This is a genomic window from Pseudomonas sp. BJP69 (assembly GCF_007633355.1).
GTDB lineage: Bacteria > Pseudomonadota > Gammaproteobacteria > Pseudomonadales > Pseudomonadaceae > Aquipseudomonas > Aquipseudomonas juntendi.
In genome coordinates this window covers 5,353,932-5,580,835 of sequence record NZ_CP041933.1, presented here as the reverse complement: position 1 = coordinate 5,580,835, position 226,904 = coordinate 5,353,932, and the positions used below count along the sequence as shown (strand labels likewise).

209 protein-coding genes and 2 pseudogenes (2 of these 211 cut by a window edge) are annotated in these 226,904 nt (G+C 61.0%); 121 read left to right on the top strand and 90 right to left on the bottom strand.

Annotation, left to right across the window (positions count from 1 at the left end; all coding sequences use genetic code 11):
- From FPB55_RS26045 to FPB55_RS26010, 8 genes are all read left to right on the top strand, one after another.
- On the top strand, positions 1–251 hold the 3' portion of the coding sequence (locus FPB55_RS26045) for a F0F1 ATP synthase subunit epsilon (RefSeq protein ID WP_029886844.1). The gene continues 169 nt to the left of window position 1, outside the view; the window shows 251 of its 420 coding nt (coding positions 170–420); its start codon lies off the left edge, out of view; the stop codon is at positions 249–251.
- A gap of 121 nt (positions 252–372) precedes the next feature.
- Complete coding sequence (glmU, locus tag FPB55_RS26040) at positions 373–1,740, top strand: bifunctional UDP-N-acetylglucosamine diphosphorylase/glucosamine-1-phosphate N-acetyltransferase GlmU (RefSeq protein ID WP_144189570.1); 1,368 nt, start codon at positions 373–375, stop codon at positions 1,738–1,740.
- 229 nt (positions 1,741–1,969) lie between these two features.
- Complete coding sequence (locus FPB55_RS26035) at positions 1,970–2,749, top strand: DeoR family transcriptional regulator (RefSeq protein WP_174824181.1); 780 nt, start codon at positions 1,970–1,972, stop codon at positions 2,747–2,749.
- Positions 2,750–2,752: 3 nt separating this feature from the next.
- Positions 2,753–4,588, top strand: coding sequence for a glutamine--fructose-6-phosphate transaminase (isomerizing) (glmS, locus tag FPB55_RS26030; RefSeq protein WP_054914016.1), 1,836 nt, complete (start codon positions 2,753–2,755; stop codon positions 4,586–4,588).
- A 267-nt stretch (positions 4,589–4,855) separates the two neighbouring features.
- Complete coding sequence (locus tag FPB55_RS26025; protein ID WP_049798467.1) at positions 4,856–5,755, top strand: TnsA endonuclease N-terminal domain-containing protein; 900 nt, start codon at positions 4,856–4,858, stop codon at positions 5,753–5,755.
- Positions 5,748–7,916: a Mu transposase C-terminal domain-containing protein gene (locus FPB55_RS26020; RefSeq protein ID WP_013974899.1), complete on the top strand. Its 2,169-nt coding sequence runs from the start codon at positions 5,748–5,750 to the stop codon at positions 7,914–7,916. The genes FPB55_RS26025 and FPB55_RS26020 overlap by 8 nt, the downstream gene beginning before the upstream one ends.
- Positions 7,913–9,361 carry an ATP-binding protein gene (locus FPB55_RS26015; RefSeq protein ID WP_144189568.1) on the top strand — a complete coding sequence of 483 codons (1,449 nt, stop codon included), beginning with the start codon at positions 7,913–7,915 and terminating at the stop codon, positions 9,359–9,361. The genes FPB55_RS26020 and FPB55_RS26015 overlap by 4 nt, the downstream gene beginning before the upstream one ends.
- Positions 9,362–9,385: 24 nt before the next feature.
- Complete coding sequence (locus FPB55_RS26010; RefSeq protein WP_013974897.1) at positions 9,386–10,864, top strand: TniQ family protein; 1,479 nt, start codon at positions 9,386–9,388, stop codon at positions 10,862–10,864.
- Here FPB55_RS26010 and FPB55_RS26005 read toward each other — a convergent pair.
- Positions 10,836–11,759, bottom strand: a complete 924-nt coding sequence (locus tag FPB55_RS26005) for a TniQ family protein (RefSeq protein ID WP_114167560.1) — start codon at positions 11,757–11,759, stop codon at positions 10,836–10,838. The genes FPB55_RS26010 and FPB55_RS26005 overlap by 29 nt on opposite strands.
- 173 nt (positions 11,760–11,932) lie before the next feature.
- On the opposite strand from FPB55_RS26005, the gene FPB55_RS26000 reads away from it, so the two are divergent.
- The 3 genes from FPB55_RS26000 (at position 11,933) to FPB55_RS25990 (ending at position 13,205) form a co-directional block, all read left to right on the top strand.
- Complete coding sequence (locus tag FPB55_RS26000) at positions 11,933–12,403, top strand: antitoxin Xre/MbcA/ParS toxin-binding domain-containing protein (RefSeq protein WP_044047197.1); 471 nt, start codon at positions 11,933–11,935, stop codon at positions 12,401–12,403.
- A 143-nt stretch (positions 12,404–12,546) separates the two neighbouring features.
- Positions 12,547–12,879 carry a DUF2790 domain-containing protein gene (locus FPB55_RS25995; RefSeq protein ID WP_044047196.1) on the top strand — a complete coding sequence of 111 codons (333 nt, stop codon included), beginning with the start codon at positions 12,547–12,549 and terminating at the stop codon, positions 12,877–12,879.
- A 137-nt stretch (positions 12,880–13,016) separates the two neighbouring features.
- Positions 13,017–13,205: an AbrB/MazE/SpoVT family DNA-binding domain-containing protein gene (locus FPB55_RS25990; protein WP_044047195.1), complete on the top strand. Its 189-nt coding sequence runs from the start codon at positions 13,017–13,019 to the stop codon at positions 13,203–13,205.
- Between the two features lie 105 nt (positions 13,206–13,310).
- On the opposite strand, the gene FPB55_RS25985 is transcribed toward FPB55_RS25990, so the two are convergent.
- From FPB55_RS25985 to FPB55_RS25960, 6 genes are all read right to left on the bottom strand, one after another.
- Positions 13,311–13,766 (bottom strand): DUF411 domain-containing protein, encoded by a 456-nt coding sequence (locus FPB55_RS25985; protein ID WP_044047194.1) that lies wholly within the window; start codon positions 13,764–13,766, stop codon positions 13,311–13,313.
- Positions 13,756–14,538, bottom strand: coding sequence for a cytochrome c (locus FPB55_RS25980; RefSeq protein ID WP_013974894.1), 783 nt, complete (start codon positions 14,536–14,538; stop codon positions 13,756–13,758). Before FPB55_RS25980 ends, FPB55_RS25985 begins: the two co-directional genes overlap by 11 nt.
- A 10-nt stretch (positions 14,539–14,548) precedes the next feature.
- Positions 14,549–15,664, bottom strand: a complete 1,116-nt coding sequence (locus tag FPB55_RS25975; protein ID WP_044047193.1) for a copper resistance protein B — start codon at positions 15,662–15,664, stop codon at positions 14,549–14,551.
- Positions 15,654–16,001: a hypothetical protein gene (locus tag FPB55_RS25970; protein WP_013974892.1), complete on the bottom strand. Its 348-nt coding sequence runs from the start codon at positions 15,999–16,001 to the stop codon at positions 15,654–15,656. The genes FPB55_RS25975 and FPB55_RS25970 overlap by 11 nt, the downstream gene beginning before the upstream one ends.
- A gap of 14 nt (positions 16,002–16,015) precedes the next feature.
- A complete protein-coding gene (locus FPB55_RS25965; protein ID WP_044047191.1) occupies positions 16,016–18,025 on the bottom strand; it encodes a copper resistance system multicopper oxidase in 2,010 nt (669 codons plus the stop codon).
- Between the two features lie 181 nt (positions 18,026–18,206).
- A complete protein-coding gene (locus FPB55_RS25960; RefSeq protein WP_013974890.1) occupies positions 18,207–18,413 on the bottom strand; it encodes a co-regulatory protein PtrA N-terminal domain-containing protein in 207 nt (68 codons plus the stop codon).
- Between the two features lie 165 nt (positions 18,414–18,578).
- On the opposite strand from FPB55_RS25960, the gene FPB55_RS25955 reads away from it, so the two are divergent.
- The 7 genes from FPB55_RS25955 to FPB55_RS25920 all read left to right on the top strand — a co-directional run bounded on the left by FPB55_RS25955 (position 18,579) and on the right by FPB55_RS25920 (position 27,835).
- Positions 18,579–19,256, top strand: a complete 678-nt coding sequence (locus FPB55_RS25955; RefSeq protein WP_044047190.1) for a heavy metal response regulator transcription factor — start codon at positions 18,579–18,581, stop codon at positions 19,254–19,256.
- Complete coding sequence (locus FPB55_RS25950; protein WP_047595906.1) at positions 19,256–20,662, top strand: heavy metal sensor histidine kinase; 1,407 nt, start codon at positions 19,256–19,258, stop codon at positions 20,660–20,662. Before FPB55_RS25955 ends, FPB55_RS25950 begins: the two co-directional genes overlap by 1 nt.
- Before the next feature lie 470 nt (positions 20,663–21,132).
- Positions 21,133–22,383 (top strand): TolC family protein, encoded by a 1,251-nt coding sequence (locus FPB55_RS25940; protein WP_049798466.1) that lies wholly within the window; start codon positions 21,133–21,135, stop codon positions 22,381–22,383.
- A complete protein-coding gene (locus FPB55_RS25935; protein ID WP_044047188.1) occupies positions 22,380–23,843 on the top strand; it encodes an efflux RND transporter periplasmic adaptor subunit in 1,464 nt (487 codons plus the stop codon). Before FPB55_RS25940 ends, FPB55_RS25935 begins: the two co-directional genes overlap by 4 nt.
- The gene (locus FPB55_RS25930) at positions 23,840–26,998 is read left to right on the top strand and encodes an efflux RND transporter permease subunit (protein ID WP_013974884.1); all 3,159 of its coding nucleotides are present in this window, start codon (positions 23,840–23,842) and stop codon (positions 26,996–26,998) included. Before FPB55_RS25935 ends, FPB55_RS25930 begins: the two co-directional genes overlap by 4 nt.
- Positions 26,995–27,348, top strand: a complete 354-nt coding sequence (locus FPB55_RS25925) for a copper-binding protein (RefSeq protein WP_047595905.1) — start codon at positions 26,995–26,997, stop codon at positions 27,346–27,348. The genes FPB55_RS25930 and FPB55_RS25925 overlap by 4 nt, the downstream gene beginning before the upstream one ends.
- A gap of 160 nt (positions 27,349–27,508) precedes the next feature.
- A complete protein-coding gene (locus FPB55_RS25920) occupies positions 27,509–27,835 on the top strand; it encodes a four-helix bundle copper-binding protein (RefSeq protein WP_085982928.1) in 327 nt (108 codons plus the stop codon).
- Between the two features lie 1,318 nt (positions 27,836–29,153).
- Here the strand turns inward: FPB55_RS25920 and FPB55_RS25910 are convergent.
- Both FPB55_RS25910 and FPB55_RS25905 read right to left on the bottom strand, forming a co-directional pair.
- Positions 29,154–29,828 (bottom strand): heavy metal response regulator transcription factor, encoded by a 675-nt coding sequence (locus tag FPB55_RS25910; protein WP_013974882.1) that lies wholly within the window; start codon positions 29,826–29,828, stop codon positions 29,154–29,156.
- Between the two features lie 490 nt (positions 29,829–30,318).
- Positions 30,319–31,662, bottom strand: coding sequence for an OprD family porin (locus FPB55_RS25905; RefSeq protein WP_013974881.1), 1,344 nt, complete (start codon positions 31,660–31,662; stop codon positions 30,319–30,321).
- A 401-nt stretch (positions 31,663–32,063) separates the two neighbouring features.
- Here FPB55_RS25905 and FPB55_RS25900 point away from each other — a divergent pair, with 401 nt between their 5' ends.
- The 6 genes and pseudogenes from FPB55_RS25900 to FPB55_RS26940 form a co-directional block, all read left to right on the top strand.
- Positions 32,064–33,335 (top strand): TolC family protein, encoded by a 1,272-nt coding sequence (locus FPB55_RS25900; protein WP_080563836.1) that lies wholly within the window; start codon positions 32,064–32,066, stop codon positions 33,333–33,335.
- A 69-nt stretch (positions 33,336–33,404) separates the two neighbouring features.
- Positions 33,405–34,685: an efflux RND transporter periplasmic adaptor subunit gene (locus tag FPB55_RS25895; RefSeq protein ID WP_013974879.1), complete on the top strand. Its 1,281-nt coding sequence runs from the start codon at positions 33,405–33,407 to the stop codon at positions 34,683–34,685.
- A 24-nt stretch (positions 34,686–34,709) separates the two neighbouring features.
- The gene (locus FPB55_RS25890) at positions 34,710–37,871 is read left to right on the top strand and encodes a CusA/CzcA family heavy metal efflux RND transporter (protein ID WP_013974878.1); all 3,162 of its coding nucleotides are present in this window, start codon (positions 34,710–34,712) and stop codon (positions 37,869–37,871) included.
- Positions 37,872–38,030: 159 nt separating this feature from the next.
- A complete protein-coding gene (locus FPB55_RS25885; protein ID WP_013974877.1) occupies positions 38,031–38,354 on the top strand; it encodes a DUF2790 domain-containing protein in 324 nt (107 codons plus the stop codon).
- Positions 38,355–38,560: 206 nt separating this feature from the next.
- Positions 38,561–38,749 (top strand): annotated as a pseudogene (locus tag FPB55_RS25880) (hypothetical protein); the annotation flags it as partial.
- Positions 38,737–39,209: pseudogene (locus FPB55_RS26940) on the top strand (phospholipid carrier-dependent glycosyltransferase); the annotation flags it as partial. The pseudogenes FPB55_RS25880 and FPB55_RS26940, both read left to right, overlap by 13 nt.
- 86 nt (positions 39,210–39,295) lie before the next feature.
- Here FPB55_RS26940 and FPB55_RS25870 read toward each other — a convergent pair.
- Positions 39,296–39,517 carry a hypothetical protein gene (locus tag FPB55_RS25870; RefSeq protein ID WP_013974874.1) on the bottom strand — a complete coding sequence of 74 codons (222 nt, stop codon included), beginning with the start codon at positions 39,515–39,517 and terminating at the stop codon, positions 39,296–39,298.
- Positions 39,518–39,783: 266 nt separating this feature from the next.
- Here FPB55_RS25870 and FPB55_RS25865 point away from each other — a divergent pair, with 266 nt between their 5' ends.
- A complete protein-coding gene (locus FPB55_RS25865; RefSeq protein ID WP_013974873.1) occupies positions 39,784–40,371 on the top strand; it encodes a hypothetical protein in 588 nt (195 codons plus the stop codon).
- 56 nt (positions 40,372–40,427) lie between these two features.
- Here the strand turns inward: FPB55_RS25865 and FPB55_RS25860 are convergent, their stop codons facing one another.
- The gene (locus tag FPB55_RS25860) at positions 40,428–41,846 is read right to left on the bottom strand and encodes a heavy metal sensor histidine kinase (protein WP_013974872.1); all 1,419 of its coding nucleotides are present in this window, start codon (positions 41,844–41,846) and stop codon (positions 40,428–40,430) included.
- Complete coding sequence (locus tag FPB55_RS25855) at positions 41,843–42,517, bottom strand: heavy metal response regulator transcription factor (RefSeq protein WP_044047186.1); 675 nt, start codon at positions 42,515–42,517, stop codon at positions 41,843–41,845. The genes FPB55_RS25860 and FPB55_RS25855 overlap by 4 nt, the downstream gene beginning before the upstream one ends.
- A 699-nt stretch (positions 42,518–43,216) precedes the next feature.
- On the opposite strand from FPB55_RS25855, the gene FPB55_RS25850 reads away from it, so the two are divergent.
- Positions 43,217–43,543: a DUF2790 domain-containing protein gene (locus FPB55_RS25850; RefSeq protein ID WP_013974870.1), complete on the top strand. Its 327-nt coding sequence runs from the start codon at positions 43,217–43,219 to the stop codon at positions 43,541–43,543.
- A gap of 32 nt (positions 43,544–43,575) precedes the next feature.
- Here the strand turns inward: FPB55_RS25850 and FPB55_RS25845 are convergent, their stop codons facing one another.
- Positions 43,576–43,926 (bottom strand): DUF3147 family protein, encoded by a 351-nt coding sequence (locus tag FPB55_RS25845; RefSeq protein WP_044047185.1) that lies wholly within the window; start codon positions 43,924–43,926, stop codon positions 43,576–43,578.
- A 181-nt stretch (positions 43,927–44,107) separates the two neighbouring features.
- The gene (locus FPB55_RS25840; protein ID WP_003131969.1) at positions 44,108–44,542 is read right to left on the bottom strand and encodes a mercury resistance transcriptional regulator MerR; all 435 of its coding nucleotides are present in this window, start codon (positions 44,540–44,542) and stop codon (positions 44,108–44,110) included.
- A 71-nt stretch (positions 44,543–44,613) separates the two neighbouring features.
- Between FPB55_RS25840 and merT the strand changes: the two genes are divergently transcribed.
- The 8 genes from merT to FPB55_RS25800 all read left to right on the top strand — a co-directional run bounded on the left by merT (position 44,614) and on the right by FPB55_RS25800 (position 52,316).
- Entirely contained in the window at positions 44,614–44,964 is a 351-nt protein-coding gene (merT, locus tag FPB55_RS25835; RefSeq protein WP_003131974.1) for a mercuric ion transporter MerT, read from the top strand.
- 12 nt (positions 44,965–44,976) lie between these two features.
- On the top strand, positions 44,977–45,252 hold the full coding sequence (gene merP / locus FPB55_RS25830; RefSeq protein WP_003131987.1) for a mercury resistance system periplasmic binding protein MerP: 276 nt from the start codon (positions 44,977–44,979) through the stop codon (positions 45,250–45,252).
- Between the two features lie 71 nt (positions 45,253–45,323).
- Positions 45,324–47,009, top strand: coding sequence for a mercury(II) reductase (merA, locus tag FPB55_RS25825; protein WP_003156770.1), 1,686 nt, complete (start codon positions 45,324–45,326; stop codon positions 47,007–47,009).
- A 17-nt stretch (positions 47,010–47,026) separates the two neighbouring features.
- A complete protein-coding gene (merD, locus tag FPB55_RS25820; protein WP_000995360.1) occupies positions 47,027–47,392 on the top strand; it encodes a mercury resistance co-regulator MerD in 366 nt (121 codons plus the stop codon).
- Positions 47,389–47,625 (top strand): broad-spectrum mercury transporter MerE, encoded by a 237-nt coding sequence (gene merE, locus FPB55_RS25815; RefSeq protein WP_003132004.1) that lies wholly within the window; start codon positions 47,389–47,391, stop codon positions 47,623–47,625. Before merD ends, merE begins: the two co-directional genes overlap by 4 nt.
- Positions 47,622–48,611, top strand: coding sequence for a DUF3330 domain-containing protein (locus FPB55_RS25810; RefSeq protein ID WP_012314201.1), 990 nt, complete (start codon positions 47,622–47,624; stop codon positions 48,609–48,611). The genes merE and FPB55_RS25810 overlap by 4 nt, the downstream gene beginning before the upstream one ends.
- Before the next feature lie 174 nt (positions 48,612–48,785).
- Positions 48,786–49,346, top strand: a complete 561-nt coding sequence (locus FPB55_RS25805) for a recombinase family protein (protein ID WP_010921730.1) — start codon at positions 48,786–48,788, stop codon at positions 49,344–49,346.
- 3 nt (positions 49,347–49,349) lie between these two features.
- Positions 49,350–52,316 carry a Tn3-like element TnAs1 family transposase gene (locus FPB55_RS25800; RefSeq protein WP_010921731.1) on the top strand — a complete coding sequence of 989 codons (2,967 nt, stop codon included), beginning with the start codon at positions 49,350–49,352 and terminating at the stop codon, positions 52,314–52,316.
- Between the two features lie 125 nt (positions 52,317–52,441).
- Here FPB55_RS25800 and FPB55_RS25795 read toward each other — a convergent pair whose 3' ends face one another.
- Entirely contained in the window at positions 52,442–53,347 is a 906-nt protein-coding gene (locus FPB55_RS25795) for a cation diffusion facilitator family transporter (RefSeq protein ID WP_047595902.1), read from the bottom strand.
- A gap of 55 nt (positions 53,348–53,402) precedes the next feature.
- The gene (locus FPB55_RS26805) at positions 53,403–53,603 is read right to left on the bottom strand and encodes a zinc ribbon domain-containing protein (protein WP_224459391.1); all 201 of its coding nucleotides are present in this window, start codon (positions 53,601–53,603) and stop codon (positions 53,403–53,405) included.
- On the opposite strand from FPB55_RS26805, the gene FPB55_RS26800 reads away from it, so the two are divergent.
- Together FPB55_RS26800 and FPB55_RS25785 are read left to right on the top strand one after the other, a co-directional pair.
- The gene (locus FPB55_RS26800) at positions 53,541–53,732 is read left to right on the top strand and encodes a hypothetical protein (RefSeq protein ID WP_044047183.1); all 192 of its coding nucleotides are present in this window, start codon (positions 53,541–53,543) and stop codon (positions 53,730–53,732) included. The genes FPB55_RS26805 and FPB55_RS26800 overlap by 63 nt on opposite strands.
- Before the next feature lie 507 nt (positions 53,733–54,239).
- On the top strand, positions 54,240–55,937 hold the full coding sequence (locus tag FPB55_RS25785) for a phosphoethanolamine--lipid A transferase (protein ID WP_044047182.1): 1,698 nt from the start codon (positions 54,240–54,242) through the stop codon (positions 55,935–55,937).
- 209 nt (positions 55,938–56,146) lie between these two features.
- Here FPB55_RS25785 and FPB55_RS25780 read toward each other — a convergent pair whose 3' ends face one another.
- Complete coding sequence (locus FPB55_RS25780) at positions 56,147–56,689, bottom strand: NAD(P)/FAD-dependent oxidoreductase (protein ID WP_013974864.1); 543 nt, start codon at positions 56,687–56,689, stop codon at positions 56,147–56,149.
- 42 nt (positions 56,690–56,731) lie between these two features.
- Positions 56,732–57,070, bottom strand: a complete 339-nt coding sequence (locus FPB55_RS25775; RefSeq protein WP_013974863.1) for a metalloregulator ArsR/SmtB family transcription factor — start codon at positions 57,068–57,070, stop codon at positions 56,732–56,734.
- A gap of 115 nt (positions 57,071–57,185) precedes the next feature.
- Between FPB55_RS25775 and FPB55_RS25770 the strand changes: the two genes are divergently transcribed.
- The 11 genes from FPB55_RS25770 to FPB55_RS25715 all read left to right on the top strand — a co-directional run bounded on the left by FPB55_RS25770 (position 57,186) and on the right by FPB55_RS25715 (position 66,491).
- Entirely contained in the window at positions 57,186–57,599 is a 414-nt protein-coding gene (locus FPB55_RS25770; RefSeq protein ID WP_044047181.1) for an arsenate reductase ArsC, read from the top strand.
- Between the two features lie 8 nt (positions 57,600–57,607).
- A complete protein-coding gene (locus FPB55_RS25765) occupies positions 57,608–57,964 on the top strand; it encodes a metalloregulator ArsR/SmtB family transcription factor (protein WP_044047180.1) in 357 nt (118 codons plus the stop codon).
- Between the two features lie 19 nt (positions 57,965–57,983).
- Positions 57,984–58,454, top strand: coding sequence for an arsenate reductase ArsC (locus FPB55_RS25760; protein WP_044047179.1), 471 nt, complete (start codon positions 57,984–57,986; stop codon positions 58,452–58,454).
- A gap of 18 nt (positions 58,455–58,472) precedes the next feature.
- A complete protein-coding gene (gene arsB / locus FPB55_RS25755) occupies positions 58,473–59,534 on the top strand; it encodes an ACR3 family arsenite efflux transporter (RefSeq protein ID WP_054912979.1) in 1,062 nt (353 codons plus the stop codon).
- A 3-nt stretch (positions 59,535–59,537) separates the two neighbouring features.
- On the top strand, positions 59,538–60,254 hold the full coding sequence (arsH, locus tag FPB55_RS25750) for an arsenical resistance protein ArsH (protein WP_013974858.1): 717 nt from the start codon (positions 59,538–59,540) through the stop codon (positions 60,252–60,254).
- 12 nt (positions 60,255–60,266) lie between these two features.
- Positions 60,267–60,770 (top strand): cyclin-dependent kinase inhibitor 3 family protein, encoded by a 504-nt coding sequence (locus FPB55_RS25745; protein WP_013974857.1) that lies wholly within the window; start codon positions 60,267–60,269, stop codon positions 60,768–60,770.
- 32 nt (positions 60,771–60,802) lie between these two features.
- A complete protein-coding gene (locus FPB55_RS25740) occupies positions 60,803–61,807 on the top strand; it encodes an ArsJ-associated glyceraldehyde-3-phosphate dehydrogenase (RefSeq protein ID WP_013974856.1) in 1,005 nt (334 codons plus the stop codon).
- A gap of 9 nt (positions 61,808–61,816) precedes the next feature.
- Entirely contained in the window at positions 61,817–63,049 is a 1,233-nt protein-coding gene (gene arsJ, locus FPB55_RS25735; protein ID WP_044047293.1) for an organoarsenical effux MFS transporter ArsJ, read from the top strand.
- 840 nt (positions 63,050–63,889) lie between these two features.
- Positions 63,890–64,729 carry a DUF3800 domain-containing protein gene (locus FPB55_RS25725; RefSeq protein ID WP_125854458.1) on the top strand — a complete coding sequence of 280 codons (840 nt, stop codon included), beginning with the start codon at positions 63,890–63,892 and terminating at the stop codon, positions 64,727–64,729.
- Positions 64,730–65,019: 290 nt separating this feature from the next.
- Positions 65,020–65,658 (top strand): DNA adenine methylase, encoded by a 639-nt coding sequence (locus FPB55_RS25720; protein WP_238706610.1) that lies wholly within the window; start codon positions 65,020–65,022, stop codon positions 65,656–65,658.
- On the top strand, positions 65,658–66,491 hold the full coding sequence (locus FPB55_RS25715; protein WP_125854456.1) for an 8-oxoguanine DNA glycosylase: 834 nt from the start codon (positions 65,658–65,660) through the stop codon (positions 66,489–66,491). The genes FPB55_RS25720 and FPB55_RS25715 overlap by 1 nt, the downstream gene beginning before the upstream one ends.
- Here the strand turns inward: FPB55_RS25715 and FPB55_RS25710 are convergent.
- From FPB55_RS25710 to FPB55_RS25695, 4 genes are read right to left on the bottom strand one after another with little or no spacing between them, the layout of a single operon-like run.
- The gene (locus FPB55_RS25710; protein ID WP_125854455.1) at positions 66,426–67,106 is read right to left on the bottom strand and encodes a nitroreductase family protein; all 681 of its coding nucleotides are present in this window, start codon (positions 67,104–67,106) and stop codon (positions 66,426–66,428) included. The two genes, FPB55_RS25715 and FPB55_RS25710, sit on opposite strands and share 66 nt — an antisense overlap.
- A complete protein-coding gene (locus FPB55_RS25705; RefSeq protein WP_144189566.1) occupies positions 67,084–67,689 on the bottom strand; it encodes a 7-cyano-7-deazaguanine synthase in 606 nt (201 codons plus the stop codon). Before FPB55_RS25705 ends, FPB55_RS25710 begins: the two co-directional genes overlap by 23 nt.
- Entirely contained in the window at positions 67,686–68,897 is a 1,212-nt protein-coding gene (locus FPB55_RS25700) for a PfkB family carbohydrate kinase (RefSeq protein WP_125854453.1), read from the bottom strand. Before FPB55_RS25700 ends, FPB55_RS25705 begins: the two co-directional genes overlap by 4 nt.
- Positions 68,898–68,917: 20 nt before the next feature.
- The gene (locus FPB55_RS25695) at positions 68,918–69,238 is read right to left on the bottom strand and encodes a hypothetical protein (protein ID WP_125854452.1); all 321 of its coding nucleotides are present in this window, start codon (positions 69,236–69,238) and stop codon (positions 68,918–68,920) included.
- Positions 69,239–69,957: 719 nt separating this feature from the next.
- On the opposite strand from FPB55_RS25695, the gene FPB55_RS25690 reads away from it, so the two are divergent.
- The 4 genes from FPB55_RS25690 (at position 69,958) to FPB55_RS25670 (ending at position 76,587) form a co-directional block, all read left to right on the top strand.
- The gene (locus FPB55_RS25690; protein ID WP_144189564.1) at positions 69,958–72,789 is read left to right on the top strand and encodes a TrlF family AAA-like ATPase; all 2,832 of its coding nucleotides are present in this window, start codon (positions 69,958–69,960) and stop codon (positions 72,787–72,789) included.
- Positions 72,790–73,060: 271 nt separating this feature from the next.
- Positions 73,061–73,753 (top strand): hypothetical protein, encoded by a 693-nt coding sequence (locus FPB55_RS25685; protein WP_144189562.1) that lies wholly within the window; start codon positions 73,061–73,063, stop codon positions 73,751–73,753.
- A 184-nt stretch (positions 73,754–73,937) separates the two neighbouring features.
- Complete coding sequence (locus FPB55_RS25680; RefSeq protein WP_125854450.1) at positions 73,938–74,876, top strand: LysR family transcriptional regulator; 939 nt, start codon at positions 73,938–73,940, stop codon at positions 74,874–74,876.
- Positions 74,877–75,396: 520 nt separating this feature from the next.
- The gene (locus FPB55_RS25670; protein WP_144189558.1) at positions 75,397–76,587 is read left to right on the top strand and encodes a multidrug effflux MFS transporter; all 1,191 of its coding nucleotides are present in this window, start codon (positions 75,397–75,399) and stop codon (positions 76,585–76,587) included.
- A gap of 176 nt (positions 76,588–76,763) precedes the next feature.
- Here the strand turns inward: FPB55_RS25670 and lpdA are convergent, their stop codons facing one another.
- Positions 76,764–78,164 (bottom strand): dihydrolipoyl dehydrogenase, encoded by a 1,401-nt coding sequence (gene lpdA / locus FPB55_RS25665; RefSeq protein WP_144189556.1) that lies wholly within the window; start codon positions 78,162–78,164, stop codon positions 76,764–76,766.
- Between the two features lie 207 nt (positions 78,165–78,371).
- On the opposite strand from lpdA, the gene cfaB reads away from it, so the two are divergent.
- A complete protein-coding gene (gene cfaB, locus FPB55_RS25660) occupies positions 78,372–79,556 on the top strand; it encodes a C17 cyclopropane fatty acid synthase CfaB (RefSeq protein ID WP_029886462.1) in 1,185 nt (394 codons plus the stop codon).
- Between the two features lie 26 nt (positions 79,557–79,582).
- Here the strand turns inward: cfaB and cls are convergent, their stop codons facing one another.
- Positions 79,583–81,022, bottom strand: coding sequence for a cardiolipin synthase (cls, locus tag FPB55_RS25655; protein WP_009683545.1), 1,440 nt, complete (start codon positions 81,020–81,022; stop codon positions 79,583–79,585).
- Between the two features lie 131 nt (positions 81,023–81,153).
- Here cls and FPB55_RS25650 point away from each other — a divergent pair, with 131 nt between their 5' ends.
- Positions 81,154–81,681, top strand: a complete 528-nt coding sequence (locus FPB55_RS25650; protein ID WP_009683544.1) for a DUF3617 domain-containing protein — start codon at positions 81,154–81,156, stop codon at positions 81,679–81,681.
- On the opposite strand, the gene folE2 is transcribed toward FPB55_RS25650, so the two are convergent.
- Entirely contained in the window at positions 81,665–82,570 is a 906-nt protein-coding gene (folE2, locus tag FPB55_RS25645; RefSeq protein WP_144189554.1) for a GTP cyclohydrolase FolE2, read from the bottom strand. The genes FPB55_RS25650 and folE2 overlap by 17 nt on opposite strands.
- A 23-nt stretch (positions 82,571–82,593) precedes the next feature.
- Positions 82,594–82,974 (bottom strand): glutamine synthetase, encoded by a 381-nt coding sequence (locus FPB55_RS25640; RefSeq protein ID WP_144189552.1) that lies wholly within the window; start codon positions 82,972–82,974, stop codon positions 82,594–82,596.
- A gap of 115 nt (positions 82,975–83,089) precedes the next feature.
- Between FPB55_RS25640 and zigA the strand changes: the two genes are divergently transcribed.
- From zigA to FPB55_RS25625, 3 genes are read left to right on the top strand one after another with little or no spacing between them, the layout of a single operon-like run.
- On the top strand, positions 83,090–84,298 hold the full coding sequence (zigA, locus tag FPB55_RS25635; protein ID WP_054913669.1) for a zinc metallochaperone GTPase ZigA: 1,209 nt from the start codon (positions 83,090–83,092) through the stop codon (positions 84,296–84,298).
- A complete protein-coding gene (locus FPB55_RS25630) occupies positions 84,295–84,921 on the top strand; it encodes a DUF1826 domain-containing protein (RefSeq protein ID WP_144189550.1) in 627 nt (208 codons plus the stop codon). Before zigA ends, FPB55_RS25630 begins: the two co-directional genes overlap by 4 nt.
- A gap of 39 nt (positions 84,922–84,960) precedes the next feature.
- Entirely contained in the window at positions 84,961–85,932 is a 972-nt protein-coding gene (locus tag FPB55_RS25625; protein ID WP_144189548.1) for a CobW family GTP-binding protein, read from the top strand.
- Here the strand turns inward: FPB55_RS25625 and FPB55_RS25620 are convergent, their stop codons facing one another.
- Positions 85,933–86,325: a DUF3301 domain-containing protein gene (locus FPB55_RS25620; protein WP_009683538.1), complete on the bottom strand. Its 393-nt coding sequence runs from the start codon at positions 86,323–86,325 to the stop codon at positions 85,933–85,935.
- Between the two features lie 121 nt (positions 86,326–86,446).
- On the opposite strand from FPB55_RS25620, the gene pdxY reads away from it, so the two are divergent.
- Positions 86,447–87,319 carry a pyridoxal kinase PdxY gene (gene pdxY / locus FPB55_RS25615; RefSeq protein WP_144189546.1) on the top strand — a complete coding sequence of 291 codons (873 nt, stop codon included), beginning with the start codon at positions 86,447–86,449 and terminating at the stop codon, positions 87,317–87,319.
- Here pdxY and FPB55_RS25610 read toward each other — a convergent pair.
- Both FPB55_RS25610 and FPB55_RS25605 read right to left on the bottom strand, forming a co-directional pair.
- A complete protein-coding gene (locus FPB55_RS25610) occupies positions 87,316–87,801 on the bottom strand; it encodes an acyl-CoA thioesterase (protein WP_009683536.1) in 486 nt (161 codons plus the stop codon). The two genes, pdxY and FPB55_RS25610, sit on opposite strands and share 4 nt — an antisense overlap.
- 136 nt (positions 87,802–87,937) lie before the next feature.
- Complete coding sequence (locus FPB55_RS25605) at positions 87,938–88,147, bottom strand: hypothetical protein (RefSeq protein ID WP_125854445.1); 210 nt, start codon at positions 88,145–88,147, stop codon at positions 87,938–87,940.
- Between FPB55_RS25605 and FPB55_RS25600 the strand changes: the two genes are divergently transcribed.
- Positions 88,142–89,902 carry a cation:proton antiporter gene (locus tag FPB55_RS25600; protein ID WP_009683534.1) on the top strand — a complete coding sequence of 587 codons (1,761 nt, stop codon included), beginning with the start codon at positions 88,142–88,144 and terminating at the stop codon, positions 89,900–89,902. The genes FPB55_RS25605 and FPB55_RS25600 overlap by 6 nt on opposite strands.
- Positions 89,903–90,003: 101 nt before the next feature.
- Here FPB55_RS25600 and FPB55_RS25595 read toward each other — a convergent pair whose 3' ends face one another.
- The 5 genes from FPB55_RS25595 to zwf form a co-directional block, all read right to left on the bottom strand.
- Positions 90,004–90,411 (bottom strand): SMI1/KNR4 family protein, encoded by a 408-nt coding sequence (locus tag FPB55_RS25595; protein ID WP_009683533.1) that lies wholly within the window; start codon positions 90,409–90,411, stop codon positions 90,004–90,006.
- Positions 90,412–90,525: 114 nt separating this feature from the next.
- Positions 90,526–91,374 (bottom strand): TIM44-like domain-containing protein, encoded by an 849-nt coding sequence (locus tag FPB55_RS25590; RefSeq protein ID WP_054904314.1) that lies wholly within the window; start codon positions 91,372–91,374, stop codon positions 90,526–90,528.
- A 176-nt stretch (positions 91,375–91,550) separates the two neighbouring features.
- A complete protein-coding gene (gene uvrD / locus FPB55_RS25585; protein ID WP_144189544.1) occupies positions 91,551–93,737 on the bottom strand; it encodes a DNA helicase II in 2,187 nt (728 codons plus the stop codon).
- Between the two features lie 133 nt (positions 93,738–93,870).
- Complete coding sequence (locus tag FPB55_RS25580) at positions 93,871–94,179, bottom strand: hypothetical protein (protein WP_144189542.1); 309 nt, start codon at positions 94,177–94,179, stop codon at positions 93,871–93,873.
- An 88-nt stretch (positions 94,180–94,267) separates the two neighbouring features.
- The gene (gene zwf / locus FPB55_RS25575) at positions 94,268–95,710 is read right to left on the bottom strand and encodes a glucose-6-phosphate dehydrogenase (RefSeq protein WP_144189540.1); all 1,443 of its coding nucleotides are present in this window, start codon (positions 95,708–95,710) and stop codon (positions 94,268–94,270) included.
- A 103-nt stretch (positions 95,711–95,813) separates the two neighbouring features.
- Here zwf and hexR point away from each other — a divergent pair, with 103 nt between their 5' ends.
- Both hexR and FPB55_RS25565 read left to right on the top strand, forming a co-directional pair.
- Positions 95,814–96,680, top strand: a complete 867-nt coding sequence (gene hexR / locus FPB55_RS25570; protein ID WP_009683527.1) for a transcriptional regulator HexR — start codon at positions 95,814–95,816, stop codon at positions 96,678–96,680.
- A gap of 203 nt (positions 96,681–96,883) precedes the next feature.
- Complete coding sequence (locus FPB55_RS25565; RefSeq protein WP_082437917.1) at positions 96,884–97,102, top strand: hypothetical protein; 219 nt, start codon at positions 96,884–96,886, stop codon at positions 97,100–97,102.
- Here FPB55_RS25565 and FPB55_RS25560 read toward each other — a convergent pair.
- Entirely contained in the window at positions 97,044–97,991 is a 948-nt protein-coding gene (locus FPB55_RS25560) for a LysR family transcriptional regulator (RefSeq protein WP_165944129.1), read from the bottom strand. The two genes, FPB55_RS25565 and FPB55_RS25560, sit on opposite strands and share 59 nt — an antisense overlap.
- 204 nt (positions 97,992–98,195) lie before the next feature.
- On the opposite strand from FPB55_RS25560, the gene FPB55_RS25555 reads away from it, so the two are divergent.
- The 4 genes from FPB55_RS25555 (at position 98,196) to FPB55_RS25540 (ending at position 103,333) form a co-directional block, all read left to right on the top strand.
- A complete protein-coding gene (locus tag FPB55_RS25555) occupies positions 98,196–99,611 on the top strand; it encodes an acetyl-CoA carboxylase biotin carboxylase subunit (RefSeq protein ID WP_009684483.1) in 1,416 nt (471 codons plus the stop codon).
- A 98-nt stretch (positions 99,612–99,709) separates the two neighbouring features.
- Positions 99,710–101,518: a sodium-extruding oxaloacetate decarboxylase subunit alpha gene (oadA, locus tag FPB55_RS25550; RefSeq protein WP_047149780.1), complete on the top strand. Its 1,809-nt coding sequence runs from the start codon at positions 99,710–99,712 to the stop codon at positions 101,516–101,518.
- Between the two features lie 214 nt (positions 101,519–101,732).
- Complete coding sequence (locus FPB55_RS25545; RefSeq protein WP_144189538.1) at positions 101,733–103,058, top strand: HipA domain-containing protein; 1,326 nt, start codon at positions 101,733–101,735, stop codon at positions 103,056–103,058.
- Positions 103,055–103,333 (top strand): helix-turn-helix transcriptional regulator, encoded by a 279-nt coding sequence (locus tag FPB55_RS25540; protein WP_009684487.1) that lies wholly within the window; start codon positions 103,055–103,057, stop codon positions 103,331–103,333. Before FPB55_RS25545 ends, FPB55_RS25540 begins: the two co-directional genes overlap by 4 nt.
- Positions 103,334–103,381: 48 nt before the next feature.
- Here the strand turns inward: FPB55_RS25540 and FPB55_RS25535 are convergent, their stop codons facing one another.
- The 3 genes from FPB55_RS25535 to FPB55_RS25525 are packed head-to-tail and all read right to left on the bottom strand — an operon-like array spanning position 103,382 to position 105,147.
- Positions 103,382–104,053, bottom strand: a complete 672-nt coding sequence (locus tag FPB55_RS25535; RefSeq protein WP_009684488.1) for a GNAT family protein — start codon at positions 104,051–104,053, stop codon at positions 103,382–103,384.
- 5 nt (positions 104,054–104,058) lie between these two features.
- Entirely contained in the window at positions 104,059–104,505 is a 447-nt protein-coding gene (locus FPB55_RS25530; RefSeq protein ID WP_009684489.1) for a GNAT family N-acetyltransferase, read from the bottom strand.
- A gap of 12 nt (positions 104,506–104,517) precedes the next feature.
- Complete coding sequence (locus FPB55_RS25525; RefSeq protein WP_047149779.1) at positions 104,518–105,147, bottom strand: FMN-binding negative transcriptional regulator; 630 nt, start codon at positions 105,145–105,147, stop codon at positions 104,518–104,520.
- A gap of 90 nt (positions 105,148–105,237) precedes the next feature.
- On the opposite strand from FPB55_RS25525, the gene FPB55_RS25520 reads away from it, so the two are divergent.
- A complete protein-coding gene (locus FPB55_RS25520) occupies positions 105,238–106,770 on the top strand; it encodes a PLP-dependent aminotransferase family protein (RefSeq protein ID WP_144189536.1) in 1,533 nt (510 codons plus the stop codon).
- A 122-nt stretch (positions 106,771–106,892) separates the two neighbouring features.
- On the opposite strand, the gene FPB55_RS25515 is transcribed toward FPB55_RS25520, so the two are convergent.
- The 4 genes from FPB55_RS25515 to aspA form a co-directional block, all read right to left on the bottom strand.
- Positions 106,893–107,996 (bottom strand): polyamine ABC transporter substrate-binding protein, encoded by a 1,104-nt coding sequence (locus FPB55_RS25515; protein ID WP_125854439.1) that lies wholly within the window; start codon positions 107,994–107,996, stop codon positions 106,893–106,895.
- Positions 107,996–109,039, bottom strand: coding sequence for a histone deacetylase family protein (locus tag FPB55_RS25510; protein ID WP_125854438.1), 1,044 nt, complete (start codon positions 109,037–109,039; stop codon positions 107,996–107,998). Before FPB55_RS25510 ends, FPB55_RS25515 begins: the two co-directional genes overlap by 1 nt.
- 163 nt (positions 109,040–109,202) lie before the next feature.
- Positions 109,203–110,195 carry an AraC family transcriptional regulator gene (locus tag FPB55_RS25505; RefSeq protein ID WP_144189534.1) on the bottom strand — a complete coding sequence of 331 codons (993 nt, stop codon included), beginning with the start codon at positions 110,193–110,195 and terminating at the stop codon, positions 109,203–109,205.
- A 235-nt stretch (positions 110,196–110,430) separates the two neighbouring features.
- Positions 110,431–111,855, bottom strand: a complete 1,425-nt coding sequence (aspA, locus tag FPB55_RS25500) for an aspartate ammonia-lyase (protein WP_029886441.1) — start codon at positions 111,853–111,855, stop codon at positions 110,431–110,433.
- Positions 111,856–112,037: 182 nt separating this feature from the next.
- On the opposite strand from aspA, the gene FPB55_RS25495 reads away from it, so the two are divergent.
- Entirely contained in the window at positions 112,038–112,943 is a 906-nt protein-coding gene (locus FPB55_RS25495; RefSeq protein WP_161891645.1) for a LysR substrate-binding domain-containing protein, read from the top strand.
- A gap of 6 nt (positions 112,944–112,949) precedes the next feature.
- Here the strand turns inward: FPB55_RS25495 and FPB55_RS25490 are convergent, their stop codons facing one another.
- Positions 112,950–113,567 (bottom strand): hypothetical protein, encoded by a 618-nt coding sequence (locus FPB55_RS25490; protein ID WP_009684499.1) that lies wholly within the window; start codon positions 113,565–113,567, stop codon positions 112,950–112,952.
- 269 nt (positions 113,568–113,836) lie between these two features.
- On the opposite strand from FPB55_RS25490, the gene purE reads away from it, so the two are divergent.
- The 4 genes from purE (at position 113,837) to FPB55_RS25470 (ending at position 116,345) form a co-directional block, all read left to right on the top strand.
- On the top strand, positions 113,837–114,328 hold the full coding sequence (gene purE / locus FPB55_RS25485; protein ID WP_009684500.1) for a 5-(carboxyamino)imidazole ribonucleotide mutase: 492 nt from the start codon (positions 113,837–113,839) through the stop codon (positions 114,326–114,328).
- Positions 114,329–114,338: 10 nt separating this feature from the next.
- On the top strand, positions 114,339–115,421 hold the full coding sequence (locus tag FPB55_RS25480) for a 5-(carboxyamino)imidazole ribonucleotide synthase (RefSeq protein WP_125854437.1): 1,083 nt from the start codon (positions 114,339–114,341) through the stop codon (positions 115,419–115,421).
- A 96-nt stretch (positions 115,422–115,517) separates the two neighbouring features.
- Positions 115,518–115,763, top strand: coding sequence for a GlsB/YeaQ/YmgE family stress response membrane protein (locus tag FPB55_RS25475; protein WP_009684502.1), 246 nt, complete (start codon positions 115,518–115,520; stop codon positions 115,761–115,763).
- Positions 115,764–115,811: 48 nt separating this feature from the next.
- On the top strand, positions 115,812–116,345 hold the full coding sequence (locus FPB55_RS25470; RefSeq protein WP_033690729.1) for a DUF3299 domain-containing protein: 534 nt from the start codon (positions 115,812–115,814) through the stop codon (positions 116,343–116,345).
- Between the two features lie 333 nt (positions 116,346–116,678).
- Here FPB55_RS25470 and FPB55_RS25465 read toward each other — a convergent pair whose 3' ends face one another.
- Positions 116,679–117,575: a D-hexose-6-phosphate mutarotase gene (locus FPB55_RS25465; protein WP_144189532.1), complete on the bottom strand. Its 897-nt coding sequence runs from the start codon at positions 117,573–117,575 to the stop codon at positions 116,679–116,681.
- A 71-nt stretch (positions 117,576–117,646) separates the two neighbouring features.
- Positions 117,647–118,045, bottom strand: coding sequence for an acyl-CoA thioesterase (locus FPB55_RS25460; protein ID WP_003253317.1), 399 nt, complete (start codon positions 118,043–118,045; stop codon positions 117,647–117,649).
- 361 nt (positions 118,046–118,406) lie between these two features.
- On the opposite strand from FPB55_RS25460, the gene FPB55_RS25455 reads away from it, so the two are divergent.
- The 8 genes from FPB55_RS25455 (at position 118,407) to FPB55_RS25420 (ending at position 128,824) form a co-directional block, all read left to right on the top strand.
- Positions 118,407–119,696: an MFS transporter gene (locus FPB55_RS25455; protein ID WP_144189530.1), complete on the top strand. Its 1,290-nt coding sequence runs from the start codon at positions 118,407–118,409 to the stop codon at positions 119,694–119,696.
- A gap of 141 nt (positions 119,697–119,837) precedes the next feature.
- Positions 119,838–120,836, top strand: a complete 999-nt coding sequence (locus FPB55_RS25450; RefSeq protein ID WP_009684506.1) for a phosphate ABC transporter substrate-binding protein PstS — start codon at positions 119,838–119,840, stop codon at positions 120,834–120,836.
- 139 nt (positions 120,837–120,975) lie between these two features.
- A complete protein-coding gene (locus tag FPB55_RS25445; protein ID WP_115295130.1) occupies positions 120,976–123,264 on the top strand; it encodes an ABC transporter permease subunit in 2,289 nt (762 codons plus the stop codon).
- A 71-nt stretch (positions 123,265–123,335) separates the two neighbouring features.
- Positions 123,336–124,952 (top strand): phosphate ABC transporter permease PstA, encoded by a 1,617-nt coding sequence (gene pstA / locus FPB55_RS25440; RefSeq protein WP_154211365.1) that lies wholly within the window; start codon positions 123,336–123,338, stop codon positions 124,950–124,952.
- 101 nt (positions 124,953–125,053) lie between these two features.
- Positions 125,054–125,887, top strand: coding sequence for a phosphate ABC transporter ATP-binding protein PstB (gene pstB / locus FPB55_RS25435; RefSeq protein ID WP_009684509.1), 834 nt, complete (start codon positions 125,054–125,056; stop codon positions 125,885–125,887).
- A gap of 130 nt (positions 125,888–126,017) precedes the next feature.
- Positions 126,018–126,788, top strand: a complete 771-nt coding sequence (phoU, locus tag FPB55_RS25430) for a phosphate signaling complex protein PhoU (protein ID WP_009684510.1) — start codon at positions 126,018–126,020, stop codon at positions 126,786–126,788.
- 162 nt (positions 126,789–126,950) lie between these two features.
- A complete protein-coding gene (locus FPB55_RS25425) occupies positions 126,951–127,847 on the top strand; it encodes a response regulator (RefSeq protein ID WP_144189528.1) in 897 nt (298 codons plus the stop codon).
- A gap of 80 nt (positions 127,848–127,927) precedes the next feature.
- Positions 127,928–128,824 (top strand): M23 family metallopeptidase, encoded by an 897-nt coding sequence (locus FPB55_RS25420; RefSeq protein ID WP_144189526.1) that lies wholly within the window; start codon positions 127,928–127,930, stop codon positions 128,822–128,824.
- 94 nt (positions 128,825–128,918) lie between these two features.
- Here the strand turns inward: FPB55_RS25420 and FPB55_RS25415 are convergent, their stop codons facing one another.
- The 3 genes from FPB55_RS25415 to phoB form a co-directional block, all read right to left on the bottom strand.
- Positions 128,919–130,259: a hemolysin family protein gene (locus FPB55_RS25415; protein ID WP_009684513.1), complete on the bottom strand. Its 1,341-nt coding sequence runs from the start codon at positions 130,257–130,259 to the stop codon at positions 128,919–128,921.
- Positions 130,260–130,376: 117 nt separating this feature from the next.
- Positions 130,377–131,684 (bottom strand): phosphate regulon sensor histidine kinase PhoR, encoded by a 1,308-nt coding sequence (phoR, locus tag FPB55_RS25410; RefSeq protein WP_144189524.1) that lies wholly within the window; start codon positions 131,682–131,684, stop codon positions 130,377–130,379.
- Positions 131,685–131,854: 170 nt separating this feature from the next.
- On the bottom strand, positions 131,855–132,544 hold the full coding sequence (gene phoB, locus FPB55_RS25405; RefSeq protein ID WP_003253341.1) for a phosphate regulon transcriptional regulator PhoB: 690 nt from the start codon (positions 132,542–132,544) through the stop codon (positions 131,855–131,857).
- Positions 132,545–132,717: 173 nt separating this feature from the next.
- On the opposite strand from phoB, the gene FPB55_RS25400 reads away from it, so the two are divergent.
- Positions 132,718–133,086, top strand: a complete 369-nt coding sequence (locus tag FPB55_RS25400; RefSeq protein WP_033690727.1) for a hypothetical protein — start codon at positions 132,718–132,720, stop codon at positions 133,084–133,086.
- A gap of 64 nt (positions 133,087–133,150) precedes the next feature.
- On the opposite strand, the gene ubiA is transcribed toward FPB55_RS25400, so the two are convergent.
- Both ubiA and FPB55_RS25390 read right to left on the bottom strand, forming a co-directional pair.
- The gene (gene ubiA / locus FPB55_RS25395) at positions 133,151–134,041 is read right to left on the bottom strand and encodes a 4-hydroxybenzoate octaprenyltransferase (RefSeq protein ID WP_115295126.1); all 891 of its coding nucleotides are present in this window, start codon (positions 134,039–134,041) and stop codon (positions 133,151–133,153) included.
- Entirely contained in the window at positions 134,041–134,598 is a 558-nt protein-coding gene (locus FPB55_RS25390) for a chorismate lyase (protein WP_047149777.1), read from the bottom strand. The genes ubiA and FPB55_RS25390 overlap by 1 nt, the downstream gene beginning before the upstream one ends.
- A gap of 190 nt (positions 134,599–134,788) precedes the next feature.
- Here FPB55_RS25390 and FPB55_RS25385 point away from each other — a divergent pair, with 190 nt between their 5' ends.
- From FPB55_RS25385 to FPB55_RS25370, 4 genes are all read left to right on the top strand, one after another.
- Complete coding sequence (locus tag FPB55_RS25385; RefSeq protein ID WP_003253349.1) at positions 134,789–134,956, top strand: rubredoxin; 168 nt, start codon at positions 134,789–134,791, stop codon at positions 134,954–134,956.
- Positions 134,957–134,972: 16 nt separating this feature from the next.
- On the top strand, positions 134,973–136,121 hold the full coding sequence (locus FPB55_RS25380; RefSeq protein ID WP_125854434.1) for an FAD-dependent oxidoreductase: 1,149 nt from the start codon (positions 134,973–134,975) through the stop codon (positions 136,119–136,121).
- Between the two features lie 187 nt (positions 136,122–136,308).
- A complete protein-coding gene (locus tag FPB55_RS25375; protein WP_009684519.1) occupies positions 136,309–136,614 on the top strand; it encodes an HU family DNA-binding protein in 306 nt (101 codons plus the stop codon).
- A 146-nt stretch (positions 136,615–136,760) separates the two neighbouring features.
- Complete coding sequence (locus FPB55_RS25370) at positions 136,761–137,138, top strand: SCP2 sterol-binding domain-containing protein (protein WP_115295122.1); 378 nt, start codon at positions 136,761–136,763, stop codon at positions 137,136–137,138.
- A gap of 31 nt (positions 137,139–137,169) precedes the next feature.
- On the opposite strand, the gene FPB55_RS25365 is transcribed toward FPB55_RS25370, so the two are convergent.
- The 6 genes from FPB55_RS25365 to exbB form a co-directional block, all read right to left on the bottom strand.
- A complete protein-coding gene (locus FPB55_RS25365; RefSeq protein ID WP_009684521.1) occupies positions 137,170–138,573 on the bottom strand; it encodes an aminoacyl-tRNA deacylase and HDOD domain-containing protein in 1,404 nt (467 codons plus the stop codon).
- 78 nt (positions 138,574–138,651) lie between these two features.
- Positions 138,652–140,730, bottom strand: coding sequence for an ATP-dependent DNA helicase RecG (gene recG / locus FPB55_RS25360; protein WP_009684522.1), 2,079 nt, complete (start codon positions 140,728–140,730; stop codon positions 138,652–138,654).
- A gap of 3 nt (positions 140,731–140,733) precedes the next feature.
- Complete coding sequence (locus FPB55_RS25355) at positions 140,734–141,660, bottom strand: hydrogen peroxide-inducible genes activator (protein ID WP_009684523.1); 927 nt, start codon at positions 141,658–141,660, stop codon at positions 140,734–140,736.
- A 94-nt stretch (positions 141,661–141,754) separates the two neighbouring features.
- Positions 141,755–142,486 carry an energy transducer TonB gene (locus FPB55_RS25350; protein WP_033690730.1) on the bottom strand — a complete coding sequence of 244 codons (732 nt, stop codon included), beginning with the start codon at positions 142,484–142,486 and terminating at the stop codon, positions 141,755–141,757.
- On the bottom strand, positions 142,483–142,911 hold the full coding sequence (exbD, locus tag FPB55_RS25345) for a TonB system transport protein ExbD (protein ID WP_009684525.1): 429 nt from the start codon (positions 142,909–142,911) through the stop codon (positions 142,483–142,485). Before exbD ends, FPB55_RS25350 begins: the two co-directional genes overlap by 4 nt.
- Positions 142,912–142,914: 3 nt before the next feature.
- Positions 142,915–143,880 carry a tonB-system energizer ExbB gene (exbB, locus tag FPB55_RS25340; RefSeq protein WP_009684526.1) on the bottom strand — a complete coding sequence of 322 codons (966 nt, stop codon included), beginning with the start codon at positions 143,878–143,880 and terminating at the stop codon, positions 142,915–142,917.
- Positions 143,881–144,071: 191 nt separating this feature from the next.
- Here exbB and FPB55_RS25335 point away from each other — a divergent pair, with 191 nt between their 5' ends.
- A complete protein-coding gene (locus FPB55_RS25335; protein WP_144189522.1) occupies positions 144,072–144,929 on the top strand; it encodes an SDR family oxidoreductase in 858 nt (285 codons plus the stop codon).
- Between the two features lie 142 nt (positions 144,930–145,071).
- Here the strand turns inward: FPB55_RS25335 and FPB55_RS25330 are convergent, their stop codons facing one another.
- The 5 genes from FPB55_RS25330 to FPB55_RS25310 form a co-directional block, all read right to left on the bottom strand.
- Complete coding sequence (locus tag FPB55_RS25330) at positions 145,072–145,803, bottom strand: hypothetical protein (RefSeq protein ID WP_009684530.1); 732 nt, start codon at positions 145,801–145,803, stop codon at positions 145,072–145,074.
- Positions 145,804–145,861: 58 nt separating this feature from the next.
- Positions 145,862–146,242, bottom strand: coding sequence for a RidA family protein (locus FPB55_RS25325; RefSeq protein WP_009684531.1), 381 nt, complete (start codon positions 146,240–146,242; stop codon positions 145,862–145,864).
- 23 nt (positions 146,243–146,265) lie between these two features.
- Entirely contained in the window at positions 146,266–148,374 is a 2,109-nt protein-coding gene (gene spoT / locus FPB55_RS25320; RefSeq protein WP_009684532.1) for a bifunctional GTP diphosphokinase/guanosine-3',5'-bis pyrophosphate 3'-pyrophosphohydrolase, read from the bottom strand.
- A 59-nt stretch (positions 148,375–148,433) separates the two neighbouring features.
- Entirely contained in the window at positions 148,434–148,697 is a 264-nt protein-coding gene (rpoZ, locus tag FPB55_RS25315; RefSeq protein ID WP_003253383.1) for a DNA-directed RNA polymerase subunit omega, read from the bottom strand.
- A 205-nt stretch (positions 148,698–148,902) separates the two neighbouring features.
- The gene (locus FPB55_RS25310) at positions 148,903–149,775 is read right to left on the bottom strand and encodes a LysR family transcriptional regulator (RefSeq protein WP_009684533.1); all 873 of its coding nucleotides are present in this window, start codon (positions 149,773–149,775) and stop codon (positions 148,903–148,905) included.
- Between the two features lie 207 nt (positions 149,776–149,982).
- Here FPB55_RS25310 and FPB55_RS25305 point away from each other — a divergent pair, with 207 nt between their 5' ends.
- The 3 genes from FPB55_RS25305 to FPB55_RS25295 all read left to right on the top strand — a co-directional run bounded on the left by FPB55_RS25305 (position 149,983) and on the right by FPB55_RS25295 (position 153,764).
- Entirely contained in the window at positions 149,983–151,365 is a 1,383-nt protein-coding gene (locus FPB55_RS25305; RefSeq protein WP_009684534.1) for a glutamine synthetase family protein, read from the top strand.
- A gap of 4 nt (positions 151,366–151,369) precedes the next feature.
- Positions 151,370–152,143, top strand: a complete 774-nt coding sequence (locus FPB55_RS25300; RefSeq protein ID WP_047149775.1) for a gamma-glutamyl-gamma-aminobutyrate hydrolase family protein — start codon at positions 151,370–151,372, stop codon at positions 152,141–152,143.
- Positions 152,144–152,222: 79 nt separating this feature from the next.
- A complete protein-coding gene (locus FPB55_RS25295; RefSeq protein ID WP_047149774.1) occupies positions 152,223–153,764 on the top strand; it encodes an APC family permease in 1,542 nt (513 codons plus the stop codon).
- A 468-nt stretch (positions 153,765–154,232) separates the two neighbouring features.
- Here FPB55_RS25295 and gmk read toward each other — a convergent pair whose 3' ends face one another.
- Together gmk and FPB55_RS25285 are read right to left on the bottom strand one after the other, a co-directional pair.
- Positions 154,233–154,853 (bottom strand): guanylate kinase, encoded by a 621-nt coding sequence (gene gmk / locus FPB55_RS25290; RefSeq protein ID WP_009681989.1) that lies wholly within the window; start codon positions 154,851–154,853, stop codon positions 154,233–154,235.
- Positions 154,854–154,866: 13 nt separating this feature from the next.
- Positions 154,867–155,730: a YicC/YloC family endoribonuclease gene (locus FPB55_RS25285; RefSeq protein WP_009681990.1), complete on the bottom strand. Its 864-nt coding sequence runs from the start codon at positions 155,728–155,730 to the stop codon at positions 154,867–154,869.
- A 205-nt stretch (positions 155,731–155,935) separates the two neighbouring features.
- On the opposite strand from FPB55_RS25285, the gene rph reads away from it, so the two are divergent.
- Entirely contained in the window at positions 155,936–156,658 is a 723-nt protein-coding gene (rph, locus tag FPB55_RS25280) for a ribonuclease PH (protein ID WP_009681991.1), read from the top strand.
- Between the two features lie 202 nt (positions 156,659–156,860).
- Here rph and FPB55_RS25270 read toward each other — a convergent pair whose 3' ends face one another.
- On the bottom strand, positions 156,861–157,640 hold the full coding sequence (locus FPB55_RS25270) for an exodeoxyribonuclease III (RefSeq protein WP_003253401.1): 780 nt from the start codon (positions 157,638–157,640) through the stop codon (positions 156,861–156,863).
- 80 nt (positions 157,641–157,720) lie between these two features.
- Between FPB55_RS25270 and pyrE the strand changes: the two genes are divergently transcribed.
- Positions 157,721–158,362: an orotate phosphoribosyltransferase gene (pyrE, locus tag FPB55_RS25265; RefSeq protein WP_115295111.1), complete on the top strand. Its 642-nt coding sequence runs from the start codon at positions 157,721–157,723 to the stop codon at positions 158,360–158,362.
- A 154-nt stretch (positions 158,363–158,516) separates the two neighbouring features.
- Here the strand turns inward: pyrE and argB are convergent, their stop codons facing one another.
- The 4 genes from argB to coaBC all read right to left on the bottom strand — a co-directional run bounded on the left by argB (position 158,517) and on the right by coaBC (position 162,637).
- Positions 158,517–159,422 (bottom strand): acetylglutamate kinase, encoded by a 906-nt coding sequence (gene argB / locus FPB55_RS25260; RefSeq protein WP_009681993.1) that lies wholly within the window; start codon positions 159,420–159,422, stop codon positions 158,517–158,519.
- Between the two features lie 30 nt (positions 159,423–159,452).
- Positions 159,453–160,853, bottom strand: a complete 1,401-nt coding sequence (locus FPB55_RS25255; protein WP_115295109.1) for a phosphomannomutase/phosphoglucomutase — start codon at positions 160,851–160,853, stop codon at positions 159,453–159,455.
- A 111-nt stretch (positions 160,854–160,964) separates the two neighbouring features.
- Entirely contained in the window at positions 160,965–161,420 is a 456-nt protein-coding gene (gene dut / locus FPB55_RS25250; RefSeq protein ID WP_029885729.1) for a dUTP diphosphatase, read from the bottom strand.
- A gap of 5 nt (positions 161,421–161,425) precedes the next feature.
- On the bottom strand, positions 161,426–162,637 hold the full coding sequence (gene coaBC, locus FPB55_RS25245; RefSeq protein ID WP_009681996.1) for a bifunctional phosphopantothenoylcysteine decarboxylase/phosphopantothenate--cysteine ligase CoaBC: 1,212 nt from the start codon (positions 162,635–162,637) through the stop codon (positions 161,426–161,428).
- Between the two features lie 129 nt (positions 162,638–162,766).
- Between coaBC and radC the strand changes: the two genes are divergently transcribed.
- Entirely contained in the window at positions 162,767–163,447 is a 681-nt protein-coding gene (gene radC / locus FPB55_RS25240; RefSeq protein ID WP_029885730.1) for a DNA repair protein RadC, read from the top strand.
- Positions 163,448–163,506: 59 nt separating this feature from the next.
- Here radC and FPB55_RS25235 read toward each other — a convergent pair whose 3' ends face one another.
- Complete coding sequence (locus tag FPB55_RS25235; protein ID WP_115295101.1) at positions 163,507–165,111, bottom strand: ABC transporter substrate-binding protein; 1,605 nt, start codon at positions 165,109–165,111, stop codon at positions 163,507–163,509.
- 361 nt (positions 165,112–165,472) lie between these two features.
- Between FPB55_RS25235 and rpmB the strand changes: the two genes are divergently transcribed.
- Positions 165,473–165,709 carry a 50S ribosomal protein L28 gene (gene rpmB, locus FPB55_RS25230; RefSeq protein ID WP_003253504.1) on the top strand — a complete coding sequence of 79 codons (237 nt, stop codon included), beginning with the start codon at positions 165,473–165,475 and terminating at the stop codon, positions 165,707–165,709.
- Between the two features lie 11 nt (positions 165,710–165,720).
- Entirely contained in the window at positions 165,721–165,876 is a 156-nt protein-coding gene (gene rpmG, locus FPB55_RS25225) for a 50S ribosomal protein L33 (protein WP_003253507.1), read from the top strand.
- Between the two features lie 67 nt (positions 165,877–165,943).
- On the opposite strand, the gene FPB55_RS25220 is transcribed toward rpmG, so the two are convergent.
- Positions 165,944–166,147 carry a hypothetical protein gene (locus tag FPB55_RS25220; protein ID WP_009682915.1) on the bottom strand — a complete coding sequence of 68 codons (204 nt, stop codon included), beginning with the start codon at positions 166,145–166,147 and terminating at the stop codon, positions 165,944–165,946.
- Between the two features lie 82 nt (positions 166,148–166,229).
- A complete protein-coding gene (locus tag FPB55_RS25215) occupies positions 166,230–166,589 on the bottom strand; it encodes a cupin domain-containing protein (protein ID WP_009682916.1) in 360 nt (119 codons plus the stop codon).
- Positions 166,590–166,785: 196 nt separating this feature from the next.
- On the opposite strand from FPB55_RS25215, the gene FPB55_RS25210 reads away from it, so the two are divergent.
- Entirely contained in the window at positions 166,786–168,279 is a 1,494-nt protein-coding gene (locus tag FPB55_RS25210) for an aldehyde dehydrogenase (protein ID WP_144189520.1), read from the top strand.
- A 144-nt stretch (positions 168,280–168,423) separates the two neighbouring features.
- The gene (locus tag FPB55_RS25205; protein ID WP_009682919.1) at positions 168,424–169,563 is read left to right on the top strand and encodes an MFS transporter; all 1,140 of its coding nucleotides are present in this window, start codon (positions 168,424–168,426) and stop codon (positions 169,561–169,563) included.
- 118 nt (positions 169,564–169,681) lie between these two features.
- Here the strand turns inward: FPB55_RS25205 and FPB55_RS25200 are convergent, their stop codons facing one another.
- Both FPB55_RS25200 and FPB55_RS25195 read right to left on the bottom strand, forming a co-directional pair.
- Positions 169,682–171,235, bottom strand: a complete 1,554-nt coding sequence (locus tag FPB55_RS25200; RefSeq protein ID WP_029885733.1) for a phospholipase D family protein — start codon at positions 171,233–171,235, stop codon at positions 169,682–169,684.
- A 60-nt stretch (positions 171,236–171,295) separates the two neighbouring features.
- Positions 171,296–172,726 carry a PLP-dependent aminotransferase family protein gene (locus tag FPB55_RS25195; RefSeq protein WP_161893043.1) on the bottom strand — a complete coding sequence of 477 codons (1,431 nt, stop codon included), beginning with the start codon at positions 172,724–172,726 and terminating at the stop codon, positions 171,296–171,298.
- A 179-nt stretch (positions 172,727–172,905) separates the two neighbouring features.
- Here FPB55_RS25195 and FPB55_RS25190 point away from each other — a divergent pair, with 179 nt between their 5' ends.
- The gene (locus tag FPB55_RS25190) at positions 172,906–173,136 is read left to right on the top strand and encodes a DUF1127 domain-containing protein (protein ID WP_144189688.1); all 231 of its coding nucleotides are present in this window, start codon (positions 172,906–172,908) and stop codon (positions 173,134–173,136) included.
- 14 nt (positions 173,137–173,150) lie between these two features.
- On the opposite strand, the gene FPB55_RS25185 is transcribed toward FPB55_RS25190, so the two are convergent.
- On the bottom strand, positions 173,151–174,443 hold the full coding sequence (locus FPB55_RS25185; RefSeq protein WP_009682924.1) for an FAD-binding oxidoreductase: 1,293 nt from the start codon (positions 174,441–174,443) through the stop codon (positions 173,151–173,153).
- 196 nt (positions 174,444–174,639) lie between these two features.
- Between FPB55_RS25185 and FPB55_RS25180 the strand changes: the two genes are divergently transcribed.
- Positions 174,640–174,993 (top strand): YkgJ family cysteine cluster protein, encoded by a 354-nt coding sequence (locus tag FPB55_RS25180; protein WP_144189518.1) that lies wholly within the window; start codon positions 174,640–174,642, stop codon positions 174,991–174,993.
- 2 nt (positions 174,994–174,995) lie between these two features.
- On the opposite strand, the gene dadR is transcribed toward FPB55_RS25180, so the two are convergent.
- Positions 174,996–175,484, bottom strand: a complete 489-nt coding sequence (dadR, locus tag FPB55_RS25175) for a transcriptional regulator DadR (protein ID WP_003258963.1) — start codon at positions 175,482–175,484, stop codon at positions 174,996–174,998.
- 156 nt (positions 175,485–175,640) lie between these two features.
- Here dadR and dadA point away from each other — a divergent pair, with 156 nt between their 5' ends.
- The 5 genes from dadA (at position 175,641) to FPB55_RS25150 (ending at position 181,403) form a co-directional block, all read left to right on the top strand.
- On the top strand, positions 175,641–176,945 hold the full coding sequence (gene dadA, locus FPB55_RS25170) for a D-amino acid dehydrogenase (RefSeq protein WP_009682926.1): 1,305 nt from the start codon (positions 175,641–175,643) through the stop codon (positions 176,943–176,945).
- A 146-nt stretch (positions 176,946–177,091) separates the two neighbouring features.
- Positions 177,092–178,165 carry an alanine racemase gene (alr, locus tag FPB55_RS25165; RefSeq protein ID WP_047150105.1) on the top strand — a complete coding sequence of 358 codons (1,074 nt, stop codon included), beginning with the start codon at positions 177,092–177,094 and terminating at the stop codon, positions 178,163–178,165.
- A 109-nt stretch (positions 178,166–178,274) separates the two neighbouring features.
- Positions 178,275–178,823, top strand: a complete 549-nt coding sequence (locus FPB55_RS25160; protein WP_009682929.1) for a cupin domain-containing protein — start codon at positions 178,275–178,277, stop codon at positions 178,821–178,823.
- Positions 178,824–178,977: 154 nt separating this feature from the next.
- Positions 178,978–179,382 (top strand): c-type cytochrome, encoded by a 405-nt coding sequence (locus FPB55_RS25155; RefSeq protein WP_033690433.1) that lies wholly within the window; start codon positions 178,978–178,980, stop codon positions 179,380–179,382.
- Positions 179,383–179,546: 164 nt separating this feature from the next.
- Positions 179,547–181,403: an acetyl-CoA hydrolase/transferase C-terminal domain-containing protein gene (locus FPB55_RS25150; protein ID WP_115295095.1), complete on the top strand. Its 1,857-nt coding sequence runs from the start codon at positions 179,547–179,549 to the stop codon at positions 181,401–181,403.
- Positions 181,404–181,863: 460 nt separating this feature from the next.
- Here the strand turns inward: FPB55_RS25150 and FPB55_RS25145 are convergent, their stop codons facing one another.
- Both FPB55_RS25145 and rep read right to left on the bottom strand, forming a co-directional pair.
- Entirely contained in the window at positions 181,864–182,436 is a 573-nt protein-coding gene (locus FPB55_RS25145; RefSeq protein ID WP_009683322.1) for a xanthine phosphoribosyltransferase, read from the bottom strand.
- A 64-nt stretch (positions 182,437–182,500) separates the two neighbouring features.
- On the bottom strand, positions 182,501–184,510 hold the full coding sequence (gene rep, locus FPB55_RS25140; protein WP_029887601.1) for a DNA helicase Rep: 2,010 nt from the start codon (positions 184,508–184,510) through the stop codon (positions 182,501–182,503).
- 297 nt (positions 184,511–184,807) lie between these two features.
- Between rep and FPB55_RS25135 the strand changes: the two genes are divergently transcribed.
- The gene (locus FPB55_RS25135) at positions 184,808–186,475 is read left to right on the top strand and encodes a bifunctional diguanylate cyclase/phosphodiesterase (protein ID WP_144189516.1); all 1,668 of its coding nucleotides are present in this window, start codon (positions 184,808–184,810) and stop codon (positions 186,473–186,475) included.
- Positions 186,476–186,559: 84 nt separating this feature from the next.
- Here the strand turns inward: FPB55_RS25135 and FPB55_RS25130 are convergent, their stop codons facing one another.
- Positions 186,560–187,948, bottom strand: a complete 1,389-nt coding sequence (locus FPB55_RS25130) for a NorM family multidrug efflux MATE transporter (protein WP_029887599.1) — start codon at positions 187,946–187,948, stop codon at positions 186,560–186,562.
- Between the two features lie 153 nt (positions 187,949–188,101).
- On the opposite strand from FPB55_RS25130, the gene FPB55_RS25125 reads away from it, so the two are divergent.
- Together FPB55_RS25125 and FPB55_RS25120 are read left to right on the top strand one after the other, a co-directional pair.
- Positions 188,102–189,028, top strand: coding sequence for a LysR substrate-binding domain-containing protein (locus FPB55_RS25125; RefSeq protein ID WP_009683327.1), 927 nt, complete (start codon positions 188,102–188,104; stop codon positions 189,026–189,028).
- A gap of 611 nt (positions 189,029–189,639) precedes the next feature.
- Positions 189,640–191,538, top strand: coding sequence for a methyl-accepting chemotaxis protein (locus FPB55_RS25120; RefSeq protein ID WP_115295087.1), 1,899 nt, complete (start codon positions 189,640–189,642; stop codon positions 191,536–191,538).
- Positions 191,539–191,579: 41 nt separating this feature from the next.
- On the opposite strand, the gene FPB55_RS25115 is transcribed toward FPB55_RS25120, so the two are convergent.
- On the bottom strand, positions 191,580–192,974 hold the full coding sequence (locus tag FPB55_RS25115; RefSeq protein WP_144189514.1) for a VOC family protein: 1,395 nt from the start codon (positions 192,972–192,974) through the stop codon (positions 191,580–191,582).
- A gap of 179 nt (positions 192,975–193,153) precedes the next feature.
- A complete protein-coding gene (locus tag FPB55_RS25110; RefSeq protein ID WP_115295085.1) occupies positions 193,154–194,044 on the bottom strand; it encodes a LysR family transcriptional regulator in 891 nt (296 codons plus the stop codon).
- Positions 194,045–194,180: 136 nt separating this feature from the next.
- On the opposite strand from FPB55_RS25110, the gene FPB55_RS25105 reads away from it, so the two are divergent.
- Both FPB55_RS25105 and FPB55_RS25100 read left to right on the top strand, forming a co-directional pair.
- On the top strand, positions 194,181–195,671 hold the full coding sequence (locus FPB55_RS25105; RefSeq protein ID WP_029887912.1) for an aldehyde dehydrogenase family protein: 1,491 nt from the start codon (positions 194,181–194,183) through the stop codon (positions 195,669–195,671).
- A gap of 166 nt (positions 195,672–195,837) precedes the next feature.
- Entirely contained in the window at positions 195,838–197,124 is a 1,287-nt protein-coding gene (locus tag FPB55_RS25100) for an FAD-binding oxidoreductase (protein WP_029888100.1), read from the top strand.
- Positions 197,125–197,568: 444 nt separating this feature from the next.
- Here the strand turns inward: FPB55_RS25100 and FPB55_RS25095 are convergent, their stop codons facing one another.
- Positions 197,569–198,996, bottom strand: a complete 1,428-nt coding sequence (locus FPB55_RS25095; RefSeq protein WP_009681620.1) for a mechanosensitive ion channel family protein — start codon at positions 198,994–198,996, stop codon at positions 197,569–197,571.
- Between the two features lie 310 nt (positions 198,997–199,306).
- Here FPB55_RS25095 and ycaC (FPB55_RS25090) point away from each other — a divergent pair, with 310 nt between their 5' ends.
- The 4 genes from ycaC (FPB55_RS25090) to FPB55_RS25075 all read left to right on the top strand — a co-directional run bounded on the left by ycaC (FPB55_RS25090) (position 199,307) and on the right by FPB55_RS25075 (position 203,444).
- Complete coding sequence (gene ycaC / locus FPB55_RS25090; RefSeq protein WP_009681621.1) at positions 199,307–199,936, top strand: isochorismate family cysteine hydrolase YcaC; 630 nt, start codon at positions 199,307–199,309, stop codon at positions 199,934–199,936.
- 114 nt (positions 199,937–200,050) lie between these two features.
- The gene (locus FPB55_RS25085; protein WP_009681622.1) at positions 200,051–200,359 is read left to right on the top strand and encodes a hypothetical protein; all 309 of its coding nucleotides are present in this window, start codon (positions 200,051–200,053) and stop codon (positions 200,357–200,359) included.
- A gap of 37 nt (positions 200,360–200,396) precedes the next feature.
- Positions 200,397–201,215, top strand: a complete 819-nt coding sequence (locus FPB55_RS25080; RefSeq protein WP_009681623.1) for an alpha/beta hydrolase — start codon at positions 200,397–200,399, stop codon at positions 201,213–201,215.
- A 387-nt stretch (positions 201,216–201,602) separates the two neighbouring features.
- Positions 201,603–203,444, top strand: a complete 1,842-nt coding sequence (locus tag FPB55_RS25075) for an amidohydrolase (RefSeq protein ID WP_178097544.1) — start codon at positions 201,603–201,605, stop codon at positions 203,442–203,444.
- A gap of 120 nt (positions 203,445–203,564) precedes the next feature.
- Here the strand turns inward: FPB55_RS25075 and FPB55_RS25070 are convergent, their stop codons facing one another.
- Positions 203,565–204,827, bottom strand: coding sequence for an OprD family porin (locus tag FPB55_RS25070; RefSeq protein ID WP_144189511.1), 1,263 nt, complete (start codon positions 204,825–204,827; stop codon positions 203,565–203,567).
- A gap of 125 nt (positions 204,828–204,952) precedes the next feature.
- Positions 204,953–205,864, bottom strand: coding sequence for a LysR substrate-binding domain-containing protein (locus FPB55_RS25065; protein WP_054881724.1), 912 nt, complete (start codon positions 205,862–205,864; stop codon positions 204,953–204,955).
- A 191-nt stretch (positions 205,865–206,055) separates the two neighbouring features.
- On the opposite strand from FPB55_RS25065, the gene ycaC (FPB55_RS25060) reads away from it, so the two are divergent.
- The 3 genes from ycaC (FPB55_RS25060) to FPB55_RS25050 all read left to right on the top strand — a co-directional run bounded on the left by ycaC (FPB55_RS25060) (position 206,056) and on the right by FPB55_RS25050 (position 208,045).
- On the top strand, positions 206,056–206,685 hold the full coding sequence (ycaC, locus tag FPB55_RS25060; RefSeq protein WP_009681627.1) for an isochorismate family cysteine hydrolase YcaC: 630 nt from the start codon (positions 206,056–206,058) through the stop codon (positions 206,683–206,685).
- 783 nt (positions 206,686–207,468) lie between these two features.
- Entirely contained in the window at positions 207,469–207,747 is a 279-nt protein-coding gene (locus FPB55_RS25055; RefSeq protein ID WP_009681629.1) for a type II toxin-antitoxin system RelE/ParE family toxin, read from the top strand.
- A gap of 13 nt (positions 207,748–207,760) precedes the next feature.
- A complete protein-coding gene (locus tag FPB55_RS25050; RefSeq protein WP_009681630.1) occupies positions 207,761–208,045 on the top strand; it encodes a HigA family addiction module antitoxin in 285 nt (94 codons plus the stop codon).
- Between the two features lie 4 nt (positions 208,046–208,049).
- Here FPB55_RS25050 and FPB55_RS25045 read toward each other — a convergent pair whose 3' ends face one another.
- Both FPB55_RS25045 and FPB55_RS25040 read right to left on the bottom strand, forming a co-directional pair.
- A complete protein-coding gene (locus FPB55_RS25045; protein WP_125854674.1) occupies positions 208,050–209,837 on the bottom strand; it encodes a monovalent cation:proton antiporter-2 (CPA2) family protein in 1,788 nt (595 codons plus the stop codon).
- A 185-nt stretch (positions 209,838–210,022) separates the two neighbouring features.
- Positions 210,023–210,997, bottom strand: coding sequence for a GlxA family transcriptional regulator (locus FPB55_RS25040; RefSeq protein ID WP_009681632.1), 975 nt, complete (start codon positions 210,995–210,997; stop codon positions 210,023–210,025).
- A gap of 180 nt (positions 210,998–211,177) precedes the next feature.
- Here FPB55_RS25040 and FPB55_RS25035 point away from each other — a divergent pair, with 180 nt between their 5' ends.
- Positions 211,178–211,540 (top strand): AraC family transcriptional regulator, encoded by a 363-nt coding sequence (locus FPB55_RS25035; protein ID WP_029887800.1) that lies wholly within the window; start codon positions 211,178–211,180, stop codon positions 211,538–211,540.
- A 72-nt stretch (positions 211,541–211,612) separates the two neighbouring features.
- Positions 211,613–212,239: an isochorismate family cysteine hydrolase YcaC gene (ycaC, locus tag FPB55_RS25030; RefSeq protein WP_125854675.1), complete on the top strand. Its 627-nt coding sequence runs from the start codon at positions 211,613–211,615 to the stop codon at positions 212,237–212,239.
- Positions 212,240–212,330: 91 nt separating this feature from the next.
- On the opposite strand, the gene FPB55_RS25025 is transcribed toward ycaC (FPB55_RS25030), so the two are convergent.
- Positions 212,331–217,379, bottom strand: coding sequence for an ATP-binding sensor histidine kinase (locus FPB55_RS25025; protein WP_144189509.1), 5,049 nt, complete (start codon positions 217,377–217,379; stop codon positions 212,331–212,333).
- Positions 217,380–217,620: 241 nt separating this feature from the next.
- Here FPB55_RS25025 and FPB55_RS25020 point away from each other — a divergent pair, with 241 nt between their 5' ends.
- The gene (locus FPB55_RS25020; RefSeq protein WP_144189507.1) at positions 217,621–218,613 is read left to right on the top strand and encodes a response regulator; all 993 of its coding nucleotides are present in this window, start codon (positions 217,621–217,623) and stop codon (positions 218,611–218,613) included.
- Positions 218,610–218,978, top strand: coding sequence for a response regulator (locus tag FPB55_RS25015; RefSeq protein ID WP_009681637.1), 369 nt, complete (start codon positions 218,610–218,612; stop codon positions 218,976–218,978). Before FPB55_RS25020 ends, FPB55_RS25015 begins: the two co-directional genes overlap by 4 nt.
- A gap of 45 nt (positions 218,979–219,023) precedes the next feature.
- On the opposite strand, the gene FPB55_RS25010 is transcribed toward FPB55_RS25015, so the two are convergent.
- A complete protein-coding gene (locus FPB55_RS25010) occupies positions 219,024–220,514 on the bottom strand; it encodes a YifB family Mg chelatase-like AAA ATPase (protein ID WP_144189505.1) in 1,491 nt (496 codons plus the stop codon).
- Between the two features lie 257 nt (positions 220,515–220,771).
- Here FPB55_RS25010 and FPB55_RS25005 point away from each other — a divergent pair, with 257 nt between their 5' ends.
- Positions 220,772–222,784: a DUF4034 domain-containing protein gene (locus FPB55_RS25005; RefSeq protein ID WP_115295071.1), complete on the top strand. Its 2,013-nt coding sequence runs from the start codon at positions 220,772–220,774 to the stop codon at positions 222,782–222,784.
- A 23-nt stretch (positions 222,785–222,807) separates the two neighbouring features.
- Here FPB55_RS25005 and FPB55_RS25000 read toward each other — a convergent pair whose 3' ends face one another.
- Positions 222,808–223,074, bottom strand: coding sequence for an accessory factor UbiK family protein (locus tag FPB55_RS25000; RefSeq protein ID WP_009681642.1), 267 nt, complete (start codon positions 223,072–223,074; stop codon positions 222,808–222,810).
- A 384-nt stretch (positions 223,075–223,458) separates the two neighbouring features.
- Between FPB55_RS25000 and glnK the strand changes: the two genes are divergently transcribed.
- The 3 genes from glnK to sutA all read left to right on the top strand — a co-directional run bounded on the left by glnK (position 223,459) and on the right by sutA (position 225,936).
- Complete coding sequence (gene glnK / locus FPB55_RS24995) at positions 223,459–223,797, top strand: P-II family nitrogen regulator (protein ID WP_002555808.1); 339 nt, start codon at positions 223,459–223,461, stop codon at positions 223,795–223,797.
- A gap of 46 nt (positions 223,798–223,843) precedes the next feature.
- On the top strand, positions 223,844–225,175 hold the full coding sequence (locus FPB55_RS24990) for an ammonium transporter (protein WP_029887805.1): 1,332 nt from the start codon (positions 223,844–223,846) through the stop codon (positions 225,173–225,175).
- 431 nt (positions 225,176–225,606) lie between these two features.
- Positions 225,607–225,936: a transcriptional regulator SutA gene (sutA, locus tag FPB55_RS24985; RefSeq protein WP_009681644.1), complete on the top strand. Its 330-nt coding sequence runs from the start codon at positions 225,607–225,609 to the stop codon at positions 225,934–225,936.
- A gap of 163 nt (positions 225,937–226,099) precedes the next feature.
- Here the strand turns inward: sutA and FPB55_RS24975 are convergent, their stop codons facing one another.
- Together FPB55_RS24975 and xerC are read right to left on the bottom strand one after the other, a co-directional pair.
- Entirely contained in the window at positions 226,100–226,795 is a 696-nt protein-coding gene (locus FPB55_RS24975) for an HAD family hydrolase (protein ID WP_064314325.1), read from the bottom strand.
- Positions 226,792–226,904 carry the 3' portion of a tyrosine recombinase XerC gene (gene xerC, locus FPB55_RS24970; RefSeq protein WP_115295065.1) on the bottom strand. The gene runs 787 nt beyond the window's last position, so only the last 113 of its 900 coding nucleotides appear in the window; its start codon lies beyond the right edge, outside the window; the stop codon is at positions 226,792–226,794. The genes FPB55_RS24975 and xerC overlap by 4 nt, the downstream gene beginning before the upstream one ends.

Genomic DNA, 226,904 nt, shown 5'->3' with positions numbered 1-226,904 from the left:
GTGGCACTCAAGAGGTGTTCTACATCTCCGGTGGCTTCCTCGAAGTGCAGCCGAACATGGTGAAGGTTCTTGCCGACACCGTGCAACGTGCTGCCGACCTGGACGAAGCTCAGGCTCAGGAAGCCCTCAAGGCTGCCGAGAACGCGCTGAACACTAAAGGCTCGGACTTCGACTACGGCGCTGCAGCCGCACGTCTGGCCGAGGCGGCTGCTCAGCTGCGTACTGTCCAGCAAATGCGCAGAGGCAAGTAATCCGGCCCAGGCCGCTTACTGCCAGTGCGATTGAGTTAAAGGGTAGCCTCGGCTACCCTTTTTCTTTTTGCGAATTTCTATTTTGGTCACGCAGCTGACCGCCCAGGATTGGTAGCCAGTAATGTCCCTCGATATCGTTATTCTCGCCGCAGGCCAAGGCACGCGCATGCGTTCGGCGCTCCCCAAAGTGCTGCATCCGGTCGCCGGCAACTCCATGCTCGGCCATGTTATCCACAGCGCGCGCCAGCTGCAGCCGCAAGGTATTCATGTGGTCATTGGCCATGGTGCCGAACTGGTCCGCGAGCGCCTGGCCGCCGATGACCTGAATTTCGTCATGCAGGATAAACAGCTGGGTACCGGCCACGCCGTTGCACAGGCACTGCCAGCGCTGACTGCCGATACTGTGCTGGTACTGTACGGCGACGTGCCGCTGATCGAAGTGGAGACCCTGCAGCGGCTGCTGGCCAAGGCCAATGACCAGCAACTGGGCCTGCTCACGGTCACCCTCGACGACCCGACCGGCTATGGCCGCATCGTTCGCGATCAGCAAGGCAATGTCACCGCCATCGTTGAGCACAAGGATGCCAGCGAAGCGCAGAAAGCGATCAACGAAGGCAACACGGGCATTCTGGCGCTGCCAGCGGCGCGCCTGGCTGACTGGATGGGTCGTCTGTCGAATAACAACGCCCAGGGTGAGTATTACCTGACCGACGTCATCGCCATGGCGGTGGCCGATGGTTTGGTGGTGGCTACCGAGCAGCCCCACGATCCAATGGAAGTGCAGGGGGCCAACGACCGTCGCCAGCTTTCCGAGCTGGAGCGCCACTACCAGTTGCGTGAAGGGCGTCGCCTGATGGCCCAGGGTGTAACCCTGCGTGACCCGGCGCGCTTCGACGTGCGCGGTGAGGTGACCGTCGGTCGTGACGTGCTGATCGACATCAACGTTGTACTCGAGGGCAAAGTGGTCATCGAGGACGATGTGCAGATCGGTCCCAACTGTGTAATCAAGAACACGACCCTGCGCAAAGGGGCTGTGGTCAAGGCCAACAGTCACCTTGAGGGTGCGGTAATGGGCGAGGGCAGCGATGCCGGCCCGTTTGCCCGCTTGCGCCCTGGCAGCGTACTGGATGCCAAAGCCCATGTGGGTAACTTTGTAGAACTGAAAAACGCTCACCTTGGAGAGGGTGCCAAGGCTGGCCACCTGACGTACCTGGGCGATGCCGAAATCGGCGCCCGTACCAACATTGGCGCAGGTACCATCACCTGCAACTACGACGGTGCCAACAAGTTCAAGACAGTGATGGGTGAGGATGTATTCATCGGTTCGAACAACTCGCTGGTAGCGCCTGTGGAAATCCAGGCCGGCGCCACTACCGCCGCCGGTTCTACCATTACGCAGGCTGTTGAAGCAGGTGATCTGGCAGTGGCCCGGGCACGCCAGCGCAACATCCCAGGTTGGAAGCGGCCGGAGAAGATTAAGAAGATCTGATTTATCCACAGCTGCTTCCCTCGAAGCCGACCTATGTGAATAAGTCGGCTTTTTTGTGCGCTATGCAACCCGATATGTGGGCGCGGCCAGTGTGGGAGCGGGCAAGTCGGATTGCCGCACCGCCGCTCCCCAAAGAAAAATTGCCGCCAGTAAAGTTATGCACAGCTTGACGAATCGCTCATCTTAGGTTTTGATTGCAATCATTATCTTTCGAAACGAAATTTAACAGATCATGTCGAAACGAAACACCCCTCAACGCCGCCACAACATCCTGGCCATGCTCAGCGAGCTGGGCGAAGTGAGTGTGGATGCCTTGGCCAAGCGTTTCGAAACCTCGGAAGTGACCATTCGTAAGGACCTTGCCGCGCTGGAGGCGAACGGCCTGCTGCTGCGCCGTTACGGCGGTGCAGTACCGGTACCGCAGGAAATGCTCAGCGAACCCGCGCAACCAGTCTCTGCCTACAAGAAGGCTATCGCCCGTGCAGCGGTGGGGCGTATACGCGAGCATGCTCGTATCATCATCGATAGCGGTAGCACGACCGCCGCTATGATTCCGGAACTGGGCCGCCAGCCCGGCCTGGTGGTGATGACCAATTCGTTGAATGTGGCTCGCGCCATCAGCGAGGTCGAGCACGAACCGGTACTGCTTATGACCGGCGGGACCTGGGACCCGCACTCCGAATCGTTCCAAGGGCAGGTCGCCGAGCAGGTCCTGCGGTCTTACGATTTCGACCAGTTGTTCATCGGTGCCGATGGCATCGACCTCGCGCGGGGCACCACCACCTTCAACGAGTTGCTTGGCCTGAGCCGGGTAATGGCTGAGGTCGCCCGCGAAGTGATCGTGATGGTCGAGTCGGACAAGGTGGGGCGCAAGATCCCCAACCTCGAGCTGCCCTGGGGCAGCGTGCATACCCTTATTACAGATGAACGCCTGCCCGCAGCGGCACGCGAACACATTCAAGCCCGCGGCATCAACCTGATCTGTGCCGCGATCAGCCAGGAGCAATAATTCATGTGTGGAATCGTTGGTGCCGTCGCCGAACGTAATATCACCGCCATCCTGATCGAAGGCCTCAAGCGGCTTGAGTACCGTGGCTACGACAGCGCCGGCCTGGCCGTGCTCACCCAGGACGGCCAGCTGCAGCGTCGCCGCCGTATCGGCAAGGTCAGCGAGCTGGAAGCGGCCGTTGCTGCCGAGCCGCTGAGTGGCCGGCTGGGTATCGCCCACACCCGCTGGGCGACGCATGGTGCACCCACCGAAGGCAATGCCCACCCGCACTTCTCTGCTAATGAAGTAGCGGTAGTGCACAACGGCATCATCGAGAACCACGAAGAGCTGCGCGAAGAACTGAAGGGCCTGGGCTATGTCTTCGCCTCGCAGACCGATACCGAAGTCATCGTGCACCTGATTCACCATACCCTGAAAAGCGTGCCGAACCTGGCAGATGCGCTGAAGGCGGCCGTGAAACGCCTGCACGGTGCCTACGGTCTGGCGCTGGTCAGCATCCACCAGCCTGATCGCCTGCTCGCCGCACGCAGCGGCAGCCCCCTGGTGATCGGCCTGGGCCTGGGCGAAAACTTCCTGGCATCCGACCAACTGGCCCTGCGCCAGGTGACCGACCGCTTCATGTACCTGGAAGAGGGCGATATCGCCGAGATCCGTCGCGATCAGGTCACCATCTGGGACCAGGCCGGGCACGAAGTCCAGCGCGAAACCGTGCAGTACCATGAAGGCGCCGAGGCCGCCGACAAGGGTAACTACCGCCACTTCATGCTCAAGGAAATCCACGAGCAGCCAACCGTGGTTCAGCGCACGCTGGAAGGGCGCTTGGGTAAAGATCACGTTCTGGTCCAGGCCTTCGGCCCCCAGGCTGCAGAATTGTTTGCCAAAGTGCGCAATGTGCAGATCGTTGCCTGCGGTACCAGCTACCACGCAGGCATGGTCGCCCGTTACTGGCTCGAAGGCCTGGCCGGCATCCCCTGCCAGGTGGAAGTGGCCAGTGAATTCCGCTACCGCAAGGTGGTGGTGCAGCCAGACACCCTGTTTGTGTCCATTTCGCAATCTGGCGAAACCGCTGACACCCTCGCTGCCCTGCGCAACGCCAAGGAGCTGGGCTTCCTCGGCAGCCTGGCGATCTGCAACGTGGGTATCAGCTCGCTGGTCCGTGAGTCGGACCTGACCCTGCTGACCCTCGCTGGCCCGGAAATCGGTGTGGCCTCGACCAAGGCCTTCACCACCCAGCTGGTGTCGCTGATGCTGCTGACGCTGGCGCTCGGCCAAGTCCGCGGCACCTTGCCGGCCGGTGTCGAAGCCGACCTGGTCGAAGAGCTGCGCCGCCTGCCCACGCGCCTTGGCGAAGCCTTGGCCATGGACGCCACCGTCGAGAAAATCGCCGAGCTGTTCGCCGACAAGCACCACACCCTGTTCCTCGGCCGCGGTGCCCAATACCCGGTGGCGATGGAGGGCGCACTCAAACTCAAGGAAATCTCCTACATTCACGCAGAAGCCTACCCAGCTGGCGAACTGAAGCATGGCCCATTGGCACTGGTGGACAACGATATGCCGGTGGTGACCGTTGCCCCGAACAACGAACTGCTGGAGAAACTGAAGTCCAACCTGCAGGAAGTACGGGCCCGTGGTGGTGAATTGGTGGTGTTCGCGGACGAACATGCGGGCATGACCAATGGCGAGGGCACCCACGTGATCCAGGTGCCGCACATCGCCGATGCCCTGGCGCCGATTCTGTACACCATTCCGCTGCAGTTGCTGTCTTACTACGTGGCTGTGCTGAAAGGCACCGATGTGGACCAGCCGCGTAACTTGGCCAAGTCGGTTACGGTTGAGTAACGGATAGGCGCGGGGGCTTGAGCTGTTTTTGAATAATAAAGGTTGTCACAAAACAATAAAGGTTGTCACAACGTAATAAAGGTTGTCACAAGGCAGGCTCTGACCGCACATCGGGCCGGAGCCAGGCCTTGGAGATTCGGGTGACAATCCTCTACCCAACGCTGTGACTGTTGTCCTGGCTTAGCCCGCTCTCTGGGGTGTCCCCTGTGCACGACACCTGTCCTCGTCCCGGTCGAGCGGGTCGCCCAATTTTGAGCGACTCGAACAATGGCATCCATGCCCATAGCTCCGGTCAAGGCTGCACATCGCAAGCTGATGACCCAGGCAAAAATAGATAAGAAAATTCAATCGGGTCGTGGGTGTGGAGTCAGAGATTCCTATAAGCCATGGATCAAAGTGTGGGAGATCAAATCAAAGGGTGTCTCTCATATGATCGCGGGAGTTAAAATTCACCGCACACACCACCTGCTGTCCAATGCAGAGCGAGATTACTTAACTGTACTTGAGCACGATGCCTCGATCATCGATATCCGAGAGCAGTATCCTCTGCTGACACAGGCTGAGACCCAAGCAATTGCCTCAAGTATTAACTGTCGCCACCCTGTATATCCTGGCACGCAAATACCTGTCGTTATGACGACGGACTTTCTCGTTACCTTCTTAGATTCCTCTGGCGAAACAAGGCTAGCTGCTCGATCAGTGAAATACCGAAAAGAGTTTGAGCAAGCTGATCTTCAGGCGCGTAATCGAATAGCAGAAAAGCTAGCCATCGAAGAAAAATACTGGGCAATGAGGGGGGTGGACTGGAAGCTGGTCCTGCATGAAAACCTCTCAAAGATAAAATTAGCGAACCTCAAGATTCTCAGGACATACGCCAGTATTCATCCCTCGTTACCGACGGAGAAGAACATCGGCAATTTGCTTGGATACATTGAGGAGGCAAAGACGGATCAAATACCGTTAAAAATTCTTTTGGATAAAGCGTCTCGTGACCTTTACATTGAATATATGGGGGTAAAGCGCCTCTTCCATCACCTGCTATGGAACGGTCGTTTAGAGTCAGATCTTACCTCGAAAATAATAAGCATGTCGCAGCCGTTGCACGTATGGCCGAATCAAAGGTCAGCGGCTTTGTCTCTGCCAAACGAGGTTTCCCATCATGCTTGATCTTAAAATCAACAGCATTGTCACTCCTGGCGAAGAACCTAGCCTACTAAAAAAAGCGGTTCGGATTTTAGGCATAGATGATGCTTCTGTAATTGTGATTGAGCTGAGTACGAATCCCAGCAAGCCGTGGCAGATCGAGCGGTCCGTTTTGATTGACGATATTGACGCAGGGCGCGCAATCTTAAGTCGAGAAATGGTGCCCTTACATCTGCTCAGAAGTGATGATGAAATTAGTGAAAATGAAAAATCGAGCCGAAATCGTAACTGGAGCCTTATAAGAGGGTTAGTAGAAGATCGCTCCGCCTTGGAAATTCTTGGACCGGGTTTTGGAAAGCTGGTTGCTAGGCATGCCCTAGAGGCAGGAGTAGAGCGTAAACAGATATACCGGCTTCTATACCGCTACTGGAGCATGGGGCAGACACCTAACGCGTTTCTATGGAACACTAGTGCTTGCGGTGGTCGGGGAAAGAAAAAGGATCGATCCTCAGGCATTATCCCCGGTAGGCCGCGTAAGTATCGTGGTGTCGTTGTCAATGATGGTGGTGCTATCACGCTCGAACCGCGCCATCTCTCTCATATCCGTTTGGCTTACGGGCGGGTTGCTAGCGGCAAATGCGGCACCCTGAAAGATGCACATAAGTGGATGTTAAACAAATTTTATAGAGAGACTCTGCCAGACGGCTCGAAAGGGAATATTGTACGCGGCAGTTACCCGACTACTACCCAGCTCAGATATCACGGTAAGCTTTTTTTCGATGATCTTTATAAACTTAAGGTGCGTGGCGGTTCTGTTCGATACAACAAAGATCATCGTGCTATCGTTGGCGCAGCTTCCCAAGGCCTGATGGGTGCGACCCATCGATATGAGATAGATTCCACCATCGCTGATGTATATTTAGTGCATCGCGTTAACAGGCTATGGCTCATAGGACGCCCCATACTTTATGTGGTCGTCGATACCTTTACTAGAATGATTGTAGGGATTCACGTGGGCCTTGAGGGTCCCAGTTGGAATGGGGCTCGACACGCGATATACAATGCTTGCACCCCAAAGGTCGATTTTTGCAAGCGATACAATGTTGAAATAGATGAGGCTGACTGGCCGTGCTCGCACTTGCCAGTCGAAATTGTTGCTGACCGGGCCGAACTTCTAAGTGAGGCTGGGGCAACGCTGTCGCAAAGCTTGGGACTAGCGGTGCAAATTTTGCCCCCCTTTAGGCCTGATTGGAAAGGGATCATCGAAAGCCGCTTCCGTCTGATCAATGAACACCTGGACTTGAAATTTGTTCCAGGCGGAGTAGATGCTCGTAAAATGGAGCGTGGTGATAGGGACTACCAACTCGATGCGATTTTGGATATCGACGAGTTCACAGAAATGGTTATTGTAGGGGTCTTGGCGCACAATAAGAGCCTACGCATACCACACCTATTAAGTCGCGAGATGATTGCCGACGGTATAGAAGCGACGCCTATAGCAGTTTGGAATTGGTCTAAAGCTAATAGTCCTATCAATTCTAAAGTGGTTTCTCCGGCTGAGTTGAAAATTGCTTTACTGCCCTCTCAAGAGTGTCGTATCAGTCGAGGCGGTATTGTTTTCCAAGGCGTCCAATATACATGTCAAACAGCCTTGCGTGAGGAGTGGTTGGAGCGCTCACACAATCTGCGGACGAAGTATGTTCGAGTATTCTACGATCCTAACTCTATTGAAAATTGTTGGATCAAGTCCGAAGCAGGTTTTGAGGCTTTAACTATTGTACCGCAGCAACGGCAGAAATATGGTGGACTCCGTATGGAGGAGGTTCTTGATATGGTCCATGTCTTGAACCAAGTATCGCCGGATGCCCGTTATGACAGTGACAATACTGCGGCGCTGGTAAGGGGGCGGCAAGAGGAAATCCTTGACCGGGCCAAAGCCAAACGTGCCGCACAGGGTGACCCGAAATCGAATGCAGATTTCAAGCGGGACAAACGTGCCAAGCGTGCGACCGAAGCTCAGACCGAGCGCGATTCCCATACCGCTGATCTGAATCAGCTACGCGTTGTGGATCACACGCCCCTTGCGGGAGAAAATTCTAGGCCAGTCACCGGCAGGCCCAGTTCCACAAGAAGCGCGGCGTTTCTGAAACTGGTAGTCAGCGAGGGTAGCGAGACAGAGACATGAACGATTTGACCTTCTCCCCCGCAGAATATATTCCTACAGGCATGCCTCAATATGATGGCAACCCGCTGATTGAATGCTTGCCTAGAATTCTCTCGGATGTTGATGTGGTGAGGCGTGTTGGGAACCTTCCGCCGAAGCCCGACGAGGCCGAACGAGCGTTGCCACCGAAGCTTCGCGGCCATGGGATCAACCGGCTCAAAGATGTTGTGGTTCCATTCGAAATCCACTTGCGCCTCGAAGACCTATTCAGCCAGCTGATCCGCTACGGCTATTCGGGCCGCAATCCGCTGTTGGCCTCATCTGTTAGGCATCGATTGCCTTCCTCAGCAGATGCCAAGCGCCATGGATTCATGTCCACCGCTGAGACGATGACCCTGATTGGCTTGAGTGGTATGGGCAAGACCACAGCGCTTAATTCCATAGCAAGGCTTTATCCGCAGGTGATCAGTAACAGCAGATATAAAGACGCGATTCTCATCGAAACCCAGGTTGTGTGGCTAAAGATTGAGTGCCCTCACGATGGCTCGTTGCGCGGTTTTTGCGCAGCATTCTTCTCTGCACTGGACGCTGCGTTAGGTGTCGAAAAATACTCTCGCAGGGGCGGTGCCGCCAACAGCATCAGCGTAATGCTCCAGCACATCAGTCAGCTGTGCAAAACCTTTTTTATCGGTGCTTTGATAATTGATGAAATGCAGCATCTTTGCTCGTCGCGAGGGGGGCAGGATCGGGAAAAGTTACTGAATTTCTTCGTAACTTTATCCAATGATGCGGGCGTTCCGCTTGTCTATGTAGGGACCAACGCAATGCTTCCGCTTTTTTCTGGTGTGTTGCGTAATGCCCGAAGAGCGGCGGGGATGGGACCAATCGCCTTTGACCGTTTCAGCGAAGACGATCCGTTTTGGCATCACTTGGTGTCCCAACTCTGGGCCTATGACTGGACGGAATCTTGCGCTCCCCTGACGAGTGACCTCCTGTCCAAGATCTATGATCTCACCCAGGGCAATACAGATTTCCTAGCGAAACTGCTTATGCTTGCGCAGCGTCATGTTATTTGGGAAGGAATCGACGCCATTACGCCAGCCGTGCTTCAGCAGGTGTATGACAATCAAATGAGGCTTTTGCACAAGCCCATCGAGGCCCTTCGAAGCGGTGATCCTCTTCAGATTGCTGATTTCGAGGACATGATGCCTACAAAAGACCAAATCGCTCAGATGATGAGCTACGACTTGGCTCGCCGGGCGGACCGGGCTCATCTTTCGCTACTTACACAGACCGCAATAGCACCTTCACCTCTAGCAAAGGAAAAATCGGTGCCGAAGGCTCCGAGTCGTACGGTCGTACCGGTTGCTGACGGCGCGTTAACTAACGTGCATTTTTCGAAGGACGAAGACCTTCAGGCTCAGCTCGAACAGCGCGGCTGGGTGGATAGGGATTCTTCCTGGTAATTTGACGCAGGGGAGCTCAGGGCAGTGGCTAACCTTCTGTTCTTCCCCCAGCCGTTTCCGGATGAGTCGCTCTATAGCCTGGCCGTGCGCTATCACAAGCTAGCAGCGAATCAGGGATACCGAGCGACCAGCCAAGAGCTGTTCGGTAGCTACTCGCGTACCTGCGGTTCCATCCTGCCGTGCTGCTTAGAGGCTCTGTCTGAACGTCTCAGAGGCGCCTTCTCTGTAGGAGAGCTGATCGAGCGCTTCACGCTTTTACCGCTTTTTCTGCCTTTTTTGGACGACGAGAAGGGCCGCGATGCTGCCGTTCTAATGGGAGGTAATCGAGGTACAGGCCTCAAGATGGCCTTGGGCATTACAGCATCGCGTTTCCTCCAACACGCCTCGTTTAGGTATTGCGAGAGCTGCGTCAGAGAGGACATTCTGGAGTGCGGCTCAGCTTATTGGCATCGTATTCACCAAGCATCGGGCACTTGCATTTGTCCACGCCACAGCGAAGTACTACAGGCGATTAGATTCCCCGGATGGTCAGATTGGCGTTGTATGTTGCTTCCGGGGGAATCTGCTGGAACGCCGGTTATGGACTGTGGTGACCACAGCGGGGCCGTTGCCATTGCCCACATGCAGCTGTGGGGGCTAGACCATCCCAATGAGATGAAAACGATTCTGGCTGGAAATTTGCTCAGGAACCGTTTGGACGAGATGGGTTTTATCAGGTCTGGACGAATTAGAGAGCAGATGCTGAGAGATTTTTTAACCAGGCGACTTCGGTGCAGTCCTAGCGCCGCCGAATTCGAAGAAATGGTTCGATCCGCTGAGTGGGTCTTTCAGATATTGCGGCGACAAGGTCGAACCGTGCAGCCTTTCAAGTTCTATTTTCTCTGCTGGCTCCTTGATCTAGAGCTGGAGCACCTGAAGACCTACCGTCTAGAGGACGTTAATCGCGCTGGTATTGTGGTCCGGCCTGATGAACCGAATAACCTCATCCCTGACGATGACCTTCACGCCCGGCGAATAGCGTTTGCGAAGAGTACGAATCTCAAATGTCATGACAAGCCGGGCTATCAGTGGTTGTACCGCCACGACAGGGAATGGTTGGCCCGTTATGTTGCTGGGAACCCCTACCACAGAGACCGAAGAATTTTGATCGATTGGCAATCCAGGGACTCGGCCCTTGCGTTGGAGCTCGCTAAAGCGAAGACGATGATTCTTTCTGTAGACGGAAAGCCTCAGCAGGTCACCCGCGCTGCTCTATGTAGGCGTGTCCTAAACGCTCATGCTTTCCTCAAGATGCCGGACCACTTTCCGATGAGCACTAGGTTGATGGCGGGTTTACTTGAGTCTACTCATGACCATCAGCTACGTAAAATCCGGTGGGCAATTCGAGAATACTCGCTGACTGAAAACTGTGCGATGAGTGTTTTATACCGTTATGCAGGAATAAGAATATCTCGCGTATCCGAAGATGAAGTCTTTACGCAGATACGTGACGATATGGATTAGTTTTCATGGCTTCGTGCAAAAGTTTATTGAATATGACTGTTTTCTTCTCCCGCAGCACGTCTTGCTCATCCTTATTATTTAGCAAGTTGAAATAATTTTCAGCGGTGTGGCATCCAAGAAACACATAGATAGGATATTTGTCGCTGGTAGAGATACTGACATGGGTGAGTCTCGAAGTTATGCCCATTTCTTCGTTGATCAGTTTGGAAATATTCAGCTGGGTTTTTTCGAATGCGCTAGTTCGATTTATCATGAGGCTTGCATATGCGACAAAGTCTGCCATTCCATCCTTGATCATAGGGCCGCTATAGTCCAAAAGGTCTGCGACAAATTTGGCATACATATGACGGTTTGATCCGAATTCTCGCTTTTGACGTTTTGACCATGTGTTAAGCTTGCTGCACTTGGCTAGGTGATTAATCTCGTGCTTTTTCATTGGTATTGAGCAGGTCGGACATGTCTCGATTAGAGCGCAGGCATGAGTACTGCACACCTGTACGGAACCCAATACGTGCCTGCGATGAATATAGGGGCTTCCGCAATTATCCAAGTCTTCGCGAACACAATCTGGACAAACCTTTTCCCAAGTTTTCGGTGTGACGATTGCGGTCGCTCGATGACGCCCGAGGGCAGCTATCATAGGATACAAAGTGTGATCGCTTAAGGCTAGGTCCGAAATCTTGTGCTCGTCTAGCAGCTTTGGGTAATAGAATTCTTGATGCGGCCGCCACTCTGTTTGCAACTTCCCCAAAGTCTTATTAATTCCGAACCCAATACGAGGTTTCGCTTTTATATAGAAATCTTCAGTTTTCAACGATTTAATGCCTAGGAGCTCATTGCCGCGCTTAAGCGCAGATGCGATATATTCTCCAGGTAATGGTGTGAAAATTTTCATGCAATGATGTTCTGGAAGACGAGTGGTATGGCATTTTAGTTAGAAGACACCGGTACTGCATACACATTAGTGATCGTTTTGGGCTAAGGTGTGAAGGTTAAAGGGCGTCGGGCGTGCTTGGGAATCAAATTCGATCTAGTCTGACAGCCAACGCACAAGAGGAGGTCGATGCAATGAATCCTACAAGCACGCCCCCACCTGTTGAATCGCAGGCTTTTGCACCAACGTTCCACTTGGTTCATACCGACCTTGATGAGTTGAGCCAGCTGGAGCTCCTGCGTCTTGTCCAAACAGGATTTTTTTTCAGCGACGTGAAATGCATGGTCGAGTCCTCAAGCCTATTCAAGGCTCGTAACCTCGTCAGGCGAATCACAGGAATATCGACCAGAAGCGTTCACCGTCTGAGCCATTCCGTTCAGGCCCATCGCCTGGATGCCCAGCAGAGCGCGGTGGCGTTTCAATATGCGAAAGGACTGGAGCTTGCGTCGAAGGTATTTGGCTCTCAGATGCTCGCGGAGCAGTGGCTTTGTCGGCCGTGCGGCCGTTTGATGGGGTTTGTACCCTTCGAGATGCTCGACACGTCGCTCGGATTCAGCGTGGTAGCGGACTATCTTGAGCGTCTTCGCCTGGGTGTCTATCAGTAGTGTGCCTGAGGGGAATTGGTATGCCGTGTAGACGCAACGCTACCTCCATCTGCAAGCCGGACTTACAACCTTGTAATCCCCGTATCACTCAATTGACAGCGACAAAATCCTAATCTTCAGTCACGTCTATTGGAGTGATTGAAATGAAAGTCATCAAAAGCATCGCGGCCATCCTGGCCATAGTGGCCTCCTCAACCGCGCTCGCCGAAGGAGGATCCGACCGTCTATACGGGAAGATGATTCAGGCCAATGAGCAAGCTATGCGAGCTTATGCGGCCGTCAATGATATGAAGCCACCGGAGGTGATCCATTATCGCTACGGGATGCGGCTCGACGTGGCGAGAGTAATCAGCATGACATCGACCAAGGCGAGCTGTGACGTGATGCCAGCACAGATGAACTACGAGGATTCCAATGGAGACCTGAAAATCCTTGAGTACCGGACCGCTGGTATCGGTTGCCGGGGCCAGAACTGAGCACTGATCGAGCGGGCAGGACTTACGCTGATAAAAAGCCGGGTTGAAGCGTCAATTCCGGCGATTGATCGCCTGGTTACCGGCTTTCATGACTGGTGGAGTACGATGAGAATTGGTAGCTCAGGCAGGACAGCCCAATGACTCAATCAGCGCGCACCACGGTCAAGTGCCTTGATCCCGGCGACGGCTCCGGCGATGTGATTGTGGAACTACCCGACGACATTCTGAGCGAGCTCGGGGTCACGACGGGCGACAGACTCTCCATCGAGCTTATCAACGGCGATATCGTACTCAAGCCAGTCCGCGAGCGCCGTGAATCTGATTAGCTACGCTTTGCAGGCCCTCTGTGTCGTCGTGTTGAGCTGATGAAACTTTCTAGCGGGGATTTATGGGACGGCAGTCAGCCTACTGCCGTCCTTCTGGTCGGTGGGTTATTTGGCTGGATAGTTGGCGACTACTTGGTCCTCGCCGCTTTTGGTCAAACCAATAACCTGGTAGGCATGGCTTACACCATCAACCTCCATGCCTGGGGATCCAGCTGGCATTCCTGGCACGGCGATCCCTACCAGATCGTTCCGCTCCTTGAGTTCTCGAATCTGCTCAGCTGGCACGTGACCTTCAACAAACTTTCCGTCAATCACGGCTGTGTGGCAGGAGGCTAACCGTGGCGCTACGCCCAGCTTCTGTTTCACTGCGCTCATGTCCGTCTCAACATGGTCGGTCACTTTGAAACCATTGGCTTCCAGGTGCGCGATCCACTTCTTGCAGCAACCGCAGTTCGCATCTCGGTGAACGTCGATGGACAATGACTCTGCGGCGTAGGCCGCCGAGGCCACCAGCAGCCCAGCGATTGCGGCTAGCCGAACGAGTATCCGGTTAGTTGGCATGAGTGTGCTCCTTACCGTCTTTGTGAACATGCGTCTTTGTCGACGATTTCGGGTGGGCGTCCGAATGGGCTTCGGCCGCATTGTGGTCACCGTGATGATCTGCCGCTTGGGCGGCGCCTGCGGGTGCAGCTCCATGGTCGTGAGCTGTCTGAGCATGGTCGTCATCTGCCGCTTCGTCGTGATCGCCACGCTCGGCATGACCGCTCCCGCCGTGCTGGCCCTCATGATTATGCATATCGCTTTCACCGCCGCCGTGCTGATGGCCGCCGCTCGTGGCCACCAACGCCTTGTACTGCTCAGAATTCATTTGGGGCAGTTGGTCAAGGAACGCGACTATTCCCCAGATGTACTCATCACCCATGCTCTTGCCCCAGGCGGGCATGCCGGTGGCTTTGATGCCGTGCTTGATCGTCCAGAATGCGGCAGCCGGATCGTCTCCGACACCCACCTTGGTGAGGTCAGGTGGCGACGGGTATAGCGCTTGGCTGAGTTCTGTCTTTCCAACGCCAGGGGCGAGGTGGCACCCAATGCACATGGCGTTGTAGTTGCCTGCGCCTGCCTTGATCAACGCAGCGTTCTTCAGGTCAGGCACTTCAATGTCTCGCGCTCGAACCTCAATCGACCGGTCGCGAGCCATGGCGAGAAACGAATGGACAGCCGGGAAGTGAGGATCATCGGCGCCGACATTCACCAAGCCGAAATACGCGGTGCCCAATACCGCAGCACTTCCGACAGCACCGGCCACAAGCAGCGTTGTAATTGTTCTTTTCATGTTGGAATTCTCAGAACCACATCCTGATACCGGCAACGAAGCGTGCCTCATCAACATCTCCACCCTCGTCTCGGATGAAGTCAGCGGTGTTGCCGTAGGAGCGGCTCCAGGTAACGCCTATGTACGGGGCAAACTGGCGGACGATTTCATACCGTAGACGCAGCCCGACTTCGGTATTGGCCAGACCCGATCCAACACCGCGCTCAGGATCGTTCTTGCCATAGAAGTTCGCCTCAGCCGTGGGCTGCAAAATCAAGCGATTGGTCAGCAGGATGTCGTATTCGCCTTCAAGACGCGCAGCAGTCTGGCCGTTTTCGCCGATGAACGCCGTAGCTTCGGCCTCGAAGTCATACAAGGCCATGCCCTGAATACCAAAGGCTGCCCAGGTCTGCGGTGATTCCGGTTTGAAATCCTGACGGACCCCGGCGACCACGTCCCACCAAGGACTGACCGAGCGCCCGTATAGCAGTTGCAGCTCAGCATCTTCGGTTACCCCGTTGGTGCGCTCGCCTTCCGACCGAACCCAGAGTCGATTGATGTCGCTACCTACCCAGCCAGATGCATCCCAAGCCAGGGTGCTGCCCTCATCGGCGTCCTGGTATTCGAGCTGGTCCAACAGAAAGAAGCTGTTGATTCCGCTGTCGTGCACCTGGTGGCCACCCAAAGGCGGAAAGGCTGCCTCGCGGTCGGCATCAGTGAGCACTGGAATCGGCGTGCGGCTCGTTGTGGTCGGAGAAGTCGCTGAACCAGGATTCATCTGGGAATGGTCCATGCCCTTCATCGAACCGTGATCCATGCCCTTCATGTTTCCATGGCCCATTTTGCTGTGGTCCATCTTGCTATGGTCCACCGGGCTGGATTTGCTCTGGCTTTGAGCATGCCCCATCTGGCTGTGATCAACAGGGGCAGGCTGTTTCTGCTGTTTGCTCATCCCCATCTTGCTGTGATCCATCGCCGGCATCGATTCGGACGGAGCAGCATCCATTTGCATGGAACCGTGCCCCATTTTCGAATGATCCATGCCCGAGTGATCCATTTCTTCAGCGGCGAAGCTGGGCGTTACGCCCAGCATGCCGATTGAAACAGTCAGGGCCAGCAGCGAAGGCCGCCCAAGGCTATTGACCATCTTTCCCTGCCTTAGCTTTGTCGCTGCCATGCGATTCCATCATTTTGTCGTGGTCCATGCCTTCCATCGAGCCATGGTCCATCCCCTTCATCGAGCCATGGTCCATCCCCTTCATCGAGCCGTGGTCCATACCTTCCATGGACCCATGGTCCATGCCTTCATGGTTCATGCCCTGGCCCTGCTTGTCCTGCGAACCTTTGGCTTTACCGGCCTCGGTGGATTTCTGGGAATGCTGATCGTGGTTGTCGCTAGACCACGACGACGGGGCATAAACAGCCAACATGCCGACCATCGCAGCAGAGAGGAAAAAGGCGCTTCGTTTCATTGGTTTGCTCATCTCAAATCTCCAGTTCATTCGTCCACACGGACTTCTCGGAACATGCCCATTTCCATGTGGAACAGTAGGTGACAGTGATAGGCCCAACGTCCCAAGGCATCTGCGGTGACGCGATAGCTTCGTTTTGAGCCAGGTGGCATGTCGATGGTGTGCTTGCGAACCATGAAGTTGCCGTTCTCGTCCTCCAGATCACTCCACATACCGTGGAGATGGATGGGGTGAGTCATCATGGTGTCGTTGACCAAGGTGATGCGAAGACGCTCGCCATATTTCAACCGCAGCGGTTCAGCGTCGGAGAATTTGATACCGTCGAACGACCATGCGAACTTCTCCATTTGGCCGGTAAGGTGCAGTTCGATTGTGCGTCCAGGCTCTCGACCATCGGGATCGATGAAGGTGCTCCGCAAATCGGCGTAGGTCAGCACTCGGCGCCCGTTGTTGCGCAGGCCAATTCCCGGATCGTTCAGCTTCGGGGTCGGCGACATGGTCTGCATATCGACCAACGGGTTGTTGGTCTCGGAAGTCGGATGGCTCTGCATTGCACCGCTCATGCCGGCCATGCCCTCATGACCCATCCCAGCCATCTTGCTGTGATCCATGCCGGCCATGTTGCCGTGGTCCATTCCAGCCATCTTGCTGTGGTCCATGCCGGCCGTGCTGCCATGGTCCATTCCAGCCATCTTGCTGTGGTCCATGCCGGCCATGTTGCCATGGTCCATTCCAGCCATCTTGCTGTGGTCCATGCCGGCCATGTTGCCGTGATCCATTCCAGCCATCTTGCTGTGGTCCATGCCGGCCATGCTGCCATGGTCCATCCCAGCCATCTTGCTGTGATCCATGCCGGCCATGTTCCCTTGGTCCATGCCAGCCATGCCGCCGTGATCCATTCCGCCCATGCTGCCGTGGTCCATGCCCATATCGCTCATGGCGATGATCGGGCGTGGATCTACCTCCGGTACGGGCGCTTGCAAGTCTTCACGAACTGCCAGGGTGCCTCGGGAGTACCCGGTACGGTCCATGGATTGCGCGAAGATCGTATAGGCCTGCTCGTTTTCAGGTTCGACGATGACATCGTAGGTTTCGGCAACGGCGATCCGGAACTCATCGACCGATACGGGTTTGACGTACTGGCCGTCAGCAGCCACAACCGTCATCTTGAGCCCAGGAATCCGGACATCGAAATAGGTCATGGCCGAGCCGTTGATAAAGCGCAGGCGGATCTTCTCGCCGGGCTTGAAGAGTCCCGTCCAGTTGCCGTTCGGAGCCTGGCCGTTCATGAGGTAGGTGTAGGTATACCCGCTCACGTCAGCGAGGTCGGTGGGGCTCATCTTCATTTCAGCCCACATCTTCCGATCCGCTACAGCGGCCGACCAGCCTTTCTCGCTCACATCGTCAACGAAGTCGCTTACAGTGCGCTTGTGGAAGTTGTAGTAGTCAGATTGCTTCTTGAGTTTGGAGAGCACCCGCGCCGGGTCTTCATCCGTCCAATCGCTGAGCATGACGACGTAATCACGGTCGTACACAAACGGCTCCGGATCCTTGGCATCGATCACCAACGCCCCATAGACCCCGGACTGTTCCTGGAGGCCTGAGTGGCTGTGATACCAGTAAGTGCCGTTCTGGTGGACCTTGAACTTGTATTCGTACATGCCATCGGGAGCGATGCCGTGGAAGCTCAAGCCCGGCACACCGTCCATGTTGGCGGGCAGGATGATGCCGTGCCAGTGAATGGAGGTGTCCTGTTTCAGCCGGTTGCGTACGCGCAGCGTCACGGTGTCGCCTTCGCGCCATCGCAGGATCGGCCCTGGCACGGAGCCGTTGATGGCCATGGCCGTACGAGCTGCACCCGTGATGTTGACGGGCAGTTCGCCGATATACAGATCGAAGTCCGTGCCGCTGAGCACGTTCGGTTGGCCAGGGCTGGTCACGGCCCAGACCGGCGCGCGCCACATGCCGAGCCCACCCAGAAGTCCGGTAGCGGCCAGGCCTTTGACGAAAGATCGTCTCGTGGTTTTGCTTTGCATGCCGTTGCGTCCAGTCAGGTAGATCGCTGATATCCAGGCTGCTAGATGGTGCAGCCCTTGGGTTCATTGGAGCTCTCACCAGTCTCGTAGACTTTCGCCACTACGCGAGGCTGATGAGAGGCCGTACTCTGAAACAGCCATAGTTCAGATTCCGGGATGATTACTTTTCTGTAAGCTAGGATCAGCAGCTTTCGTGGCCCGCGTGCTTGCTGGACTGGGCGGCGAATGGCGCCTGCTCTTTCTTCCCCTGCGCAACCTGGGAGGCCTGCATGGAGCTTTGGAGAGCCGCTTCCATCCGTGCAAAGGTCCGGTCCGCGCCGCCCTCTGCCAGGGCAATGCCTGCCATGCCGAAGGTAACGACCATCACAATTGCTTTGACCATGTTCATCTGGAGATCCTCAGTGGGTTCTGCGCCTCATGGCGTCAGGTACAGGGTCAAGTTAGCCTCGCGGTGCTGTCAGAAAACTGATCTCGACATTACTTTTCCGTCAGCTTCTGGTTGGGCTTCTTTTTTCCCGCAAACTGGAAATGCACCCCGCGTGGATGAGAGCAGATGAAATTACTCGTGGCCGAAGATGAGCCGAAAACCGGTGTCTACCTCCAGCAAGGTCTAACAGAAGCTGGCTTCACCGTTGACCGGGTGATGACAGGCACTGACGCCCTGCAACAGGCACAGAGCGAAGCGTATGACTTGCTGATCCTCGACGTGATGATGCCGGGGCTCGATGGCTGGGATGTCCTGCGCAAGATCCGTGCGGCGGGTCAGGATGTGCCGGTCCTTTTCTTGACGGCCCGAGACGGCGTAGACGACCGCGTGAAAGGTTTGGAACTGGGCGCTGATGATTACCTGGTGAAGCCCTTTGCGTTCTCGGAGCTGCTGGCTCGAGTTCGTACGTTGCTGCGCAGAGGCAACGGTGGTTCTGCTCAAACCACTATGAAGATGGCAGACCTTGAGGTGGACCTGCTCAAGCGTCGAGCTACGCGAAACGGCAAGCGGATCGACCTTACTGCCAAGGAGTTTTCCCTGTTGGAGCTGCTCATGCGCCGACGCGGCGAGGTGCTTCCCAAATCGCTGATCGCTTCTCAGGTGTGGGACATGAATTTCGACAGTGACACCAACGTGATCGAGGTCGCGATTCGCCGACTGCGGGCCAAGATTGATGACGACTTCGCGCCAAAGCTAATCCATACCGCCCGAGGCATGGGCTACATGATGGATGTGCCCGAGTGATGCGCCCGCAATCATCGCTCGTCAAGCGGCTGACCCTGATGTTCATGTTCGCGGTGACTGCTGTCCTGGTGGTTGCCGGCGTCGCTTTCTACGGGCTCAGCCAGCACCATTTCCGGATGCTGGATGAGCAGGCGCTTTCTGAAAAGCTGGAGTCAACGCGTCATATCCTTTCCATCTCAGCAGCGCGAGGCGGGCTCGACGATCAGGAGCAGCAGCTGCGGGCATTGCTCGGCGCACATCAGGATCTGTCGGCGAAAATCACCAAGGCTGACGGAACGGTCCTGTTTTCAGACCCCAAAGCCTCCCAGATTCCTCAGCGGTTCGAGCAGGCGCATCGGGGTGCGGTCTGGGAGTGGCAGGATAAAGCGCAGAACTTCCGCGGCATTACCGCCCAGCTGACCATTGCAGGCGAGCCGGAACCGGTGACGGCCGTGCTGATGCTCGATGTCACCACTCACGCCCATTTCTTTGTCACCCTGCAATGGTGGTTCGGAATTGGTCTGGTGATCAGCGCGATTGTGAGCGCAGGCTTGGGCTGGGTCGTGGCCAAAAGCGGGCTTCGGCCTGTTGGGCAAATCACCAAAGTGGCCACCGGGATGTCGGCAAGATCACTTCGCGAACGCATTCCGCTGGAGCCCGTACCGCTAGAGCTTCAGGAGCTCATCCTGTCTTTCAACGGGATGCTGGGACGGTTGGAGGATGCATTCGTTCGGTTGTCCAACTTCTCTGCCGATATCGCTCACGAATTGAGAACGCCAGTCAGCAACCTTCTGACCCATACCGAAGTGGTGCTCACCAAGAAGCGTGACCTGGATGCCTATGAAGAAAACCTCTATTCGAACCTGGAAGACCTCAAGCGCATGTCGCGCATGATCGACGACATGCTGTTCCTGGCCAAGGCGGATAACGGTCTGATCGTGCCCGAGCAGATCGATGTGGAGCTCTCCGAACTCGTATCAAAGCTGTTCGAGTACTACCAATTCCTGGCTGAGGATCAAGGCATCCAACTGACCCTACACGGGCAGGGTAAGGTTCGTGGCGATCGCCTGATGATTGACCGAGCGCTTTCCAACCTTCTATCCAACGCGTTGCGCTACACCCCGGAAGGCAACGAGATATCAGTGCAGATCGAGCAGACGCCTGAAAGCGTGACGCTTTCCGTGCGTAACAGCGGGGTAACCATCGATCCCCAGCACATTGGCAAGATCTTCGACCGATTCTATCGAGCCGATCCAGCCAGACGCGAAGGCGGCCCAAGCAATGCAGGCCTGGGGCTGTCGATAACCCGCTCTATCATCGAGGCTCATAGCGGACGAATCTGGTGTACATCAGCGGAGGGTGTCACAACATTCTTCATCAGTCTCCCAGCCTCCAAGCGGTTGGTTAGTGCAGCCCCAACCCCTTAATGCTGAACTCATCCCGGTAACCTATACTCGCCCATCATGAATCGGCTCATTCGACTACTCACCCTCCTGATGCTAATCGTGGCGCTTCCGCTTAACGGGATGGCGGGCATCGATTCGGCGACTGAACCTTGCCCAATGCAGGCGATGGGCATGGAAATGATGGCGGGCATGGACCATGACTGCTGCCAGGACCAAGACCTGGGTAAGACTGGCGACCATGCCAAATCCTGCAAGGTCGGCCAGGAGTGCAGGACTGCCAGTACCGTACAGATTAGCTTCCTGACGCCTGGGCTGACTTTCGCCAAGCCACGACCTGCCGATACCTACGCTGTAGGCATAGCGACAGGTTCTCCCCCCGATCCGTGGCGTCCTCCCCGCGTCTGATTCCCTCTTAATTTCACACCGTCGTTCCGCCTAGCAGCGGGGCGATGGCACGCGCCTGGGCGCTGATCTTTCGAGGAATCATTTTCATGACTCCCCAACGTTTTCAGGGACGGATAACCACGGCCGTCCTGTTCATACTGCTGCCGGCTGTCTCGGCACAGGCTGCAACGCTGTCGCTGGATGAGGCGCTGCAACTGGCTGAACGTAACGCTCCCTCTCTACAGGCCCGCCAGGAGCAGGCATCAGCTGCGCGCAGCGCAGTCATTCCAGCGGGCGAACTACCCGATCCGCGCCTGAATCTCGGGGTACAAAACCTGCCGATTGAAGGCACCGATCGCTGGAGCATGAACAGAGACTTCATGACCATGCAGGTGGTTGGCCTGTCCCAAGAAGTACCGAACCGGGACAAACGCAAAGCTCGCATAGAGACAGCGCAGGCCACGGTCGAGCGAGCCGATGCCGAGGCGATCTTCGAACGCTTGAAGGTTAGGGCGGCAACCGCACAGGCTTGGGTTACTGCGTACACCGTGCAGCGAAAGCTTGAACAGTTCGACGCCTTCTACAAAGAAAACCAGCTGCTGGCTTCCACGGTGCGGGCCCGCCTGGCCGGAGGCGCAGGCTCCAGCGCCGATACGCTGGCTCCCAAGCAAGAAGCCGCGCAGTTGGACGAGCAGAAAGACGTTCTATTGAGTCAGTCAGCTCAGGCGCGAGCCGCGCTGAAGCGCTGGATTGGGCAGGACGCCGAAGTAGGCGCGCCGACCTTCCCTGTCTGGCCTGTAGACGCAGCTGAATACTTGCACTCCGTCCATGCCCATCCGGAGCTCAATACCTACAACGCCATGACACGCGAGGCTCAAGCCCAGGTACACCAGGCTCAGGCGGAAAAGAAATCGGATTGGTCCTGGGGAGTGGATTATCAGCGCCGTGGTCCGGACTTCAGCAACATGGTCAGCCTGCAAGTCAGCTTCCAATTGCCATTGTTTACCAGCTCACGGCAAGACCCGATGATTGCGGCACGACGCGCACAAGTTCGCCAATTGGAAGATGAGCAGGACGCTGCCCTGCGCGAGCATCAAGCCCAGCTTGAAACAGACCTTGTCGAGTACCAACGCTTGCAACGGGCAGTGCGGCGCAGTCGCGAAACACTTTTGCCCCTGGCCGAGGACCGGGTACGCCTCGCTCTGGCGGATTACCGCGCCGGTAAGTCGCCGTTGAGTGAAGTGCTGTCGGCACGCCGGCAGCGTGTGGAGGCACTACTACAGGATGTGGACCTGCAAGGACAGTTGGCGGCAACAGCAGCGCGTCTGCATTTCGTTTATGGAGAGGTGCGGGCATGAGGAATAGGTCGATTGGTTTCGTCGTGGCTGCTGCCCTTGCTATTGGAATAGGCGCTGGCTTCTGGCTAGGTGGGAGAGGTGCGTATTCGCCATCGCAGCCCTTAGGTCAGGAAAAAAAAGCGCTGTACTGGTACGACCCGATGTATCCCCAGCAGCACTTCCCGGCGCCCGGAAAATCGCCGTTCATGGACATGCCGCTCGTGCCCAAGTATTCGGATGACACGGCTGGCGAGGAGCAGCCTGCGGTTCAGGTCTCGGCTGGGCTCCAGCAAAACCTTGGGATTCGATTGGCAACGGTGACGGCTGGCCGGCTAGAACGGACCCTAAGTGTGAGCGGCGTTCTGACGTTCGACGAACGCGACTTCAGCGTGTTGCAGGCCCGTACTGGCGGTTACGTCGAACGCGTCTATGGTCGAGCGACGGGGGACATCGTTGCCAAAGGGGCTCCTCTAGCCGATGTGCTGACCCCGGAGTGGGCTGGTTTGCAGGAGGAATACCTGGCGTTGCGGCATTCTGGCGACGCTCAGCTGACGGCGGCGGCACGACAGCGGCTCGTGCTCGCCGGCATGCCGGCCGACCTGATCAACCGGGTCGCGAGCACTGGGAAGGTGCAGCTCTCGGTCACACTCTCCGCACCCACTGCCGGTGTAATCCAGGTTCTCGATCTGCGACCCGGCATGACGCTGACGCCGGGCGCTACCTTAGCAAGGATCAATGGAGTGGCCAACGTCTGGCTGGAAGCGGCTGTGCCGGAAGCCCAGGCTCAAGGCCTTCGCGAAGGCCAGCCTGTGCAGGCGCAATTGCCAGCGTTCCCAGGCGATCCCATACCGGGCAAGTTGACTGCGCTATTGGCCGATGCCGATTTGCAGAGCCGCACGTTGCGCCTGCGTATCGAGTTGCCCAACCGAGATGGGCGGCTTCGTCCTGGGATGACCGCTCAAGTGGCTCTCCATCCCGGCGAGTCTGCCAAGCAAAGCCTCTTGGTGCCTGCCGAGGCGGTCATCCGCACCGGCAAGCGAGACCTGGTGATGCTGGCTGAAGACGGTGGTCGCTTCCGGCCGGTGGAAGTCGTGTTGGGCCAGGAGAGCAAAGGCCAAGTTGCGGTGTTGCAGGGTCTTCAGGCAGGACAGCGCATCGTCGCGTCCGGGCAATTCCTGTTGGACTCCGACGCTAATTTGAAAGGCATCGAGGCGGCGACGGTGCAGGATAGTCAGCCTAATGCGGGGCCAGCCCTGCATGAAGCGGATGGCCGTGTCGTGCAGATAGACGGCACACAGCTCACCGTTGCCCACGGTCCTTTCATCACCCTGGGCATGCCAGGGATGACCATGACCTTCCCTGTGGCTGAGCAGTCTCTCCTTGATGGCCTCAAGATCGGTGCGCAGATTCGCTTTGGCATACGCGAACGCGACGAGGGCATGGTCGTTGAGCAGATCAAAGTGTTGGAGGGCCAACCATGATTGCCAAACTGATCCGCTGGTCGGTAGGCAACCGTGTGCTGGTGCTCCTCGCCACGCTGTTTCTGGTGGCATGGGGCTTCGTCTCGGTGCGTAGCCTACCAATCGACGCCTTGCCCGACCTGTCGGACGTGCAGGTGATCATCCGCACGTCCTACCCAGGCCAGGCTCCCCAGATCGTTGAGAATCAGGTGACCTATCCGCTGACCACTACCATGCTCTCGGTTCCGGGGGCCAAAACGGTTCGCGGCTTCTCCGCCTTCGGTGACAGCTTCGTCTATGTGCTGTTCGAGGACGGCACCGATCTGTATTGGGCGCGCTCTCGGGTTCTTGAGTACCTGAGCCAGGCGCAATCGCGATTACCTGCCGCAGCCAAGCCGGTACTGGGCCCGGACGCCACCGGGGTGGGCTGGATTTATCAATATGCGCTGGTCGATCGTAACGGCGGCCATGACCTGTCGCAACTGCGCAGCCTGCAGGACTGGTTCCTGCGCTATGAGCTCAAGACGCTGCCGGATGTCGCTGAAGTGGCCACCATCGGCGGTATGGTCAAGCAGTATCAGGTCGTGCTCGATCCGCTGCGCATGGCCAGCCTCGGTATCACCCAGGCTGAGGTGGTGGAGGCTATAGGCAAGGCCAACCAGGAGACCGGTGGCGGTGTACTGGAGCAAGGCGAAGCGGAATTCATGGTACGTGCGGCCGGCTACCTGCGATCGCTGGATGATTTCAGAGCGATACCCCTGCGACTGGCTACCAAGGGCGTGCCGGTGACATTAGGCGACGTCGCTACGGTGCAGATAGGTCCGGAAGCCCGCAGAGGCATAGGCGAACTGGACGGCCTCGGCGAAGCCGTAGGAGGTGTGGTGATCCTGCGCAGCGGGAAGAATGCTCGTGAGGCCATCGCGGACGTCAAGGCTAAGCTCGAAACCCTGAAGAAAGCCCTGCCAGCCGGGGTGGAACTTGTCACCGTCTACGACCGCAGCCAGTTGATCGACCGTGCCGTGGAGAACCTCAGTCACAAGCTGATCGAGGAGTTCTTGGTAGTGGCGTTGGTATGCGCAGCCTTTCTCTGGCACCTGCGCTCGTCATTGGTGGCTATCGTTTCGCTGCCCGTGGGAATCCTGATAGCGCTGATCGTCATGCGTCATCAGGGCATCAACGCCAACATCATGTCCCTTGGCGGAATCGCTATTGCCATCGGTGCAATGGTGGACGCTGCCGTGGTCATGATCGAGAACGCCCACAAACGTGTTGAGGCCTGGCATATCCGGCATCCTGGTCAACCTTTGCGGGGAGAAGCGCATTGGAGGGTAATGACGGAGGCGGCCGTCGAGGTAGGGCCGGCACTGTTCTTCAGCCTCATGATCATCACGCTTTCGTTCATCCCGGTGTTCACGCTGCAAGCCCAGGAAGGACGCCTCTTTGCACCCTTGGCCTTTACCAAGACCTACGCAATGGCTGCGGCAGCTGCGCTATCGGTGACCCTGATACCGGTGCTGATGGGGTACTGGATCAGAGGGCCACTGCCTGCGGAACAGCGCAACCCGCTCAACCGGGGCCTCATCCGGCTATACCGTCCGGCATTGGAGGTCGTCCTGCGCCGGCCTCTGGTTACCCTCGCTGCAGCATTGGTGATCCTGCTCAGCAGTCTGTGGCCCTTGAATCATCTTGGGGGCGAGTTCCTTCCTCCGCTCGATGAAGGTGATCTGCTCTACATGCCTTCAGCCTTGCCTGGACTCTCGGCGCAGAAAGCTTCAGAGCTGTTGCAGCGAACGGATCGTCTGATTCGAACTGTTCCCGAAGTGGCCAGTGTCTTTGGTAAAGCCGGCCGCGCCGAGTCAGCTACCGACCCGGCACCGCTGGAGATGTTCGAGACCACCGTTCGGCTCAAGCCCAAGAGTGAGTGGCGTCCAGGAATGACCACGGACAAGCTTATCGAGGAGCTTGATCGCACTGTGCGTGTGCCTGGGCTGACCAACATCTGGATCCCGCCCATCCGCAACCGCATCGATATGCTGGCCACCGGCATCAAGAGCCCAATCGGCGTCAAGGTGGCCGGCAGCGACCTAGGCCAGATAGACCGGGCCACTCTCGCTGTGGAGCGGGCCGCGAAAAAGGTGCCTGGAGTGACTTCGGCGCTGGCAGAGCGTTTGACTGGTGGCCGCTACATTGATCTGGATATCGACCGCCATGCCGCTGCCCGTTACGGTCTGAACATCACCGACGTACAGGCCATCGTGGCCGGCGCCATTGGTGGCGAAACCATCGGGGAAACAGTTGAAGGCTTGGCCCGCTATCCCATTAGCGTGCGCTATCCACGCGAATGGCGTGATTCGGTGGAGGCGTTGCGTCAGCTGCCGATCTACACCTCGCAGGGCGGCCAGCTGACGCTCGGCAGCGTGGCCCGCATACGTATTGCTGATGGCCCGCCCATGCTGAAGAGCGAGAATGCTCGCCCCTCGGGCTGGGTGTACATCGACGTGCGCGGCCGGGACCTTTCGTCTGTTGTTGCAGACTTACGTCAGGCGATCGACAGCGAGGTAAAGCTCGATTCAGGCATGAGCTTGAGCTACTCCGGCCAGTTCGAATACCTGGAGCGGGCGAACGCCCGTCTGGCCTGGGTGGTGCCAGCGACGCTGGCCATCATCTTCGTGCTGCTCTACCTGACCTTCGGCCGCCTCGGTGAAGCACTGCTCATCATGGGCACTTTACCTTTTGCCCTGACCGGGGGCGTCTGGCTGCTCTACCTGCTGGGCTACAACCTTTCAGTGGCCACAGGCGTTGGCTTCATTGCCCTGGCCGGCGTAGCGGCGGAGTTCGGAGTGATCATGCTCATCTACCTGAATAACGCTTGGGCTGAGCGTCAGGCCAACGGCGAAACTACACGAGCAGCGCTGCTCGACGCGATCCGTGAGGGCGCGGTGCAACGCATCAGGCCCAAGGCAATGACTGTGGCAGTCATCGTTGCAGGCCTGCTGCCCATCCTCTGGAGCAGCGGTACCGGCAGCGAGGTCATGAGCCGCATCGCGGTGCCCATGGTGGGCGGCATGCTCACCGCCCCCTTGCTTTCACTTTTTGTAATCCCTGCGGCGTACTGGCTGATCCGTCGCCGCGAACTTGCTGTAACTACCCCCAACCTCTCAGGAGAAATCCAATGAAAAAGCTAATTGTCATCGCAGGCCTGGTCACAGCTTTCGCCGCCAGTGTGCATGCCCAGGACATGGATGGTATGGACATGAAGAAAATGCCAGCCTCCGCCGAGGGTGGCCAAGGCAGCCAGGCGGCGCCCACTGCGCATGCGGAAGGGACAATTAAGGCGCTGGATCCTCAAAGCGGGAAAATCACCTTGGCGCACGGCCCGGTAGCAGAGCTCAAATGGCCGGCGATGACCATGGGCTTCCAAGCTGAGCCTGCACAGCTGAAGGGCTTGAACGTAGGAGACAAGGTGAAATTTGGGTTCCGTATGGAGGGAAGTGTCGCGAAAATCGTGAGCATCCAGAAGCAGTGATTGAAAAGCCTTGAATGATCGGGCACGCCTTCATACCGAGATGATTCGGACAAGCTTACAGAAATGTAATCAATCTTCAGGCCCCCGTCAGGTCGAACGCTACATACCGTCATGAGACGGTGCACTGGCATCTCATCGACCCGATACCGGAGATATGATCATGAACAGTAGCTTTGATGAATGCATCTCGGAATGCATGCGCTGCGCGCTGGCCTGTGAAGTCTGCGCGTCAGCCTGCCTGCGAGAGCAGGACGTAAAAATGATGGCTGACTGCATCAAGCTGGACAGGGATTGCGCAGATATGTGCAAGCTGGCGGCTACCTTGATGACACGAGAAAGCATGCTCGCCAAGGAATTTTGTGCGTTGTGCGCAAGGATTTGCCGCGCCTGCGGGGAGGCGTGCGGTAAGCATAAGGCAGACCACTGTCAGCATTGCGCACAGACCTGTTTGGCCTGCGCTGCATCCTGCGAAGCAATGGCTGCGTAAGCGTTTTCGCCCAGTCAGCTTTCCATGCGCCTGACAAAGGATATGGATACGTCGTTAACCGTCTGGCTAGGGAGACGGGTAGACCGCTGATGTTGAGCATGCGCTCTGGCGGAGCCTAGCTTGGGCAGCCATTCACCAAGGCGCTGCCTTACGGATCTGATGACAAAAAAGCCCGCCTCGGCGGCGGGCTATCAGATGTCTCCCAGGGGAGGCTGTAGGCCAACAAGTCTCGGAGCAAGCATTTGTAGGATACGCCTCTTGGCTCACGCCCACCAGCCAGCTTCGGCCGGAGCGAATGGTTCTACGTCGAGGGCATTGGAAACGGCTTATGTAGGCCCCGTCAATTGGCAGGGCAATCCGCAAAGACAAAGCAGGCCGATTATCCCCTGGCGGTATACCCCCAGGCAGAGTCAAAGGCAAAGCTAGGGGGGAAATCTAGCGGGTACCCCGATTTGAGGGCAGAATCACCAGCTTCACCTACGTTGCACTGGGTTGAGGGGCAGTTTGAAACTGCTATCTAGCGCGACAGCGACCATCGCCGCCATGAGCAAGAGCACAGGTGCGCCTTGAGTACTCAGCACAAAGGCCGTAGCAAACGGCCCCGTGGCCTGCGCCAAGACCATTGGGCGAGCTAATGCTCCCATGCGTGCGCGATACCCTTGCCAAACAGCACCAGAGGCAAGATGACTCTGGCAATAGTGAGAATCCCGATGCCGGCGCCCTACAGCGCTGCTGCAGGGAATGCCAGCCAAGGCACGCCAGGAATGAATAAGCAGATGCCGATGAAGCTCACCAACACGCCGGCACGGCCGACCAGGTTGGGTGAAGATGCCGAGCAAGCGAGAACTCCAATACTCTTGCCACCACCTGGGCCGGCCCAAGGACCATCCCCACCGCCAACACCGTGACCGTTGGAAGGCCAAGTTCCTTGAGCGAGGTGAGAAGATGCACAGAGAGGGTGGCCATGACGAAGGCAATGACCGTGAGTAGCCCTGCAACGAACCAGAAAAGCCGGCGGGCGCCATCATCGTTGAGCGGCGACTGAGCCTGCTTGGTGCTGTAGTCGGGAGGTTAACCTCATCGCCGGCGCACAGTATCAGAGGTAAGCCATGGCGCTGTTAAAAACAATGTCCGCTGAGCGTGCGTCAGCTCTGGCATACGCTTGGCCTTCCGTTACCTGTTGATAATCTATGCTATACCTTATGTCCAGCACACCTCATACGTTTAGTGAGGAAACGCGCGCTAAGGGTCAAAAACAGTATGGCTCGACTTACATGCATGATCCCTGGCTCTGTTTTCATGACTAAGTAGCGGGCGATCAACGCTTCTCAAGCACATAGCCCACACCGCGAAGCGTATGGATCAGCTTCGTCTCGAAAGGGTCATCGATCTTGGCTCTAAGTCTTCGAATCGACACTTCTACAACGTTTGTATCGCAGTCGAAGTTCATATCCCAGACCTGTGAGATGATCTGTGTGCGGCTGAGCACCACGCCGGTATTGCGCATTAGGTAGTGCAGAAGTGCAAACTCTTTCGTCGTCAGATCAATACGCTGGCCGTCCCTGAAGGCCCTGTGACGGCTCTGGTCTAGCTCCAGGTCAGCGACACGAATGATCTCCACAGATGCAGGGTGTTCAGACCTGCGCATTAAGGCGCGAACCCGGGCTAGCAGTTCTGGGAACTCAAATGGTTTGATCAGGTAGTCATCTGCACCGTTCTCCAAACCCCGGACCTTATCTGCCAAACGACTTCTCGCCGTGAGCATCATGATGCGGGAGGGGCAATTTTTACGCCTCAAAAGCTCAAGTACCTGCCACCCATCCATTTCTGGCAGATTGATATCAAGAATAATCAACTCGTATTCGTGTTGCTTGGCTAGGAATAGCCCATCTGACCCGGTATGCACGCAATCGACGACATAACCGCATTCTGTAAGGCCTTGACGCACATATTCCGCAGTTTTTACTTCGTCCTCAATTACCAGAATTCGCATGGGATTTTGTCTCGATATCACTGAGCAATTAACCGCGCACGCGCGCCGGCATTATTGAAAGGAATGGTAAATCAAAATGAGCTGGGTGGGGCCTAAATGACGGATTTGTAATTTCCAGGTAATATGATTGATAGTCTGGAGGTATATCTTTTCGCGGTTTGGGTTCGACAGGTGCGGGCCCTCTCTCCAATAGGTAATTTGACCTTATGAAGTATGTGGTTGTTTTCTTCTTTGTGTTGAGTTTGTTCCGTTCAGATGACGGCGAAGTTACTCATGTCGAGGAAACTGGTCATTGGTGCAGCCATGAGTTTCACCGGCATGCAATGCGTACACTCGAACGGTTGATTGAATTTTAGGTAAAAAAAAGGCGCCCAAAGGGCGCCAAATATCCACCTTTTACCAAAGGAGCACTTAAGCCACTCAAGGTGAATTCGTAATGCACATTTTTCTGAAGAGACCAGTTTACGAATAAACTGATCCCCTTAGAGAATCACAGGATCGAAAGCGGGTACTCAATGATCACACGAGTTTCATCCAGATCCGATTCGAATGCAGTGGCACGCGTGGTGGCCTGGCGCAACCGGAAGGACAGGTCTTTTGCTGGACCAGTTTGCACGACATATTTAACCTCTACGTCACGCTCCCAACGTTTCTGATTGGTGAGCGGATCACCGTTGGCGTCGGTGCGCATGTAGAACTGGTTGGCGTTCGAGTAGTCTGCGCCCGAGCCTCTAGCGTAGCGGGTCATGAACGTCAGACCAGGAATGCCGTAGCTGGTGAAGTTCAGGTCGTAGCGCAGCATCCAGGAACGCTCTTTCGGCGAGTTGAAGTCGCTGTACTGGATAGAGTTGTCGACGAAAATCGAGTCTGACTGACGCAGGTAGTCGAAATCATCGTCGCCGTTGTTGCGTTGGTGCGACAGGGCCAGGGTGTGAGCGCCGTAACGGACCCCGACCTTGGCACTCCAGATATCGTTGTCAAACTCGCCTAGGCGCTGCTTCCCTTCATCCACGGCTTTGTAATAGTTGAAGCCGCCAATCAGCGCAAGGTCGTCATTCAGTGGATAGGCGAAGCTGGTGCCAGCGTAGTACTGGTTCCAGACTTCTTTCAACTGACTGGCGTATACGCTCACGGTCCAGTTATCGTTGATCGCGTAATCACCGCCACCGTAGCCTACCCAAGGCGAGTTAACCGGGCCACCGTAGAAAGTTGCGAAGTTATCATTCAGATTGCTGGAGACCGGCTGGCTCATCGCATGCAGTCGGCCACCCTGCAGGGTGAGGCCCTGGATGCTGGTGTTCTCAACGGTCACACCGCGGAAGCTTTCAGGCAACAGGCGCGAGTCGCCTGATGCAACAACTGGCGTCGACGGGAAAACATCACCCACTTTCACGACCGTATCAAACAAGCGAACTTTAGCCGCCCCGCCAACCTTGGTGTATTCGTCGCGAGCTTCGCCTTTGTTATCAACAGGCATGACGTCGAATGAACTACGACCGCCGTTGCGCCCGTCACCAGTATCGAGCTTAAGCCCTATCATGGCAAAGGCATCAACACCAACGCCGACCGTCCCTTGGGTAAAACCAGAGTTGAATTTGGTGATGATCCCGTGCGCCCAGGCCTCGGAGTAGCCATTGGTGTTGCCCTTGCCGCTGTTGTAAGTGGGAGCTGAGCTGTCGCGGTTATCACGATTGAAATAGAAGTTGCGGTTGAGCACTGTAAGGCTGCTACCTTCGATGAAACCTTCGGGCTTATCTTCAGCTTGAGCAGTAACTGCATAGCTTCCAGACAGCGCCGAAACTGCCGCCAAATACAGTGGTACTTTGATTTTCATCCGATGCTCCTTTGATTTACGGCAGTTTTTATTATGTTTCCGGCGCGGGTGTCGTTATAAGTTCTGAGCCGGCGGCGCGCCTCGCGTAGCGCCGAGCTCATATTTGCAGGCGGAAGATAACGGGATGGTGATAGGAAAATTACAATTTCGTCATCTGGTCGTTATTTTGGTCATTGACGCCGCATGCTAGCCATCTCTCGCGTTCGCAATGAAATTCGGTGGTTCGACTGTGTCATCAGCGTTTTCGGGCATTACAAGCTTTTCTTACGAAATTGTAATTTTCTAGCCACCCCTCTGATAGCTACCGCTCTTTAGAGTGCCATCACCTAATCCAGTGGGGCTTGGCAGCTATTTCGGCGTTCTGGCCAAGCTAACGAAGTTTGTGCACGAGGACCAAGAAAGTGCTCCGGTATAACCGCAATGTCTTATCCAAGACCTACGTCTCACCGTGGAAAATTGCCGCTCTCTGTGCGGTGATTTCCGGGTTGCTGGCACCCACCGCATTTGCCCAAAGCATCAGCTTGCCCCAAGCGCTGTCGACGGCAATGGATGCCAACCCAGACCTCGCGGCGGCACGTCAGGAAATCGGCATCGCGGACGGTGCGCGCAAGCAAGCCGGGCTGATTCCAAACCCCGAAATCTCGTATGAGATGGAGGACACACGGCGTAACACCAGCACAACGACCGTTACGCTAAGTCAGACCTTGGAGCTCGGTGGTAAGCGGGGAGCCCGCGTAGATGTCGCCACATACGGCCAGAGTGTTGCACAACTGGAACTGGACCGACGCGTGAATGGTCTGCGTGCAGACGTCGTGCAGGCGTTTTACGCTGCATTACGAGCCCAAACCGGACTCGACCTCGCTAAACAATCCCTTGAACTTACTGAGCGCGGCCTTCGCATTGTCGATGGTCGAGTTCGCGCAGGTAAATCTTCACCTGTGGAGGCTACCCGCGCCCAGGTTCAACTGGCTGAAGCCCGGTTGCAGGTCCGTCGCGCCGAAACGGAAAAAGCGAATGCTTACCAGCAACTCGCCCAAGTCACGGGGAGTTCTGTGACCATATTCGATCGCCTTGAATCACCAACCTTGTCTCCTGGCTTGCCGCCGCGCACTGAAGAGTTGCTGGCAAAGCTCGATCAGACTCCGGAAATGCGGCAGGCAGTGGTGGAGATTGATAAGAGCGATGCCTCGCTTGGCGCAGAAAAAGCTCAGCGTATTCCAAACCTCACGGTAAGCGTGGGTAGCCAGTACGACCGCTCGGTGCGCGAGCGAGTCAATGTCGTTGGTCTGTCCATGCCTTTGCCGCTGTTTGATCGTAACCAAGGCAACATTCTTTCCGCTTCTCGACGTGCCGATCAGGCCCGCGACCTGCGTAACGCTGTCGAGTTGAGATTGCGCGCCCAAACCCAAACCGCGCTGAACCAGTGGTCCACCGCCATGCAAGAAGTTGAGTCCTACGACAAGACCATTCTGCCCTCAGCCCAGCAGGCCGTGGATACCGCAACCCGCGGATTCGAGATGGGGAAATTCGGCTTTATCGAAGTACTGGACGCCCAGCGCACCTTGATCCTTGCTCGTGGCCAGTATCTCGACTCGCTGGCAGCGGCGACCAATGCGCGTGCGCAAGTAGAAAGGGTTTATGGCGAAGTAGGCTCGACCGCCGGCGCACGCTGAACGGGGCATACATTTTTCTCGGCACTCGGCGTTTAAACCTGCCGGTGCCTACGATCAGCAGGAGTAGCAATGGAAAACAAACGCAAGATCGCCCTCGCGGTAGCCGCTGTGGCAATCCTTGGATTTGGCAGCCTCGCCTGGAACAGCAGTTCCGATCAACAAGCGGCGACTAACGCAGAACATGGTGCTGACGATGGTCATGGCCATGACAAGAAGGCCGGATCAGCTAACAAAGAGAACAGTGAAGCGGAGCATAGTGAAGATGGGCACGGTGAAGAAGGTCATGGCGAGGAGGGCCACAGTGAAGAGGGCGGTGAGGAAGAAGGTAAGCTAACCCTTAGTGCTGAACAGATCAAAGCAGCTGGCGTGACTCTGGAATCGGCAGCGCCTCGTGATTTGGGAACCGTCGTGAGCTTCCCGGGTGAGATTCGTTTTGACGAGGACCGCACTGCGCACGTTGTTCCTCGCGTTCCAGGCGTTGTCGAAACAGTCCAGGCGAATTTGGGTGAGTCCGTCAAGAAGGGTCAAGTCCTTGCGGTGATTGCCAGCCAGCAGATCTCTGACCTGCGCAGCGAGCAACAAGCCGCTCAGCGTCGTGTCGAACTTGCGCGCGTGACTTTTAGCCGAGAGAAGCAGCTCTGGCAGGACAAGATTTCTGCGGAGCAGGACTACCTCCAGGCTCGCCAGGCGCTGCAGGAAGCCGAAATCTCTCTGGCCAACGCCAAGCAAAAAGTCAGCGCGATCGGTGCCTCGGTCAATTCGGTAGGCGGTAACCGTTACGAACTCAGGGCTCCCTTTGACGCCGTAGTGGTGGAGAAACACTTGACCGTCGGGGAAGTCGTCAGCGAGGCGACTAACGCCTTTATTCTGTCCGACCTTAACCAAGTTTGGGCCACTTTCGCTGTACCGCCTACCGATTTGGCCAAGGTCACTACCGGCCGCGCCGTGAAGGTTTCCTCACCTGACATGAACGTGGAGGTCGAGGGCAAGGTGGGTTATGTCGGCAGCCTGTTGGGCGAGCAAAACCGAGCAGCGACCGTCCGCGTTACGTTGACCAATCCCAACGGGGCCTGGCGTCCTGGTCTTTTCGTGAACATCGCAGTCACGTCCCAGACTGATCGCGTGGCGGTGGCTGTCCCGGAACACGCCGTGCAGACCGTTGAGGACAAACCATCGGTCTTCGTACGCACCGCCGAGGGCTTCGACACCCGCCCAGTAAAGCTGGGCCGCCGTGACAGTGGGTACGTGGAAATCACGGACGGCATCGAAGCGGGCGCTCAAGTGGCTACCAATGGCAGCTTCACACTCAAGTCTGAGCTCGGCAAAGCCTCTGCCGAGCACAGTCACTGATGCGAACTGACAGGATGATTTCTTATGTTTGAACGTATCATCAGATTTGCCATTGAACAGCGGATCGTTGTAATGATCGCTGTCCTGATCATTGCCGGTATCGGCATCTACAGCTACCAAAAGCTGCCGATCGATGCCGTTCCTGACATTACCAACGTCCAGGTGCAGATCAACACTGCAGCGCCTGGCTATTCCCCATTGGAAACCGAGCAACGGATCACGTTTCCAGTTGAAACGGCCATGGCTGGTCTTCCAGGTCTTCAGCAGACCCGTTCGCTGTCTCGCTCGGGCCTGTCTCAGGTGACCGTGATTTTCAAGGACGGCACCGACATCTTCTTTGCCCGCCAGCTGATCAATGAGCGGCTACAGGTTGCAAAGGAACAGCTGCCAGAGGGCGTAGATGCCGTCATGGGCCCGGTCTCAACCGGCCTCGGCGAAATTTTCCTGTGGACCGTTGAAGCCGAAGAGGGCGCGGTCAAAGAAGACGGTACGCCCTACACGCCCACCGACCTGCGGGTAATCCAGGACTGGATCATCAAGCCTCAGCTGCGCAACGTACCTGGCGTGGCAGAGATCAATACCATCGGTGGCTTTGCCAAGCAGTTCCTGGTTGCGCCGGATCCGAAGCGCCTGGCTACCTACAAGTTGACCCTGAATGATCTGGTAGCCGCGTTGGAAAGCAACAACGCCAACGTAGGCGCCGGTTACATCGAGCGTAATGGTGAGCAGTTGCTCATTCGTGCACCGGGCCAAGTCGGCAACATCGAAGACATCGCCAACATCGTAATCACCAGTGTGGATGGTGCACCGATTCGCATCAGCAACGTCGCCGACGTCAGCATCGGTAAGGAGCTTCGTACTGGTGCTGCCACTGAGAATGGCCGCGAGGTCGTGCTCGGTACAGTATTCATGCTGATCGGTGAGAACAGCCGCACTGTGTCCCAAGCTGTCGCAGCGAAGCTTGCGGACATCAACCGTACTCTGCCAAAGGGCGTGGTTGCGGTCACCGTTTACGATCGTACCAACTTGGTTGAAAAAGCCATTGCGACGGTGAAGAAGAACTTGGTTGAAGGTGCGATCCTGGTTATCGCCATTCTGTTCCTGTTCCTCGGCAACATCCGTGCAGCGTTGATCACCGCGATGGTGATCCCGCTGTCCATGCTGTTCACCTTCACAGGGATGTTCAATAACAAGGTCAGTGCCAACCTAATGAGTTTGGGCGCACTCGACTTCGGCATCATCGTCGACGGGGCCGTGGTCATCGTGGAGAACGCGATCCGTCGATTAGCACATGCGCAGCACAAACATGGCCGTATGCTCACCAAAACCGAACGCTTCCATGAGGTCTTTGCTGCTGCCCGCGAAGCGCGTCGGCCACTGATCTTCGGGCAACTGATCATTATGGTGGTGTACCTGCCTATCTTCGCCCTCACCGGCGTGGAGGGCAAAATGTTCCACCCCATGGCATTCACCGTTGTGATGGCGCTATTGGGTGCAATGATCCTCTCCGTTACCTTCGTGCCGGCAGCGATCGCCATGTTCGTCACTGGCAAGGTCAAGGAGGAAGAGGGCGTTGTTATGCGCACTGCGCGGCTGCGTTATGAGCCTGTGCTGCAGTGGGTGCTTGGGCATCGGAATATCGCTTTCTCCGCAGCAGTAGCACTGGTCGTTCTCAGCGGTGTACTTGCCAGTCGCATGGGGAGCGAGTTCATCCCAAGTCTCAGTGAGGGGGACTTCGCTCTTCAAGCCTTGCGCGTACCTGGTACTAGCCTCAGCCAGTCGGTGGACATGCAGGAGCGTTTGGAAAAAGCAGTCATCGAGCAGGTACCGGAAGTTGAGCGTATGTTCGGCCGAACCGGTACGGCTGAAATCGCCTCTGACCCAATGCCACCGAATATCTCCGATGCTTACGTCATGCTCAAACCAAAGGACCAATGGGCCGATCCCGACAAGTCGCGGGAGGAGCTCATTGCCGAGGTTCAAAAGGCGGCAGCCAGTGTCCCGGGCAGTAACTATGAACTCTCCCAGCCTATCCAGCTTCGTTTCAACGAACTGATCTCCGGGGTGCGCAGCGATGTTGCGGTGAAGGTTTATGGTGACGACATGGATGTGCTCAACAGCACGGCCAATAAGATCGCCGCAGCGCTCAAAGCGGTACCAGGCTCCTCGGAGGTCAAGGTTGAGCAGACCACAGGTCTGCCAGTGCTGACCATTAACATCGACCGGGAAAAAGCAGCACGCTACGGCCTGAACATTGCGGACGTGCAGAATTCGATCGCGATTGCTGTGGGTGGTCGTACAGCGGGAACGTTGTACGAGGGTGATCGCCGATTCGACATGGTGGTGCGCCTGCCTGAGGCTGTACGCACCGACGTCGCGGGTATGTCTAGTTTGCTGATTCCTGTGCCTGCCAATGCGGCTCAGGGCGCTAATCAGATCGGTTTCATTCCACTTTCGCAGGTCGCTAAGCTGGACTTGCAGTTGGGCCCGAACCAGATCAGCCGCGAGAACGGTAAGCGCTTGGTTATTGTAAGCGCCAACGTCCGGGGCCGTGACCTTGGGTCGTTCGTTGATGAGGCGGCATCTACCTTGTCAACGAAGGTGGAAATTCCAGCAGGCTACTGGACCAGTTGGGGCGGCCAGTTCGAGCAGCTGCAGTCGGCAGCCAAGCGCCTGCAGATTGTGGTTCCGGTAGCCTTACTGCTGGTAATGACCTTGCTGTTCTTGATGTTCAACAACCTGAAGGACGGCATGCTGGTCTTCACCGGTATTCCATTCGCTCTCACTGGCGGGGTCGTGGCCCTTTGGCTGCGTGATATCCCGCTCTCGATCTCGGCAGGGGTAGGCTTCATCGCACTCTCCGGCGTCGCGGTACTGAACGGCCTGGTGATGATTGCCTTCATTCGCGGATTGCGAGAAGAGGGACGAACGCTCAGGCAGGCAGTCGATGAAGGCGCACTCACCCGACTGCGACCAGTGTTGATGACAGCCTTGGTGGCGTCCCTGGGCTTCATCCCAATGGCCTTGGCCACCGGTACCGGTGCGGAGGTTCAACGGCCTCTGGCTACAGTGGTAATTGGTGGGATCCTTTCCTCCACCGCGCTGACTTTGCTGGTCCTGCCGGCCCTGTATCATTGGGCACATCGCAAGGATGAAGACGGCGACGAGGCAGAAGCCGTAAGCTGATCCCCCCAGATACAAAAACCCACAACACGCGTTGTGGGTTTTTTGTTTTATATGAAATAGATGCACTTACCTTTCAAAATTGTAAGTTTCTCGTCATGCCGGTGATGCCTCTGCGTTGCTAAAGTTACGCCCGAGATGATTTGAATTTGAGAGGTTCCTATGAAAAAGCTAATTGTTGCTGCTGCACTTGTTATGTTCTCGATGGCTTCGCAGGCTTATACTTACTCTGAAAGCAAGCAGCTGCAATACATCAAGGAGCATCAGACTGCTGTAGCGAACTATGCCGAGAGAAATGGCAAACCGATGCCGGAGATCCAGGACTACAATTACGGCATGAAGATCGATGTTGCGAAATTCGTGCGTCAGTCCCAAGACCCGCGTACCTGCCAAGTTTACCCGCGATTGATGACCTTCGAGGACTCTCAGGGTACGCTTAAGACGGTTCGCTACTCCATGTACTCGCAATGCATCAACAACAAGTAGTAATTGCTGTGAGTAGAATACTTAGAGAATTCATAAATGCCAGGCAGTGCCTGGCATTTTTTATTGAGCTCGATGAACGTCATTTAGGCTAGATGCCTTAATGACTGCCCCTGGGTTAGCTGTGAAATAAATCTCAACTACACAACAGTAATGTCTTTCAACTGCATAGAGCAGTTTATAGTCTTGCCCCCCAGAAGGGACGAGTTATGAAAAGTTCGCTTGAACGCCCAGATGACCAAGCAGAGCATGAAGGGCTGAGCCATGAGCACGACGGCATCTTTGGCATGAACACCGAGCTGGTTTTCGCGCTGATCTGTGGTGCCCTGCTCGGAGCCGGAGCGCTCGCAGGAAAACTAGGGCTGATCGACTGGCTGCCGCTGGTTCTGTACCTGTCTCGGCGTTGCTCCTGTCCGGTCGGATCAATGAGGTTGGCCGAAGGATCACCAGGGCGCCGCCGCGAGCGTTGATACTGCCAATCATCGGCGTCGACATCATCTATGCCGGGGTGTTGATGCAGAGGCCTCAGAACCAGCGAGATGTCGTTCAGGCCTGGTTGAATGTGCTCAATCGGCCCCTCTGATCTACCCTGGTCGCCGCTCGAATTCCTCGGAGTTCTACAGCAGCGGGAAGTCCGAAAACATCCAGTACCCAGCAAAGTGGCCTCGTGACAGCTCATTCTACCTGTCCCGGCGCTTACTCGACAGCAATGCTGAGCTGCCTGCCAACCTGGGCTGTGTCGAGATCACCGAAGCGAACGCCAGTCAGCTGTTGCTGTGCCGTTGGAAAGACGCCAAGCAAGGTACCGAAGGTCTGGTCGGAGACAGTAATGCGGAAACGCCTCGTACAAACGAAGGTAAAATTCCAGACACAAAAAAAACCAGGTTTTACCCTGGCTTTTTTGTCGATTGCTTTCGTCATTTAAAGTCCTATTTAACCGCCGTTTAGTTATCGGCTTGTTCCTTACCATCCTTGCTTTCTTTCTTTTGCTCTTGAGCGACTTGTTGTTTGTTCTGGTCCGAAGAATCGTCGCTCCATAAGCGAGCCTGTTCATTTCGGAAGTTTTCCTGGAACTGTTTCGCTCGTTCGTAACCACCTTCAGCGTAAGCGGTACCCACGAGACCAAGCAGCAGGCTGCCAATAGCGATAGATTTGACAAATTTCATTGTGTGCCTCGGTTCTTACTAGGCCTGCCTGACTGACGGCCTTTGTTGGTTTGTAGTTTAGGAACGCGAAGCTAACGACAAGGTGAGTCAATAATTACAATTCCGTAATTTAGGCGGCTGGCCGGATGCGCCCAATCTGCAAATCTGGAAGGATCATGTCTATCTCGCTTGTGTCGAGGCTGACTTCAAACTGTTCCGTAAATTACATTTTTGATATCTAACAAAATAAAACCGTGCGCCGTCACCGGCCGCTCTAGGAGATAGCCATGAATGACATAGAGCCTTGGTCAGTTGCCATCGGTGACTTCCGCCGAAGCACTGAAAAACTCACTGTTCAGCTCGATGAGCTGGCCTCCCAGACCAGGGCCTGCAACGCTGTTCTGGAAAAGTCGAACGAGCTGGTGGAGGAGGTTGACCTTGTCAGTCGGCAGATTCAGGAGGAGGTACGAAAGGCTGAGAAAGCCTGGTCCAATGCCGAAGAGGTCGTTATCCGCGCTGCGGCAGAGGCATATTCCGCTGCCGCTCGTGGAGTCGAGACCGCCATCCAACCGCTGATTTCGGAGCTTACTGCCGCGACAAAATTAGCGGATGCCTCGATCCTGGAGCTAAAGCGGGCACCGGTGCTGGCCAAACGTTATGTCATGGTGGTGGCGACAGCATTCTTCATCCTGGCACTGATCTGTGTGTACTCGACCATGCAGTTCATTGAGGCCGCCGGCAGTGTGAGCGCTCAGGAAAAAGTGAATGCCCAATACTTCTCCCACCTGTGGAGAAACGCCAACCCAGAAGAGCAAAAGATCATAAAGTCGGTAATTCTGCGGTCACCTATGGACCCTGTGGTGCTTAGGCACTGAGGCATTGCATAGACAAAAGGCCCGTCGATTGACGGGCCTTTTCAAGTGGGCGCGCTTCAAGCAGCGGTCTTTGCCGACTGCTTTAGCTGGGCTTCGGGAAAGTGAAGGTGGAACCAGGTGAAATTTTCCTCGGTCACTTCCACGCTCGCCGAGCCTTGATGCAGGCTCATGATCGACTGCACGATGGCAAGGCCAAGACCGGTCCCCCCTTCGCTTCGTGCTCGGCTCTTATCTACGCGGTAGAACCGTTCAAACAAATGCGCATGGTGTTCCTTGGCGATCCCGCGGCCCGGGTTGCCGACGCTCAAGGTCGTGCCGCTACCACCGCGTTGCACTTTCACGTAGACCGTGCGACCGCGAGGGCAGTAGCGAATCGCATTTGACACCAGGTTCGAGACGGCTCGTTGAATCATCAGGCGGTTACCGCGCACCACGTCATCACTGCCAGAGATCTGCAGCTGGATCTCGCCATCCTCTGCCGAAATGCTGAAGAGATCACACACCCGCTGAACTTCATCGACCAGGGACACAGGTTCGAACTCCACCATGGATGCCGGATGACTGACCTGAGCGAGGAACAGCATGTCGGAAACCATGCGGCTCATGCGGTCCAGCTCTTCTGTGCACGACTCCAGCACTTCCCTGTACTCGGGAAGGGATCGCTCTCTGGTCAGTGCAACTTGGGCTTTACCCATCAGGTTGGATAGCGGCGCTCGCAGTTCGTGAGCAAGATCGTCAGAAAACTGCGAGAGCTGCTGAACCCCGTCATCCAGGCGAGCCAGCATGATGTTGATACCGTCGGCGAGCTCTTTGAGTTCTGCTGGCATTCCATTAGTCGGCAGACGATGGTCAAGACTCTCGGTGGAGATCTTCGAGGCGACTTTCAGGAACTTGGTCAGAGGCAGCAGACCTCTGCGTACGGTCCACCAGCCGATTGCGAGGATCAGCGCGATGATGAGCGGGGAAATCATCAGGGCCCAGGTGAGCAATGCATCAAGCAGCGCTTCATTGGACGACTGGTCCATAGTCATGTACACGCTGACTTCGGTTCCGTCGCCCAAATTCATGGTGCGAGAAGCTGTCAGCAAGGGGCGGTCCTGGGTGTCGCGCCACTCATGTTCCTTCGGCTGTGCGGATGGTTGAAACTTGTGCACCTCCACGTTGACCTGCTTCGAGCCAATCGAGAGCAGGGGCGTTTCACTCTGCGCCGACTCGAAAATGCTGACGTACAGGTTGTTGTGGCCCATCACCAGATCCACAAGCTGATGTGCGTCTGCGTTGACTCCTGAGATGTCGGAAATCATGGACAGGTTGTGAGCCATGCCCGCCATCTTCACTTCCAGGTCACTGCGGGCATTTCGCTCTAGCGCCTGACCCACCATCAGATACCCGAAGGTGGCGAACAGAAGCAGCAACGCTGCGCTCATCAACCCCACCTTTAATCCCAGCTTTGCAGCCAGGCTGAATGGCCTCATGCGCGTTCCTCAAAAACGTACCCTACGCCACGAAGCGTGTGAATGAGCTTGGTTTCAAACGGGTCATCGATCTTTGAGCGAAGGCGCCGGATAGCGACATCGATGACGTTGGTATCGCAGTCAAAATTCATGTCCCAGACCAACGAAATGATCTGAGAACGAGTCAGCGCTTCGCCCGTCCTGCTCATAAGCAGGTGCAGGAGCGTAAATTCCTTTGTGGTGAGATCGATGCGTGTGCCAGCGCGGAAAACCCGATGGCGCACTGAGTCGAGTTCCAAGTCGGCAATTTTCAGCGAACTCTTCTCGACTAATTCATCACCACGCCGCTGCAGCGAACGGATTCGAGCGAGCAGCTCCGGGAATTCGAAGGGTTTGACAAGGTAATCGTCGGCTCCGCCATCCAAGCCTTTGAGCTTGTCGTTGATGCGACCACGAGCGGTCAGCATGATGATGCGGACCCGGCTGGTTTTCCTGATGGTTTCCAAAAGGTCCCAACCGTCGATGCCAGGAAGGTTTACGTCCAGCAGAACCAACGAATAGACGTTAGTATTGAACAAGTGCAGGGCGTCAACACCATTGTGCACGATATCTACGACATACCCGCTTTCGGATAGGCCCTGCTGAAGATATTCGGCAGTTTTAATTTCGTCTTCCACAACTAGAACGCGCATAACTTATCTCAAGGTGTGAGGAAGGAATTGGCCTAATCCGCCAAGACTGTGGTTGCAGGCAGTTTGAAGGTTCGGCTGAGTGCATGACATCTGGTAGTCGCTACCTCTGTCCATACGCCGGGGTCACCTGAGGACGCTTGAATCTTAACGCGAAGACGCTGGCCGCGGCGAAATCCTACAAATTTGTAATGTAGCCGCAAGATTGCTGACAGTCATGACGGCTTTCCCTACTGAGCTTAGCGGATTCTGTGGCTTGCAGCGGTTATCAGTCCTCAGGACTGACAGGAGGATTCGGCCGAGAGGGGTGGCGTTTCTGCCAAGCTGCTCAGCATTTATGGCGTTCAATCCTACAAGCTCAAGCTCCGAGTGGTAGCAAGCCACCGATCGTTCGCCCCTTTGATAACGGGCTTAAACCGGCCAGCATGCATGGCTTTTCATCTTAATTGGGCAAGAATAATTACTTTACAATCTATTACATGTCCAAATTGTAATTTCACAATCATCTTGTCGTTAGCCGCTTTTGCTAGTTTAAGAACAGCACACAGGCAGCGCTGCTTTGGGCCAGTCTCATCTGAAGCAGCATGGCGGGAGTAACGATACCCTGCTCACGCCAATGCATTCACCTTGGAACCATACGCTCCTTTGGTAAGGTGAATTTTAGCGCCCCGCCATGGGCGCTTTTTTATTAATGGACTTCTCATGAAAACAACTATATCGGCTATTGCCGCGTTCATGCTTTTCTCTGCACTGTCGACAAATGCCCAAAGTAGCGTTCAGATCAACGACGATCTTGAGCAGTCTGCCAGGAAGGCTACAGAACGCTATGCACAGAGCGTGAAGAAACCCATGCCCGAGCTTGAAGATTACGCATACGGTATGGATTTGGACGTTGGCAAGTTGGTGTACGTCTCGCCTAGCGTGCGGTACTGCGGGAATGTGAGAAGCATGATGACTTACGAGGATTCCAAGGGCGAACTGCACATGGTTCGCTACCTCGTGAAAGGTGAGTGCATCAACAGCCGGTAAGCGGTGACCGAGTGCTTTCCTCTACACCCGACTCAAAGCAACTCGATGCCCAATCGCCTTAGAAGTAGGGCAAATCCTCCGAAGCTCGCCATGGTGATGAGGATGCTGGAGATAAGTGTTGGCCAGAATCCCAACTTGGGCAGCAGTGCCGGAAACGCGATAAACATCGGCAGCGTTGGAATCACATACCAGAACGTGTACCAGGCATGATTGGAAATCTTCTCCATGCTCTGGTTCTCCAAGTAGAGCCAGATGAGCGTCAAGACGGTGACCAATGGCAGGGCGGCAACCAAGCCGCCCAGCTTGTCACTGCGCTTTGCCAGCTCAGACACGATAATCACTATCGCGGCAGTGACCAGGTACTTCGTAATGATCCAAGCCATCGCTGAACCTACTTGAGCTAGTGGAGTGGATCTCCTGGGATCATTCGCCAGGCACTCACGACGTGCTTGGGGGAACCGCAGAATTCGGAAAAAATCGTACGCTAAGCTAACGGTGTTCTCGTGACAGCTCTTTGACTAGGCTTTCTAAGGGGTCGTCTCAGAAAACGGAAAATAAAGCACGCTAAGGCATAGCCGAACCTGCCAAGCTTGCTCCACCCTGTAGTGACGCGATCAGCGGGCAGGAAACGTTCCCCCTTCGCGCATGGCAGGCGCACACCAACTCAGACAGCACGGCCTCCATGCGCGCCAGGTCAGCCATTTTCTCGCGCACGTCCTTGAGCTTGTGCTCGGCCAGACTGCTGGCTTCCTCGCAATGGGTGCCATCCTCCAGCCGCAGCAGCTCGGCGATCTCATCCAGGCTGAAGCCCAGCCGCTGGGCTGATTTCACGAAGCGCACCCGCGTTACATCCGCCTCGCCATAGCGGCGGATGCTGCCATAGGGCTTGTCAGGCTCCAGCAACAAGCCCTTGCGCTGATAGAAACGGATGGTCTCCACATTGACCCCGGCCGCCTTGGCGAAAACGCCAATGGTCAGGTTCTCCAAATTGTTTTCCATATCGCTTGACTCCGTACATGAGTACGGAAGTAAGGTTACGCTATCCAATTTCAATTCGAAAGGACAAGCGCATGTCTGAACCAAAAACCGGGCGCGGCGCGCTCTTCACTGGAGGGCTTGCCGCCATCCTCGCCTCGGCTTGCTGCCTCGGGCCGTTGGTTCTGATCGCCTTGGGGTTCAGCGGCGCTTGGATCGGCAACTTGGCGGTGTTGGAACCCTATCGCCCCATCTTTATCGGCGTGGCGCTGGTGGCGTTGTTCTTCGCCTGGCGGCGCATCTACCGGCAGGCAGCGGCCTGCAAACCGGGTGAGGTCTGCGCGATTCCCCAAGTGCGAGCTACTTACAAGCTCATTTTCTGGATCGTGGCCGCGCTGGTTCTGGTCGCGCTCGGATTTCCCTACGTCATGCCATTTTTCTACTGATCGGAGTTCACCATGAAGAAACTGTTTGCCTCCCTCGCCCTCGCCGCCGTTGTTGCCCCCGTCTGGGCCGCCACCCAGACCGTCACGCTGTCCGTACCGGGCATGACCTGCTCCGCCTGCCCGATCACTGTCAAGAAGGCGATTTCCAAGGTCGAAGGCGTCAGCAAAGTTGACGTGACTTTCGAGACACGCCAAGCGGTCGTCACCTTCGACGATGCCAAGACCAGCGTGCAGAAGCTGACCAAGGCAACCGCAGACGCGGGCTATCCGTCCAGCGTCAAGCAGTGAGTCACTGAAAACGGCACCGCAGCACAACGGACGTCATTGTCTGGCGCCACAAACGATAAAGGATCTGTTGCATGACCCATCTAAAAATCACCGGCATGACTTGCGACTCGTGCGCGGCGCACGTCAAGGAAGCGCTGGAAAAAGTGCCAGGCGTGCAGTCGGCGCTGGTGTCCTATCCGAAGGGCACAGCGCAACTCGCCATCGTGCCGGGCACATCGCCGGACGCGCTGACTGCCGCCGTGGCCGGACTGGGCTACAAGGCAACGCTAGCCGATGCGCCACTGGCGGACAACCGCGTCGGACTGCTCGACAAGGTGCGGGGATGGATGGCCGCCGCCGAAAAGCACAGTGGCAACGAGCCCCCGGTGCAGGTAGCGGTCATTGGCAGCGGTGGAGCCGCGATGGCGGCGGCGCTGAAGGCCGTCGAGCAAGGCGCGCAGGTCACGCTGATCGAGCGCGGCACCATCGGCGGCACCTGCGTCAATGTCGGCTGTGTGCCGTCCAAGATCATGATCCGCGCCGCCCACATCGCCCATCTGCGCCGGGAAAGCCCGTTCGATGGCGGTATTGCGGCAACTGTGCCTACGATTGACCGCAGTAAGCTGCTGGCCCAGCAGCAGGCCCGCGTCGACGAACTGCGGCACGCCAAGTACGAAGGCATCCTGGGCGGTAATCCGGCCATCACCGTTGTGCACGGTGAGGCGCGCTTCAAGGACGACCAGAGCCTTACCGTCCGTTTGAACGAGGGTGGCGAGCGCGTCGTGATGTTCGACCGCTGCCTGGTCGCCACGGGTGCCAGCCCGGCGGTCCCGCCGATTCCGGGGTTGAAAGAGTCACCCTACTGGACTTCCACCGAGGCCCTGGCGAGCGACACCATTCCCGAACGCCTTGCCGTAATCGGCTCGTCGGTGGTGGCGCTGGAGCTGGCGCAAGCCTTTGCCCGGCTGGGCAGCAAGGTCACGGTCCTGGCGCGCAATACCTTGTTCTTCCGTGAAGACCCGGCCATCGGCGAGGCGGTGACAGCCGCTTTCCGTGCCGAGGGCATCGAGGTGCTGGAGCACACGCAAGCCAGCCAGGTCGCCCATATGGACGGTGAATTCGTGCTGACCACCACGCACGGTGAATTGCGCGCCGACAAACTGCTGGTTGCCACCGGTCGGACACCGAACACGCGCAGCCTCGCGCTGGACGCAGCGGGGGTCACTGTCAATGCGCAAGGTGCCATCGTCATCGACCAAGGCATGCGCACGAGCAACCCGAACATCTACGCGGCCGGCGACTGCACCGACCAGCCGCAGTTCGTCTATGTGGCGGCAGCGGCCGGCACCCGTGCCGCGATCAACATGACCGGCGGCGATGCGGCGCTCGACCTGACCGCAATGCCGGCCGTGGTGTTCACCGATCCGCAAGTGGCGACCGTGGGCTACAGCGAGGCGGAAGCCCACCACGACGGGATCGAGACCGACAGCCGCACCTTGACCTTGGACAACGTGCCGCGTGCGCTCGCCAACTTCGACACACGCGGCTTCATCAAGTTGGTTATCGAGGAAGGCAGCCATCGGCTGATCGGCGTACAGGCGGTCGCGCCGGAAGCGGGTGAACTGATCCAGACGGCGGCTCTGGCCATTCGCAACCGCATGACGGTGCAGGAACTGGCCGACCAGTTGTTCCCCTACCTGACGATGGTCGAGGGGTTGAAGCTCGCGGCGCAGACCTTCAACAAGGATGTGAAGCAGCTTTCCTGCTGCGCCGGGTGAGAAAAAGGAGGTGTTCAATGAACGCCTACACGGTGTCCCGGCTGGCTCTTGATGCCGGGGTGAGCGTGCATATCGTGCGCGACTACCTGCTGCGCGGATTGCTGCGCCCGGTGGCGTGCACACCAGGCGGCTACGGCTTGTTCGATGACGCCGCCTTGCAACGGCTGTGCTTCGTGCGGGCGGCCTTCGAGGCGGGCATCGGCCTCGACGCGCTGGCGCGGCTGTGCCGGGCGCTGGATGCGGCGGACGGCGACGAAGCGGCCGCGCAGCTTGCCCTGCTGCGTCAGTTCGTCGAGCGTCGGCGCGAAGCGTTGGCCGATCTGGAAGTGCAGTTGGCCACCCTGCCGACCGAGCCGGCACAGCACGCGGAGAGTCTGCCATGAACAACCCCGAGCGCTTGCCGTCCGAGACGCACAAACCGATCACCGGCTACCTGTGGGGCGGACTGGCTGTGCTGACTTGCCCCTGCCACCTGCCCATCCTCGCTGTCGTGCTGGCCGGCACAACCGCCGGTGCTTTCCTCGGCGAGCATTGGGTCATCGCGGCGCTCGGTTTGACCGGCCTGTTCCTTCTGTCCCTGTCGCGGGCGTTGCGGGCATTCAGGGAAAGAGAATGAGCGCTTTCCGGCCGGATGGATGGACGACGCCGGAACTGGCCCAAGCGGTCGAGCGCGGGCAGCTTGAACTGCACTACCAGCCCGTCGTCGATCTGCGCAGTGGTGGGATTGTCGGCGCGGAAGCCCTGTTGCGCTGGCGTCATCCGACGCTTGGACTATTGCCACCGGGCCAGTTCCTGCCCGTGGTCGAATCGTCCGGCCTGATGCCTGAAATCGGCGCTTGGGTGCTGGGCGAAGCCTGCCGCCAGATGCGTGACTGGCGAATGCTGGCATGGCGACCGTTCCGGCTGGCCGTCAATGCTTCGGCGAGCCAAGTGGGACCGGACTTCGACGGGTGGGTAAAGGGCGTGCTGGCTGATGCCGAGTTGCCCGCCGAGTATCTCGAAATCGAGCTGACCGAATCGGTCGCGTTTGGTGATCCGGCGATCTTCCCCGCCCTGGACGCCTTGCGGCAGATCGGTGTGCGCTTCGCCGCCGATGACTTCGGGACGGGGTATTCCTGTCTGCAACATCTGAAGTGCTGCCCAATCAGCACGCTCAAGATCGACCAATCGTTTGTCGCCGGGCTCGCCAACGACCGCCGCGACCAAACCATCGTGCACACCGTGATTCAGCTTGCGCACGGGCTGGGCATGGATGTGGTGGCTGAAGGCGTGGAAACATCGGCGAGTCTTGATCTATTGCGACAAGCGGACTGCGACACAGGACAAGGCTTCCTGTTCGCGAAGCCAATGCCGGCGGCGGCATTCGCCGTCTTCGTCAGTCAATGGAGGGGTGCCACCATGAATGCAAGTGACTCGACCACCACCAGTTGCTGCGTGTGCTGCAAGGAAATCCCGCTCGATGCCGCCTTCACCCCGGAAGGCGCGGAATACGTCGAGCACTTCTGCGGGTTGGAGTGTTATCAACGCTTCGAAGCGCGTGCCAAGACAGGGAACGAAACCGATGCCGATCCGAACGCCTGCGACTCGCTACCGTCAGATTGAGGCATACCCTAACTGGATGTCAGGCAGGGCCGCGCCGCTTAGTCAGAATAGAGTCATCTTTCGCATTTTTGACACATGCCTGCGAAGGTCATAGATTTCAGCCTGACAGAAACGGGGTTTGAGGCACAACGGAACAGAAGGAGCACTTAAGCCGCCTTCAACCAAGGAGACATCGTGCAGGGGCACCGCATCGGCTACGTCCGGGTCAGCAGCTTCGACCAGAACCCGGAACGCCAGCTGGAACAGACACAGGTGAGCAAGGTGTTCACCGACAAGGCATCGGGCAAGGACACCCAGCGCCCCCAGCTCGAAGCGCTGCTGAGCTTCGTCCGCGAAGGCGATACAGTGGTGGTGCACAGCATGGACCGGCTGGCCCGCAACCTCGATGACCTGCGTCGCTTGGTACAGAAGCTGACTCAACGCGGCGTGCGCATCGAGTTCCTGAAGGAGGGCCTGGTGTTCACTGGCGAGGACTCGCCGATGGCCAACCTGATGCTGTCGGTGATGGGGGCCTTCGCTGAGTTCGAGCGCGCCCTGATCCGCGAGCGGCAGCGTGAGGGCATCACCTTGGCCAAGCAGCGTGGCGCGTACCGGGGCCGCAAGAAAGCCCTGTCCGATGAGCAGGCTGCTACCCTGCGGCAGCGAGCGACGGCCGGCGAGCCCAAGGCGCAGCTTGCCCGCGAGTTCAACATCAGCCGGGAAACCCTCTACCAGTACCTCCGCACGGACGACTGACACATGCCGCGTCGCTTGATCCTCTCGGCCACGGAGCGGGGCACCCTGCTCGCGTTGCCAGAAAGCCAGGATGACCTGATCCGCTACTACACCTTCAACGACTCCGACCTGTCGCTGATCCGTCAGCGGCGCGGCGACGCCAACCGCCTCGGCTTCGCCGTGCAACTCTGCCTGCTGCGCTACCCCGGCTATGCGTTGGGCACTGACAGCGAGCTGCCCGAACCGGTCATCCTGTGGGTGGCCAAGCAAGTCCAGACCGATCCGGCGAGTTGGACGAAGTACGGCGAGCGCGATGTGACCCGTCGCGAGCACGCCCAGGAACTGCGCACCTACCTTCAACTGGCCCCGTTCGGCCTGTCCGACTTCCGCGCCCTGGTGCGCGAGCTGACCGAACTGGCCCAGCAGACCGACAAGGGCTTGCTGCTGGCCGGCCAGGCGCTGGAGAGCCTGCGGCAGAAGCGACGCATCCTGCCGGCGTTGAGCGTGATCGACCGGGCTTGCTCGGAGGCCATTGCACGGGCCAATCGGCGGGTCTACCGCGCCCTGGTTGAACCGCTCACGGACTCGCATCGGGCCAAGCTGGACGAGCTGTTGAAGCTCAAGGCCGGCAGCAGCATCACCTGGTTGACCTGGCTGCGCCAGGCACCGCTGAAACCCAACTCTCGGCACATGCTTGAGCACATCGAGCGGCTGAAGACATTTCAGCTGGTGGACTTGCCCGAAGTCCTGGGCCGGCACATCCACCAGAACCGCCTGCTCAAGCTGGCCCGCGAGGGTGGGCAGATGACGCCCAAAGACCTCGGCAAGTTCGAGCCGCAGCGGCGCTATGCGACCCTGGCCGCCGTGGTGCTGGAGAGCACTGCAACCGTGATTGATGAGCTGGTGGATCTGCACGACCGCATCCTAGTCAAGCTGTTCAGCGGCGCGAAGCACAAGCATCAGCAGCAGTTCCAGAAGCAGGGCAAGGCGATCAACGACAAGGTGCGCCTGTACTCCAAGATCGGCCAGGCGCTGCTGGAGGCCAAGGAAGCCGGCAGCGACCCCTATGCCGCCATCGAGGCGGTGATCCCCTGGGACGAGTTCACCGAGAGCGTCAGCGAAGCCGAGCTGCTGGCCCGGCCGGAGGGCTTCGACCACCTGCACCTGGTCGGCGAGAACTTCGCCACCCTGCGCCGCTACACGCCGGCTCTGCTGGAGGTATTGGAGCTGCGCGCCGCCCCGGCCGCGCAGGGCGTGCTGGCAGCCGTGCAGACGCTGCGCGAGATGAACGCCGACAACCTGCGCAAGGTGCCGGCCGATGCTCCCACCGCCTTCATCAAGCCGCGCTGGAAGCCACTGGTGATCACCCCGGAAGGCCTCGACCGGCGCTTCTACGAAATCTGCGCCCTGTCCGAGCTGAAGAACGCCCTGCGCTCCGGCGACATCTGGGTCAAGGGCTCGCGGCAGTTCCGCGACTTCGACGACTACCTGTTGCCGGCCGAGAAGTTCGCCGCGCTCAAGCGGGAACAGGCCCTGCCGCTGGCGATCAACCCGAACAGCGACCAGTATCTGGAAGAGCGCTTGCAGCTGCTGGACGAGCAGTTGGCCACTGTCGCCCGCCTGGCCAAGGACAACGAGCTGCCCGATGCCATCCTCACCGAGTCCGGGTTGAAGATCACCCCGCTGGATGCGGCGGTGCCGGATCGGGCGCAGGCGCTGATCGACCAGACCAGTCAGTTACTGCCGCGCATCAAGATCACCGAACTGCTGATGGACGTGGACGACTGGACGGGCTTCAGCCGCCACTTCACCCACCTGAAGGACGGGGCCGAGGCCAAAGACCGGACGTTGCTGCTGTCCGCGATCCTCGGTGATGCGATCAACCTCGGGCTGACCAAGATGGCCGAGTCGAGCCCCGGTCTGACCTACGCCAAGCTGTCCTGGCTGCAAGCCTGGCACATCCGCGACGAGACCTATTCGGCGGCCCTGGCCGAGCTGGTCAACCACCAGTACCAGCATGCCTTCGCCGCCCACTGGGGCGACGGCACCACCTCATCCTCCGATGGCCAGCGTTTCCGGGCTGGCGGCCGGGGCGAGAGCACCGGACACGTCAACCCGAAGTACGGCAGTGAGCCGGGACGGCTGTTCTACACCCATATCTCCGACCAGTACGCGCCGTTCAGCACCCGCGTGGTGAATGTCGGCGTGCGCGATTCCACCTATGTGCTCGACGGCCTGCTGTACCACGAGTCCGACCTGCGGATCGAGGAGCACTACACCGACACGGCCGGCTTCACCGATCACGTCTTCGCCCTGATGCACCTGCTGGGCTTCCGTTTCGCGCCGCGCATCCGCGACCTCGGCGAAACCAAGCTGTACGTGCCGCAGGGCGTGCAGACCTACCCGACGCTGCGGCCGCTGATCGGCGGCACCCTGAACATCAAGCACGTCCGCGCCCATTGGGACGACATCCTGCGCCTGGCCAGCTCGATCAAACAGGGCACCGTCACTGCCTCGCTGATGCTGCGCAAGCTCGGCAGCTATCCGCGCCAGAACGGCCTGGCCGTGGCCCTGCGCGAGCTGGGCCGGATCGAACGCACGCTGTTCATCCTAGACTGGCTGCAAAGTGTTGAGCTGCGCCGCCGCGTGCATGCCGGCCTGAACAAAGGTGAGGCGCGCAACTCGCTGGCCAGGGCGGTGTTCTTCAACCGCCTTGGGGAAATCAGGGATCGGAGCTTCGAGCAGCAGCGCTACCGGGCCAGCGGCCTCAACCTGGTGACGGCGGCTATCGTGCTGTGGAACACGGTGTACCTGGAGCGCGCCACCCAGGGGTTGGTCGAGGCCGGCAAGCCGGTGGACGGCGAGCTGCTGCAATTCCTGTCGCCGCTGGGCTGGGAGCACATCAACCTCACCGGCGATTACGTCTGGCGGCAGAGCCGCAGACTGGAAGACGGGAAGTTTCGGCCCCTACGGATGCCCGGAAAACCTTAGCGTACGATTTTTTCCGAATTCTGCGAGCCCCCCTGCTTCTGCTGTCGCCTATCCATCCTTACCTTTCCTCGACAACACCCCCCCGACGTTGGCGGCGGTGTGTTGATCAGGTGTCTACCGGCCGATCAATGCGACGGCGACGGAACGTTCTCGTGGAAAGCTGCGCGCTCGATCTGAATGGTGCAGTGATGGATTTCGAACGCGTCGCTGACTGCATCCACGACGGCCGCTAGCACAGCATCTCCATCTGCTGCGTCTCGGACGACCACGTGCGACGTCATCACGTTGCTTCCGCTGCTGACGGCCCAAACGTGCAAGTCATGGACATCCGTGACGCCGTCGACCTTGAGGATCGTGGCCTCGATTGCCGCCACGTTGAGCCCCCGGGGTACACCTTCCATAAGAATCCCCAGGCTCTCTCGAAGCAATTGCCAAGTCCGCGGCAATACCCAAAGGCCGATCGCTACGGCGACAACCGTGTCGACCCAGGTCCAGCCGGTAAAGCGGATAATGAGGGCTGCGATGATCACGCCCAACGATCCGAGCATGTCGCTCCAGACTTCGAGGTAGGCGCCTTTGACGTTGAGGCTCTCGTTGCTGGCAGATGCCAGCAGTCGCATTGAAATCAGGTTGATGATCAGGCCGACAATTGCGATCCACATCATCGCCCCGGTGGCGATCTCCGCCGGCATGAAGAAGCGCTGGTAGGCCTCGTACAAGATGTACATCGCCACCAGGAAGAGCAGCACGGCGTTGAACGTGGAGGCTAGGATCTCCAACCGCGCATAGCCAAAGGTTCTTTTCTGATCCGCCGGCCGCTTTGCGATCTGAAGCGCAATCAACGAAATTGCCAAAGCGGCGGTGTCGGTGAACATGTGAGACGCATCCGACAGCAACGCCAGGCTGCCGGTAATCCATGCGCCGATCACTTCAGCGATCATGAAGCTACCGGTCAGGACCAATGCCATGACTAGTTTCTTCTGATGCCCCTCACGAAGCGCGGCACTGCCATGATCATGATTCGATCCCACGTATTTCTCCTTGCACAGGGTAGTGGTCGCGTTGGATTTCCAGTGTGGCCATGCGCTAATGGGTGGCTTGGCCGCACTGGCTGCAGAATTTTGCTCCTGCTGTCAGGGATGAGCCGCAGGCCGTGCAACCACTCGATAGTGGTGTTCCGCAGTTTAGACAAAAGCGTGCGGACGGGGCGTTTGCGGTCCGGCAGTGCCTGCAAGTCTGCAGATCTTTGATTGGGGCTTGAGCTATTACGCGACCATCCTCAATCACCCGGTCATTACTGTCGCAGGATTGCTGCTGCTCGAAGCGACCATGCCGGTCATGTCGATCACTCCCGTGCCCACTACCGTGATGCTTGCCACCGCCGTGGTTGCCACGGCCGTGGTGGCCGCCCAATAAATTTTTGAGAAAACTCATGGTATTCGTCCCTCATCGATAGGTGACATCAGCACGAGCAAAAGGTGAAAGAAGTGTTCTGCTCGTTAGAATGACTTTTAAGTTAAAGTAAAAGTTCAAAATTAGCGTACGACAAAACGAAGCTGGTTTGTTTATGAAATTTAATTTAATTCGCCAGATGGCATTGACTACTCAAAGAGTCGGACCTGTCCGATTTTTTATCATAGCCTGAGCATTTACAATCGAAAAAGTCATTATCGCGATTCTGTCAGCATTGTAATCGCGAAGTCATCATGACGTTATCGTGTGGCGGAAATAATGCGCCTAGCGAGAGCTAATTTCTCATTTAATCCTATGCCTCACACATCCTAAGCGTCCTCAGGCTAAGGGGATCAAGGTCTCTGGCGCTCTGTACGGCCTGATTCGCTCAGTGTCTGTCGATGGCTTGCCGTTTAGCTCCCGACTATTCATAACCAGCGCCATGGATGAGCAGCTCCCTAGAGTTTGATAATGACACCTTCTAAATCCATTGTTCACATCCTGTTAAGTAAATGGATCCATGCTATTCGCAAAGTTAGACAGGAAGGCATCAGCACCAATTTACTCATCGCGCTAGTAACTTTTTGGTTGTTGTTGTTCGTGAACGCTGAGCTTTGGCGTGTGCTCTGGCGCCTGGCATTCAACACTGATGAAGTTAACTGGTTGCTCGCCGCCAGCCTGCCAGTCGTAGTGTTCGTTTGGGTGTTCACCGTACTTAGCTTGCTGTCATGGTCAAGACTCGCAAAACCTCTGCTGTGCCTGGTGCTGATCAGCGCGTCGTTCGCCAGCTACTTCATGAGTGCTTACGGCATCGTCATTGATTACACGATGTTCACCAACGTCGTGGAGACCGACGTCGGTGAGGTGTCCGAGCTACTGAACTGGAAACTTGGCCTCTGGGTGGCAATGGTAGGGGTATTGCCCGTCTACCTGATCTGTCTGGTGCCCCTGCGACGCAAGCCCTGGACCAAAGCGTTGGGTAGCAGACTCATCGTCCTGTCGCTCGCACTGGTAACCCTTGCTGGTATCGTGCTGAGCCAGTACCAGTCTTATGCCTCCCTCCTACGCAACAATCGGGAGATCCGGCTCATTCTGGTTCCCACCAATTTGTTTGCTGCCGGTCATGGTTACCTGAAACGCAAGCTGGCCACACCGAAAGCGCTGACCTCCATTGGTACCGACGCCGTGGTGACCAGGCAGGGAGCGGCTCGCAAACCCAAGCTGCTGGTACTGGCAGTGGGGGAAACCGCACGTTCCGCCAACTTCTCCCTTAATGGCTACTCCCGCGATACGAATCCAGAGCTGGAAAAGCGCAATGTCATCAGCTTCTCGAATGTGAGCTCGTGCGGCACTGCCACTGCGGTTTCCCTGCCATGCATGTTCTTGGACGTCGGGAGGGATGAGTACAAGGACGGCTTGGCCAAGAGCCGAGAAGGGCTGCTCGATGTGCTTCAGCGGGCAGGCATCAGTGTCATGTGGACTGATAACAATTCGGGCTGCAAAGGGGTCTGTGATCGGGTGCCAAACCACAAGGCTACCCAACACGCAGATGCTCAACTGTGTACCAGCGACGAGTGCAAGGACGGGGTGCTGCTTTCGGAGATGGAGGACTTCATCAAGCGTCAGGAAGGCGATGCAGTCCTGGTGCTCCACTACAAAGGTAGTCACGGCCCGGCCTACTACAAGCGCTACCCCCCGCAGTTCAAGAAATTCGGGCCGGTCTGCGAGACCAATGAGCTCGACAAATGTAAGCAGCAGGAGGTGATCAATGCCTACGACAATTCGATCCTCTACACCGACTACGTGACGGCCGGGCTGATCGACATCCTGGCTGCGAATACCAAATTCGACACTGCGCTCATGTACGTCTCAGATCACGGAGAGTCACTGGGAGAGGGTGGTCTTTACCTGCATGGGCTGCCCTATGCGATGGCCCCAGATGAGCAAACCAAGGTGCCATTGGTGCTCTGGATGTCTGATTCTCTCGCGAAAAGCGAACGCCTCAATGTGGGCTGCTTGAAAGCACAGACGAGCTCGCCACTGAGCCACGACAACCTGTTCCACACCGTACTCGGGATGATGAACGTCCAGACATCCTCGTATCGCTCAGCTCTTGATTTTACTGCCCCTTGCAAGACTTTGACCGGAAGCACCTACTCAGGCCTCTAATGCTGCAACGGGCTGAACACGTGAGGTCGATAGCGATTCCACATCGAGCTGCTTTGACAGCAGCCAGAAGCTCGACTAACTACATAGCAGTACTCAACAACCCAAGCGGAAAAGGAAATTTGCATGAGCATCAAGCCAGGCCCTAAACGCACCAACGAAGATGGCACTCCGGACAAGAGGCAGCGGGTCACGCCTGAGAAGCAGAAGGATCACCCAGACCTGAAACCCCACAAGCATAAAAAGGGGGAGTAGGGCAGAAAAGCAGCTTTTCGGAGCTGCTTTTTTATCTGCAGACAGTGTCCTGAAAAGCTCTCTAGCCCAGGAATGTCAGGCATGAAAGGACGGCTGAAGCCACCTGATGCCACTACCACAGCACGCGTAGTGAAATTCGCTCCGTTGGCGGTGCGAACCTCAAATGCCTTGCCCTTCTGTACGACCGCCACCACTCGGGTACCGCCCTGAAAAGGGAGCTGAAACTCGGCGGCGTATGCCTCCAGGTACTGCACCACTTCATTTCGCACCGGGTAGTCCTTGGGATCGCCAAGAAACGCTCGCCCCGGCAGCGCTGAGTACTCCGATGGTGAGAACAACTGCAAGCTTTCGTAGTAGTTACGCCAGTTACCGCCCGGGGATGTCTGCTCATCCAAGATGAGGTAATCCAAGCCGTGCTGCTGTAAATGCCAGCCAGTCGCCAAACCTGCTTGCCCACCACCGATAACGACCACATCCAGAACGCGATCCAACTCATTCATATATGCGCACTCATGCATATCTAAAGGCAAAAAAAGGCCGGACTACGGACAGCAGATCGATACTAGACCTTTGGTTCGCTGGAGCAGGCCCTCCAGTCGCTCGACGATCGACCCACCATTTACTTCATAGAACACCTGCCGACCCACCTTGGTGGCCTTCACGATCTTGGCGTCATGCAATACCTGCAGGTGCCTGGAGATCACCGAGCGCTCCTGTGGCAGCTCTTTGGCGATTTCGCCGACATCCGCCCGGCCGAGCAAAAGTACGCGCTTGAAAACCGCGACTCTGGAAGGCTCGCAAAGCGCTTTGAAGAAGGTCTCGTCTAGCGACTCGATGGCGGCTTCGATGGCTTGAGCACGGAGATTTTGGTTGGTCGTCATGCAGCCAATATATGTGCATGAACGCGCACATGTAAAGCCACCCATCATCGAGGGGTTGCGACACATTCGAAAAAGCGTATATTCGAAAAACCATATACACTCAGGGTACCAAGTGATGACTGGCAAGACCCGCGTTCTGTTTGTTTGCACCGCAAACGCCGCTCGCTCCCAGCTCGCCGAAGCTTTGCTCCGGCACACAGACCCTGTGCATTTCGAAGTTTTTAGCGCAGGTACCCAGCCTGGCCAAGTCGATCCGCGCACCTATGACGCCCTCGAATATCTCGATATCGATACCAAGGCTCTACGCAGCAAGTCCATCGACGAGTTTGCAGGGGAACGGTTCGACTACTTGATTACGCTCTGCGACAAGGCAGCCCATGAGTGCCTTACTTTGCCTGCCCTCGGCGAGGTTCTGGCGTGGAACTTCGAAGACCCTGTTACCAGTGACCAACACGATGCCTTCCGACGCACGCTTCATGAGATTCATGAGCGCATCAAAATGTTCGTCCTCGTGAAAACTAAACACTGAGAATTGCTATGACTGACTCGCTGACACCTACCAAGGTTTTCAAATGCCTCGCCGACGAGAACCGCATTCGGATGATGCTGCTGATCTCTCGCGAGGAAGAACTCTGCGTCTGTGAACTGACCTGCGCGCTGGAAGAAAGCCAGCCCAAGGTTTCCCGCCACCTGGCGCAACTGCGCACGTGTGACCTGCTGGAAGACCGGCGTCAGGGCCAGTGGGTTTATTACCGCCTGCATCCATCGCTTCCCGGCTGGGTACGTGAGGTCCTGGCGACGACGCTGGAGGCCAACCGCGAATGGCTGAGTGCTAGCACTAAACGACTGGACACAATGGGTGACCGCCCTCAACGCGTCGCCTCCTGCTGCTGATCATTGCCGAGAAAAACCGATGAAAGTTCTGTTCCTCTGCACCGCCAATAGCTGCCGCAGCATCCTCTCCGAGGCTGTTTTCAATCATCTGGCCCCGGCCGGCATGAAGGCCTACAGCGCCGGCAGCCAGCCAAAGGGTGATGTGCACCCGCTGTCCATCACCGCGCTGCAGCGTGCTGGTATCTCCACCGAGGGCCTCAGCAGCAAGTCAAGTGACGCGCATGCCGAGCTGGCACCGGACTTTGTCATCACCGTCTGCGACAAGGCCGCTGGCGAAGCCTGCCCCGTGTTCTTCGGACCAGCAGTGAAAGCCCACTGGGGGCTTTCTGACCCTTCTGACCAGCAGGGCAACACCGCCGAACTGGACGCAGCGTTCGACGTCACGCTTGAGCAGATCAAACGACGCCTCAATGCATTCCTCGCGCTGCCTTTCGAACAATTGGATGCCGCCCAGCTTAAGGCCGAGCTGGCCCGTATCGGAACGCTCTGACGTTTAGGGAGATCCACCATGAGCAAAAGCCGACTTTCCTTTCTAGACCGCTACCTGACGGTGTGGATCTTTCTGGCCATGGGCCTGGGCATTGGTCTGGGCAGCCTGTTCCAGGGATTGCCTGCGTGGCTGAATAGCCTGTCGGTAGGCTCGACAAACATCCCCATCGCCATTGGCCTCATCGTAATGATGTACCCACCTCTGGCGAAGGTGAAATACGAGGAGTTGCCACAGGTATTCAAGGACAAGCGCATCCTTGCCCTGTCGCTGATCCAGAACTGGGTGATCGGCCCGGTCCTGATGTTCGGGCTGGCCGTTGTCTTCCTTTCCGACAAGCCTGAGTACATGACCGGCCTGATCCTCATCGGCTTGGCACGCTGCATCGCCATGGTGCTGGTGTGGAACCAGATCGCCGGTGGCAACAACCAGTACGTGGCGGGTCTGGTCGCCTTCAACAGCATTTTCCAGATCCTGTTCTTTAGCGTGTACGCCTGGATCTTCCTGGGGCTGTTGCCGCCGCTGTTTGGCCTTGAAGGTAGCGTCATTGAGACCAGCTTCCTCGATATCGCCCAATCGGTGCTGATCTACCTGGGCATCCCGTTCCTGGCTGGTTTCCTGACCCGCAAGATCCTGATCAGCAGCAAGGGCGAGACCTGGTACCAGGAGCGATTCATCCCGAAGATCAGCCCGCTGACCCTTGTGGCGTTGCTGCTGACCATCGTCGCCATGTTCAGCCTGAAAGGCGACATGGTGCTGCAACTGCCGCTGGATGTGCTGCGCATCGCTATCCCGCTGACCATCTACTTCGTGGTGATGTTCTTCATCAGCTTCTGGATGGGCAAGCTGTTGGAAGCTGACTACCCACGTACCACGGCGCTGGCGTTCACTGCAGCGAGCAACAATTTCGAACTGGCCATTGCCGTGGCCATCGCCACCTTCGGCCTTGCCTCGCCGGTCGCGTTTGCCACCGTCATCGGGCCCTTGGTGGAAGTGCCGGTACTGATCTCCCTGGTGGGCGTGGCCTTGTGGCTCAAGCGCCGCTGGTTCGATCAGCCATCTGGCGCCTTGACTCAGGAGTAAATCATGACCGAACACCATATCCCGAATATCGACAACGATCTGGTCGACCTGCCGACAGCAGACAAACTGGCAGTCGAGCAAAAGTCCACCCATAACCCTCGCATCCTGCTGCTGTACGGATCGACCCGCGAACGCTCGTTCAGCCGCCTGCTGACGGAAGAAGCGGCACGCCTGCTGGAGCACTTCGGTGCCGAGACGCGGATCTTCAATCCGACCGGGCTGCCACTGGCGGATGACGTGCCCGATGACCACCCCATAGTCAAGGAGCTGCGCGACCTGGTGCTGTGGTCGGAAGGCATGGTCTGGTGCTCGCCAGAGCGCCACGGCGCGATGACTGGCGTGTTCAAGTCGCAGATCGACTGGATTCCACTGAGCATGGGCGCCGTGCGCCCCACTCAAGGCAAAACCCTCGCGGTGATGCAGGTCTGCGGCGGCTCGCAGTCTTTCAACGTGGTCAACCAGCTGCGCGTCCTCGGCCGCTGGATGCGCATGTTCACCATCCCTAACCAGTCGTCCGTGCCGAAGGCCTATCTGGAATTCGACGAGGCGGGTCGCATGAAACCCTCTTCGTACTACGACCGTGTTGTCGACGTAATGGAGGAGCTGGTGAAGTTCACCCTGCTGCTTCGTGATCGCTCCGACTACCTGGTCGATCGCTACTCCGAACGTAAAGAGTCGGCTGAAGAACTATCCAAGCGTGTCAATCAACGATCCATTTGAGGCTTTGTGAGCATGCAATTGCACCCGTATTCAGTGTTGGCTAATTCCGAACTGGTCGGCCAGCTGATCTTCACTCCGTGCCCAGGTACCAAGGAGACATCGGTATCTCAGGCTCTGGCAACGTTGCACGATGCCGGCGCAAGCGCGCTGGTAACCCTGATGCCGAGTGAAGAACTGCTGCAGAACGAGATCGATCTGCTTCCCGAGGAGTGCCAACTGCTGGGCCTCGAATGGTTCCACCTGCCGGTCGAGGATGACGAAGCGCCCGGTGAGCCGTTTGCGGCCGCCTGGAAGGCTCACCGGGAACGCCTGAAAGAGCTGGTGATGACCGGTAAGACGATCGCCATTCACTGCAAGGGCGGCTCTGGCCGCACCGGCCTGTTTGCCGCCCGCCTGATGATCGAGTGCGGCATCCCTGTGCAGGAAGCTGTTTCCCAGGTCCAGGCCCTGCGTCCACGTGCGATCCAGAACCCTGCGCACGTTGGGTATATCAACCAGTTCAGCGACACCCTCTGACCTTTCGCTAATCGCGATTCGAGAAAAAGAACATGGCTATCAAAGTAGGTATCAATGGGTTTGGCCGTATTGGTCGCTTGGCGCTTCGCGCCTCCTGGGACTGGCCGGAATTCGAGTTTGTGCAGATCAATGACCCGGCCGGTGACGCCGAGACCCATGCCCATCTGATCAACTTCGATTCGATCCACGGACGCTGGCACCGTGAAGCCCGCGCAGAGGGCGACGCGGTAGTGATCGAGGGCAAGCGCATCAAGGTCACCGCCAACAAGACCATCGCGGACACCGACTGGTCGGGCTGTGACTTGGTCATCGAGGCCAGCGGCAAGATGAAGTCGGTAGCCGTACTCCAGGCCTACCTGGATCAAGGCGTCAAACGTGTGGTCGTCTGCGCTCCAGTGAAGGAGAAAGGCGCACTGAACGTGGTGATGGGCGTCAACCAGCACCTATTCGACCCGGCGCAGCATCGTATCGTCACCGCCGCTTCCTGCACCACTAACTGCCTGGCCCCGGTGGTCAAGGTGATTCACGAGAACCTGGGCATACGCCACGGCTCGATCACCACCATTCACGACCTCACCAATACCCAGAGCATTCTGGATACACCGCACAAGGACCTGCGTCGCGCCCGAGCCTCGGGCATGAGCCTGATCCCGACCACCACGGGATCTGCCACCGCAATCGCCGAGATCTTCCCCGAGCTACGCGGCAAGCTGAATGGTCACGCCGTACGTGTACCACTGGCCAACGCCTCGCTGACCGACTGCGTGTTCGAAGTGGAACGTGAGACAACGGCTGAAGAGGTCAACGCGCTGCTGAAAGCCGCAACCGAAGGACCGCTGAAGGACATCCTGGGCTACGAAGAACGCCCCTTGGTGTCCATCGACTACCGCACCGATCCGCGGTCCTCGATCATCGATGCGCTGTCCACCCTCGTAGTCAACGGTACCCAAGTGAAGATCTACGCCTGGTACGACAACGAGTGGGGCTACGCCAACCGTGCGGTTGAACTAGCACGCCTGGTCGGCGCAGCGGAGTAAATGGCGATCATGAAGGCGTTGTCAGCCCTGTCTGCGGAAGTGCGTCAGTACCTGCTGGTTACCGGCAATTACTGGGCCTTCACCCTTACCGACGGCGCTTTGCGCATGCTGGTGGTACTGCACTTCCATTCGCTGGGCTACACGCCGCTGCAGATCGCGGCGCTGTTCCTGTTCTACGAAGTGTTCGGCGTGATCACTAACCTCGTGGGCGGCTACCTCGGCGCCCGCCTGGGGCTCAACCGCACCATGAACATCGGCCTTGGCATGCAGGTCTTCGCCCTGCTGATGCTCACGGTACCAGCAGCCTCGCTGACGGTGCCGTGGGTGATGGCGGCCCAGGCGCTCTCCGGCATCGCCAAGGACCTGAACAAAATGAGCGCCAAGAGCTCCATCAAGCTCCTGGTGCCGGACAGCCAGCAAGGCATCCTCTACAAATGGGTGGCCATCCTGACGGGCTCGAAGAACGCTCTCAAAGGCGTGGGTTTTTTCCTCGGGGGAGCATTGCTCGCGTTGCTCGGTTTCACCCAGGCGGTGCTGGCCATGGCGGCGGTGCTGGCCCTGATCTGGATCGGTAGTCTGATGCTGCTGAAAAAGGACTTGGGCAAGGCCAAGGCCAAACCGAAGTTCCGCGACATGCTGTCCAAGAGCCGGGCCATCAACATCCTCTCGGCCGCACGGCTGGTTTTGTTCGGTGCGCGGGATATCTGGTTCGTCGTGGCACTACCGGTGTACCTGAGCTCTGCGTTTGGCTGGGACTTCTGGCTGGTCGGCGGTTTCTTGGCCGTCTGGGTAATCGGCTATGGCATCGTCCAGTCGTTTGCCCCCCATATCACCGGCAAGAGGCGTGGTCATGTACCCGATGGCCGAGCAGCCTTCATCTGGGCAATCGCTCTGGCCGGACTGCCTGCGCTCATTGCCGTGGGCCTGTCGGCAGGCTGGTCGGCAAAGGTAGTCTTGCTCGGTGGGTTGATGCTGTTCGGTGTGCTGTTCGCCGTGAACTCATCGCTGCACAGCTACCTGATCGTCAGTTATGCCAAGGAAGATGGCGTCTCCCTGGATGTAGGCTTCTACTACATGTCCAACGCCCTCGGTCGTTTGGTCGGCACACTGCTGTCAGGTTGGGTGTTTCAGGCCTATGGGTTGGAGGCTTGCTTGTGGGTTTCCAGCGTCTTCGTATTGGTCGCTGCACTCATCTCGATTGCTCTGCCCAGGCACACTGAAATGGCACAGCAGACGCACTGATCTGAGAGGAAATGCGGAAGCCATCAGGCCTTCGCTTTCATCACAAAGTGCTCCATTTCTGCTGCGGTATTTCGGGCCGTGCGGGACACCCCGTTCACAGAACGTGTTGCTTACGCGCCTCCGCCACAGGCGGGACCATCATGACATCGCCCAACCCACCGACTGGCTGGTCAATGACGCGCCCGGGGAGTTTTTCTCTAGCGCAACCGTCCTGGCACAGTTCAATTCTCTAACTCCACTGTCTCCGTTCCAAGCACAAAAGATACCATCATAATTTTTTCGGGTTTTTTCCGAGGCGTACCCCTGCGATTTTTCTCCGGCTGAACCTTTGCTGTGACAACCGTTATTGTTGTGACAACCTTTATTAAACGAAAACCCCCGAGATTTTTTGAAAAGCGATGCTTTGTGACAACCTTTAATTTCGCTTCCACAGGATCAACCTCCCCGCTAGGCCGCGAATTTCCAGAGGTTTTGTGACAGAGTTTATTAATAAGCAACATGAGCTTCCAGTCCGACGAATCGCTTGCCCCCTATGTGCAGCGGACACCTAGGTCACAGCAACGAGCTCGGAGACCATTGTGCGCCGCTGTCTGATGGGGCCGAGCTGGAGGTCAAGGCCTTCATGAGTCTACCTAGGGGCACGCCGCGTGGAGAGAGCTCACTCTGCGTCAGGAAAGGTCACGCCAGATCACGGCGGTTAATCAAATTTGATTGACATGCCTGTCATCTGTCCATATATTCCCCTCAACGCATGAGGGGCTACTCTCGTGCCTACCTTCCGAGACCCGCCTAGCGAAAGCAGCGGGTTTTCGTGTTTCTGGGGCAAGGGATCCGGTAGATATGACGCATTACGTCGCTTACCTGGACGAATTCGGACACGTCGGCCAATACGTCTCGCGCAACCACCCGCAGTACAAAACACACCCCGCCTTTGGGTTCGCTGGCTTGATACTCCCGGCTACCGAAATCCGCGAGTTTGCTATTTTTTTCTTCAAGCTGAAATGCCAGCTTCTGAAGTACGACCTCGACAACGACAACCCCCGAGGCCTGCCGGCGTACCAGTGGGAAAAGAAGGGGTCCCAGCTCTACGCCCTGCGCAACGTTGTCAAATACCCGGAGCTGCGCCGGGCTACGTTCCGGATCCTGAACCACATCAAGAAGGTCGGCGGCTACGTCTTCTACACAGGCGTGCACAAGGTCACCGACCCTGATGCACACAACTCAACCGAGACGTTCAAGAGGCAGCTCCTGCAGTCGGTGCGCAAAATTGACCGTTTTTGTGCCCAGTCCGACTCCACTTTCATGCTTATGCTCGATGAGCAGCGCGCCGGCAACGAGTGGCGGGAAAAAAACGTCGAAGTCTGCACGCTGGCCATGTTTGAGGACGCCTCCGAGAAGTGCCGGACGCTGATTGAGCCGCCCATCCAGGCAGAAAGCCACCTGTTCCAGACGATCCAGGCAGCAGACTGGATCTGCGGCCTTATCGGGCGCCTGATTGCTCTGATGGTAGCGCCGGAGGAGTACCAGGAGCTCGAGCCGTTCGACAAGTTTTTCTCGGCACGCCTCGCGGAGGTTCTACTGGACAGCAGCGGACTGGAGCACCAGAAGACCACCGAGGTCCCAGCCGAACTAGCCGACGAGGCCATTCCAGACGCCGAAGGCGAGCTAGTTGGCGAGTAAACCCTACATGCAAAGGCTAATGCGCTAACCAAGGGGGTTTGCTGTTCCCTGGTGAGATCCGTGCTGACGCGCATGTCACCGTTTACAGCAGGTGATCGGTCATGCATCAGTGATCAATTCAGCCTCAAGCTGATTGTGTTCAAGCCTCTGAGTGAGGTTTTTTAGCCTAGAACCGCAAGAAAATGCGGGCCTAGTTGGCACTAGGCGGCCCGTGCTTGACATCATCGTCATTTCTGACGATGCTTGGAGTCATGAGATATCCAGGCGGAAAAGGCAAGTGCTATCAGCGCTTGATCAACCTGATGCCACCGCATCAGACCTACATCGAATCCCACCTTGGTGGGGGCGCTGTTATGCGCAACAAGAAAGCGGCGCAGCGCAACATCGGCTTGGACCTGGACGACAAAGTCATTGCGCTTTGGCAGGCACAGCATGCACACATCTGCGAGCTTCACCAGGTCGATGCGATTGCTTTCCTGGAAGGGTATACGTTCGAAGGTCAGGAACTGGTCTATGTTGACCCCCCTTATTTCCCTGAGACGCGCCGCCGAGCCAAGGTCTATCGCTGTGACTACTCGGAAGAAGATCACTTGCGCCTGCTGCGGTGCTTGGCCGCCCTACCTTGCAAAGTGATGCTTTCGGGCTATGACTGTGATCTCTACAACCGTGAGCTTGTCGGATGGCGCAAGGTGACTTTCCCGGCCAAAACCCATGTGGAGGTGCGTGAAGAAACGGTATGGATGAACTTCGATCCTCCCAACCGTTTGCACGACAGCCGCTATATGGGCCAGACATTCCGAGACCGCCAAACCATCCAGCGTCGCCAAACCAGACTCCGCAGCCGCATAGAGAGCCTGGACCCTATTGAGCGACACGAGCTACTGCAATGGATGCAGGAACACTACGGCAATGCCGAGGAGGCCGCCTGATGCAACTGGGCGCAATTTGCTTGGACCAAGTGGTCTTCAATGTCGAGCTTCCCAAGGCGGACGCTGAGGTCATACCCGGCGTGCCGTGGGGACCTGTGGAGGCTTTCCCGTCACCTGCTTACTGGGCCTATCAGGTTTATGCCCGTCGGTTGATCGGTGATCGAATCAATTACAAGCTCGGCACCACCTTGAAAGAAGAAGTCGGTGCCTGCTTGCTGGGCGGCCACGGTATCCCAGCCAGCGTTGGCTTGGCGGCGTTTCGTCACGTTAGAGAGCGCGGTGCATTCAGTGATCAGCCACCGTCTGAAGAAACGTTGCTTGAGTGGCTCAGAGAGCCGCTGACTGTCGATGAACGCCAAGTGCGGTACCGTTTTGCCAAGCAGAAAGCCCGTTACCTCAGCGCGGCGCTGAAGAAGCTTTCCGTCGAGCGCGCACCGCTTGAGTCAGGAAGAGCTTTACGGGATTGGCTGCTAGACGTTCCAGGCATTGGCTACAAGACGGCCTCGTGGGTCGCGCGCAACTGGCTGGACGCAGATGATGTGGCCATTCTCGACATCCATATCCTGCGAGCTGGCCTGCTTGGCAAATTCTTCGATAGCCATCTGACCGTTGAACGTCACTACCTGGAGCTCGAAGATCAGTTCATCCGCTTCAGCAAGGGGCTGGGGGTACGCGCCTCCGAACTGGATGCACTGATGTGGCTGGAGATGATGGCTTCGCCGAGCACGGTGCACAGCATAATGGGCATGGGCCACCATGCGCCGACATCAAACTCCCGTGGCCGAACCAAGAAGAGCAAGCCCAACCCCGGCCAGTTGACCCTGATCAGCTAGACCACTGGCCCAGGGTTCGCCCGTGATGCCCAGCGGACAGAAATGCAGTCCCTGGGCTGTCGCGGTGAGCGACATCACACCGAGCAGCGCGCCGGCATCTCGCCAGACTAGGCTGCAGCCGTTCTGGTATTTTCCCAGTGTCTTCCCAGGTTCGGCCAAGAACAGCAAGCGTGTGGCGTCGCTTCCCGCGAGGACCTGCAGGCTGAGTTCATACAGACCAGCGAGCACGACGTCGGCGCCCTTGAGCTCGGCCAATCGGTGCTGGTCAGGTTGATACCACCACCAGCGCCTATCCGCAGGTCGGTTCACCACAACATGAACAGGATGCGTCGCGCCGGCAGAAGGCGCTGCACGGTGCTCAAGGTCAAAGCCAAGATGCGACGGGGCAGAGCCGCGGGTTCTGCAGGCGTGCCAGAGAAAAGCGCTGAGTTGTTCATCGTCAACTACCCCGAAGGTCCGGTGAGTGGCGCGTGTATCGAGGACCTCGCCGAACGGGCGGTTCAAGGACTGCGTCGGCGTTGGCAACTGGTGAACTTCTCCGACCCTCCAGTCGGTCGGCGTGTATCGCTCAGGCGTTAAGCGAGGTACCGGATCACCGAGGTCGATCCAGGTCATACCCCACCTCACGGAACACTTCCATGTACTTGTTGCAGCCTCGACAATCACCGCACGCTACATGGGACTTGTGACAGCTGTGAGCCCACGCCAACAGGCTGCCAGGGATTCCTGATTTTCGGACTAGCTCCGCGGTTGTAAGGTCGATTGCAGGCGCCTGAGCCTCCATACAGCCCTCCTGCAGAGAGAGCAGTTTGCTGATGGCCGACATGAACTCGGGAGAGCCATCACGGTGGAATCCATCAGATTTTACGGTGCCCAACCACAAGTGCGTCACACCATGACTAATCGCCTTCATTGCCGCGAGCGTCACCAGCAGCTGGTTCCTGTAGGGCCACCAGTCTGACGCTGGGGCCAGGCTGTCGGCGGCGTTTCCTGCCATGTCCCCCGATCCGAGTGAACTGCAGTCGATGCGGATCACATGGTGAGGGATCTCCAGCTGCTGGCAGACCGTGCTCGATGCCTCGATCTCGGCTTGCGCTGCTAGCTGGCCATAGTCCAGGGTGAATGCGATGTCGGGACGTTTCCACCAGGCAAGCGCCACGGAGTCCATCCCACCGGAGAGCAACAATCCTGTTTTCATAGCGCCACCGCTTCCCAGACCGTCTGATAGATCGCGGTCACGTAGTCATCGGTGATGACACAGTCCGAGCCCTCCATCATTTTCTGATCCTGCTCTGACTCGTTCTCGGCGTAAAAGACCACGGGCTTATTCAGGGCGCGGGCATAGCCGATCTCATAGATGGTGCCCGAGTCGAGCCCATCACCAATGGCGAACAGTGCATCGCATTGGTGGATGCCTTCGAGGTCTTTCGCCACGACATCTTCAGCCGTGCCGAGGCCCACATCATGATAGGGAGAGAAAACATCCAGGCCCATGGCCAAGAGGTCGCGGCGAGCTTGGCCAACCATCCACAGTTCTGCGAGCGTAAAGAACGGCCCTGCGAGGTACACCTTCGGGACATAACCATCCCGGTAGCGGGCCGAAGGTTGTAGTGGCTGCGGTTTAAAGTCGGCGAGCAAAGCCGGGTCGGGAAAACCCTGGTTTTGGCAATAGAACGCAGTCGCTATGGAGGCGATCTCTGCAGCTTTATGGGCCGACAGGCCATTGTCCATCCACCCCAGCGCGAAATGTGCAGCGAAGGTGTCTCCCGAGCCAATCTTCCACACTTTTTCAGTACGGTAAGCGGGGACTGTGGAAAGAGTGCCTCGGTCATACACCAAGGCACCCAGCGGCCCCATCTTGATGATGACCACCTCGGCGTTTTCCTGTTTTGCTAAGGCAGTTGCAAGGTCTTCAGCCTTGAGGTGTGCGTAACCAGGTGCCAGCAGGTTCGCCTCATGACGATTCAAGACCAGAGCCAGGTGATTGGCGCGGGAGCCGTTGGCGGCAAAGGACTCTGGCCCGTCGGCATTCTGCGGGTCGAAAACGGCATAGTCGGCTTCGATGACCGCCGTTCCGTCGATCATGCCGAATCGCAAAACCTTGTCGGCGCTGACATTCAGGTCCGATTGGCCGTGTACGCCCCGGCGGATGTCGGGCGTAGAGAGGCCATGGATGTACTCAAAGGTGACGCTGGCGGGTTCGGGTGTGGCTTTGAACTTGAAACCTTCAGCAGTCGCGCGAGCCTCGACAACGACATGGGTGTAATCGTCCATGCACGCGTGTAGCTCAGCCTGGCCGCCGAAGCGGGCGATAGCGGCGGCTGCCCGGCCAGCAGACCCGTAAATATCGTCCCAAGCCGGACGCATGCACCTCTCCCGGTACACGCCACCAACGATGGTGATCATGGAGCTCTCCTTGCTCTCGATTAGACGTGGTAAATGCGGAGGCGAACCTGGCCGCCGCCGACGTGCAGAACCTTCGCTTTGTACATCTCGCCTTGGCCCATGCAATTGCGCAGTTGGGTGAGGTGCGGGTCGACAATGCTGCCGGCCTCCGCGCCGTTCCACAGGGCGATTACGATCTGCGGGTTATTGGCCTGGGCGAAGACGATGTCGAGGATGTCGTTCGGTTTCAACTGAGCGACCACCGCTGCTTTCGGCGAGGCCAGCTGGGTATCAAATTGGAGAGTGGTGCAGGAAGTGGTCGGGGTGGAAGGCCCCAGGTAGCTGACGCCAGAACCAGACATGTGCATTTTCCTTTGCGTGCCAGATAGAGCTCAAAGCAATATCACAGTTACAAGGCAAATGGCCATACCTTGTATGTCCAATTGCGGTTGGGGAGTTTTATCTCTGGCGATTACACGACTATAGTCGCCCGAGTGTTTAGCAAATTAGCCAGAGAAAATTCAAGAAATGAATTACCGCAAATGACAATGCGAAAATTTAACATTCCGGAGCTAGTTCGCCCATACCGTGGAAATTTCAGTACTTGGCCTCACCCCCGTTCTTGATGCGATAGTCCGAGAGGTGCCTTGACCGGACATTTCCGACGTTCCGCCACCCCTAGCGCGCTGTTTCCGTAAGTGAGCAGCCCGTTTATAAGCTGAATCGAGTCGACCCATCGTGCTTTCGTACGGGCCTATTACGTACCTCCACCCGAATAGTTATGCCTGAAGCGCTCGATAACGACACCTTCAAGCCCCTTGATGGCTAAGCTGATCGGCTCAAATCGATGAGGAGGTCAAGCTTTGTTGCCATGCCTAATTATTTGCAATTTGTTCAGTTTGAAGCGGCTGCGATAGATCGCTCTAGTCGTTGATTTCGCCATTTGAAGCTTTCTGTGCCGCCATCGATCACTAGCCGAGTTGGGTCATTGGCGATACGATCTTTGGCATAGTGCCACCTAGGAATGGACCCGAGTGCCCGCGGGTAAAAAGCTGGTAAGGATGGCCGACAAGGAGAGAATATGAGTCAGGCTTGGCCATACGCCGGCGCCCGCTGGTGGAAGTTCGATTTTCACACTCACACCCCGGCTTCAAAGGATACGAATGCTTGGCAAGCTGCGATTGGCACCTCCGATGAGCTGACTCCGCAAAAATGGCTGCTCAAGTACATGGCTGCCGCAATCGACTGTGTAGCGGTTACCGATCACAACAGCGGTGAATGGGTAGACGGGCTCAAGGCCGCGTACTCGGACATGAAGCATCAGGCAGATGCCGGTAATCCACCTGAAGGCTTTCGTGAACTCCATTTATTCCCTGGCGTTGAGATTTCAGTTCAGGGCGGCTTCCATTTACTCGCTATCTTCGACCCTTCGGCTTCCAGCCAAGTCATTAGTGATTTGCTGGCTAAAGTGCATTATTCGGGAACGCGTGGAGACAGTGACGGAGTGACACGTGAGGGCGCTGCCAAGGTGATCGAGCATGTCATCGCCGAGGGCGGATTAGCGATTCCTGCTCATGTGGAAGGTCACAAAGGATTGCTGCAGCTTGAGCACGGAACCCGAAAATGTCTGCTCGATACCAATACCGTCAAGCAAGTTCTGCAGGAGCCGGGCATCTTGGCCTTAGAGTGGACTTCAGGAAGCAGCACACCTCCTATCGTGCTAGAGGAACTGAAGCTCCGCTTTGCCAATGTGGTTGGAAGCGACTGCCACAGTTTCAAAGGTTCGGCGGTTCCAGGCTCACGCTTCACCTGGGTCAAAATGGCCAAACCCAACATGGAAGGTCTGCGCCTCGCGTTGATAGACGGGCAGGAGGTTTCAGTTCGCCGTAGCGACCAAAGCGATGGGTTTGCACCATTCGCTACTCCTGACCACTTCATCGAATCTATTGAAATTCAAAATGCACGCTACATGGGGCGCGGTAAAACGCGTGCTTCTCTACCCCTCAATCCGTATTTCAATGCACTGATCGGTGGTCGAGGAACAGGAAAATCAACCATCGTGCACGCCCTTCGCTTGGCCTATCGGAGGGAAAAGGAACTGTCGCATGCTTCTGAGGCCGGGCAAACCTTCAACAAATTCAACGCTGTCGCGAAGACTAAGAACGACAACGGCGGCTTGCTCGACGACACAATGGTACGTGTGCAGGTTATTCGTAATGGCTTGCCCTATCGTCTGACTTGGCGAAAGGACGACACCGAAAACGTGGTCGAAGAGTGGGATATCTTATCTACTGATTTCACGCCCTCCGACAGCCAAGTTATCAATGAGCAGCGCTTTCCCGTAAGACTTTTTAGCCAAGGGCAGATTGCTGCCTTGGCCGGCGACAGTCAGCAGGCGTTGCTGAAAGTGATCGATGATGCTGCTGACACTCGATCGCAGAGAAACGCATTTGAAGACGCAAAAAGCGCATTTCTGGCGTCCCGGGCACGGATGCGTGAGATGGAAGGGAAGTTATCAGGGCTCGAATCCTTATCGCTCGCATTGCAAGACATAAAACGAAAACTTGAACGGTTCGAAGGCTCCGATCACACGGTGGTGTTGAAAAACTACCAACGCACCAGCCAACAGAATCGGGAGCTAGAACGTCAATTTCAGGCGGCGGCCAAGCTTGTTATAGATCTTGAAAATGTCGCTGCCACTTTGCAGCCTGAGGCGCTGCAAGCAGGGCTATTTGATGCCTATGATGACAGTCCGGCTCTAGCCTCCATTCAGGCCTTGAACGCGGTTATCGGAAAAGTAAGACAGGACGTCGAGGCATCCGCTGCCGAGTTGGCAATGTTTGGGCAAACGCTGAAAACAGAACTTGAGTCATCGGCTTGGTTTACCCGAATCGCAACTGCTAAAGAAGCCTACCACCAGCTAAAGGAGAGTCTTCAGCAGCAGGGGGTCAACGATCCCAGCGAGTACGGCCGCTTGGTTCAAGAAGCTCAGCGGCTGGATACCGAGCTGAGAAACTTGAACACGTTGAAGTCGCAACTTGCTGAGCTGCGCGACACTGCGCTGACACAGCTGGAGCAAATCCAGGTGGCGCGCCGGGCAATCAGTCACCGACGCAGCGAATTCCTCCAGTCCACCCTACATGACAACCTCTATGTGAGGATCGAGCTCGTTCCTTATAGCCGCGATACGCAGGGAATCGAGCGATCATTGCGCGAAGCGCTGGGAGTGGGAGACGGCAAATACGCCGACGACTTGTATCACGAGCAGGACGGCTCGACGCCAAAGGGGCTCATAGCTGACCTCATGTTGGCAGCCGGTTTGCACGGGGACACGCCCAGGTTTGAAGAATTGCTGAAGACGTTGAGGAAGCGGCTATCTCAAGCCTGCCGTGGGAAGGCTGAGTTTGGCGGCTGGTTCAATAAATTCTTGAAAGGTGAAACCGACAGACGACCTGAGTACATGGACCACCTGCTGTGCTGGTTCCCTGAGGATGGCCTGCAGGTGGAATACAGTCGCAAAGGTAACGGACGGGACTTCCAATCCATTGGTCAGGCCTCTGCGGGTCAGCGAGCAGCGGCGATGCTGGCTTTTTTGCTGGCCCATGGAGGTGAGCCTTTGGTGCTCGACCAGCCTGAGGATGACTTGGACAACCACTTAATCTACGGTCTGGTCGTTCAGCAGATCCGATCTAACAAGCAGCGCCGCCAGCTAATCATAGTCACCCATAACCCCAACATCGTAGTTAACGGTGATGCTGAGCTGATCCATGTATTGGATTTCAACAACCAATGTCATGTGAAGCAGACCGGATCCCTGCAAGAACAGGACATGCGGCAAGAGGTTTGCCAGGTGATGGAAGGAGGCTCGGAGGCATTTGAGCGACGCTACCAGCGTTTGGGAGGGGAGACATGATTAGAGCCTTTGACCCCCACGCTGGGTGTAGAAGACAAAAAAGAACCCCCTTGTGCGCAGGATAGATCCTGGGATCTGCCCGAGGCGTCGGGGCTATTCTTGCCGTTAACATTAACACGACGTAGCCGATGGCGGGAGCTAGCTCTGGGAAATGCCATACGACCGAGATATTGCGATGGGTTGCCGAGGCCTCAATAACAGGTTGGTCCCATGGAAGTGACTTGGTTCGTATTAGGGACGTACATCAAATAGAAACTAAAGGATTGAATTTATGCTTGAAGAATTTGCAGCGCAGTTCAACAGCGGCTGGGCCGCCGTCGCAGCAGTCGTAGGTGTTTTGTGTCTCGTGCCAACGAAGGCAATCCAGTTACTACACTTGTACGACAGTCACTTGGCACGCAGGCAGTACAAGCTCTTGAAGGAGCTTCGCGCAGCCGAAAGTTCTGAATCTCTTTACGCTCAGTACCTGGATGACTCGCTCTATCTAGAAAGTTTTCGTATTGCCAGTGGAGTTCGAGCAGATCGGGCCAAAGCTGAATTTCTGATGCGCTTGGCGCGCACGGGCCATTGGAATCACTGGCAAATTCGTCAGATCGCTCGGTATCTGTGGGTTACGCCAGAGCAACCCCGGCTAACGCTCCGGATCACCGCAGTCGAGACAGCGGGGGCCTGGTCTGCGCGCTTGGTTGGATTCTTCCTTATGGCCATAGGTTGTATCTGTGGACTGATAATCATGGCGAAGGCGAGCAGCTTCGCTGCCTTCTCAGGGGGCATGGGGGCACAGGCGATGTTCATTCTCGGAGGTGCCCTCATTTCTTCACCCTTCAATAGCTATTGCACTGCGCGACGTTTTCAGAAGTATGTGGAAACCCATCCTGAGCTCCTTGATGAGGTTGCTACGATACCTTCAACTGTCTCCACCAAGGGCTCAACCCATGACGCAGAGAGTGCCGCTGCGGTTTAGTATGTTAGTTGTAAAATCCAATAAAATCAGATAATTATATGAAGTTACTGATTTTATTGTCTGCGCTTTCGGTTCAAGCTTCAGATTTCGCTGAGGATGACAGGTTGGCACAAATGTCAGCAGCGCCTGCAGCCCGCAATCCATAACAGATTGAAAGTCCGGCTTTTATTGAGAAAAACTATCCATGCTCCACAGCAACTACCTCAAACAGTTGGATCTGCAGGACATCGTGGTGTTTCTCAACTTGCTGGAGTTGCGCAGTGCCAAACGCACCGCTGAGCTGATGAGCGTGAGCCAGCCGACGGTCAGTTATTGTTTGAAGCGGCTGCGCGGCTGCTTTGACGACACGTTGTTCTCTTCATCCCAAGGGGTACTGCAACCGACCAGCAAGGCCGAGAAGATCGCGCCTTATTTGCGCGTGGTGGTCGAGTCGGTCAACCGCTGCGCGGAAGACGAATATCAAGCATCTGCCCAAGCCGTGCGTAAGATCTGGCGGCTCTGCGCGCCGGAGTATTTCGAGTTGTCGTTCCTGCCGCAAACCCTGGCGATGCTGTCGCACACGCATGCCAATACGTCGCTGCACCTCGACCGCCTGAGCCGCGACCTGCCTGTGGATCAGCTGATGTCAGGGGAAATCGACATCGCGATCGGCTTCGGTCCGGGCTATCACCAGATGCACCCGGAGTTGCAATGGCAAGCGGTGGTCAACGACGACTTTGTCTGCCTGACCAGTCAAAACGGGTTGGCCAACGACGCGGCCATGAGCCTGGATGAATTCTGCGCCTCGCCCCATGTATTCCCCACACCGTGGATTTCGGAAAAGAACATGGTCGACAGCTGGCTGGATAAAGTCGGCCGTTCGCGCGACGTGCTGGTGCGCGCCAATGGTTACCAAGCCTGCGTGAACATCGTAGCCGCGGTACCGGCCACGCTCGCACTGCCGGCGCGCCTGTTGCCGCACCTGCGCATACCGTCATCAGTGAAAGTCTGTCAGCCGCCGCTGGGTTTCCCAACGTTCACCTTGGACATGATCTGGGCGCGCGACCGTCGGGACAGCAAAGATATAGCCAGCCTGCGCAAGTTGATCGAACAGGTGGCCGAGGTGTTGTTGAAGGCACCATGAAACAGGCTTTTAAATTTTCACCACGCTTTTAGATTTCTTAAAACCAGCCAGCCGCTCATTTCTCTTATCGTGTGGTCATCGGGTAGCGCAAGACCTACCTGAGTTCCACGCTTTCACGGAGGAATGAGTCATGCTGGCGTACGCCCACCTGTGGTATTTCCCTTTTTCCAACAACCGACGCCGTGCTACGGCTTCCAGTGTGCCATTGCGGTCGATCGCTACATGCGTGTAAGCGATTCGATCAGCCCCATGCACATCGTGCGCAATTTCTACAAAGGCCGGCACGGCTCGTTGTCTCCAGGAAGCGGCGCGTACCCACTACCTCAGGCACTACGACGCCACCCCCCGAGCCTTCGCTTCGTTTCGTAGCGCCAGCAGCGCCGATCAAGCCCGGGTCAAGGATCCGCAGGTCAATCGGGGCTCCTACCATAAACAAGGCCCTGCCCACTTTCAACCGCCAGGCCTCGGCCTGACCACGACGCGCGCCGCGCATCCGCTGCCCGGTGCGCCGGAGGTAAGCATGAACGCGACCAAGCGTTACGAGAATTTCATTGTCTTCCTGGCGCCGCTGATCAACAGCGTGGGCGGTATCGCCATCGACCTGTACGCGCCAAGTATCCCCTCCATTGGCCGTGAACTGTCAGCCAGCCCGGCGCTGATGCAGAACACCATCACCATCACCCTGCTGTTCTACGCACTGGGGCAGCTGTTCTTCGGCATCATGGCCGATGCCCGTGGGCGGCGGCCGGCGGTGCAATTGGGGCTGCTGGTGTTCCTCGCGGGCAGCGTGCTGGCAACCGTGGTCACGTCCATCGAGATGCTCCTGCTCGCCCGCGCCCTGCAAGGCTTCGCCATCGGCGCCTGTCAGGTAGTTGCCCGTGCGCTGCTGGTGGACATCGTCAAAGGGCCGCGTTTCTACGTAGCGATCATCTACCTGAGCCTGGCCTTCGGCCTGGGGCCGGTGATCGCACCGTACATTGGCGGGGTGATCGAAGTGCACCTTGGCTGGCGCTACAACTTCGTCCTGTACGCCGTATACGCCGTCATCGTGTTGGCCTTCGTGCTGGCAGGGCTCAAGGAGTCGTTGCCCGCCATGAACAGACGCAGCGCCTTGCAGACCTGTGCCGGCTACCGCCCGATCCTGGCGGACGGCCGCTTTCGGGCCTCGGTGGTTGTGCTCGGCTCGAGCTTCTCGGCGTTTCTGCTATGGAACGTGTTCGGCCCACACATCGTCCAGGAACGCCTGGGGCACAGCGCGCAGTACTTTGGCACCACCGCGCTGGCTGTGGGTAGCTGCTACCTGGTCGGCACCCTGGTCAACCGTGCGCTGATCCGGCAGGTCAAGCCACGGCTGCTGATGTGGGCAGGAATGGCGGTGTTTCTGCTCGGCGTGGTGACCATCGCCACGCAGGCAAAGGAGCTTCACCTGGTCTCGATCCTGGGCGGCATCATGCTGGTCGCGTTCGGTCAGGGCTTCATCTTCTCCAACGCCATGGCCAACTCGATGTCGCTGTTCCCCGACCGCGCCGGTGTTGCCGCCAGCCTGCAAGGCTGCCTGATGCTGGTATTCGGGTCACTGGCCTCGGCGCTGCTCAGCGCTTTGCCGCTGACCTCGAACCTGGCAATTGCCTGCGTGTTTCTGGTGCTTTGGTTGACCTCGTTGTCGGGCATGCTGAGCGTGCGCGTGCCGCGTCAAGCCTCGGTGGCCTGAAGCCTGCCGACCCCGGCGGTGCAGCGTATCTGTTGCCGGGGTCTGCAAGGCAGCGCTGAGCAGTATTCATCAACCAGCAGGATCGAGTAACTGCAACGCACCAAACGCTTGCCTGCGCCGAAGGGGGAAGCAGCGGACGCAAGCTCCCGCTCGCTGTTACCCTCGGCGTAGTCGACTCAAACCTGCATGGCCATGCCATCCACATTCATCGCTGCCTGGCGCAACGCTTCGGAGCGGGTGGGGTGGGGGTGGCAGGTGAGGGCGATATCTTCGGCCGAAGCCGAGAACTCCATGGCCACGCAGAATTCACCGATCATTTCGCTGACGCTCGGGCCCACCAGGTGCACACCCAGCACTTCGTCGGTTTTGGCATCGGCAAGTACCTTGGCGAAGCCTTCGGTCTCGTGGTTGATCTTGGCGCGGCTGTTGGCCGTGAAGGGGAATTTGCCCACTTTGTATTCACGCCCTTCGGCCTGGAGCTGCTCTTCGGTCTTGCCCACGCTGGCCAGCTCCGGCCGGGTATAGATCACGCCAGGGATGAGGTTGTAGTTGACCTCGTGCGGTTTGCCGGCGATGCGCTCGATGCAGGCCACTGCTTCGTCTTCGGCCTTGTGCGCCAGCATCGGCCCGGAAGTGACGTCGCCGATTACCCAAAGCCCGGGCACTGAAGTGCGGTGGTGTTCGTTGCCGAGCATGCCGCGCTTGTCGGTTTCCAGGCCTGCGCTTTCCAGGTTCAGGCCTTTGGTATAGGGGCGGCGACCGATCGCCACCAATACATAATCGGCTTGCAGTGTTTCTGCCGCGCCACCCGCTGCGGGCTCCAAGGTCAAGGCCACGCCGTCGGCGCTGGCGGTGGCCTGGGTCACTTTGCTGCCCAGCTTGAACGCCATACCTTGCTTGGCCAATGCCTTCTGCAGGGTCTTGGCGGTTTCGCTATCGGTGCCAGGGCAGATGCGATCGAGGTATTCGATGACCGTGACCTGGCTACCCAGCCGGCGCCACACCGACCCCAATTCGAGGCCGATCACCCCGGCACCGATGACGACCAGGTGCTTGGGCACCTGCGGCAACGACAGCGCGCCGGTCGAGTCGATGATGCGCTGGTTGTCGATGGTCACGCCTGGCAGCGGCGTCGGCTCGGAACCGGTGGCGATGACGATGTCTTTGGCCTGCAGCGTGGTTTCGCTGCCGTCCTGCGCCTTCACGACCACTTTGCCGGCGCCATCCAGGCGCCCCCAGCCCTTGACCCAGTCGACCTTGTTCTTGCGGAACAGGTACTCGATGCCTTTGGTCAGGCCGGCCACGCTTTCGTCCTTCTGCTTCATCATCTGGGCGAGGTTCAAGGTGGGTTTGACTTCGATGCCGAGGTGGGCGAACGCCTCACCGCTGGCGGCTTCGTAGAGTTCGGAAGCATGCAGCAGTGCCTTGGACGGCATACAGCCGACGTTCAGGCAAGTGCCGCCCAAGGTCGAGCGGCCCTCCACGCAGGCGACACTGAGCCCAAGTTGGCCAGCGCGAATGGCTGCGTTGTAGCCGCCAGGGCCACCGCCGATGATCACCACGTCATAGGTTTTCATGGTTCAACTCCAGGGATGTAGAAACGCGACAGGGGCATTAGGTTAGGCTGAGCCTTTAGAGTTGTATACAATTTGCTGCGCATACCAGCGCATCAGGGTCTAGACCATGGTCTGATCGGGAGGAAACATCCCATGGATGAACTACTCTGATTCGACGACGTTCGAAATTTCGGGCGTCGTGGCCAATTTCGGACAGGAGGGTCGTTCATGCTTGCGCAACTTCCACCGGCACTGCAGAGCTTGCATCTGCCGCTGCGGCTGAAACTCTGGGACGGCAACCACTTCGATCTCGGGCCCAGCCCGCAGGTCACCATACTGGTCAGAGAACCCCAGTTGATCAGCCAGCTGACCCACCCGAGCATGGACCAGTTGGGCACGGCATTCGTCGAAGGCAAGTTGGAGCTTGAAGGCGATATCGGTGAGGCCATACGCGTTTGCGATGAGCTGAGCGAGGCACTGCTTACCGACGAAGACGACACGCCGCCCCAGCGCCTGGCGCATGACAAGACTACCGACGCCCAGGCCATTTCCTATCACTACGACGTTTCCAATGAGTTCTACCAGCTGTGGCTGGACCAGGACATGGTGTACTCGTGCGCTTATTTTCGCGAGCCGGACAACACCCTCGATCAGGCGCAGCAGGACAAGTTCGAGCACCTGTGCCGCAAGCTGCGGCTCGATGCGGGCGACTATCTGCTCGATGTCGGCTGTGGCTGGGGTGGCCTGGCGCGTTTCGCTGCCCGTGAGTATGGCGCCAAGGTATTCGGCATCACCCTCAGCAAAGAACAGTTGAAGCTCGGCCGCCAGCGGGTCAAGGCAGAGGGTCTGAGCGACAAGGTCGATTTACAGATTCTCGATTACCGCGACCTGCCGCAAGACGGCCGCTTCGACAAGGTTGTCAGCGTGGGCATGTTCGAGCATGTCGGCCATGCCAACCTTGCGTTGTATTGCCAGAAGCTGTTCGGTGCGGTGAGGGAAGGGGGGCTGGTGATGAACCACGGCATCACCGCCAAGCATGTCGATGGTCGGCCGGTGGGGCGAGGTGCAGGCGAGTTCATCGATCGCTACGTGTTCCCACATGGTGAGCTGCCCCACCTGTCGATGATCAGTGCCAGCATCTGCGAAGCAGGGCTGGAGGTGGTGGACGTGGAGAGCTTGCGCCTGCACTACGCCAAGACCCTGCACCACTGGAGCGAGAATCTGGAGAACCAGCTGCACAAGGCGGCGGCACTGGTCCCCGAGAAAACCCTGCGCATCTGGCGTTTGTACCTGGCCGGGTGTGCCTATGCGTTTCAGAAGGGCTGGATCAACCTGCACCAGATTCTGGCAGTGAAGCCCTATGCCGACGGGCATCACGACCTGCCCTGGACACGCGAGGATCTGTACCGCTGACACCTACCTCTGGCCGGCGGCACCGGTTACAGGATTGGGGATATCAAGCGTGCAATGCGCATCCCCAATTGCTGTAGCCGGTGGGTGTCGCGGCTGTCCTCAACGGTTATCTCGCGCGCCTGCTCGAAGTCTTCATTCAACATACGTTCCACTTGGTCGGCAAAGCCACGGTCGACCGTCAGCAGGGTGATCTCGAAGTTCAGGCGGAATGAACGGTTGTCCAGGTTGGCACTGCCGATTGCGCTCACCTCGTCATCTACCAGTACCACCTTCTGGTGCAGGAAACCCGGCTGGTAGCGGAACATGCGTACGCCTGCGCGTACCGCTTCGAAGGCAAACAGGCTGGAGGCGGCATAGACAACCCGGTGGTCGGGGCGTGCCGGGATCAATACGCGCACATCCACCCCTCGCAGTGCTGCCAGGCGCAATGCCGCGAACACCGCTTCGTCAGGGATGAAGTAGGGGGTGGTTATCCACACCCTGCGCGTGGCGGAGTGAATGGCTTCAAGGAAGAACAGTGCGCAGGTTTCCTGTGGGTCCGCCGGCCCACTGGCCAAGGCCTGGCAGAGCACGCCGTCGTCCGGGTAGGCATCTGGCAGAATCAGCGGCGGCAGCTGGCGCGAGGCCCAGTACCAGTCTTCGGCGAACGACTCTTGCAGGCAGGCCAGCACTGGCCCGCCGATCTGCACATGAGTATCGCGCCATGGTGAAAGCTGCGGGTCTTCACCCAGGTACTCGTCACCTACGTTATGCCCGCCGATGAAACCGACCAAGCCATCCACCACCACGATCTTGCGATGGTTGCGGAAGTTGACCTGAAAGCGGTTGAACCAACCACGCCGGGTGGCGAAAGCGTGAACCTGTACGCCGCCATCACGCAGCGCCTGGCTATAGCTGGCTGGCAAGGCATGGCTACCGACACGGTCGTACAGCACAAACACCTGAACCCCTTCAGCCGCCTTGCGCAGCAGCAGGTGCTGTAATGCCTTGCCGAGTTTGTCGTCATGGATGATGAAGAACTGCACCAGCACCACATCGCGGGCTTTTTCGATGGCCGCGAAAATGGCATCGAAGGTGGCCTTGCCATTGATCAGCAGCTTCACCTGGTTGTTCGCCAGGCAAGGCATGCGCCCCAGTTTGGGCATGGCGCGTAGCGCGGCGTAGCTTTCCGACTCGCGGGCGGTCAGGGCTTCTTCAACCCATGGTCGCCAGTTGAGGTTGGCCATTGCAACGTGCATTTCCTGGTTGGCTTGGCGCCGCGCCTTGATATACGCATTGAACGAGCGGGCGCCGAACACCAGGTACGGTATAAGGGTGAAATAAGGAATGAAGAACAACGGCATCGCCCAGGCAATCGCGCCTTGGGCCGTGCGCACCGTGAACAACGCGTGCAGTGCGGCTACGATACCCAGTAGATGAATCAGGCCAATTACATAACCAAAGAAATAGGGGCTGTGGTAATCCATATGCATCCTGCTCACCGAGTACTGTTGGCTAACAGAACACGTTCCCGGTGCACCTTGCAACCTGCGGACGGTTTTGGCGTCTAAGGCTCAGCCCGGCCCGCTTGGCCGGCTTTTTTCAGGAGTGTTCACCCATGAAGATTCGTCTGCCACTGTTGGCCCTGGTCCTCGGTATGAGCAGCCCGCTGGTGCATGCCCAGATGCTGCAACCCGGTTTGTGGGAGCTGACCACCAGCAACATGCAGGTCGATGGCAAGCCGTTACCTGACATGGGGTTCATGCTGGGGCAGCTCAAGAACCTGCCGCCGGAGCAGCGCGCGATGATGGAAGGTGTACTGGCCAAACAAGGGGTGACGGTGGCTGGTAATGGCGTGCGTTCCTGCCTGACCGCCGAACAGGTGGCGACCAACGACATCCCGCTGCAGGATCCCAAATCCGGTTGCACGCAGAAAATCACTGACCGTACCGGCAACGTATGGAAGTTCGAGTTCAGTTGCCCGAAGGCACAGGGCAGTGGCCAGGCGACGTTCCTCAGTGATCGGGAGTTCACCACCCAGGTCAGTGGCACCTTCAACGCGTCGGGTGTTCAGCAGCAAGGCAGCATGAACACCCGTGCGGTGTGGCTGGGCAGTGATTGCGGTACGGTCAAACCGCGCAGTTGAGGTCCCACTGCCACTGGCTGGTGGCAACAGCGTCGTGGGCATGCAGGCTTTCTGCATGTTCCACCCGCAGCCTGAAAGCAGCACTCCACTCCAATTGTCGCAGCGCCTGGTGCAGGCGCCGGGCAGCATCTTCACAGAACATCAGGTTCTGCCCGTTGGCTAAAGCGAAGGCCTGTTCGTCTGCACGCTTGACCGCAGTCTGTACCGCTGTGCCCAAGCTCATTTCGATGCAATCAATCAGCTCGGTAATCGGCAGATCACGCTGGCTGCTGCGCAGCCGTACCTGAATTTTCGCGCTACTGCGTTGGCTATGTGGGGTAGCGACGATGCCTTCGGCAGTGCCCAGCCAGTTCATTACCGCCGCGGTGTCGACCTGCGACCCGGGGAATTGCTGTTGGAACTGCTGTTGTATCAGTTGCCTGGCAAGCGCCGCCGAACATGGACAGGTGGACGAATAGGGCACGCTAACGGATAGTTCCACGTGGAACATTTCATTCTCGATGCGTGCATCGATGGTCACGGGATAGCTCTTCCAGCCTGCCAATGGGCTGATCAAGGCTGGTCTTTTAAGCAGGTGATCAAAGCCCAGGCGCAGATAAGCAGCGGAAGACAGCCCTTCGTGGCTGGTCAAAAAATCCGCCAAAAGCTGCCGAATTGCCAGCGGCGTAAGGGGCTGGTTTTCCAGGGCCTCCAATGCAAGGTAGAGCCGCGACATGTGGATGCCACGTGAATGGCCGTCTATCAAACTGACGCCTGCGTCGACGGTGGCAGCAGCGGGGCGCCCTTCGAACTGCACGGGCAGGGCTATGCCACACATGCCCACCCAGTTCAGTGGCAAGGCGAACGCATGAGTCTGTGAGGCGATATCGGGGAGCGTGTGCTGGTTCATTGGGGTTTCCACAGAAAAAGGTGTCAGCGGCAGCCGCCGATCATGCTGCAATGCAAATTGAAGCGTTGCCCGCTGGAACTGGACACCCGGTTCAACGTGGTCCAGCCTACGCGGCGGCTGTAACCCACCCAGGCTTCGCCATCACTGGCCAGGCCGGTGAAGAAGGTCAACGCACCGTAACGGCTGTTGGTTTGAGCCCATAGCCGCCGCGTGACCGAGTCGAAACCGCGCAGGTAAAGCTCATTGCCGTGCGTGCGTACGCTGTAGTAACTCCCTTTGCCGTCCTGGCACGAGAGCAGCGTGGCGCTGCGGGTACACAACGCCAGTGCAGTGCTCTGCGGCATGGCAACCAGTGAGGTGGGCATGGCGAACAACACCAATGCCATGGCGCGTGACAGTTTCATGTTTTGTCCCTGGTGAGCATTCGTCCGTCGAGAACGACTTGGCGAAATTGTATTGTTACTTTATAACATTGTGCAATGCATCGTTTCGAATGCGCTCGCCTGAAGGGGTTTCGCCATGTCCAATCGTCTTCCCGTTACTGTGCTGTCCGGCTTTCTGGGTGCCGGCAAAAGCACGTTGCTCAACCATGTACTGCGTAACCGTGACAACCTGCGGGTTGCCGTCATCGTCAACGACATGAGCGAAATCAACATCGATGCCAGCGAGGTGCAGCGCAACGTCAGCCTCAACCGCGCTGAAGAAAAGCTCGTAGAGATGAGCAACGGCTGCATCTGCTGCACCCTGCGTGAGGACCTGCTGGAAGAGGTAGCGCGGTTAGCCGCAGAAGGGCGCTTCGACTACCTGCTGATCGAGTCCACGGGTATTTCGGAGCCACTGCCGGTGGCAGAGACTTTCACCTTCCGCGACGAACAAGGCCGCAGCTTGTCCGACATGGCACGGCTGGACACCATGGTCACGGTGGTCGATGGCCTGAACTTCCTGCGCGATTACCAGGCTGCAGACAGCCTGGCCAGCCGTGGCGAAACACTGGGCGAGGACGATGAGCGCTCGATCAGCGACCTGCTGATCGAACAGGTGGAATTCGCCGATGTACTGCTGCTGAGCAAGATCGACCTGATCAGCCAGCATGAGCGCGAAGAGCTCGTGGCCATTTTGCGCAGCCTCAATGCGCGGGCAGAGATCGTGCCGATGGTCATGGGCCAGGTGCCACTGGAGCGCATTCTCGATACGGGCCTGTTCGACTTCGACCAGGCGGCCCAGGCGCCAGGCTGGTTGCAGGAGCTACGCGGCGAGCACGTACCGGAAACCGAAGAGTACGGGATTGCAGCCATGACCTGGCAAGCGCGGCGCCCGCTGCATCCCCAACGGTTCTACGACTTTATCCACACGCACTGGACCAACGGCCGCTTGCTCCGTTCCAAAGGTTTTTTCTGGTTGGCCAGCAAGTACCAGGAAGCCGGTAGCTGGTCGCAAGCGGGCGGGATGATGCGCCATGGGCTGGCGGGGCGCTGGTGGCGCTTCGTACCGCGCGACCAGTGGCCTGAGGATGTGGATAACACCAGTGCAATCCTTAAACACTGGACCGCTGAAACCGGCGATTGCCGCCAGGAATTGGTGTTCATTGGGCAGAACATCGACTTTGCCAAGTTATCCACAGCCCTTGACGCGTGCTTGTTGACCGACCAGGAAATGCAGCTTGGGCATATGGGCTGGTTGCGGCTGCCCGATCCGTTCGGACCGTGGCATGCGGAGTCCGCAGCATGAGCCTGGCATTCAGGCCTGTGGATATCTTTCAGGTGTTTGGCGAAACGCCGCAAATATTGGCTGAGGTCCTGCAGGATGGTGTCAACCTGGCCGTGTGGCGGCGGCGGCTGCCGGCGCAGTTGCAGGACTTTGCTGAACTGGTACTCAGCCTTGGCCAGCCTTTGACCGACCAACGGGTAATCGAGGTGCACGAGCAGCACGCGCCGGTCCTGCCGGACCTGCTGCGCGAAGCCGCTGACCTGCATGGCTATGAGTCATTTGTAGCCGATGTGACCTGGCTGGTCGCGGCCTACACCTGCCTGGTGGGTGCGCGCCGTGTGGGTTTACGCCTGCGCGTGCTGGATGGCCCCATGTGTCCGCGCTTCCATGTGGATAACGTACCATTGCGCTTGCTCACAACCTACGTGGGGCCGGGCAGTGAATGGTTGCCTGAGGCGATCAGCCACCGGCGGGAGTTACACACAGCACAGCCCCCTGTGGATAAAATTCAAACCCTGCAAGCCGGTGATGTCGCGCTGCTCAAGGGCGAGAACTGGCAAGGCAACGAAGGCGCAGGTCTGGTTCACCGCTCGCCTTCGGGCCAGCAGGGGCGTCTGCTGCTGAGCCTTGACTGGTTGGCCTGACGGCGCATAGTTAGGCTTTGCCACTGTTTGAACCAGGCCATGCTGCAGAACATACCTACCCACGTGATTGCCGGCCCGCTCGGCGCCGGCAAAACCACCCTGATCCGCCATTTGCTGGCGCAGCGGCCGCCCAATGAGCGCTGGGCGGTGCTGATCAATGAATTCGGCCTGGTTGGCCTGGATGCGGCGTTGCTCAGCCGGGATGAAGACGGTGTAGCCATTGGTGAAGTGGCCGGTGGTTGTCTGTGCTGCGTGAACGGTATGCCGTTTCAGGTCGGGCTAGGGCGTCTATTGCGCAAATCACGCCCTGACCGTTTGTTCATCGAGCCTTCAGGTTTGGGTCACCCGTTGCAATTGCAGGCACAGCTGCAGGCAGCGCCATGGGCTGGAGTGCTGACAATTCAGCCACTTGTCATGGTTTTGGATGCTCAGGCGGTGGTTCGCAACCAGCGGCTTTCCGATGCGCAACATCAGGCGTTGAACGCCTGCGAATGTGTGATTCTGAATAAGTCAGAGGCTGTGGATGAATCAACTAAGTTGTTGATAAGTAATAAATTCATCGACAGGAGGGTGCTGTGGGCGGTGCAGGGTGAAGTAGCGTTTCGTGGCCTACCCCAGGCACCTTCACAGATTGTTGACAGCCCGCTTTCCGCCGTCAGGATTGTCGACAATCTGGAAATAACCCCAGGTACGGTCTGGGCCGACCCCACCCAGCCGGTCTGCCTGGCCCAGCAAGGTGAGGGTGGTTGGAGTATTGGCTGGCGCTGGCACCCCAGCCAGCAGTTTTATCCACAGCGGCTAAGCACGTTCTTGCAGAATTTACCCTGGCGGCGCGCCAAGGGGGTTATCCACAGCGCGGAGGGGTGGCAGGCTTTCAATGGGCTGAATGGGAGCCTGCCCGCCTGGCAGCCCAGCGAGTGGCGCAGGGACAGCCGCATCGAGCTGATTTTCGATCAGCCACAGTCGCAACCGGCGCTGCAGGCCGGCTTGCGCGAGTGCCGCATCAGCTGATCAGTTTCGCCAGCGGTTGTGTTCCTGGCGCCATTGCTGCATCTCGATAACGTTGTCGGTGCGCGGCGGGGTCTTGATCTCGAACGGGTAGGGTGCCAGTTCTATCTGCACGCTGTGCGCACCGAACTGTGTCACGCTACCGGGGTGGCGCTGCTCGCCAGTGACGGTGAACTCGAAGGCATAGATGCGGGCCAGGCGCTTGCGGCCATTGGCATCGCGCACAAAGCCGATGCGCTTGAGCGCCACGGCGTCGTCAAGCAACTCGAGGTCCAGTTTGGCGCAATGCTGTTTGACCCGTTCCAGGGCTTTCTCGCGCAACCCATGGTTGTGCCACAACCAGGCGCCTGCCGTGGCTACCAGCATCAGGACGAAGAGGTTCTCCAGGGTCAACATTTGCTTATGCTCCAAACAGGTAGATCCAGCTTAACTGCGTCCCTGGCCTGTCGTACAGGTGACAATCGAGTTCATACTGCGTCGCGCACCATTCTTTGAAACAGCTTTGGAAAACACCCGCATGAAACGTACTCCGCACCTGCTCGCCATTCAGTCCCATGTGGTGTTCGGCCACGCCGGCAACAGCGCCGCGGTGTTCCCCATGCAGCGGATCGGGGTCAACGTGTGGCCGCTCATTACCGTGCAGTTCTCCAACCACACACAGTATGGCCAGTGGGCGGGCGATGTGCTTGCTCCAGCGCAAATTCCTGCGTTGGTCGAAGGTATTTCCAACATCGGTGAACTGGGGCACTGCGATGCGGTGCTTTCTGGTTACCTGGGCAGTGCCGAACAAGGGCGGGCGATTCTGGCCGGGGTACAGCGGATCAAAGCGGTGAACCCCAAGGCGTTGTACCTCTGTGACCCGGTCATGGGGCACGCCGAGAAGGGTTGCATCGTACCGCCAGAGGTCAGCCAGTTCCTGCTCGACGAAGCGGTGGCCAAGGCCGACATCCTGTGCCCCAACCAGCTGGAGCTGGACAGCTTCTGTGGGCGTCGCGCGCAGTCACTGGAGGATTGCGTGCACATGGCGCGCAGCTTGCTGCAGCGCGGGCCGCAGGTGGTCGTGGTCAAGCACCTGGCCTACGCCGGGCGGTGCGAGGACCAGTTCGAAATGCTGCTGGTGACGGCCCAGCACTGCTGGCACCTGCGGCGCCCGCTGCTGGCGTTTCCGCGTCAGCCAGTGGGGGTCGGCGACCTGACTTCCGGGCTGTTCCTGGCCAGGGTATTGCTGGGCGACAGCTGGGTGCAGGCATTCGAGTTCACTGCCGCCGCGGTGCATGAAGTGCTGTTGGAAACCCAGGCCTGTGCCAGCTACGAGCTGCAGCTGGTACGGGCCCAGGATCGCATCGCCCACCCGCGTGTGCGCTTCGAAGCGCAGTTGCTGGCGTTTTAAATAGCGTCGGTTTTCAGGTCCTGGTAGCGCTTTTCCAGTTCCTGGCGGATCTGGCGGCGCTGCTGCCCCTGCAGGAAGCGGCGCTTTTCTTCACTGCTTTGCGGCTGACGCGGCGGTACCGGCACAGGGCGGCGATTGTCGTCCACCGCTACCATGGTGAAGAAGCAGCTGTTGGAGTGGCGCACCGAGCGCTCGCGAATGTTCTCGGTCACCACTTTGATGCCCACTTCCATCGAGGTATTGCCGGTGTAGTTGACGGACGCCAGGAACGTCACCAGCTCGCCCACGTGTACCGGCTCGCGGAAGATCACCTGGTCCACCGACAATGTCACCACATAGCTGCCTGCATAACGGCTGGCGCATGCATAGGCCACTTCGTCGAGGTATTTGAGCAGGGTGCCGCCATGTACGTTGCCAGAAAAGTTGGCCATGTCCGGGGTCATCAGGACGGTCATGCTCAGCTGGGCGTTTCCAGGTTCCATAAGGTGCTCACGGTTAGGTTGCGCTGAATCGGGCGAATGGAGGGGGTGATCTGCTGACACGGGTTTTCCCTCTTGTGAATTTGCCTCGTTGATACGGGACGTTGCCGGGGGCGTGGCGGTCACGCTGATCATGCCATCAGCGGCGCTTTTCCAGCCGATCTGTTTCTGCATATTGCGCCGGCTTTTTGCAGCCGATCGCGATGTTAACCTGAGTACGCCCATGCACCATGGGCGTTCCTGCATTCAATACAGTATGTACTTGCTGCTCGCTCAGGTTTGCCCCGGCAGAGGAGCGGTTTGCCCAGGCATTCATAAAAGACGAGAAAAGGAGTATCACGCCATGCATGCCATCAGCTTCATCCAGGACCTGGCAGTCATCATGCTGGTCGCTGGCGTGGTCACCATCCTGTTTCACCGCCTCAAACAGCCGGTCGTGCTTGGTTATATTGTCGCCGGCTTCATCATCGGCCCGCACACCCCGCCATTCGGCCTTATCCACGACGAAGACACCATCAAGACCCTCGCCGAGCTGGGGGTGATCTTCCTGATGTTCTGCCTGGGGCTCGAGTTCAGCCTGCGCAAGTTGTTCAAGGTGGGCGCCACGGCGTTCATCGCGGCGTTCCTCGAAATTGTGCTGATGATCTGGATAGGCTTCGAGATCGGCCGCTGGTTTGGCTGGAACACCATGGACTCGCTGTTCCTGGGTGCCATCCTGGCCATTTCCTCGACCACCATCATCGTCAAGGCGCTCAACGACCTGAAGATGAAGAACGAGCGCTTTGCCCAGCTGATCTTTGGCGTGCTCATCGTCGAGGACATTCTTGGCATTGGCATCATTGCCCTGCTCTCAGGTATCGCCGTCAGCGGCACGGTCAGCTCGGGGGAGGTATTCTCCACTGTCGGAAAGCTGTCGTTGTTCATGATCGTTGCCTTGGTCATCGGTATTCTGCTGGTGCCGCGCCTGCTGGCCTACGTGGCCCGGTTCGAGAGCAACGAGATGTTGCTGATTACCGTGCTGGGGCTGTGCTTCGGCTTCTGCCTGCTGGTCGTCAAGCTGGAATACAGCATGGTCCTGGGCGCCTTCCTGATTGGCGCGATCATGGCCGAGTCACGCCAGTTGTTGAAGATCGAGCGCCTGATCGAACCCGTACGCGACCTGTTCAGCGCCATTTTCTTCGTCGCCATCGGCTTGATGATCGACCCGCAGGTGCTGGTCGAATACGCTTGGCCGATTGTGGTCATTACCCTGGCGGTGGTGTTGGGCAAGATGGTGTCCTGTGGCATGGGCGCGTTCATTGCCGGTAACGATGGGCGTACCTCGCTGCGCGTGGGCATGGGGCTTTCGCAGATTGGCGAGTTCTCCTTCATCATTGCCGCGCTGGGCATGACCCTGCAGGTAACCAGCGACTTCCTGTACCCCGTGGCGGTCGCCGTATCGGCTATCACCACCCTGCTTACGCCCTACCTGATCCGCGCAGCCGACCCGCTTTCGCAAAAACTGGGCAATGTCGTGCCCGGGCGCCTGGCGCGGGTGCTGTCGTTGTATGGCGAGTGGTTGCGCAACATTCAACCGCAGGGCGAGGGTGCCATGCTCGCGGCAATGATCCGGCGCATCCTCCTGCAGGTTGGGGTGAACCTGGCGCTGGTGATCGCGATCTTCTTCAGCGGCGGCTATTTTGCCGGGCGCATCGGTAACTGGCTCAGCGAATGGGTCAGCGACATCAGCCAGCAGAAGGCGATGATCTGGGGCGCGGCGTTATTGCTGTCGCTGCCGTTCCTGATCGCGGCCTACCGCAAGCTCAAGGCGCTGTCGATGCTGCTGGCCGAGATGGGCGTGAAGCCGGAAATGGCCGGGCGGCATACCCAGCGGGTGCGGCGGGTGATTGCCGAAGTGATTCCGCTGTTGTCGTTACTGGTGATTTTCCTGCTGCTGTCGGCATTGTCAGCGAGCATCTTGCCGACCAACGAATTGCTGTTGGTGATTGCCGTGGTCGCTGCGGTGGTGGTGGCCTTGCTGTGGCGCTGGCTCATTCGCGTGCACACGCGCATGCAGATCGCCTTGCTGGAAACGCTGGAGAACAGCCGCGAGAACTCGCACTGAGTGCCACCCGGCCGCAGCGACAGCGGCGCCTACCGGTTCACCACACGCTTGGCCGTTGTGGGTACCTGTAGGCGCCGCTGCACCGGAATTGGTGGGGAAGATCAGCTTTCCAGCCACACATCCCGTGCCCAGTGCCATACCGATTCCCAGCTGTCCTCACCGACCAGCTCTTCCTCGGCATCCCACAGCACCACGGTGCCATCTTCCTCTACGCAGTAGTAGTTGGCGCCGTCCTGGCACAACGGGATCAGCTCACGCGGTACGCCCGCATCCCAGGCGTTGGCTGCCACCTCGGGCAGGTAGGTGTGCGACTGTGGATCGGTACAAGTTACAGGCTCCAGTGAGCCGTACACCACATCGCTCACAGTCAGCAAAAACTCTTTGAACACGTATGGAATGTTGATGAACAGCTGCTCTTCTATCTCTACCAGCTGGTCCTCATCGGGAAGCTCCAAAGGTACCGGCACCGGCTCGTTGGCTTCACGGAGTTGTTCGATCACTTCTTCCACGGTTCACTTCCTCTGACCTAGATGACAACTTTGCGCGTTATACCCTAGTAGGCCACTCTGACAAAAGCAAAAACCCCGGGGCAAGCCCGGGGTTCTTGGTACGGCGCGCAGCGGTTAGCTGTTTTGACGGATACCGGCTACCAGCCAAGGCTGGTTCTCACCTGGGGCACGCACCATGTGCCAGCTTTCGCTGAACAGTTCGCCCTGGTCGAAGCGCGAGTTTTTCGACACGCCGCGGAAGGTCAGGGTGGCGTCGGTGCGGTCTGGGCGGTCATCGACGCCGTCCAGTTGCACTTCGAGGTTATCGATGTAGGTGGACTGGAAGCCATCACCCAACTCGGCGCGCTCACGCTTGAGGAACTCAAGCATCTGCGGCGTGACGAACTCGGCGATCTTGTCCATCTCGTTGGCATCCCAGTGCTGCTGCAGCGACTGGAAGTGGTTGCGAGCGGCAGCCAGGAAGCTCTGTTCGTTGAACCAGGCAGGTGCGTTGATCACCGGGGCGGCGGCAGGCGCGGCCGAACCACCGAACACCGACGGCTGTGCAGGCTGGCCGTGGGCTTCACGCTGCATCGGCGCGTGGCCTGGCATTGCCATTTGCGGTTGCTGCTGGCGACGACGCGCGGCAATGAAGCGGAACACCAGGAAGGCGATGAGCGCCACGATCAGGAAGTCCATGATCTGGAAGCCCTCGAAACCGTCGCCCATGAACATGGACGCCAGCAGGCCGCCGGCGGCCAGGCCAGCGAGTGGGCCCAACCAGCGCGAAGCACCGCTGGCGGCCGGGGCGGCACGACCAGGTGCGGTCGGCGCGGCGGCTGGCGCGGTTGGTGTGGCCTGGCGGGTCTGGTGAATAGGCGCGGAGCCCGAGCTCTTGCCGCCGCCGAAACGCTTGGCGTTGGCGTCCAGGCTCAGCGTCAGGCCGACGCAAAGCGCCAGTGCGATGCTAAGAAAACGTTGCATAATTGGGATATCCCCTGTTGTGGATTGCACGCGCGTCATGGTGCACAGGTTCCCGGGCACATGACCAGCGACATAATGTTTCCAGCTTTTGCCTGAATGTTACAACGCCGGCACCACCGCCCTTGAGCGCGCCCCCAAAAAGGCAGCCGCTGCAAGGAACGGTACTGGCACAGGCGTCAGATCGCCTCGAGTTTGGCATACCCCAGCATCAGCCATTTGCTGCCTTCGGCAAAATTCACCTGCACCCGTGCCTGGGCGCCGGAGCCCTCGAAGTTGAGGATCACGCCTTCGCCAAACACCGCGTGCTGCACCCGCTGGCCGAGGTTGAAGGCGGTTTGCGGGATGTTGGCATTGTCGAACAGGTGGCTGTTGGTGGCTGTCTTGGGGGCGCCGAACGGGCGGCTGACGCTGTTGGAAAGGCGTACTTCCTGAACCAGCCCCGGTGGAATTTCGCGAACGAAGCGCGACACCTTGTTGTAGGTTTCGCTGCCATACAGGCGGCGTGTCTCGGCATATGTCATGACCAGTTGGCGCATCGCACGGGTGATGCCGACATAGGCCAGGCGGCGTTCCTCTTCCAGGCGGCCAGGTTCCTCAAGGCTCATCTTGTGCGGGAACAGCCCTTCTTCCATGCCGACCAGGAATACGTAGGGGAACTCCAGGCCCTTGGCGCTGTGCAAGGTCATCAGTTGGATGCTGTCCTCATGTTCGTCCGCCTGGCTGTCGCCGGCTTCCAGCGAAGCATGGCCGAGGAAAGCCGAGAGCGGAGAGAGGTCGGCATCTTCTTCGGTGGATTCGAAGTTGCGCGCTGCGCTGACCAGTTCCTCAAGGTTTTCTACCCGTGCCTGGCCCTTTTCACCCTTTTCTTCCTGGTGATAGGCAATCAGCCCGGACTGCTCGATGGTGGTCTGGGTCATGGTATGCAGCGGCATGTCCGCAACCTTGGCAGCCAGCCCTTCGATCAGTTCGATGAAGGCCCCCAATGCGCTGGCGGCGCGGCCTTTCAACGCCTTGGCGGCGATCAGCTGGCACATGGCCCCCCACATGGAAAGCTGGCTGTGGCGGGCGTGCTCGCGGATGGCTTCGACGGTTTTTTCGCCAATGCCGCGTGGGGGTACGTTGATTACCCGCTCCAGTGCGGCATCGTTGCCACGCCCTTCGATCAAGCGCAGGTAGGCCATGGCGTTCTTGATTTCGGCGCGCTCGAAGAAGCGTTGGCCGCCATAGATGCGGTACGGCACGCGTTCGCGCAACAAGGCTTCTTCCAGCACCCGTGACTGGGCGTTGGAGCGGTACAGGATGGCAATGTCGTTGCGCGCGTTACCCTGCTTGATCAGGCCTTCGATGGTTTCCACCACGTAGCGCGCTTCGTCGTGCTCGTTGTAGGCCGCGTACAGGGTCAGGGGTTCGCCTTCACCCAGGTCGGTCCACAGCTCTTTGCCCAAGCGCCCGCTGTTGTTGGCAATCAGCGCGTTGGCAGCCTTGAGGATGCCGCCGGTGGAGCGGTAGTTCTGCTCCAGGCGGATCATTTCGGCGTCGGGGAAGTCGGCGGTGTACTGGTGGATGTTCTCGATCTTGGCGCCGCGCCAGCCGTAGATCGACTGGTCGTCATCGCCCACCGCCATCAGGCTGGCGCCACCGCGCGCCAACAGGCGCAGCCAGGCGTACTGCACGGCGTTGGTGTCCTGGAACTCATCGACCAGCACGTGCTGGAAGCGCCGCTGGTAATGCTCCAGCAGGCCCGGGTGGTCACGCCACAGGTCCAGTGCGCGCAACAGCAGCTCGGAAAAGTCGATGACCCCGGCGCGTTCGCAGGCCTGCTCGTAGGCGGTATACACCTCGCGCATGGTGGCCAGGAACAGATCGCCACCGGCCTGGATATGTTGCGGGCGCAGCCCCTCGTCCTTCTGGCCGTTGATGAACCATTGGGCCTGGCGGGCCGGCCACTTCTGTTCATCCAGGCCCAGCTCGCGCATTACCCGCTTGATGAGGCGCTGCTGGTCGTCGCTGTCGAGGATCTGGAAGTTCTGCACCAGCCGCGCTTCCTGCCAGTGTGCCCGCAGCAGGCGATGGGCCAGGCCGTGGAAGGTGCCGACCCACATGCCAGCTGGGTTGATGCCCAGCAATTGCTCGATCCGCTGGCGCATTTCCGCGGCGGCCTTGTTGGTGAAGGTCACCGACAGGATCGAGTGCGGCGAGGCCTGCTCTACCTGGATCAGCCAGGCGATACGGTGCACCAGCACGCGGGTTTTACCGGAACCAGCGCCGGCAAGCACTAGTTGACGCCCGAGCGCGGCCGCTACGGCCTGGCGTTGGGCATCGTTGAGGGAGTTCAGCAGGAGGGAGAGGTCGTCTGTGTGCATCCGGCCATTCTAGGGCGCGGCAGGGAAGGGGTAAATGGTACTGTATAAATACTCACCTGCCCAAGCGCCGAACGGTGCATGCGCAAGGCCGCCGCGCCGGGCGTGCAAGCCGACGTGGCGGTTGTCAGCGAAATCAAGCAGTGATCAGGATTTCGTCGATCTCGGCAAGCAGCGCGCCTTCGTGGAAAATTTCCACGCTGGCGATGGCTTCAGCGCCGGTTGGCATCTCGAAATGCACCTCCTTGTCACACAACACCTGGATGAAGCTGCCGCCTTCCGATTTCAATTCCAGGTCCAGGGCCAGGGTACCCGGTTGCCCGTCGCGCTTGACCAGCACGGGGTCGACGCCAGGGTTGGCGACGGTGACGGTACCTGCAACCCGCACCCGCGCCCCTGGGGGCATCCTGTCATGTTGGGCTTTCCAGTTCTTGCTGTTGATCATGTCTGCAGCTCCATTAGTACGAAGGGCGAAATGCGCCTTCCGACCAGAGCGTGCAACAAGCCCCAGCCCAGCCACAGCATGAAACTTTTCAGCTATGCCAGACCCTGCCATGGCGTGCCAGCAGGCTGGTAGCCTGCTCTGGCCCGTTGCTGCCAGCCGCATACGGGCGTGGGGCCTGGAAGTGTTCTTCACAGCCCTTGATCACGGGGTCGATCCAGGCCCAGGCGACTTCTACTTCATCACGGCGCATGAACAGCGTGGAGTCGCCCTCCAGCACATCCAGTAACAGGCGCTCGTAAGCCTCCCAGCGGCGGGTCTGGCTGAAAACCTGGGCCAGGTTCAGGTCGAGGTCGACCGGCTCAAGGCGCATCCCCTTGCCTGGGCTTTTGGTCATCATGCGCAGGCTGATGCGTTCCTCTGGTTGCAACTGGATCAGCAGCTGGTTCACCTGGCCACCGTTGAACAGCTCATGGGGCACCGGCTTGAACTGAATGACGATTTGCGACGAGCGCCGTGCCATGCGCTTGCCCGTGCGCAGGTAAAACGGCACGCCAGCCCAGCGCCAGTTGTCGATGTGTGCCTCGATGGCGATGAATGTTTCGGTGTCGCTGTCATTGTCGACGTCTTTTTCGAAGTAATAGGCCGGCACTTCCTGGCCGCCGATGCGCCCCGGGCCGTATTGGCCACGGACCGTCTTGTCCTGCACGTCCTGGCCAGTGATCGGCTTGAGCGCGCGCAGTATTTTCACTTTTTCATCGCGTACCGCTTCGGCCTCGAACTGCGCGGGTGGCTCCATCGCCACCAGGCACAGCAACTGCAGCAAGTGATTTTGCAGCATGTCGCGGATCGCGCCAGCCTTGTCGTAATAGCCGCCCCGGTTCTCTATACCCAGGGTTTCGCACACGCTGATCTGCACGTGATCGACCTGGTTGTTGCGCCACACCGGCTCCAGCAGGGCGTTGGCAAAGCGCAGCGCCATCAGGTTCTGCACGGTTTCCTTGCCCAGGTAGTGGTCGATACGAAATACCTGGAATTCTTCGAACACCGCGCCAATCGCCTCGTTGATGGCGGTGGCCGATTCCAGCGAGTGGCCGATCGGCTTCTCCAGCACGATGCGCGCTTCGCCATCGGCCAGGCCGGCCGTGTGCAGGTGGTTGGCAATGGGGACGAACAGCTTGGGTGCGGTGGCCAGGTAAAAGATGCGCGTGAGCCCGCCGGGTTCGCCCAGGTAGCGCGCGAGGCGGCCGAAATCGGCGCTCTGCGACGCGTCCATGGGGAAGTAGTCGAGGCGTGCGGAAAAACGCTGCCACACTTCTTCGTCAAAGTCGGTACGGGCAACCTGTGCCCGGCAGTGGCGCTCGGCGAGCTTCAGGTAGTCATTGCGTGGCAGGTTGCGGCGGGCCAGTGCGATGACGCGTACTGCAGGGTTGAGGCGGGCCTCGCGGAACAGGTGGTAGAGCGCCGGAAGCAGTTTGTGCAGGGCCAGATCGCCGGTGCCGCCGAATACCAGAATGTCGCAAGGAATAGTCAAACCACCACTCTCCACGTTCGTTTAACTGGGCGGGTTGGCGTCCATGTAGTATAACTACAAGAAAGCTACAACCCGGCCAGCCGATCATAACCGAGTCCAGCCCGTGAATCTGTTGCAACATATCGCCCAATCGCGCCACCTGCTGCGCAAATCGGAACTGAAAGTGGCCGACCACGTGCTGCTCGACCCGGCTGCCGTCATGCACAGCTCCATGGCCGACCTGGCGCACAGCGTAGGTATCAGCGAACCCACCATCGTGCGTTTCTGCAGGGCCATCGGTTGCACGGGCTTTCAGGACCTCAAGCTGAAGCTGGCGCAGAGCCTGGCCGCCGGGGCCAGCTTCGGCCAGTTCGCCATCCACGAAGACGACTCGGTCGCCGACTACAGCCTGAAAATCTTCGACACCACCCTGCACACCTTGATGGAGGTGCGCGAGCACCTCGACCCGCTGGCGCTGCAGCAGGCGGTGAGCGCCATGGCGCAGGCTCAGCGTGTGGAGTTCTACGGCTTTGGTGCCTCGGGGGCTGTAGCGGCAGATGCTCAGCACAAGTTCTTTCGCCTGCTGCTGAGCGCGGCGGCGTATTCCGACCCGCACATGCAGGCCATGTCGGCGGTGACCTTGAAGCCGGGCGATGTGGCCGTGTGTATCTCCCAGTCCGGCCGCTCCAAGGACCTGCTGATCACCGCCAACCTGGTACGCGAGAGCGGGGCCAACCTGATTACCCTGTGCCCCAGCCAGACACCGCTGGCCGAGTTGTCGACGGTCAACCTGGCGATCGACGTGCATGAAGACACCGAAATCTATACCCCGTTGACCTCGCGCATTGCCCACCTGGTGGTGATCGACGTACTGGCCATGGGTGTGGCCATGGCGCGTGGGCCGAGCCTGGTCAACCACCTGAAAAGCGTGAAACGCAGTTTGCGCAGCCTGCGTTTGTCGCCCAAGTCGATCAAGGCTACAGACGACTGAATTCAGTCTGTGCCGGCCCCTTCGCGGGCTTGCCCGGTCCCACAGGTACTGTGCAATTGGCACAATGCCTGTGGGAGCGGGCAAGCCCGCGAAGGGGCCGGCACCGGCAAAGCAGATTTCACTGTTTTGTCACCATTTCACCGCTAAACCGTAAACCTGCCAGGCCAGTCTGAAGCTCCCGCATCCTATCTGGGAGACAGGCAATGGCTCGTGACTTCGACGGTACGTATCAACCCAGCGCCAAGGCTCGCAAGCAGCAGGAAAAGGATCAGCGCCGCATGGAATACCGGCGGGCGATCGAGAGCTATTGCGACCAGCGTCAATTGCTCCGCGAGCTGGCGGACTACCCAGACCTGCAGGCGCTCACGGTGTGGCACGCGTCTGCGTCAGCCTCCCCGAAAAACGTTCAACAAGCCCGCTGATCAGCGCACGTTCGCCGCGGATGAACGCCAGAAACGCCAAGGCCACCGGCGACTGGCGCTTGGCCTTGGCCTGCACCACGCACCAGCTGCGGTACAGGGGCAGCTCTTCCACCGGCAGTTCGGTCAGCACGCCGGTGGCCAGTTCCAGGTTCACCGCGTGGCGGGTCAGCAACGCCACCCCGAGACCTGCGATCACGCATTCGCGTTGGGCATCGGCCGACGCCACTTCCAGGGTCTGGGTGAAATGCACACGCTTGTCCTTGAAGTACTCCTCGCACGCCTTGCGCGTCCCTGAGCCTTGCTCGCGGACCAGCAGGGTATGCGGTTCCAGATCCTGCAGGCGCAGCTGCTCCAGCTTGCACAGCGGATGCTGTGGCGGCGCCACGGCCACGATCGGGTTGTTGAGGAAGGGCAGAAACTCCAGGCCCATGTCCTGGGGCACCATGGACATGATGATCAGGTCATCGCGGTTGTCGGAAAGCCGCCGAATGGCCTGGGCACGGTTGACCACCGTCAAGGTCAGGTTGACCTCCGGGTGACGTTGCTTGAAGGCCGCGAACAAGTGCGGAACGAAGTACTTGGCACTGGACTCGACCGCCAGCTTCAACTGACCTTGCAATGAGCCCTGCATGTCCGACAGCTGCATGTCCAGGCTCTCCAGCCGGCCGAAGATATCCCGGCTGGCACGCTGCAGGGCCTCGGCTGCTTCGGTCAGGTAGAGCTTCTTGCCAACGTACTCGAACAGTGGCTGGCCTATCAGCTCTTCGAGCTGCCGGATCTGTAGACTAACGGCGGGTTGTGTGAGCGCCATTTCTTCCGCAGCGCGGCTGTACGAACGCAAATCACACACTTCGTTGAAGATCTGCAATTGTCGTAAAGTCATACGCATCAAGGACTTACGCATAGTTGTCGGCTCATCGGCAATACCTTGTTACCCAACTATAAGCTTTTGCTAATACAGCCCCTAACAAATATTGATTTTTGTTTATCAACCTACAGCGCTAGGGTGAATACGCGACTGGCCAGCAACGTCTGGTCACGCGCCGACCGGTAGAACCGGCTCGACTGTTCCTACGGCTTTGGGAAGACTCCAGTGATAAAAAAAATCCTGATCGCCAACCGAGGTGAAATCGCAGTTCGGATCGTGCGTGCATGCGCCGAGATGGGCATTCGCTCGGTTGCGATCTATTCCGACGCCGACCGCCACGCCCTGCACGTCAAGCGTGCCGACGAGGCGCACAGCATTGGTGCCGAGCCGCTGGCCGGGTACCTGAACCCGCGCAAACTGGTGAACCTGGCGGTGGAAACCGGTTGCGATGCCCTGCACCCGGGCTATGGCTTCCTGTCGGAAAATGCCGAGCTGGCAGAGATTTGCGCCGAACGCGGGATCAAGTTCATTGGCCCGGCCGCCGACGTGATTCGCCGCATGGGCGACAAGACCGAAGCACGCCGTACCATGATCGCCGCCGGTGTGCCGGTAACCCCGGGCACCGAAGGTAACGTTGCCGATATCCACGAAGCCCTGAGCGAAGGTGACCGCATCGGTTACCCGGTCATGCTCAAGGCCACTTCGGGTGGCGGTGGCCGTGGTATCCGCCGTTGCAACAGCCGTGAAGAACTGGAGCAGAACTTCCCGCGGGTCATTTCCGAAGCAACCAAGGCATTTGGCTCGGCCGAAGTCTTCCTGGAAAAGTGCATCGTCAACCCCAAGCACATCGAGGCGCAGATTCTCGGTGACAGCTTCGGCAATGTTGTGCACCTGTTCGAGCGCGACTGCTCGATCCAGCGCCGCAACCAGAAGCTCATCGAAATCGCCCCAAGCCCACAGCTCACCCCTGAGCAGCGCGCCTATATTGGCGACCTGGCGGTGCGTGCAGCCAAGGCAGTGGACTACGAAAACGCCGGCACCGTGGAGTTCCTGCTCGCCGATGGCGAGGTGTACTTCATGGAAATGAACACCCGGGTGCAGGTGGAGCACACTATCACCGAGGAAATCACCGGCATCGACATCGTCCGTGAACAGATCCGTATTGCTTCAGGCTTGCCGTTGTCGGTGAAGCAGGAAGACATCCACCACCGCGGCTACGCGTTGCAGTTCCGTATCAACGCCGAAGACCCGAAGAACAACTTCCTGCCCAGCTTCGGCAAGATCACCCGGTACTACGCCCCTGGCGGCCCGGGCGTGCGCACCGACACGGCGATTTATACCGGCTACACCATTCCACCGTTCTACGACTCCATGTGCCTGAAACTGGTGGTCTGGGCGCTGACCTGGGAAGAAGCCATGGACCGCGGCCTGCGGGCCCTGGATGACATGCGTGTACAAGGGGTGAAGACCACCGCTGCGTACTACCAGGAAATTTTGCGTAACCCGGAATTCCGTAGCGGCCAGTTCAACACCAGCTTCGTCGAAAGCCACCCTGAACTGACCAACTACTCGATCAAGCGCAAACCCGAAGAGCTGGCCCTGGCCATCGCCGCTGCCATCGCCGCCCACGCAGGCCTATGAATGCAGCAGCAAGCTGTAAGCGGCAAGCTGCAAGTAGAAGCAGATCAGCTTTTTCTAGCAGCTTGTAGCTTCAAGCTTGCCGCTACGAGGAGATAACAATGTCCAAGAAAATTCACGTAACCGACACGATCCTGCGCGACGCCCACCAGTCCTTGCTGGCTACCCGCATGCGTACCGAAGACATGCTGCCGATCTGCGAAAAGCTCGACAAGGTCGGCTACTGGTCGCTGGAAGTGTGGGGCGGTGCCACGTTCGACGCCTGCGTGCGCTTCCTCAAGGAAGACCCGTGGGAGCGCCTGCGCAAGCTGCGCGCTGCGCTGCCCAACACCCGCCTGCAAATGCTCCTGCGCGGCCAGAACCTGCTGGGCTACCGCCACTACAGCGACGACGTGGTCAGGGCCTTCGTGGCCAAGGCGGCAGTCAACGGCATCGATGTATTCCGCATTTTCGACGCCATGAACGATGTGCGTAACCTGCGCGTGGCCATCGAAGCGGTCAAGGCCGCTGGCAAGCACGCCCAGGGCACCATTGCCTACACCGTCAGCCCGGTGCACACCATCGAAGCCTTCGTGAACCAGGCCAAGCAGATGGAGGCCATGGGTTGCGACTCGATCGCGATCAAGGACATGGCCGGCTTGCTGACGCCGTTCGCCACCGGTGAACTGGTCAAGGCCCTGAAGGCCGAACAGTCGCTGCCGGTGTTCATCCACTCCCACGACACGGCTGGCCTGGCTGCCATGTGCCAGCTCAAGGCAGTGGAAAACGGCGCCGATCACATCGACACCGCCATTTCCAGCTTCGCCTGGGGCACCAGTCACCCAGGTACTGAATCGATGGTCGCTGCGCTCAAGGGCAGTGAGTTCGACACCGGCCTGGACTTGGAGCTGTTGCAGGAAATCGGCCTGTACTTCTACGCGGTGCGCAAGAAATACCACCAGTTCGAAAGCGAATTCACCGCGGTGGACACCCGCGTGCAGGTCAACCAGGTTCCCGGCGGGATGATTTCCAACCTGGCCAACCAGCTCAAGGAGCAGGGCGCCCTCAACCGCATGAACGAGGTGCTGGCCGAGATTCCGCGGGTCCGCGAAGACCTTGGCTTCCCGCCGCTGGTCACCCCGACCTCGCAGATTGTCGGTACCCAGGCGTTCTTCAACGTGCTGGCCGGCGAGCGTTACAAGACCATCACCAACGAGGTGAAGCTCTACCTGCAGGGCGGCTACGGCAAGGCCCCGGGCGTGGTCAACGAGCAGTTGCGCCGCCAGGCCATCGGCAGCGAAGAGGTGATCGACGTGCGCCCGGCCGATCTGCTCAAGCCGGAGATGACCAAGCTGCGTGGCGATATCGGTGCCTTGGCCCGGTGCGAAGAAGACGTGCTGACCTTCGCCATGTTCCCGGATATCGGGCGCAAATTCCTCGAAGAGCGCGAAGCCGGCACCCTGACCCCGGAAGCCCTGCTGCCGATTCCGGAAGCCGGTGTGGCTGCCGCCCCAGGCGGTGAAGGCGTACCGACCGAATTCGTCATCGATGTGCACGGTGAAACATACCGCGTCGACATCACCGGTGTGGGTGTGAAGGCCGAAGGCAAACGCCACTTCTACCTGTCGATCGATGGCATGCCGGAAGAGGTGGTGTTCGAGCCGCTCAACGAGTTTGTCGGCGGCGGCAGCAGCAAGCGCAAGCAGGCCAGCGCCCCAGGCCACGTCAGCACCACCATGCCCGGCAACATCGTCGATGTGCTGGTCAAGGAAGGTGACATGGTCAAGGCAGGCCAGGCGGTGCTGATCACCGAAGCCATGAAGATGGAGACCGAAGTGCAGGCGGCCATCGCCGGCAAGGTCGTGGCCATCCACGTGGCCAAGGGCGATCGCGTTACACCGGGCGAGATCCTGATCGAAATCGAGGGCTGATACAGGCCCTCGTCTACAAGCGGTTTACCTCTGGGGAGCGGATGCTCCCCTTTTTTTGAGGTTGAATATGCATTTTAATGCAGGAATAGCGTGAATCTTGGTCCATATCTGCATTAAATTGCAGAATTCACACTGAAACATCAGGGAATCTGCACTATGATGCAGATTCATCGACCGAGTCGGTTGTCCGCATGCGGTAAATTGCAGGTGCACCATGTACAGACTCACGCTTCAACTCCATGATCAGGCGCAGTGGCATGATGCTGTTGCCATCGCCTTTGTCGAGCCTGAAAAGGGCCTCTCCAGCCCCTGCGAGTTCGGCTATACCTCCGAGTACGTCAAAACCCATCTGGAGGCATACGACAGCCTGTTCTGCCAGGCGGCAACCGCGAGGCTGCCGGTGGATTTTGGTCCTCATCGTCTGCAGCATGCTCCCGCGTTCCTTTACGACATCGCGCCCGCCGGTGCCGCCAAGCGCTTCCTGCTCCGGCATATCGGCCGTGAGAAACCAGAAGGCATGGGGGATGACCTGTTTCTCCTGGGGCGGTCCACTCCGGCGCCAATCGGCAACCTGCGCATCAAGGAGTCGGCTGAGCTACTGGATTATGCCGACCCCATCGGGTTTGCCCGTCAGGATGTGATCACCCGCGATCAACGGTTTCTCGAATACGCCTATGAGCGAGGTGCGGCCATTGGTGGCGCGATAGGCGCCGCTGGGGAGGCGCCAAAGCTGTTGATGACCGAGGCAGAAAACGGCCTGTTGTATCCCGACGCGGTGCTGGCGGATGAACGTGCCCGGCGTCACTGGTTCATCAAGTTCGCCAGGAACCAGGCACTGGCTGATGATCAGCAGATACTGCGGGCCGAGTATCTCTACTACAAGGCGTTGCAGCAGCTTGGCATCGAAACGGTGGCCACTGAATACATGGCGCTGGAAGAAGGCACCAAGCCCAGCCTGTGGCTGGAACGCTTCGACCGGCAGGTTTGCGCGCAGGGTGTGCAACGCTTTGCCGTGGAGTCGATGTACTCCCTGTGTGGCGTGACCGAGCCTGGCAGCCGAATGGGGCACCTGGAGGCGATTGAGGCGCTTGCCGTGGTGTGGAAACTGGCCGGGCAGGGTAGGCAGCTGCCTGACCTGGTTGCCGATTATCTGCGGCGCGACCTGATCAACAAGATCCTGGGTAATGCCGATAACCACGGGCGTAACACTGCGATCATCCGTACCCGTGACACCGTGCGCCTCGCACCGATCTACGACCTTGCACCGATGGTGATGGATCAGGAAGGGATAACGCGAACGACGAAGTGGCCAGCCTCGATAGAGCGGGCTGGCGATATCGACTGGCAGGCTGCCTGTGCTGCACTGGCCGAATTTGTCGACCCGGGCGAAGCTTTTGAGCGTCTGCGGCTGGATGCCCGGCACCTGTTGGCATTGCCGGATATCTTGTCCGCCCTGGGGCTGCCTGATGCGGTGATGAATCACCCGGCAATTGCGCTGGGCAGGCTTGAGCGCCGGATGGTTGAATGGGGGTTGGCATGACGGTTTCCATCGATGCCCGTGGGCTGCTGATCGACGGAGTACGCGAAGGTATCGCCAACGGCAGTCTTGAGCTGGGTGCTGCCGTGCGGCGGCTGCGTGTGGAGGTGGCGAAGATGCAGCAGACTCAGTTTGCACGCATGTGCAAGATTTCCGTGCGTACGCTGATCCAGATCGAGCAGGGAGGTGGTAACCCCACGCTGAACTCGTTGAACGCCGTGTTCAAGCCATTTGGCTTGCAGATGGGGGTTGTCAGGCGCGCGAGTCTGATCAGGTAAGCCACTGCACCGATCATAGGCCCGTGAGCCCGTGACCGGTGGTGCAGGTCAGCTCCTGCGGCAGGCTTCAAGCGTTCGTGCCTGCCCTTGCGGGCGCTGGTTCTCGGTACTCAACCACCGCTCGAAGCCAGCCGCCACCTGCGGCCACTCATCATCGGTAATCGAGTACCACGCCGTATCACGGTTGTGGTCCTTCACCACCAGGTGCTTGCGGAACACCCCTTCGAAGACGAACCCGAACCGCTGCGCTGCACGCTTGGAGCGGGCATTGGCGTTATTGCACTTCCATTCCAGGCGGCGGTTCCCGAGTGCGAAGCTCAGCTTGGCCAGCAGGTAGACGGCCTCGGTACTCCTGGGTGTGCGCTGCATGGGCGCGCCGAAGGCGATGTGGCCGATCTCGATGCGGCCATGATCAGGCACGATCGACATCAGGCTGAGGATGCCCTGAGCCTTGCCGCTGGCGCGGTCGATCACGGTGAAATACAGCGGGTCGTGGCCGGCGGCGTTACCTTGCAGCCAGCGGTCGAAGGCAGCGCGTTCGGTAAACGGGCCGTAGGGCAGGTAGTCCCACAGTACCGGGTCGGCGCCCGGGCCTTGCAGGGCAGCCCAAAGGTCGTCGCCGTGGCGCACCGGGTCGAGTTTTTCCAGGCGGATGAAGCGCCCGTCGATGGGCTCGGCCTTGGGGGATGCGGCGGGTTTCCAGTGCAGTGCGTCAGTCATGTGGCCTACAACCCTTTGCGGAATTGGATGAAGCCCGGGCGCTCGGCAACCTGCTCGTACAGGCTGATGGCGGTGGCGTTGGTTTCGTGGGTCAGCCAGTGCACCTTGTTGCAGTTGTCGGCCTTGGCTGCAGCATAGACATGTTCGATCAGCTGGCGACCGATGCCCAGGCCCCGCTGTGCGCTGTGCACGTAAAGGTCCTGCAGGTAGCAGGCATTTTCGATGCTCCAGTTGGAGCGGTGGTAGATGAAGTTGACCATGCCCACGGCCATGCCATCTACCCAGGCCAGGGCCGAATGGGTTGGCTCGTTGGGGTCGAGCAGGCGCTGCCAGGTACTGAGGCTGACGTCATCGGCCAGTTCGGTTTCGTAGAAGTGCAGGTAGGCCTGCCACAAGGCATGCCAGGCGGCGTGATCTTGAGCGGTGACAGGGCACAGGGTAACGCTGGGCATTGGGCTACTCCTTCACAGAAGGCGCATGTGCGCGGCAAGTTGGTTGTCCAGGTGATCGGGGCTGGCGCTCAGGCTTTCGCGCACGCCGGCAATGTCCTGCTCAGCGCGGTTCTGGCTCAGCTTGCGCGCGCCTTGCAACCGCTGGATCGGCAGGCGAATGCCAACAATGGCGCGGAGCATGCCGTCGATGTAGTCGGCGGGCGCATCGCTCACCTGCCACGGCTCACTGCGGCCGTGCTCATGGCGGTCGGTGAGCCGGCTGACAATTGCCAGCAATGGCTCGGCGTCGTGGATCACGTCGGCTACACCATAGGCGTGCACAGCCAGGTAATTCCAGGTTGGCACCACCCTGGGGTTATCGGCCTTGCTTGGGTAGTAACCGGGGCTGACATAGGCATCGGCCCCGGGAAACACCAGCAGCGCTTCGGCCCCCTGCGCCAAGTCCTGCCACTGGCGGTTGGCCCTGGCCAAGTGGGCGTACACGGTGCCGAACTCGCCTTCTGCGGGGTCGAGCAGCACCGGCAAGTGGGTGGCCAGCAGGCCCTGCTCGCCATGGCTGACCAGCACGGCCAGACGCGTGTCGAGCATGTGCCGCTGCAGCCGGGCGAGGTCGTGTTCCTGGTGAGGCTTACTGTTGTACATGGCCTGAGTCCTTGTCGAATGGTCCCATCCTAGGCAGGCTAATGGTTCTGGGTAAGAGCCATTACTGCCTTTATTCATAGGTCCAATGCCATGCACGAAAAGCCCCTCATCCTGCCTTTCGACCCGGCCGGGATTTCGCTGGATCGCCGCCGCGGGTTGAGCCAGCAGCTTTACCAGGCGCTACGCGAGCGGGTGCTGGACGGGCGGCTGTGCAGCGGCACACGGCTGCCTGCCACCCGCGACCTGGCATCCGTGCTGGGGCTGTCGCGCAACAGCGTGGTGCGCGCGTATGACCAGTTGTACGCGGAGGGCTATATCGAAAGCCGAGTCGGTGACGGCACCTACGTAACCCGGCTGCCGAAACTATCCACACAACTGTCCACAGGGTTATACCGTGGGTTATCAACAGGTTTATCCACATTTGGCCAGGAAAATACTGAGGATTTATCCAGCCAGCACAGCTGGAGCGAGCCTTTGCAGCGCCTGAAAAATCACCATCTGCCGCCCCCCAAACAGGGCGCGCCGCGGGCTTTTCGTTTGGGGATACCTGCCTTCGATCTGTTCCCCTTCGACGTTTGGGCCAAGCTGCAAGCGGGTTTCTGGCGTAACCCTGCGCCTGCACAGCTGGGTTATGGCGACCCGGCGGGTGAACCGGCACTGCGCGAGTTGATCGCCGCCTACTTGCGCCGCTCGCGGGGGCTGACCTGTACCGCTGAGCAAATAGTGATCACCAGTGGCGCGCAGCAGGCCATAAGCCTTTGTGCACAGTTGCTGTTGCAGCCTGGCGACAGGGTGGCTGTGGAAAACCCCGGCTACCGGGCGGCGGCGCACGCCTTTTCAGTGGCGGGTGCTCAGGTCGCCGGCGTGCCGGTGGATGAAGAGGGTATGGAGTGCGCACGGTTGGGCCAGTTGCCGGGTTGCCGGTTGGCCTATGTCACGCCCGCCCATCAGTACCCGACCGGGGTAACCATGAGCCTGCCCCGGCGCCTGGCGTTGCTGGGCTGGGCAGAACGCAACGATGGCTGGATCATCGAGGACGACTACGATGGCGAGTACCGTTACAGCGGCGCGCCCCTGGCCCCGCTGGCTGCACTCGACCGGGCCGGCCGTGTGTTGTACGTGGGCACCTTCGGCAAGATCGCCTTCCCGGCGCTGCGCTTGGGTTACCTGGTATTGCCGGCGCAGTTGGCACAGGCCTTCAGCCAGGGTAAGGCGTTGGCAGTACGGCATTCGGAGGTCAGCAGCCAGTGTGTGATGGCCGAGTTCATGGCCCGTGGGCATTTCCAGCGGCATATTCGCCGCATGCGCAAAGCGGCGTTGAGCCGGCGCAATGTGCTCAAGGCCGGCTGGCCTGTGGATATTGCCGGGCTGGGCAGCATGCCCGAAGTGGCTGCTGGGCTGCACGTAAAGGTGTCTGTGGATAACTTTGCGCGTGAACAGGCGCTGGTGGCCAAGGCAGAGGCGGTCGGCGTTGAAGTGGCAGCATTGAGCAATTTCTGGCTGGCCGACAGCGAAGTGCCTGTGGATAAGCGTGCAGGTCTGGTGCTGGGGTTTGCCGCGGTCCCGGAGGGTGAGATTGCCGCGGCATTGATGAAATTGCGCAAGGCGTGGCGCAAGGGTTGAGGCTGCCTGCCTCTTCGCGGGTAAACCCGCCCCCACAGGTATGGCCGGGTGGTCTCAGGTGCGGCGCATAACCTGTAGGAGCGGGTTCACCCGCGAAGGGCTGCAAGGCAGCCCCAACTGCGTCAGGTCCCCGACTTGATCCGCGTCCAGGCCCGGGTTCGCGCCCGCTCCGCATCGCGCTGCAACGGCTTGAGCGTGTAAAGCTTGGCCATCGCCTCCGCCGTCGGGTACAGGTTGGGGTTGTTGCGAATCGCAGGGCTCACCTTGTCGGTGGCATCCTTGTTGGGGTTCGGGTAGCCGACAAAATCGCTGATCGGCGCAATCACCTCGGGCCGCAGCAGGTAGTTGATGAATGCATGGGCGTCTGCCGGGTTGGCGGCATTCTTCGGAATCGCCAGCATGTCGAACCAGATCGGCGCGCCTTCCTTCGGCAGGCGCATGTCGACCGTCACACCATTTTTCGCTTCGCGGGCGCGGTTGGCAGCCTGCGAGAAGCTGCCGCTGTAACCCACCGCCACGCAGATATCCCCATTGGCCATGTCAGCCATGTACTTCGAGGAGTGGAAGTAGGTGATGTACGGGCGAATCTTCAGCATCAGCGCTTCGGCCTTCTTGTAGTCGGCCGGCTTATCGCTGTTCGGTGGCAGGCCGAGGTACTGCAGGGCCAGCGGCAGGATCTCCGACGGCGAGTCGAGCAGCGCTACCCCGCACTGCTTGAGCTTGGCGATGTTCTCTTCCTTGAAGATCAGGTCCCAGCTGTCCACCGGCGCGTTATCGCCGAGCGCGGCCTTGACCTTGGCCGGGTTGAAGCCGATCAGCACGGTGCCATACATATAGGGCACGGCAAACTTGTTGCCTGGGTCGTTGGCCTCGATCAGCTTCATCAGCGCAGGGTCCAGGTGTTGCCAGTTCGGCAGCTTGCTGCGATCCAGCGGCTGGAACACCCCGGCCTCGATCTGCTTGGCGAGGAATACGTTGGACGGCACCACCACGTCATAGCCGGAGTTGCCGGTGAGCAATTTGGCCTCCAGCGCTTCGTTGGTGTCGAAGATGTCGTAGATCAGCTTGACGCCGCTGTCCTTCTGGAAATCGGTCAAGGTCTGCGGGGTGATGTAGTCGAACCAGTTATACACACGCAGGGTGCGCTGCTCGGCGTGCGCCTGCAGGGCACCGGTGAACAGGGTGGCAGCGATGAACGGGGCGAGCAGACGCTTGAGTCGGGCCATTACCGGGCTCCTGGCTGGGCGCGCTGGAAACCTTCCAGCACATTGACTGCGTTGATACCAATTTCTTCCACAGCGTAGCCGCCTTCCATCACGAACAGGGTCGGCTTGCCAAGCTGGCCGATACGCTTGCCCATTTCCAGGTAGTCGGGGCTGTCCAGCTTGAATTGCGAGATCGGGTCATCCTTGAAGGTGTCCACACCCAGGGAGACCACCAGTACGTCGGCATCATAGCTGGCGATGCGCTGGCAAGCCTCTTCCAGGGCAGCGCTCCAGGCAGACCAGTCGCTGCCGGCGGGCAGCGGATAGTTGATGTTGCAGCCCTCGCCGGCGCCTTCGCCGGTTTCGTCGGCATAGCCGAGAAAGAACGGGAATTCGTCTTGCGGGTCGCCGTGGATCGAAGCGAAGAACACATCGTTGCGGCGGTAGAAGATGTCCTGGGTGCCATTGCCGTGGTGGTAGTCGACATCGAGGATGGCAACCTTGCGCCGACCCTGGTCGAGGAATGCCTGGGCGGCGATGGCGGCGTTGTTCAGGTAGCAGTAGCCACCCATCACTTCGCCGGCGGCGTGGTGCCCTGGTGGGCGGCACAGGGCAAAGGCGCTATGCGCGCCTTGCTGGATCGCTGCCTGGGCGGTGAGGGCGACCTGGGCGGCACTGTAGGCCGCCTGCCAGGTGCCGGCGGTGATCGGCGCACCGGCATCGAAGCTGTAATAGCCCAACTCGCCGTGCAGGCCGGTAGGTTTTACCTGGCGCAAGGTGCGTGCAGGCCAGGTGAACGGCAGCAGGTCGCCTTCCTGGCCCAGCGCCGCCCAGCGCGCCCAGGCGCCTTCGAAAAAGTCCAGGTAGTCGGCGCTGTGGATGCGCAGCAAGGGCGCGCGGCCGAAGTCGGTAGGGCCCTGGACATCACCGAGGTTGCGTTTTTTGACCTGGTCGAGCACATGGTCAGCGCGCGAGGGCATTTCGAAACACGGCATCAGCTTGCCGTCGATCAGCTCGCAGCGGCCATGGTGCAGGCGGTGATCATCGGAATAGATCGTCAGCATTGTTGTTCTCCGGTAGGGACTGGCGTGGGGCCATTTTCAGCGGTGGGCCAGTGGCGGAGAACGACGCAACTGGCCAAAAGGGGATCGATGTGGCCAAGCTCTATGGCCGGGTTTTCCTGTGCTGGCTGCTTCGCGGGCGAGCCCGCGAAGCAGCCAGCACAGGTCAGCCGCGGAAATGGCTGGGCGCTACACCACTCCAACGCTGAAAGGCATGCCGGAAACTGGCCGTTTCGCTGAACCCCAGGGTTTCGGCAATGCGGTAGATTGGCATCTGCTCATCGGCCAGCAACTGCTTGGCCCGCTCGAACCGCAGTTCGTCCAGCAACTGCTGGTAACTGCTACCCAGCGCCTGCAAATGCCGGCGCAACGTGCGCGACGAGCAGTTCATCTGCCGTGCCAGCCCGTCCAGCCCTGGCGCGGCGTCCAGTTGTTGCGTAAGCAACTGGCGAATCCGCCCCAGCCAGGCCTGGCCACCCGTGAATTCCAGGTTCAGGCGCCGGCAGCGTTCGCTCATGGCTTTGTGGGTGATCGGGTCAGCCAACGGCAGCGGCGTATCCAGCCAGCGCCGCTCGAAGGCAAAGGCATTGTCTTGCGCCGCAAACACCACTGGGCACTGGAACGCACCGGCATAGCGTGCATGGTAGTCAGGCCGAGGGTGCTCGAAGCGTGCCTCCAGCAGCGGCAATGGGCGGCCAAGCAGGTCGTCACAGATGACTTTCAGCGAAACCAGGCAGAACTCGGCATTGAAAGCGCTCAATGCCGGGTTGTCGTGGTACTCGCTGGCGCTGAACCAGACGCGTTGGCCATCGTCGCGCAAGCGCAGCGAGAAGACTGTTCCCAGCAGTGCCGGATACTGAAGCGCCAGGCGCAGGGCGTCACCCAAAGTGGCACTGGAGAGCAGGGCGTAACCGAGCATGCCATAGCACGACACATGCATGCGCTGGCCCAGCTCCAGGCCGATGTCTTCGCGCCGGGCCACGGCGTTGGCACACACTTGCAGTTCCTGCTGTGTGGTGATGCGCGCGTCGGCGTGCCCCAGGTCTGCCGGGCCAATGCCGCTGCCGGCGAGCAGCGCCGAAGCCTCAGCACCGTCTGCCTGGAAGACGTTGAGTATCAGCGAAACCGCGTTGAGGGTGGTCAGGTGGCTGTGCAGCATGCTGGGTAATCCCGTGGGCCTGGAACACATTATGGAGCAAGTTGTGTGCCGATATTCAAAGGCCGCGGTGCAGCCCCTTTGCGGCGCCAGGCCGCTCCCACGTCTACCGGTGTAGGCAGGTCACGCGCCCGCGCAAGCCAGCAGGCAAAAAAAAAGCCCGGTGCATAAGCCCGGGCTTGGAAAGGTTGAGAGGTGTCTAGTCCCTTAACCTGGTGAGACAGTGTGCAGCAGCCGGTTACGCCTTCAGCGGAACCAGGCGTGGCGCGATCATGTTTTCCGGACGCAGGATGTCGTTGAGCATTGCTTCGTCCAGCAGCTTCTCTTCACGCACCAGTTCCAGCACGCCGCGGCCGGTTTCCAGGGCAACGCGGGCGATACGGGTGGCGTTTTCGTAGCCGATGTATGGGTTCAGGGCGGTGACCAGGCCGATCGAGTGTTCGACCAGCTCGCGGCAGCGCTGCTCGTTGGCCGTGATGCCGACGATGCAGTGCTCGCGCAGCATGTCCATGGCGCGTTGCAGCAGGCGGATCGAGTCGAAGATCTTGTAGGCGATCAGCGGCTCCATGACGTTCAGCTGCAGCTGGCCACCTTCGGCAGCAACGGTCAGGGCCAGGTCGTTGCCCATGATGGCGAAGGCGACTTGGTTGACGGCTTCCGGGATAACCGGGTTGACCTTGCCTGGCATGATCGAACTGCCTGGCTGACGCGCTGGCAGGTTGATTTCGTTGATGCCGGTGCGTGGGCCGCTGGACAGCAGGCGCAGGTCGTTGCAGATTTTCGACAGCTTGACCGCGGTGCGCTTGAGCATGCCGGAGAACAGCACGAAGGCACCCATGTCGGAGGTGGCTTCGATCAGGTCGGCAGCCGGTACCAGCGGCTGGCCGCTGATGATTGCCAGGCGTTGTACGGCCAGGGCCTGGTAGCCAGGGTCGGCGTTGATGCCGGTGCCGATGGCGGTACCGCCCAAGTTGATTTCGGTCAGCAGCTCCGGCGCCAGCGAGCGCAGGCGCTGCAGGTCTTCGGTCATGGTGGTGGCGAAGGCACGGAATTCCTGGCCCAGGGTCATCGGCACGGCGTCCTGCAGCTGGGTGCGGCCCATCTTCAGTACGTGGTCGAATTCCTTGCCTTTGGCGGCGAATGCCTGGATCAGGCTTTCGAGGCTGGCCAGCAGGGCGTCGTGACCCAGCAGCAGGCCCAGGCGAATGGCCGTCGGGTAGGCGTCGTTGGTCGACTGCGCCATGTTCACATCGTTGTTCGGGTGCAGGTACTGGTACTCACCCTTCTGGTGGCCCATGGCCTCCAGCGCGATGTTGGCGATGACTTCGTTCGCGTTCATGTTGGTGGACGTACCGGCGCCACCCTGGATCATGTCGACCACGAACTGCTCGTGGTAGTCGCCCTTGATCAGGCGGCCGCAGGCGGCGCTGATGGCAGCATGCTTGGCATCGCTCAGGTGCCCCAGCTCACGGTTGGCGTCGGCAGCAGCCTGCTTGACCATCGCCAGGCCCACTACCAGTTTCGGGTAGTGCGACAGCGGAACACCGGAGAGGTGGAAGTTGTTGGCAGCGCGCAGGGTCTGGATGCCGTAGTAAGCATCGGCAGGTACTTCCAGGGTGCCCAACAGATCTTTTTCGACGCGGAACGATGCAGCAGCGGACATGATGTATATCATCTCGATGTTGACCCGGCACATGCCGGAATGGCGCCAATCCTAGGCCTTAAGGGGATTTTGCGGCCAATGCTGTTGCACGCTAACCTATGCACAAACGGCATAGTGATTCATGTGACGCCAATCGAAATTCGAGCGTGTTCCATTTTGGTGCACGACGGGAGATGTGCTTCGTGAACCTTGAAAGCAAATGGCTGGAAGATTTCAGTGCGCTGGCCGCCACCCGCAGTTTTTCCCAGGCGGCAGAGCGGCGCTTCGTCACCCAACCGGCCTTCAGCCGGCGTATCCGCAGCCTTGAGGCAGCGTTGGGCCTGCAACTGGTCAACCGTTCCCGCACGCCGATAGAGCTGACCGAGGCCGGGCAGCTGTTTCTGGTTACGGCGCGCACGGTTGTCGACCAGTTGGGCGAAATTCTCCGCCATTTGCATCACCTTGAGGGTGGCCAGGGGGAGGTGATTCAGGTGGCTGCAGCGCACTCGTTGGCGTCGGGCTTTTTCCCGCGTTGGGTAGCGCAGCTGCGTAATGACGGCCTGAACATCGCCACCCGCCTGGTTGCGACTAACGTAGGGGATGCCGTGCATGCACTGCGCGAGGGCGGTTGCGATCTGATGCTGGCGTTCTACGACCCGGACGCCGCCTTGCAGATGGATGCCGAGATTTTCCCGTCGCTGCACATGGGCAATACCGAAATGGTGCCGGTATGCGCGGTGGGCGCCGACGGCAGGCCCATGTTCGACCTGGAAGGTGAAAGTAGCGTGCCACTGCTGGCTTATACTGCCGGGGCCTTCCTCGGGCGGTCGGTCAACCTGCTGCTGCGCCAGCGCAATGTGCGTTATACCACCGTTTACGAAACCGCCATGGCGGACAGCCTGAAGAGCATGGCGCTGGAAGGCATGGGCATTGCCTGGGTGCCCCGGCTTTCGATGCGGGGCGAGCTGGAACGCGGTGAGTTGGCGATCTGCGGAGGCAGCCAGTGGCATGTACCACTGGAAATCCGCCTGTACCGCTGCGCGTTGGTGCGCAAGGCCAATGTGCGGCTACTTTGGCGCAAGCTGGAAAATACGCCTGCGCCGGAGTGAGCCTCTTCAGTTACGAAGCGCGTGATCAAGGTGATTGGCGATGGCCGCTCTGTTCTGGTCGCTGTAGCGGTAGCAATTGGCCCGAAGCGAGAAGCGGGCCGGATAGACAAAGGTCTCGCATGGCCATGGGTTGTAGCGTAACTCTGCTGCCTCGTGAGTGGCGTTCATCAAGTGACCCAGTTCATGCCCCAGGGTGCCATAGCTGGTCATTGAGGCGATCGCGTGGGCATAGCCCAATTTGGCCAGGCCAAGGTGTTCTGCGCCTTCGCTGTTGAGGCCGAAACTATCGCGCGTCAGCAAAATCGATTTCTGCCACCTGAACTGTGGATGCGCTGCAGCGCTGAAGACCCTGTGGGTATCTTCTGGAGGCATCTGGCGATAAGGAATATCGGTAATGCCTGCAACATCACGCTTGAAGATGACCTCAATTGAGTGATTGCTGATTCTGCGCATTTCTTCCAGCCACGGCTGCACGTAGTCTTTATCGATCTGTTTGTCGCTCACATCGGCTAGTTCATCGTGCGGATAGATAGTAACCACCAAGGTTCTCGCAGCCCATGTGGGGGAGGCCTGAAGGGCCATCGTCATGCAAAACAGCAGTGAGGTGAAAAATGGTCTGGCCATCTTTTTCTCCAAGAAGTTTGAACAGGGGTGTTCAATCCTCTTGCAACTGCCGTTACGCATCGCAGCCGGAAAAAGTTGTCCCGCGAGACAGCTTGCCCTTTTATCTGTCATGTGCTTGCAGGGGTGGGCGGCCCGCCTGCAAGTACGCTACAATCCCGCGCCTTCGGCCACCGGGCCGATTAGAATCCGTATGACAAGCCACGCCGGCCTACCCGCGTGGCTTGTTGCTTTATAGCGCGCCAGAAGGCGCTTGCAGGAGAGGCTCGACGATGAGTGCACTGGTTGGCGTGATCATGGGCTCCAAGTCCGATTGGTCCACCCTTAGCCACACCGCCGATATGCTGGAAAAACTCGGCATTCCCTACGAAGTGAAGGTGGTGTCCGCCCACCGCACCCCGGATCTGCTGTTCCAGTACGCCGAAGAGGCCGAGGGCCGGGGCATCGAGGTGATCATCGCGGGTGCTGGTGGCGCTGCCCACCTGCCGGGCATGTGCGCCGCCAAGACCCACCTGCCGGTGCTGGGCGTGCCGGTGCAGTCGTCGATGCTCTCGGGCGTCGACTCGCTGCTGTCGATCGTGCAGATGCCAGCCGGCGTACCGGTTGCCACCCTGGCCATCGGCCGTGCCGGTGCAGTGAATGCGGCGCTGTTGTCGGCCAGCATCCTGGGTGCCAAATACCCGCAATTCCACGCTGCGCTGAAGCAATTCCGCACGGAACAGACCGACACCGTGCTGGACAACCCAGACCCGCGCCAGGCTTGAGGCTCAACCCATGAAGATCGGTGTAATCGGTGGCGGCCAGCTGGGCCGCATGCTGGCCTTGGCGGGTACCCCGCTGGGCATGAATTTCGCTTTCCTCGACCCGGCGCCGGATGCTTGCGCTGCGCCTCTGGGCGAGCACCTGCGGGCCGATTACGGCGATCAGGAGCACCTGCGCCAGTTGGCTGACGAAGTTGACCTGGTGACCTTCGAGTTCGAGAGTGTCCCGGCCGAAACCGTGGCCTTCCTCTCGCAGTTCGTACCGGTCTACCCCAGCGCCGAAGCGCTGCGCATCGCCCGTGACCGCTTGTTCGAGAAGAGCATGTTCCGCGACCTGGGTATCCCTACCCCGGCTTTCGCCGACATCCTCTCGCAAGCCGACCTGGACGCCGCAGTCGCCAGCATCGGCCTGCCAGCCGTGCTGAAAACCCGTACCCTGGGTTACGACGGCAAGGGCCAGAAGGTGCTGCGCACGCCTGAAGACGTGGTTGATACCTTCGCCGAACTGGGCAGCGTGCCCTGCCTGCTGGAAGGCTTTGTACCCTTTACCGGCGAAGTCTCGCTGGTGGCCGTCCGGGCCCGTGATGGCGAAACCCGCTTCTACCCGCTGGTGCACAACACCCACGAGAGCGGCATCCTGCGCCTGTCGGTGGCCAGCCAGGCACACCCGCTGCAGGCTTTGGCTGAAGACTATGTAGGCCGTGTACTGCAAAAGCTGGAGTACGTGGGCGTGATGGCGTTCGAGTTCTTCGAAGTCGACGGTGGCCTGAAGGCCAACGAAATCGCCCCGCGCGTGCACAACTCCGGGCACTGGACCATCGAAGGTGCCGAATGCAGCCAGTTCGAGAACCACCTGCGCGCGGTGGCCGGCCTGCCGCTGGGCTCCACCGCCAAGGTGGGCGAGAGTGCGATGCTCAACTTCATCGGTGAAGTGCCTGCCGTGGACAAGGTGATCGCCATCGATGGCTGCCACCTGCACCACTACGGCAAGGCTTTCAAGGCCGGCCGCAAGGTTGGCCACGCCACCCTGCGCTGCCACGACATGGCTACCCTCGAGCACAAGATTGCCGAGGTAGAGGCCCTGATCAGCAACTGATCGAACTTCTACCAGCGGCTTGCCCTCTGAAATGGCAACAAGTCGAAGCGCTGTCTAGGTTTTGGCTTGTTCCATTTTCACTGCAGAGGGATTGCCATGGGCATCATCGGAACCATCTTCATCGGCCTCATCGTCGGCCTGCTGGCCCGCTTCATCAAACCAGGCGACGACAGCATGGGCTGGATCATGACCATCCTGCTGGGTATTGCCGGTTCGCTGTTGGCCACCTATGGCGGCCAGGCGCTGGGCATTTACCAGGCTGGGCAGGCGGCGGGCTTCTTCGGCGCGCTGGTCGGTGCCATTGTCCTTCTGGTGATCTACGGGTTCATCAAGAAACGCTGAATACCGGTTAGAATGCTCGGCAATTCCATCGAGTTGCCGAGCATTGTCATGCGTGCCTTTTTTCTCCTGCCCCTGCTGTTGGCCAGTACCCTGGCCCATGCCGAACTGCCTGAAACTGACTGGCTGGAGCTGATGCCCAAGTCGGACCAGAAGGCGCTCGAGCAGATGCCCGAAATCGACCATAACTCGCCGGAAGCCATGGGTACCTTCACCGACAAGGGCGGCCTCAAGCAGAGCAAGGGTCTGCCGGCGGTGATGTATTCCACCAAGACCGTGCCAGCCATGAATGGCAAGGACATCCGCCTGGGCGGTTATCCGGTACCGCTGGAAAGCGATGCCAAGGGTAACAGCACGTTGTTCTTCCTGGTGCCGTACCCGGGCGCGTGCATCCACGTACCGCCTCCGCCGCCCAATCAGCTGGTGCTGGTGCGCTACCCGAAAGGCCTGAAGATCGATGACATCTACACCCCGCTGTGGGTCACCGGCAAATTGAAGGTGGAGAAGGTCAGCAATGATCTGGCCGATGCCGCCTATGCGCTGGATGCCGCAAAGGTGAGGGTGGTGGAAGACGCCGACCTCTGAGCCCTCGCCACACAAGGCCGCACCTGCAACGGCACGCGATCGCCAGTAACAGCAACTGTCTTGCCCAAAATTTGAAGAGCCTGCGCGATTCATTGAGGGAGCGGGCTTGCCCGCGAAGCAGGCGACGCGGTGTCTGGCACCGGCTGCGCCGGTGTTCGCGGGCACGCCCGCTCCCACAAGTGGAACGGTGAATGACAGCTTCTGCTCCTGCTCGTGCTCTAGGCACCTGCGGCATTCAGCTTGTCATTCACCGCTCTCACTGCAGATTCTAATCCCTTCTCAAGACACAAGCGGCCTTGTGTCGCGAAAGGACCGCGCAGCGGTCCCGGGTACTCAAAGCGCTTCGCTAGCCAGCACCACGCCCAGCGAATGAGTGGCCCCAGGCTTCAACTCCACCAGGTCATCCCACACATTCGCCGTCTCGATGCACAGCATCCGTTGCCAACCCTCATCGGCCATGTCCGGCAGCTCCCTGGCCCGTTCGGTCCAGGGGTTCCAGATAACCGCCGAACGCGAGCCACTGCTGGTCAGGGTTATCCGCCGGTTCCAGTGCGGGTCGACAATGCTCAGCGTTTGCGGGGCGCCGAGGTAGATCCGGTCAGTCTCCCCGGTGAACGTGAGCGGCCCCTGCTGCTGGCGCTGTTGCCAGTCAGCCAAGGTTTCGATGTAACTCAGCCCCTCCACCCCTTCGACCTGGGCCTGGCGCACGTCACTGACCGCAAAGTAGCTGTGCAGGGCTTGGCTGATGGTGACGGGTGCAGTGCCCACGTTGCGACTGGTGAGGTTCAGTTTCAGGTCCGCGCCAAGCGCTACCATCAGTTTCAGTTCGACTGAATGCGGCCAGTCGGGCAGTTGACCCTGCGCTTCTGGCAGCGCGAATTCGATCTGCAGTTGCTGGCCGACTTCCTCGATACCCAGCAATTGCCAGTCTCGGGCGCGCGCAAGGCCGTGGGCAGGCGCCTGCGCTCCGTTGTACATGGCCTGCACAGCCTGGGGGTTACGCTGCAGGTTGCCGAACCACGGCCAGCACACGGGTACCCCGGCGCGCACCGACTTGCCCCTGCCGAAGATGGCCTGGTCGCTCAGCCACAGCAGTGGCGGCTCGCCCACCCGCTGGTAGCTGAGGATCTGTGCGCCCTGTTGGGCGATCAGGAGTTCGGCGCGGTCGCTGCTGATACGCCAGCAGTTCAGTTCGCCATGTTGCTCGGTTACGACCTGGAAGGTTGCCATTGCACTTGTCTCATTGATTGCCAGTGGGCCTTGGACCCGGGCACCCGCAATGAGTTTACCGCCGGCAAGGCTCAGCGACGAGGGACCGAGCGCGTGCGGCCGCTGCCGTCGATGGCGACGAAGACGAATACCGCCTCGGTGACCTTGCGCCATTCGCTGGACAGCGGGTCGTCGCTCCACACTTCGACCATCATCTGGATCGAGCTACGGCCGATTTCCAGGGTCTGGGTATAGAACGACAGCTGCGCGCCCACGGCGACCGGCACGAGGAACGCCATGCGGTCGATGGCCACGGTGGCTACCCGGCCACCGGCGACACGGCTGGCCATGGCAGTGCCGGCCAGGTCCATCTGGGCGACCAGCCAGCCGCCGAAGATGTCGCCAAACCCATTGGTCTCGCGCGGGAGTGCAGTGATCTGCAAGGCCAGGTCGCCCTGCGGGATAGGATCTTCTTGTTCGAGCTCAATCATGCGATGGGGCCTCTGACCCGTGACGCTTTCGTTGGTGTGGCGCAAGGGCCGGGTAAACGATTCAGCTTGAAACATACTACGCCGATTTCGTTTCACTGGGCGGCCGTAGGGAAACTCTGCGAAACCGCCTGACAATAAAGACCGGCGTTTTCGCACAACATCCCACGTTAGGCGCAACCTTTTCCTACGAGTTGCCAGTATATAGAGCATAACGGCCAGCGACGACCGCACATTCGTGAATATCTGTAGGGTTTTTGTAGCGCTATCAGCACGCCTCGGCAATTTGCTATCTTCGCTGGTCTCCCAATCCAGAAGCCGCGCGCCCAGCGGCCTGCATGCCCTATAAAGAGAACAACCAGCGATGACTTCCGTGCCGAGCAGTATCGAGCAGCCCTCGCGGCCGCTGACCCGCAGTGACTACAAGACCCTCTCACTGTCCGCACTGGGCGGGGCGCTGGAGTTCTACGACTTCATCATCTTCGTGTTCTTCGCCACGGTGGTCGGCAAGCTGTTCTTCCCGGCCGACATGCCCGAGTGGCTGCGCCTGATGCAAACCTTTGGCATCTTCGCGGCCGGTTACCTGGCGCGGCCGCTGGGCGGCATCATCATGGCCCACTTTGGCGACCTGCTCGGGCGCAAGAAGATGTTCACCCTGAGCATTTTCATGATGGCCCTGCCGACGCTGATCATGGGTCTGCTGCCAACGTATGCCCAGATCGGCATGTGGGCACCGATCCTGCTGCTGCTGATGCGGGTTATCCAGGGCGCTGCGATCGGAGGGGAAGTGCCGGGCGCCTGGGTGTTCGTTTCCGAGCACGTACCGGCGCGTAACACCGGTTACGCCTGCGGCACCCTCACGGCCGGCCTGACTTCGGGCATTCTGCTGGGGTCGCTGGTCGCCACGCTGATCAACACGGTCTACAGCCCTGCAGAAGTCGCGGATTACGCCTGGCGCATCCCCTTCCTGCTGGGGGGCGTGTTCGGCCTGTTCTCGGTCTACCTGCGCCGCTGGCTGCACGAAACGCCGGTATTCGCCGAGATGCAGCAGCGCAAGGCCCTGGCAGAAGAGCTCCCGCTGCGTGCGGTGCTGCGCGACCATCGTGGCGCGATCATCTTGTCGATGCTGCTGACCTGGATGCTGTCGGCGGCCATCGTCGTGATCATCCTGATGACCCCGGCGCTGTTGCAGAGCATCTACCACATCAGCCCCACCGACTCGCTCAAGGCCAACAGCCTGGCCATCGTGCTGCTCAGCTTCGGCTGCATCAGCGCTGGCAGCCTGGCGGACCGATTTGGCGCGGGCCGAGTGTTCGTGATTGGCAGCCTGTTGCTGCTGATAACCTCCTGGAGCTTCTACCACAGCTTGCCAACCCGGCCCGAGTTGCTGTTCCCGCTGTATGCGGTAACCGGCCTGTGCGTGGGGGTGATCGGCGCGGTGCCTTATGTGATGGTCAAGGCGTTCCCGGCGGTGGTGCGCTTCAGTGGGTTGTCGTTCTCGTACAACGTGGCCTACGCGATCTTTGGCGGGCTGACGCCGATGGTGGTGACGGCGCTGCTCAAGATCAGCCCCATGGCGCCGGCCTACTATGTGGCGGGGTTGTGTGCCGTCGGGCTGGGCGTAGGGGTTTATCTGCTCGCCAACAAACGCTGAGCTGCGCTGGCGGTTGGCGCGGCCCTACAAATGATGGCCTTTAATCCATTTGTCACAATTAGGTCATATCGTGTTCATGCGGCCTGCCGATACTGGGGCCCGTTCCATCCAGCACCCCAATATTCCTGCTAGGAGCAAGGCATGAAACTGAAGCGTTTGATGGCGGCCCTCACGTTCGCCGCCGCTGGCGTTGCAACCGCCAACGCGGTGGCCGCTGTCGATCCTGCGATCCCGACGTACACCAAGACCACCGGTGTTTCGGGCAACCTCTCCAGCGTTGGTTCCGACACCCTGGCCAACCTGATGACGCTGTGGGCCGAGGCCTACAAGAAGGAATATCCGAACGTAAACATCCAGATCCAGGCCGCGGGTTCCTCCACTGCGCCACCTGCGCTGACCGAAGGCACTGCCAACCTCGGCCCGATGAGCCGCAAGATGAAGGACGTCGAGCTGCAAGCCTTCGAGCAGAAGTACGGCTACAAACCGACCGCCATCCCGGTTGCCGTCGACGCCCTGGCCGTGTTCGTGCACAAGGACAACCCGATCAAGGGCCTGACCATGGCGCAGGTCGATGCCATCTTCTCCTCGACCCGCTTGTGTGGGGGCAAGGCCGAGGTCAAGACCTGGGGTGATGTAGGTGTGACCGGCGACCTGGCCAACAAGCCGATCCAGCTGTTCGGCCGCAACTCGGTTTCCGGCACCTATGGCTACTTCAAAGAAGAGGCCCTGTGCAAAGGCGACTTCAAGCCTAATGTCAACGAACAACCCGGTTCGGCTTCGGTCGTGCAGTCGATCAGCTCTTCGCTCAACGGCATCGGTTACTCGGGCATCGGCTACAAGACAGCCAGCGTCAAGACCGTAGCCCTGGCCAAGAAAGAAGGCAGCGCGTTCGTTGAAGACAACGAAGCCAACGCCCTGAACGGCACCTACCCACTGTCGCGCTTCCTGTACGTGTACGTGAACAAGGCGCCGAACAAGCCACTGGCGCCGCTGGAAGCCGAGTTCGTCAAGCTGGTGCTGTCGCAGGCTGGGCAGCAGGTGGTGGTCAAGGACGGCTACATCCCGCTGCCGGCCAAGGTCGTCGACAAGACCCTGGCAGATTTGGGCCTGTCGCATGCCGGTAGCGTTGCCAAGCAGTAAGTAATTGCAGGGGAGGCCGGTACCACTGCCCGGCCTCTTCCACGAATTCCCGGCCCGAAGCCAGGTAACCTGTGCGGCGGGCTTTCGCGCGTCACCATTTTGTAATGTTTTTGTCACACGGGACCGCTAGGGTGTGCGCATGAATGATCTGGCCAACTCCAACATGACCCAAAAACCCCAGCCCGTGCGCATTGATTTCAATACGCCCGAGTTGCAACGCAAGCGCCGCTTGCGCGCGCTCAAGGACCGCCTGACCCGCTGGTATGTGCTGGTGGGCGGCCTTGCCGTTTTGGCCGCCATTACGTTGATCTTCTTCTACCTGGCTTATGTAGTGCTGCCGCTGTTCCAGGGCGCCGAGCTGACGCGCAAGCAGGCCCTGCAGCCAAACTGGCTGCAGCAGGATGCCGGCAAGCCGCTGATGATCGCGCTGGAAGAGCAGAACCTGGTGGGCATGCGGGTTTCGGACAAAGGCCAGGCGTTGTTCTTCGATGCCAAGACCGGCCAAGCGCTCAAGCGCATTGACCTGCCGGTACCCGCCGGTACCCAGGTCACCTCGATCGGGGCCGACCAGCCGGGCAGCCCGCTGGTGGTGCTGGGCCTGTCCAACGGTCAGGCGCTGGTGTTCCACCACGCCTACAAGATCACCTACCCGGACAACCAGAAGGCGATTACCGCCAGCATCGACTACCCCTACGGCGAGCAGCCATTCGTGCTCGACGAGCAGGGCCGTGCGTTGGAGCACGTGAGCGTCAATGCCAACGGTGACACCCTGGTGCTGGCCGGCTCCACCGGTGCGCAACTGCAGGTGCTGGAGTTGACCCGTAGCGAGAACATGCTGACCGAAGAAGTCACCACGGAGCAGAACCGCATCGTCCTGCCGCAGATGACGGAGGTGGTGAAGAACATTTTCATCGATCCGCGCCAGCACTGGCTGTACGTGATCAACGGCCGGGCCACGGCCGACGTGTTCAGCCTGCGCGACAAGAGCCTCAACGGCCGCTATAAACTGGCCGACAGTGCCGACACCGAAGTGACCGCCACGGGGCAACTGGTGGGTGGTATTTCGCTGATCGTCGGTGACTCCAGGGGCGGCCTGGCCCAGTGGTTCATGGCCCGCGACCCGGATGGCGAATCGCGCCTCAAGCAGATCCGTACCTTCCAGCTGGGCAAGGCACCGATCGTGCAGATCGACGCCGAAGAGCGCCGCAAGGGCTTCATCGCGCTGGACGCGAACGGCCAGCTTGGAGTGTTCCACAGTACGGCGCACCGTACGCTGCTGGTCGAACCCGTCGCCGAAGGCCCGGGCATCCTGGCCCTGTCGCCGCGTGCCAACCGTATCATCATCGAACAAGGCGGCAAGCTGCTGCCGCTGAGCCTGCGCAACCCGCACCCGGAAATTTCCTTCAGCGCGTTGTGGGGCAAGGTCTGGTACGAGAACTACGACGAGCCTAAGTACGTCTGGCAGTCGACCGCTTCCAACACCGACTTCGAGCCCAAGCTCAGCCTGTCGCCGCTGACCTTCGGTACCCTCAAGGCCGCGTTCTACGCCATGATCCTGGCAGCCCCGCTGGCGGTCGCCGCCGCCATCTATACCGCTTACTTCATGGCCCCGGGCATGCGGCGCAAGGTCAAGCCGGTGATCGAACTGATGGAGGCGATGCCGACGGTGATCCTCGGTTTCTTCGCCGGCCTGTTCCTTGCCCCCTATCTGGAAGGTCACCTGCCGGGGGTCTTCAGCCTGTTCCTGCTGATGCCGTTCGGCATTCTGCTGGTGGGCTTCGCCTGGACCCGCCTGCCAGAGGCGATACGCCTGCGTGTACCTGACGGCTGGGAAGCGGCGATTCTGATTCCGGTGATCCTGCTGATCGGCTGGTTCGCCCTGGCCATGAGCCCGTACCTGGAAAACTGGTTCTTTGCTGGCGACATGCGCCTGTGGATCACCAACGATCTGGGCATCACCTACGACCAGCGCAATGCCCTGGTGGTCGGCATCGCCATGGGCTTCGCGGTCATCCCCAATATCTACTCCATCGCCGAAGACGCCGTGTTCAGCGTGCCGCGTAGCCTAACCCTGGGCTCGCTGGCGCTGGGCGCCACCCCCTGGCAGACCCTGACCCGTGTGGTCATCCTCACCGCCAGCCCGGGCATCTTCTCGGCGCTGATGATCGGCATGGGCCGCGCAGTGGGCGAAACCATGATCGTGCTGATGGCCACCGGCAATACGCCGGTGATGGAAATGAACCTGTTCGAGGGCATGCGCACCCTGGCCGCCAACGTGGCCGTGGAAATGCCCGAATCGGAAGTCGGCGGCAGCCACTACCGCGTGCTGTTCCTGGCCGCGCTGGTACTGCTGATGTTCACCTTCGTCATGAACACCTTGGCCGAGCTGATTCGCCAGCGTCTGCGCAAGAAATACTCGTCGCTTTGATAGAAAGGTAGCGATCCGTGAAAAAGGATTCCCTCAAAGGCTGGTTCAAGAGCGGCGCCCCCGGTGTGTGGATGAGCGGCGGCGCAGTGGCCATGGCGGTGATCATGACCGTTGGCCTGCTGGCGGTCATCGCCGTGCGCGGCCTGGGCCACTTCTGGCCGGCCGACCTGGTACAGGCCACCTACCAGGTGCCGGGCCAGGCTGGCCAAGTGGTGATTGGCGAAGTGGTGCAGCAGGAGGACGTGCCGCGTGCCCGCCTCAAAGGCGCCGGCCTGCCGGTACCGGACCAGGGCCCGGAGTTCATGAGCCGTGAACTGATCAAGGTGGGTAACCGCGACCTCTATGGCAGCGATTTCACCTGGGTGGTCGGCGATTGGCTGGTCGACGAGCAGCGCCCGGCCGACCTGATGGCCCTGGAGCGCCGCGAGTGGGGCAACTTCTATGGCTACCTGGTCAGCGTCAAGGAACAGGGCCGGGTGGTTGCCGAAGGCCCGGCTGCCTGGAGCGAGTTGCAAGCGCGGCTCAAGCGTGCCAGCCAGCTCAACGGTGAATTGCAGCAACTGGAGAAGAAAGACATCGGGGCCATCAACCATGGCCTGGAGCGCCTGCGGCTGCATGCCCGCAAGCTGGAGCTGGACGGCAAGCTGGACGCTACCGCCCAGGCGGACATGGACGCCGAGCGCGCCGAACTGAACAGCCGCTACCAGGCTATCGAAGCGCGCCTCGGCGGCCTGCACCAGGCACTCGCGCGTGACAGCCTGGTGGCCCGCGATGGCAACGGCCGTGAAGTGGAAATCAGCCTGAACAAGGTGGTGCACGCCCTCCAGCCAAACGGCATGTCTGCTTTTACCAAGCTGCGCACCTACTTTGCCAAGGTATGGGAATTCCTGAGCGACGACCCGCGTGAAGCCAACACCGAGGGCGGCATCTTCCCGGCCATCTTCGGTACCGTGATGATGACCCTGATCATGGCCGTGATCGTCACCCCGTTCGGCGTGCTTGCGGCAGTCTACTTGCGTGAATACGCAAGGCAGGGGCCGGTAACCCGGCTGATCCGCATTGCCGTGAACAACCTGGCGGGGGTGCCGGCGATCGTCTACGGCGTATTTGGTTTGGGTTTCTTCGTGTATGTGCTGGGTGGCTCGATCGACCGCCTGTTCTTCCCCGAAGCGCTGCCCGCGCCTACCCTGGGTACGCCAGGCTTGCTGTGGGCGTCGCTGACCCTGGCGCTGCTGGCAGTGCCTGTGGTGATCGTGGCCACCGAAGAAGGCCTGGCGCGCATTCCGCGTACGGTGCGTGAAGGCTCGCTGGCGCTGGGTGCGACCAAGGCCGAAACGCTGTGGCGGATTGTGTTGCCCATGGCCAGCCCGGCGATGATGACCGGCATGATCCTCGCCGTGGCCCGCGCTGCGGGCGAGGTGGCGCCGCTGATGCTGGTGGGTGTGGTGAAGCTGGCGCCGTCGTTGCCGGTTGACGGTAACTACCCGTACCTGCACCTGGACCAGAAGATCATGCACCTGGGCTTCCACATCTATGACGTCGGCTTCCAGAGCCCCAACGTAGAAGCCGCGCGGCCGCTGGTCTACGCCACGGCGCTGTTGCTGGTGCTGGTGATCGCGGCCCTGAACCTGTCGGCGGTATGGATCCGCAACCACCTGCGCGAAAAGTACAAGGCGCTGGACAGCTGATTGAAGCTTTAAGCCACAAGCGGCAAGCTCCAAGCAGATTGCCGCTTTGCCCAAACTTGCAGCTTGCAGCTCGAAGCTTGCAGCTACAAACGGAGTCAACCATGCAGAACGAATCCCACACCCACGGCATCGACATGTCTGCCCTGGGCCGCAGCAAGCAGGGCCTGCGCCTGGCCGAAGAAACCGTGGCCATCGAGGTACCGGGGCTAAGCCTGTTCTACGGCGACAAGCAGGCCTTGTTCGATGTCAGCATGAACATCCCCAAGCAGCGCGTGACCGCGTTCATCGGCCCCTCCGGCTGCGGCAAGTCGACCTTGTTGCGCACGTTCAACCGCATGAACGACCTGGTTGACGGTTGCCGCGTACAGGGTGCCGTGAACTTGTATGGCAACAACATCTACCGCAAGGGCGAAGATGTCGCGGAGCTGCGCCGCCGTGTGGGCATGGTGTTCCAGAAGCCCAACCCGTTTCCCAAGACCATTTACGAAAACGTGGTCTATGGCCTGCGCATCCAGGGCATCAACAAGAAGCGCGTCCTCGACGAGGCCGTCGAGTGGGCGTTGAAGGCCGCGGCGCTGTGGGACGAGGTCAAGGACCGCCTGCACGAGTCGGCCCTGGGCCTGTCTGGTGGCCAGCAGCAACGCCTGGTCATCGCCCGCACCATCGCCGTGGAGCCTGAGGTGCTGCTGCTGGATGAGCCGTGCTCGGCGCTGGACCCGATCTCGACCCTCAAGGTCGAGGAACTGATCTACGAACTCAAAGCCAAGTACACCATCGTCATCGTGACCCACAACATGCAGCAGGCTGCCCGTGTTTCGGACTACACCGCGTTCATGTACATGGGCAAGCTGGTCGAGTTTGGCGACACCGATACCCTGTTCACCAACCCGGCGAAGAAGCAGACCGAAGACTACATCACTGGTCGCTACGGCTAAGAGCGCCTTTGGCGCAGCTGCAAGCTTCGAGCTGCAAGCTGCAAGATGAAGCGGTTAGCGCGGAGCCAGGGAACGACACGAACCACTTGAAGCTTGCAGCTAGCGGCTAGCAACTTCGCGGAGCGACAGCATGATCAACAAAGAAAGCCTTACCCACCACATTTCCCAGCAGTTCAACGCCGAGCTGGAAGAGGTGCGCAGCCACCTGCTGGCCATGGGCGGGCTGGTTGAAAAACAGGTCAACGACGCGGTCACCGCGCTGATCGAAGCCGATTCGGGCCTGGCCCAGCAAGTGCGCGAGGTTGACGAGCAGATCAACCAGATGGAGCGCAATATCGACGAGGAATGCCTGCGTATCCTCGCCCGTCGGCAGCCGGCGGCCTCCGACTTGCGCCTGATCATCAGTATCTCCAAGTCGGTGATCGACCTGGAGCGCATTGGTGACGAATCGACCAAGATCGCCCGCCGGGCCATCCAGCTGTGTGAAGAAGGCGAGTCGCCACGGGGCTATGTGGAAGTGCGCCACATCGGTGACCAGGTGCGCAACATGGTCCGCGATGCGCTGGACGCCTTTGCCCGCTTCGACGCCGACCTGGCACTGTCCGTGGCTCAGTACGACAAGACCATCGACCGGGAGTACAAGACCGCCCTGCGTGAACTGGTGACCTACATGATGGAAGACCCGCGCTCGATTTCGCGGGTACTGAGCGTGATCTGGGTGCTGCGCTCGCTGGAACGTATCGGCGACCATGCACGCAATATCTCCGAGTTGGTGATCTACCTGGTCCGCGGTACCGATGTGCGTCACATGGGCCTCAAGCGAATGACTGCAGAAGTGCAGGGCACCGCGCCCGCCGATGGCGAAAAGGCTAATGTTCCTGGTGAATCTGACGATAAGTAAGGTTGCCCCCGAGCAGCGACGCCCGGCCTTGGCCGGGCGTTTTCGTTTACGGCCGAGAGCCGGCAGGCACCCGCGAACGATCGGATGAACGCCCGGCGTTACCAGGTGGTAGCAAGTAGCCAGTATTTGGCAGTAGGCTAGTCGGGTTCAGAAGGAGTTTCGATGAGTAAAGTGAATGTGCTGGTCGTGGATGACGCCCCGTTTATCCGCGACCTGGTCCGCAAGTGCCTGCGCAGTGCCTTCCCGGGCATGACGATCGACGATGCCGTCAATGGTCGCAAGGCCATGGCCATGCTGGGCAAGGAGGCGTTCGACCTGGTGCTGTGCGACTGGGAAATGCCCGAGATGTCGGGCCTGGAACTGCTCACCTGGTGCCGCCAGCAGCCTGCGTTGAAGCACCTACAGTTCATCATGGTGACCAGCCGTGGCGACAAGGAAAACGTCATCCAGGCGATCCAGGCCGGTGTTTCCGATTTTGTCGGCAAGCCATTCACCAACGAGCAGTTGCTGACCAAGGTGAAAAAGGCCCTGACCAAGATCGGCAAGCTCGACAGCCTGACGGCCATCGCCCCGGCGCGCGCCAACCCGGCGTTCGCCAACGATTCGTTGGGTGCGCTGACCGCCGGCAAGCCGGAGGCGGTAAAGGTTGCAGCGCCGGCACTGGCACCGGCTGCTGCCAGGCCAGCGGCCAAGGCGCCCACGCCGGCCGCGGCCACCCCGACCGGTCGGGGCCAAGGGCAACTGCGCCTGGCCGGTGGCATGCAGCCGTGCGTGATCAAGGCGTTGAGCCTGAAAGAGGCCCTGCTGGTGGTACGCCGCGGCGATGTGCTGCCACAAGTGCTGGAAGGTGCAGTGTTGGACCTGGAGCAAGGCGAAAGTGCCGAAGTCGCCCGCCTGAACGGCTATCTGCACGCCGTCGCGGCGCTGGAGCCCAAGCCGGACAGCGACTGGCTGCAACTGACCTTCAAGTTCGTCGACCAGGATGCGCAGAAGCTCGATTACCTGTCGCGGCTGATTGCCCGTGGCACCGCGCAGAAGCATTTCACCCCAGGGGCCTGAGCCATCCGACCAACTGCAACACTTGCCGTTAAACCTGCTGCTAGTCTTCGACAGACCTCAACTGTCAAAAAGCCACTATCATGCCCGGGCGCCTGCTGCTGTTCTGTGCACTGTTCATGGCCTCGGCGTCGAGCCTGGGTGTGACCCTTTACAAGAGCACCGACGAGTCCGGTGTCATTTCCTATTCCGACCGCCCCGGCCCTGGCGCCAGGCCGTTGAATTTGCTTGAGCCCATGGTCGAAACGCTCGAAGGCCAAGTGTTCCTGAACGCGAAAGTGTTCAACGGCGGTGTGAGCTTTTCGGCACGCAACCAACTGCATGTTCCGGTCGAGGTCGAGCTGCGCCTGGACAACCTGGTGAACGCCCAGGGCGGTGATGCCCCGCGTATCGTGCGCCGGCTGCTGCCACCGGGCACCACGCAAATGCTCAGCGTGCTGAGGGGGCGGCCCGGTTTGTTGCTGAATTACCGCTCGACCCTGCTGCAGGCCATGGGTGACCCGGGCAAGCGGCCGCAGGGCTTCCGCTACGGGTTCGCGTGGCTTGGCGGGCCATTCCGCGTGACCCAGGGCCCCAATGGCCGTGTCAGCCATTTCGGGCCTAAGGGGCGCTATGCCATGGATATCGCCATGCCCGAAGGCACCACCATTATCGCGGCGCGCGAAGGGGTGGTGGTGAAAACGCAGAATGACCAGAGCGGGCGCGAGCCCAACCCGTCGGGCAACTTTGTCAGGGTGCTGCACTCGGACGGCACCATGGGCGTGTACCTGCACCTGATGCGCGACTCGGTGGTGGTGAAGGAGGGGCAGCGGGTGCGCCAGGGGCAGATGCTGGCCAAGTCGGGCAATACCGGCAACAGCACCGGGCCACACCTGCATTTCGTGGTACAGCGCAACGTAGGCTTGGCGCTGGAGTCGATCCCTTACCGGTTCGACAGGCCGCTCAGCGGCTTGCCGGACTTTACTGCGGGTAACCCTTGAGAGCGTCGGGCCTGCTTGGCAGGCCATCGCTACACAAGGCCGCGCCTACAGGGATACGCAAATCCAGAGGGGCTGCGCGGCAGCCCCATGGCCATCAATCCAGCTTGAGCACTTTGGCCAGCACGATCTTCGGCCCTTTCATCTTCTTGATGATGATCCGCAGCCCTTCGACTTCCAGCACCTCTTCTTCTTCAGGCACGCGCTTTAGCGTCTCGTAGACCAGGCCAGCCAGGGTTTCCGCCTCGATGTGGTCAAGGTCGACCCCAAGCAGGCGCTCCACCTTGAACAGCGGCGTGTCGCCACGGACCAGCAACTTGCCCGGCTGGTAGGCGAGGATGCCGCGTTCGGTCTTGCGGTGCTCGTCCTGGATATCGCCGACCAGCACTTCCAGCACGTCTTCCATGGTCAGGTAGCCGATCACCTTGCCATCGGCTTCTTCGACCAGCACAAAGTGCGCACCACCCTTGCGGAACTGCTCCAGCAACTGGGCCAGTGGCATGTGGCGCGATACGCGCTCAAGCGGCCGGGCGAGGTCGTCCAGGTCGATGGCTTCGGGCAAGTGCTCCAGCTCCGCCAGCTCCAGCAGCAGGTCCTTGATGTGCAGCAGGCCGGTGAATTCCTCGCGCTCGGCGTCGTACACCGGGTAGCGGCTGAACTTGTGGCGGCGCACCAGGGCCAGGATCTGCTTCAGCGGCGCATGGGCGTCGATGGTGACCATGTCTTCACGCGAGTTGGCCCAGTCGACCACTTCCAGCTCGCCCATTTCCACGGCCGAAGCCAGCACGCGCATGCCTTGGTCGCTTGGGTCCTGGCCACGGCTGGAGTGCAGGATCAGTTTCAGTTCTTCACGGCTGTAGTGGTGCTCGTGGTGCGGCCCCGGCTCGCCCTGGCCGGCGATGCGCAGAATGGTGTTGGCGCTGGCGTTGAGCAGGTAGATGGCCGGGTACATGGCCCAGTAGAACAGGTACAGCGGTACGGCAGTCCACAGCGACAGCAGCTCCGGTTTGCGGATGGCCCAGGATTTGGGTGCCAGCTCACCGACAACGATGTGCAGGTACGAAATGACGAAGAAGGCGACGAAGAACGACACGCCTTTGATCAGTTCCGGTGAGTCGACGCCGAAATACGCCAGCAGTGGTTCCAGCAGGTGGGCAAACGCCGGCTCACCGACCCAGCCCAGGCCCAGCGAGGCCAGGGTGATACCCAGTTGGCAGGCTGACAGGTAAGCGTCCAGCTGGTTGTGCACTTTACGCAGAATGTTGCCGCGCCAGCCATGCTCTTCGGCAATGGCCTCCACGCGGGTGGCGCGCAGCTTGACCATGGCGAACTCTGCAGCAACGAAGAAGCCGTTGAGCAGCACCAGCAGGAAGGCAAAGATGATCATGCCGAAATCGGCGAATAACGAACTGAGGCTGATACCAGGGGAAGGGTCCATGATGGAGTTTTTACGGGGTCCGTCTTAGAAATGGAGAGAAAAAAAGTGCCAGCTCTTGCTGGCACAGGGGATCCAATGTAGCGGCTGGGGCTGCAAAAGCAAAGGGCCCTGAGTTGCTCAGACCTTGCTGTTGACCAATTGTGCCGGGGCAAAATGACAGATGAAGGTACTGCCATGCCCCGGGACGCTGCTGATTTCCAGCTTGCCGCGGTGGCGCATCAGCACATGCTTGACGATGGCCAGCCCCAGCCCGGTGCCGCCTGTATTCGAGGCCCGGCTGGAATCCACCCGGTAGAAGCGCTCGGTGAGGCGTGGCAGGTGTTTGGCATCGATGCCCACGCCAGAGTCCTGCACCGACAAATGCGCGCCCTGGGCATCGGCCCACCAGCGGATGCGGATATCGCCTTCATCCTGGGTGTATTTGACGGCGTTGAACACCAGGTTGGAAAAGGCGCTGCGCAGCTCCGACTCGCTCCCCTTGAGCTGCACGCCGGGGGTTGCTTCCAGCGTAATGCGCTGGTTGCGCGGCCCAGACAACGCCTGGGCGTCGTTCTTGATGGCGGCCAGCAGGGCATCGATCGGCACTGGCTGGTTGTCCGACGGATAATCGGTGGCCTCCAGCTTGGCCAGCAGCAACAGGTCGTTGAGCAGCGTCTGCATGCGCGAGCCTTGCTGGCTCATCTGCTGCAAGGCCCGGCGCCAGCGCGGGTTCACGTCCTCGACGTTGTCCAGCAGGGTTTCCAGGTAGCCGGTGATGACGGTCAGCGGTGTGCGCAATTCGTGCGACACGTTGGCGACGAAGTCTTTGCGCATCTGTTCCAGCTGGTGAATGCGGGTGACGTCGCGCACCAGCATCAAGTGCTCGTTGTTGCCGTAGCGGGTGATGTGCAACTGCAGCCGCATGCGGTCGTTGATCGGTGAGGGGATTTCCAGCGGTTCGAGGTAGTTTTCTCCCTCGAAGTACTCCTTGAAGCGCGGGTGGCGAACCAGGTTGGTGACTTGCTGGCCGCCGTCCTGTGGAGTTTTGAAGCCCAGCAGGGTCTCGGCGGCGCGGTTCCACCACTCCAGGTTGCCGTCGCTGTCGAGCATGATCACCGCATCCCGCAGCGCAGCGGTGGACTCCTGAACGCGGTCGATCACCGCTTGCAGGCGGCCCCGCACACGCTGGTCCCGGCGCTGCAGGTGGTAGATGCTGTCGAACACCTCGCCCCACAGGCCATAGCCGTCGGGCGGCGCCTCGTCGGGCTGGTGATTGCGGAGCCAGTCATGCAGGCGCAGCAGTTGCTTGAGGGTCCAAGCCAGGTACAGTGCCAGGCCAATGGCCAGGCTCCAGCCATAGTAGCCGCTGATCAGCCCGCCGATCAGGCAGATGCTGATCAGCAACAGCAGGTGGCGAATCAGTGTCGCGTGCCAGTTCTGGTTCAATTGATGGGTCCTTCGGATCCGGCTGCAAGTTGCAAGTTGCAAGTTGCAAGTTGCAAGCTTCAAGATGAAGCGGATCAGTGGTGCTGATAGTCCTTTTCGAGCCTGATGCTACATGCTCTTTCTTGCAGCTTGCAGCTTGCAGCTTGCAGCTTGCAGCTTGCAGCTTGCAGCTAGCTCTTGGTCGAGAAGCGGTAGCCGGTGCCGCGCACGGTTTGTACCAGATTCTCGTAGGCCTCACCCAGCGCTTTGCGCAGGCGGCGGATGTGCACGTCGACCGTGCGTTCCTCGACATAGACGTTGCCGCCCCACACCTGGTCCAGCAGTTGGCCACGGGTGTAGGCGCGTTCCTGGTGGGTCATGAAGAACTGCAGCAGGCGGTATTCGGTGGGGCCCATTTCAGCCGGCTTGCCGTCGATGGTCACGCGGTGGCTGATCGGATCGAGCAGCAGGCCGCCGACCTCGATCGGTGCCTCACTGTCGCTTGGGCCGGTGCGGCGCAGCACGGCTTTGAGCCGCGCAACCAGCTCGCGCGGTGAGAACGGTTTGGTGATGTAGTCGTCGGCACCCACTTCCAGGCCCTGGATCTTGTTGTCCTCTTCACCTTTGGCAGTGAGCATGATGATCGGAATGTCGCCGGTCAGTTCATCGCGCTTCAGGCGGCGGGCCAACTCGATGCCGGAGGTACCCGGCAGCATCCAGTCGAGCAGGATCAGGTCCGGCTTGCGGTCGACGATGATCGCGTGGGCCTGTTGGGAGTTTTCCGCTTCCAGGCAGTCATAGCCGGCCATTTCCAGGGCAACGGCGATCATCTCGCGAATCGGCGCTTCGTCGTCGACGATCAGAATGTTCCTGCCTACCATGCTCAAAACCTCTCCTGGATTCAGTGTCTTGGCCCGCATTAGATAACGGAATTATTGCAGCTGTGTGACAGGGTGTTGGCCGTTCTGGCGACATTGCGTGACTGAACTAGGCTACAGAGGGCCGCGGTTCTGGCAACCCGAACCCATTACCCCCCGAAACGATGGTGAATCCAATGACACGACATACGCTGAGCTGGATGGCCCTTTTCACTGCGCTGGCGCTTCCGGGGGTGGCCTCGGCACAACCTGCAATGGAAAAGGATGGCATGTGGGTCGATCATGCCGGCATGACCCTGTACACCTTTGACAAAGATACCGGCGGCAAGTCGATGTGCAATGGCGAATGCGCCAAGAATTGGCCGCCTTTGATGACCAGTGGCGGCGAAAAAGCCGAAGGCAAGTGGACGCAGATCAAGCGGGACGACGGCAAGATGCAGTGGGCCTACGACGGCAAGCCGCTGTATACCTTCGTCAAGGACAAGAAGGCTGGCGACATGACCGGTGACGGCATGAAAGACGTTTGGCACGTCGCCAAGCCGTAAGGGCTTTCAATCCGCCTGTGGGGGCGGGGTAAGCCCGTTCCCACAAGGTAGAGTGCTCACGCTGTCAGCGCAGCGCGTAGTCCAGAACCACCCCCACGAACACCAGCAACCCCGCCCAGTGATTGTGCAGGAACGCCTTGAAGCACGACTCGCGGTCCAGCTTGCGTGTAGACCAGTACTCCCAGGCAAAGCACGCCAGCGCCCCCAGCAGCCCCAGGTGGAACCAGCCGCCGAGGTCAAAGCGGCTACCGGCCAGCAACAGGCAGCCCAGCGACAACAACTGCAAGGTCAGGATGATGCTGCGGTCGGCCTCACCGAACAGGATGGCCGTGGATTTCACGCCGATCTTCAGGTCGTCGTCCCGGTCGACCATGGCGTAATAGGTGTCGTAGCCCACCGTCCACAGCAGGTTGGCGACATACAGCAGCCAGGCACTGGCCGGCAGTTCGCCGCCAGCGGCCGTGAACGCCATCGGAATGCCCCACGAGTACGCTGCCCCCAGCACCACTTGCGGGTAGTAGGTGTAGCGCTTCATGAACGGGTAGCAGAACGCCAACGCCACCGCGCCGAATGACAGCCACACGGTGCGGCTATTGGTGCACAGCACCAGCAGGAAACTGACCCCGACAAGCATGGCGAACAGGGCCAGCGCCTCGCGCGGGCGCACGCGGCCACTGGCCAGGGGCCGGTCGGCGGTACGCTTGACGTGGCCATCCACCTTGCGGTCGGCAAAATCGTTGATGCAGCAGCCGGCGGCGCGCATCAGTACCACGCCAAGGCCGAAGATCAGCACGTTGGCCAGGGTTGGCGAGCCGTTGCCGGCAATCCATACCGCCGACAGCGTGGGCCACAGCAGCAAGTAGATACCGATCGGGCGGTCCATGCGGCTGAGCTGGACAAAGTCCCAGGCACGCGGGTGCAGGCGGTTCAGCGACTTGAGCAGTTGCAGGTACATCAGCTGTTTTCCTCCTGGGCCGCTTGCCACAGCGCCGGCAGAAACACCTCGGCTACCAGCAGGTCCAGCCCGTCACGTTCAAACCGCGAGCGGCGGGCCCATAGCGCTGGCCGGGCGGCATCTGCCGGCAACCACGCCTGTGGGTAACTGCACACTTCGAGTGGGTGGCGGATGAACGCCTGGTCGCAGAACAGCAACTCGCCCAACGAACGGCTGCCGAGGCGTTCCAGGTCCAACCCGCCGCGCGCCAGGGCACTGCGGCTGGCCACGCTGCGGGCGAACACCCACGGCTGGCCATGGCCGCGCAGGTACACCTCGCGCACCCAGCCTTCAGCGCCAACAGCGATGCCCAGTGCCTGGCATTCGTCGGCGCGCAGTGGCTGCCAGCCCTCGAACAAAGGGGTGACGCAGAAGTCATCGTGGGCCAGGCGCGTCAGGCGGCGGGTCAGTGAGCCTTCGTCGAACAGCCAGTCAAGGGTGGGCTGGTCGATGTCGGTCGCCAGCCGTGAATACGGCAGCCACGCGACAGCGGCTGCTTGCGGGGATTCGTACGACACGTCGGTCTGCTTGTTACAACCTGAGAGGCGGCGAGCTTAGCATGATTGCCCCGACTGCTTGCATACTGCGGGCAGGGCCGCTACAAAGCCCCCAAGCATTGCGCGTTGGTCCCTGTTGCAGCGGGTTCACCCGCCATAGGGCCGTCGGCAGCAACACAAAGCCCCAGCCTGACCCGAGGAAAACAACCTGATGAAAAAGTGGCAATGTATCGTCTGTGGCCTGATCTACGACGAAGCCGAAGGCTGGCCCGACGACGGCATCGCCCCTGGCACCCGTTGGGAGGACGTGCCGGAAGACTGGCTATGCCCTGACTGCGGTGTTGGCAAAAGCGACTTTGAAATGATCTCCATCGGCTAAGCGAGGCAAGCACGACATGACGTCCCCTGTGGTAATCATCGGTACCGGCCTGGCAGGCTACAACCTGGCCCGCGAATTTCGCAAGCTCGATGCGCATACGCCGTTGCTGCTGATCACCGCCGATGACGGTCGTTCCTACTCCAAGCCCATGCTTTCCATGGGCTATGCCAAGCACAAGGGCGCCGCTGACCTGTGCATGGCCGAAGCCGGTGCCATGGCCGAGCAGCTGAACGCCGAAATCCGCACCCATACCCGTATCAGCGGCATCGACCCTGGGCACAAACGCCTGTGGATCGGCGAAGAGGCCGTGGCATACCGCGACCTGGTGCTGGCGTGGGGTGCGCAGACCGTGCAGGTGCCGGTTGAAGGCGATGCCAGCCACCTGGTGTTCCCCATCAACGACCTGGAGGACTACGCACGCTTTCGTGCTGCCGCCGCCGGCAAGCAACGCGTGCTGATTCTCGGCGCTGGCCTGATCGGCTGCGAGTTTGCCAACGACATGAGCCTGGGGGGCTTTCAGGTAGACGTGGTAGCGCCATGCGAACAGGTCATGCCGACCCTGTTGCATCCGGCCGCTGCCGGCGCGGTACAACGTGGGTTGCAAGACCTGGGCGTACGCTTTCACCTTGGGCCTGTTCTGACCCGCTTGCAGCAGGCGCCCCACGGTCTGGAGGCGCACCTGTCGGATGGCAGCGTGGTTGGCTGTGACCTGGTCGTTTCGGCCATTGGCCTGCGCCCGCGTACCGACCTGGCTGCCGCGGCCGGGTTGCAGGTCAACCGTGGCGTCAGCGTGGACCGTGAGCTGCGAACCTCCCACGCCAATATCTTCGCCCTCGGGGATTGTGCCGAGGTAGACGGCATCAACCTGTTGTACGTGATGCCACTGATGAGTTGTGCACGGGCACTGGCCCAAACCCTGGCCGGCAAGCCCACGGCAGTTGCCTACGGGCCAATGCCGATCACGGTGAAAACCCCGGCCTGCCCGCTGGTGGTTTCGCCACCGCCACAGGGGCGAGAAGGCACTTGGCAGGTCGAAGGGCAGGGCAATGACCTGAAGGTGCTGTGCATTGATGCGGGTGGCGGGCTGCTGGGTTACGCCCTGACCGGGGCTGCGGTCACGGAAAAGCTGGCGCTGAACCGCCAGCTACCTGCAGTTATGGCGTAATTGCCCGGCGTTCTGTCTGGTTTGTCCTGTTGTTGCCTGCACAATGGCCGCTCAGATACTGGCGCGGCCCCGAACCACGTGCCATTCTCACTCCCGTCTGCCGCAGGTTAGAGCCTGCGGTGCCTTGAGCGCTGCTCCTGAAGGCAGCACGGCATAACAACAAGAATTCCGTCAAAGAGGCTTTACTATGCGCAAACCAGAACTCGCCGCCGTCATCGCTGAAAAAGCTGACCTGACCAAAGAAAAGGCTAATCAAGTGCTGAACGCGATTCTCGACAGCATCACGGGCGCCCTGGACAAGGACACCGTGACCCTGGTTGGTTTCGGCACTTTCGAAAAACGCCACCGCGGCGCGCGTACCGGCAAAAACCCGCAAACCGGCCAGCCGGTCAAGATCAAAGCCAGCAATACCGTGGCTTTCAAGCCCGGCAAGAACCTCAGGGACAGCGTCAATACGCCGGCCGCGCCGAGCAAGGCCAGCAAGAAAAAGTAACTGTGCACTGAGGATGCGTTGATCCCGAACGGGCGCCAGATGGCGCCCGTTGTGCTTTACACCCGGTAATTGCTGCGAACTTGCATAAAAAGGTCATTAGGAGGATAAACTGCGCAACTTAGTCACTTTTCCATCGAGGCGTGTCGATGAAGTTCCGCTTTCTTCTCTGGGCCATGGGGCTGCTGATGGCCCGGGCCAGCCGCAATAATCCGGCATTCCAGCAGCAGCTCAAAGGCAAGGACCTGGTGTTCCAGATGCAGACCCTGGACGGCAAGGTCGCCCGGCACTTTATCGTCAGCAACGAGCGGGTCAGCAGCAAAAGCGGGTCGTACTCACAGCCAGCCTTTGCCATTGCCTTCAAGGATGCCGCCTATGGCTTTGCCACCTTGCAGGCAAGCAACAAGCAGTTGGCGTTCATGCAGGGCATTCAGGACAAGAAAATCCAGATCAAGGGCAATCCGGCGTTGGTGATGTGGTTTCAGGGGTTGATGAAGTACCTGAAGCCGAAGAAGAAGCAGGGCTGAAATGTTTGGGGCCGCCAAGCGGCCCCGGGCTTCAATGTGGTGCGTTGAACTGCGAAGCCAGCTCCCGCAGCAAGCTCTCGGCCTCCAGCACTTTGTTCACCACATCCTCGGCCTTTTCCCGGGCAATGCCCAAACGCTCCAGCAGTTCGTCAGGAATCTCCTCCAGCGGCCCCGAGCCAATCCCCCGCGAGCGCAGCAGGCGTGTGGCCAGGCATACCAGGTTGGGGAATTCCGAAAACTCGCCATCGTAGGCCGGGTCGTGCTGGAAACGCAGCGCGGCCGAGAGCTCTACCGGCATGTCCCACAGTTTCATCAACCAGGCACCAATCTGCTCGCGGCTGATGCCCAGCAGGTGTTGTTCCACATAGGTGTGGTTCAGGTGAGGGTTGACCTCCAGGTGGCGACAAATCAGCGAGAAGTGCGGCGGGAAAACGTGTGCCAGCAGCAGGTAACCGAAGTTGTGCAACAGCCCGGCCAGGTAGGTCAGGCCTGCTTCAGGGCGCTCTGCCCGCGGCATGGCTCGGGTAAGGCCCTCGATGATGGCGGCGGTGTAGATCGACTGCTGCCAGTACGGGGTGGCCTGCTGAGGGTTGTCCTTGGGCAGGCTCAGGGTCTTGCCCAGGGCCAGGCCGAGGGCAAGGTTGATCACCAGGTCGAAGCCCAGCACGCGGACGATGGCGTCTTCCACCGAGCGGATCTTGCCCGGCGAGGCGTAGTAGGGTGATGCCGCCCAGCTGACTACCTGGGCGGCCAGGGCCGGGTCGGTTTCTACTACCCCAGTGATATCGTCGATGCTGGCGTTGGGGTCTACCCGCAGTTTGATGATTTTCTGCGCAGTATCGGCCAGCGGCGGGATTTCGATGGTTTCTTCCAGGCGCTTCTGGATGCGCCGGGCAGTGAAGGCTTGCACGGCATTGGTGATTTCGCGGGTATCGTCGTTGGGGCGGTCGAGGTTGGGGCTGATCGCCCCGACTTCCTGGCCAAAGCTGCTGGCGCTGGCCTTGAGCAACATGCGCTTGAAGTGCGCGCGCTCTATTTCCAGCAACAGGCCGGCTTCACCCGAATTGATGTACACCAGGTCGACGTCCAGCAGGCTTTTTTCGTACTGGCACGGTGAGCTGGTGAGCGCCGGGATGCCCGGCAGCGCCTTGAGCTGGTGTTTGTCGAGCATTTGCTTGAGGCGTGGCACCGACACGGCGGTGAGCTTGCGCCCGGTCAGTTCGGCCAGGCGGTTCAGGTCCAGCAGCTGGCTCTGCGGGAACAGCACCATCATGGCGCCCACCTCGTCGTCCAGCAGCACGGCCTGTACCCGCGAGGCTGCGGGCAGGTGCGGATGTTCGACCACCTCGCGGTAGGCTACGCCGAGTTTCTCGAGCAGCAGCCTGATGACGGAAGGCGTGTGTGGGGTTGCGGTGTCCAGGGCAACTTCAGTCATGGTCCGTATCCACTGATTCTTTTAAACGCGAAGTATAACCACCCTGGGCGCAAATCTGGATCCATTATGGGACAGGCGTCACACCTGACCATATTGCTGGCCATGACGCAGCCAACGGTCCAGCAGCGGGCTGACGTGCTCCGGCCAGCGTGCGATCAGGGCCTGGGCGGCATCGCGTACCGCTGGCAACAGGTCGGCGTCGCGCATCAGGTCGGCGACCTTGAATTGCAGCAGGCCGGTCTGGCGGGTACCCAGCATTTCGCCCGGGCCGCGTAGCGCAAGGTCTTTTTCGGCGATGATGAAGCCGTCGTTGGTTTCGCGCATGATGCCCAGGCGCTCGCGGCCGATCTGCGACAGCGGCGGGTGGTACAGCAGCACGCAATGGCTGACGGCGCTGCCGCGGCCCACCCGGCCACGCAACTGGTGCAGCTGGGCCAGGCCGAGGCGCTCGGGGTTTTCGATGATCATCAGGCTGGCATTGGGCACGTCCACGCCCACCTCAATGACGGTGGTGGCGACCAGCAACTGCAGGTTGCCGGCCTTGAACTCGGCCATGATCTCGGCCTTTTCCGCCGGCTTCATGCGGCCGTGGATCAGCCCGACCCGCAGTTCACCCAAGGCGCTGCCCAGCTCCTCGTAAGTGCTTTCGGCTGCTTGGCAGGTCAGTTCCTCGGACTCTTCGATCAGCGTGCACACCCAGTACGCCTGGCGCCCTTCAGCGCAGGCGGCGCGTACCCGTTCGACCACTTCGAAACGCCGGCTGTCGGCCACCAGCACGGTGTTCACCGGCGTGCGCCCAGGCGGCAGCTCGTCGAGCACCGAGGTGTCCAGGTCGGCGTAGGCACTCATGGCCAGGGTGCGCGGAATGGGGGTAGCGGTCATGATCAGCTGGTGTGGGCACAGCTCGCCGGCTACGCCTTTCTTGCGCAGCGCCAGGCGTTGCTGCACGCCGAAACGGTGCTGTTCGTCGATGATGGCCAAAGCCAGGTGCTTGAACTTCACCTCGTCCTGGAACAGGGCGTGGGTGCCGACCACCATCGGGGCGCCATTGGCGATCTGCTCGAGCGACGCCGCCCGCGCCTTGCCCTTGAGTTTGCCGGCCAGCCAGGCCACCTCCAGACCCAAAGGCTCCAGCCAGCGCTTGAAGGTGATGTAGTGCTGTTCGGCAAGGATCTCGGTGGGGGCCATCAATGCCACCTGATAACCAGCCTCCAGGGCCTGCAACGCGGCCAGCGCGGCGACCACGGTCTTGCCGGCACCCACGTCGCCTTGCACCAGGCGCATCATCGGCTCGTGCTGGCTGAGGTCGTAGGCAATTTCGTTGGCGACGCGCTGCTGCGCGCCGGTCGGCTGGAAGCCCAAATTGGCCAGGTATTGCGCCGGCAGCCGGGTGGCCTTGGGCAACACTGGCGCACGCAGGCTGCGCAGGCTCTCGCGCAGGCGCTGTTGCGACAGCTGGTGGGTGAGCAGCTCTTCGAATGCCAGGCGGTGCTGAGCCCAGTGGTGGCCCAGGGCCAACTCCTCGACGTCGGCGTCGGCGGGCGGGTTGTGCAGGTAGCGGATGGCGTCATCCAGCGGCGCCAGCTGGTAGTCGCGGGCCAGTTCGTCGGGCAGCCAGTCGGGCAGGCTGCGCGGGCCGAGCAGGCTCAGGCTCTGTTGGCACAGTTGGCGCAGGCGTTGCTGGGTGAGGCCCTCGGTAGACGGGTAGATCGGGGTGAGGGTTTGGTCGACCGGCGGTGGCGGTTCGTCACCGTTCAATGCGCGGTACTCCGGGTGGTAGATCTCCAGCCCGGAAGCGCCCGGGCGAGCTTCGCCGTAGCAGCGCAGGTGGGTGCCGCGCTTGAGTCCTTCCTTTTGCGCGTTGCTGAAATGGTAGAAGCGCAAGCTCAACACGCCACTGCCGTCACCCAGGCGTACCACCAGGCTGCGACGCTTGCCCATGGTCACGTCGGCACCGCTGACCACCCCCTCGATCACCGCGTCCTGGCCTGGGCGCAGCTGGCCGATCGGAACCACGCGGGTGCGGTCCTGATAGCGCAGGGGCAGGTGGAACAGCACGTCCTGCAAGTTTTCCAGGCCGACCTTGGCGAGCTTTTCGGCCATGGCCTCGCCAACACCCTTGAGCACGGTGACCGGGACGTTCGACAGCTCCGTCATGACTCAGGCCGTTTGTTCTGCAGGGGCCTTGGCTACCGAGCACAGGCGGATCGAGTCGGCGAGGATCTCGATGGCCTTTGGCCGTGGGAAGCTGGCGCGCCAGGCGATGGCCACGGTGCGGAACGGTGCCGGGGCGGTCAGCGGGCGGACTTCGATGACCCCAGGCGCGTAGTGGTGGCTGTGCACCGCCGACAGCGGCAGGATAGACACGCCAAGGCCGGACGCTACCATGTGGCGGATGGTTTCCAGCGAGCTGGATTCGACCGTGGTGTGCCGCGACCCTTCACCCCCCTTGTTCAGGGTAGGGCAGGCTTCCAGCACCTGGTCACGGAAGCAGTGACCTTCACCCAGCAGCAACAGGCTCTTGTCGTTGAGCATGGCGGTGTCGATGGTCTTTTTGGCCGTCCATGGGTGGTCGGCAGGCATCAGCGCGCAGAACGGTTCGTCGTAGAGGGGCAGGGTGAGCACATCGGCTTCATTGAACGGCAGGGCGATGATCACCGCGTCCAGCTCGCCATTGCGCAGCTTCTCGCGCAGCACATGGGTGAAGTTTTCTTCGATGTACAGCGGCATCTGCGGTGCCACGCGGTGCAGTTGCGGGATCAGGTGCGGGAACAGGTAGGGGCCCACGGTGTAGATGGCACCGACCTTGAGCGGCGCAGTCAGCTGGTTCTTGCCAGCCTGGGCCAGTTCGCGAATGCCCTGGGCCTGCTCCAGTACCTTTTGTGCCTGGGCAACGATGCTCTCGCCGACGGGGGTCAGGCGGACCGCGCTTTTGCTGCGTTCGAAGATCAGAACGCCAAGCTCATCCTCAAGCTTCTTCACACCGACCGACAGGGTCGGCTGGCTCACGTGGCAGCGCTCGGCGGCATGGCCGAAGTGCTGTTCCTGGGCGAGTGTGACGATGTAGCGTAGTTCTGTGAGGGTCATAACGTGCGTCCATGAAGTTGCGGCCCCAGCATAGCGGCTGCAATCGATAGACGCACGTTATCAGACTTGCCGATTTGTGACAGAAACAAAAGTCTTAGCGGCGATCCAGCGAGTAGACGAAGGGCGCCACGACTTCGATGGTGCCATTGTTCAACAACTCGGGTGGCGGCTTTGGCACTTTGCCGGCGCGGCGGATCATTTCCATGGTCGCGCGGTCCAGCGCGGCACTGCCCGACCCACCGGCCATCGAATACGACACCACCTTGCCCTCGGCGTCGACCACGAAGCGCAGGCGGTTGATGCCTTGCAGGCCACGGCGGCGCGCGTCTTCCGGGTACCGTTTGTACTTGGCCAGGTGGCGCAGCAGGTCACTCTGCCAGGTCGGCAGGGCGTTGCTGTTGGACGCGATGCTCGGGGCCGGTGCCGCGGACTTCTGCGGTGGCGTATTGCTCGGCGGCGCGTCGACGGTCTGCTCGGTCGGCGGTGCCTCCTTCGGCGGCTCAGGCTTCTTCTCAGGCTTGGGCGGCTGGGGCTTGGCCTTCGGCTTGGGCGGCTTGGGGATGGCGATCTTCGGCTTGGGTGCCTCCACCAGCTTCGGCAAAGGTGGTTCCTCTACCGGTGCAGGTGGCTGCGGCGCCGCTTTCGGGGGCGGCGGTGGCGCGGGTTCCGGCAGCGGTGCCAGTTCGACCATCATGGCTGCTGGCGGCAACTCGATGGCCTGGGGCACAGACCAGTTGAGCGTCAGCAGCACGGCGACCACGTGCACGCCCAGCACGATCGCCAGGCTGCCAGCGTAGCGCGCCATGTTTGAGCGCGGTTTTGTCATTTCTTGGCTGCCGTCTCGAGACCTACCAGGCCGACTTTCAGGTAGCCGGCCGAGCGCATGTTGTTCATCACTTCCATCAGGTCACCGTAATCCACGCCTTTGTCGGCCTGGAAGAAGATGGTGGTTTCCTTGTCACCCTTGGTCTTGGCGTCTAGCATCGGGCCAAGCTGGTCGGGTGCCGGGACCTGATCGTCGCCGACGTACAGCTTCTGGTCTGCCTTGACGCTGACGAACACCGGCTTCTCGGGCCTCGGCGCCGGTTTGGCGGTCGAGGCCGGCAGGTCGACCTTGATATCGACTGTGGCCAGCGGGGCGGCAACCATGAAGATGATCAGCAGTACCAGCATTACGTCGATGAACGGCGTAACGTTGATTTCGTGGTTTTCGGCGAGGTCGTCGCCACCTTCGTTGAGATGCAGGCCCATGGCTTACCCCACTTTCACCATGTGCGGGGCGGCGCGCTCGCTGCCTTGGTGGTCCAGATCGCGGCTGACCAGCAGCAGTACCTGGGCGGAAGCATCGGACACCTGAGCCTTGTAGCCGGCAATGGAACGGGCGAAGACGTTGTAGATGACCACGGCCGGGATTGCCGCGACCAGGCCCAGGGCGGTGGCCAGCAGGGCTTCGGCGATACCCGGGGCGACCACGGCCAGGTTGGTGGTCTGGGTCTTGGCGATACCGATGAAGCTGTTCATGATGCCCCAGACGGTGCCGAACAGGCCGACGAACGGGGCGGTGGAACCAATGGTGGCGAGTACGCCGGTGCCGCTGCTCATGTTACGGCCGCTGGCATGCACCAGGCGCTCCAGGCGGAAGCTGACGCGTTCCTTGATACCCTCTTTCTCGCGGGCATTGGCCGACAGGCGCATCTCTTCAAGGGCGTCGTGCACCAGGGTATGGGCCAGCGTGCCTTCCTTGCTGGAGACTTCGCTGGCATCTTTCAGCGTGGTGGCCTTCTTCAGCTGGGCGATTTCGCCACGCAGGCGGCGTTTGGCGCCCATCAGCTCGAAGCCTTTGGCGATCCAGATGGTCCAAGTGATGATGGAGGCGATAGCCAGGCCGATCATGACGATCTTCACCACGATGTCGGCGTTCTTGTACATGCCCCATGGGGACAGGTCGTGGGCCATGCCCAGCGAGGTATCTTCAACCAGGGCTTCGACGCTTGGGTCTGCTGCAGCTGGTGCACCGGCAGTGGCGCTGGTGGCGGGTGCTTCGCCAGCCGGGGCGGTGCTCGGGGCAGCAGCGGCAGTGGCGGCGGCCGGCGTGGTGGTATTGGCGGTTGGCTCATCGGCCATGGCTGCCGGGGCCAGCACCAGGCTGAGCGTCAGCGCGGCGATGGCGCGCCAGGCGCGCGACTGGGTTGGCGAAGCGGAGGGTTTAGTACGTGTCATGCTGGCCGGACCTGATGAAGAGAAAAGACGAACGTTCTCCAAGGCCTCGAGGCGGGCCGAGAACAACTTGGTCGCCATTATTGCAAGTAATTCTTGTTAACAAAAGTAATATTGTAGCTTTTTTCGCCTATGGTCTAGCCATCCATCGTGTAGCGTGGTTGGGTTGATCAGTTGGTCCAGGGAGTTTTGTGATGTCAGACCTTTCCGTGATGGTGGTGGGTTGTGGTGATGTAGGCGGGCGCTTGGCCCGGCAGATGCTGGCACGTGGCTGGCAGGTCAGCGGTCTGCGCCGTTCGGTGGGGCAATTGCCTGCGGGGGTTCACCCGGTGGCTGCGGACTTGGCCGAGCCCTCGCTGCCAGCCGCATGGCCACGGGGTACGCTGGACTACCTGGTGTACTGCGTGGCGGCCAGCCAGCATGACGAGGCGGGTTACCGGGCGGCCTATGTCGACGGTTTACGCCATGTGCTGGCCTGGCTGGCCGAGCGTGGCCAACGGCCGCGCCGCTTGCTGTTCGTGTCAAGCAGTAGCGTGTATGCGCAGAAGGACGGCGAGTGGGTTGAGGAAGGGTCGGCGACCGAGCCCGAGGGGTATTCGGGGCGGGTGATGCTGGAAGCGGAGCGCTTGGCCCTTGGCAGCGGCATACCGGCGAGTGTGGTGCGCCTCACTGGCATCTACGGCCCCGGCCGCGAGTGGCTGCTGAGCCAGGTACGCCAAGGCTATCGGGTGGCTGAGCAGCCGCCGCTGTACGGCAACCGTATTCATGCCGAAGATGCTGCCAGCTTGCTGGCGTTTCTGCTGCAGGAAGATGCTGATGGCAAGGCGTTGGACGACTGTTACCTCGGCGTTGACGATGATCCGGCACCGTTGGCCGATGTGGTGACCTGGTTGCGGGCCTACCTGGGGGTTACCGAATGGTCAGATGAACAGCGCGTGCGGCGTACCGGTAGCAAGCGCTGCAGCAACGCACGGGTGAGGGCGTTGGGCTGGGCGCCGGTGTATCCGAGTTACAAGGAAGGCTACGCAGCCATCCTGGCGGCAAAAGCCTGACCACACCCTTGACGCGACTTCTGTAGGCGCGGCCTGGCGTTGCGATTGGGCTGCAACGCAGCCCTGGCAATCCACGCGCCGACGCTGATGCCCTGGTGCCGTGTTGCGGCCCTGTCGCGAAACAAGGCCGCTGCTGCAGGCTTCAGTTTTTTTCCAGCAACCACTGGCGCTTGCCCGCTGCCAGTTGGGGCATGTCATCAGCCTGGGCACGGTTCACCGCCTGGAAGATCTCCAGCTTGTCGCCGTCACGCTTGATGATGAAAGGCGCACCCCGTTGGTTGCGCTCCAGCCACAGGCTGTCGTTGCTGCCGCCCATGGTGGCGCAGTCGCCGGCCAGGCACAGGGCGAAACGGTCTGGCCCAGGCAAGCCAGTGACGTTGCCGGTATCGCTGAAGCGCACTTTTCCGCCTTGGCCCTGGCCTTCGAGAATGGTCCATTCACCGCCCAGATACGCTTGGTACAGGGCTTTTTCAAAGCTGCTGCCCAGCGAGGCGTTGGCGGTGGCAGAGGGTTGTACGCGGACAAAAGCCTGCTTTGCGCCGCTCTGGTCTGTGGTCAGCAGTTCGTCACCGTCCAGCGCAAGCTGCTCGGTCTGGCCACCGTCAAAGTTGGCCTGCAATTGCTTGTCGAGCGTGACCAGCTGGCCGTCCGCCGCTTCGAAGCCATTGCTGTAGCTGGCCTGCTGGTTGGCGACGTCGAGCTTCCACTCGAATACCGGACCATTTTCATTGAGGGCCTGGCGCAGGCTGTCGCCCTTTACCGCGGCCTTGATCGCAGCCTGGTTGATCCAGGTGCCGTTGAAATCTTCGGGTTTGTGGCTGGCGCAGCCGCTCAGGAGCAGGGCTGCCAGCGCGAGGGGCAGTGCGTGACGCATGTCGGGAAACCTTGCGCAGGAGAGGGGGCGACGGGCAGGGTGCCCGTCGCCCAAGGCATCATTCGATGACCAGGATGGCGTCCATTTCGACCTGGGCGCCTTTTGGCAGCGCGGCAACGCCAATCGCGGCGCGGGCTGGGTAAGGCTGTTCGAAGTAGCGGCCCATCACCTCGTTGACCTTGGCGAAGTGGCTCAGGTCAGTCAGGAAGATGTTCAGCTTGACGATGTCCTTGAACGAACCGCCGGCAGCCTCAGCCACGGCCTTGAGGTTCTCGAATACCTGCACGGTCTGGGCTTCGAAGCCTTCGACCAGCTCCATGGTCTTCGGGTCCAGCGGGATCTGGCCGGACATGTACACGGTATTGCCGGCCTTGATCGCCTGCGAGTAGGTACCGATAGCGGCGGGGGCCTTGTCGCTGTTGATGACGGTCTTGCTCATGATGACTCCTTGCGGTTGGCGGACTACGTACGCATGCGGGTGATGCGGACCACACCGGTCAAGGTACGCAGCTTCTTGATCACACGGGCCAGGTGCACGCGATCGTGTACGCTGACCACCAGTTGGACCACGCTGATACGGCCGTCGCGCTCGTCCATGCTGATTTTCTCGATATTGCCGTCGGCCGCGTTGACGCTGCTGGCAAGCAGGGCAATCAGGCCGCGCTGGTGCTCCAGTTCGACCCGCAGTTCGACATTGAACTCGCCGGTGATGTCCTTGGCCCAGGAAAGCTGCACGCATTTTTCCGGGTTGTGGCGGATTTCACTGATGTTGCGGCAGTTCTCCAGGTGCACGACCATGCCCTTGCCTGCCGACAGGTGGCCGACGATCGGGTCGCCCGGGATGGGTGTACAGCACTTGGCATAACTCAGTACCAGCCCCTCGGTACCGCGGATCGCCAGCGGCCCTTCCGGTGCGGGCAACTGTTCGCCTTCGGCTGACAGCAGGCGGCGCGCAACCACATATGCCATGCGGTTGCCCAGGCCGATATCTTCGAGCAGGTCTTCGATCAGTTCCAGGCGGTACTCCGCCAGGATCGCCTGGATACGTTCCTGAGGGATCTTCTCCAGGCTGCTGTCGAAGCCGGTCAGCACCTTGTTCAGCAGGCGTTCGCCCAGGCTGATGGATTCGGACCGGCGCTGCTGCTTGAGCGCGTGGCGGATGTGCGTGCGCGCCTTGCCGGTAACCACGAAGTTGAGCCAGGCCGGGTTTGGCCGGGCGCCCGGGGCGCTGACGATTTCCACCGTGGACCCGCTCTGCAGCGGTTCGGACAACGGCGCCAGGCGGCGATTGATACGGCAGGCGATGCAACTGTTGCCGACGTCGGTGTGTACCGCGTAAGCGAAGTCGACGGCCGTCGAGCCTTTGGGCAGCTCCATGATGCGGCCCTTGGGCGTGAACACGTAGACCTCGTCCGGGAACAGGTCGATCTTCACGCTTTCGATGAACTCCAGCGAGTTGCCAGCACGCTGCTGCAGCTCGAGGATGCCTTTGACCCACTGGCGGGCACGTGCGTGGCTGCCCTTGGGTTGCTCGTCGTCGTTGGACTTGTACAGCCAATGCGCCGCGATGCCGTTGTTGGCCATCTCTTCCATCTCGCGGGTGCGGATCTGGATTTCGATGGGCACGCCATGCATACCGAACAGCGTGGTGTGCAACGACTGGTAACCGTTGGCCTTGGGGATCGCGATGTAGTCCTTGAAGCGGCCGGGCAGCGGTTTGTACAGGTTATGCACGGCGCCGAGCACACGGTAGCAGGTATCGACTTTGTCAACGATGACGCGGAAGGCGTACACGTCCATGATCTCGTTGAAGGCGCGGCGCTTGCCGCGCATCTTCTTGTAGATGCCATAGAGGTGCTTCTGCCGGCCGCTGATTTCGCCTTCGATGCCATCGGCAGCCAGGCAGTTGGCCAGCGAGTGCTCGATCTTGGCGACGATTTCCTTGCGGTTGCCACGAGCGCTTTTCACCGCACGGTGAATCAGCGACGAGCGCATGGGGTGCATGGCCTTGAAGCCGAGGTCTTCGAACTCCACGCGCACCGTATGCATGCCCAGGCGATTGGCGATGGGGGCGTAGATTTCGAGGGTTTCCTTGGCGATGCGCCGGCGCTTTTCACCGGACAGCACTTCAAGGGTGCGCATGTTGTGCAGGCGGTCAGCCAGCTTGACCAGGATCACGCGGATATCGCGCGCCATGGCCATGGCCATTTTCTGAAAGTTTTCAGCCTGCGCCTCGGCCTTGGTTTCGAAGTTCATCTGGGTCAGCTTGCTGACCCCGTCAACCAGCTCGGCCACGGTCTCGCCAAATTGCTGGCTGAGGGCTTCCTTGGCGATACCGGTGTCTTCGATCACATCGTGCAGCATGGCCGCCATCAGGCTTTGATGGTCCATGTGCATGTCGGCGAGGATGCTGGCCACGGCCAGCGGGTGGGTCACGTAGGGCTCGCCGCTGCGGCGGCGCTGCCCGTCGTGGGCTTGTTCGGCGTAGAAATAGGCGCGCCGGACCAGGTTGACCTGTTCAGGGCCAAGATAGGTCGACAGCCGTTCGGCCAAGGCTTCTATACCCGGCATGGGTTTACCTCCTGCCGAGGAAGAGGGCCTTGCGCCGTGCGACGTCGACCTGGCATCAATCAGACAGCCTCGTTGTTCTCGTCCTCGAACGCGGCGAACACCGGATCCTCGGTGACGATCTCTTCAGCGGCGATGAATTCGTTGGTGACGATGCCTTCGGCGATTTCACGCAGGGCAACGACGGTAGGCTTGTCGTTTTCCCACGCTACGCGTGGTTCCTTGCCGCCGGTCGCCAGCTGGCGAGCGCGCTTGGTCGAGAGCATGACCAGCTCAAAGCGGTTATCCACGTGTTCCAGGCAGTCTTCAACAGTTACGCGGGCCATGGTCTTCCTCAGTAGCAAATGCGGTGGGCGTGCAGCCCAATAGTGGGCAGGCGGACTCGATAGTATAAAAATTCACCAGCCAATAGGGAAGCGCTGTTTTGCCGAGCAGCGTCATCCCCAAGCCTGCCACCGCACCCTGCAGGCGCGGTTTCAGCCGCGAAAGGGCCGAAACAGACACCCTCGACGCATGAGCCTGACGATAACCTCAGAGCATCGCGCCGCGCAACCTCGGGGTCAGCTCTTCGAACAAGGTCTGCACCGAGCGCAGCGCCCGGCAGTCCGGGCGGGTCAGCAGCCACAGCTGGGTGTCGCAGCCGGCCAGCGGCCCGCTGAGCGCATCGACGCCGGGCAGCGCATGCACCATGTAGTCCGGCAGCGCCGCCACGCCCAACCCGGCGGTCACCAACTGAGCGATGGTCGACATGCTGCTGCACTGGTAGCGCGGGCTCAACCCAGGGTGCTGCTGGTTGCGCCAGACCACCGTGGGGTGGTCCTGCATGGAGTCGTCAGGGGCGATCCACGGGGTGCTGGCAGGCGATTCGGCCAGCCGCTCGCGCCACTGCGGCTGGCCGCAGATGACATAGGACGTCGAGCCCAGGTTGCGGCCCACCAGGTGTTCAGGCGGTGTATTGGTCAGGCGCAGGGCAATGTCGGCGTCGCGCCGGCTGAGGTTGGCGAAGGTGTTGGAGGTGCCCATTTCCAGCGACAGCGCCGGGTAGTTGGGCATGAACTCGGCCAGCGCCGGCAGCAGCAGGCTGTGCATGACCGCCTCGGTACAGGTCAGGCGCACCGTGCCGCTGACCACTTGCTCGCCACTGGTCATGGCAATGCGCGCGGCCTCCAGCGCCTGCTCGGCACGCTCGGCCTGCTCGGCCAGGGCCTGGGCAGTATCGGTTGGCAGGTAGCCTTTGCGGCTTTTCACGAACAGCGCAGTACCGAGGGCCGATTCCAGCCGGCGTATCGAGCGGAAGACCGTCGATACGTCAACTTTGAGCAACTCGGCGGCCTTCGCCAGCGAGCGGCCACGCTCCAGTGCCAGGACCAGAGTGAGGTCGGCGTGGGTGATCTGATATTGCATTGGTGCACGCTCTGCTTGCCGAATTGCCAATGTCTGTTGCATCAGGGCCATTTTATAGTGAAACCGCCCCCCGGAATCAATGCGCCCGGTCGGGTCAACAATCCCCACGATGGGAAGTGAAAAGAACAACAGCTGCAACCATCGTCGCCCATGAGGCGCCAGCCGTACCCCCCCACATCGCCGCAGCAAATCAAAGGATGTACAGCCATGACGTCGGTCACCCCGTGCGCCAGTTCTTCCAGCGAGATGAAAGACTTCCTCCAGGCCCATCCGGACACGCAGTACGTCGACCTGCTGATCTCCGACATGAACGGCGTGGTACGCGGCAAGCGCATCGAGCGAGCCAGCCTGCACAAGGTGTACGAAAAGGGCATCAACCTGCCGGCGTCGCTGTTCGCCCTGGACATCAACGGCTCCACCGTGGAAAGCACCGGCCTTGGCCTGGACATCGGCGATGCCGACCGTATCTGCTTCCCGATCCCTGGCACGTTATCGGATGAGCCGTGGCAGAAGCGCCCCACAGCCCAGTTGCTGATGACCATGCACGAACTGGATGGCCAGCCGTTTTTCGCCGACCCGCGGGAAGTGCTGCGCCAGGTGGTCAGCAAGTTCGACGACCTGGGCCTGGCCATCTGTGCCGCCTTCGAGCTTGAGTTCTACCTGATCGACCAGGATAACCTCAATGGCCGCCCGCAGCCGCCGCGCTCGCCGATTTCCGGCAAGCGCCCGCAATCGACCCAGGTGTACCTGATCGACGACCTCGACGAATATGCAGACTGCCTGCAGGACATGCTCGAAGCCGCCAAGGAGCAGGGGCTGCCGGCGGACGCCATCGTCAAGGAAAGTGCCCCGGCGCAGTTCGAGGTCAACCTGCACCACGTTGCCGACCCGCTGAAAGCCTGCGACTACGCGATCTTGCTGAAACGGCTGATCAAGAACGTGGCCTACGACCATGAAATGGACACCACCTTCATGGCCAAGCCCTACCCAGGCCAGGCAGGCAACGGCCTGCACGTGCACATCTCGCTGCTGGACAAGAAAACCGGCAAGAACATCTTCGCCAGTGACGACCCGCTGCAGAGCGATACCCTGCGTCACGCCATTGGTGGGGTGCTGGAGACGATGCCGGCATCGATGGCTTTCCTGTGCCCGAACATCAACTCCTACCGCCGCTTCGGCGCCCAGTTCTACGTGCCCAATGCGCCGAGCTGGGGCCTGGACAACCGTACGGTAGCCGTCCGCGTGCCCACCGACAGCAGCGACAACGTGCGCCTTGAGCACCGCGTGGCCGGCGCCGACGCCAACCCGTACCTGATGCTGGCGGCCATCCTGGCCGGCGTGCATCACGGCCTCACCAACCAGGTCGAACCCCAGGCGCCGATCGAAGGCAACTCCTACGAGCAACTCGAACAGAGCCTGCCGAACAACCTGCGCGATGCCTTGCGTGCGTTGGACGACAGTGAGGTGCTCAACCAATACATCAGCCCGGACTACATCGATATCTTCGTGGCCTGCAAGGAAAGCGAACTGGCCGAGTTCGAAGTGTCGATTTCCGACCTCGAGTACAACTGGTACCTGCACACGGTGTAAGCCCATGAGCGCAACTGCGGTCCCCTTGATCGGTGTCAGCGCCTGCCGCCAGCAGGTGGGGAAGAACTCGTCGCACACGGTTGGCGACAAGTATGTCGAGGCGGCCGCGTTTGCCGGCCTGCCGCTGATTCTGCCGGCCCGTGACGGTGGCAGCGACACGCAAGCGTTGCTGGCCTGCCTGCACGGCATTGTTTTTACGGGCTCGCCTTCAAATATCGAACCGCATCATTACAATGGCGCCCCCAGTGCCGCGGGCACCCTTCATGACCTGGCGCGTGACCGGCTGACCTTGCCGCTGCTGCAGGCGGCGATCGCCGCCGGTGTGCCGGTGTTGTGCATTTGCCGTGGTTATCAGGAACTGAACGTGGCCCTGGGGGGCAGCCTGCACCAGCGTGTGCAAGAGCTGCCTGGCTACCTGGACCATCGCGAGCCCGAGGGCGCGCCCCTGGAGGTGCAGTACGGCCTTCGGCACCCGGTGTTCGTAGAGCCTGGTGGCTTGTTCGAGCGCCTGGGGCTGGCAGCGCAGTTCGAGGTCAACTCGCTGCACAGCCAGGGCATCGAGCGCCTGGCTTCGTGCCTGCGGGTCGAAGCGCGGGCCCCGGACGGCCTCATCGAAGCGGTGTCCATGCCCGGTGCGCCGGGCTTCGTCCTTGGCGTGCAGTGGCACCCAGAGTGGCGGTTCAGCGAAAACCCGGTCTCGCTGCGCCTGTTTCAGGCGTTTCGCGAGGCCTGCATTGCCTATGCAGCACGGGAGGGCGCACGGCTGACGCGCCCCTGACAGCAAGCTTTCAATGAGTGAAAGCGGGCCTTGTGCGCAAGGCCTGTAAGAACAATTCCAAAACTTACGGCAAATACTCATGAGCAATTACACCGAAGCCGCCCGCCCACCCGACGTGGCGGCCGAAGCGGGCAACAATCAGCGCAGCAAAGGCCTGGCCAAGGGTCGCCTGGGCTTGCTGGCCAGCGTGGTACTGGGCATCTCCACCATCGCCCCGGTCTATACCCTCACCGGCGCACTGGGCCCTACCGTGCGTGAGGTAGGAGCACACCTGCCAGCCGTGTTCATCGTCGGCTTCCTGCCAATGCTGCTGGTAGCCTTGGGTTACCGTGAACTGAACTCGGCAGAGCCGGACAGCGGCACCTCCTTTACCTGGTCGGCGCGCGCCTTCGGGCCGATGATCGGCTGGATCGGGGGGTGGGGGCTGGTGGTTGCCACCACCATCGTGCTGTCCAACCTGGCGGGGGTGGCGGTCGACTTCTTCTACCTGTTCCTCGGCCAGATCACCGGCAGGCACGCGCTGGCGGGGCTGGCCGACAACCTGTTGATCAACATCGTCACCTGTTGTGTGTTCATCGCCCTGGCGGTGTGGATCTGCTGCCGGGGCATGGCCACCACCATGACCGTGCAGTATGGCCTGGTGGCCCTGCAATTGCTGGTGTTGGTCGGCTTCGCTTTCGCCGCGTTCGGCGGCACCACCGCGCCACCGCCGATGGCGTTCGACCTGGCCTGGTTCAACCCATTCGGCGTGGAGTCGTTCTCGGCCTTTGCCGCGGGCTTGTCTCTGTCGATCTTTATCTTCTGGGGTTGGGATACCTGCCTGACCGTCAGCGAAGAGTCGGTTGGCAGTGAAGAGGTGCCGGGCAAGGCTGCCACCTTGACCGTCATGCTGATCCTCGGCCTGTACCTGTTCACTGCCATTGCCACCCTGCAGTTTGCCGGCATTAGCGAAACCGGCCTGGGGCTCAACAACCCGCGCATCCAGGAGAACGTGTTTGCCCACCTGGCCGGCCCGGTGATGGGGCCGCTGGCGATCCTGATGTCCATTGCCGTGCTGGCCAGTACCGCAGCCTCGTTGCAATCGACCTTCGTGGCGCCGGCGCGCACGCTGCTGGCCATGGGTTATTACGGCGCAGTACCGCCGAAGTTCGCCAGTGTTTGCCCACGCTCGCAGACCCCACGCTACGCCACCATTTGTGCAGGTGTGGCGGCGGGCCTGTTCTACGTGACCATGCGTACGCTGAGCGAGAACGTGTTGGCCGATACCATCACTGCGCTGGGCATGATGATCTGTTTCTACTATTCGCTGACGGCGTTTGCCTGCGTCTGGTATTTCCGCGGCAGCCTGTTCAGCAGCGTGCGCCACTTCTTCATGCGTGGCATGTGCCCGCTGGTGGGTGGGGTGATTCTGTCGGTGATCTTCGCGCGTACCGCCATCGACAGCGCGTCGCCGGACTTCGGCAGCGGTTCGCATGTCGGCGGGGTGGGGCTGGTGTTCGTGATTGCCGCGATCATCTCGGTGCTGGGCATCGGGCTGATGATGCTGTCACGCCTGCGTGCGCCGGCGTATTTCCTGGGGGCTACCCTGCGCCAGCAGGCTACCCTGCCTTTGCAGGAATAAAGCAAGGGGCCGCGATGCGGCCCAATCGCCGGCAAGCCAGCTCCCACGGGGATCGCATCAGGGCTGACAGGTGTTTGCCACAAGGTATGCAGCGCCTGTTAGAGCGAGCGCCGCCCGCGCGGCGCAATCGCGAGCTGCGCTCGCTCCTACGTTTGTTTCGGGCCAATTATTCCTGTGGGATTTGCGCGCGAACGCCTTGGCGCATGCCTCAATATCGCCGTACAAACAAGGCGGCCGCGCGCGCCTGTCACAGGCGTTACTGGCCCGAAACAAACGTAGGAGCGAGCGCAGCTCGCGATTGCGCCGCGCGGGCGGCGCTCGATCTCACAGGCGCTGAAGATGCTCCGGCTACCCTTGCCAGGAACCATAGAATCTCCCACATGATCTCCACAGTTCTCAGCTAATGTGAGGCACCTGTGGGAGCTGGCTTGCCGGCGATTGGGCTGCAAGGCAGCCCCGTGCGGTCTCTCAGGAGAGCAATTCTTTCAGCAGCCCACTGTTGCGTTGCTGTTGCTTCCTCAACACCAGGCGGTTGGCGCGGAACACTGCTTTCAAGTCTTCCAGCGCTGCATTGAAATCATCATTGATGATCACGTAGTCGTACTCGTCGTAGTGCACCATCTCGCTGACCGCTTCTTTCATGCGCCCATCGATGATCTCTTCGCTGTCCTGCCCGCGCCCGTCCAGGCGCTGGCGCAGCGCCTGCTGGCTCGGTGGCAGGATGAATACCGACAACGCATCGGGCATCACCCGGCGAACCTGCTGGGCGCCTTGCCAGTCGATTTCCAGAATCAGGTCATAGCCCTCGTCCAGGGTTTGCTGCAGTGCACTGCGCGACGTGCCGTAGAAATTGCCGAACACTTCGGCATGCTCCAGGAAGTCACCCTGTGCGATCAGCGCCTTGAATTCCTCGTGCACGACGAAGTGGTAGTTCACCCCGTGCTGCTCGCCCGGGCGCATGGCGCGGGTGGTGTGCGAGACCGAGACGCGGATCTGCCGGTCTTCCTTGATCAGGGCGTTGACCAGGCTGGTCTTGCCGGCGCCGGAAGGGGCCGAGACGATGTAGAGGGTGCCGCTGTTGTGGTTCATGGTTGGGGTGGCCTTACTCGATGTTCTGTACTTGTTCACGCATCTGTTCGATCAATACCTTCAGGTTGACCGCCGCCTGCGTGCTGCGTGGGTCGAAGGCCTTGGAGCCAAGGGTGTTGGCCTCGCGGTTGAGCTCCTGCATCAGGAAGTCCAGGCGCCGGCCGGCGGCGCCGCCCCCCTTGAGCACACGGCGTACTTCGGTAACGTGGGTGCTGAGGCGGTCGAGTTCCTCGGCCACGTCGCTTTTCTGGGCCAGCAGCACCATTTCCTGCTCGAGGCGCTGTGGGTCGAGCTCTGCCTGCATGTCGCCGAAGCGGTCGAGGATTTTCTGCCGCTGCGCCGCGAGCATCTGCGGCACCAGTGCGCGCAGCGTCGTGACTTCACCGGCCATGCTGTCCAGGCGCTCGTTGATCAGGCGCGCCAGTTCCTGGCCTTCGCGCTGGCGCCCGGCCTTGAGTTCGGCCAGGGCTTCGTCGAACAGCGCCATGGCTTCGGCGTTGAGTGCCTGCGGGTCACTGGTATCGGCTACCAGCACGCCGGGCCACGACAGCACTTCCAGCGGGTTGAGCGGGGCTGGCTGCCTGATCAGCCCGGCCACTTCTTCGGCGGCGGCGACCAGTTGTGCGGCGCGCTCGCGGTCGACCTTCAGCGGCTTGCCGGTGCTGTCTTCATTCAGGCGCAAGGTGCATTCCACCTTGCCCCGTGACAGCCCTTGGCGCAGGCCTTCACGCACGCCGCCTTCGAGGTCGCGCAGGGCCTCGGGCAGGCGCAGGTGCGGCTCCAGGTAACGGTGGTTGACCGAACGCAGCTCCCAGACCAGGGTGCCTTGGCTGCCGGCGCGCTCGACACGCGCAAAAGCGGTCATGCTATGCACCATGGGGAGTACCTCGCTTGGATAAGTGAACGGCGCAGGATTGTAGCGCAGTGGGGGCGTGGCGCCCAATCGGCCTATGTTACCGGTAGGTGGTGGTCGGGGTAGGAAAAGGCGACGGGCCGTCTGCGCGCGACAATAGGCATGTCCTCACCGGGCTTGCGGCTCTATAATGCTCGCCAGATTCAAAGTCCCAGTACAGGTATCCCAGATGAAACGTCCAAGTGGTCGCGCCGCCGATCAGCTCCGCTCGATCCGCATCACCCGCAACTACACCAAGCACGCCGAAGGGTCGGTACTGGTCGAGTTCGGTGACACCAAGGTCATCTGCACGGTCAGCGTGGAAAACGGTGTGCCGCGCTTCCTGAAAGGCCAGGGCCAGGGTTGGCTGACCGCCGAGTACGGCATGTTGCCGCGTTCCACCGGTGAGCGTAACCAGCGTGAAGCCAGCCGCGGCAAACAGGGTGGCCGCACCCTGGAAATCCAGCGCCTTATCGGGCGCTCTCTGCGTGCCGCACTGGACATGAGCAAGCTGGGCGACATCACCCTGTACGTCGACTGCGACGTGATCCAGGCCGATGGCGGTACCCGTACCGCGTCCATCACCGGTGCCATGGTTGCCCTGTGCGACGCCCTGGCAGTAATCAAGAAGCGCGGTGGCCTCAAGGGCGGTAACCCGCTCAAGCACATGATCGCTGCCGTTTCGGTCGGCATGTACCAGGGCGAAGCGGTGCTCGACCTGGACTACCTGGAAGATTCCGCTGCCGAAACCGACCTGAACGTGGTCATGACCAGCGCGGGCGGCTTCATCGAAGTGCAGGGCACTGCCGAAGGTGCGCCGTTCCAGCCGGAAGATTTCAACGCCATGCTCGCCCTGGCGCAGAAAGGCATGACCGAAATCTTCGAGCTGCAGCAGGCGGCGCTGGCCGATTGAGACCAGCCGGAGAGGTGCAGATGTTCTGCCACCTCTCCGCGCTGCTGGGCCCGCTGATCTGGCGGCCGATCACAAAGATTTTCTGTGGCCCCGTTCGCGGGCACGCCCGCTCCCACAGGGATCGCGGCGCTTTCACTGGTAGCGCCGTACCTGTGGGAGCGGGCGTGCCCTCGAACGGGGCTGCAAAGCAGCCCCAATTGCTTCAGATGGTCAGCGTCCAGTCATAGTCGACAATCAGCGGCGCATGCTGCGAGAAGCGCGGCTGGCGCGGCAGGCGGGCGTTGCGCACGAAGCGGCGCAAACCCGGGGTGAGGATCTGGTAGTCGAACCGGTAGCCCAGGTTGAGCATCTCGGCCTGCTCGTTGTCCGGCCACCAGCTGTACTGGTCGCCTTCACGGCTGACTTCGCGCAGGGCGTCGACGTAACCCATCTCGCCCGTGATCGCATCCATCCACGCACGCTCCGGCGCCAGGAAGCCAGGCGACTGCTGGCTGTCGCGCCAGTTCTTGATGTCGAGCTTCTGCTGCGCCACGTAGAACGAGCCGCAATAGATGTACTCGCGGCGCTTGCGGCGCTGCTTGTCCAGGTACTTGGCGAAGTCGTCCATCAACTTGAATTTCTGGTTCAAGTCTTCGTCGCCGTTCATGCCCGAAGGCAGTAGCAGGCTGGCAATACTGACTTTGTCGAAATCTGCTTGCAGGTAACGCCCGTAGCGGTCGGCTGTCTCGAAGCCCAGGCCGGTGATGACTGCCTTGGGCTGCATGCGCGAATAAAGGGCCACACCACCTTGGGCTGGCACCTCCGCGTCGCAGGCATAAAGGAAATAGCCATCGAGCTGGAAAGCTGGGTCATCGAGTTCAAAGGCCGAGGCGCGGGTATCCTGAAGGCAGATGACGTCGGCATTCTGGGCTTGAAGCCAGCTGAGCAAACCACGCTCGGCCGCAGCCTGAATGCCATTAACGTTCACACTGATGATCCGCATAAATGGCCCCATAAATCTCGTGCGTGTATGATACCCGAGCTCAACCCATTTAGCTAAATCCGTGGTGTCCGGGACTATTCATGCAGCCGTATCAGCGCGACTTTATCCGTTTTGCCATCGATCGCGGGGTACTGCGTTTCGGTGAATTCACCCTGAAATCGGGGCGTACCAGCCCGTATTTCTTCAATGCCGGCCTGTTCAACACCGGTTCCGCCCTGGCTGAACTGGGCCGCTGCTATGCCGCCGCCATCGTCGACAGCAAGATCCCGTTCGATGTGCTGTTCGGCCCTGCATACAAAGGCATTCCGCTGGCGGCGACCACTGCCGTCTCGCTGGCTGACCAGCACCAGCGCGATGTGCCATGGTGCTTCAACCGCAAGGAAGCCAAGGACCACGGCGAAGGCGGCAGCCTGGTTGGCGCACCGCTGGCCGGTGATGTGCTGATCATCGACGATGTGATCACCGCCGGCACTGCCATCCGTGAGGTCATGCAGATCATCAACGCCCAGCAGGCAAAGGCCGCCGGCGTGCTGATCGCGCTGAACCGCGAAGAACGTGGCAATGGCGAGCTGTCGGCTATCCAGGAAGTGGAGCGTGACTTCGGCATTCCAGTGGTCAGCATCGTTTCGCTGACCCAGGTGCTGGAGTTCCTGGCTGACGACCCACAACTGAAGCAGTACCTGCCGGCTGTTGAAGCTTACCGGGCGCAGTACGGGATCTGATCCTGGCCCGGAAATGAAAAAGGCGACCTTCTTGTGAAGGTCGCCTTTTTTTGTGCCGCCTGTTTCGGCCTATTCGCGGGCACGCTCCCACAAGGCGCTATCCCTGTGGGAGCGGGCGTGCCCGCGAAGGGGCCGGTACAGGCTAACCGATCACTCAGCGCGGCTTGCGGTTGGTGATCAGGGTGCCCACGCCGCTGTCGGTGAAGATCTCCAGCAGCACCGCATTCGGCACGCGGCCGTCGATGATGTGCGAGCTGTTAACGCCGCCCTGCACGGCATCCAGCGCACACTTGATCTTCGGCAGCATGCCGCCGTAGATGGTGCCATCGGCGATCAGCTCGTTGACTTGCTCGGTGGTCAGGCCGGTCAGGACCTGGCCCTGTTTGTCCATCAGGCCCGCAATGTTGGTCAGCAGCATCAGCTTCTCGGCCTTCAGCGCTTCGGCCACCTTGCCGGCCACGAGGTCGGCGTTGATGTTGTAGGACTCACCGTTGACACCCACGCCGATTGGCGCGATGACCGGGATGAAGTCGCCTTTGACCAGCATGTTCAACAGGTCGGTGTTCACGCTCACCACTTCGCCCACGTGACCGATGTCGATGATTTCCGGGGTGGTCATCTCGGGGGTCTGGCGGCTGACGGTCAGCTTGCGTGCGCGGATCAGCTCCGCGTCCTTGCCGGTCAGGCCGATGGCGCTGCCGCCATGGCGGTTGATCAGGTTGACGATGTCCTTGTTGACCTGGCCGCCCAGCACCATTTCCACCACGTCCATGGTCGCCGAATCGGTCACACGCATGCCGTCGATGAAGTGGCTTTCGATCGACAGGCGCTTGAGCAGGTCGCCGATTTGCGGGCCACCCCCGTGCACGACCACCGGGTTGATACCAACCGCTTTCATCAGCACGATGTCACGGGCGAAGCCGGTCTTGAGCTCCTCGCTCTCCATCGCGTTGCCGCCGTACTTGATCACCAGGGTCTTGCCGACAAAGCGGCGGATGTAGGGCAGCGCTTCGGACAAAACCTCGGCTACATGGGAAGCGGCATCGCGATCGAGGGTCATGCAGGGCTCCTGTGAGGAACAGATAATCGGTCAGAACGGCAGTTGCAGCTCAGGATCAACCCGCAGCAACTGGGTACGGAAAACATCCTTGATACGTTGCAATTCGGCGTCACTGTCGGCCTCGAAGCGCAGTACCAGCACCGGTGTGGTGTTGGAGGCGCGAACCAGGCCCCAGCCATGGGCATAGTCGACCCGCACACCGTCGATGGTGGTCAGGTTGGCTTCGCCCCAGTCGGCGTCGCGTTGCAGTGCATCAATGATGCTGAATTTACCCTCGTCGGTCACATCAATATTGATTTCCGGCGTGGAAATGTCGTTCGGGAAGGCGGCAAACAGGTTTTCGGCGCTCTGTTCGGCCTTGCTGAGGATCTCCAGCAGGCGCGCGGCACTGTAGATACCGTCGTCGAAACCGTACCAGCGTTCCTTGATGAAGATGTGACCACTCATCTCGCCCGCCAGCAGCGAACCGGTCTGTTTCATCTTCTTCTTGATCAACGAATGGCCGGTTTTCCACATCAGCGCCCGGCCACCGTGTTGTTCGATCAGCGGGATCAGGCGCCGGGTGCACTTGACGTCGAAGATGATCTCGGCGCCCGGGTTGCGTCCCAGTACGTCCTGGGCGAACAGCATCAGCAGGCGGTCGGGGTAGACGATGCTGCCGGTGTTGGTCACGACGCCGACGCGGTCGCCGTCACCATCGAAGGCCAGGCCGATGTCGGCGCCGGTCTGCTTGACCTTGGCGATCAGGTCTTCGAGGTTTTCCGGCTTGCCTGGGTCCGGGTGGTGGTTCGGGAAGTTGCCGTCCACCTCGCAGAACAGCGGGATCACCTCACAGCCCAGGGCTTCGATCAACTGGGGGGCGATCACACCGGCGGCGCCATTGCCGCAATCCACCACGACCTTGAGCTTCCTGGCCAGCTTCACGTCGCCGACGATCTGCTGGAAGTAGCGGTCGAGGATCTCGACTTTTTCCACACGCCCTGCAGCCAGGGTCAGGTCGTTGGTTTTCAGGCGGGTCAGCAAGGCCTGGATCTGTTCATTGGCCAGGGTGTCGCCGGCGATGACGATCTTGAAGCCGTTGTAGTCGGACGGGTTGTGGCTACCGGTCAGCATCACGCCCGACTTGCCGGCCAATACGTTGGCCGCGTAGTACAGGGCCGGGGTCGGCACCAGGCCGACGTCGCTGACCTGGCAACCGGCATCGACCAGGCCCTTGATCAGTTGCTCCACCAGCATTGGCCCGGACAGGCGGCCATCGCGGCCTACCGAGACTTGCGGTTCGCCCTGGGCCAGGCTTTGCGCACCAATGGCGCGGCCAATCCAGTAGGCGGTTTCGGCGTGCAAGGTCTTGCCGACCACGCCGCGAATGTCATACGCGCGGAAAATGCTGTCTGGCAATGTGGCGGGGACCAGGTGGGCCATGTCGTTCATCTCTGGAAGCTCCATTAATCAAAGGCTTTCTGGGCAGGCGCAAATTGAACGCTTGGACGGTGGTTTCACCAGAGAGTTCGCCATCCTTGGCCTGAACGGTCGCGTTTCGGCTCAGTGGCTGCCGGAGTGACCGAAGCCGCCAGCGCCGCGCTGGCTTTCATCGAAGGCCTCGACGATATCGAAATGCGCCTGCACGACCGGCACCAGCACCAGCTGGGCGATACGCTCGCCCACGGCGATGGTGAAAGGGGTGGTGCCGCGGTTCCAGCACGACACCATCAGCTCGCCCTGGTAGTCCGAATCGATCAACCCGACCAGGTTGCCCAGCACGATGCCGTGCTTATGGCCCAGGCCCGAACGCGGCAGGATGACTGCGGCCAGGCCCGGGTCGCCGATGTAGATCGACAAGCCGGTAGGAATCAGCAGGGTCTGGCCTGGTTCGAGGACGGTGTCTTGCTGGAGCAGGGCGCGCAGGTCGAGGCCAGCGGAGCCGGGGGTGGCGTAGGTTGGCAGCGGAAATTCGCTGCCCAGGCGTGGGTCGAGGATCTTGGCTTGAAGAGCGTGCATGTAACTTATTGAACCTGGTTGAGCCGTTCGGCGATGAAGGCGACCAGTTGCCGGGCGATCTTGCCCTTGCTGGTCTGCGCGAAGAGGGTTTGGTGCTGTTGGCGGTCGATCACGGTCAAGGCATTTTCTTCGCTGTTGAAGCCAATGCTGGGGTTGGCCACATCGTTGGCGACGATCAGGTCGAGGTTCTTGTCCTTGAGCTTGCGCGTGGCGTAATCGAGCAGGTGTTCGGTCTCGGCAGCAAAGCCGACGCTGAACGGGCGGTCGGCGCGGCCGGCGATGGTGGCAAGGATATCGGGATTGCGCACCATCTGCAGCAGCATGCCGTCGCCGGTCGTAGGATCTTTCTTCAATTTTTGTGTGGCAACGACTTCCGGGCGGTAGTCCGCAACGGCTGCCGAGGCAATGAACAGGTCGCACGGCATGGCCGCCTCGCAGGCCGCGAGCATGTCCCGCGCGCTGACCACGTCGATACGGCTGACCCGGTCCGGGGTTGGCAGGTGCACCGGGCCGGTCACGAGGGTCACCCGAGCCCCCGCTTCAGCTGCCGCCTCGGCGAGGGCGAAACCCATCTTGCCGGAGCTATGATTGGTGATGTAGCGCACCGGGTCGATGTTTTCCTGGGTCGGCCCGGCGGTGATCAGCACATGCTTGCCGGTCAGGGCCTGGCGCTTGAAGCTTTCTGCCGCGCACCAGGCCAGCTCGGTGGCCTCGAGCATGCGCCCCAGGCCCACGTCACCACAGGCCTGGCTGCCGGAGGCCGGGCCGAATACCTGGATGCCACGGCTTTTGAGCAGGTCGAGGTTGGCCTGGGTCGCCGGGTCGCGCCACATGGCCTGGTTCATCGCCGGGGCCACCGCCACGGTGGCGTCGGTGGCCAGTACCAGGGTGGTCAGCAGGTCATCGGCCATGCCCTGGGCCATGCGCGCCATCAGGTCGGCGGTGGCCGGGGCGATCAAGACCAGGTCGGCCCACTTGGCCAGTTCGATGTGGCCCATGGCCGCTTCGGCAGCCGGGTCCAGCAGGTCCATGTGCACCGGGTGGCCCGACAGCGCCTGCAGGGTCAGCGGGGTGATGAATTCGGCACCCCCACGGGTCATGACGACGCGCACCTGCGCGCCGTGCTCCAGGAGACGGCGAATCAGCTCGGCGCTTTTGTAGGCGGCAATGCCGCCCCCCACGCCGAGAACGATGCGCTTGCGATACAGCCGCTGCATAGGCTTGCCTTTTTCCAGTGAGAGCGGGCGGCGACGTTTGCAAATGCCTGCGGCAGAACGTCGCATGTACGAGGCGAAATAGATTAACACAGGGCCGAAATGGGCCGCAGCATGGGCAGAGAGGCGGGGATGAATATCAGAGAGTGGCCGGCTGAAGATCGGCCAAGGGAGAAGCTGTTGCAACGGGGTGCGGCGGTGCTGTCGGACGCCGAGTTGCTGGCCGTGTTGCTCGGCTCGGGCGTGGCCGGGCGCAATGTACTGGACCTTGCACGCGGGCTGCTGGTGCGTTTTGGTGGGCTGCGGCAGTTTCTTGAGGCCGAGCGCGCGGCGGTGCTGCGCGAGCCGGGCATAGGCGCTGTGAAATACGCACAGTTGCAAGCGCTGCTGGAAATCGGCCGGCGTTACCTGGATGAGCACATCGCGCGCGCAGCGGTGCTGGAAGGGCCCGAGGCGGTGCGGCGTTACCTGAAGGCCATGCTGCGCCATGAGCCCAGCGAGGTGTTCGGTTGCCTGTTTCTGGACACCAAGCACAGGCCGCTGGCGTTCGAGATTCTGTTCAGGGGCACCATCGACCGTGCCAGCGTCTACCCGCGGGAGGTGGTGCGGCGGGCATTGCTGCACAACGCGGCCGCGTTGATCCTGTGCCATAACCACCCTTCAGGCAACAGTGAGCCTAGCCAGGACGATGTGCACCTGACCTTGTCGCTCAAACGCGGGCTGGCATTGATCGACGTGCGGGTGCTGGATCACATCATCATTGGCGACGGGGAGCCGTTGTCGATGGTTGAGCAGGGGTGGATCGTGGCTTAGGCCGTTTAGTTGTGTGCTGGCCTCTTCGCGGGCAAGCCCGCGAAGAGCCCGGTGCAGGTCTACCTGGCCACCGACACCTTGCTGAAATCCAGCCGCCCGAACGGGCTGACCTGGTACCCCTCGACTTCCTGGCGCAGCAGGGTCGCCGCTGTCGGGTGCGCCAACGGCACCCACAGTGCCTGCTGCTGAATCAGGGTTTGCGCCTGCTGGTACAGCCGGCTGCGCACGCTCTGGTCGTTGGTGGTGCGCCCGGCACTGATCAGCTGGTCCAGGCGGCTGTCGCAGAACCGTGCGAAGTTGGTACCCGACTCCACTGCCGCACAGGAGAACTGCGGGGTGAGGAAGTTATCCGGGTCGCCGTTGTCACCGGCCCAGCCCATGAACAGCAGGTCATGCTCGCCGGCCTTGGCGCGGCGGATCAGCTCACCCCATTCGATCACGCGGATCTCGGCCTTGATGCCGATCTTGGCCAGGTCGGCCTGCAGCATTTGCGCGCCAAGGCTTGGGTTGGGGTTGAGCAGGCTGCCCGATGGCCGCGTCCAGATCGTGGTGCTGAAGCCCTCCGCCAGGCCGGCCTTGGCCAGCAGGGCCTTGGCCTTTTTCACGTCCAGAGGGTAGCCGGGCAGGTCCTTGGCGTAGCTCCAGGTATTGGGCGGGTAGGGGCCGTTGGCCGCCACCGCAGAGTCTTCGAACACCGCCTTGAGGTAAGCCTGCTTGTCGAAGGCCAGGTTGATCGCCTGGCGGACTTCCGGCTTGTCCAGTGGCGGGTGCTGGCTGTTGATGGCGACAAAGGCGGTCATGAACGCGGGCGTACTGGCCACCTTGAGCTTGTCGTCCTTGGCCGCTTCGGCAATATCCAGCGGTTTGGGCGACAAGGCGACCTGGCACTCGCCGCGCTTGAGCTTCTGCAGGCGCACGTTGGCATCGGTGGTGATGGCGAAGATCAACGGGTCGACTGCCGGCTTGCCGCCGAAGTAGTCCGGGTTGGCGCGGTAGCGCACCACAGCGTCCTTCTGGAAGCGCTGGAAAGTGAACGGCCCGGTGCCGATCGGCTGGCTGTTGAGCTTCTCTGGCGTACCGGCCTTGAGCAGCTTGTCGGCATATTCGGCAGAGTAGATGGACGCGAAGCCCATGCTCAGGGTGGCCAGGAACGTGGCGTCGGGGTGGCTGAGGGTGAAGCGCACGGTGTTCGGGGCCGGGGCGTCGATCGCCTTGATCAGGCTACCCAGTTGCAGCGACTGGGCGTGCGGGTAGCCGCCGGGTGCAGTCTTGTGCCAGGCATGGGCCGGGTAGAGCATGCGCTGGAAACTGAACAGCACGTCGTCGGCATTCAATTCGCGGGTGGGCTTGAAGTACGGGGTGGACTGGAACTTCACGCCGTCGCGCAGGGTGAAGTCGTACACCAGCCCGTCGGCCGAGACCGTCCAGCTGGCCGCCAGGCTCGGCACCACTTTGCCCTGTGCTGCATCGAACTCCACCAGGCGGTTCATCAGCACGTCGGCGGTGGCATTGGTGGTGGTCAGCGAGTTGTACTGCACCACGTCGAAGCCTTCGGGGCTGGCCTCGCTGCAAACGCTCAGGGGCGCGGCCTGGGCGATGCCACCCGCGAACAGGGTGGCGGTGAACAGGGAGTTGAACAATAAGGAAAGGGCGGCGGCACGCATGGTGGCTCCTTGGCTGTCAGTGGCCCATCTGCCAGTGCAGTCTGGAAAAAGCCTACCCTAGTGTGCCTGTCGGGAAATGACCACATCCTTTTTTACAAATGTGGCGACGAGCGGTCGACGGCTGGCGGGGCCTGAAGGTATGCTGCCCCGGCTGAATCGGGCTTGCGCCAATGTGCATCAACTATTGTTGCAGCCAGGTCTTTCTGGTATAAAGCAGCGCTCTTTTCTAGGGGCTCGGCCTGTCGCATAAGCGGATCCGGTCGATAAGGCCTCCAGAATCACGGCGTCCAGGCGCCAAAGACTGAGAGATTAAGCGGCCAACCCATGCCGGGTTGGGCATGTGGTTTTAGAGGGCTGAGTCATGTCGAGAGTCTGTCAAGTTACTGGTAAGGGTCCAGTAACCGGGAACAACATTTCCCACGCAAACAACAAAACCCGTCGTCGTTTCCTGCCGAACCTGCAGCACCACCGTTTCTGGGTTGAATCCGAGAAGCGCTTCGTGCGTCTGCGCGTTTCCGCCAAAGGCATGCGTATCATCGACAAGCGCGGCATCGACGCCGTTCTGGTTGACATCCGTAAAGCTGGCGCCAAGGTTTAAGGGAGAGCATCATGCGTGAATTGATCCGTCTGGTTTCGAGTGCCGGTACCGGCCACTTCTACACCACCGACAAGAACAAGCGCACCACCCCGGACAAAATCGAGATCAAGAAATATGATCCGGTTGTTCGCAAGCACGTGGTGTACAAGGAAGCCAAGATCAAGTAATTGATCGGCGACCTGAAAAAAAACCCGCATCCGTAAGGACGCGGGTTTTTTTATGCCTGCTGCAAGGTCAGTTGAATTCGAAGCCCTGAATCACCTGGTTGGCGTCGGTCCTGATCTGGATGCGGGTAGGGTCGAACTCGCGGGTGCACATGTCGGTGGGGCCGACCACGCGGGAGCGACCGGTAATGGCGCAGATGGTGTCTTTGAGCTCTGGCACGTAAGGGGCGCCGACCAGGTGGGCGAGGGCTTGTTTGACGTCATCGTTGGTCATGGTGATCTTCCTGTTGAGGTGAATGGCCCGTTGTGGGCAGGGCCATCCTCACGCATGCCGCCTGGCCAGCTGCGCTACATAATTACTTCTGCTCGAACATGACGTAGATCTTGCGGCACGGCTCAAGCACTTCCCAGGTGCCTGTGAACCCGGCCGGGATTACGAACCGGTCGCCGGCGCGCAGGGTCTTGGCACCGCCGTTGTCGTCGCGCAGTACCGAAACGCCCTGAACGATCTCGCAGTATTCATGCTCGGTGTAGTTCACTTTCCACTGGCCGACCTCACCCTCCCAAACGCCTGCGGCAAACTGCCCGCATGGGCTGGAGTAATGGTTGTAGACCGCCTGGTCTGGCTCACCCTTGAGGATTTTTTCAGCCGCAGGGCGGTACCGTTCGGCTTCAGTGAGCACTTGTGCGAAGTCGATGATGCTGGCGATGTTCATGGTGCGGCTCCTGTTCTTGTTAAATAAAATTAACATCAGTAGGCTTTTGGGCCTTCCGTGTCAAATATATTGATAGTTTACAGTGGCTGGTTTAGGGTATCGCTTGCCAGTGTGCGCTCGTCGCCCGGCCAGAATTCTGACAACGCCTGTGAGTCCTCAGTGCGGCGTTGCACCTAAACAAGAGGAGGAGTTTCGTATGACCACCCTGACCCGTGCGGACTGGGAACAACGCGCCCAGCAACTGAAGATCGAAGGCCGTGCCTTCATCAACGGCGAATACACCGATGCCGTATCCGGTGAAACCTTCGAGTGCCTGAGCCCGGTCGACGGACGCTTCCTGGCCAAGGTTGCCAGCTGCGACCTGGCCGATGCCAACCGTGCCGTGGAAAACGCGCGTGCCACCTTCAATGCTGGCGTCTGGTCGCAGTTGGCCCCGGCCAAGCGTAAAGCCACGCTGATCCGTTTCGCCGACCTGCTGCGCCAGAACGTCGAAGAGCTGGCGCTGCTGGAAACCCTGGACATGGGCAAGCCGATCGGTGACTCCTCCAGCATCGACATCCCCGGTGCAGCCCAGGCCATTCACTGGACCGCCGAAGCCATCGACAAGGTTTACGACGAGGTCGCGCCCACCCCACACGACCAGCTTGGCCTGGTTACCCGTGAGCCAGTCGGCGTGGTCGGTGCCATCGTACCGTGGAACTTCCCGCTGCTGATGGCCTGCTGGAAACTCGGCCCGGCACTGGCCACCGGTAACTCGGTGGTGCTCAAGCCTTCGGAAAAATCGCCGCTGACCGCCATTCGCATCGCGCAACTGGCGATCGAGGCCGGCATCCCGGCGGGTGTACTGAACGTGCTGCCAGGCTACGGCCACACCGTGGGCAAGGCGTTGGCCCTGCACATGGATGTCGACACGCTGGTGTTCACCGGCTCGACCAAGATCGCCAAGCAACTGATGGTCTATGCAGGCGAATCGAACATGAAACGAATCTGGCTGGAGGCTGGCGGCAAAAGCCCGAACATCGTCTTCGCCGATGCACCGGACCTGCAAGCGGCCGCTGCGGCTGCCGCCAGTGCCATCGCCTTCAACCAGGGCGAAGTGTGCACTGCCGGTTCGCGCCTGCTGGTCGAGCGCTCGATCAAGGACAAGTTCCTGCCCATGGTGGTCGAGGCCCTGAAAGGCTGGAAGCCCGGTAACCCGCTGGATCCAGAGACCACCGTGGGTGCGTTGGTCGATACCCAGCAAATGAATACCGTGCTGTCGTACATCGAGGCCGGCCACAAGGATGGCGCCAAGCTGCTGACCGGCGGCAAGCGCACCCTGGAGGAAACCGGTGGCACCTATGTGGAGCCGACCATATTCGATGGCGTAACCAATGCCATGCGCATCGCCCAGGAAGAAATCTTCGGGCCGGTGCTGTCGGTGATTGCCTTCGACACCGCCGAAGAAGCCATCGCCATCGCCAACGACACCCCGTACGGCCTGGCGGCCGGTATCTGGACGGCGGACATTTCCAAAGCGCACAAGACTGCGCGGGCCGTGCGCGCCGGCAGCGTGTGGGTCAACCAGTACGACGGCGGCGACATGACCGCACCGTTCGGTGGCTTCAAGCAATCGGGCAACGGCCGTGACAAGTCGCTGCATGCGCTGGAGAAATATACCGAGCTGAAGGCGACCTGGATCAAGCTGTAATGCCAGGAGGGGCCGCTTTGCGGCCCATTCGCGGGTAAACCCGCTCCTACAGGTACTGCACCGCTTTCAAGGGTGGTGGTGTACCTGTGGGAGCGGGTTTACCCGCGAATGGGCCATGGAAAATTCTTGGCCTGGGAGGCAGCAATGCGTTGGGGGACCTACTTCGCCGTACTGGCATCAGTGCTCAGTGTCGGCCTGGCGCTGGGCGTGAGCATGCCCCTGGTATCTCTGCGTCTGGAAGCCTGGGGCTATGGCAGTTTCGCCATCGGCGTGATGGCCGCGATGCCTGCGCTGGGGGTACTGGCGGGTGCCAGCCTGGCCAGCCGCCTGGCCGGCTGGGTCGGCTTACCTGCGGCCATGCGCATCTGCCTGTGGGGTGGTGCGTTGTCCATCGGCCTGGTCGCGCTATTGCCCAGCTACCCGCTGTGGTTGCTGTTGCGGCTGATGATCGGCATGTCCCTGACCGTGGTGTTTATCCTGGGTGAGAGCTGGATCAACCAGCTGGTGGTCGAGCAATGGCGCGGCCGCCTGGTGGCGCTGTACGGTAGCAGCTACGCCTTGAGCCAGCTGGCTGGGCCGCTGGTGCTGGGCGTACTCGGTTCGGCTGACGATTTTGGTTTCTGGGCCGCCACCGGCCTGCTGCTTCTCGCGCCGCTGGTACTGTTGGGGCGCGGCGGTGCACCGAGCACCGAAGCCTGCAGTGTCGGCTTCGGCGACCTGTTCAGGTTCTGCCGTCGCTTGCCCGTGATTGCCTGGGCCATCGCCCTGTTTGCCTCGTTCGAGGCAATGATCCTGACGTTGCTGCCGGTGTACTGCCTGCAGCAAGGTTTCACCACTGAAATCGCCTTGTTCATGGTCAGTACGGTAGTGGTCGGCGATGCTGTGCTGCAGTTGCCCATCGGCGCGCTGGCCGATCATATGTCGCGCCGTGCGTTGTTCACCGGCTGTGCGGTAACGCTACTGGTCTCCAGCCTGGCGATCCCGCTGTTGCTGCACACGCCGGTGATATGGCCGCTGTGGGTACTGTTCGGGGCCAGTGCCGGCGGCCTTTTCACCTTGTCGCTGGTGCTGATCGGTGAGCGCTACCGCGACGATGAACTGGTGCGGGCCAATGCTCACGTGGCGCAGTTGTGGGGCATTGGCTGCCTGCTGGGGCCATTGTTGGCCGGGGCAGGCAGCCAGTGGGTCAGCGGGCATGCGTTGCTGTTGCTGATGGCTGCAGGGGCTGCGGGGCTGGTGGTGTTGACCCAGAGGCGCGGGGCGTTTGAGGCTGTGTCTGCCTGAGCGTTTTCGGGGCCGCTTTGCGGCCCATCGCGACACAAGGCCTTACCTCAAGAACCGCGTACCCCTGTAGGAGCGGCCTTGCGTCGCGATGGGCTGCAAAGCAGCCCCAAAATCGCCGCTACAACATTTTCTCCAGGCCAACCGCCTTGCTGACCCAGGCATTGAACCTGCGCCACATCCCGCCCGGCTCGGAGGTCAGCACATGCTGCTGTCCATTGTCCTCAGTCGCCCACACCAGTTTGCCCCCCTGCAGTTTCACCTGATAGCTCAGCGCCGGCGCCATACCCTGCTGGCTCAGCTCGCGGGTGTATTCGGCCAGTTCCGGGCTGTCCACCAGCACCCCCACTTCGGTATTCCACAGGACCGAACGCGGGTCGAAGTTGAATGAACCGATGAAGGTCTTGCGCCGGTCGAACACGATCGCCTTGGTGTGCAGGCTGGAGTCCGAGCTACCGCGGAAACTCAAGCGCCCCGCGCTGGGGTCGCCCGGCTGGCGGCGCAGCTCATAAAGCTGTACCCCATGTTCGAGCAAGGCCCGGCGATAGGGGGCGTAGCCACCGTGCACGGCCGGCACATCGGTGGCTTCCAATGAGTTGGTCAGCAGTTTTACCGAGACACCTGCGTCGGCACGGCCGGTCAAGTACAGCAGCCCTGGCTCGCCCGGCACGAAATAAGCCGATGTCAGCATCAGTTCGCTGTGCACGTTGGCCAGGTCAGGCGCCAACTGGTGGCTCAGCAGCAACTGCGGGTCCGGCTCGTCATCGGCCAGTACCTTGCTTGGGGCATCCCACAGCGCCTGTGCATGGGCCCAGATCAGCTCGTTGCGCCACACATCCAAGCGCGGCTGCGACTGGTAGGCCATCAACCGATCGTACAAGGCCTTGCGCTGGGTCCTGGCTTCAGCCAGCGAGACTTCCAGGCGATGACGACTGGCACGCAGGTCGTCGGCATCCGGCGCATGCCACAGAAAATCGCTGATAGGTCGGCTGAGCGCGCTGTTCCAGTACTGGTCGAAACTGTGCCCCAGTTGCTCGGCTATAGGGCCGACGCTCAGCAGGTCGATGTCGGTGAAGTTGAGGTTGGGCTCGGCATCGAAATACTCGTCGCCGAGGTTACGGCCGCCGACGATAGCCATGCTGTTGTCCACCAGGAACAGCTTGTTGTGCATGCGGCGGTGCTGGCGCGACAGGTTGAACAGGCGGCCGAAGGCGCGCGTCACCCCGGTGCTGCGGCCCAGGTGCAGTGGGTTGAACACGCGGATCTGGATATTCGGGTGGGCAGCGAGGGTGCCCATGATGGTGTCCAGGCCGTCGCTGGTGGTGTCGTCGAGCAGAATGCGTACACGCACGCCGCGGTCGGCGGCACGCAGCAGTTCGTGCACCAGGGCGCGGGTGCTGAGGCCGTCGTGCACGATGTAGTACTGCAGGTCGATGCTGGCCTGGGCGTTGCGGATCAATTCGGCGCGGGCGCGAAATGCTTCGTTGCTGTTGGGCAGCAGGCGAAAGCCGGACTGCCCGCCATACGGTGCCGCCTGGCGCAGCACCGAGCGGCCGAAGGCCGATTCGCTGGCGGGCAGGGCCTGGCTGGTTTCGCGTGGGGTACTGACGCTGGCACAGCCGGCAAGGCCGAGCAACAGCATCAGCAACAAAGACAAGGCGCGCTGGGGTCTCAAGGGTGGATCGTCCTGTGCGGCAAGGGCTGTGGAGGTTGGACAGTGGCGGGCGGCGCAAAGTTACGCGTCGGCGCTTTCTTCATCCAGTAGACGAAGGGCGGTTTCACCTACCTTGCGCACGGCAGCCTCGATCTGTGGCGTTGGCCGCGCAGCGAAATTCATGCGCAGGCAGTGGCGGAACTTGCCCGAGGCCGAGAAGATACTGCCCACCGCCACCTGAACACCTTGCTCCAGTAAAGCGCGGTTCAGCCGCAGCGTGTCGAAATGTTCGGGGAATTCCACCCACAGCATGAAGCCGCCCTGCGGCCGGCTGACCCGGGTACCCGCCGGGAAGTAGCGCGTTACCCAATCGCTCATCAGGTCACGGCCACGCTGGTACTGGCTGCGCATGCGCCGCATGTGGGGCTGGTAGTGCCCGCCGGCGATGAAATCGGCAATTGCCAGTTGCGGCTGGCTGGCGCTGCTGCCGGTACTGATGTATTTCATGTGCAGCACCCGTTCCAGATAGCGCCCAGGTGCCACCCAGCCCACCCGCAGGCCGGGGGCCAGGGTTTTGGAGAACGAACTGCAGAGCAACACGCGGCCATCGTCGTCGAATGACTTGAGGGTGCGCGGGCGCGGGTAGGTGTAGGCCAGGTCGCCGTACACATCGTCTTCCAGGATCGCCACGTCGTAGCGCTGGGCCAGGCTGAGCAAGGCCTTCTTGCGCGCCTCGGGCATGATGTAGCCGAGTGGGTTGTTACAGCTGGGGGTGATCTGAATGAGCTTGATCGGCCACTGCTCCAGGGCCAGCTCCAGTGCTTCCAGGCTGATGCCGGTGACCGGGTCGGTGGGGATCTCCAGCGCTTTCATGCCCAGGCCCTTGAGGGTTTGCATGGCGCCGTGGAAGCTGGGCGAGTCGACCGCAACGATGTCGCCTGGCTCGCAAACCGCGCGAATGCTGCATGACAGCGCTTCATGGCAGCCGGTGGTGATCACCAGGTCGGCCGGGCCCAGGCGGCAGCCGGAATCGAGCATCAGCCGCGCTACCTGCTCGCGCAGCGCCAGGTTGCCATGGATATTGTCGTAATACAGTCCCGGCATGTCCTGGCGCCGGCTCAACTGGGCGAGGCTGCGTAGCAAAGGCTTGAGGGTTGGGCTGTCGATATCGGGCATGCCGCGGCCGAGTTGCACCACGTCCTTGTGCGGGGTGCTGCGCACCAGCTCGAGTACCTGTTCCCATTGCGAGATGTCCACAGGGCGCTGGGCCGGGCGGCTGACTGCAGGCAGCGCTGGCAGTTGGCGGTGGTCGCTGACGAAATAGCCGGACTTGGGCCTGGGCGAGACCATGCCGCTGTCTTCGAGCATGCGGTAGGCCTGCTGCACGGTGCTCAGGCTGACCCCGTGCTCCACGCTCAGGGCGCGTACCGACGGCAGGCGCTGGCCTGGGCGATACAGGCCCTGCTCGATGCGGGCACCGAGCAGTTCGGCGAGGTTGAGGTAAAGGGTCAAGGCATACTCCTGGGCTACCTGTAGGCAGCGACCGGTACAGTTGCCTGGAAAATACAGCATTCAGTCGGCCGCTAGCCAATGCTGTATGGGAATAATAAGGCTGTTTTGGATCTGTATTGCCGGTATCGCCCTCGCGCATGCTTTCCCTACGGTATCGACTGAACGGGGAGGGTGCGGTGATGGGGGGCATGAGCGATGTGCGCTTGCAGCTGTTGGCCAAGGAACCGGAAACCGAGCAGCAGGCCAAGGTGTTCAACGCGCCGCAGGGGTTGGGGCGCTGGGGCCTGATGCTGCACCGCTGGCGTACCCGAAGGGCGCTGTTGCAGTTGACCGATGCCGAGCTGCGCGATGTTGGGCTGAGCTGGGAGCAGGCACGGCTCGAAGGCCGCAAACCCTTCTGGAAGGACTGATGTGCTGTATGGCCTCAGAGCAGCTCTTTGAGCCGATGCCACAGCATCCCCAAGGCCAATAGCGGCGAGCGCAGGTGCTGGCCGCCAGGGAAGGTGATATGTGGCACCTTGGCGAACAGGTCGAAGCGCCCGCTTTCCTGGCCGCTGATGGCTTCGCCCAGCAGGCGCGCGGCCAGGTGGGTGGCGTTGAGCCCATGGCCCGAGTAGGCCTGGGCGTAATACACGTTCGGCTGGCTGCCCAGCCGGCCGACCTGCGGCAGGCGGTTGGCGCCGATGCCGATCATGCCGCCCCACTGGTAATCGATGCGTACGTTGGCCAATTCGGGGAACACCTTGAGCATCTTCGGCCGCATGTAGTCAGCGATGTCCTTCGGGTCTCGGCCCGAGTAGTGGCAGGCACCGCCGAACAGCAGCCGGTTGTCGGCTGAGAGGCGATAGTAATCCAGGGCTACCCGTTGGTCGCACACTGCCATGTTCTGCGGCAGCAGCCTGCGGGCGCGTTCCTCGCCCAGCGGCTCGGTGGCGATGATGTAGCTGCCCGCTGGCAGCACCTTGCCGCCCAGTTCGCGGTTGAGGTTGTTGTGGTAGGCGTTGCAGCACAGCACCAAGGTCTTGGCGCGCACCCGGCCTTGGGCGGTATGCACTTGCACTGATGTGCCGTAGTCGATGCGGGTAACTTCGGACTGCTCGAACAGCTTCACCCCCAGGCGCGCGGCCACGGCCGCTTCGCCCAGGGCCAGGTTGAGCGGGTGCAGGTGCCCGGAGCCCATGTCGATCAGCCCACCCACATAGCAGTCGGCGCCGACCACGCTGTGGATATCGTCCTTGCCGACCAGGCGCAGCTGGTGTGGGTAGCCGAGGCTACGCAGCTCTTCGGCGTCTTCGGCAAAGCCCAGCAGCTCGGCGGGTTTGTTGGCCAGGTCGCAGTAGCCCCAGGCCAGGTCGCAGGCAATGGCATGCCGCTCGACCCGCTCGCGCACGATCTGCACGGCCTCCAGGCCCATCAGCTTCATGCTGCGCACGCCGTCCTCGCCAATCACCGGCAGAAACTGCTCCAGACCATGGCCGACCCCGCGAATCAGCTGGCCGCCGTTGCGCCCACTGGCGCCCCAGCCGAGTTTGCGCGCTTCCAGCAGGATGACCGAGAAGCCGCGCTCGGCCAACTCGATGGCCGTGTTCAGGCCTGAATAGCCACCCCCGACGATGCACACGTCGGCACTGTGCTCGCCCTGCAGGAAAGCGTGGTCAGGGTGTGGCGCGCTGCTGGCGGCGTAGTAGGAGGCGGCGTGCTGCGCGCTGTGGATCATGGCGTCGGTCCTGGGGCTGGTGGGCGAGGGGGGGAGGATAAGCCGGGGCTATTGGGTGGGCAACCGACCCCACCGCCGGCAAGCCAGCGCCCACAGGGTATGTGCAAGGGCTGAGACCAGTGGTGTACCTGTGGAAGCTGGCCTGCCGGCGATTGCCCTATAATCCAACCCCTGTTTTTCAATTTTGTACTTAGCCATGTCCTGCAACCGCCACAAGATCCACTTCCTGCGCGAACTCATCCCTGCCTTCGAGTGCGAACCCGGCTGCCACGACTGCTGCGGCCCGGTCACCACTTCGGCCGAAGAAATGGCCCGCCTGCCGCGCAAGTCCCAGGCCAAGCAGGATGCCGCCCTGGCGCGCCTGGACTGTGTGCACCTGGGCCCCAATGGCTGCACGGTGTATGAAGAACGGCCGATGATCTGCCGCTTGTTCGGCACCACCCCGCGCATGGCCTGCCCCCGTGGCCGGGGCCCTGAGCCGATGATCGACCCAGGCGCGGAGCAGCTCGTTCACCAGTTCATCGCCAGCACCCGCCAGGTGTTGGTCTAGCGTCAGTCCGGAATCGGCAGGCAGAGGCTCTCCTTCACCTCTTCCATCACGATGTAGCTCTTCGACTCGCGCACGTGCGGCAGCTTCAGCAGTATGTCGCCGAGCAGCTTGCGGTACGAGGCCATCTCGGAAATGCGCGCTTTCACCAGGTAGTCGAAGTCACCGGAAACCAGGTGGCACTCCAGCACGTGCGGCAGCTTCAGCACCGCGCGGCGGAACTCTTCGAAGGTGTCACCCGACTTGTAGTCCAGGCTGATTTCCACGAACACCAGCAGGCTACCCTTGAGGTGCTGCGGGTTCAGGCGGGCGTTGTAGCCCATGATGATGCCCTCGCGCTCAAGGCGGCGAACCCGCTCGGTGCAAGGGGTGGTGGACAGCCCGACTTTCTCGCCCAGTTCGGTGAAGGAAATACGCCCGTCATTCTGCAGGATACGCAGAATGTTGCGGTCGATCTTGTCCAGTTCACGCTTGCTCTGGTGCTGGGTTCTCATAGGGGATGCCCCTCCGTGAAAGGCGATTATGCCGAGAATTCTCGCCAATAATAGGCTTTTATATAGTGAATTGCACTGCCCTCGAATTTCTATACTGCGCCCATCCATGCCATTTCCATAAAAGTCTGCGGCGTGCCGCGTGTGAGGGATACAACGATGCGAGTTCTGGTACTTGGTAGCGGTGTGATTGGAACCGCCAGTGCCTACTACCTGGCCCGGCAAGGTTTCGAAGTGACGGTGGTCGACCGCCAGCCGGCGGTGGCCATGGAAACCAGCTTCGCCAACGCCGGCCAGATCTCGCCCGGCTATGCCTCGCCCTGGGCCGCCCCGGGTGTGCCCCTGAAGGCCATCAAATGGCTTATGGAGCGCCATGCACCCTTGGCAATCAAGCTCACCGGTGACGTTGACCAGTACCTGTGGATGGCCCAGATGCTGCGCAACTGCACCGCCAGCCGTTATGCGGTGAACAAGGAGCGCATGGTGCGCCTGTCCGAGTACAGCCGTGACTGCCTCGACGAGCTGCGCGCCGAAACCGGCATCAATTACGAAAACCGCAGCCTGGGCACCACCCAGCTGTTCCGTACCCAGGCCCAGGTCGATGCTGCGGCCAAGGATATCGCCGTGCTCGAGCAGTCTGGCGTACCGTACGAATTGCTGGACCGCGACGGCATTGCCCGCGTCGAGCCGGCCCTGGCCGGGGTGAAGGATATTCTCGCTGGCGCCCTGCGCCTGCCCAACGACCAGACCGGCGACTGCCAGCTGTTCACCACCAAGCTGGCCGACATGGCGCTGAAGCTGGGCGTGGAGTTCCGCTTCGGCCAGGACATCCAGCGCCTGGACTTCGCCGGCGACCGCATCAATGGCGTGTGGATCGACGGCAAGCTGGAAACCGCCGACCGCTATGTGCTGGCGCTGGGCAGCTATTCGCCACACATGCTCAAGCCGCTGGGGATCAAAGCCCCGGTCTATCCGCTGAAGGGTTACTCGCTGACAGTGCCGATCACCAATGGCGACATGGCGCCGACCTCGACCATTCTCGACGAGACCTACAAGGTTGCGATCACCCGTTTCGACAACCGTATCCGCGTTGGCGGCATGGCTGAGATCGCCGGTTTTGACCTGTCGCTCAACCCGCGTCGGCGTGAAACACTGGAGATGATCGTCAACGACCTTTATCCTCGCGGCGGTGATCTGAGCCAGGCCAGTTTCTGGACCGGTCTGCGTCCGGCCACCCCGGACGGTACACCGATTGTCGGTGCCACGGCGTTCCGCAACCTGTTCCTCAATACCGGTCACGGCACCCTGGGCTGGACCATGGCGTGCGGCTCCGGGCGCCTGCTGGCAGACCTGATCGCGCGCAAGAAGCCGCAGATCAGCGCCGAGGGCCTGGACATTTCCCGGTATGGCAACAGCCGGGAAGTGGCCAAGCACGGGCATGCTGCGCCGGCTCACCAGCAGTAAGGTCGCCTGTACCGGCCTCATCGCCGGCAAGCCAGCTCCCACAGGATCTCCGCAGTTCTCAGGCCCTGTGAGAGTCCTGTGGGAGCTGGCTTGCCGGCGATGAATCCAACACCGATTTCTAATTGAACCACCATAAGGCAGCCGCCATGCGTCCCGCCCGCGCCCTGATCGACCTCCAGGCCCTGCGCCACAACTACCGTCTGGCCCGTGAACTGACCGGTGCCAAAGCCCTGGCCGTGATCAAGGCCGATGCCTACGGCCACGGCGCCGTGCGCTGTGCCCTGGCCCTGGAGGCCGAAGCCGATGGCTTTGCCGTGGCCTGTATCGAAGAGGCGTTGGAACTGCGCGGTGCCGGTATCAAGGCCCCGGTGCTGCTGCTGGAAGGCTTTTTCGAAGCCAGCGAGCTGGCACTGATCGCCGAGCACGATCTGTGGTGCGTGGTGCACTCGCTGTGGCAGCTGGAGGCGATCGAGAAGGCGCAACTGCGCAAGCCGCTAAGTGTCTGGCTGAAGCTGGACAGCGGCATGCACCGGGTGGGCTTGCACCCCAAGGATTACCACGAGGCCTACCAGCGCCTGCTGGCCAGCGGCAAGGTCGCGCGGATTGTACTGATGAGCCACTTCGCCCGTGCCGACGAACTGGATGCTGACGCCACCGCGCAGCAGATCGCCGTGTTCGAAGCCGCACGCCAGGGCCTTGCGGCCGAGTGCAGCCTGCGCAACTCGCCCGGCGTGCTGGGCTGGCCGCAAGCGCCCAGCGACTGGGTGCGCCCAGGCCTCATGCTGTATGGCGCCACGCCCTTCGAGGTGGCCCAGGCCGAAGCTGCGCGCCTGCAGCCGGTGATGACCCTGCAATCGCGGGTGATCAGCGTGCGTGAGCTGCCCGCCGGCCAACCGGTGGGCTACGGTGCCAAGTTCGTCAGCCCGCGGCCGACCCGTGTTGGCGTGGTGGCCATGGGGTACGCCGATGGCTACCCGCGCCAGGCGCCCAATGGCACGCCGGTGCTGGTTGCGGGCAAGCGCGCCCCGTTGATCGGCCGGGTGTCGATGGACATGCTCAGCATCGACCTCACCGATGTGCCCGACGCCACGGTGGGTAGCCCGGTCGAACTGTGGGGCAAGCAGGTACTGGCCAGCGAAGTGGCGGCACAGGCTGGCACCATTCCTTACCAGATCTTCTGCAACCTGAAACGGGTCCCCCTGGACTACGTCGGCGAATGACACGCTGATGCGGACAGGTTGAGGGCGGTGTGTTGTAAATACTGAACGGCATTGCCATGATATCGTTCACATCCACCCCCCCTTTCTACCGTTTCAGGAGGCTCCAGCTTTGGACGTCGGCGAACGACTGCAAGCCATCCGCAAGCTCAAGGGCCTGTCCCAGCGCGAACTCGCCAAGCGCGCCGGGGTGACCAACAGCACCATCTCGATGATCGAGAAGAACAGCGTAAGCCCCTCCATCAGCTCGTTGCGCAAGGTGCTGAGCGGCATTCCCATGTCCATGGTCGAATTCTTTTCGGTCGAACTGGAGGCGCAGAGCCCTGCGCAAATTGTCTACAAAGCCCACGAGCTGATCGATATCTCGGACGGTGCGGTAACCATGAAGCTGGTCGGCAAGTCGCACCCCAACCGCGCCATTGCCTTCCTGACCGAGGTCTACCCGCCGGGCGCCGACACCGGTGCCGAAATGCTGACCCATGACGGGGAGGAAACCGGCATCCTGCTCGAAGGCCGCCTTGAGCTGGTGGTCGGCAACGAGATCTTCATCCTCGAGGAAGGCGACAGCTACTACTTCGAAAGCACCCGCCCGCACCGCTTTCGCAACCCGTTCGACCAGCCTGCACGGCTGATCAGTGCCGCTACGCCCTCAAACTTTTGATCCAGCGCAGTGCATTGATTCGGCAATACCCCTTTCCCGTGTAGGGTCGTTTCACCGCCTTCAGGTTGCCGCTATACTTTCCAGCGCTCGCTGTTTCGTGGCCGCGGGCGTGATTAGCCACCATGAGGGTGTTCGCGTGAACCAAATCAAGAAGATGCTGGCCGTACCAGCAGCCGTATTCGCCCTCTGGGCAATGAGCGCAACCGCTGCGACCAATGACGACATTGCCAAGCGCCTGGAACCCGTTGGCCAGGTCTGTGTGCAGGGCCAGGAGTGCAAAGGCATGGAAGTGGCGGCGACCGCGGGTGGCGGTGGTGCCAAGACCCCGGACGAGATCATTGCCAAGCACTGCAATGCCTGCCATGGCAGCGGCCTGCTCGGCGCGCCCAAGGTGGGTGATACCGCGGCCTGGAAGGAGCGAGCCGACCACCAGGGCGGCCTGGATGGCATCCTGGCCAAGGCCATTACCGGCATCAACGCCATGCCACCGAAAGGTACCTGCGCGGACTGCTCGGACGACGACCTGAAAGGGGCGATCAAGAAGATGTCCGGGCTGTGAGCTGCAGGTGAATTTCACCAGGCCCGCCATTGATGGCGGGCTTTGTTTTTGTGGCGGCTGTGCCGGCCTCTTTGCGGCTTTGGCCGCGAAAGGGCCCGCACCGGCAACCAACTCGCTTGAGTTCATGTCCAACCCCTGAACCCACGGATGTCTCAGGAGGCCCCATGCACCTCTGCTCCATCGACCAGGCTGTCGAGCAGGTCCTGGCACGCCTGCCAGCTCATATCCACATGGGCCTGCCGCTGGGCCTGGGCAAGCCCAACGCCTTCGTCAATGCCCTCTACGCCCGCGTGCGCGAACTGCCCGAACGGCGGCTGACCATCTACACCGCCCTGTCCCTGGGCCGGCCGGCACTGGGCGACGGGCTGCAGCGGCGGTTTCTGGAGCCTTTTGTCGAGCGCGTGTTTGCCGACTATGAAGAGCTCACCTACCTCAGCGACCTGCGCAACGACACATTGCCAGCCAACATCCGCGTCGAGCAGTTCTTCATGCAGCCCGGCAGCTTGCTGCACAGCGAATCGGCGCAGCAGGACTACGTCAGCAGCAATTACAGCCACGCCGCGCGGGATATCAACGCCAAGGGCCTGAACCTGATCGCCCAACTGGTGGCTGCCACGCCCGAAAAGCCCGTGCACCTGAGCCTGGCCTGCAACCCCGACATCACCCTCGACCTGCTGCCCATGGTCGCCAAACGCCGCGCTGCCGGTGAAACCATCCTCATGCTGGGGCAGGTGCACGCCGAGCTGCCTTACATGCCTGGCGATGCCGAGCTGCCGATCGACGCGTTCGACCTGTTGCTCGACGAGGCCGAACAACGCCGGCTGTTTTCCACACCGAACATGCCGGTCGGCATTCAGGACCACTGCATTGGCCTGCATGCCAGCAGCCTGGTGCGCGACGGCGGCACGCTGCAGATCGGTATTGGTGCCATGGGCGATGCGGTCGCCGCGGCATTGCTGGCGCGCCAGGGCGACAACGCCGGCTACCGCGCGGTGCTCGATGCACTCGATGTCGGCCCCTGGCAGGCGCTGATCGAACGGGAAGGGGGGCTGGATACCTTCGCTCAAGGCCTCTACGGCTGCAGCGAGATGTTCGTCAACGGCCTGCTGGTGCTGGCCGAGGCAGGCTTGTTGCGACGCCCGGCAGATGAGCAGGGCGCGTTGTTGCACGGTGGCTTCTTCCTTGGCCCGCAGGCGTTCTATCAGCGCTTGCGCGAGATGCCGCTGGAGCAGCGTGCACAGTTCGTCATGACCCGTATCAGCTTCATCAACGAACTCTACGGGCAAGAGGAACTCAAGCGCCGCCAGCGCCGCGATGCCCGCTTCATCAACACCGCATTCGGCATGACCCTGCTGGGTGCCGGGGTGGCCGACCAGCTGGAAGATGGTCGAGTGCTCAGTGGCGTGGGCGGGCAATACAACTTCGTTGCCCAAGGCCATGCGCTGGAGGGTGGGCGCTCGATCCTGCTGTTGCGCAGTTGGCGCGAGTCGGGCGGTGAGGTGACGTCGAACATTTTCTGGGCGTACGGCCACTGCACCATCCCCCGGCACCTGCGCGATATCGTGGTGACCGAATACGGCATCGCCGACCTGCGTGGGCAGACCGACAGCGAAGTGATTGCACGGTTGCTGGCGGTAAGCGATTCACGGTTCCAGCAGGGGCTGATCGAGCAGGCCAAGAGTGCCGGCAAGCTGCACAAGGGCTTTGAGCTGGACGCGCGCTTTGCCGACAACACCCCGCAACGCCTTGAGGCGGTCAGGGCGCAGCATGCACGGTTGTTCCCCGAGTATCCGCTGGGTACGGACTTCACTGCCGAAGAGCAGGACCTGTTGCGGGCGCTGAACTGGTTGAAGAGCAAGTTCAAGTTGAGCGAGGTGCTGGAGCTGGGCAAGGCCGCGCTGGATGCGCCGGGGCCGGAGGGGTATGAGCAGCATCTGGAGCGGATGGGGCTGGATGCTCCGCAGGGGTTGAAGGAAGAACTTTATCAGCGGCTGTTGCTGGCGGGGTTGGCGGCTACCTGATGAATTGCCGGGGCTGCTTTGCAGCCCATCGCCGGCAAGCCAGCTCCCACAGGGATCGCCTTAGGGCTGACAGATGTTTGCCACAAGGTATGGCAGCGTCTGTTAGAGCGAGCGCCGCCCGCGCGGCGCAATCGCGAGCTGCGCTCGCTCCTACGTTTGTTTCGGGCCAATTATTCCTGTGGGATTCGCGCGCGAACGCCTTGGTGCATGCCTCAATATAGCGCCGTACAAACAAGGCGGCCGCGCGCGCCTGTCACAGGCGTTACTGGCCCGAAACAAACGTAGGAGCGAGCGCAGCTCGCGATTGCGCCGCGCGGGCGGCGCTCGATCTCACAGGCGCTGAAGATGCTCCGGCTACCCTTGCCAGGAACCATAGAATCTCCCACAGGTACTGCATAAGCCCTGAGGCCTGTGCGGTCAATGTGGGAGCTGGCTTGCCGGCGATGAGGCCGGTACAGGCTTACTCGATGAAAGTGACCACACCACCTTCCAGCGACTTCACCCGGGCCAGCGATTCAACGCGGTAGCCCTGGCTGTCCAGTTCGGCCCGGCCGCCCTGAAACGACTTCTCGATGACGATACCCAGGCCGGCCACGGTGGCGCCGGCCTGCTTGATGATCGAGATCAGTGCCTGCGACGCCTTGCCGTTGGCCAGGAAGTCGTCGATCACCAGCACGCGGTCGCTGCTGTTCAGGTGGCGCGGCGAGATGGCCACGGTGTTCTCGGTCTGCTTGGTGAAGGAATACACCGAGGCGGTCAGCAGGTTTTCGGTCAGGGTCAGCGACTGGTGCTTGCGGGCGAAGATCACCGGTACGCCCAGCTTCAGGCCGGTCATCACTGCCGGGGCAATACCCGAGGCTTCGATGGTGACGATCTTGGTCACGCCAGCATCGGCGAACAGGCGGGCGAACTCGTCACCGATCAGCTGCATCAGCGCCGGGTCGATCTGGTGGTTGAGAAACGCGTCCACTTTGAGGACCTGATCGGAAAGCACGATGCCTTCTTCGCGAATCTTCTGATGCAGTGCTTCCACTGTGATTTCCTCGATGTAACAAAGGTGGCCGCTGGAGGCGGCAATATTAAAGAGTAATGGTTGATCAGCGTTTGAGCATTGCCCGGATGTCGGCCAGGGCGTTGTTGCCGCGTGCCGCCTTCACCTCGACCGGGGCGTCGTCCAGGCCTTCCCAGGCCAGGTCGTCGGGTGGCAATTCGTCGAGGAACCGGCTGGGCGTACAGTCGATGATTTCACCGTACTGTTTGCGCTTGGCGGCGAAGGTAAAGGCCAGGGTCTGGCGGGCGCGGGTGATGCCCACATAGGCCAGGCGGCGCTCTTCTTCGATGGTGTCAGCCTCGATGCTGGAGCGGTGCGGGAGGATTTCCTCTTCCATGCCCATGATGAACACGTAGGGGAACTCCAGGCCTTTGGAGGCATGCAGGGTCATCATCTGCACCCCTTCGGCGTTCTCTTCTTCTTCCTGCTGGCGCTCAAGCATGTCGCGCAGCACCAGCTTGCCGATGGCGTCCTCGATGGTCATGTCACCCTCTTCATCCTTTTCGAGGGTGTTTTTCAGTGCGTCCACCAGGAACCAGACGTTGCTGATGCGGAAATCGGCGGCCTTGTCGCTGGCGGTCTGCTGGCGGATCCAGTTTTCGTAGTCGATGTCGCGGATCATCTCGTGCAGCGCGGCAATCGGGTCTTCCAGGGCGACCTTCTGGCGTACCCCGTCCAGCCAGTGCTTGAAGCGCTGCAAACGCTCGGTATAGCGGGCGTCCAGGTGTTCACCCAGGCCCAGCTCGTCGCTGGCGGCGTACATGGAAATGCCGCGCTCGGTGGAATAGTTGCCGAGCTTTTCCAGGGTGGTGGAGCCGATCTCGCGGCGCGGCACGTTGATCACCCGCAGGTAGGCGTTGTCGTCGTCCGGGTTCACCAGCAGGCGCAGGTAGGCCATCAGGTCCTTGACCTCCTGGCGGCCGAAGAAGCTGTTGCCGCCCGACAGGCGATACGGCACCTGGTGGTGCTGCAGTTTCAGCTCGATCAGCTTGGCCTGGTAGTTGCCGCGGTAGAGGATGGCAAAGTCGCTGTACGGGCGGTTGGTGCGCAGGTGCAAGGTGAGGATCTCCATGGCCACCCGTTCGGCCTCGGCTTCCTCGTTCTTGCAGCGGATCACGCGGATCTCGTCGCCTACACCCATCTCGCTCCACAGCTGTTTTTCGAACGCGTGCGGGTTGTTGGCGATCAGCACGTTGGCACAGCGCAGGATCCGGCTGGTGGAGCGGTAGTTCTGTTCGAGCATGACGATCTTCAGGGAGGGGTAGTCCTCCTTGAGCAGCATCAGGTTCTCGGGGCGGGCACCGCGCCAGGCATAGATGGACTGGTCGTCGTCGCCCACCACGGTGAACTGGTTGCGCATGCCGATCAGCATCTTCACCAGCAGGTACTGGCTCGCATTGGTGTCCTGGTACTCGTCCACCAGCAGGTAGCGCACGCGGTTCTGCCAGCGCTCCAGCACCTCGGGGTGTTCCTGGAACAGCTTCACCGGCTGCAGGATCAGGTCGTCGAAGTCCACTGCGTTGAACGCCTTGAGCGTGCGTTGGTAGTGGGTGTAGACGATGGCGGCGGTCTGCTCGCGCGGGTTGCGCGCCTTTTCCAGGGCTTCTGGCGGCAGGATCAGGTCGTTCTTCCAGGCACCGATCATGTTCTTGATCTCGTCGATGCCGTCGTCGCCTGAGTATTCCTTCTGCATGATGTCCGACAGCAACGCCTTGATGTCGGACTCGTCGAAGATCGAGAAGCCCGGCTTGTAGCCCAGCCGCTCGTGTTCCTTGCGGATGATGTTCAGGCCCAGGTTGTGGAAGGTACACACCGTCAGGCCGCGACCTTCCCCCGGGCGCAGCAAGGTGCCAACCCGCTCCTTCATCTCGCGCGCGGCCTTGTTGGTAAAGGTCATCGCCACGATGTACTGGGCACGAATGCCGCAGTTCTGGATCAGGTGGGCAATCTTGCGCGTGATCACGCTGGTCTTGCCCGAGCCTGCACCGGCGAGCACCAAAAGAGGGCCGCCGACATAGTCACGGGCTTCCTGCTGCCGGGGATTGAGTCGGGACATGCTAGAAACCGGGGGTCGCCAGAAAATAGCCGCGCATTCTAACAGGCATGGGGCCGTTGTGGCGTGACCGTCTGACGTCTGAGTCAGACTTTTATTGGCGCCCAGTATTAGTCAGGCTAATGCCAGGCACTGGAAAAATCGTATTTGCCGAGCGGGCCTGATTTCGCGCAGGATGCACGACAAAATACGTCGGGTCGCCGCAGAGTCCGGTGTATGTATAAAATTGAAAATCATTTTCATCAATGCAGTAGCATATTCATCTTCTCTCGTTGTGCCGTGAAGCCCTAAGGAGCCCGCTTGTCCACGCCTGTCGAACCTCTGCGTTTGCTGCTGTTGGCTGATGAGCCGGAATGGGCCGTGCTGCTGCGCGAGTGCTTGCAGGGGTTGGGCGGCACTGCAGTGCTGTTGACGGCGCCTGACTGGGAGGCCGTCGACAGCCTTTTCAGCCATGACCGGCAAGCCGTGGTCCTGGCGACTGCGGCACTGCAACCAGCGCCGGGGCGCTGTGAGCTGCCGACCATCCTGCTGCTGGACGACGAGCCCGCGGTGGCCCCCAGCGGCGTCAGCGACTGGCTGGTGCGCCAACAGCTCAGCACCGATAGCCTGCGCCGCTCGCTGCGGCATGTGCGCGAACGCGGTGTGCTGGTGGCCACCTTGCAGCGCCTTGCCGAGCAAGACCCACTGACCGGTATCGCCAACCGCCAGGGCTTCCAGGCCTTGCTCACGGCACGGCTGGCTGAAAACGAAGGCCGGGGCGTTGCCCTCGGCCACCTCGACCTGGACAACTTCCGCCACGTCAACGACGCCCTTGGCCACCAGAGCGGTGACCGCCTGATCCTGCAGGTTGTGGCCCGGTTGAAACACCAACTGGAAGCGGGGGACCAATTGGCGCGCCTGGGCAGCGACGAATTCGCGCTGCTGATCGACACGCGCCGCGACCCGAACCGCGCCGAATGGATTGCCGAACGCATCGTCGAGGCCTTGGCCGAGCCCTATTGGATCGATGGCGAAAGCTTGCTGTTGGGCTGCAGCCTGGGCCTGGCGCATGCCCGTGCCCAGGGCGGCGCCGACCCGCTGATGTGGCACGCGCACATCGCCATGCGCCAGGCCAAGGGTAGCCAGGGCTGCACCTTCCATGTGTTCAACGAGCGCATCAACCGTAATGCCCGCAGCCTGGCCGACCTGGAAAGCGAACTGCGCCGCGCCCTGCGCCGGGATGAACTGGAACTGCACTATCAACCCCGGCTGAACCTGGCCGATGGGCGCATCGTGGGGCTCGAGGCGCTGGTGCGCTGGCGGCACTCGGACCGGGGGCTGCTACCGCCCTGCGAGTTCGTGCCGCTGGCGGAGCAAAGCGGCCTGATCGTGCCATTGGGCTACTGGGTGATTTCCCGTGCGCTGCGCGACATGCAGGCGTTGTGCGAACGCGGCCTGGAGCCGCTGCACATGGCGGTCAACCTGAGCTTCCGCCAGTTCCAGGATAGCCAGCTGCTGGCCACCTTGAGCCGGCTGATCCTCGAGCACGGGGTGGATGCTCGCTGGCTGGAATTCGAGCTGACCGAAACGGCGGTCATGCGCCGCAACGAGCTGGTACGCCAGACCATGGATGCGCTGGGCCGGCTGGGCGTGCGCTTCTCGCTGGATGACTTTGGCACCGGTTTTTCGTCGTTCGTACACCTGAACAGCCTGCCGATCACCTTGCTCAAGGTGGACCGCAGTTTCGTGGCCGAAATGGAAATGCGCGAGGAAAACCGCAAGCTGGTGCACGCCATGATCAACCTGGCGCACAACCTCAACCTTGAGGTGGTGGCTGAAGGGGTGGAGAGTGAGGAGCAACTGGAGCTGCTGCGCGGGTTTGGTTGTGACCAGGTGCAAGGATTTCTGGTCAGCAAGCCACTGCCGGTGGGGGAGTTGATGGAGTTTTTGCTGCAGGCGCCTGACTGTCAGTTGGGGGTTGTCCTTTAGGGCCCTTTCGCGGGCACGCCCGCTCCCACAGGGGCCGCGCACTGTACCTGTGGGAGCGGGCGTGCCCGCGAATAGGCCCTGAAGTCAGGCCGAGGCGGTAGCCTCTCCACCAATCCCAGCTTTGCGCAACAACCGCTTCATCCGCCACTCAAAACCAAAGGTCAGCGCCACCGCCGCGCACGCCAGCCCCAGCGCCAACCCCCACCAGATCCCGACCGCCCCGCCGCCCAGGTTGAACGCGAACAGCCAGGCGCTCGGCGCGCCTACCAGCCAATAGCAGCACAGCCCGATAAGGAAGGTGGTCTTGGCATCTTTCAGGCCGCGTATGGAGCCCATGGCGATGGTCTGCATGCCATCGAACAACTCGAACCAGGCGGCCACCATCAACAAGTGCACCGCCAGTTGGTAGATGGCGGCAAAGCCCGGGTCATTACGGTCTATGAACAGGCTCACCAGCGCCTCGGGCAACAGCAAAAACAGCGCGGCAAAGGCAAACATCACGGTTGCCCCGAAGCCGATGCCCACGCGCCCCGCGCTGCGCGCCGCCAGCAGGTTGCCGGCGCCGTAGTACAGGCCCACGCGCATGGTTACCGCATAGGAGAGCCCTGTCGGCACCATGAATGCCGTGGACACGATCTGCAGGGCGATCTGGTGGGCCGCCAGTTCGGTGCTGCCCAGCACCCCCATGCACAACGCGGCAAAGGCGAACAGGCCCACTTCCACCATGTAGGTGCCGCCAATCGGCAGGCCCAGCCGCCACAGCTCACGCAGGGCGTGCAGCGATGGGCGCGACAGGCCCTTGCGCAGCGGGTAGGCGGCATAGGCCGGGTGCCAGCGGATGTACAACGACAGGGCAATGGCCATGCCCATCGACACCACCGCAGTGACCAGGCCGATACCCATCAGCCCGAGCCTGGGCAGGCCGAACATGCCCTCGATCAGCGCCACGTTGAGCAGGTAGTTCAGCACCGTGCCGACCAGGCTGATGACCATCACCGGGGTCGAACGGCCAAGGGCACTGGTGAACCCGCGCAAGGCCATGAAGGTCAGGTAACCGGGCAACGCCAGCGGCAGCAGGGTCAGAAACTGGGCAGCCGAGGCCACGTTCTCGGGCTGTTGCCCGAACAGCAGCAGTACCGGCTCAAGGTTCCACAGCACCAGCGCGGCGAACAGCGCCAGGCCCCAGGCCAGCCACAGGCCGTTCTGGGCCAGACGGGTGGCCCCTTCGATGTCGTTGGCGCCCTTGCGAATCGCCACCAGGGTACCCACTGCGGCGATCACCCCCAGGCAGAAGATCGACACGAAGGAATAGCTGGCCGCGCCCAGGCCACCGCCGGCCAAGGCCTGCGGGCTGATGCGGGCCATCATCAGGGTGTCGGTCAGCACCATCAGCATGTGCGCCAGCTGCGAGGCGATCAGCGGCCCGGCCAGGCGCAACAAAGCCTTGAGTTCTGTAGTGGGCGCGACGTGCATGGGCTGTCCTTGTTCCTGAGGTGATCAACGAAGCGCGATTCTGAGGCTTTGGTCAACTTTGCACAAAAGGATAAAAGCGATGGTTGGCATGAGTTGAACTCATGCCTGCAAGTTTCGGATAATTCGCCTCTGTCCCTAGATTGCAGGTGCCTCATGTCGCGCCAGCTACCTCCGCTGTATGCCTTGCGCGCATTCGAGGCCGCTGCGCGGCTCAGTTCGTTCACCCGCGCGGGCGAAGAGCTGTCGATCACGCAAAGTGCCATCAGCCGGCATATCCGTACCCTGGAAGAGCATTTCGCCTGCCGCCTGTTCGTGCGCAGTGGCCGCAATCTGCAACTGACCGAAGCTGGGCGGGTATTGCTGCCGGGGGTGCGCGAAGGCTTTGCCGCGTTCGCCCGTGCCTGTGAAACCCTGTGTGGTGAAGATGACATCCTGCGCATGAAAGCACCTTCGACCCTGACCATGCGGTGGTTGCTGGCCTGCCTGAGCCGGTTTCGCCACCTGCAACCCGGTAACGAGGTACAGCTGACCAGCGCCTGGATGGATGTAGACCATGTGGACTTCAACCAGGAACCGTTCGATTGTGCGGTGTTGCTCAGCGATGGGGTGTTCCCGGCAGACTGGGAGGTGCGCAAGCTGTTCCCGGAGTTGTTGATTCCGGTCGGCGCACCGGACCTGCTTGGCGAAAAGCCCTGGAGCGTGTCCCGGCTGGCCGGTATCGAGCTGCTGCACCCCACGGTGGACAAGCGCGACTGGCGTGACTGGCTGCAGCGCATGGGCCTCGCTGGCAAGGTATCGCTCAAGGGTGGGCAGGTTTTCGACACGCTGGAGCTGAGCATGATTGCCGCAGCGCGTGGCTACGGCATCTCCATCGGCGACTTGCTGATGGTGGCCGAGGACGTGGCGCAGAAGCGCCTGAGCCTGCCCTGGCCGACGGCGGTGCCCAGTGGCATGGATTACTACCTGGTGTGGCCGCGTACCCGGCGCGGGGGCGAGCGGTTGCGGCGGTTGAGTGCATTTCTGGAGCAGGAGGTAGCGGCCATGGATCTTCCGGATGTGGAAATACTGCCGCCCCTTTGATGGCTTGCACTGGCCTTGTCGCCGGCAAGCCAGCTCCCACAGGGGTCGCCTTAGGGCTGACAGGTGTTTGCCACAAGGTATGGCAGCGCCTGTTAGAGCGAGCGCCGCCCGCGCGGCGCAATCGCGAGCTGCGCTCGCTCCTACGTTTGTTTCGGGCCAATTATTCCTGTGGGATTCGCGCGCGAACGCCTTGGTGCATGCCTCAATATCCCGCCGTACAAACAAGGCGGCCGCGCGCGCCTGTCACAGGCGTTACTGGCCCGAAACAAACGTAGGAGCGAGCGCAGCTCGCGATTGCGCCGCGCGGGCGGCGCTCGATCTCACAGGCGCTGAAGATGCTCCGGCTACCCTTGCCAGGAACCATAGAATCTCCCACACCGGTAGCGATGCGCTCAAGACCTGTGCTGCACGTGTGGGGCCCGGCTTGCCGACGACAGGGCCGCAACAGGCTGTAGAAAACGTTTGCGAATATCCCGGCCCGACACTCAAGTACTCGCCCGCGACGCCGATTCACTGGCACCAGCGTCCCGGAAGAGGGCGCACTTCCCGTCGATAGAAAGCGGGCGGTCAGTGTGATCAGGACGATCCCGGCCTCTTGCCAGGAGCTTCACATGTCTCAACCCCGTGCCCGCATAGCCTCGCAGCTCGGTGTCGCCCTCGCCATCGTGCTGGCGCTGGTGATTTCCGGCAGTACCCTGTTTGCCCTGCGTTCGCTGGACGATGCCAACCTCGCCACACGCCAGGCGCACCTGGGCAGTGAAGCGCGCCTGCTGGCCGACCAGCTCGAAACCTTCCACAGTTCGCTCAAGGACAATACCCAGCGCCTCAGCGGGTTGTTCGAGCGCCGCTTCGCCTCGGGCCTGTCGCTGCATGCCGGTGAAACGGTGCAGGTCGCCGGGCAGGCAACACCGGCGCTGTACCTGGGTGATCATTTGCTGAACAACGATTTTCAGCAGGTTGACGAATTCCAGCAGATGACCGCTGGCATCGCCACGCTGTTCGTGCGCAGTGGCGAAGACTTCGTGCGCATCAGCACCAACCTGAAGAAGCAGGACGGCAGCCGCGCCATCGGCACTCAGCTCGACCGTCAGCACCCGGCCTACCGCAAGTTGCTGGCCGGGCAGATGTACGTTGGCCGCGCCGTGTTGTTCGAGCGTAACTACATGACCCGCTATGTGCCGGTAAGTGACGGCAACGGCCGGGTAATTGCCGTATTGTTCGTTGGCTTCGACTACACCGATGCGCAGAACACCCAGTTTGCCAACCTCAAGCGTTTCCGCATTGGCCAGACCGGTTCGCTGGCCCTGCAGGACGAGAACGGCCAGTGGCTGGTGCCACCAGCCAATGCCGAGCAACCGCTGTACAGCGCAACGGCCGCATTTGCCGAAGGCCCGTGGACGGTGGTGGCGAGCATGCCGATGGCGGAAATCCGTGAGGTGACCTGGAGTGTAGGCCTGCGCCTGGCCATCGGCAGCCTGCTGGCCATGGTCCTGGCGGTGGCGGCTACCCTGTGGCTGTTGCGGCGCAAGCTGCGGCCGCTGGACGCGCTGGTGCGCCAGGCCGAAGCGCTGGGCGCAGGTGACCTGAGCGCGCGGCTGAGCGTGACCAGCCACGACGAAATCGGCCAACTGGCCAGCAGCTTCAACAAGATGGGCGAGGCCTTGTCAGGCATGGTCGAGCACATTCGCAGTGCGTCCGAGCAAGTCAGCTCGCGCGCCAAATCGTTGTCTGGCCTGTCGGCCGGGGCCTGCGAGGGCATGGAGCAGCAGTCCGGTGAAATCACCAGCATGGCCGGTGCGGTGGAGGAGTTCAGCGCCACCTCTATGAACATCGCCGACAACATGGCAGGCACCGAGCGCATGGCGCGTGACAATGCCCAGCAGACCCGCATCGGCCGCAGCGCCATGGATGAAGCATCGCGTTCGCTGAAGCAGATCGCCGATGCCCTCGGCGGTACGGCCACGGTGATGGACAGCCTGGGGGCACGCTCGCAGGAAATCGGCGGCATCATCAGCGTGATTACTGCCATCGCCGAACAGACCAACCTGCTGGCGTTGAATGCGGCCATCGAGGCTGCCCGCGCCGGTGAGCAGGGCCGCGGCTTTGCGGTGGTGGCGGACGAAGTGCGCAGCCTGGCCGCACGAACCCGCCAGGCCACGGATGAAATATCCGGGATGATCACCAGCATCCAGCAGCAGACCGGGCACGCCATCACGACGCTGGAGCAGGGTAACCAGCTGATGCAGGAAGGTCTGCAGCGCAATGACAAGGTGGCGCAAGCGCTGGCGCGTATCGACGAGCAGAGCCGTGCGGCGGGTGAGCAGTTCACGGTGATCAGTACGGCGACTCAGGAGCAGAGCAGCACGGCGACGGTGCTCAGCCGCAATTTGCAGAGCATTGCCCAGGCCAACGGCGAGCAGCGCGAGGTGGCCAATGAGCTGGCCTTTACCGCGCGGGAGCTGGAAGGGCTGGCGGCGCAGCTGCGGCAGGAAGTTGATCGTTTCCGCTGATATCGCAGGGGGCCGCAAAGCGCCCCCGGCGATCTACCGGCTTACATCGAACCTAGGTTCAACGCCTGCGCACAAGCCTGCAGCGACCGCCGCTCGCTTTGCGCATACAGCGCCACCTCATCCTGCACCTGCAGCCCTAATGCCGCTTCAAAGGCATCGCGGTTGGCATTGCTGCCGTACTCGGCCTGCGCATCGTCACCCAGGTTGGACTGGAAGATGCCCGCCGCGCTTACCGGCAGAAAGTCCTCGTAGACCAGCGCTTCGAAGTGCACATGGCCGGCCTCGATCAAGCCCTCCAGGGTGGTGGGGCGGCCTTGCTGGTCACGTGCGGCCAGGCCTTTTTCGGTGGCGAAGTAACGGAAATACGCCAGGCCTTGCTCACGCATCTGCGCGAGGTCGTCCGGGAATTCGGCAAAGCTGTCCTTCAGCAGTGTCATGTAACGTTCAGCGTTGGCCTCGGCAGGCGCACCGCCCAAGGCAGCGCGGGTGGCATCGAGCAGTTTGTCGTACAGCTGGCGGCCCTTGGGTGTCAGGGCCGCACCGCGTTGCTCGATTTCGCCAAAGCGCGCGGTGTGGCTGCCTTCGCTGCCCTGCTGGTCGCTGAAGGCGACCTTTTCCTGCAGGGCCTTGAAGCTGGTCTGGCGCAGCAGGATCGGGTGGCGGCGGGTGGGCGGGCCTTCCACCACGGCCTTGGGCGGAATGCCCTTGGCCGGCATGCCGACCTGAATGGCATCGATGTCCAGCGTACGCGGGGTCAGGTGGTTGATGTGCGGGCCCTTGAAGGCCACCACGTCGGCAATCAGGCGGTGCTGATCGTGCAACTGCTGATATTGCTCGGCGGTGACGGTGGCGTCCTGGTGCCAGCGGAAGGTGTGCAGGGCCTCCTGCACGAATGCGGCGGCATCGGTGGCATTCAAGCCGCCGTCGCGCTCGCACTGGGCGATCAGTTCGAGGGCGCGCGCGGTGAAGATCTGGCGCTTGGCCAGGATGCTCTGGGCCAGTTCGCGCAGTTGCGGGTTGTCGATCAGTTCCAGGCGCAGCAGCGAGGTGAACACCCGGAACGGGCTGATGTGCAGGGACTGCTCGTGCACCGCGCGGAAGGCGGTGGAGTGCACCGGCACACCGGCAGAGCTAAGGTCGTAGTACCCAACCGGCTGCATGCCCATCACCGCGAACAGGCGGGCGATGGTAGCCAGTTCTGCGGCGGTGCCAACCCGGATGGCGCCATGCCGCTCGTGGTCCAGGCGCTCGATTTCGCCGGTCCAGCGCAGGGCCTCGGCAACGTTGGGCTGCTGGGCCATGACCTGCTGGTTGATTTCGCTCACCAGCTCCAGCAGCGTGCCGTACAGCGGCACTTCCTGTTTGTACATGAGCGACATGGCGGCAGAAAACTGCGCGCGAATGCTGTCGGGGCTGACGAAATCGTGGGCGGGCATCGCTAGCTTCCTGGTTAGGTTCGGACGCTTACATGAAAGCTGGGAATGCACCTTGCTCACAAGCGAAAAAAAGTGAGTGTGTCATTCCTTTTTTGATCGACCTCAAGGGCCATTGGGGCTGCTTTGCAGCCCATCGCGACACAAGGCCGCTCCTACAGGTCGAGGTAGGCCCGGCAACCTCAAACCTGCAACTGCTCGCCGATCCACTCCACCAACGCCCGTACCTTGGGCACCTCCGCCGCATGCTCGGCATACGCCAGGTAATGCGCCCCGGCACTGCGCATGGCGTGATCCCATGGCACCACCAGGCTGCCCTCGGCCAGCTCCTTGGCTGCCAGGTAGCGCGGCACCAGTGCTACCCCGCAGCCTGTCTGCGCGGCGCTCAATGCCATATAGAAGGTATCGAAGCGCGGCCCGTGGTAGGCGTTGACGCTTTGCAGGTCCTGCTCCAGGAACCACTCGTGCCAGGCCTCGGGGCGCGAGGTACTCTGCAACAGCACCAACTCGGCCAGCTGTTCGGCGCCCGCCAACTCACGCCCGGCCAGCAGCTCCGGCGCACACACCGGCACCACTTCTTCGCCGAACAGCGCCACGCAGGTGGCACCCGGCCAGGTGCCCTGACCATAGAAGAACACCACGTCCGCCGAGCCCTGCAGCAGGGCGAACGGCTCCATCTCGTTGCGGATATCCAGGTGGATATTGCCGTGCCGTTTGCCAAAGCCCTTGAGGTGCGGGATCAGCCAGCGCACGCCAAAACTCGGTTGAGTGGCGACCTTCAATATCTCGGTCTGCTCGCCATAGGTGAGCACGTAGCGGCTGGACATATCCACCTGAGTAAGGATCTTGTTGACCTCGGCCAGGTACAGGCTGCCGGCCGGGGTCAGTTGCAGGCGCCGGCGAATGCGCAGGAACAGGTGATGGCGCAGCATGTCCTCCAGTTGCGCCACCTGCTTGCTGACCGCGCTCTGGGTCAGGTGCAGCTCTTCAGCGGCACGGGTAAAACTCAAATGGCGGGCTGCAGCTTCAAAGCACTGCAGGGCGGTCATGGAGGGCACCAGGCGTTTGGACATAGCGGTCTCTGCGATACGGATCATTACCTGGTGGAATGATATGCGGAATAAAGGTCGTTTGTTGTACCTATGTGATCGGATTAATACTGATCCACATCATTTTTCCACCCCATCACCCGATGTAGGAGAAGCACAAATGGTTGCTGGATTGCTCGAGCGCCTTGGCGTTGCCGCCGAGGCTTACACCCAGGGCGATTACCCTGTTCACACGCCGATCGACGGCAGCCAGATCGCCTCGGTGAAACTGCTCGGCAAGGCCGAGACCACCGCCCGCATCGACCAGGCCCAGAGCGCCTTCGAAGCCTGGCGCAGCGTACCGGCACCACGCCGCGGCGAACTGGTGCGCCTGTTTGGCGAAGTGCTGCGTGCGCACAAGGCCGACCTCGGCGAGCTGGTCTCGATCGAAGCCGGCAAGATCACCCAGGAAGGCCTGGGTGAAGTTCAGGAAATGATCGACATCTGCGACTTCGCCGTGGGGCTGTCGCGCCAGCTGTACGGCCTGACCATCGCTTCCGAGCGCCCGGGGCACCACATGCGTGAAACCTGGCACCCGCTGGGGGTGGTCGGCGTGATCAGTGCCTTCAACTTTCCGGTCGCGGTGTGGGCCTGGAACACCGCACTGGCCCTGGTGGCCGGCAACTCCGTGGTATGGAAGCCGTCCGAGAAAACCCCGCTGACCGCCCTGGCGTGCCAGGCACTGTTCGAGAAAGCCCTGAAAGCCTTTGGTGACGCCCCGGCGGGCCTGGCGCAGCTGGTCATTGGTGGCCGTGAAGCCGGTGAAGCCCTGGTCGACGACCCGCGTGTGCCGCTGGTCAGCGCCACCGGCAGCACCCGCATGGGGCGCGAAGTTGGCCCACGTGTGGCTGCACGCTTCGGCCGCAGCATCCTTGAGCTGGGCGGCAACAACGCCATGATCCTGGCCCCCAGCGCCGACCTCGACCTGGCCGTGCGCGGCATCCTGTTCTCGGCGGTCGGTACCGCCGGCCAGCGCTGCACCACCCTGCGCCGCCTGATCGTGCACCGCTCGATCAAGGACGAAGTGGTTGCCCGGGTCAAAGCCGCCTACGGCAAAGTCCGCATTGGCGACCCGCGCAAGGACAACCTGGTTGGCCCGTTGATCGACAAGCTGTCGTTCGACGCCATGCAGGGTGCCCTGGCCAAGGCCCGCGACGAAGGCGGCCAGGTATTCGGTGGTGAGCGTCAGCTGGCCGAGCAGTACCCGAATGCCTACTACGTGTCGCCAGCCATCGCTGAAATGCCGGCGCAAAGCGACGTGGTCCGCCACGAAACCTTCGCCCCGATCCTCTACGTACTGGCCTACGACGACTTTGAAGAGGCCCTGCGCCTGAACAACGAAGTGCCACAAGGCCTGTCGTCGTGCATCTTCACCACCGACCTGCGTGAGGCCGAACGTTTCCAGAGCGCTGCGGGTAGTGATTGCGGCATTGCCAACGTCAACATCGGCACCAGCGGTGCCGAGATCGGCGGTGCGTTCGGTGGCGAGAAAGAGACCGGTGGTGGCCGGGAATCCGGTTCGGATGCCTGGAAGGGCTACATGCGCCGCCAGACCAACACTGTGAACTACTCGCGCGAGCTGCCGCTGGCACAGGGTATCGTGTTCGATTGATCGGTTGATGCTGCATGGCCGGGGGCTTTGCCCCCGGTTCGCGGGTGAACCCGCTCCTACGGGCACTGCACAGCTTTTCGAACCTGTGCAGCCCCTGTAGGAGCGGGTTTACCCGCGAATGGGCTGCAAGGCAGCCCCAACAAGAACAAATTGCTGGAGCCGGGCCATGTCCGAACTGCGTCAACAATGCTTGTGGGAATTCGTCAGCACACCGAGTGTGGCCGCCCAGGCCCTGGCCGGTGAGCACAAGGCCGATGTGTGCGTGATCGGTGGCGGCATTACCGGCCTGTCGGCGGCCATTCACCTGCTCGAGCAGGGCAAGTCGGTGATCCTGCTGGAGGCCTGGAAGGTCGGCCACGGGGGCTCCGGGCGCAACGTCGGGTTGGTCAATGCCGGTACCTGGATCCGCCCCGACGACGTCGAGGCGACCCTTGGCCAGAAGCAGGGCAGCCGCCTTAACCAGGTGCTGGGTGAAGCCCCGGCTGAAGTGTTCGCAATGATCGAGCGCCTGGGCATCGACTGCCAGGCCCAGCACAAGGGCACGTTGCACATGGCGCACAACGCCACCGGCATCGCCGACCTTGAGGCCCGCCACGAGCAGTGGCGCCGTCGCGGTGCCGACGTGGAGCTGCTGACCGGCGCGCAGTGCCAGGAATACTGTGGCACCGACAAGATTTCCGCCGCGTTGCTCGACCGCCGCGCCGGCACCATCAACCCCATGGGCTACACCCAGGGCCTGGCTGCGGCCGTGGTGCGCCTGGGTGGCCAGCTGTTTCAGCAGTCGGCTGTCGAAGGCCTGGCGCGCGAGGGCGACGCCTGGCGGGTCAAGACGGCCCGTGGCTCGGTACGGGCCGACAAGGTGGTGATTTCCACCGGTGCCTACACCGAAGGCGACTGGAGCAACCTTCAGAAGCAGTTCTTCCGCGGTTATTACTACCAGGTCGCCTCCAAGCCGCTGCAAGGCGCTGAGGCCGACAAGGTACTGCCGCACGGCCAGGGCTCATGGGACACCCGCACCGTGCTCAGCAGTATCCGCCGTGACGACCAGGGCCGCCTGTTGCTCGGCAGCCTGGGCCGGGTCGACAACAAGCCCGCCTGGTTCGTGCGCAGCTGGGCCGACCGCATTCAAAGCCATTACTACCCGGGCCTGGGCAAGGTCGAGTGGGAAATGCACTGGACCGGTTGCATCGACTTCACCCCCGACCACCTGATGCGCCTGTTCGAGCCGGCGCCGGGGCTGGTGGCGGTGACCGGCTATAACGGGCGTGGGAATACCACCGGCACCGTGATTGGCCGGGCGTTTGCCGAGTTCCTGCTCAAGGGTGAGGCGGGCAGCCTGCCGATTCCGTTCTCGCCAATGAGTGGCGTGAGTGCGCCATCGCTGCGCACCGCGTTCTATGAGTCCGGGTTCTCGCTGTACCACGCGGGGCAATGCCTGCGGGTTGTGTTGTAAGCACTGGCCCTATCGCCGGCAAGCCAGCTCCCACAGGGATTGCATCAGGGCTGACAGGTGGTTGCCACAAGGTATGGCAGCGCCTGTTGGAGCGAGCGCCGCCCGCGCGGCGCAATCGCGAGCTGCGCTCGCTCCTACGTTTGTTTCGGGCCAATTATTCCTGTGGGATTCGCGCGCGAACGCCTTGGTACATGCCTCAATATCGCGCCGTACAAACAAGGCGGCCGCGCGCGCCTGTCACAGGCGTTACTGGCCCGAAACAAACGTAGGAGCGAGCGCAGCTCGCGATTGCGCCGCGCGGGCGGCGCTCGATCTCACAGGCGCTGAAGATGCTCCGGCTACCCTTGCCAGAAACCATAGAATCTCCCACAGGGATTGCATAAGCCCTGAGGCCTGTGTGGTCAATGTGGGAGCTGGCTTGCCGGCGATAGGGCCAGTACAGGCTTACTTGTGCAACCAGCTGAGGAAGCCGCCCTTCTTGATCAGGGCCGGCTTCTGCAGCAACAGCGACTCCCGGCTCTGGCGCCGGAACCGCTGCAACTTGCTCAGCGCCGTCTGCACATCGCCACGTTGCGCCAGGCAACTTTTCACCTGCTCTTTGTCGATGCGGTACAGCACGCAACTGGTCAGGGTGCGGAACTCGGCCAGTGACTCGTCTTCGTCGATGATCCCCTCCACCCCCAGCACCTCGCCCGGCCCCATGCGCCCGGCCTCCAGCAGCTTGTCGCCATCGCGCACAGAGGCCGACACCACGCCGCTGCCAATCACCAGCAAATGGTCGGAATGCGCGCCTACCTCCAGGATCACCTGATCCGCCAGGTACTCCACCGCCGTCATGCGCTGGCTCAATGCGTCACGCTCTTCAGCGCTTAGCGAACGGAACACCCGCACCTCGTCCAGCACTTCGCGCTGGCGGCTGCGTGGCGGCATGGCCAGGTCGACGTTCCACATCACCCCGCTCGCCTCCAGGTGGCGGTGCGCCAGGTCGAACAACTGGTTGCGCGCCGCGGTCTTGCCGCCCATGTCGGCAATGAACCCGCTGGCCTCGTACTCCACCGACTCCAGTGTCGAGGCCTTGACCGACACCTTGGGTGCAGGTGAAGCAAGGATCGCGCTGGTACCCTGCAGGGCTTTTTCCAGTGCGTCGAACACCCGCCTGGGTCGCACTTTGGCTGGCACTACCACGTTGATCGACACCCCATGCACATCCGCCGGCCTGCTGTGGTTGAGCAGGCGCGCCTTGGCCGCCACCGAATTGGGGATCACCGCCAGGCTACCTGTGCCCGTGAGCAGGCGCGTGGCCCGCCAGTCGATATCCAGCACCTTGCCTTCGGTGCCGTCGATCGCGATCGAATCGCCAATCTGATAGGGCCGCGTGGTGTTCAGCACGATGCCGCTGAACACGTCGGCCAGCGTGCTCTGCAACGCCAGGCCTATGACGATGGCCATCACGCCCGAGGTGGCCAGCAGGCCCTTGACTGGCAGCTGCAGCACATAGCCTGCGGCCGCGACTACCGCGGCAAGGAAGATCAGCGCCCCCAGCACGTCCTGCAGCAAGCGCCCGCCGTGGCTACCCCGCGCTACCAGCAACAGGCCGAACACCACGGTGACCGTGCGCGCGCCAAACAGCCACCAGCCGATGGCCAATACCGTGGCCATCAGGTTGCGCGGCACATCGTCGGGCCAGGGCGGTGGCTGCAGCGGGCTCATGCCGGCGGCCACCAGCACCGCGCTGAACAACAGGAAAAGCACCAGCCGCATACCGATGCGCCAGGCCCGGTGCTGGAGGGGGATCAACTGCCAGATTACGAGGTCGAGCAGGATCAGGGCAGTACCGAGCAGCAACGGGGACGACTGGATGAACGCCAGCATGGTGGTCTCGGGAGTGAGGGGAGGGCTGTGGGTAGTAATAGAGCAGGTTGGCCAGCCAGGCAATGGGCGCCTGCGTGCGGGTAAACCCGCCCCCACAGGCATCGTGCGTAACCTGAGCGAGATGCGGTCCCTGTGGGAGCGGGCAAGCCCGCGAAGAGGCCAGCAAATCCAGCGCCAATCTATCGTTCCCAAAACAGAACGCTAAAGCCAAAAACCGCTATCTACCGCTCCAAAGGTGACGGTTTTAATCTTCACCCATCAACGCGAAACACCCAACTTGCTGAACTTCAAACCCTATGGAGCAACGACCATGACCAACTTCAAATACAACCGCCTGAACAAAGACGATGCCGCCGTACTGCTGGTCGACCACCAGGCTGGCCTGCTGTCGCTGGTGCGCGACATCGAGCCGGATGCCTTCAAGAACAACGTACTGGCCCTGGCTGACCTGGCCAAGTTCTTCAACCTGCCGACCATTCTCACCACCAGCTTCGAACAAGGCCCCAACGGCCCGCTGGTCCCGGAGCTGAAAGCCCTGTTCCCGGACGCGCCGTACATCGCCCGCCCAGGCCAGATCAACGCCTGGGATAACGAAGACTTCGTGAAGGCGGTGAAGGCCACCGGCAAGAAGCAGCTGATCATCGCCGGTGTGGTCACCGAAGTGTGCGTAGCCTTCCCGGCGCTGGCCGCCCTGGAAGAAGAGTTCGACGTGTTCGTGGTTACCGATGCCTCCGGCACCTTCAACGCCATGACACGCGACGCCGCCCATGACCGCATGAGCCGCGCTGGCGCCCAGTTGATGACCTGGTTCGGGGTTGCCTGCGAGCTGCACCGCGACTGGCGCAACGACATTGAAGGCCTGGCCGCGCTGTGCTCCAACCATATCCCGGACTACCGCAACCTCATGACCAGCTACAACGCCTTCAACGCCAACAAGTAAGCCGCGGCCGCGGGCACCCTCAGCCGGTGCCCGCGCAGGGCAGCACACTTATCCAATCCAGCGCCCTTTGGCCGTTGCACAGTGGCTGTGGGCAAGCTCACCCAAGGAACGCCGATGAACACCGCACTCCAAGACAACCGCGAAGTGGTGACCGTATGCCTGCAGCACCAGGTGCTCGATAGCACGCCGGGTACCTCGGCCGCGCAACCGCCGCGCTGGAAGCAGGCGCTGCTAACCTACCTGGTGATCTGCCCGATGACCATGGTCGTGCCGCAACTGCTGGCGCCGCTGTTTGCCCGCTTCCCGCAACTGGGGGGCGCGATCACCGGCAACCTGATCGTCAACCTGTTCGTCATTCTGCCCGTGGTGTTCTACATCATGCCTTGGGTGACCCGTCGCTGCGCCAACTGGCTGCGCGGCTGAGCCAGCCCCTGACCTCGATAATCCAGGAGATACCGCTATGAGCACGTTCGTTACCCGCGATGGTACTTCGATCTACTTCAAGGACTGGGGCACCGGCAAGCCCGTGCTGTTCAGCCACGGCTGGCCGCTGAATGCCGACATGTGGGACACGCAGATGGAGTTCCTGGCCAGCCGCGGTTACCGCGCCATTGCCTTCGATCGCCGCGGTTTCGGGCGCTCGAGCCAGCCATGGAACGGCTACGACTACGACACCTTCGCTGATGACATCGCCCAGCTGATCGAACACCTCGACCTGCGTGAGGTGACCCTGGTGGGCTTCTCCATGGGCGGCGGTGACGTAAGCCGCTACATCGGTCGCTACGGCACCGAGCGGGTCGCCGGGCTGGTGCTGCTGGGCGCCGTTACGCCGGTGTTCGGCAAGCGTGACGACAACCCCGAGGGTGTCGACCTGTCGGTGTTCGAAGGTATCGTGGCTGGCCTGCGTGCCGACCGGGCGCAGTTCATCGCCGACTTCGCCGCACCGTTCTATGGCATCAACCATGGGCAGCAGGTATCCCAAGGCGTGCAGACGCAGACCTTGAACATAGCGCTGATGGCGTCGCTCAAGGCCACCCTGGATTGTGTGACGGCGTTCTCCGAAACCGACTTCCGGACGGACATGGCCAAGGTCGATGTACCGACGTTGGTGATCCATGGCGATGACGACCAGATCGTGCCGTTCGAGACTACCGGCAAGCAGGCGGCGGCGCAGATTCGTGGGGCTGAGCTGAAGGTGTACGCCGGCGCGCCGCACGGGTTTGCCGTGACTCATGCGCAGCAGCTGAATGAGGACCTGCTGGCGTTCTTGAGTCGCTGAACAAGCCGGGGCCGCTTTGCGGCCCCAACCGCCGGCAAGCCCACAGGGGCTGTTCAGGGCTCAGAAGCTGTGAAGCCCTTGTGGGCGCTGGCTTGCCGGCGATGGGGCCAGCCCTGGCAACACAAAACTTGATCAGGGCTAACCTTCAACAGCCCCACCGCACATCCATCCAAGCCTTGCCCCTGTATCGGGCGGCATGCTCTGCAGTCGCGCCTGCCGCCGCCGCGCCCAGAGACGGAGAACACCATGCCCCAGGACCGCCACGACAAGACTCGTCGCCAGTTCCTCGCCAGCAGCACCGTACTGGGTGCTGCCGGCGCGCTCTGGTCTGCATTGCCCTTCACCGGCGCCGCCGGTTCCGCTCACGCATCCACCCAAGGAGGTTCCATGACCGCCGACCTGATTCTGTTCAACGGCAAGCTGCACACCGTTGACCGCGAAAAGCCCACTGCCACCGCCGTCGCCATCAAGGACGGCCGTTTCATCGCCGTGGGCAACGACGCCGAGGCCATGGCCCACAAGGGCGCCAGCACGCAAATCGTCGACCTCAAGCAGCGTACGGTCATTCCCGGCCTGAACGACTCGCACCTGCACCTGATCCGCGGCGGCCTGAACTACAACCTGGAGCTGCGCTGGGAAGGCGTGCCGTCGGTGGCCGATGCCCTGCGCATGCTCAAGGACCAGGCTGCGCGCACGCCTACCCCGCAGTGGGTGCGTGTGGTGGGTGGCTGGAACGAGTTCCAGTTCGCTGAAAAACGCATGCCGACCTTGGAAGAAATCAACCAGGCTGCACCCGATACGCCGGTGTTTCTGTTGCACCTCTACGACCGCGCCTTGCTCAACCGTGCCGCACTCAAGGCTGTCGGCTACGACAAGAGCACCCCGAACCCGCCGGGTGGCGAAATCCAGCGTGACAAGTTCGGCAACCCGACGGGCATGCTGATTGCCCGCCCGAACGCGATGATCCTCTACGCCACCCTGGCCAAAGGGCCGAAGCTGCCGCTGGAGTATCAGGTCAACTCGACCCGCCAGTTCATGCGTGAGCTGAACCGCCTGGGCCTGACCAGTGCCATCGACGCTGGCGGCGGCTACCAGAACTTCCCCGACGACTACTCGGTGATCCAGGAGCTGGCCGACAACAACCAGCTGACAGTGCGCATTGCCTACAACCTGTTCACCCAGAAGCCCAAGGAAGAACTGGACGACTTCAGGAAGTGGACATCCAGCGTCAAGCTGCACAGCGGTACCGACTTCCTGCGCCACAACGGCGCTGGTGAAATGCTGGTGTTCTCCGCCGCCGACTTCGAGGACTTCCTCGAGCCGCGCCCGGACCTGCCGCAGACCATGGAAGAAGAGCTGGAGCCGGTGGTGCGCCACCTGGTCGAGCAGCGCTGGCCGTTCCGCCTGCATGCCACCTACAACGAATCGATCACGCGCATGCTCGACGTGTTCGAGAAGGTCAACCGCGATATCCCGTTCAATGGCCTGCCGTGGTTCTTCGACCACGCCGAAACCATCACCCCGCAGAACATCGAGCGCGTGCGTGCGCTGGGCGGCGGCATCGCCATCCAAGACCGCATGGCCTTCCAGGGTGAGTGCTTCGTCGACCGCTATGGCGCCAAGGCTGCCGAGCAGACCCCGCCGATCAAACGCATGCTCGAGATGGGCGTGCCGGTCGGCGCGGGCACCGACGCTACCCGCGTGTCCAGCTACAACCCCTGGACCTCGCTGTACTGGCTGGTCAGCGGCAAGACCGTTGGCGGCATGGAGCTGTACAAGGAAGGCCTGGACCGCGAGACCGCGCTGCAGCTGTTCACCCAGGGCAGTGCCTGGTTCTCCAGCGAGCAAGGCAAGAAGGGCCAGATCAAGGTAGGCCAACTGGCCGACCTGGCGGCCTTGTCGTTGGACTTCTTCAGCGTTGATGAAGAAGCGATCAAGGGCATCGAATCGGTGCTGACCATTGTCGATGGCAAGGTTGTATACGGTGCCGGCGAATTCGACCGCCTCGGCCCACCGCAGGTGCCGGTGCTGCCGGAGTGGTCTCCAGTAGCCAAGGTGCCGGGGCACTGGCGCGTGGGTACGCCGTCGCTGGCGGCAGCCGTGCACCAGTGTTCGGGGCCGTGCGGGGTGCATGCGCACAGCCATGACAAGGCGCGCAAATCGAGTGTGCCGGTCAATGACTTCCAGGGGTTCTGGGGGGCGCTGGGCTGTTCGTGCTTTGCTTTCTAAGCTGATGTGATGTCGAGAAGAAGGGGCCGCGCGGGTAATGCCTGTCAGTCAAGCGTTACTGGGGCTGCTTTGCAGCCCTTCGCGGGCACGCCCGCGAAGGGTCGCGCTGAAAGCCCGACTTTAGAAGCTACCTTTGAGCGGGTATTCGATGATCAGGTAGAGGCGGTCGATGTCATCGCCGCCCTGGGCCTGGTTGGCACGGTGGCTGACGTGGGAGAATGACAGGCTCAGGTCCTTGGCGGCACCGGATTGCACCACGTATTTCAGGTCTATGTCGCGCTCCCAGTGCTTGCCGCCGTTGCCGTACTGGTTCACATAAGCCCCATTTGCCGGGGCATGGCTGCCATCGATGTTGCGGCCACTGACGTAACGGCCCATCAGGCTCAGGCCGGGCACGCCCAGGGTGGCGAAGTCGAGGTCGTAGCGCAGTTGCCACGAGCGCTCGCCAGGGCCGTTGAAGTCGGCGTACTTGATCGAATTGGCCAGGTAGATGGAGTCGCCACCGACGAAGTCGAACGGAGTGTCGCCCTCGACTTTCTGATAGGCCAGGCTCAGCGCCTGGGCACCGAAACGGTACTTGGTCAGCAGGCTGTAGGCGAGCGTGTCGATCGCACCGGCGCTGGCGCTACCGGTGTCACGGGTGTGGTAAAGGTTGCCGTCCAGGCGCCAGTTGCCTTCGGTCAGGTTCAGGTTGAGGTAGGCCTGGCGCCAGGTGTCTTGCAACTGCCCGGCATATAACGCGCCGCCGAACGGGCCAGATGGCGCGAAGCTGGCGCCTGCCAGGCTGATGGCGCGGTTGTGGGTGGTGGCGCCGTAGCCGCTGAAGTCGTCGTGGGTCGAGCTGTTGTCCTGGTTGTTGAAGGCGGTGAAACGCCCGGCCTGCAGGCGCCAGTCGGACAGGTCATTGTTCTCGACCAACCAGCCGGTGGCGTATTCGGGGTGCAGGCGTTTGTCGCCGGTGTCGAACACCGGGGTTTCAACCATCATTTCCCCGTAGCGCAGCTGGGTGTTGCCCAGGCGCAGCTTGAGCGCGGCACCGGCGCTGGAGTAGTCGGATTCGCCGCGGCCATCGCTGTCGCGTGGCAGCAGTCCGGTGCCGGCGTGGCCGCGACCGCCGTCGAGCTTGAAACCGAGAAAGCCATGGGCGTCGATACCGACGCCAAGCGTGCCTTCGGTGAAGCCCGAGCGGAGCTCGCCGATGAAGCCCTGGGCCCATTCCTGGCGGTAGTTCTGGCCACTGCCGGAAGGTGAGCGAAAGTCGTTGTGCAGGAAGTAATTGCGGCTGAGCAGCGACCAGCCGAGTTCAGCGGCCTGGCTGAATGCCGGGCACAGGGCGAGGGTGGCGAGCAGGGCGCGGCCTGGTCCGTGGGTGGCGCGGATCATGGGGGGCTCCGGCGGATGATCCGGGAGTGTGGGTGAAGGATAGGCCAGGGGTCTTGTAAGGGTGTGCTGGGCCCTGTGCGGTACCTGTAGGAGCGGGCATGCCCGCGAAGAAGCCAGCTCAGGACTCAAGCCATGTCGCTGATCGCAAACTCCTCAGCCAGATGATCGATCAACGCCCGCACCGAAGGCAGCAACCCACGCCGCGACGGGAATATGGCATGCACGATGCCACAGCGCGGGTGCCAGTCCGGAATCAGCTCCACCAGCCGCCCCGCCGCCAGGTCCTCGCGCACCGCCACCCGCGGCAAGTGCGCAATGCCGACCCCGGCCACCACGAAATGGCGCAAGGCAAACAGGTCGTCGGTCACCATGCGTGGTTTGTGCGGTATGACGATGCTGCGGCTGCTGTCTTCACCCCGAAACAGCTCCCACTGGTACTCGCGCTGGGCGCTGCCCCAGTGCAGGCTGGGCAGCGTGCTGAGCAACTGCGGGTCGAAACCTTTGGGCAACTGCTCCAGGTATTGAGGTTGGCCGACCAGGCACTGGGTGCTGTTGCTCAGCACCTTCATCACCATGTCGGTGTTTTCCAACGGTGGAAAACGCACCCGCAAAGCGATGTCGAAGCCCTCGTGCAGCAGGTCGACGCGGCGGTTGGTACTTTCGATGAACAGCTCCACCTGCGGGTACTTGAGCATGTAGCGGGTCAGCATCGGCCCGACCCAGGAATTGAGCAGGGTGGTCGGGCAACTGATGCGCACCAGCCCGCGCGGTTCGCTGCGGTTGCGCTCGATGATCTCCGCCGCACCCTCGGCCTCCACGCGCATGGCCAGACAGCGGTTGTAGTAGGCCTGGCCGATCTCGGTGAGCGAGCAATGGCGGCTGGTGCGGTGCAGCAGGCGCACGCCCAGGCGCTCCTCCAGGTCGGCGATGCGCCGGCTGAGCTTCGATTTGGGCATGTCCAGCGCCCGGCCTGCCGGGGCGAAACCACCGTGCTCGACTACCTGGGTGAAGTAGTAGAGGGAGTTGAGGTCTTCCAATGATCGGTCTCCGGGTTTGGCTTGCCGGCGATAAGGCCAGCACAGCCCCTACACAGCCATCGTTCACGAAACGGAACGCTAAAGCCAGATTCTGCTGACTACCGCCACAAAGGTGATGATTTTAATCTGTGCCCATCAACGCGAAACACCCCGAATAGCTGAAAAATTCATAAACCTTTGGAGCGCAGACCATGAGCAAATTCACCTACAACCGCCTGAACAAAGACGACGCCGCTGTACTGCTGGTAGACCACCAGGCTGGCCTGCTGTCGCTGGTGCGTGACATCGAGCCGGACAAGTTCAAGAACAACGTCCTGGCGCTGGCCGACCTGGCGAAGTTCTTCAACCTGCCTACCATCCTCACCACCAGCTTCGAACAAGGCCCCAACGGCCCGCTGGTACCCGAGCTGAAGGAGCTGTTCCCGGACGCGCCGTACATCGCTCGCCCCGGCCAGATCAACGCCTGGGACAACGAAGACTTCGTCAAGGCGGTGAAGGCGACTGGCAAGAAGCAACTGATCATTGCGGGTGTGGTGACCGAGGTGTGCGTGGCATTCCCGGCGCTGTCGGCGCTGGAAGAGGCGTTTGACGTGTTCGTGGTGACTGATGCTTCCGGCACCTTCAACGAAATGACCCGCGATGCGGCGCATGACCGCATGAGCCAGGCCGGTGCGCAGATGATGACCTGGTTTGGCGTGGCCTGTGAGCTGCACCGTGACTGGCGCAATGATGTGGAAGGGCTGGCGGCGCTGTGCTCCAACCACATTCCGGATTATCGGAATCTGATGACCAGCTATAACGCGTTGACTGCGGGTAAGTAACCGATCACTAGCAGTACGCATACAAGCCGGCTCCTTGCATAAGGGGCCGGCTTTTTTTGTTTACTGTACCGGCCCTTTCGCGGGCTCGCCCGCTCCCACAGGTGTCGCGCAAGCTTCAAACCCAGTGCAGAACCTGTGGGAGCGGGCATGCCCGCGAAGAGGCCGGCACCGGCAACATCAATTCACGGGCTGCATTCAGGTTGCACCAGAACAGGCTCTTGCCGGTTTCGCCCAGGTGTTACAGCGCTTTGTAGCCACAGCCGTAAGCGCCCCGCAGGTACTGGGCGACATGCACCAGGGCGTCATGGGCGCAGATGCCCGGGTTTACGGTGAACAAGTGTGGGTGGCCAGCATCGCAGCGGTTGAAGGCGCGTTGGGCTGTGTCGGGCTGAACTGTAACGACCCATTTCCCCGCAGAAGGCCGAAGTTGTACGCGGGGTGGAAAACCGGTGGGCAGGCAAGCCGGTTGGCCAAACGGCTACACGCGCACAACTGCCATTACGGCAGCCCTTTATCACATCCGGGTTTCCATACCCGATCGCTGAACCGACAGCGACCCGGTGATCGTCAGGAGACAGGATGAGGGCGTTCAGAGCCCCCAGATTGGCGAGTGCCCCATTCCGCTTTGGGCAATTTCTGACAGTGAAAAAGGATGGCATGACGGCGCCATTGAGGAACGTCGAGAGCAAACTGGGCAACCCGGAAATCCTTCAGGAGTAACCCTATGTTCCGCTCCACTGCCAGCTTGAAAGGTGTAAGGCATGACCTTACACTAACCCTTCAATGATCAGAAGTTTCAGGCACAAGGGCCTGAGGCTGCTCCATCAGCAACGTGACACATCTGGGGTGCGTGCGGATCATGTCAATCGCTTGCGGCGTTTGCTTGCTTCCCTTGACGTAGCAAAAACGGCTTCAGATATGAATCGCCCTGGTTATCGTCTTCATCCCCTGCATGGAAAGCTGGAAAGCTTTTGGGCGGTGAATGTTTCGGGTAACTGGCGCCTCGTGTTTCGCTTCATTGGTACCGATGTGGAGCTTGTTGACTATCTCGATTACCACTAAGGAGGCCTCAGCCATGCCTATGTTTGATCCTCCCCATCCCGGGGAGTCATTGCGAGAGGATGTGTTGCCCGCAATTGGAATGAACGTCTCTGAGTTAGCTCGTCACCTGGGCTACTCACGGGGGCAGTTATCCACGGTGCTCAATGGGCGTGCCGCAATATCTGCCGATCTTGCTTATCGACTTGAATTGGCTGGCCTCGGTCCTGCCCGGCAGTACCTTGCCGAACAGGCGGCCTACGATCTTTGGCAAGCGGCCCACCGTGAGCATCCTAAGATAGAGCGGTTGATATTTGCCTGATTGTTCAGTCCGCATCCGAATCAAACAACCGCTCCAACTCAACCCGCGCCTCCTTGGCCGTTTGCATCACCTTGGCCCGGTCATCGCGGACCTGCCCCTGGGCCACCAGCACTTCTTCGTCATGCTGGGTGAACCGTGCAATCCGGTCCGCCGCCTGCTCATCGCTCAAACCCAGCCCCACCAGCGCGCGGCGGGTCATCTCCAGGCTGGAATAGAACGTCTCGCGGATTGGCTCGGCACCGACATCCGCCAACTTGTGCACATGCTGGCGGTTGCGCGCACGGGCCAGCACTTTCAGGTGCGGGTACAGGCGCTTCACCCGCTCAGCTGTGTGAATGGCAGCTTCAGGGTCATCGATGGTGATGATGAAGTACTCCGCTTCACCCACCTTGGCGGCATGCAGCACTTCCGGGCGCAGCGGGTCGCCGTAGAACACCGGCACCTGCTCGAACATACGAGTCATCTCGATGGCATCGACCGAGGTTTCCAGGGCAATGAACGGGATCTTCTGCGCGCGCAGGATGCGTGCAACGATCTGACCCATACGCCCCATGCCGACGATTACCGCCCGAGGCGTATCCGCCTGTATCTGCTTGTATTGCTCAGGCACTTCACGCGCAGGTTGCGGCCGCTTGAGGGCGCGGGCGCAGGCAATCATCAGCAGCGGGGTAATGGCCATCGACAGGGTGATGGTCATCAGCAGCAGGTCGTAGGTCTGGGTGTCGAACAGGCCCTGGTCCTTGCCCAGCTTGAACACCACAAAAGCGAACTCGCCGCCGGCCGCCAGCACCATGCCCAGGCGTAGCGCGCTGGCGCCGCTCAGGCCACCGGCCAGGCGGCCAACGCCAACCAGCAGCACCAGCTTCACTGCCACCAGCAGCAGGGTCAGGCCCAGCACCACCAGCGGCATTTCCAGCAGCAGCCGCAGGTTGGCACCCATGCCGACACTGATGAAGAACAAACCCAGCAGCAGGCCCTTGAAAGGCTCGATCTGAGATTCCAGCTCATGGCGGTACTCCGAGTCCGCCAGCAGCAAGCCGGCGAGGAAGGCGCCCAGCGCCATGGAAATGCCGGCTTCCTCCATCAACCAGGCGGTACCGATCACCACCAGCAGCGCAGTGGCGGTAGACACCTCTGGCAGGCCGGTGCGGGCCACCGTGCGGAACACCGGGCGCAGCAGGTAGCGGCCGCCGACGATCACCACGGCGATGCTGGCGAAGATCTGCAAGCCGTGTTGCAGGCTGTCGCCGTGGCTGGTGTCCGGCCCGCTGGCGGCCAGCAGCGGCACCAGGGCGATCAGCGGTATGGCGGCGATGTCCTGGAACAGCAGGATGGCGAAGGCCAAGCGGCCGTGCGGGGCATTGAGTTGCTTGCTTTCGGCCAGGCTTTGCAGGCCGAGGGCGGTGGATGACAGCGCCAGGCCAAGGCCGAGCACGATGGCCGCAGGTAGCGCCTGACCGAAACCGAACAGGGCAATGGCGCCGATCAGCATGCCGGTCAGCACCACTTGGGCGGTACCGACGCCGAACACTGCCTTGCGCATCAGCCACAGGCGTTTGGGTGACAATTCCAGGCCGATGATGAACAACAGCAGCACCACGCCCAGCTCGGAAATGTGCGCCACGCTTTCGGTATCGCGGATCAAACCCAATGCCTGCGGGCCAATGACCACACCGGCCAGCAGGTAGCCAAGCACGGCACCTAGTTGTAGGCGCTTGGCCAAGGGCACGGCAAGGACGGCAGCGAGCAGAAAGATCACCGCGGTTTGTAGAAGGCTGCCTTCATGTGGCATGGGCTCGTACTCCATGAGCTGCCGGGGCAGCGTTCGAACAGGTTGGCGGACAATTCTGAGGGCTGGGGTGGCGTTAGACAATCTGCCATCGGGGAGAAAGATTGTCCTGAAAAATGAGACAACCGGTGCAGCCCCTGTGGGCGCGGGTTTCCCCGCGAAGCGGCCCGCACAGGAAACACACTGACTCAGGCCCCACCAAACTGTGCCCGATACTGCGCCGGCGTCATGCCAATCCGTTCGCAGAACACCTTGCGCATGTGCCGGTCACTGCCAAACCCGCACTGCGCCGCCACCACCTTCAGTGGCAGGTCGCCGCATTCGAGCAACTGGCGGGCGCGGTCGATGCGCGCATTCTGCAGGTATTGCAGTGGCGTAATCCCCACCTCGCGCTGAAACGTGCGGGCAAAGTTGCGCCCGCTCATGGCCACCAGGTCGGCCATTTTCTGCACGGTGAAGGCCTGCTCGATATGATCGACGATGTATGCCTGCACCCTCGCCACTGGCGAGTCGTCGCGTGGCACTGCCGCCAGCAGCGGCCCATACGGCGTTTGCCCTCCTTGCCGGTGGCGCGCCACCAGCAGCACCTTGGCCACTTCCAGGGCCAGTGCCTTGCCGTGGTCTTCGGCGATAACTGCCAGTGCCAGGTCAATGCCCGCCGTGATGCCGCCAGACGTGATCAGGCAGCGATCGATGACATAGATCTGCTCGGTTTCCACCTTGGCCGCGGGAAACGCCTGCGCCAGGCGCTCCACGTAGTTCCAGTGGGTGGTGCAACGGTAGCCGTCCAGCAGCCCGGCCCGGCCCAGCAAAAATACCCCGGTACAAATCGCCCCGAACCGCTTGGCACTGCGCACGGCCTGGGGTAGCCAGCGCTCGAGCACTGGCAGCGCGATGTTGTAGGCGCCAGGGCCACCGGGCACCAGCAGCAGATCCACGGCGGCAGGCAGGTCTTCCAGGCGTAGGTCGGCCACCACCTTCAGCCCGCATGAGCCACGCACCGCCGCCTGCCCCTCGGCCAGGGTGAGCAACTGGTAGCGCCGCTCGGCCGGCAGGAAACGGTTGGCGATGGCGAATGCATCCATAGGCCCCGTCACGTCCAGCAACAGCACATCGTTGAACAGCACCATGGCTACGGTGCGGTGGGCGGTTTTTTCCTGCATTGCTTTTCTACCTTGAATCCTGGGTGCGGCTGACGGCCTGTAACTGAATATGAAACGCATCTTATGGTAGCGGCAAACCCGCCAGGGCCAGCACCGCACAATTAAGAACAATTCAGCTTTGACTCAGGACTTTGTCATGTGCCGGGGGTGAGACTTTCCCTACTGAACAGGAGAGTCGCCATGCACGACGGGACGCCTCAAATGCCGCTGCAACCCCCTGGGGCCCTGACGCCTGCGCGGTTACGCCTGGCCAAGGAACTGATGCTGCGCAGCTCGCTGTCGATCATCGAGATCGCCGGCCTGTGCAACCTCACACGCAGCCATTTCTCCCGAGCTTTCAAGGTCAATACCGGGCTTTCGCCCCAGGCCTGGCGCCTGCTGGCACGCATGGAAAAGGCCAAGCGCCTGCTTGCCACCGAGGCGCCCATTACCCACGTGAGCCTGGAATGCGGGTTCTGTGACCAAGCCCACTTCACCCGTGCCTTCAGCCGCCTGGTCGGCCAGCCGCCGAATGCGTGGCGCCAGGCCCAGGCCTATTCTTAAGCCGGAGCTATTCACGGGTATAGCCCCCTGCGGGTAGTACCGCGCCGCTTTTCCAACCGAGGAGTCACCCCCATGAGCCAACCCGATTACAAGCGCCTGAACAAAGACGACGCCGTGGTACTGCTGGTGGACCACCAGACCGGCCTGATCTCGCTGGTGCAGGACTTCACCCCCAACGAGTTCAAGAACAACGTGCTGGCCCTGGGTGACCTGGCCAAGTTCTTCGGCCTGCCGACCATCCTCACCACCAGTTTCGAGCAAGGCCCGAACGGCCCGCTGGTGCCGGAGCTCAAGGCCATGTTCCCGGACGCGCCCTACATTGCCCGCCCAGGCCAGATCAATGCCTGGGACAACGAGGATTTCGTCAAGGCGATCAAGGCGACCGGGCGCAAGCAATTGATCATTGCCGGCGTGGTCACCGACGTGTGCGTGGCCTTCCCGACCCTGTCGGCGCTGGCGGAAGGTTTCGAGGTGTTCGTGGTCACCGATGCCTCGGGCACCTTCAACCCAACCGTGCAGCAGGCAGCGTGGGTGCGCATGACCCAGGCGGGCGCGCAGATGATGAACTGGTTCTCGGTGGCCTGTGAGCTGCACCGTGACTGGCGCAACGACATCGAAGGGCTGGGCAACCTGCTGTCGCAGCGCATACCCAACTATCGCAACCTGATGAACAGCTATGCGGCGCTGACGTCGCGCTGATTCAGCCCTGAACCGGCCTTGCAGCGGGTACACCCGTTCCTGCAGCGTGGTATGCGCAGGTGCGGGTGCACCGTGAACAGGCCGGCACAGGCTAGCGGTCACTGACCGGCAGGGTGAAGCGAATCCGGCAGCCGCCCAGCTCCGACACCAGCGCCTGCAACTGGCCGCCGTGGGCCTGCACCACCGAATTGCAGATCGCCAGCCCCATGCCCATGCCGCTGCCCTTGGTGGTGTAGAACGCATCGAACACGCGCTCGCGTTCTTCAACCGCAATGCCCGGCCCGTTGTCGTCCACACAGATCTCTACCTGCCCCGCAACTACCGCCGAGGCAATGCGCAGCACGCCATCGGCACGGTACCCCGCCAGTGCCTCCAGGCCATTGGTGATCAGGTTGAACATCAGCTGTTGCAACTGCACTGGGTCGGCCACCACGCTGACCCCCGCGTGCAAGTGCGTTTGCACCTGCACTGCGCCCTTGGCGGCATCGGTCGAGGTCAGGCGCACCACCTCGCGGATCACCGCGTCCAGCTTCACCGCCTGGCGCTGCAGCGGTGCCTGCTTGGCCAGCGAGCGCAACGCCCGCAGGATGTTGGCAGCACGCTCGCTGTCGTTGCGGATGTCCTCCAGCCCGGCCATCGCTTCTTCCAGGTCGGGCTTTGCACGCTTCAGCCAGCGCAGGCTGGCGGCGGCATTGGCAGCGATACCCAGCAACGGCTGGCTTATTTCGTGGGCAATCGAGGCCGACAGTTCGTTCATGACTTGCAGGTGGGCAGTGCGCGCAAGCTCTGCGCGAGAATGACGCCGTTCCGCCTCTATCTGCGCCCGGCTCTGGTTGTCTTCGGCCAGGCGCGTGTAGAACTTGGCCGTTTGCAGTGACACCGCGGCCTGCGCCGCCAGGATCTCCAGCATGGCCAGGCGCTGGCTGCCGAACAGGCCGGGTACCAGGCGGTTTTCCAAGTACACCAGGCCGATCAGCACCCCCTGGATCACCAGGGGCAGGCACAGTACCGAGCGGGCGCCACGTGCCTGCAGGTCCTGGCGAAAGGCTTCGGGGCAATCGCTTTGCGCATCACTCAGCACCAGCGGCTTGCGCGTACGCATGGTGGTGTTGATGACCGACAACGGCGCCTGGGTCATGAATTTCTGGCAATTGTCCATGTTCACGTGCAGCCCGGCATCGTCGATGTAGGCGAGGGCGGCCATCTGGAATTCGGCACCGCTGACGATCAGCAGCGCACCGTGGTCGGCGCCGGAGTGCTCGGTCAGGTGGCCCATCAGGGTTTCGATCAGGCCTTCCAGCAGCACCTCCTCGGACAGCGCTCGCGCCGCTTCGATACCGGCCTCAAGGTCCAGCCTGGCCTGCTGCGTGGCACGCTGGGTTTCCTGGATCGGCTGGGTGCGCAGGAACGGATGCAGGGTCTCGAGTTGCTGCACCTTGCCGGTTGCGCCCCAGATGTGGAAACAATCGCGAGCGACGCGCAGGTGCAGGTTGGCACCGGAAATCAGGCCGCTGGGGATGCACACTTCCGCCAGTTGCTCATGGGCCAGCGCCTGTTCGTGGATGAAGCCGGCAGCGGTGGCGGCGATCTGGGCCTGGTCGAAGCAACGAATGGCGGCCAACCCGTCGCCCTCCAGCTTGGCGATCACCCCTTCGATCAGCAGCAATTTGTTGCGGAACGTGGCCGGGTTGAAGCCTGCCCAGTGAGCGAAGCGCTCACGCAATGCCTGTAGTGCGTGCAGCTTGTCGGCAAGGCGGCCGGGGGCCTCCGGGCTGCCCAGGAGCAAGCCACGGAACAGGTGATAGTCGGCCAGGTTGATGTGGGCCGGCGCGGCCCAGGCGTAGTCGCCGGCCCGCGCCAGGTTGGCCATGGCCTGCGTATGGTTGCCCAGGTAGAAGGCGCTCATGCCGGCGAACAGGTACTCGAAGAACCGTGTAATGGGCGAGTTCGAGGGTGCGGTTGCGGTCGTGCCGGTGGTGCCGCTGAGGGCGGCGACGAACGCTTGCTGGGCCAGCAGGGTCTGCGCCACCTCCAGGTAGCCATGCCGGCGCGCAGTGGCCAGGCCCTGGGCGACTTCCTCGGCCACTTCCGGCAGGTAGCGGCCCATGATCAGCGAGTCGGAAACCAAGTGGTTGCAGGCATGGCAGCTCATGGCCAGGTCGCCGCTCAGGTGCGCCGAATCGACGGCCTCCACGGCGGTGCGGCGGGCCAGCTCCATGGGCGACGTCCAGGCACTGAGCTGGTCCAGAGCGAGCAGCGCGCTGCTCAGGTCGGCCTCCAGGCCGTGGCGCTCGATCAGCTTGAGCGCCGCCAGGCAGCAGCTATGGCCATCGTGATAGGCACCAAAACGCTCGGCGCACATCACCCCGTACCAGGCCAGGCCGTAGGTGCTCCCTGGCGCTACGCCATGCAGCAACGCCAGCTCCGTGAGCTTGGCCAGGTGCAGGAAACACAGGTCGTCCTGCACCAGGAAGGATGACGACAGGGTCGCCAGCAAACCTACTGCCAGTGCGACCTCTTGCGAGTCGGTGCGTGGCAGCGACTCCAGGCAGTGGAGGCCTTTCTGCTCGATCAGGCTTTGCACACGGGCATGGCTGGCTTGCACCTGGTGTGGGTCAAGGCCTGGCGCGAGTTCGATACCCAGCATCCGCAGGCCGCCAAGCGCGCTGGCGATGGCAGCCTGGCAGTTACCCTGCAAGGTCTCCAGGCGTGCCTGCAACTGGCACACCCTGGCCCGCTCCAGCGTCGAGCCGGCACGCTGGCGGCATTCAGCCAGGCGGGCCTGGGCGGCGACCGTGCGCGACAGTTGCAAATCGCACTCCGTTGCCATGCTGGCAATGGCAAAGCCAAGCGTGGCGCGGCTTTCCAGCGTACTGCAGGCTTCGAGCAGCTGTTGTGCCGTGTGCAGGTAGCCGGCGGCCTGCTCATAGGCGCGGCTGTCACGCGCCCGCTGCGCCGCCTCGTACGTAAGCTGCAGGAAGGTTGCGCAGTCATTTGCGGCAAACCCGCACGGGCTGGCGCGTTGCAGCTGATGGGCAATCTCGAACAGCAGCGCCTGCAAGCGGTCTGGCCAGGCCCCGAGCATGGCCACGGCAATGCGCGCATGCAGCGCTTCGCGCTCGTGCCCTGGCGTGAGTTGATACGCCGCCTCCTGCACGCGGTCATGCACGAAGCCCAGGCCGCTCTGGCTCGACAGCAGGAAGCCCGCGGCAATCAGGGCCTGCACCGCAGTGCCTGGCGCCCGCCCCAGCACCCGCTGCAATACGCCATTGTCGCAGCGGCTGCCTGCGGCGCTGGCGATGCGCAGTACGTCGCGCTGTGGCGCGGGCAGGCGCGCCAGGCGGTGGATCATCAGCTCGGCGACATTGTCGGCGTAACGGTGACGGGCCACGGCCTGTGGGCACCACGACCAACGCATGGCCTGGGTATCGAAGAAGAACAACTGGTCTTCGACCATGGCGCGCAGGATCTGGTGGATGAAGAACGGGTTGCCTGCGGTCTTCTCATGTACCTGTGCAGCCAGTGCCAAGGCGGCTTCGGCATCCACGTGGTAGCGCTCGGCGATCAACTCTGCCACCGCGCCAACGGCCAGCGGTCGCAGGTTCAGGGTGGTACTGCGCAGTGAGTGGGGGACACTGACCGGGCCTTGGGTAGTGCCGGTGTCGCTGCGTTGGGCAAAGATCAGCAGCAGGTTGCCGGGCGCGTTTGCCAGCAGTTGCGCCAGGAGCTGGCGCGAGGCCTCATCGACCCACTGGATGTCGTCGATGAACAGCACCAGTGGCAGGCCGGGGCGGCTGAATACTGCAAGGAATTCGACCACGGCCCGCAGCTCCTTCTGCAGCGCCATGGGGGTAAGTTTGCCTGGCAGTGGCGGCAACGCGCCAAGCACTAGCTGCAGGTCTGGCGCCAACTTGCCCAGCAGCCGGCCGTGGCCTTGGATGCGGCGCAGGATGTCGTGGCGCAGGGCGTCGAGTTCGTGGCTGTCCTTGGCCAGCAACTGGGTGGTCAGGGCGCCGAGGATTTCCACCCAAGGCGCGTAGGGCGCAGCCTGCGACACGCTGTTGCACTTGCCGACCGCCCAGTACCCTTGAGCATTGGCCTTGAGTGCAGCGGCCACCAGGCTCGACTTGCCCATGCCTGCGGCGCCTTGAATATGCAGCACTTGCGGCGTGCTGTCGCGGCGCAACCCCTTGAGCAGCAGCGCAATGGCCTGCTGTTCGGCATCGCGGCCATACAGGCGGCTGCCATGGGCGGCGACCGGGTCGGCGCAACCTGGTTCGAAGGCCGCCATGTGTTTGCTGGCAGCCCATTGCCGGTGGCAGTAGCCCAGGTCCACGGCCAGGGCGTGTGCGCTCTGGTAGCGTGCGTCCGGTTCCTTGGCCAGGGCCTTGGCCAGCACGCTGCTCAGCGGCTGCGGCACGCGGTTGTCGACTTCGCAGGCGGTCTTGGGTTGTACCCCCGCATGCAGCTGACGCCAGTGCTGGGTATCGCGCCCGGTCAGTGGCAATTCACCGAGCAGTAGCTGGTACAGGATCGCCCCCAGGGCATAGATGTCACTGCGCAGGTCGTTGTTGCTGCCGTGCGGGCAGACTTGCTCGGGCGCCAGGTAGGTCCAGTTGCCGAGCGGCATGCCTTGCTCGCCGAGCGGATGCGCAGGTGTTGCACGGAACCCGCCCAGCCGCACCTGCAAGTTGTCCTGCACATGCACATGGGCTGGCTGCAGGGCGCCGTGCAGTACATTGCTTTGGTGGGCCTGGGCCAAGGCAGTGGCGGCGTTCAGCGCAATCTCCAGGAACGGCTCCAGCGCCAGCCGGCCTTCGCTGAGCAGGTCGGCGATGGAGTGACCGGCCGGGTACACCAGCAGTGGGCCTTCGGGGGAACGCACGAACGCGCACGGCACCACTGCCCACTGTGGGTCCAGTTTCAGCCGGTAGTCGCGCTCCAGGCGCTGACAGGCGGCGGGCGCTTCGAGCGGTGCTCGCATGGCGAGCCAGGCTTGCCCGCTGGTGGGGTCGCACAGGCGGAAGCAACTGAGCTCGCCATCCTGGCCCAACGCTGTGATGTCGCAGTTGTTGAGCCAGCTTTCGTCGACTGTCTGGTCGTAATCGATGGGCCTGTGAGCAAGGCGTTCATCGCGCATGAAACACCCCCCTGCTGGCGACATCCCGAGACGTGAGTATACGCAGCCAGGCCATGGGGAATGCGGGTTGCAGCCCGCTTGGCAGGAACGGGCACGCTGTTGTCCGTTATCGTCCCCTGGCCTTTTCCGGGCGCTTGTATAGTGCCTTGAACACCCTATCCCTCGGGATAATTGTTCCACCGCATCCGCTGGCCTACGCTGTTCGTGGCTGCGCGAATGCCCGTGCCCGTGCGAGGAAGCCATGATCCGAATAGGCAATGCCCTGGTGTCCCTGGAGCGCCGCGAAGTGTTGCTCGACGGTAAGCCCATGCTGCTGGGCGGGCGCGCGTTCGAGGTGCTGGCCACACTGATCAGGGCCAAGGGCCGGGTGGTCGACAAGGAAGAATTGTTCAGCCAGGTGTGGGCCGGCACCGTGGTCGAGGACAACAACCTGCAGGTCCAGGTGTCGTTGCTGCGCAAGGCATTTGGCGACCGTGGGCTGATTCAGACCGTACCTCGGCGTGGCTACCGGTTGGCGGCCGAGATCAGCTTCGCGGCCCCAGGCCGGGCATTGGGGGCTTTGCCGTTGTGCGCAGGCGCCGACACCCTGGAGCCATCCGGCGAAAGTGCGGATGTGCCAGTGCTGGTGGTTGATGACGACCCATCGGTACGCACGGCGCTCGGCCGGCTGCTGCGCTCGCAGGGCATACCCCATCATCTGTTCGCCAGTGCCGAGGAGCTGTTTGAAGCCCGGCTGGAAACCCCTTACGCCTGCCTGTTGCTCGACATGCACCTGCCCGATATCACCGGCTTGCAAGTGCAGGAAACGCTGCGCCAGCTGGCGCTGCCCTGGCCGATCGTGTTCATGACCGGCTTTGGCACCATTGCGATGACCGTGCAGGCGATGCGCGCAGGTGCCGTGGAGTTCCTCACCAAGCCTTTTGACGAGGAGCAGTTGCTGGCCCTGCTGGGTACGCTGCGGGTGCGTGCCGTGGCCGAAGGGCGCAAGTGGCGCCATGCCCGGCTCGTGGCGGAAAAGTACCAGCGCCTGACCCCGCGTGAGCGCCAGGTGTTCTCGCTGGTGGTCGACGGCCTGTCGCACAAGCAGATCGCCAGGCAGATCGGCACCAGTGAGGTGACCACCAAGGTGCACAAGAAGAGCATCATGAACAAGATGCAGTCGCGCTCATTGGTGGAGTTAGTGGCCATGCACAACGTGCTCGGCACACAGCAGGAGGGCATGGGCGGCGCATGAGCAGATGGGTATGCATCGTCGATGACGATGCTTCGGTGCGCAAGAGCCTGGCCAACCTGCTGCGTTCAGCCGGGTTCGAGACCCTGACCTTCGCCGGCGGTGCCCCGTTCCTGGCGTCTGAACGGGCAGGGCAGGCCGGTTGCGTGCTGCTCGATCTGAAGATGCCCGGCATGAGCGGGCTGCACGTGCAGCGTGAGCTGGCGCTTCGGCAATGGCCGATAGTGGTGATCTGCATGTCGGCGCATTGGGATGATGCCGCAATGCACGCGGCGACGCGGCTGGGGGCGCTGGAGTGCCTGGGCAAGCCGTTTTCTGAAGAGGTATTGCTGGCGGTGGTTGAACGGGCATTGGCTGGCCGCCAGTAAACCAAGGGGTGGTGCAGGCCCTTGCCTGCAAGGCCACTGCGCAACCTAACTGCTCCCCGGCCGATACTGCAGGGCCTCGGCCAGATGCGCCCGGCCAATGGTCTCGCACCCCTCCAGGTCCGCCAGCGTTCGCGCTACCTTCAACAACCGGTGTGCCGCGCGCAGCGATAACGTCAGCCGCTCGCAGGCATTTTCAAGCCAGACCTGGTCGGCGGCTTTCAAGGCACAATGCCGGCGTAAACCTTCGAGATCGAGGAAGGCATTCGCGCAGGCCTGACGCCCGTGTTGCAGCGCTCGGGCCTGTGCCACTTTCACAGCCACAGCGGCACTGGTTTCACCGCTAGGCTGGTTGTTCAGCGTGGTGCTTTCGCGGGCCACGGTCAGGTGCAGGTCGATGCGGTCCAGCAGTGGCCCGGACAGTTTGTTGCGATAGCGGGCGATCTGCTCGGTGCTGCAGCGGCAACGGCCGGTTGGGTCGCCGAGGTAGCCGCACGGGCAGGGGTTCATGGCCGCCACCAGCTGAAAGCGCGCGGGAAAGCGTACCTTGTCGCGGGCCCGGGCAATCACGATTTCACCGGACTCCAACGGCTCGCGTAACACCTCCAGCACGCGGCGCTCGAATTCCGGCAGCTCGTCAAGGAACAGCACACCGTGGTGAGCGAGGGTGATTTCGCCAGGTTGCGGCCGGCTGCTGCCCCCCACCAGTGCCGGGCCGGAGGCGGAGTGGTGCGGGTGGCGAAAGGGGCGCTGCGGCCAGCTGCTCAGCGGTGCATGGCCGCTGACCGACTGGATCGCCGCCACTTCCAGCGCCTCGTGCTCGTCCAGCGGCGGCAGCAGCCCGGGCAGCCGGCTGGCGAGCAAGGTCTTGCCGGTGCCGGGCGGGCCGGTGAACAACAGGTTGTGCGCCCCGGCAGCTGCCAGCAGCAAGGCGCGCTTGGCCGCCAGTTGCCCTTGCACCTCGCTCAGGTCCGGGTACGGCCGTTGCTGCAGGATCAAACCGTTGGCCGCATAAGGCGCCAGGGGCACCTGGCCGTTGAGGTGGGCAACCAGCTCCAGCAAGTGCCCCACGGCATACACCGCCAGGCCGCTGGCCAGGCTGGCCTCCTCGGCGTTTTCCCGTGGTACCACCAGCGCCCGGCCTGCTTCGCGGGCCGCGAGTGCCGCCGGCAATACCCCCTGCACCGGGCGCAACGTGCCAGACAGTGCCAGTTCGCCCAGGCATTCAAGCTCGGCAAGGGCCGCGGTTGGCAGTTGACCGTCGGCGGCGAGGATGCCCAAGGCAATGGCCAGGTCGTAGCGCCCGCCATCCTTGGGCAGGTCGGCGGGGGCCAGGTTCTGGGTGATGCGCCGTTGTGGGTAGTTCAACCCGGAATTGACGATGGCGCTGCGTACCCGGTCTTTGCTTTCCTTGACGGTGGTTTCCGGTAGGCCGACCAGGGTGAGGTGCGGCAGGCCATTGGTCAGGTGCGTTTCGACGCTGACCGCCGGTGCCTGTACGCCCACCTGGGCGCGGCTATGGACGAGGGCTAGGGACATGGACGCTCCGTTGTCGCGGGTGAAGGCCGCTTCCTGCGGTAGCGCACAGGATAGCCAGCGCTCCTACTGCCGGCGCAAGAAGTGTGCGTCGTGGTTTTTCCGGGCAGGGATTTATCGCGGATTTTTACACCTCTGAGCAAAAGGTGGATCCAATATTCTTTGCGCAGGGGCCGGGTATGGCTTAGTGTTGTTGGGCAACTGCAGTTGCCATGGAATGGCACTGTCCCTTCTTCCAAATGGACTTGAGGAATTGCTCCGTGCAAACGCTCACCCACACTCACCAGGTAATCCGCGAACTGGTGCAGGCCCGCGCATTCGTTGAACTTACCCGTTTTTTCGACCGCCTCGAGGCGCAGTGGTATCAGGCGCCGCCCGGCGAGTTTCCGGCCTACCTGGCGGCCCTGGAAGGCCACATGTTCGCCGACCTCGACAACCAGGGCGACAAAGCCCCGAGCCAGGTGCTCAAAGCCTGGGTCGATGCCTGCCCCAAGGCTTACCACCCGCACGTGGTAATGGGCATGCACTGCTTCCACCGCGCTTGCCGGGTACAGGCTGATGGCCAACCCAACGCTGCGCGTGTGCTGGCCGTAGGGCAGATATGCGAAACCGCGACTGCGCACCTGCTGCAGGCCCTGGAGCGTTCGGCGCAACCGCTGGCAGCGGCCATCGGTATGCTGCGCGTCAGTGCGCAGTTGCGCGAGCCTGGCTGGTTGGCCGAGTTGTTCAACGGGCGGCCTGCGCGCTATCGGCCCAGTGCCCATGCCGACGTGGAGGTGCAGGAAGCCGCCGCGCCGCTGTTGGTCAGGCATGGGGTGCAACCGCTGGCGGAACTGCCAAGCAGCTTGCCCGCGTGCCTGGCCAAGCGGACCTACCAGGACACCCAGGACCCGCGTTACTACTGGCTCCGCCACGCACTGGACCTGCGCCCCGGTTGCTTCGAAGCCATCCAGGCCCTGGCTATCTACCGGTTGCCGCGGTCGGGCGCCGGTGCCGATGCGCTTCAACTGTTGGCCAGCGGCCCGTTGTGCGCCAGTTGGGACGAGCGCCTGCGTAACGCCTTGCGCTGGATGGCCGTCGAAGAACAGCTACTGTTGCCGGCTGCCGACCAGTTGCAGGCCGTGGCCACCTGGCAGCAGTTGTTCGACGCCTGGGCACAGCGCCCGCTGAGGCCAAGGGAGCGCGCAGTACTGCTGGCCTGGCGGGGGGCGTTGCGCTGTACTGCATTGCACGATCAGGCCGGCGCGATTGGCGACTTTGCCGCAAGCCTGGCATGCAATGCCGATCATGGAGCGATCGGGGCCATGGGCGAGCCGTTCCGTTGCCTGGCCGAGCTGATACTGCGCGACGGCCTGGCGGATGAGCAGCAGTTGCTGCGCCGCGCCCTCGAGCGCCTGTGCGACGGGCGCTGCCATGCGGGCGCCTGTGCCTTGCGCGCCGCAGGGCACTGCTTTGGTCTGTGGGGGCTGCCACGCTCGGCCGAGCAGGCCCGGGCATGGTCGCAGCGGGCGGTGAAACGCCAGCTGGCAGGCCATGCGCCGGGGTTCACGGTGCTTGCGGCGGCGCGCCTGCTGTTGGCTGCCAACCGCCATGAAGTGGCCGTCTACCTGTATGAGCGTTGTGCCGAACTGAACCTGCCGGGGGCAGCCCTTGGCTTGTATGACTTGTACTGTGGTGGCCAGGCGAATACCCCGCAGGAGTACATTGATCGCCAGGCCGCTGAACATTGGCTACGGCGCGCAGTGGCAGCGGGCAGCCGCCGGGCCAAATACAAGCTGGCGTGCCTGCGCATGAAGGGTGGCGAGGACCTCAGCGAGCGCAGCGCCATGCTGGCCGTCAGGCACCTGCTGGTGGACGCGCTGGGCGATGCCCAAACCAATGCCCGCGCGCGTTTGCATCTGGGCATCCTGTTGCGCCAGTTCGGCAACTCTCGGGAGCGGGCCGAGGCTGTGGCGTACCTGTTGAGCCTGGTCGAGCACCCTGACCTGGGAGTTGCCGCACGCGCCAGTGTCGAGCTGGGGCTGGCCTGGATGCAGGGGCGCGGCACCCGCAAGCAAAGCCGCTTTGCCGCCATCGAATGGGCCAACCGTGCGGCCAGCTTGCAGCCGGCAGACGCCACCATCGCGCGTATCCAGGCCCAGATACTCAACTCGCACAACCGGGTGAAAACACTGTTCACCCAATGTGGTGCAGCGCTGTTGCGCGGCACCCTGCATGCCAGTGAGCTACCGCCCAGGCCGCCTAAGCTGAACGCCCTGCGGGTTTCCGCCTGACGTGTGGCAGCAGCAGGGCTGGTTCAGTCCTGCTGGGCAGTAGGGGCCAGCCGCGCTTCCAGCTCTGCTACCTGTTGCTCCAGGGCCTCAAGGCGTGCACGGGTGCGCGCCAGCACGACCATCTGGCTGTCGAATTCGTCACGGCTGACCAGGTCCAGTTTGCTGAACGCCCCTTGCATCAGCACTTTGAACTGGCTTTCCAGTTCGGCGCGAGGCTGTGCGGTATCGCTGCTGAACAGACGCGAGGCCTGGTCGCTCAGGGCATCGAGAAGGGCTTTGGGCGCGAGCATGGGGCTTTCCATTGAAACTGAGAAATGGCCAGCAGTGTAGCACGCACGCACATGGGCCTTTCTTTCACAGACGCTCGCGCGGTACTGCACGTTTTTCGAGCAGCAGCCCCCGCCTGCGCGCACCGAAACTGTGCATGATCTGCATGCTGGCGACTGGCCAATCCTGACTAAATCACATAACTCGCTGTTTTTCGTGGCTTTGGCGGAACTGGCAAGGTTTCTGCAAAGACCAGTTCGAGCCATGCACTGATGCAGTTCCTTGTGACCAGGGAGTGCGCACGCGGAGCCGGATGCCGACGACGCGTTACAAAGCCAACCGCTGCGCTTAGACTTGAGACGGGTTTGTTTTCCTGGGGCAAGTCCACCAAATCGGGAGAGAGTTTCATGAAGCTAGTCACAGCCATCATCAAGCCGTTCAAGCTGGACGACGTGCGCGAGTCACTGTCGGAAATCGGCGTGCAGGGTATCACCGTCACCGAAGTCAAAGGTTTCGGTCGCCAGAAGGGCCACACCGAGCTGTACCGCGGTGCTGAGTATGTGGTCGATTTCCTGCCCAAGGTGAAGATCGATGTCGCCATCGATGACAAGGACCTTGATCGGGTAATCGAAGCCATCACCAAGGCAGCCAACACCGGCAAGATCGGTGACGGCAAGATTTTCGTGGTGAATCTGGAGCAGGCGATCCGTATCCGTACCGGCGAAACCGATACCGACGCGATCTAAGCAACAACAAAGCCTCACCAAACCCAAAGCCCCAGGAGAAAACAACATGACTCTGCGTAAGATCGCAGGGCTAGGAGCCCTATTGTCCCTCGTAACCCCCGGGCTCGCCCTGGCAGAGGAAGCTGCCCCAGCGCTGAACTCCGGCGACACCGCCTGGATGCTGACCGCGACGGCGCTGGTGCTGTTCATGACCATTCCGGGCCTGGCCCTGTTCTATGGCGGCATGGTGCGTTCCAAGAACGTGCTGTCGGTGATGATGCAGTGCTTTGCAATCACCGGCCTGATGAGCATTCTCTGGGTCGTCTACGGCTATAGCATGGCCTTCGATACCGCCGGTATGGAAAAAGGCGTACTCAATTTCAATTCGTTCGTTGGCGGCTTCTCCAAGGCCTTCCTCAGCGGTGTCACGCCCGAGAGCCTGACTTCGGCCACTGCGCTGTTCCCTGAAGCGGTGTTCATCACCTTCCAGATGACCTTCGCCATCATCACCCCGGCGCTGATCGTCGGTGCCTTCGCCGAGCGCATGAAGTTCTCCGCGATGCTGGTGTTCATGGGTATCTGGTTCACCCTGGTATACGCGCCAATCGCGCACATGGTGTGGAGCGGTGACGGTGCACTGATGTGGGACTGGGGCGTACTGGACTTCGCTGGCGGCACCGTGGTGCACATCAACGCAGGTATCGCCGGCCTGGTCTGCTGCCTGGTACTGGGCAAGCGCAAAGGCTACCCGACCACCCCGATGGCGCCCCACAATCTGGGCTACACCCTGATGGGCGCGGCCATGCTGTGGATCGGCTGGTTCGGCTTCAACGCAGGTTCTGCTGCAGCGGCCAACGGCACCGCCGGCATGGCCATGCTGGTGACCCAGATCGCCACCGCCGCTGCGGCACTGGGCTGGATGTTCGCCGAGTGGATCGGCCACGGCAAGCCGAGCGCCCTGGGCATCGCTTCGGGTGTGGTTGCCGGCCTGGTCGCCATCACCCCGGCCGCGGGTACCGTGGGCCCCATGGGTGCCCTGGTAATCGGCCTGGCTTCGGGTGTGATCTGCTACTTCTGCGCCACCACCCTCAAGCGCAAGCTGGGCTATGACGACTCGCTGGACGCCTTCGGTGTTCACGGTGTGGGCGGCATCATCGGTGCCATCCTCACCGGCGTGTTCGCAGCCCCGGCACTGGGCGGCTTCGGTACTGTCACCGACATCGGCATGCAGGTCTGGGTACAGGCCAAAGGCGTGATCTTTACCGTGGTCTACACCGCCATCGTCACCTACGTGATTCTCAAGGTGCTGGACCTGGTGATGGGCCTGCGGGTCAACGAAGAAGAAGAGTCGGTCGGTCTCGACCTGGCTCAGCACAACGAGCGCGGCTACAACCTGTAACTGCGACGCGGTAAAAACTTGCCCGGCTTGCCGGGCATTTTTTTGCCAGATTTTTGACATTTCCCGCTCGGCAAACGGTTTATTCGGCACGTTCGCGACGTAGGCAAAAAACTTACAAGTCGTAGGGCATTTATGGTGCTTTGCTTTTTCTACCGGCGCGCTAGAATGCGCGCCGAAGGGTGTTTGACGAGCAGTCCGCGCACTTCAACCAGCCTTTGCTAGGCTTGCCAATAGCGAGTGGCCAGCAGGGGCTAATGGATTTGTCAGGTTCTGCCAGGAGCAGGGCCTGCTGGGTACCGCCTCCCATCAGGAGCGCCGGCCCCAAGGGCAGTGGCCTAACCCACGGCCAGTTGAATTTTCACTGGTAGCTGCCGGTCTACGGCTGCACTGGTCTATAACTAACCTGCTTTTCGCAAGTCATGAGGTAGAACATGAGCGACGACGATCTGGAAAATGATGACCTCGAAGTAGGTGACGAAGACGAGGGCGATGAAGGCCTCGAAGCGGCGGCTGATGACGGCGTCGAAGACGCTGGTGATGACGACAGCAGCCCGGCACCCGCTGCCAAGGGCAAATCCAAGGCGGCAGTCTCGGTAGACGAGATGCCGAGCATGGAAGCCAAGCAGAAAGAGCGTGATGCACTGGCCAAGGCGATGGAAGAATTTCTGTCGCGCGGTGGCAAGGTGCAGGAAGTCGAGGCCAACGTGGTCGCCGACCCGCCCAAGAAGCCGGACAACAAGTACGGCAGCCGCCCTATCTGAGTGGCTGATCGTCAAGAAGCCCGCCGTCGCTGCGGGCTTTTTTGTGCCTGTGCCGGCCGCTTCGCGGGCACGCCCGCGCCCACAGGTTCACCACAGGTCTTGGGACCTGCACGGTCCCTGTGGGAGCGGGCGTGCCCGCGAATGGGCCGCAAAGCGGCCCCTGTCAGCGCCAGCGTGCGAGCACGTCGGGCAGCTGCGACAGGCGCCGGATCTCGGCATCCGGGGCCTGCTCGCCCGCCCAGGCCTTGCCCTGCGGGTTGAACCACACCGCGCGCAGCCCGGCGCGCTGGGCACCGGCAATGTCGTCAGCCGGGTGATCACCAATGTGCACCGCCGCACCGGCGTCCACCTCGCCACGCCGCAAGGCCTCCAAAAACGGCGCCGGGTCCGGCTTGCCAATGCCCAGGTCCTCGGCACACAGGGCGAAGCGGAAGTAATCCGCCAGCCCCAGCCGGCTGACGTCGGCATTGCCATTGGTGACAACGCCCAAGGTGTACTGATGCCGCAGGATCTCCAGCACTGGCTGCACCTCGGGGAAGATCTGCACCTGGTGGCGAGCATGCAGGAACACCTCGAAGCCTTCATTGGCCAGGTCCTGTGCGTGTTTCTCGCTGTAGCCGACTTCTTCCAGGGCATGGAACAGTACCCGCCGGCGCAGGGCACTGATGCGGTGCTTCAGGCCGGGCTCGGCCTGCACCAGGCGTTCGCGGATGGCGAACAGGTGTTCCACCGGCACCCCGCCCAGGAGGGGGGCGTTGGCTTCGAGCCAGTCGCGCAGCACGACTTCCGCACTGGCAATCACTGGCGCGGTGTCCCACAGGGTGTCGTCGAGGTCGAAGGTGATCAGCTTGATGCTCATGAGTCTGTGCCTTTGCTGCGTTTGGCCCGGGGGTGGGCGCTGTCGTACACCGCCGCCAGGTGCTGGAAGTCCAGATGGGTATAGATTTGCGTGGTGCTGATGTCGGCAT

Excerpts from the sequence above, each read along its gene's own strand:
- glmU (WP_144189570.1), top strand. The coding sequence starts at position 373 with ATGTCCCTCGATATCGTTATTCTCGCCGCAGGCCAAGGCACGCGCATG.
- glmS (WP_054914016.1), top strand. The coding sequence starts at position 2,753 with ATGTGTGGAATCGTTGGTGCCGTCGCCGAACGTAATATCACCGCCATC.
- FPB55_RS26025 (WP_049798467.1), top strand. The coding sequence starts at position 4,856 with ATGGCATCCATGCCCATAGCTCCGGTCAAGGCTGCACATCGCAAGCTG.
- FPB55_RS26020 (WP_013974899.1), top strand. The coding sequence starts at position 5,748 with ATGCTTGATCTTAAAATCAACAGCATTGTCACTCCTGGCGAAGAACCT.
- FPB55_RS26015 (WP_144189568.1), top strand. The coding sequence starts at position 7,913 with ATGAACGATTTGACCTTCTCCCCCGCAGAATATATTCCTACAGGCATG.
- FPB55_RS26005 (WP_114167560.1), bottom strand. The coding sequence starts at position 11,759 with ATGAAAATTTTCACACCATTACCTGGAGAATATATCGCATCTGCGCTT.
- FPB55_RS26000 (WP_044047197.1), top strand. The coding sequence starts at position 11,933 with ATGAATCCTACAAGCACGCCCCCACCTGTTGAATCGCAGGCTTTTGCA.
- FPB55_RS25995 (WP_044047196.1), top strand. The coding sequence starts at position 12,547 with ATGAAAGTCATCAAAAGCATCGCGGCCATCCTGGCCATAGTGGCCTCC.
- FPB55_RS25990 (WP_044047195.1), top strand. The coding sequence starts at position 13,017 with ATGACTCAATCAGCGCGCACCACGGTCAAGTGCCTTGATCCCGGCGAC.
- FPB55_RS25985 (WP_044047194.1), bottom strand. The coding sequence starts at position 13,766 with ATGCCAACTAACCGGATACTCGTTCGGCTAGCCGCAATCGCTGGGCTG.
- FPB55_RS25980 (WP_013974894.1), bottom strand. The coding sequence starts at position 14,538 with ATGAAAAGAACAATTACAACGCTGCTTGTGGCCGGTGCTGTCGGAAGT.
- FPB55_RS25975 (WP_044047193.1), bottom strand. The coding sequence starts at position 15,664 with ATGGTCAATAGCCTTGGGCGGCCTTCGCTGCTGGCCCTGACTGTTTCA.
- FPB55_RS25970 (WP_013974892.1), bottom strand. The coding sequence starts at position 16,001 with ATGAGCAAACCAATGAAACGAAGCGCCTTTTTCCTCTCTGCTGCGATG.
- FPB55_RS25965 (WP_044047191.1), bottom strand. The coding sequence starts at position 18,025 with ATGCAAAGCAAAACCACGAGACGATCTTTCGTCAAAGGCCTGGCCGCT.
- FPB55_RS25960 (WP_013974890.1), bottom strand. The coding sequence starts at position 18,413 with ATGAACATGGTCAAAGCAATTGTGATGGTCGTTACCTTCGGCATGGCA.
- FPB55_RS25955 (WP_044047190.1), top strand. The coding sequence starts at position 18,579 with ATGAAATTACTCGTGGCCGAAGATGAGCCGAAAACCGGTGTCTACCTC.
- FPB55_RS25950 (WP_047595906.1), top strand. The coding sequence starts at position 19,256 with ATGCGCCCGCAATCATCGCTCGTCAAGCGGCTGACCCTGATGTTCATG.
- FPB55_RS25940 (WP_049798466.1), top strand. The coding sequence starts at position 21,133 with ATGACTCCCCAACGTTTTCAGGGACGGATAACCACGGCCGTCCTGTTC.
- FPB55_RS25935 (WP_044047188.1), top strand. The coding sequence starts at position 22,380 with ATGAGGAATAGGTCGATTGGTTTCGTCGTGGCTGCTGCCCTTGCTATT.
- FPB55_RS25930 (WP_013974884.1), top strand. The coding sequence starts at position 23,840 with ATGATTGCCAAACTGATCCGCTGGTCGGTAGGCAACCGTGTGCTGGTG.
- FPB55_RS25925 (WP_047595905.1), top strand. The coding sequence starts at position 26,995 with ATGAAAAAGCTAATTGTCATCGCAGGCCTGGTCACAGCTTTCGCCGCC.
- FPB55_RS25920 (WP_085982928.1), top strand. The coding sequence starts at position 27,509 with ATGAACAGTAGCTTTGATGAATGCATCTCGGAATGCATGCGCTGCGCG.
- FPB55_RS25910 (WP_013974882.1), bottom strand. The coding sequence starts at position 29,828 with ATGCGAATTCTGGTAATTGAGGACGAAGTAAAAACTGCGGAATATGTG.
- FPB55_RS25905 (WP_013974881.1), bottom strand. The coding sequence starts at position 31,662 with ATGAAAATCAAAGTACCACTGTATTTGGCGGCAGTTTCGGCGCTGTCT.
- FPB55_RS25895 (WP_013974879.1), top strand. The coding sequence starts at position 33,405 with ATGGAAAACAAACGCAAGATCGCCCTCGCGGTAGCCGCTGTGGCAATC.
- FPB55_RS25890 (WP_013974878.1), top strand. The coding sequence starts at position 34,710 with ATGTTTGAACGTATCATCAGATTTGCCATTGAACAGCGGATCGTTGTA.
- FPB55_RS25885 (WP_013974877.1), top strand. The coding sequence starts at position 38,031 with ATGAAAAAGCTAATTGTTGCTGCTGCACTTGTTATGTTCTCGATGGCT.
- FPB55_RS25870 (WP_013974874.1), bottom strand. The coding sequence starts at position 39,517 with ATGAAATTTGTCAAATCTATCGCTATTGGCAGCCTGCTGCTTGGTCTC.
- FPB55_RS25865 (WP_013974873.1), top strand. The coding sequence starts at position 39,784 with ATGAATGACATAGAGCCTTGGTCAGTTGCCATCGGTGACTTCCGCCGA.
- FPB55_RS25860 (WP_013974872.1), bottom strand. The coding sequence starts at position 41,846 with ATGAGGCCATTCAGCCTGGCTGCAAAGCTGGGATTAAAGGTGGGGTTG.
- FPB55_RS25855 (WP_044047186.1), bottom strand. The coding sequence starts at position 42,517 with ATGCGCGTTCTAGTTGTGGAAGACGAAATTAAAACTGCCGAATATCTT.
- FPB55_RS25850 (WP_013974870.1), top strand. The coding sequence starts at position 43,217 with ATGAAAACAACTATATCGGCTATTGCCGCGTTCATGCTTTTCTCTGCA.
- FPB55_RS25845 (WP_044047185.1), bottom strand. The coding sequence starts at position 43,926 with ATGGCTTGGATCATTACGAAGTACCTGGTCACTGCCGCGATAGTGATT.
- FPB55_RS25840 (WP_003131969.1), bottom strand. The coding sequence starts at position 44,542 with ATGGAAAACAATTTGGAGAACCTGACCATTGGCGTTTTCGCCAAGGCG.
- merT (WP_003131974.1), top strand. The coding sequence starts at position 44,614 with ATGTCTGAACCAAAAACCGGGCGCGGCGCGCTCTTCACTGGAGGGCTT.
- merP (WP_003131987.1), top strand. The coding sequence starts at position 44,977 with ATGAAGAAACTGTTTGCCTCCCTCGCCCTCGCCGCCGTTGTTGCCCCC.
- merA (WP_003156770.1), top strand. The coding sequence starts at position 45,324 with ATGACCCATCTAAAAATCACCGGCATGACTTGCGACTCGTGCGCGGCG.
- merD (WP_000995360.1), top strand. The coding sequence starts at position 47,027 with ATGAACGCCTACACGGTGTCCCGGCTGGCTCTTGATGCCGGGGTGAGC.
- merE (WP_003132004.1), top strand. The coding sequence starts at position 47,389 with ATGAACAACCCCGAGCGCTTGCCGTCCGAGACGCACAAACCGATCACC.
- FPB55_RS25810 (WP_012314201.1), top strand. The coding sequence starts at position 47,622 with ATGAGCGCTTTCCGGCCGGATGGATGGACGACGCCGGAACTGGCCCAA.
- FPB55_RS25800 (WP_010921731.1), top strand. The coding sequence starts at position 49,350 with ATGCCGCGTCGCTTGATCCTCTCGGCCACGGAGCGGGGCACCCTGCTC.
- FPB55_RS25785 (WP_044047182.1), top strand. The coding sequence starts at position 54,240 with ATGACACCTTCTAAATCCATTGTTCACATCCTGTTAAGTAAATGGATC.
- FPB55_RS25780 (WP_013974864.1), bottom strand. The coding sequence starts at position 56,689 with ATGAATGAGTTGGATCGCGTTCTGGATGTGGTCGTTATCGGTGGTGGG.
- FPB55_RS25775 (WP_013974863.1), bottom strand. The coding sequence starts at position 57,070 with ATGACGACCAACCAAAATCTCCGTGCTCAAGCCATCGAAGCCGCCATC.
- FPB55_RS25770 (WP_044047181.1), top strand. The coding sequence starts at position 57,186 with ATGACTGGCAAGACCCGCGTTCTGTTTGTTTGCACCGCAAACGCCGCT.
- FPB55_RS25765 (WP_044047180.1), top strand. The coding sequence starts at position 57,608 with ATGACTGACTCGCTGACACCTACCAAGGTTTTCAAATGCCTCGCCGAC.
- FPB55_RS25760 (WP_044047179.1), top strand. The coding sequence starts at position 57,984 with ATGAAAGTTCTGTTCCTCTGCACCGCCAATAGCTGCCGCAGCATCCTC.
- arsB (WP_054912979.1), top strand. The coding sequence starts at position 58,473 with ATGAGCAAAAGCCGACTTTCCTTTCTAGACCGCTACCTGACGGTGTGG.
- arsH (WP_013974858.1), top strand. The coding sequence starts at position 59,538 with ATGACCGAACACCATATCCCGAATATCGACAACGATCTGGTCGACCTG.
- FPB55_RS25745 (WP_013974857.1), top strand. The coding sequence starts at position 60,267 with ATGCAATTGCACCCGTATTCAGTGTTGGCTAATTCCGAACTGGTCGGC.
- FPB55_RS25740 (WP_013974856.1), top strand. The coding sequence starts at position 60,803 with ATGGCTATCAAAGTAGGTATCAATGGGTTTGGCCGTATTGGTCGCTTG.
- arsJ (WP_044047293.1), top strand. The coding sequence starts at position 61,817 with ATGAAGGCGTTGTCAGCCCTGTCTGCGGAAGTGCGTCAGTACCTGCTG.
- FPB55_RS25725 (WP_125854458.1), top strand. The coding sequence starts at position 63,890 with ATGACGCATTACGTCGCTTACCTGGACGAATTCGGACACGTCGGCCAA.
- FPB55_RS25715 (WP_125854456.1), top strand. The coding sequence starts at position 65,658 with ATGCAACTGGGCGCAATTTGCTTGGACCAAGTGGTCTTCAATGTCGAG.
- FPB55_RS25710 (WP_125854455.1), bottom strand. The coding sequence starts at position 67,106 with ATGACCTGGATCGACCTCGGTGATCCGGTACCTCGCTTAACGCCTGAG.
- FPB55_RS25705 (WP_144189566.1), bottom strand. The coding sequence starts at position 67,689 with ATGAAAACAGGATTGTTGCTCTCCGGTGGGATGGACTCCGTGGCGCTT.
- FPB55_RS25700 (WP_125854453.1), bottom strand. The coding sequence starts at position 68,897 with ATGATCACCATCGTTGGTGGCGTGTACCGGGAGAGGTGCATGCGTCCG.
- FPB55_RS25695 (WP_125854452.1), bottom strand. The coding sequence starts at position 69,238 with ATGTCTGGTTCTGGCGTCAGCTACCTGGGGCCTTCCACCCCGACCACT.
- FPB55_RS25690 (WP_144189564.1), top strand. The coding sequence starts at position 69,958 with ATGAGTCAGGCTTGGCCATACGCCGGCGCCCGCTGGTGGAAGTTCGAT.
- FPB55_RS25685 (WP_144189562.1), top strand. The coding sequence starts at position 73,061 with ATGCTTGAAGAATTTGCAGCGCAGTTCAACAGCGGCTGGGCCGCCGTC.
- FPB55_RS25680 (WP_125854450.1), top strand. The coding sequence starts at position 73,938 with ATGCTCCACAGCAACTACCTCAAACAGTTGGATCTGCAGGACATCGTG.
- FPB55_RS25670 (WP_144189558.1), top strand. The coding sequence starts at position 75,397 with ATGAACGCGACCAAGCGTTACGAGAATTTCATTGTCTTCCTGGCGCCG.
- lpdA (WP_144189556.1), bottom strand. The coding sequence starts at position 78,164 with ATGAAAACCTATGACGTGGTGATCATCGGCGGTGGCCCTGGCGGCTAC.
- cfaB (WP_029886462.1), top strand. The coding sequence starts at position 78,372 with ATGCTTGCGCAACTTCCACCGGCACTGCAGAGCTTGCATCTGCCGCTG.
- cls (WP_009683545.1), bottom strand. The coding sequence starts at position 81,022 with ATGGATTACCACAGCCCCTATTTCTTTGGTTATGTAATTGGCCTGATT.
- FPB55_RS25650 (WP_009683544.1), top strand. The coding sequence starts at position 81,154 with ATGAAGATTCGTCTGCCACTGTTGGCCCTGGTCCTCGGTATGAGCAGC.
- folE2 (WP_144189554.1), bottom strand. The coding sequence starts at position 82,570 with ATGAACCAGCACACGCTCCCCGATATCGCCTCACAGACTCATGCGTTC.
- FPB55_RS25640 (WP_144189552.1), bottom strand. The coding sequence starts at position 82,974 with ATGAAACTGTCACGCGCCATGGCATTGGTGTTGTTCGCCATGCCCACC.
- zigA (WP_054913669.1), top strand. The coding sequence starts at position 83,090 with ATGTCCAATCGTCTTCCCGTTACTGTGCTGTCCGGCTTTCTGGGTGCC.
- FPB55_RS25630 (WP_144189550.1), top strand. The coding sequence starts at position 84,295 with ATGAGCCTGGCATTCAGGCCTGTGGATATCTTTCAGGTGTTTGGCGAA.
- FPB55_RS25625 (WP_144189548.1), top strand. The coding sequence starts at position 84,961 with ATGCTGCAGAACATACCTACCCACGTGATTGCCGGCCCGCTCGGCGCC.
- FPB55_RS25620 (WP_009683538.1), bottom strand. The coding sequence starts at position 86,325 with ATGTTGACCCTGGAGAACCTCTTCGTCCTGATGCTGGTAGCCACGGCA.
- pdxY (WP_144189546.1), top strand. The coding sequence starts at position 86,447 with ATGAAACGTACTCCGCACCTGCTCGCCATTCAGTCCCATGTGGTGTTC.
- FPB55_RS25610 (WP_009683536.1), bottom strand. The coding sequence starts at position 87,801 with ATGGAACCTGGAAACGCCCAGCTGAGCATGACCGTCCTGATGACCCCG.
- FPB55_RS25600 (WP_009683534.1), top strand. The coding sequence starts at position 88,142 with ATGCATGCCATCAGCTTCATCCAGGACCTGGCAGTCATCATGCTGGTC.
- FPB55_RS25605 (WP_125854445.1), bottom strand. The coding sequence starts at position 88,147 with ATGCATGGCGTGATACTCCTTTTCTCGTCTTTTATGAATGCCTGGGCA.
- FPB55_RS25590 (WP_054904314.1), bottom strand. The coding sequence starts at position 91,374 with ATGCAACGTTTTCTTAGCATCGCACTGGCGCTTTGCGTCGGCCTGACG.
- uvrD (WP_144189544.1), bottom strand. The coding sequence starts at position 93,737 with ATGCACACAGACGACCTCTCCCTCCTGCTGAACTCCCTCAACGATGCC.
- FPB55_RS25580 (WP_144189542.1), bottom strand. The coding sequence starts at position 94,179 with ATGATCAACAGCAAGAACTGGAAAGCCCAACATGACAGGATGCCCCCA.
- FPB55_RS25565 (WP_082437917.1), top strand. The coding sequence starts at position 96,884 with ATGGCTCGTGACTTCGACGGTACGTATCAACCCAGCGCCAAGGCTCGC.
- FPB55_RS25560 (WP_165944129.1), bottom strand. The coding sequence starts at position 97,991 with ATGCGTATGACTTTACGACAATTGCAGATCTTCAACGAAGTGTGTGAT.
- oadA (WP_047149780.1), top strand. The coding sequence starts at position 99,710 with ATGTCCAAGAAAATTCACGTAACCGACACGATCCTGCGCGACGCCCAC.
- FPB55_RS25545 (WP_144189538.1), top strand. The coding sequence starts at position 101,733 with ATGTACAGACTCACGCTTCAACTCCATGATCAGGCGCAGTGGCATGAT.
- FPB55_RS25540 (WP_009684487.1), top strand. The coding sequence starts at position 103,055 with ATGACGGTTTCCATCGATGCCCGTGGGCTGCTGATCGACGGAGTACGC.
- FPB55_RS25535 (WP_009684488.1), bottom strand. The coding sequence starts at position 104,053 with ATGACTGACGCACTGCACTGGAAACCCGCCGCATCCCCCAAGGCCGAG.
- FPB55_RS25530 (WP_009684489.1), bottom strand. The coding sequence starts at position 104,505 with ATGCCCAGCGTTACCCTGTGCCCTGTCACCGCTCAAGATCACGCCGCC.
- FPB55_RS25525 (WP_047149779.1), bottom strand. The coding sequence starts at position 105,147 with ATGTACAACAGTAAGCCTCACCAGGAACACGACCTCGCCCGGCTGCAG.
- FPB55_RS25520 (WP_144189536.1), top strand. The coding sequence starts at position 105,238 with ATGCACGAAAAGCCCCTCATCCTGCCTTTCGACCCGGCCGGGATTTCG.
- FPB55_RS25515 (WP_125854439.1), bottom strand. The coding sequence starts at position 107,996 with ATGGCCCGACTCAAGCGTCTGCTCGCCCCGTTCATCGCTGCCACCCTG.
- FPB55_RS25510 (WP_125854438.1), bottom strand. The coding sequence starts at position 109,039 with ATGCTGACGATCTATTCCGATGATCACCGCCTGCACCATGGCCGCTGC.
- FPB55_RS25505 (WP_144189534.1), bottom strand. The coding sequence starts at position 110,195 with ATGCTGCACAGCCACCTGACCACCCTCAACGCGGTTTCGCTGATACTC.
- aspA (WP_029886441.1), bottom strand. The coding sequence starts at position 111,855 with ATGTCCGCTGCTGCATCGTTCCGCGTCGAAAAAGATCTGTTGGGCACC.
- FPB55_RS25490 (WP_009684499.1), bottom strand. The coding sequence starts at position 113,567 with ATGGCCAGACCATTTTTCACCTCACTGCTGTTTTGCATGACGATGGCC.
- purE (WP_009684500.1), top strand. The coding sequence starts at position 113,837 with ATGAGTGCACTGGTTGGCGTGATCATGGGCTCCAAGTCCGATTGGTCC.
- FPB55_RS25480 (WP_125854437.1), top strand. The coding sequence starts at position 114,339 with ATGAAGATCGGTGTAATCGGTGGCGGCCAGCTGGGCCGCATGCTGGCC.
- FPB55_RS25475 (WP_009684502.1), top strand. The coding sequence starts at position 115,518 with ATGGGCATCATCGGAACCATCTTCATCGGCCTCATCGTCGGCCTGCTG.
- FPB55_RS25470 (WP_033690729.1), top strand. The coding sequence starts at position 115,812 with ATGCGTGCCTTTTTTCTCCTGCCCCTGCTGTTGGCCAGTACCCTGGCC.
- FPB55_RS25465 (WP_144189532.1), bottom strand. The coding sequence starts at position 117,575 with ATGGCAACCTTCCAGGTCGTAACCGAGCAACATGGCGAACTGAACTGC.
- FPB55_RS25460 (WP_003253317.1), bottom strand. The coding sequence starts at position 118,045 with ATGATTGAGCTCGAACAAGAAGATCCTATCCCGCAGGGCGACCTGGCC.
- FPB55_RS25455 (WP_144189530.1), top strand. The coding sequence starts at position 118,407 with ATGACTTCCGTGCCGAGCAGTATCGAGCAGCCCTCGCGGCCGCTGACC.
- FPB55_RS25450 (WP_009684506.1), top strand. The coding sequence starts at position 119,838 with ATGAAACTGAAGCGTTTGATGGCGGCCCTCACGTTCGCCGCCGCTGGC.
- FPB55_RS25445 (WP_115295130.1), top strand. The coding sequence starts at position 120,976 with ATGAATGATCTGGCCAACTCCAACATGACCCAAAAACCCCAGCCCGTG.
- pstA (WP_154211365.1), top strand. The coding sequence starts at position 123,336 with ATGAGCGGCGGCGCAGTGGCCATGGCGGTGATCATGACCGTTGGCCTG.
- pstB (WP_009684509.1), top strand. The coding sequence starts at position 125,054 with ATGCAGAACGAATCCCACACCCACGGCATCGACATGTCTGCCCTGGGC.
- phoU (WP_009684510.1), top strand. The coding sequence starts at position 126,018 with ATGATCAACAAAGAAAGCCTTACCCACCACATTTCCCAGCAGTTCAAC.
- FPB55_RS25425 (WP_144189528.1), top strand. The coding sequence starts at position 126,951 with ATGAGTAAAGTGAATGTGCTGGTCGTGGATGACGCCCCGTTTATCCGC.
- FPB55_RS25420 (WP_144189526.1), top strand. The coding sequence starts at position 127,928 with ATGCCCGGGCGCCTGCTGCTGTTCTGTGCACTGTTCATGGCCTCGGCG.
- FPB55_RS25415 (WP_009684513.1), bottom strand. The coding sequence starts at position 130,259 with ATGGACCCTTCCCCTGGTATCAGCCTCAGTTCGTTATTCGCCGATTTC.
- phoB (WP_003253341.1), bottom strand. The coding sequence starts at position 132,544 with ATGGTAGGCAGGAACATTCTGATCGTCGACGACGAAGCGCCGATTCGC.
- FPB55_RS25400 (WP_033690727.1), top strand. The coding sequence starts at position 132,718 with ATGACACGACATACGCTGAGCTGGATGGCCCTTTTCACTGCGCTGGCG.
- ubiA (WP_115295126.1), bottom strand. The coding sequence starts at position 134,041 with ATGTACCTGCAACTGCTCAAGTCGCTGAACCGCCTGCACCCGCGTGCC.
- FPB55_RS25385 (WP_003253349.1), top strand. The coding sequence starts at position 134,789 with ATGAAAAAGTGGCAATGTATCGTCTGTGGCCTGATCTACGACGAAGCC.
- FPB55_RS25380 (WP_125854434.1), top strand. The coding sequence starts at position 134,973 with ATGACGTCCCCTGTGGTAATCATCGGTACCGGCCTGGCAGGCTACAAC.
- FPB55_RS25375 (WP_009684519.1), top strand. The coding sequence starts at position 136,309 with ATGCGCAAACCAGAACTCGCCGCCGTCATCGCTGAAAAAGCTGACCTG.
- FPB55_RS25370 (WP_115295122.1), top strand. The coding sequence starts at position 136,761 with ATGAAGTTCCGCTTTCTTCTCTGGGCCATGGGGCTGCTGATGGCCCGG.
- FPB55_RS25365 (WP_009684521.1), bottom strand. The coding sequence starts at position 138,573 with ATGACTGAAGTTGCCCTGGACACCGCAACCCCACACACGCCTTCCGTC.
- recG (WP_009684522.1), bottom strand. The coding sequence starts at position 140,730 with ATGACGGAGCTGTCGAACGTCCCGGTCACCGTGCTCAAGGGTGTTGGC.
- FPB55_RS25355 (WP_009684523.1), bottom strand. The coding sequence starts at position 141,660 with ATGACCCTCACAGAACTACGCTACATCGTCACACTCGCCCAGGAACAG.
- FPB55_RS25350 (WP_033690730.1), bottom strand. The coding sequence starts at position 142,486 with ATGACAAAACCGCGCTCAAACATGGCGCGCTACGCTGGCAGCCTGGCG.
- exbD (WP_009684525.1), bottom strand. The coding sequence starts at position 142,911 with ATGGGCCTGCATCTCAACGAAGGTGGCGACGACCTCGCCGAAAACCAC.
- exbB (WP_009684526.1), bottom strand. The coding sequence starts at position 143,880 with ATGACACGTACTAAACCCTCCGCTTCGCCAACCCAGTCGCGCGCCTGG.
- FPB55_RS25335 (WP_144189522.1), top strand. The coding sequence starts at position 144,072 with ATGTCAGACCTTTCCGTGATGGTGGTGGGTTGTGGTGATGTAGGCGGG.
- FPB55_RS25330 (WP_009684530.1), bottom strand. The coding sequence starts at position 145,803 with ATGCGTCACGCACTGCCCCTCGCGCTGGCAGCCCTGCTCCTGAGCGGC.
- FPB55_RS25325 (WP_009684531.1), bottom strand. The coding sequence starts at position 146,242 with ATGAGCAAGACCGTCATCAACAGCGACAAGGCCCCCGCCGCTATCGGT.
- spoT (WP_009684532.1), bottom strand. The coding sequence starts at position 148,374 with ATGCCGGGTATAGAAGCCTTGGCCGAACGGCTGTCGACCTATCTTGGC.
- rpoZ (WP_003253383.1), bottom strand. The coding sequence starts at position 148,697 with ATGGCCCGCGTAACTGTTGAAGACTGCCTGGAACACGTGGATAACCGC.
- FPB55_RS25310 (WP_009684533.1), bottom strand. The coding sequence starts at position 149,775 with ATGCAATATCAGATCACCCACGCCGACCTCACTCTGGTCCTGGCACTG.
- FPB55_RS25305 (WP_009684534.1), top strand. The coding sequence starts at position 149,983 with ATGACGTCGGTCACCCCGTGCGCCAGTTCTTCCAGCGAGATGAAAGAC.
- FPB55_RS25300 (WP_047149775.1), top strand. The coding sequence starts at position 151,370 with ATGAGCGCAACTGCGGTCCCCTTGATCGGTGTCAGCGCCTGCCGCCAG.
- FPB55_RS25295 (WP_047149774.1), top strand. The coding sequence starts at position 152,223 with ATGAGCAATTACACCGAAGCCGCCCGCCCACCCGACGTGGCGGCCGAA.
- gmk (WP_009681989.1), bottom strand. The coding sequence starts at position 154,853 with ATGAACCACAACAGCGGCACCCTCTACATCGTCTCGGCCCCTTCCGGC.
- FPB55_RS25285 (WP_009681990.1), bottom strand. The coding sequence starts at position 155,730 with ATGGTGCATAGCATGACCGCTTTTGCGCGTGTCGAGCGCGCCGGCAGC.
- rph (WP_009681991.1), top strand. The coding sequence starts at position 155,936 with ATGAAACGTCCAAGTGGTCGCGCCGCCGATCAGCTCCGCTCGATCCGC.
- FPB55_RS25270 (WP_003253401.1), bottom strand. The coding sequence starts at position 157,640 with ATGCGGATCATCAGTGTGAACGTTAATGGCATTCAGGCTGCGGCCGAG.
- pyrE (WP_115295111.1), top strand. The coding sequence starts at position 157,721 with ATGCAGCCGTATCAGCGCGACTTTATCCGTTTTGCCATCGATCGCGGG.
- argB (WP_009681993.1), bottom strand. The coding sequence starts at position 159,422 with ATGACCCTCGATCGCGATGCCGCTTCCCATGTAGCCGAGGTTTTGTCC.
- FPB55_RS25255 (WP_115295109.1), bottom strand. The coding sequence starts at position 160,853 with ATGAACGACATGGCCCACCTGGTCCCCGCCACATTGCCAGACAGCATT.
- dut (WP_029885729.1), bottom strand. The coding sequence starts at position 161,420 with ATGCACGCTCTTCAAGCCAAGATCCTCGACCCACGCCTGGGCAGCGAA.
- coaBC (WP_009681996.1), bottom strand. The coding sequence starts at position 162,637 with ATGCAGCGGCTGTATCGCAAGCGCATCGTTCTCGGCGTGGGGGGCGGC.
- radC (WP_029885730.1), top strand. The coding sequence starts at position 162,767 with ATGAATATCAGAGAGTGGCCGGCTGAAGATCGGCCAAGGGAGAAGCTG.
- FPB55_RS25235 (WP_115295101.1), bottom strand. The coding sequence starts at position 165,111 with ATGCGTGCCGCCGCCCTTTCCTTATTGTTCAACTCCCTGTTCACCGCC.
- rpmB (WP_003253504.1), top strand. The coding sequence starts at position 165,473 with ATGTCGAGAGTCTGTCAAGTTACTGGTAAGGGTCCAGTAACCGGGAAC.
- rpmG (WP_003253507.1), top strand. The coding sequence starts at position 165,721 with ATGCGTGAATTGATCCGTCTGGTTTCGAGTGCCGGTACCGGCCACTTC.
- FPB55_RS25220 (WP_009682915.1), bottom strand. The coding sequence starts at position 166,147 with ATGACCAACGATGACGTCAAACAAGCCCTCGCCCACCTGGTCGGCGCC.
- FPB55_RS25215 (WP_009682916.1), bottom strand. The coding sequence starts at position 166,589 with ATGAACATCGCCAGCATCATCGACTTCGCACAAGTGCTCACTGAAGCC.
- FPB55_RS25210 (WP_144189520.1), top strand. The coding sequence starts at position 166,786 with ATGACCACCCTGACCCGTGCGGACTGGGAACAACGCGCCCAGCAACTG.
- FPB55_RS25205 (WP_009682919.1), top strand. The coding sequence starts at position 168,424 with ATGCGTTGGGGGACCTACTTCGCCGTACTGGCATCAGTGCTCAGTGTC.
- FPB55_RS25190 (WP_144189688.1), top strand. The coding sequence starts at position 172,906 with ATGGGGGGCATGAGCGATGTGCGCTTGCAGCTGTTGGCCAAGGAACCG.
- FPB55_RS25185 (WP_009682924.1), bottom strand. The coding sequence starts at position 174,443 with ATGATCCACAGCGCGCAGCACGCCGCCTCCTACTACGCCGCCAGCAGC.
- FPB55_RS25180 (WP_144189518.1), top strand. The coding sequence starts at position 174,640 with ATGTCCTGCAACCGCCACAAGATCCACTTCCTGCGCGAACTCATCCCT.
- dadR (WP_003258963.1), bottom strand. The coding sequence starts at position 175,484 with ATGAGAACCCAGCACCAGAGCAAGCGTGAACTGGACAAGATCGACCGC.
- dadA (WP_009682926.1), top strand. The coding sequence starts at position 175,641 with ATGCGAGTTCTGGTACTTGGTAGCGGTGTGATTGGAACCGCCAGTGCC.
- alr (WP_047150105.1), top strand. The coding sequence starts at position 177,092 with ATGCGTCCCGCCCGCGCCCTGATCGACCTCCAGGCCCTGCGCCACAAC.
- FPB55_RS25155 (WP_033690433.1), top strand. The coding sequence starts at position 178,978 with ATGCTGGCCGTACCAGCAGCCGTATTCGCCCTCTGGGCAATGAGCGCA.
- FPB55_RS25150 (WP_115295095.1), top strand. The coding sequence starts at position 179,547 with ATGCACCTCTGCTCCATCGACCAGGCTGTCGAGCAGGTCCTGGCACGC.
- rep (WP_029887601.1), bottom strand. The coding sequence starts at position 184,510 with ATGTCCCGACTCAATCCCCGGCAGCAGGAAGCCCGTGACTATGTCGGC.
- FPB55_RS25130 (WP_029887599.1), bottom strand. The coding sequence starts at position 187,948 with ATGCACGTCGCGCCCACTACAGAACTCAAGGCTTTGTTGCGCCTGGCC.
- FPB55_RS25125 (WP_009683327.1), top strand. The coding sequence starts at position 188,102 with ATGTCGCGCCAGCTACCTCCGCTGTATGCCTTGCGCGCATTCGAGGCC.
- FPB55_RS25120 (WP_115295087.1), top strand. The coding sequence starts at position 189,640 with ATGTCTCAACCCCGTGCCCGCATAGCCTCGCAGCTCGGTGTCGCCCTC.
- FPB55_RS25115 (WP_144189514.1), bottom strand. The coding sequence starts at position 192,974 with ATGCCCGCCCACGATTTCGTCAGCCCCGACAGCATTCGCGCGCAGTTT.
- FPB55_RS25110 (WP_115295085.1), bottom strand. The coding sequence starts at position 194,044 with ATGTCCAAACGCCTGGTGCCCTCCATGACCGCCCTGCAGTGCTTTGAA.
- FPB55_RS25105 (WP_029887912.1), top strand. The coding sequence starts at position 194,181 with ATGGTTGCTGGATTGCTCGAGCGCCTTGGCGTTGCCGCCGAGGCTTAC.
- FPB55_RS25100 (WP_029888100.1), top strand. The coding sequence starts at position 195,838 with ATGTCCGAACTGCGTCAACAATGCTTGTGGGAATTCGTCAGCACACCG.
- FPB55_RS25095 (WP_009681620.1), bottom strand. The coding sequence starts at position 198,996 with ATGCTGGCGTTCATCCAGTCGTCCCCGTTGCTGCTCGGTACTGCCCTG.
- ycaC (WP_009681621.1), top strand. The coding sequence starts at position 199,307 with ATGACCAACTTCAAATACAACCGCCTGAACAAAGACGATGCCGCCGTA.
- FPB55_RS25085 (WP_009681622.1), top strand. The coding sequence starts at position 200,051 with ATGAACACCGCACTCCAAGACAACCGCGAAGTGGTGACCGTATGCCTG.
- FPB55_RS25080 (WP_009681623.1), top strand. The coding sequence starts at position 200,397 with ATGAGCACGTTCGTTACCCGCGATGGTACTTCGATCTACTTCAAGGAC.
- FPB55_RS25075 (WP_178097544.1), top strand. The coding sequence starts at position 201,603 with ATGACCGCCGACCTGATTCTGTTCAACGGCAAGCTGCACACCGTTGAC.
- FPB55_RS25070 (WP_144189511.1), bottom strand. The coding sequence starts at position 204,827 with ATGATCCGCGCCACCCACGGACCAGGCCGCGCCCTGCTCGCCACCCTC.
- ycaC (WP_009681627.1), top strand. The coding sequence starts at position 206,056 with ATGAGCAAATTCACCTACAACCGCCTGAACAAAGACGACGCCGCTGTA.
- FPB55_RS25055 (WP_009681629.1), top strand. The coding sequence starts at position 207,469 with ATGATCAGAAGTTTCAGGCACAAGGGCCTGAGGCTGCTCCATCAGCAA.
- FPB55_RS25050 (WP_009681630.1), top strand. The coding sequence starts at position 207,761 with ATGCCTATGTTTGATCCTCCCCATCCCGGGGAGTCATTGCGAGAGGAT.
- FPB55_RS25045 (WP_125854674.1), bottom strand. The coding sequence starts at position 209,837 with ATGCCACATGAAGGCAGCCTTCTACAAACCGCGGTGATCTTTCTGCTC.
- FPB55_RS25040 (WP_009681632.1), bottom strand. The coding sequence starts at position 210,997 with ATGCAGGAAAAAACCGCCCACCGCACCGTAGCCATGGTGCTGTTCAAC.
- FPB55_RS25035 (WP_029887800.1), top strand. The coding sequence starts at position 211,178 with ATGCACGACGGGACGCCTCAAATGCCGCTGCAACCCCCTGGGGCCCTG.
- ycaC (WP_125854675.1), top strand. The coding sequence starts at position 211,613 with ATGAGCCAACCCGATTACAAGCGCCTGAACAAAGACGACGCCGTGGTA.
- FPB55_RS25025 (WP_144189509.1), bottom strand. The coding sequence starts at position 217,379 with ATGCGCGATGAACGCCTTGCTCACAGGCCCATCGATTACGACCAGACA.
- FPB55_RS25020 (WP_144189507.1), top strand. The coding sequence starts at position 217,621 with ATGATCCGAATAGGCAATGCCCTGGTGTCCCTGGAGCGCCGCGAAGTG.
- FPB55_RS25015 (WP_009681637.1), top strand. The coding sequence starts at position 218,610 with ATGAGCAGATGGGTATGCATCGTCGATGACGATGCTTCGGTGCGCAAG.
- FPB55_RS25010 (WP_144189505.1), bottom strand. The coding sequence starts at position 220,514 with ATGTCCCTAGCCCTCGTCCATAGCCGCGCCCAGGTGGGCGTACAGGCA.
- FPB55_RS25000 (WP_009681642.1), bottom strand. The coding sequence starts at position 223,074 with ATGCTCGCGCCCAAAGCCCTTCTCGATGCCCTGAGCGACCAGGCCTCG.
- glnK (WP_002555808.1), top strand. The coding sequence starts at position 223,459 with ATGAAGCTAGTCACAGCCATCATCAAGCCGTTCAAGCTGGACGACGTG.
- FPB55_RS24990 (WP_029887805.1), top strand. The coding sequence starts at position 223,844 with ATGACTCTGCGTAAGATCGCAGGGCTAGGAGCCCTATTGTCCCTCGTA.
- sutA (WP_009681644.1), top strand. The coding sequence starts at position 225,607 with ATGAGCGACGACGATCTGGAAAATGATGACCTCGAAGTAGGTGACGAA.
- FPB55_RS24975 (WP_064314325.1), bottom strand. The coding sequence starts at position 226,795 with ATGAGCATCAAGCTGATCACCTTCGACCTCGACGACACCCTGTGGGAC.